The sequence below is a fragment of the Flagellimonas oceani genome (assembly GCF_011068285.1).
Lineage (GTDB): Bacteria > Bacteroidota > Bacteroidia > Flavobacteriales > Flavobacteriaceae > Flagellimonas > Flagellimonas oceani.
The window spans coordinates 2,563,459-2,794,144 of record NZ_CP049616.1 but is presented as its reverse complement, the minus strand read 5'-3'; the positions used below and the strand labels follow the sequence as shown (position 1 = coordinate 2,794,144).

General features: G+C 43.3%; 212 protein-coding genes, 3 tRNA genes and 2 pseudogenes (1 of these 217 cut by a window edge). 82 read left to right on the top strand and 135 right to left on the bottom strand.

Features of this window, described 5'->3' with window-relative positions; translation table 11 throughout:
* The first annotated feature begins 92 nt into the window (after positions 1-92).
* Entirely contained in the window at positions 93-1,892 is a 1,800-nt protein-coding gene (gene typA / locus GVT53_RS12845; protein WP_166248935.1) for a translational GTPase TypA, read from the top strand.
* Between the two features lie 124 nt (positions 1,893-2,016).
* On the opposite strand, the gene ppgK is transcribed toward typA, so the two are convergent.
* From ppgK to GVT53_RS12825, 4 genes are all read right to left on the bottom strand, one after another.
* Positions 2,017-2,775 (bottom strand): polyphosphate--glucose phosphotransferase, encoded by a 759-nt coding sequence (ppgK, locus tag GVT53_RS12840; protein WP_166248934.1) that lies wholly within the window; start codon positions 2,773-2,775, stop codon positions 2,017-2,019.
* Positions 2,776-2,871: 96 nt separating this feature from the next.
* Positions 2,872-3,555 carry a cell division ATP-binding protein FtsE gene (locus tag GVT53_RS12835; RefSeq protein WP_166248933.1) on the bottom strand — a complete coding sequence of 228 codons (684 nt, stop codon included), beginning with the start codon at positions 3,553-3,555 and terminating at the stop codon, positions 2,872-2,874.
* A gap of 75 nt (positions 3,556-3,630) precedes the next feature.
* On the bottom strand, positions 3,631-4,758 hold the full coding sequence (locus GVT53_RS12830) for a DUF3137 domain-containing protein (protein WP_166248932.1): 1,128 nt from the start codon (positions 4,756-4,758) through the stop codon (positions 3,631-3,633).
* 8 nt (positions 4,759-4,766) lie between these two features.
* Positions 4,767-5,315, bottom strand: coding sequence for a LemA family protein (locus GVT53_RS12825; RefSeq protein WP_166248931.1), 549 nt, complete (start codon positions 5,313-5,315; stop codon positions 4,767-4,769).
* Between the two features lie 263 nt (positions 5,316-5,578).
* Here GVT53_RS12825 and GVT53_RS12820 point away from each other — a divergent pair, with 263 nt between their 5' ends.
* From GVT53_RS12820 to GVT53_RS12810, 3 genes are all read left to right on the top strand, one after another.
* Complete coding sequence (locus tag GVT53_RS12820; RefSeq protein WP_166248930.1) at positions 5,579-8,602, top strand: tetratricopeptide repeat protein; 3,024 nt, start codon at positions 5,579-5,581, stop codon at positions 8,600-8,602.
* A gap of 12 nt (positions 8,603-8,614) precedes the next feature.
* Positions 8,615-10,360: a TonB-dependent receptor gene (locus tag GVT53_RS12815; RefSeq protein WP_166248929.1), complete on the top strand. Its 1,746-nt coding sequence runs from the start codon at positions 8,615-8,617 to the stop codon at positions 10,358-10,360.
* A gap of 172 nt (positions 10,361-10,532) precedes the next feature.
* Positions 10,533-11,138, top strand: a complete 606-nt coding sequence (locus GVT53_RS12810) for a hypothetical protein (protein WP_166248928.1) — start codon at positions 10,533-10,535, stop codon at positions 11,136-11,138.
* 58 nt (positions 11,139-11,196) lie between these two features.
* Here the strand turns inward: GVT53_RS12810 and GVT53_RS12805 are convergent, their stop codons facing one another.
* The 3 genes from GVT53_RS12805 to GVT53_RS12795 all read right to left on the bottom strand — a co-directional run bounded on the left by GVT53_RS12805 (position 11,197) and on the right by GVT53_RS12795 (position 17,363).
* Positions 11,197-12,765 carry a RagB/SusD family nutrient uptake outer membrane protein gene (locus tag GVT53_RS12805; RefSeq protein ID WP_166248927.1) on the bottom strand — a complete coding sequence of 523 codons (1,569 nt, stop codon included), beginning with the start codon at positions 12,763-12,765 and terminating at the stop codon, positions 11,197-11,199.
* Positions 12,766-12,774: 9 nt separating this feature from the next.
* A complete protein-coding gene (locus GVT53_RS12800; protein ID WP_166248926.1) occupies positions 12,775-15,879 on the bottom strand; it encodes a SusC/RagA family TonB-linked outer membrane protein in 3,105 nt (1,034 codons plus the stop codon).
* Positions 15,880-16,199: 320 nt separating this feature from the next.
* Entirely contained in the window at positions 16,200-17,363 is a 1,164-nt protein-coding gene (locus GVT53_RS12795; protein ID WP_166248925.1) for a helix-turn-helix domain-containing protein, read from the bottom strand.
* Positions 17,364-17,519: 156 nt separating this feature from the next.
* Here GVT53_RS12795 and GVT53_RS12790 point away from each other — a divergent pair, with 156 nt between their 5' ends.
* The gene (locus GVT53_RS12790; protein ID WP_166248924.1) at positions 17,520-19,139 is read left to right on the top strand and encodes an amidohydrolase; all 1,620 of its coding nucleotides are present in this window, start codon (positions 17,520-17,522) and stop codon (positions 19,137-19,139) included.
* A gap of 44 nt (positions 19,140-19,183) precedes the next feature.
* Here GVT53_RS12790 and GVT53_RS12785 read toward each other — a convergent pair whose 3' ends face one another.
* Positions 19,184-19,717: a DUF2911 domain-containing protein gene (locus GVT53_RS12785; RefSeq protein WP_166248923.1), complete on the bottom strand. Its 534-nt coding sequence runs from the start codon at positions 19,715-19,717 to the stop codon at positions 19,184-19,186.
* A gap of 238 nt (positions 19,718-19,955) precedes the next feature.
* Here GVT53_RS12785 and asnB point away from each other — a divergent pair, with 238 nt between their 5' ends.
* On the top strand, positions 19,956-21,626 hold the full coding sequence (gene asnB / locus GVT53_RS12780; RefSeq protein WP_166248922.1) for an asparagine synthase B: 1,671 nt from the start codon (positions 19,956-19,958) through the stop codon (positions 21,624-21,626).
* A gap of 121 nt (positions 21,627-21,747) precedes the next feature.
* On the opposite strand, the gene GVT53_RS12775 is transcribed toward asnB, so the two are convergent.
* Positions 21,748-22,281, bottom strand: a complete 534-nt coding sequence (locus GVT53_RS12775) for a hypothetical protein (protein ID WP_166248921.1) — start codon at positions 22,279-22,281, stop codon at positions 21,748-21,750.
* A 320-nt stretch (positions 22,282-22,601) separates the two neighbouring features.
* Between GVT53_RS12775 and gyrB the strand changes: the two genes are divergently transcribed.
* Both gyrB and GVT53_RS12765 read left to right on the top strand, forming a co-directional pair.
* Positions 22,602-24,542: a DNA topoisomerase (ATP-hydrolyzing) subunit B gene (gene gyrB, locus GVT53_RS12770; RefSeq protein ID WP_166248920.1), complete on the top strand. Its 1,941-nt coding sequence runs from the start codon at positions 22,602-22,604 to the stop codon at positions 24,540-24,542.
* Between the two features lie 73 nt (positions 24,543-24,615).
* Entirely contained in the window at positions 24,616-25,626 is a 1,011-nt protein-coding gene (locus GVT53_RS12765; protein WP_166248919.1) for a DUF6588 family protein, read from the top strand.
* A 77-nt stretch (positions 25,627-25,703) separates the two neighbouring features.
* On the opposite strand, the gene GVT53_RS12760 is transcribed toward GVT53_RS12765, so the two are convergent.
* Entirely contained in the window at positions 25,704-26,075 is a 372-nt protein-coding gene (locus GVT53_RS12760) for a hypothetical protein (protein WP_166248918.1), read from the bottom strand.
* A 242-nt stretch (positions 26,076-26,317) separates the two neighbouring features.
* Here GVT53_RS12760 and mdh point away from each other — a divergent pair, with 242 nt between their 5' ends.
* Together mdh and secDF are read left to right on the top strand one after the other, a co-directional pair.
* Complete coding sequence (mdh, locus tag GVT53_RS12755; RefSeq protein ID WP_166248917.1) at positions 26,318-27,244, top strand: malate dehydrogenase; 927 nt, start codon at positions 26,318-26,320, stop codon at positions 27,242-27,244.
* 224 nt (positions 27,245-27,468) lie between these two features.
* Positions 27,469-30,435: a protein translocase subunit SecDF gene (gene secDF, locus GVT53_RS12750; RefSeq protein WP_166248916.1), complete on the top strand. Its 2,967-nt coding sequence runs from the start codon at positions 27,469-27,471 to the stop codon at positions 30,433-30,435.
* Between the two features lie 61 nt (positions 30,436-30,496).
* Here the strand turns inward: secDF and GVT53_RS12745 are convergent, their stop codons facing one another.
* From GVT53_RS12745 to folE, 8 genes are all read right to left on the bottom strand, one after another.
* Positions 30,497-31,960: a glycosyltransferase gene (locus GVT53_RS12745; protein ID WP_166248915.1), complete on the bottom strand. Its 1,464-nt coding sequence runs from the start codon at positions 31,958-31,960 to the stop codon at positions 30,497-30,499.
* A gap of 82 nt (positions 31,961-32,042) precedes the next feature.
* Positions 32,043-33,293 (bottom strand): ATP-binding cassette domain-containing protein, encoded by a 1,251-nt coding sequence (locus tag GVT53_RS12740; RefSeq protein ID WP_166248914.1) that lies wholly within the window; start codon positions 33,291-33,293, stop codon positions 32,043-32,045.
* 31 nt (positions 33,294-33,324) lie between these two features.
* A complete protein-coding gene (locus tag GVT53_RS12735) occupies positions 33,325-33,849 on the bottom strand; it encodes a GNAT family N-acetyltransferase (RefSeq protein WP_166248913.1) in 525 nt (174 codons plus the stop codon).
* Positions 33,850-34,335 (bottom strand): DUF192 domain-containing protein, encoded by a 486-nt coding sequence (locus tag GVT53_RS12730; protein WP_166248912.1) that lies wholly within the window; start codon positions 34,333-34,335, stop codon positions 33,850-33,852. It abuts the gene before it with no gap.
* Between the two features lie 4 nt (positions 34,336-34,339).
* Positions 34,340-35,302: a prolipoprotein diacylglyceryl transferase gene (lgt, locus tag GVT53_RS12725; RefSeq protein WP_166248911.1), complete on the bottom strand. Its 963-nt coding sequence runs from the start codon at positions 35,300-35,302 to the stop codon at positions 34,340-34,342.
* A 66-nt stretch (positions 35,303-35,368) separates the two neighbouring features.
* Positions 35,369-35,590, bottom strand: a complete 222-nt coding sequence (gene yidD / locus GVT53_RS12720) for a membrane protein insertion efficiency factor YidD (protein WP_166248910.1) — start codon at positions 35,588-35,590, stop codon at positions 35,369-35,371.
* Between the two features lie 53 nt (positions 35,591-35,643).
* Positions 35,644-37,125: a cysteine--tRNA ligase gene (gene cysS, locus GVT53_RS12715; RefSeq protein ID WP_166248909.1), complete on the bottom strand. Its 1,482-nt coding sequence runs from the start codon at positions 37,123-37,125 to the stop codon at positions 35,644-35,646.
* A gap of 15 nt (positions 37,126-37,140) precedes the next feature.
* Positions 37,141-37,824 carry a GTP cyclohydrolase I FolE gene (gene folE, locus GVT53_RS12710; protein WP_166248908.1) on the bottom strand — a complete coding sequence of 228 codons (684 nt, stop codon included), beginning with the start codon at positions 37,822-37,824 and terminating at the stop codon, positions 37,141-37,143.
* Between the two features lie 133 nt (positions 37,825-37,957).
* Between folE and GVT53_RS12705 the strand changes: the two genes are divergently transcribed.
* Together GVT53_RS12705 and GVT53_RS12700 are read left to right on the top strand one after the other, a co-directional pair.
* The gene (locus GVT53_RS12705; RefSeq protein WP_166248907.1) at positions 37,958-39,760 is read left to right on the top strand and encodes a T9SS type B sorting domain-containing protein; all 1,803 of its coding nucleotides are present in this window, start codon (positions 37,958-37,960) and stop codon (positions 39,758-39,760) included.
* Positions 39,761-39,873: 113 nt separating this feature from the next.
* Positions 39,874-41,316 carry a T9SS type B sorting domain-containing protein gene (locus GVT53_RS12700; RefSeq protein ID WP_166248906.1) on the top strand — a complete coding sequence of 481 codons (1,443 nt, stop codon included), beginning with the start codon at positions 39,874-39,876 and terminating at the stop codon, positions 41,314-41,316.
* 54 nt (positions 41,317-41,370) lie between these two features.
* Here the strand turns inward: GVT53_RS12700 and GVT53_RS12695 are convergent, their stop codons facing one another.
* Positions 41,371-42,873, bottom strand: coding sequence for an OmpP1/FadL family transporter (locus tag GVT53_RS12695; RefSeq protein WP_166248905.1), 1,503 nt, complete (start codon positions 42,871-42,873; stop codon positions 41,371-41,373).
* A gap of 39 nt (positions 42,874-42,912) precedes the next feature.
* Complete coding sequence (locus GVT53_RS12690; RefSeq protein WP_240905006.1) at positions 42,913-44,214, bottom strand: hypothetical protein; 1,302 nt, start codon at positions 44,212-44,214, stop codon at positions 42,913-42,915.
* 94 nt (positions 44,215-44,308) lie between these two features.
* On the opposite strand from GVT53_RS12690, the gene proS reads away from it, so the two are divergent.
* The 4 genes from proS to rpsT all read left to right on the top strand — a co-directional run bounded on the left by proS (position 44,309) and on the right by rpsT (position 46,365).
* Positions 44,309-45,784 carry a proline--tRNA ligase gene (gene proS, locus GVT53_RS12685; RefSeq protein ID WP_166248904.1) on the top strand — a complete coding sequence of 492 codons (1,476 nt, stop codon included), beginning with the start codon at positions 44,309-44,311 and terminating at the stop codon, positions 45,782-45,784.
* Between the two features lie 81 nt (positions 45,785-45,865).
* Positions 45,866-45,937, top strand: a tRNA-Glu gene (locus GVT53_RS12680).
* A 70-nt stretch (positions 45,938-46,007) separates the two neighbouring features.
* A tRNA-Glu gene (locus tag GVT53_RS12675) sits at positions 46,008-46,079 on the top strand.
* A gap of 34 nt (positions 46,080-46,113) precedes the next feature.
* Positions 46,114-46,365 (top strand): 30S ribosomal protein S20, encoded by a 252-nt coding sequence (rpsT, locus tag GVT53_RS12670; RefSeq protein WP_166248903.1) that lies wholly within the window; start codon positions 46,114-46,116, stop codon positions 46,363-46,365.
* Positions 46,366-46,439: 74 nt separating this feature from the next.
* On the opposite strand, the gene GVT53_RS12665 is transcribed toward rpsT, so the two are convergent.
* From GVT53_RS12665 to rho, 3 genes are all read right to left on the bottom strand, one after another.
* A complete protein-coding gene (locus GVT53_RS12665) occupies positions 46,440-47,126 on the bottom strand; it encodes a hypothetical protein (protein WP_166248902.1) in 687 nt (228 codons plus the stop codon).
* 816 nt (positions 47,127-47,942) lie between these two features.
* Positions 47,943-48,596 (bottom strand): hypothetical protein, encoded by a 654-nt coding sequence (locus GVT53_RS12660; RefSeq protein WP_166248901.1) that lies wholly within the window; start codon positions 48,594-48,596, stop codon positions 47,943-47,945.
* A 129-nt stretch (positions 48,597-48,725) separates the two neighbouring features.
* The gene (rho, locus tag GVT53_RS12655; RefSeq protein ID WP_166248900.1) at positions 48,726-50,354 is read right to left on the bottom strand and encodes a transcription termination factor Rho; all 1,629 of its coding nucleotides are present in this window, start codon (positions 50,352-50,354) and stop codon (positions 48,726-48,728) included.
* A gap of 191 nt (positions 50,355-50,545) precedes the next feature.
* On the opposite strand from rho, the gene GVT53_RS12650 reads away from it, so the two are divergent.
* Positions 50,546-50,956: a DUF4293 domain-containing protein gene (locus GVT53_RS12650; protein ID WP_166248899.1), complete on the top strand. Its 411-nt coding sequence runs from the start codon at positions 50,546-50,548 to the stop codon at positions 50,954-50,956.
* Positions 50,957-51,022: 66 nt separating this feature from the next.
* On the opposite strand, the gene GVT53_RS12645 is transcribed toward GVT53_RS12650, so the two are convergent.
* Positions 51,023-51,517: a metallophosphoesterase family protein gene (locus GVT53_RS12645; RefSeq protein ID WP_166248898.1), complete on the bottom strand. Its 495-nt coding sequence runs from the start codon at positions 51,515-51,517 to the stop codon at positions 51,023-51,025.
* An 88-nt stretch (positions 51,518-51,605) separates the two neighbouring features.
* Here GVT53_RS12645 and truA point away from each other — a divergent pair, with 88 nt between their 5' ends.
* Positions 51,606-52,361 (top strand): tRNA pseudouridine(38-40) synthase TruA, encoded by a 756-nt coding sequence (truA, locus tag GVT53_RS12640; RefSeq protein WP_166248897.1) that lies wholly within the window; start codon positions 51,606-51,608, stop codon positions 52,359-52,361.
* On the top strand, positions 52,345-54,117 hold the full coding sequence (locus GVT53_RS12635) for an ABC transporter ATP-binding protein (protein WP_166248896.1): 1,773 nt from the start codon (positions 52,345-52,347) through the stop codon (positions 54,115-54,117). The genes truA and GVT53_RS12635 overlap by 17 nt, the downstream gene beginning before the upstream one ends.
* On the opposite strand, the gene GVT53_RS12630 is transcribed toward GVT53_RS12635, so the two are convergent.
* From GVT53_RS12630 to folP, 3 genes are read right to left on the bottom strand one after another with little or no spacing between them, the layout of a single operon-like run.
* Positions 54,118-54,897 carry a DUF3667 domain-containing protein gene (locus GVT53_RS12630; protein ID WP_166248895.1) on the bottom strand — a complete coding sequence of 260 codons (780 nt, stop codon included), beginning with the start codon at positions 54,895-54,897 and terminating at the stop codon, positions 54,118-54,120.
* On the bottom strand, positions 54,894-55,682 hold the full coding sequence (cdaA, locus tag GVT53_RS12625; protein WP_166248894.1) for a diadenylate cyclase CdaA: 789 nt from the start codon (positions 55,680-55,682) through the stop codon (positions 54,894-54,896). Before cdaA ends, GVT53_RS12630 begins: the two co-directional genes overlap by 4 nt.
* Positions 55,683-55,726: 44 nt before the next feature.
* Complete coding sequence (gene folP / locus GVT53_RS12620) at positions 55,727-56,560, bottom strand: dihydropteroate synthase (protein WP_166248893.1); 834 nt, start codon at positions 56,558-56,560, stop codon at positions 55,727-55,729.
* Between the two features lie 95 nt (positions 56,561-56,655).
* Here folP and GVT53_RS12615 point away from each other — a divergent pair, with 95 nt between their 5' ends.
* From GVT53_RS12615 to GVT53_RS12570, 10 genes are all read left to right on the top strand, one after another.
* On the top strand, positions 56,656-57,198 hold the full coding sequence (locus tag GVT53_RS12615; protein ID WP_166248892.1) for a DUF1599 domain-containing protein: 543 nt from the start codon (positions 56,656-56,658) through the stop codon (positions 57,196-57,198).
* The gene (locus tag GVT53_RS12610) at positions 57,195-58,334 is read left to right on the top strand and encodes a BT_3928 family protein (protein ID WP_166248891.1); all 1,140 of its coding nucleotides are present in this window, start codon (positions 57,195-57,197) and stop codon (positions 58,332-58,334) included. The genes GVT53_RS12615 and GVT53_RS12610 overlap by 4 nt, the downstream gene beginning before the upstream one ends.
* Before the next feature lie 29 nt (positions 58,335-58,363).
* On the top strand, positions 58,364-59,113 hold the full coding sequence (gene tpiA, locus GVT53_RS12605) for a triose-phosphate isomerase (protein WP_166248890.1): 750 nt from the start codon (positions 58,364-58,366) through the stop codon (positions 59,111-59,113).
* Between the two features lie 3 nt (positions 59,114-59,116).
* The gene (gene prmA, locus GVT53_RS12600; protein WP_166248889.1) at positions 59,117-59,950 is read left to right on the top strand and encodes a 50S ribosomal protein L11 methyltransferase; all 834 of its coding nucleotides are present in this window, start codon (positions 59,117-59,119) and stop codon (positions 59,948-59,950) included.
* A 23-nt stretch (positions 59,951-59,973) separates the two neighbouring features.
* Positions 59,974-60,249 carry an ATP-dependent Clp protease adaptor ClpS gene (locus tag GVT53_RS12595; protein WP_166248888.1) on the top strand — a complete coding sequence of 92 codons (276 nt, stop codon included), beginning with the start codon at positions 59,974-59,976 and terminating at the stop codon, positions 60,247-60,249.
* 140 nt (positions 60,250-60,389) lie between these two features.
* Positions 60,390-60,992, top strand: coding sequence for a hypothetical protein (locus GVT53_RS12590; protein ID WP_166248887.1), 603 nt, complete (start codon positions 60,390-60,392; stop codon positions 60,990-60,992).
* 293 nt (positions 60,993-61,285) lie between these two features.
* Complete coding sequence (locus tag GVT53_RS12585) at positions 61,286-64,021, top strand: TonB-dependent receptor (protein ID WP_166248886.1); 2,736 nt, start codon at positions 61,286-61,288, stop codon at positions 64,019-64,021.
* A gap of 41 nt (positions 64,022-64,062) precedes the next feature.
* Entirely contained in the window at positions 64,063-65,358 is a 1,296-nt protein-coding gene (locus tag GVT53_RS12580; protein WP_240905004.1) for a DUF4249 domain-containing protein, read from the top strand.
* 11 nt (positions 65,359-65,369) lie between these two features.
* Positions 65,370-67,142 (top strand): hypothetical protein, encoded by a 1,773-nt coding sequence (locus GVT53_RS12575; protein WP_166248884.1) that lies wholly within the window; start codon positions 65,370-65,372, stop codon positions 67,140-67,142.
* 123 nt (positions 67,143-67,265) lie between these two features.
* Complete coding sequence (locus GVT53_RS12570; RefSeq protein ID WP_166248883.1) at positions 67,266-67,529, top strand: hypothetical protein; 264 nt, start codon at positions 67,266-67,268, stop codon at positions 67,527-67,529.
* A 361-nt stretch (positions 67,530-67,890) separates the two neighbouring features.
* Here GVT53_RS12570 and GVT53_RS12565 read toward each other — a convergent pair whose 3' ends face one another.
* From GVT53_RS12565 to GVT53_RS12550, 4 genes are all read right to left on the bottom strand, one after another.
* Positions 67,891-68,736: a universal stress protein gene (locus GVT53_RS12565; protein ID WP_119648667.1), complete on the bottom strand. Its 846-nt coding sequence runs from the start codon at positions 68,734-68,736 to the stop codon at positions 67,891-67,893.
* A 182-nt stretch (positions 68,737-68,918) separates the two neighbouring features.
* Positions 68,919-69,761: a universal stress protein gene (locus GVT53_RS12560; protein ID WP_119648666.1), complete on the bottom strand. Its 843-nt coding sequence runs from the start codon at positions 69,759-69,761 to the stop codon at positions 68,919-68,921.
* 87 nt (positions 69,762-69,848) lie between these two features.
* On the bottom strand, positions 69,849-70,907 hold the full coding sequence (locus GVT53_RS12555; protein WP_119648665.1) for a response regulator: 1,059 nt from the start codon (positions 70,905-70,907) through the stop codon (positions 69,849-69,851).
* Positions 70,908-70,986: 79 nt separating this feature from the next.
* Entirely contained in the window at positions 70,987-72,873 is a 1,887-nt protein-coding gene (locus tag GVT53_RS12550) for a sensor histidine kinase (protein WP_119648664.1), read from the bottom strand.
* A gap of 154 nt (positions 72,874-73,027) precedes the next feature.
* Between GVT53_RS12550 and GVT53_RS12545 the strand changes: the two genes are divergently transcribed.
* A complete protein-coding gene (locus tag GVT53_RS12545; protein WP_119648663.1) occupies positions 73,028-73,219 on the top strand; it encodes a hypothetical protein in 192 nt (63 codons plus the stop codon).
* A 93-nt stretch (positions 73,220-73,312) separates the two neighbouring features.
* On the opposite strand, the gene GVT53_RS12540 is transcribed toward GVT53_RS12545, so the two are convergent.
* On the bottom strand, positions 73,313-74,269 hold the full coding sequence (locus tag GVT53_RS12540; RefSeq protein WP_119648662.1) for an ROK family protein: 957 nt from the start codon (positions 74,267-74,269) through the stop codon (positions 73,313-73,315).
* Between the two features lie 138 nt (positions 74,270-74,407).
* Between GVT53_RS12540 and GVT53_RS12535 the strand changes: the two genes are divergently transcribed.
* Together GVT53_RS12535 and GVT53_RS21075 are read left to right on the top strand one after the other, a co-directional pair.
* Entirely contained in the window at positions 74,408-75,193 is a 786-nt protein-coding gene (locus GVT53_RS12535) for a universal stress protein (RefSeq protein ID WP_119648661.1), read from the top strand.
* A gap of 204 nt (positions 75,194-75,397) precedes the next feature.
* Positions 75,398-75,511: a phosphoenolpyruvate carboxykinase (ATP) gene (locus tag GVT53_RS21075; protein WP_220123533.1), complete on the top strand. Its 114-nt coding sequence runs from the start codon at positions 75,398-75,400 to the stop codon at positions 75,509-75,511.
* 7 nt (positions 75,512-75,518) lie between these two features.
* Here the strand turns inward: GVT53_RS21075 and GVT53_RS12530 are convergent, their stop codons facing one another.
* Positions 75,519-76,832, bottom strand: a complete 1,314-nt coding sequence (locus GVT53_RS12530; RefSeq protein WP_119648660.1) for a hypothetical protein — start codon at positions 76,830-76,832, stop codon at positions 75,519-75,521.
* Between the two features lie 20 nt (positions 76,833-76,852).
* Positions 76,853-78,226 (bottom strand): hypothetical protein, encoded by a 1,374-nt coding sequence (locus GVT53_RS12525; RefSeq protein ID WP_119648659.1) that lies wholly within the window; start codon positions 78,224-78,226, stop codon positions 76,853-76,855.
* Positions 78,227-78,716: 490 nt separating this feature from the next.
* On the opposite strand from GVT53_RS12525, the pseudogene GVT53_RS12520 reads away from it, so the two are divergent.
* Positions 78,717-79,002 (top strand): annotated as a pseudogene (locus GVT53_RS12520) (transposase); the annotation flags it as partial.
* Positions 79,003-79,088: 86 nt separating this feature from the next.
* Here GVT53_RS12520 and GVT53_RS12515 read toward each other — a convergent pair.
* Positions 79,089-79,559, bottom strand: a complete 471-nt coding sequence (locus GVT53_RS12515; protein ID WP_147378304.1) for a hypothetical protein — start codon at positions 79,557-79,559, stop codon at positions 79,089-79,091.
* A gap of 146 nt (positions 79,560-79,705) precedes the next feature.
* The gene (locus GVT53_RS12510; protein WP_119648657.1) at positions 79,706-80,395 is read right to left on the bottom strand and encodes a 2,3-bisphosphoglycerate-dependent phosphoglycerate mutase; all 690 of its coding nucleotides are present in this window, start codon (positions 80,393-80,395) and stop codon (positions 79,706-79,708) included.
* Positions 80,396-81,261: 866 nt separating this feature from the next.
* Here GVT53_RS12510 and GVT53_RS12505 point away from each other — a divergent pair.
* Positions 81,262-82,032 carry a hypothetical protein gene (locus GVT53_RS12505; protein ID WP_119648656.1) on the top strand — a complete coding sequence of 257 codons (771 nt, stop codon included), beginning with the start codon at positions 81,262-81,264 and terminating at the stop codon, positions 82,030-82,032.
* A 100-nt stretch (positions 82,033-82,132) separates the two neighbouring features.
* On the opposite strand, the gene GVT53_RS12500 is transcribed toward GVT53_RS12505, so the two are convergent.
* From GVT53_RS12500 to GVT53_RS12210, 59 genes are all read right to left on the bottom strand, one after another.
* The gene (locus tag GVT53_RS12500) at positions 82,133-82,876 is read right to left on the bottom strand and encodes a succinate dehydrogenase/fumarate reductase iron-sulfur subunit (protein WP_119648655.1); all 744 of its coding nucleotides are present in this window, start codon (positions 82,874-82,876) and stop codon (positions 82,133-82,135) included.
* Between the two features lie 6 nt (positions 82,877-82,882).
* Positions 82,883-84,793 (bottom strand): fumarate reductase/succinate dehydrogenase flavoprotein subunit, encoded by a 1,911-nt coding sequence (locus GVT53_RS12495; RefSeq protein ID WP_119648654.1) that lies wholly within the window; start codon positions 84,791-84,793, stop codon positions 82,883-82,885.
* A 9-nt stretch (positions 84,794-84,802) separates the two neighbouring features.
* Positions 84,803-85,471 carry a succinate dehydrogenase cytochrome b subunit gene (locus tag GVT53_RS12490; protein WP_119648653.1) on the bottom strand — a complete coding sequence of 223 codons (669 nt, stop codon included), beginning with the start codon at positions 85,469-85,471 and terminating at the stop codon, positions 84,803-84,805.
* A gap of 231 nt (positions 85,472-85,702) precedes the next feature.
* On the bottom strand, positions 85,703-87,334 hold the full coding sequence (gene pckA, locus GVT53_RS12485) for a phosphoenolpyruvate carboxykinase (ATP) (protein WP_119648652.1): 1,632 nt from the start codon (positions 87,332-87,334) through the stop codon (positions 85,703-85,705).
* Between the two features lie 160 nt (positions 87,335-87,494).
* On the bottom strand, positions 87,495-88,292 hold the full coding sequence (locus GVT53_RS12480) for a universal stress protein (protein ID WP_119648651.1): 798 nt from the start codon (positions 88,290-88,292) through the stop codon (positions 87,495-87,497).
* A gap of 138 nt (positions 88,293-88,430) precedes the next feature.
* The gene (locus GVT53_RS12475; RefSeq protein ID WP_119648650.1) at positions 88,431-89,168 is read right to left on the bottom strand and encodes an MIP/aquaporin family protein; all 738 of its coding nucleotides are present in this window, start codon (positions 89,166-89,168) and stop codon (positions 88,431-88,433) included.
* 35 nt (positions 89,169-89,203) lie between these two features.
* Entirely contained in the window at positions 89,204-90,772 is a 1,569-nt protein-coding gene (locus GVT53_RS12470) for a glycerol-3-phosphate dehydrogenase/oxidase (protein ID WP_119648649.1), read from the bottom strand.
* A 24-nt stretch (positions 90,773-90,796) separates the two neighbouring features.
* Positions 90,797-92,266 (bottom strand): glycerol kinase GlpK, encoded by a 1,470-nt coding sequence (gene glpK, locus GVT53_RS12465; RefSeq protein WP_119648648.1) that lies wholly within the window; start codon positions 92,264-92,266, stop codon positions 90,797-90,799.
* A gap of 486 nt (positions 92,267-92,752) precedes the next feature.
* The gene (locus GVT53_RS12460) at positions 92,753-93,205 is read right to left on the bottom strand and encodes a pyridoxamine 5'-phosphate oxidase family protein (protein ID WP_119648647.1); all 453 of its coding nucleotides are present in this window, start codon (positions 93,203-93,205) and stop codon (positions 92,753-92,755) included.
* A gap of 57 nt (positions 93,206-93,262) precedes the next feature.
* Positions 93,263-93,910 (bottom strand): gluconate 2-dehydrogenase subunit 3 family protein, encoded by a 648-nt coding sequence (locus GVT53_RS12455; protein ID WP_119648646.1) that lies wholly within the window; start codon positions 93,908-93,910, stop codon positions 93,263-93,265.
* Positions 93,910-95,622, bottom strand: a complete 1,713-nt coding sequence (locus tag GVT53_RS12450) for a GMC oxidoreductase (protein ID WP_119648725.1) — start codon at positions 95,620-95,622, stop codon at positions 93,910-93,912. Before GVT53_RS12450 ends, GVT53_RS12455 begins: the two co-directional genes overlap by 1 nt.
* 116 nt (positions 95,623-95,738) lie before the next feature.
* On the bottom strand, positions 95,739-96,194 hold the full coding sequence (locus GVT53_RS12445) for a pyridoxamine 5'-phosphate oxidase family protein (RefSeq protein ID WP_119648724.1): 456 nt from the start codon (positions 96,192-96,194) through the stop codon (positions 95,739-95,741).
* Between the two features lie 75 nt (positions 96,195-96,269).
* Entirely contained in the window at positions 96,270-97,463 is a 1,194-nt protein-coding gene (locus tag GVT53_RS12440) for a phospholipase D-like domain-containing protein (protein ID WP_119648645.1), read from the bottom strand.
* Between the two features lie 83 nt (positions 97,464-97,546).
* Positions 97,547-99,286: a thiamine pyrophosphate-dependent enzyme gene (locus tag GVT53_RS12435; protein WP_119648644.1), complete on the bottom strand. Its 1,740-nt coding sequence runs from the start codon at positions 99,284-99,286 to the stop codon at positions 97,547-97,549.
* A gap of 185 nt (positions 99,287-99,471) precedes the next feature.
* A complete protein-coding gene (locus GVT53_RS12430; protein WP_166248882.1) occupies positions 99,472-100,731 on the bottom strand; it encodes an MFS transporter in 1,260 nt (419 codons plus the stop codon).
* Positions 100,731-102,854, bottom strand: coding sequence for a copper-translocating P-type ATPase (locus tag GVT53_RS12425; protein ID WP_417941834.1), 2,124 nt, complete (start codon positions 102,852-102,854; stop codon positions 100,731-100,733). Before GVT53_RS12425 ends, GVT53_RS12430 begins: the two co-directional genes overlap by 1 nt.
* A gap of 60 nt (positions 102,855-102,914) precedes the next feature.
* On the bottom strand, positions 102,915-103,646 hold the full coding sequence (locus tag GVT53_RS12420) for a PPK2 family polyphosphate kinase (protein ID WP_166248881.1): 732 nt from the start codon (positions 103,644-103,646) through the stop codon (positions 102,915-102,917).
* 36 nt (positions 103,647-103,682) lie between these two features.
* The gene (pgm, locus tag GVT53_RS12415) at positions 103,683-105,353 is read right to left on the bottom strand and encodes a phosphoglucomutase (alpha-D-glucose-1,6-bisphosphate-dependent) (protein ID WP_166248880.1); all 1,671 of its coding nucleotides are present in this window, start codon (positions 105,351-105,353) and stop codon (positions 103,683-103,685) included.
* A 17-nt stretch (positions 105,354-105,370) separates the two neighbouring features.
* A complete protein-coding gene (locus GVT53_RS21160) occupies positions 105,371-105,502 on the bottom strand; it encodes a hypothetical protein (RefSeq protein WP_258537697.1) in 132 nt (43 codons plus the stop codon).
* Between the two features lie 48 nt (positions 105,503-105,550).
* Complete coding sequence (gene eno, locus GVT53_RS12405) at positions 105,551-106,834, bottom strand: phosphopyruvate hydratase (RefSeq protein ID WP_166248879.1); 1,284 nt, start codon at positions 106,832-106,834, stop codon at positions 105,551-105,553.
* 51 nt (positions 106,835-106,885) lie between these two features.
* Positions 106,886-107,239, bottom strand: a complete 354-nt coding sequence (locus GVT53_RS12400; protein WP_166248878.1) for a hypothetical protein — start codon at positions 107,237-107,239, stop codon at positions 106,886-106,888.
* 182 nt (positions 107,240-107,421) lie between these two features.
* Positions 107,422-107,676 (bottom strand): hypothetical protein, encoded by a 255-nt coding sequence (locus tag GVT53_RS12395; RefSeq protein WP_166248877.1) that lies wholly within the window; start codon positions 107,674-107,676, stop codon positions 107,422-107,424.
* 28 nt (positions 107,677-107,704) lie between these two features.
* A complete protein-coding gene (locus GVT53_RS12390) occupies positions 107,705-107,872 on the bottom strand; it encodes a hypothetical protein (protein WP_166248876.1) in 168 nt (55 codons plus the stop codon).
* Between the two features lie 4 nt (positions 107,873-107,876).
* Positions 107,877-108,707: a universal stress protein gene (locus tag GVT53_RS12385; RefSeq protein WP_166248875.1), complete on the bottom strand. Its 831-nt coding sequence runs from the start codon at positions 108,705-108,707 to the stop codon at positions 107,877-107,879.
* Positions 108,708-108,731: 24 nt separating this feature from the next.
* Positions 108,732-109,727: a 2-hydroxyacid dehydrogenase gene (locus GVT53_RS12380; RefSeq protein ID WP_166248874.1), complete on the bottom strand. Its 996-nt coding sequence runs from the start codon at positions 109,725-109,727 to the stop codon at positions 108,732-108,734.
* A 22-nt stretch (positions 109,728-109,749) separates the two neighbouring features.
* A complete protein-coding gene (locus tag GVT53_RS12375; protein ID WP_240905002.1) occupies positions 109,750-111,030 on the bottom strand; it encodes an MgtC/SapB family protein in 1,281 nt (426 codons plus the stop codon).
* Positions 111,030-112,112 carry a site-2 protease family protein gene (locus GVT53_RS12370; RefSeq protein WP_119648261.1) on the bottom strand — a complete coding sequence of 361 codons (1,083 nt, stop codon included), beginning with the start codon at positions 112,110-112,112 and terminating at the stop codon, positions 111,030-111,032. Before GVT53_RS12370 ends, GVT53_RS12375 begins: the two co-directional genes overlap by 1 nt.
* Positions 112,109-114,466 (bottom strand): hypothetical protein, encoded by a 2,358-nt coding sequence (locus GVT53_RS12365; protein WP_166248873.1) that lies wholly within the window; start codon positions 114,464-114,466, stop codon positions 112,109-112,111. The genes GVT53_RS12370 and GVT53_RS12365 overlap by 4 nt, the downstream gene beginning before the upstream one ends.
* A gap of 7 nt (positions 114,467-114,473) precedes the next feature.
* The gene (locus GVT53_RS12360; RefSeq protein WP_119648263.1) at positions 114,474-115,442 is read right to left on the bottom strand and encodes a 6-phosphofructokinase; all 969 of its coding nucleotides are present in this window, start codon (positions 115,440-115,442) and stop codon (positions 114,474-114,476) included.
* A 130-nt stretch (positions 115,443-115,572) separates the two neighbouring features.
* Positions 115,573-116,871 (bottom strand): acetate/propionate family kinase, encoded by a 1,299-nt coding sequence (locus GVT53_RS12355; RefSeq protein WP_205791668.1) that lies wholly within the window; start codon positions 116,869-116,871, stop codon positions 115,573-115,575.
* Positions 116,872-116,879: 8 nt separating this feature from the next.
* A complete protein-coding gene (locus tag GVT53_RS12350) occupies positions 116,880-117,101 on the bottom strand; it encodes a hypothetical protein (protein WP_119648264.1) in 222 nt (73 codons plus the stop codon).
* A gap of 24 nt (positions 117,102-117,125) precedes the next feature.
* Positions 117,126-119,666, bottom strand: coding sequence for an alpha-glucan family phosphorylase (gene glgP, locus GVT53_RS12345; RefSeq protein ID WP_166248872.1), 2,541 nt, complete (start codon positions 119,664-119,666; stop codon positions 117,126-117,128).
* A 37-nt stretch (positions 119,667-119,703) separates the two neighbouring features.
* Positions 119,704-120,615 (bottom strand): alpha/beta fold hydrolase, encoded by a 912-nt coding sequence (locus tag GVT53_RS12340; RefSeq protein WP_240905000.1) that lies wholly within the window; start codon positions 120,613-120,615, stop codon positions 119,704-119,706.
* A gap of 36 nt (positions 120,616-120,651) precedes the next feature.
* Entirely contained in the window at positions 120,652-122,337 is a 1,686-nt protein-coding gene (locus tag GVT53_RS12335; RefSeq protein ID WP_166248870.1) for an alpha-amylase family glycosyl hydrolase, read from the bottom strand.
* A gap of 19 nt (positions 122,338-122,356) precedes the next feature.
* Complete coding sequence (locus tag GVT53_RS12330; protein WP_166248869.1) at positions 122,357-123,721, bottom strand: dicarboxylate/amino acid:cation symporter; 1,365 nt, start codon at positions 123,719-123,721, stop codon at positions 122,357-122,359.
* A 13-nt stretch (positions 123,722-123,734) separates the two neighbouring features.
* Positions 123,735-124,796, bottom strand: a complete 1,062-nt coding sequence (locus tag GVT53_RS12325; protein WP_166248868.1) for a class I fructose-bisphosphate aldolase — start codon at positions 124,794-124,796, stop codon at positions 123,735-123,737.
* Positions 124,797-124,895: 99 nt separating this feature from the next.
* Positions 124,896-125,909, bottom strand: a complete 1,014-nt coding sequence (locus GVT53_RS12320; protein ID WP_166248867.1) for a type II glyceraldehyde-3-phosphate dehydrogenase — start codon at positions 125,907-125,909, stop codon at positions 124,896-124,898.
* Between the two features lie 110 nt (positions 125,910-126,019).
* Positions 126,020-127,069, bottom strand: a complete 1,050-nt coding sequence (locus GVT53_RS12315) for an FAD-dependent oxidoreductase (protein ID WP_166248866.1) — start codon at positions 127,067-127,069, stop codon at positions 126,020-126,022.
* Between the two features lie 36 nt (positions 127,070-127,105).
* A complete protein-coding gene (locus GVT53_RS12310; protein ID WP_163636414.1) occupies positions 127,106-127,351 on the bottom strand; it encodes a heavy-metal-associated domain-containing protein in 246 nt (81 codons plus the stop codon).
* 91 nt (positions 127,352-127,442) lie between these two features.
* On the bottom strand, positions 127,443-128,666 hold the full coding sequence (locus GVT53_RS12305) for an SAM-dependent methyltransferase (RefSeq protein ID WP_205791666.1): 1,224 nt from the start codon (positions 128,664-128,666) through the stop codon (positions 127,443-127,445).
* A 60-nt stretch (positions 128,667-128,726) separates the two neighbouring features.
* Positions 128,727-130,097 (bottom strand): Na+/H+ antiporter NhaA, encoded by a 1,371-nt coding sequence (gene nhaA / locus GVT53_RS12300; RefSeq protein ID WP_166248865.1) that lies wholly within the window; start codon positions 130,095-130,097, stop codon positions 128,727-128,729.
* Complete coding sequence (locus GVT53_RS12295) at positions 130,090-131,505, bottom strand: NAD(P)/FAD-dependent oxidoreductase (RefSeq protein ID WP_166248864.1); 1,416 nt, start codon at positions 131,503-131,505, stop codon at positions 130,090-130,092. The genes nhaA and GVT53_RS12295 overlap by 8 nt, the downstream gene beginning before the upstream one ends.
* A gap of 7 nt (positions 131,506-131,512) precedes the next feature.
* Positions 131,513-131,989 (bottom strand): universal stress protein, encoded by a 477-nt coding sequence (locus tag GVT53_RS12290; RefSeq protein WP_166248863.1) that lies wholly within the window; start codon positions 131,987-131,989, stop codon positions 131,513-131,515.
* A 57-nt stretch (positions 131,990-132,046) separates the two neighbouring features.
* Positions 132,047-132,520 carry a universal stress protein gene (locus tag GVT53_RS12285; RefSeq protein ID WP_166248862.1) on the bottom strand — a complete coding sequence of 158 codons (474 nt, stop codon included), beginning with the start codon at positions 132,518-132,520 and terminating at the stop codon, positions 132,047-132,049.
* A gap of 28 nt (positions 132,521-132,548) precedes the next feature.
* Positions 132,549-133,055, bottom strand: a complete 507-nt coding sequence (locus GVT53_RS12280) for a hypothetical protein (RefSeq protein ID WP_166248861.1) — start codon at positions 133,053-133,055, stop codon at positions 132,549-132,551.
* Positions 133,056-133,059: 4 nt separating this feature from the next.
* A complete protein-coding gene (locus GVT53_RS12275; RefSeq protein WP_166248860.1) occupies positions 133,060-133,776 on the bottom strand; it encodes a lycopene cyclase domain-containing protein in 717 nt (238 codons plus the stop codon).
* Positions 133,777-133,781: 5 nt separating this feature from the next.
* Complete coding sequence (locus GVT53_RS12270) at positions 133,782-134,582, bottom strand: AlbA family DNA-binding domain-containing protein (protein ID WP_166248859.1); 801 nt, start codon at positions 134,580-134,582, stop codon at positions 133,782-133,784.
* Between the two features lie 17 nt (positions 134,583-134,599).
* Positions 134,600-135,832 (bottom strand): hypothetical protein, encoded by a 1,233-nt coding sequence (locus GVT53_RS12265; RefSeq protein WP_166248858.1) that lies wholly within the window; start codon positions 135,830-135,832, stop codon positions 134,600-134,602.
* A 25-nt stretch (positions 135,833-135,857) separates the two neighbouring features.
* Positions 135,858-137,129, bottom strand: coding sequence for a multicopper oxidase family protein (locus GVT53_RS12260; RefSeq protein ID WP_119648277.1), 1,272 nt, complete (start codon positions 137,127-137,129; stop codon positions 135,858-135,860).
* Between the two features lie 30 nt (positions 137,130-137,159).
* Complete coding sequence (locus GVT53_RS12255) at positions 137,160-137,435, bottom strand: DUF5676 family membrane protein (protein ID WP_119648278.1); 276 nt, start codon at positions 137,433-137,435, stop codon at positions 137,160-137,162.
* A gap of 73 nt (positions 137,436-137,508) precedes the next feature.
* Positions 137,509-137,955, bottom strand: a complete 447-nt coding sequence (locus GVT53_RS12250) for a hypothetical protein (RefSeq protein ID WP_166248857.1) — start codon at positions 137,953-137,955, stop codon at positions 137,509-137,511.
* A gap of 66 nt (positions 137,956-138,021) precedes the next feature.
* On the bottom strand, positions 138,022-138,207 hold the full coding sequence (locus tag GVT53_RS12245) for an SHOCT domain-containing protein (RefSeq protein ID WP_240905225.1): 186 nt from the start codon (positions 138,205-138,207) through the stop codon (positions 138,022-138,024).
* Between the two features lie 67 nt (positions 138,208-138,274).
* On the bottom strand, positions 138,275-138,484 hold the full coding sequence (locus tag GVT53_RS12240) for an SHOCT domain-containing protein (RefSeq protein WP_119648281.1): 210 nt from the start codon (positions 138,482-138,484) through the stop codon (positions 138,275-138,277).
* Between the two features lie 27 nt (positions 138,485-138,511).
* Positions 138,512-138,727, bottom strand: a complete 216-nt coding sequence (locus GVT53_RS12235) for a heavy-metal-associated domain-containing protein (protein ID WP_166248855.1) — start codon at positions 138,725-138,727, stop codon at positions 138,512-138,514.
* A 16-nt stretch (positions 138,728-138,743) separates the two neighbouring features.
* Positions 138,744-138,914, bottom strand: coding sequence for a hypothetical protein (locus tag GVT53_RS21070; RefSeq protein WP_240904998.1), 171 nt, complete (start codon positions 138,912-138,914; stop codon positions 138,744-138,746).
* Between the two features lie 151 nt (positions 138,915-139,065).
* Positions 139,066-139,569 carry a hypothetical protein gene (locus GVT53_RS12225; protein ID WP_309474613.1) on the bottom strand — a complete coding sequence of 168 codons (504 nt, stop codon included), beginning with the start codon at positions 139,567-139,569 and terminating at the stop codon, positions 139,066-139,068.
* 228 nt (positions 139,570-139,797) lie between these two features.
* The gene (locus GVT53_RS12220; RefSeq protein WP_205791664.1) at positions 139,798-140,358 is read right to left on the bottom strand and encodes a helix-turn-helix domain-containing protein; all 561 of its coding nucleotides are present in this window, start codon (positions 140,356-140,358) and stop codon (positions 139,798-139,800) included.
* An 80-nt stretch (positions 140,359-140,438) separates the two neighbouring features.
* Entirely contained in the window at positions 140,439-141,020 is a 582-nt protein-coding gene (locus tag GVT53_RS12215) for a helix-turn-helix domain-containing protein (RefSeq protein WP_166248854.1), read from the bottom strand.
* Positions 141,021-141,199: 179 nt separating this feature from the next.
* A complete protein-coding gene (locus GVT53_RS12210; RefSeq protein WP_094997502.1) occupies positions 141,200-141,619 on the bottom strand; it encodes an HYC_CC_PP family protein in 420 nt (139 codons plus the stop codon).
* Positions 141,620-142,040: 421 nt separating this feature from the next.
* Here GVT53_RS12210 and GVT53_RS12205 point away from each other — a divergent pair, with 421 nt between their 5' ends.
* Complete coding sequence (locus tag GVT53_RS12205) at positions 142,041-142,484, top strand: QcrA and Rieske domain-containing protein (RefSeq protein WP_094997503.1); 444 nt, start codon at positions 142,041-142,043, stop codon at positions 142,482-142,484.
* 11 nt (positions 142,485-142,495) lie between these two features.
* On the opposite strand, the gene GVT53_RS12200 is transcribed toward GVT53_RS12205, so the two are convergent.
* The 5 genes from GVT53_RS12200 to GVT53_RS12180 all read right to left on the bottom strand — a co-directional run bounded on the left by GVT53_RS12200 (position 142,496) and on the right by GVT53_RS12180 (position 151,845).
* Positions 142,496-143,299 carry a DUF6503 family protein gene (locus tag GVT53_RS12200; RefSeq protein ID WP_166248853.1) on the bottom strand — a complete coding sequence of 268 codons (804 nt, stop codon included), beginning with the start codon at positions 143,297-143,299 and terminating at the stop codon, positions 142,496-142,498.
* A 1-nt stretch (position 143,300) separates the two neighbouring features.
* On the bottom strand, positions 143,301-145,871 hold the full coding sequence (locus GVT53_RS12195; RefSeq protein ID WP_166248852.1) for a spermidine synthase: 2,571 nt from the start codon (positions 145,869-145,871) through the stop codon (positions 143,301-143,303).
* Between the two features lie 97 nt (positions 145,872-145,968).
* The gene (locus GVT53_RS12190; protein WP_094997506.1) at positions 145,969-147,306 is read right to left on the bottom strand and encodes a hypothetical protein; all 1,338 of its coding nucleotides are present in this window, start codon (positions 147,304-147,306) and stop codon (positions 145,969-145,971) included.
* Between the two features lie 19 nt (positions 147,307-147,325).
* On the bottom strand, positions 147,326-150,589 hold the full coding sequence (locus GVT53_RS12185) for a SusC/RagA family TonB-linked outer membrane protein (RefSeq protein ID WP_166248851.1): 3,264 nt from the start codon (positions 150,587-150,589) through the stop codon (positions 147,326-147,328).
* A 104-nt stretch (positions 150,590-150,693) separates the two neighbouring features.
* A complete protein-coding gene (locus GVT53_RS12180) occupies positions 150,694-151,845 on the bottom strand; it encodes a FecR family protein (protein WP_166248850.1) in 1,152 nt (383 codons plus the stop codon).
* Positions 151,846-151,960: 115 nt separating this feature from the next.
* Between GVT53_RS12180 and GVT53_RS12175 the strand changes: the two genes are divergently transcribed.
* Positions 151,961-152,545 (top strand): RNA polymerase sigma factor, encoded by a 585-nt coding sequence (locus GVT53_RS12175; RefSeq protein ID WP_166248849.1) that lies wholly within the window; start codon positions 151,961-151,963, stop codon positions 152,543-152,545.
* A gap of 63 nt (positions 152,546-152,608) precedes the next feature.
* Here the strand turns inward: GVT53_RS12175 and GVT53_RS12170 are convergent, their stop codons facing one another.
* Complete coding sequence (locus GVT53_RS12170; protein WP_166248848.1) at positions 152,609-154,843, bottom strand: TonB-dependent receptor family protein; 2,235 nt, start codon at positions 154,841-154,843, stop codon at positions 152,609-152,611.
* A 357-nt stretch (positions 154,844-155,200) separates the two neighbouring features.
* Here GVT53_RS12170 and GVT53_RS12165 point away from each other — a divergent pair, with 357 nt between their 5' ends.
* The 3 genes from GVT53_RS12165 (at position 155,201) to GVT53_RS12155 (ending at position 157,834) form a co-directional block, all read left to right on the top strand.
* Positions 155,201-155,419 carry a heavy-metal-associated domain-containing protein gene (locus GVT53_RS12165; protein ID WP_166248847.1) on the top strand — a complete coding sequence of 73 codons (219 nt, stop codon included), beginning with the start codon at positions 155,201-155,203 and terminating at the stop codon, positions 155,417-155,419.
* Between the two features lie 28 nt (positions 155,420-155,447).
* A complete protein-coding gene (locus GVT53_RS12160) occupies positions 155,448-156,236 on the top strand; it encodes a M90 family metallopeptidase (RefSeq protein WP_166248846.1) in 789 nt (262 codons plus the stop codon).
* Positions 156,237-157,018: 782 nt separating this feature from the next.
* On the top strand, positions 157,019-157,834 hold the full coding sequence (locus GVT53_RS12155; protein ID WP_119648293.1) for a prohibitin family protein: 816 nt from the start codon (positions 157,019-157,021) through the stop codon (positions 157,832-157,834).
* Positions 157,835-157,910: 76 nt separating this feature from the next.
* On the opposite strand, the gene GVT53_RS12150 is transcribed toward GVT53_RS12155, so the two are convergent.
* Positions 157,911-159,158: a mechanosensitive ion channel family protein gene (locus GVT53_RS12150; RefSeq protein ID WP_119648294.1), complete on the bottom strand. Its 1,248-nt coding sequence runs from the start codon at positions 159,156-159,158 to the stop codon at positions 157,911-157,913.
* A gap of 832 nt (positions 159,159-159,990) precedes the next feature.
* Between GVT53_RS12150 and GVT53_RS12145 the strand changes: the two genes are divergently transcribed.
* The 3 genes from GVT53_RS12145 to GVT53_RS12135 all read left to right on the top strand — a co-directional run bounded on the left by GVT53_RS12145 (position 159,991) and on the right by GVT53_RS12135 (position 162,272).
* A complete protein-coding gene (locus GVT53_RS12145; protein ID WP_119648610.1) occupies positions 159,991-160,185 on the top strand; it encodes a hypothetical protein in 195 nt (64 codons plus the stop codon).
* Between the two features lie 228 nt (positions 160,186-160,413).
* Positions 160,414-160,875, top strand: coding sequence for a universal stress protein (locus GVT53_RS12140; RefSeq protein ID WP_119648295.1), 462 nt, complete (start codon positions 160,414-160,416; stop codon positions 160,873-160,875).
* 908 nt (positions 160,876-161,783) lie between these two features.
* Entirely contained in the window at positions 161,784-162,272 is a 489-nt protein-coding gene (locus GVT53_RS12135) for a hypothetical protein (protein ID WP_119648296.1), read from the top strand.
* 27 nt (positions 162,273-162,299) lie between these two features.
* On the opposite strand, the gene GVT53_RS12130 is transcribed toward GVT53_RS12135, so the two are convergent.
* The 19 genes from GVT53_RS12130 to GVT53_RS12040 form a co-directional block, all read right to left on the bottom strand.
* Positions 162,300-165,656: a TraQ conjugal transfer family protein gene (locus tag GVT53_RS12130; RefSeq protein ID WP_119648297.1), complete on the bottom strand. Its 3,357-nt coding sequence runs from the start codon at positions 165,654-165,656 to the stop codon at positions 162,300-162,302.
* An 11-nt stretch (positions 165,657-165,667) separates the two neighbouring features.
* The gene (locus tag GVT53_RS12125; protein WP_119648298.1) at positions 165,668-166,219 is read right to left on the bottom strand and encodes a conjugal transfer protein TraO; all 552 of its coding nucleotides are present in this window, start codon (positions 166,217-166,219) and stop codon (positions 165,668-165,670) included.
* Positions 166,216-167,199, bottom strand: coding sequence for a DUF4138 domain-containing protein (locus GVT53_RS12120; RefSeq protein ID WP_119648299.1), 984 nt, complete (start codon positions 167,197-167,199; stop codon positions 166,216-166,218). The genes GVT53_RS12125 and GVT53_RS12120 overlap by 4 nt, the downstream gene beginning before the upstream one ends.
* Positions 167,196-168,164 carry a conjugative transposon protein TraM gene (traM, locus tag GVT53_RS12115; protein WP_166248845.1) on the bottom strand — a complete coding sequence of 323 codons (969 nt, stop codon included), beginning with the start codon at positions 168,162-168,164 and terminating at the stop codon, positions 167,196-167,198. Before traM ends, GVT53_RS12120 begins: the two co-directional genes overlap by 4 nt.
* A 64-nt stretch (positions 168,165-168,228) precedes the next feature.
* Entirely contained in the window at positions 168,229-168,855 is a 627-nt protein-coding gene (locus tag GVT53_RS12110) for a hypothetical protein (protein WP_094997547.1), read from the bottom strand.
* An 8-nt stretch (positions 168,856-168,863) separates the two neighbouring features.
* A complete protein-coding gene (locus GVT53_RS12105; RefSeq protein ID WP_162987836.1) occupies positions 168,864-169,769 on the bottom strand; it encodes a TraJ family protein in 906 nt (301 codons plus the stop codon).
* An 8-nt stretch (positions 169,770-169,777) separates the two neighbouring features.
* Positions 169,778-170,410, bottom strand: coding sequence for a TrbJ/VirB5 family protein (locus GVT53_RS12100; RefSeq protein WP_119648302.1), 633 nt, complete (start codon positions 170,408-170,410; stop codon positions 169,778-169,780).
* Complete coding sequence (locus GVT53_RS12095) at positions 170,407-173,010, bottom strand: TraG family conjugative transposon ATPase (protein WP_119648303.1); 2,604 nt, start codon at positions 173,008-173,010, stop codon at positions 170,407-170,409. The genes GVT53_RS12100 and GVT53_RS12095 overlap by 4 nt, the downstream gene beginning before the upstream one ends.
* Positions 172,995-173,318, bottom strand: a complete 324-nt coding sequence (locus GVT53_RS12090) for a DUF4133 domain-containing protein (RefSeq protein ID WP_094997551.1) — start codon at positions 173,316-173,318, stop codon at positions 172,995-172,997. The genes GVT53_RS12095 and GVT53_RS12090 overlap by 16 nt, the downstream gene beginning before the upstream one ends.
* A 2-nt stretch (positions 173,319-173,320) precedes the next feature.
* Complete coding sequence (locus GVT53_RS12085) at positions 173,321-173,677, bottom strand: hypothetical protein (protein ID WP_147378288.1); 357 nt, start codon at positions 173,675-173,677, stop codon at positions 173,321-173,323.
* The gene (locus GVT53_RS12080; protein ID WP_166248844.1) at positions 173,610-173,786 is read right to left on the bottom strand and encodes a hypothetical protein; all 177 of its coding nucleotides are present in this window, start codon (positions 173,784-173,786) and stop codon (positions 173,610-173,612) included. Before GVT53_RS12080 ends, GVT53_RS12085 begins: the two co-directional genes overlap by 68 nt.
* Before the next feature lie 176 nt (positions 173,787-173,962).
* Positions 173,963-174,427: a hypothetical protein gene (locus GVT53_RS12075; RefSeq protein WP_119648305.1), complete on the bottom strand. Its 465-nt coding sequence runs from the start codon at positions 174,425-174,427 to the stop codon at positions 173,963-173,965.
* Between the two features lie 2 nt (positions 174,428-174,429).
* Positions 174,430-174,573, bottom strand: coding sequence for a hypothetical protein (locus GVT53_RS12070; protein ID WP_166248843.1), 144 nt, complete (start codon positions 174,571-174,573; stop codon positions 174,430-174,432).
* Between the two features lie 18 nt (positions 174,574-174,591).
* On the bottom strand, positions 174,592-175,104 hold the full coding sequence (locus GVT53_RS12065; protein ID WP_166248842.1) for a ParA family protein: 513 nt from the start codon (positions 175,102-175,104) through the stop codon (positions 174,592-174,594).
* A 240-nt stretch (positions 175,105-175,344) separates the two neighbouring features.
* Positions 175,345-175,743, bottom strand: coding sequence for a hypothetical protein (locus GVT53_RS12060; protein WP_094997555.1), 399 nt, complete (start codon positions 175,741-175,743; stop codon positions 175,345-175,347).
* The gene (locus GVT53_RS12055) at positions 175,743-178,208 is read right to left on the bottom strand and encodes a type IV secretory system conjugative DNA transfer family protein (protein WP_119648307.1); all 2,466 of its coding nucleotides are present in this window, start codon (positions 178,206-178,208) and stop codon (positions 175,743-175,745) included. The genes GVT53_RS12060 and GVT53_RS12055 overlap by 1 nt, the downstream gene beginning before the upstream one ends.
* 45 nt (positions 178,209-178,253) lie before the next feature.
* Entirely contained in the window at positions 178,254-179,546 is a 1,293-nt protein-coding gene (locus GVT53_RS12050) for a toprim domain-containing protein (RefSeq protein ID WP_119648308.1), read from the bottom strand.
* Positions 179,547-179,758: 212 nt separating this feature from the next.
* The gene (locus GVT53_RS12045; RefSeq protein ID WP_119648309.1) at positions 179,759-180,571 is read right to left on the bottom strand and encodes a hypothetical protein; all 813 of its coding nucleotides are present in this window, start codon (positions 180,569-180,571) and stop codon (positions 179,759-179,761) included.
* Positions 180,572-180,690: 119 nt separating this feature from the next.
* Complete coding sequence (locus GVT53_RS12040) at positions 180,691-181,902, bottom strand: hypothetical protein (RefSeq protein ID WP_119648310.1); 1,212 nt, start codon at positions 181,900-181,902, stop codon at positions 180,691-180,693.
* Between the two features lie 98 nt (positions 181,903-182,000).
* On the opposite strand from GVT53_RS12040, the gene GVT53_RS12035 reads away from it, so the two are divergent.
* The 16 genes from GVT53_RS12035 (at position 182,001) to GVT53_RS11960 (ending at position 197,934) form a co-directional block, all read left to right on the top strand.
* Complete coding sequence (locus tag GVT53_RS12035; protein ID WP_119648311.1) at positions 182,001-182,795, top strand: M23 family metallopeptidase; 795 nt, start codon at positions 182,001-182,003, stop codon at positions 182,793-182,795.
* 10 nt (positions 182,796-182,805) lie between these two features.
* Complete coding sequence (locus GVT53_RS12030) at positions 182,806-184,065, top strand: hypothetical protein (RefSeq protein ID WP_119648312.1); 1,260 nt, start codon at positions 182,806-182,808, stop codon at positions 184,063-184,065.
* Between the two features lie 3 nt (positions 184,066-184,068).
* Positions 184,069-184,383 (top strand): hypothetical protein, encoded by a 315-nt coding sequence (locus tag GVT53_RS12025; RefSeq protein WP_094997562.1) that lies wholly within the window; start codon positions 184,069-184,071, stop codon positions 184,381-184,383.
* 12 nt (positions 184,384-184,395) lie between these two features.
* On the top strand, positions 184,396-184,761 hold the full coding sequence (locus tag GVT53_RS12020; RefSeq protein WP_094997563.1) for a hypothetical protein: 366 nt from the start codon (positions 184,396-184,398) through the stop codon (positions 184,759-184,761).
* Positions 184,762-184,767: 6 nt separating this feature from the next.
* Positions 184,768-189,783: a helicase-related protein gene (locus GVT53_RS12015; protein WP_119648313.1), complete on the top strand. Its 5,016-nt coding sequence runs from the start codon at positions 184,768-184,770 to the stop codon at positions 189,781-189,783.
* A 393-nt stretch (positions 189,784-190,176) separates the two neighbouring features.
* Positions 190,177-190,878 carry an AsnC family protein gene (locus tag GVT53_RS12010; RefSeq protein WP_119648314.1) on the top strand — a complete coding sequence of 234 codons (702 nt, stop codon included), beginning with the start codon at positions 190,177-190,179 and terminating at the stop codon, positions 190,876-190,878.
* A gap of 5 nt (positions 190,879-190,883) precedes the next feature.
* Positions 190,884-191,714: a serine/threonine protein kinase gene (locus GVT53_RS12005; protein WP_119648315.1), complete on the top strand. Its 831-nt coding sequence runs from the start codon at positions 190,884-190,886 to the stop codon at positions 191,712-191,714.
* Entirely contained in the window at positions 191,715-192,914 is a 1,200-nt protein-coding gene (locus tag GVT53_RS12000; protein ID WP_099545113.1) for a hypothetical protein, read from the top strand. It begins immediately after the preceding gene.
* 319 nt (positions 192,915-193,233) lie between these two features.
* A complete protein-coding gene (locus GVT53_RS11995; RefSeq protein WP_119648316.1) occupies positions 193,234-193,719 on the top strand; it encodes a hypothetical protein in 486 nt (161 codons plus the stop codon).
* Between the two features lie 12 nt (positions 193,720-193,731).
* On the top strand, positions 193,732-193,947 hold the full coding sequence (locus tag GVT53_RS11990) for a PRTRC system protein C (protein ID WP_119648317.1): 216 nt from the start codon (positions 193,732-193,734) through the stop codon (positions 193,945-193,947).
* Between the two features lie 2 nt (positions 193,948-193,949).
* Positions 193,950-194,993 carry a hypothetical protein gene (locus GVT53_RS11985; RefSeq protein WP_119648318.1) on the top strand — a complete coding sequence of 348 codons (1,044 nt, stop codon included), beginning with the start codon at positions 193,950-193,952 and terminating at the stop codon, positions 194,991-194,993.
* Positions 194,993-195,703 carry a hypothetical protein gene (locus GVT53_RS11980; RefSeq protein WP_119648319.1) on the top strand — a complete coding sequence of 237 codons (711 nt, stop codon included), beginning with the start codon at positions 194,993-194,995 and terminating at the stop codon, positions 195,701-195,703. Before GVT53_RS11985 ends, GVT53_RS11980 begins: the two co-directional genes overlap by 1 nt.
* Positions 195,693-196,493 (top strand): PRTRC system ThiF family protein, encoded by an 801-nt coding sequence (locus GVT53_RS11975; RefSeq protein ID WP_166248841.1) that lies wholly within the window; start codon positions 195,693-195,695, stop codon positions 196,491-196,493. Before GVT53_RS11980 ends, GVT53_RS11975 begins: the two co-directional genes overlap by 11 nt.
* Positions 196,480-196,719, top strand: coding sequence for a hypothetical protein (locus tag GVT53_RS11970; RefSeq protein WP_147378290.1), 240 nt, complete (start codon positions 196,480-196,482; stop codon positions 196,717-196,719). Before GVT53_RS11975 ends, GVT53_RS11970 begins: the two co-directional genes overlap by 14 nt.
* 389 nt (positions 196,720-197,108) lie before the next feature.
* Entirely contained in the window at positions 197,109-197,711 is a 603-nt protein-coding gene (locus GVT53_RS11965; RefSeq protein WP_119648322.1) for a DUF6088 family protein, read from the top strand.
* The gene (locus tag GVT53_RS11960) at positions 197,704-197,934 is read left to right on the top strand and encodes a nucleotidyl transferase AbiEii/AbiGii toxin family protein (protein ID WP_119648323.1); all 231 of its coding nucleotides are present in this window, start codon (positions 197,704-197,706) and stop codon (positions 197,932-197,934) included. Before GVT53_RS11965 ends, GVT53_RS11960 begins: the two co-directional genes overlap by 8 nt.
* Positions 197,935-198,024: 90 nt before the next feature.
* Here GVT53_RS11960 and GVT53_RS20950 read toward each other — a convergent pair whose 3' ends face one another.
* The 5 genes and pseudogenes from GVT53_RS20950 to GVT53_RS21260 form a co-directional block, all read right to left on the bottom strand.
* Positions 198,025-198,477 carry a tyrosine-type recombinase/integrase gene (locus GVT53_RS20950; protein WP_240904996.1) on the bottom strand — a complete coding sequence of 151 codons (453 nt, stop codon included), beginning with the start codon at positions 198,475-198,477 and terminating at the stop codon, positions 198,025-198,027.
* Positions 198,478-198,524: 47 nt separating this feature from the next.
* Positions 198,525-199,055 carry a tyrosine-type recombinase/integrase gene (locus tag GVT53_RS20945; RefSeq protein WP_205791648.1) on the bottom strand — a complete coding sequence of 177 codons (531 nt, stop codon included), beginning with the start codon at positions 199,053-199,055 and terminating at the stop codon, positions 198,525-198,527.
* Positions 199,039-200,079, bottom strand: a complete 1,041-nt coding sequence (locus tag GVT53_RS11950; protein WP_119648325.1) for a tyrosine-type recombinase/integrase — start codon at positions 200,077-200,079, stop codon at positions 199,039-199,041. Before GVT53_RS11950 ends, GVT53_RS20945 begins: the two co-directional genes overlap by 17 nt.
* Positions 200,048-200,329, bottom strand: a complete 282-nt coding sequence (locus GVT53_RS21265) for a tyrosine-type recombinase/integrase (protein ID WP_417940467.1) — start codon at positions 200,327-200,329, stop codon at positions 200,048-200,050. The genes GVT53_RS11950 and GVT53_RS21265 overlap by 32 nt, the downstream gene beginning before the upstream one ends.
* Before the next feature lie 124 nt (positions 200,330-200,453).
* A pseudogene (locus tag GVT53_RS21260) lies at positions 200,454-201,068 on the bottom strand (tyrosine-type recombinase/integrase); the annotation flags it as partial.
* Between the two features lie 368 nt (positions 201,069-201,436).
* Between GVT53_RS21260 and GVT53_RS11940 the strand changes: the two are divergent.
* The 11 genes from GVT53_RS11940 to GVT53_RS11890 all read left to right on the top strand — a co-directional run bounded on the left by GVT53_RS11940 (position 201,437) and on the right by GVT53_RS11890 (position 209,412).
* Positions 201,437-202,276 carry a nucleotidyl transferase AbiEii/AbiGii toxin family protein gene (locus GVT53_RS11940; RefSeq protein WP_119648327.1) on the top strand — a complete coding sequence of 280 codons (840 nt, stop codon included), beginning with the start codon at positions 201,437-201,439 and terminating at the stop codon, positions 202,274-202,276.
* 613 nt (positions 202,277-202,889) lie between these two features.
* The gene (locus GVT53_RS11935; RefSeq protein ID WP_166248840.1) at positions 202,890-203,678 is read left to right on the top strand and encodes a hypothetical protein; all 789 of its coding nucleotides are present in this window, start codon (positions 202,890-202,892) and stop codon (positions 203,676-203,678) included.
* Positions 203,675-204,160, top strand: coding sequence for a hypothetical protein (locus GVT53_RS11930; protein ID WP_166248839.1), 486 nt, complete (start codon positions 203,675-203,677; stop codon positions 204,158-204,160). Before GVT53_RS11935 ends, GVT53_RS11930 begins: the two co-directional genes overlap by 4 nt.
* 171 nt (positions 204,161-204,331) lie before the next feature.
* Positions 204,332-204,679, top strand: a complete 348-nt coding sequence (locus GVT53_RS11925; RefSeq protein ID WP_166248838.1) for a plasmid mobilization protein — start codon at positions 204,332-204,334, stop codon at positions 204,677-204,679.
* Positions 204,669-205,718 (top strand): relaxase/mobilization nuclease domain-containing protein, encoded by a 1,050-nt coding sequence (locus GVT53_RS11920; RefSeq protein WP_166248837.1) that lies wholly within the window; start codon positions 204,669-204,671, stop codon positions 205,716-205,718. The genes GVT53_RS11925 and GVT53_RS11920 overlap by 11 nt, the downstream gene beginning before the upstream one ends.
* 8 nt (positions 205,719-205,726) lie before the next feature.
* Positions 205,727-206,017: a hypothetical protein gene (locus GVT53_RS11915; protein WP_166248836.1), complete on the top strand. Its 291-nt coding sequence runs from the start codon at positions 205,727-205,729 to the stop codon at positions 206,015-206,017.
* 132 nt (positions 206,018-206,149) lie between these two features.
* Positions 206,150-206,332, top strand: coding sequence for a hypothetical protein (locus tag GVT53_RS11910; RefSeq protein ID WP_166248835.1), 183 nt, complete (start codon positions 206,150-206,152; stop codon positions 206,330-206,332).
* Positions 206,333-206,455: 123 nt separating this feature from the next.
* Positions 206,456-206,827: a type II toxin-antitoxin system HicB family antitoxin gene (locus GVT53_RS11905; protein ID WP_166248834.1), complete on the top strand. Its 372-nt coding sequence runs from the start codon at positions 206,456-206,458 to the stop codon at positions 206,825-206,827.
* The gene (locus GVT53_RS11900; protein ID WP_158657159.1) at positions 206,824-206,961 is read left to right on the top strand and encodes a hypothetical protein; all 138 of its coding nucleotides are present in this window, start codon (positions 206,824-206,826) and stop codon (positions 206,959-206,961) included. The genes GVT53_RS11905 and GVT53_RS11900 overlap by 4 nt, the downstream gene beginning before the upstream one ends.
* Positions 206,962-206,964: 3 nt before the next feature.
* Positions 206,965-207,804 (top strand): Fic family protein, encoded by an 840-nt coding sequence (locus GVT53_RS11895; protein ID WP_166248833.1) that lies wholly within the window; start codon positions 206,965-206,967, stop codon positions 207,802-207,804.
* 3 nt (positions 207,805-207,807) lie between these two features.
* A complete protein-coding gene (locus tag GVT53_RS11890) occupies positions 207,808-209,412 on the top strand; it encodes a recombinase family protein (RefSeq protein WP_166248832.1) in 1,605 nt (534 codons plus the stop codon).
* Here the strand turns inward: GVT53_RS11890 and GVT53_RS11885 are convergent.
* A tRNA-Arg gene (locus tag GVT53_RS11885) sits at positions 209,378-209,451 on the bottom strand. The genes GVT53_RS11890 and GVT53_RS11885 overlap by 35 nt on opposite strands.
* A gap of 63 nt (positions 209,452-209,514) precedes the next feature.
* On the opposite strand from GVT53_RS11885, the gene GVT53_RS11880 reads away from it, so the two are divergent.
* The gene (locus GVT53_RS11880) at positions 209,515-210,027 is read left to right on the top strand and encodes an adenine phosphoribosyltransferase (protein ID WP_166248831.1); all 513 of its coding nucleotides are present in this window, start codon (positions 209,515-209,517) and stop codon (positions 210,025-210,027) included.
* On the opposite strand, the gene GVT53_RS11875 is transcribed toward GVT53_RS11880, so the two are convergent.
* The 3 genes from GVT53_RS11875 to GVT53_RS11865 form a co-directional block, all read right to left on the bottom strand.
* A complete protein-coding gene (locus GVT53_RS11875; protein ID WP_166248830.1) occupies positions 210,024-210,167 on the bottom strand; it encodes an SsrA-binding protein in 144 nt (47 codons plus the stop codon). The genes GVT53_RS11880 and GVT53_RS11875 overlap by 4 nt on opposite strands.
* Before the next feature lie 522 nt (positions 210,168-210,689).
* On the bottom strand, positions 210,690-212,462 hold the full coding sequence (locus GVT53_RS11870; protein ID WP_166248829.1) for a M56 family metallopeptidase: 1,773 nt from the start codon (positions 212,460-212,462) through the stop codon (positions 210,690-210,692).
* Entirely contained in the window at positions 212,462-212,821 is a 360-nt protein-coding gene (locus GVT53_RS11865; protein WP_166248828.1) for a BlaI/MecI/CopY family transcriptional regulator, read from the bottom strand. The genes GVT53_RS11870 and GVT53_RS11865 overlap by 1 nt, the downstream gene beginning before the upstream one ends.
* 151 nt (positions 212,822-212,972) lie before the next feature.
* On the opposite strand from GVT53_RS11865, the gene GVT53_RS11860 reads away from it, so the two are divergent.
* Positions 212,973-213,911, top strand: a complete 939-nt coding sequence (locus GVT53_RS11860; protein WP_166248827.1) for a calcium/sodium antiporter — start codon at positions 212,973-212,975, stop codon at positions 213,909-213,911.
* Positions 213,912-213,972: 61 nt separating this feature from the next.
* On the opposite strand, the gene GVT53_RS11855 is transcribed toward GVT53_RS11860, so the two are convergent.
* Positions 213,973-214,986 carry a glutamine synthetase beta-grasp domain-containing protein gene (locus tag GVT53_RS11855; protein WP_166248826.1) on the bottom strand — a complete coding sequence of 338 codons (1,014 nt, stop codon included), beginning with the start codon at positions 214,984-214,986 and terminating at the stop codon, positions 213,973-213,975.
* A 211-nt stretch (positions 214,987-215,197) separates the two neighbouring features.
* On the opposite strand from GVT53_RS11855, the gene GVT53_RS11850 reads away from it, so the two are divergent.
* The 9 genes from GVT53_RS11850 (at position 215,198) to pyrF (ending at position 224,140) form a co-directional block, all read left to right on the top strand.
* Positions 215,198-217,384 carry a glutamine synthetase III family protein gene (locus tag GVT53_RS11850; RefSeq protein ID WP_166248825.1) on the top strand — a complete coding sequence of 729 codons (2,187 nt, stop codon included), beginning with the start codon at positions 215,198-215,200 and terminating at the stop codon, positions 217,382-217,384.
* 80 nt (positions 217,385-217,464) lie between these two features.
* Complete coding sequence (locus GVT53_RS11845; protein ID WP_166248824.1) at positions 217,465-218,643, top strand: AIR synthase related protein; 1,179 nt, start codon at positions 217,465-217,467, stop codon at positions 218,641-218,643.
* A gap of 48 nt (positions 218,644-218,691) precedes the next feature.
* Positions 218,692-219,132, top strand: coding sequence for a QcrA and Rieske domain-containing protein (locus GVT53_RS11840; protein ID WP_166248823.1), 441 nt, complete (start codon positions 218,692-218,694; stop codon positions 219,130-219,132).
* A 19-nt stretch (positions 219,133-219,151) separates the two neighbouring features.
* Positions 219,152-219,589 (top strand): thioredoxin family protein, encoded by a 438-nt coding sequence (locus GVT53_RS11835; RefSeq protein ID WP_166248822.1) that lies wholly within the window; start codon positions 219,152-219,154, stop codon positions 219,587-219,589.
* Positions 219,586-220,581, top strand: a complete 996-nt coding sequence (locus GVT53_RS11830) for an FAD:protein FMN transferase (protein WP_166248821.1) — start codon at positions 219,586-219,588, stop codon at positions 220,579-220,581. The genes GVT53_RS11835 and GVT53_RS11830 overlap by 4 nt, the downstream gene beginning before the upstream one ends.
* 12 nt (positions 220,582-220,593) lie before the next feature.
* Positions 220,594-220,803: a DUF4266 domain-containing protein gene (locus GVT53_RS11825; protein ID WP_166248820.1), complete on the top strand. Its 210-nt coding sequence runs from the start codon at positions 220,594-220,596 to the stop codon at positions 220,801-220,803.
* 31 nt (positions 220,804-220,834) lie between these two features.
* Positions 220,835-222,130, top strand: coding sequence for a DUF3570 domain-containing protein (locus GVT53_RS11820; RefSeq protein ID WP_166248819.1), 1,296 nt, complete (start codon positions 220,835-220,837; stop codon positions 222,128-222,130).
* A gap of 69 nt (positions 222,131-222,199) precedes the next feature.
* On the top strand, positions 222,200-223,276 hold the full coding sequence (prfA, locus tag GVT53_RS11815; protein WP_108246485.1) for a peptide chain release factor 1: 1,077 nt from the start codon (positions 222,200-222,202) through the stop codon (positions 223,274-223,276).
* 42 nt (positions 223,277-223,318) lie between these two features.
* A complete protein-coding gene (gene pyrF, locus GVT53_RS11810) occupies positions 223,319-224,140 on the top strand; it encodes an orotidine-5'-phosphate decarboxylase (protein ID WP_166248818.1) in 822 nt (273 codons plus the stop codon).
* A 16-nt stretch (positions 224,141-224,156) separates the two neighbouring features.
* Here the strand turns inward: pyrF and GVT53_RS11805 are convergent, their stop codons facing one another.
* On the bottom strand, positions 224,157-224,348 hold the full coding sequence (locus GVT53_RS11805) for a hypothetical protein (protein ID WP_108246487.1): 192 nt from the start codon (positions 224,346-224,348) through the stop codon (positions 224,157-224,159).
* A gap of 197 nt (positions 224,349-224,545) precedes the next feature.
* On the opposite strand from GVT53_RS11805, the gene GVT53_RS11800 reads away from it, so the two are divergent.
* Positions 224,546-225,067, top strand: a complete 522-nt coding sequence (locus GVT53_RS11800) for a hypothetical protein (protein WP_166248817.1) — start codon at positions 224,546-224,548, stop codon at positions 225,065-225,067.
* Between the two features lie 184 nt (positions 225,068-225,251).
* On the opposite strand, the gene GVT53_RS11795 is transcribed toward GVT53_RS11800, so the two are convergent.
* The 3 genes from GVT53_RS11795 to purU all read right to left on the bottom strand — a co-directional run bounded on the left by GVT53_RS11795 (position 225,252) and on the right by purU (position 229,248).
* A complete protein-coding gene (locus GVT53_RS11795) occupies positions 225,252-225,956 on the bottom strand; it encodes a DUF4197 domain-containing protein (protein WP_166248816.1) in 705 nt (234 codons plus the stop codon).
* Between the two features lie 76 nt (positions 225,957-226,032).
* Positions 226,033-228,333 carry a glycoside hydrolase family 65 protein gene (locus tag GVT53_RS11790; protein WP_166248815.1) on the bottom strand — a complete coding sequence of 767 codons (2,301 nt, stop codon included), beginning with the start codon at positions 228,331-228,333 and terminating at the stop codon, positions 226,033-226,035.
* Positions 228,334-228,399: 66 nt separating this feature from the next.
* On the bottom strand, positions 228,400-229,248 hold the full coding sequence (gene purU, locus GVT53_RS11785; RefSeq protein ID WP_166248814.1) for a formyltetrahydrofolate deformylase: 849 nt from the start codon (positions 229,246-229,248) through the stop codon (positions 228,400-228,402).
* 142 nt (positions 229,249-229,390) lie between these two features.
* Here purU and GVT53_RS11780 point away from each other — a divergent pair, with 142 nt between their 5' ends.
* Positions 229,391-230,686 carry the 5' portion of a methylmalonyl-CoA mutase family protein gene (locus GVT53_RS11780; RefSeq protein ID WP_166248813.1) on the top strand. Its footprint extends 2,163 nt past the window's final position, so only the first 1,296 of its 3,459 coding nucleotides appear in the window; its start codon is at positions 229,391-229,393; its stop codon lies off the right edge, out of view.

Here is a 230,686-nt window from a genome sequence, read left to right as displayed (position 1 = left end):
GAACTTGCACAAAATCAATAAGATAAAAATAACATTTAGGAGTGTTGCACAAGAAAAAATAGCAGTATCTTTGCGGGCTTAAAAAATAGGTTATGTCCAAAATCAAAAATATTGCAATCATTGCACACGTAGACCACGGTAAAACTACCTTGGTCGATAAAATCATGTACCATTGCCAGTTGTTCCGCGAAAACGAGAACAAGGGCGACCTGATATTGGATAACAACGACCTGGAAAGGGAGCGTGGAATCACCATTGTTTCCAAAAACGTTTCCGTTGTTTACAAAGACACAAAAATTAATATTATAGATACCCCTGGTCACGCCGATTTCGGTGGTGAGGTAGAGCGTGTTTTGAACATGGCCGATGGGGTTTTGTTGTTGGTGGATGCCTTCGAAGGGCCAATGCCACAGACCCGTTTTGTGCTTCAAAAAGCGATTGACCTTGGTTTGAAGCCTTGCGTGGTGATCAACAAAGTGGATAAAGAAAACTGTACGCCGGAAGAAGTGCACGAGAAAGTATTCGATTTGATGTTTGAATTGGGTGCCGAAGAATGGCAGTTGGATTTCCCGACCGTTTACGGTTCTGCAAAGAACAACTGGATGGGCGAGGATTGGAAAGTACAGACCGAGAACATTGAGCCGTTGTTGGATATGGTGATCGAACACGTGCCTGAGTTCAAACCTCAAGAAGGTACCACTCAAATGTTGATCACTTCTTTGGATTACTCATCGTTTACAGGGCGAATCGCGATTGGTAGATTGCAACGTGGTAAACTTCGTGAAGGACAACAGGTTTCTTTGGTGAAAAGAGATGGTTCCATCGTAAAAACTAGGATCAAGGAACTTTACACTTTTGAAGGCTTGGGCCGTTTAAGAGTAGAAGAAGTGGTCGCTGGTGATATTTGTGCCATTGTGGGTATGGAAGGATTCGAGATCGGGGATACCGTTGCCGATATCGAAAATCCAGAAAAATTGAAGACCATCGCTATTGATGAGCCTACCATGAGTATGCTTTTCACAATCAACGATAGTCCGTTTTTTGGTAAGGATGGAAAGTTTGTTACTTCCCGTCACATCAAGGAGCGATTGGAAAAAGAATTGGAGAAAAACTTGGCGCTTCGTGTACAACAAACGGATAGTGCCGATAAATTCTTGGTCTATGGCCGTGGGGTATTGCACCTTTCCGTATTGATCGAAACCATGCGCAGGGAAGGTTACGAGCTTCAAATCGGTCAGCCACAGGTAATCATCAAGGAGATTGATGGAGTAAAATGTGAGCCGGTGGAGCACTTGACCATTGACCTACCAGAAGAAGTTTCAGGAAAAGCTGTTGAAATGGTATCCATCCGTAAGGGTGAGATGACCAGTATGGAGGCCAGAGGTTCCCGAATGGTTTGTGAATTCATTATTCCATCCAGAGGAATCATCGGACTTAGGAACCAATTGTTGACGGCTACCGCAGGTGAGGCCATTATGGCGCACCGATTTTTTGAATATCAACCATTGAAAGGGGATATCGCACAGCGATTGAACGGTTCATTGGTCTCTATGGAAAACGGAACAGCGATTCCTTATTCCATTGATAAACTTCAGGAAAGGGGTAAATTCTTTATTGACCCGGGAGAGGATATCTACGAAGGACAGGTAATCGGTGAAAACTCCCGTCAAGATGATATGACGGTGAACGTGACCAAGACCAAAAAGCTATCGAACGTTCGTTCTTCTGGTGCCGATGATAAGGCGAAGATTGTTCCTGCCATCAAATTTTCATTGGAAGAAGCGTTGGAATACATTCAAAAGGATGAATACGTAGAAGTGACTCCAAACCACTTGAGGCTCAGGAAAATTTACCTAAAAGAGGTGGATAGAAAAAGAAACAAAGTAGTTTAAGAAAGATTCAATTTGACATTTGAACAAAGCGGATGGGGTTACATACTTCATTCGCTTTTCTTTCGAAAATCACTGAGTCCAGTCTTTGGATTTTGATTCCTTTGGTTTGGTCTCACAAAAAATATCAATGCAAATGCCCGTGGTGCTGCTCACGTAAACATGCTACGGCAGCTCCGATGATTCCTGCATGGTTCATAAGTTCTGCCTTGACCACCTCGGTCTCAATGTCGATACGGTGACTGAATTCTTCCCAGTTTTTAGAAGTTCCCCCGCCAACGATGATCAGGTCCGGGCAAACGATCAGTTCCACCAATTTCAGGAATTTATTGAAGCGTTTCCCCCATTTTTTATAACTGAGTTCTTCTCGCTCCTTTGCCGAAGCGGCCGCCCATTTTTCAATCTTTTTGTGTTTTTTGTAGGGAATCTGGCCCAGCTCAAAGTTTGGGATAAGTACCCCGTTGTAGAAAGCGCCACTGCCCAGTCCTGTCCCAATGGTAATCATTATAACGAGACCATTTTTACCTTTTCCGATACCGTAGTTCATCGAGGCATAGCCAGCGGCATCCGCATCGTTGAGCACCGTAAATTCTTGGCCCGTATATTCGGTGAACAACTCATCGATATTGACACCGACCCAACTTGGATGTAAATTTCCTGGCGATTTGCACACCCCGTTCTTTACTATGGATGGGAATCCGCAGCCCACAGGCCCTTCATAGTTGAAGTGCTCCACGATTTCGGCCACCACTTTGGCCATATCTTTGGGCTTTTTTGATTTTGGGGTCGGAATTCGGAAGCGTTCTGTCAACATTTCCCCAGTTTCGGCGTTCACAAGGGCACCCTTAATGCCCGACCCGCCAATGTCAATACCAAGAATTTCCATAGAAAGGAATCAATGTTAGTTTAAACAAAGAAACAAAAACTTTTGTTGATCGAGCAATTTTGGTGGAAATCAATCAGCTAGAATGGAATTTTGGCGTTATATCGCTTTTTGAATCACTTCAAATACTTTACTGCCGTCGCATTTTAAGGTTTTATGCGGATATTTTAGGATCAATGCATAATCGTGCGTCGCCATGATAATCGTCCGCCCATTTTGGTTAATGTCCTGCAGAACTTTCATCACCTCTACACTGGTCTGCGGGTCAAGGTTACCCGTGGGCTCGTCCGCCAAGATGAGTTCCGGGTCGTTCAAAAGGGCCCTTGCAATGGCGATACGCTGTTGTTCGCCGCCCGATAGTTCGTGGGGAAACTTAAAGCCTTTGGTTTTCATGCCCACTTTATCGAGTACTTCCTCAATTTTATCGTCCATTTTTTTGGGGTCCGTCCAACCGGTCGCCTTAAGAACAAACCTAAGATTGTTGTTGATGTTTCTATCGGGAAGCAATTTAAAATCCTGAAAAACGATGCCCAGTTTTCTTCGCAGAAATGGAATGTCCTTTTCTTTCAGGGTCTTCAGGTCAAAATCCACTACCTGTCCATCACCCTGCTTTAAGGGAAGGTCGGCATACAGGGTTTTCATAAAACTACTTTTTCCGCTCCCCGTTTTTCCGATTACATAGACAAATTCCCCTTTTTTGACTTCAAGGTCAACGTTGTTGAGAACCAAATTTTCGTCCTGAAATACGGCTACATCTTTTAAATTAACGATTGTCTCGGGCATAATTTTGCTTAAAATCTATACAAAAGTATTTGAAAATATGGTAAGCGGTATCAAAATAAGAGGTTAATCCCAAATTTATTTTGAAACTTCCGCAGATTCGTTTTTCCAAATTCTTGTATTCAGGTTTAGATCTTCCACAATGCCGATGGCGGTTTTGATGTCCTCGTGTATTTTTTCAAAAATATCCTCTGTCAATAAGTTTTTTTCTTTGTTCAAGCATAAAAAGCCCTGCGGGTGCTGTACGCCCAAATACAATTTGTTTTTGTTTAATGAGAGCATGATCGGTTTATCGACTTTCCTTTTCAACTGCGTGATTCTTTCCATTAAAGAAGTAGAAAGAATATAGCGGGCCTCGACCTGATCGGTACTGTAGACCATAAAATCATTTTCGAAATCGGTATCTTCAAGATGCACCAATTGGCCTCTGGACATATTCATGGTTTGAAGGTTCTTGGCCAAGTAACCCACCCTTTTTTCCATCACATCGGGCAAAATAATAGTGTGCCCGTTAAAGTTCTTGTTAAAGTCCACCACAGCGAACATCCCAACAAAATTGCTTCCCAAATTCTCTGTGGAATGATGTTTGGAAAACCAAGGCCTAATGTAATTATAAACCATATAAAAGTATGGCAATAAGGGAATGTACATTAAAACAGAACCATAAAACCCCTGATTGATGATATTGACATCTCCCATGGATATTGAGGTTTGCCCTACCTTACCGCTCAAAGTGCCAAAGTGAAGGTTATGGGCACCTCGTTGGGATCGCTTTTTTCCAACTTGAAAGTAGCTCGGGAGCAATTTGCTTTCCTCGATCTGTTCTGCAGAGATTTGTTTGCGGGGATCAAACTTGAACTCCGGCAACATTTTGTCCAAGGCAATTTTCATGATTTTTCTTTCGTATGACTTGAACTTATTTTTATACGAATAAGAGCCGATCATAAAAATAAAGAAGGGCAACCAATAAAAAGCCATGAGTAGCTGTACCGTTCCAAAAGATTTCCCTTGGGTCGTGTTTGCGATCCATCTGCTAAACCCTGCGTTGTTGATAAATGTCATAATGGGTATGAGCAAGAACCCCAAGATGATCACCACCACCATGACCGAAAATCCTTTTTGAAAGAAAAAATGCTTTTTTCGCACGTGTTCGGCCTTCACCAAAAGCGGATGGAGCTCCTCTTGGATTTTTTTATAATCGATCATTATGTTCTTTAATTAAAGGAGATTGTAGGTATGTTCTTTTCTTCTTCTTTGATGGTGAAAAGTGTCTTTCGCGAGTATCCCATCATTTTGCCCATAATGTTAGAGGGGAACATCTCAATGGCATTGTTAAACGAATTCACGGCGGCATTGTAGGCCCTACGAGCCGCGGAGAGTTGCTCCTCGACTTCGTTTAGGCTGGATTGCAGCAAAAGAAAGTTTTGGTTTGCCTTTAAATCCGGGTAGGCCTCGGCACGTACCTGTAATTTGCCGAGCATCATTCCCAATTGACTCTCCAATTGAAAGCGTTCTTCGGGTTGGATATTCTTCTCCAATAATTTTTCCCTAAGCTGGGTGAGTTCGGTCAAAGTTTCCCGCTCGTGCTGGATCGCACCTTTTACTGTGGTAACGAGCTGGGGAATTAAGTCGGTTCTCTTTTTTAGCTTCACATCAATAGTGCTGTAAGATTCTTCGACCTTGTTTTTTTTACTGATCAGGTTATTGTACAGGAATATGCAGAACAATAGAACCAGTACGGAAATAAAAATAAAATAATACATCTCAACATGGTATAAATTAGACGTTGGGACCAACCCGGGGGCTGTCCTTTTTTGTAATCGTAGGGTCTAAAAAAGACCCTATATGTTGAGGTTTAGAATTATTGCTGTTGATGAGGTTTTTCAACAGTGAGGTCCAAAAGTACTATTTCGGGGCGATAAATCAAGTGTTGTATTGTAAATTTCGGTAAATGACATATAAAATTATACTTTGGCCTTAAATTTGACGTTATGAGTAAAGTCACTCGAGAACAGCGTAGAACACTATGAATCGAAAAAGCCTCCTTTTAATTCCCATTTTTATGGGAACTTTTTTTGTGCCGTCCGCACAGGAAACCAAAATATATACCCACGAAAACAAAGCCTATCAAGATGCCTTGGCGCTCTACAACAACGAGCAATACCAGGCCGCTCAGAACATTTTTGAGTCCGTAAAGACATCCACCAAAGATGGGGAGACCGAAGCCAACAGCGCTTATTATGCCGCGAACGCCGCTATACGTTTGAACCAGCGCGGAGCGGATAAAATGATGGAAGACTTTGTAGAGCGTTACCCAACATCTACCAAACGAAATTCAGCTTTTTTGGACGTGGCCGACTACTATTTTGAAACGGGAAAATATCCCTACGCTTTAAAATGGTACAAAAAAGTGGATGAAAATTCCATGCCCTATTCGGAACGCGACCGTTTTAATTTTAACAACGGATATGCCCTTTATGCGTCCAAACGTCCACAAGAGGCAGAGCGCTATCTGAACAAGGTGACGACTTCCCAAAAATATGGTTCACAGGCCAAATATTACTTGGGATATATCGCCTACGAGCAGGACGATTACAACTCGGCAAGTGCACGGTTCGACCAAATCAGGGACCCAGAACTGCTCGATGAAAAGTTGACGTACTATCAGGCCGACCTGAATTTTAAACTGGGTAAGTTCGATGAGGCCATTGAGCTTGCCAAGAAACAATTGTCAAAATCAAATAGGGAAGAAATTTCCGAACTCAACAAAATCATTGGCGAGAGCTATTTCAATTTGGAACAATATGCCGAGGCCATTCCCTATTTGGAAGCATATCGGGGCAAACGCGGAAAATGGAACAATACGGATTATTACCTCTTGGGCTATAGCCATTATAAGTTGGGCAACTACGAACAGGCCGTTCAACAGTTCAATAAAATTATAGGGGGCAACAACGCCGTTTCCCAAAATGCATATTACCATCTAGCGGAGTGCTATTTGAAATTGGATAAAAAATCCGAAGCATTGAACGCTTTCCGAAATGCTTCGCAAATGGAGTTCAGCCCGGAAATCCAAAAAGATGCTTGGTTGAACTATGCCCGTTTGAGCTACGAAATCGGGAATGCCTACGAACCCGTTCCACAGGTTTTGACCACCTATCTGGAAAAATATCCAAAGGATGAACATCAAATGGAGGTTCAGGAACTTTTGGTGGATTCCTATATTACTTCACGAAATTTTGAGGGAGCGATGCAACTTTTGGAAGAGAACCAAAACTATGCGAGCAAGGAAACCTATCAAAAAGTGGCGTACTACCGAGGAATTGAATTGTTTATCGATGGCAATTATGAAGGTGCTTGGGAACGGTTCGATAAATCCCTGAAAAGCGCAGCAAACACAAATTTTGAGGCCCGGGCACTTTATTGGAAAGCGGAATCAGCTTATAGGTTGAACCGTTTTGAGGAGGCTTTGGTCGATTTTGTGCGTTTCCAGAACTCACCGGTCTCCAAATCGCTTCCAGAGTATGAGCATTTGGATTATAATCTGGGCTACACCTATTTCAAACTAAAAGACTACAACAACGCCATTTCCTATTTTCAGAATGTGGTGAGCTCCAATGCTATTGATGACCAAAGAAAGAACGATGGTTATCTCAGGTTGGGGGATAGTTACTTTGTAAACAGTAAATATCAATTGGCAAAGAAGGCTTACGATACGGCATCCGGTATGAACGGTCCCGAGCGCGATTATGCGGCCTTTCAAAAAACGCTATGCGATGGCTTTTTGGGGAATAATTCCGCAAAAATCGATGGTTTGAACGAGTTTTTGACCAAGTACCCTTCCTCTTCCCTTCGGGATGATGCCCTCTTTGAACTGGGAAATTCCTATATCAACAATAACCAGGAGAGTCTGGGGCTGCAAACCTATGATCGTATCGTGGCGGAATACGCCACCAGCAAGTTTGCTCCACGCGGATTGTTGCGTTCCGGATTGGTGTATTACAACTCAAGTCGTAACAATCAAGCTTTGGACAAGCTTAAGGAAGTGGTTCAAAAATATCCAAACACCCAAGAGGCCAAACAAGCGGTGGCCACTGCCAAGTTGGTTTATGTGGATGAAGGTAGGGTAAGCGAATACGCTGCTTGGGCCAGAAACTTGGACTTTGTGGAGGTAACCGATTCGGAACTGGACAATGCGAGCTTTGAATCCGCCGAAAGAAAACAAATCGAAGGAAAAACTCCTGCTGCCATACGTGGATATGAGGATTATTTGAAGCAATTTCCCAACGGATTGCACGCACAGAACGCAAATTTCGCCTTGGCGCAACTCTATTTTGCCAACGGGGAAAAGGAAAGAGCCCTACCTAAATACAAAGCCGTTGCCGATGGTGGCAATGGGGAGTACACCGAGCAGGCTTTGACCCGTGTTTGTGAGATATACGTGGACAGGCAAGACTATAATAGCGCTATTCCATATTTAAAAAGATTGGAAAGTAGCGCCGATATTTCGGAGAACAAAACCTTTGCCCAATCCAATTTGATGAAAGGGTATTACGGCCAAAAGGATTACTCGCAGACCATTGCTTATGCTGAAAAAGTGTTGAACGCTCCAAAAATCGATGACCGCATCAAAAGTGATGCACAGATCATGATCGCGCGATCCGCTATTGCGACCAACAATGAAAATTTGGCCAAGACCGCATATCAAAATGTGAAGCAGATTGCATCTGGAGAGTTGGCGGCCGAAGCTTGGTACTACGATGCCTATTTTAAGAATAAGGAGCAGAATTTTAAGGCGTCCAACGAGGCGGTTCAAAAATTGGCGAAGGATTATGCGGCCTACAAGGAATGGGCAGGAAAAGGTTTGGTGATCATGGCGAAGAACTTCTACAATCTGGGAGATGCATTCCAAGCGACCTACATTCTGGAAAGTGTGATTACCAATTTTTCCGAATTTGAGGACATCGTTGCGGATGCCAAGAGTGAACTGGCCACTGTTAAGGCCAAAGAGGCAGAGAGCAATTCATCCGTAGATCCCAACCAAAATTAAACGAGACACAAAATGCAAAAGAGAACCTATATATTTTCATTACTTTTTTTGAGCCTTTGCGGAACGGTTATCGCCCAGGAAGAGGATAACATTGGTACGGAAACGGTAACGGTGGTAAAGCCGTATTCCCCGACCGTTTCGGATGCCTTTAAAATTAAATCGTCGCCCAGTTTGAACGATTCCATCGTGCTCCAAAAAAAGAAAATCGATTACAGCATATTTTCGGTGCCCGTAGCATCCACATTTACCCCGGCAAAGGGAAAGGCTTCGGGGGTGGAAAAAACACCGCCGCCCACTTTGTACAATTCCTATGCGTCCATCGGGTTGGGCAATTACAACAATGCCTTGGTGGATTTTTACACAAGTCGTGAATTCAATAGAGGGGAGGATTTGTTGGATTTTGGGCTGACGCACAATTCGTCACGGGGAGATTTGGATTCCACACCCTTGGAAACCGATTTTTATGACACCAAGGTGAACGCTTCGTATGCCAAAAAAGACCGTTACATGGATTGGGGTGCGTCTATTGGCCTTCAACACCAACTTTATAATTGGTACGGCATCCAGAGCGAATTGTTCAGTGAAGATGAGATCAATACGATGGATGAGACGCAAAACTATTTCAATGCCGAGGCCAAAGCACATTTTAATATGGAGGATTCTTATTTTAAGAGCGGTAACCTGTTGTTGCGACGTTTTTGGGACGCCACGGAATCTGCTGAGAACCGCGCGGTGATCAATCCAACTTTTGAACTTCCGGTAACGGAGGAATTGATCACAATTTCGGCCAAGGTAGATTATGTGGGGGGTAGTTTTGAAAATGGCTCCATTACGGAAGCTGCCAATGAGGGAGAGAAGAAATATAGCAATCTGCAGGCCGGTGTTACGCCAAGCTTGTTGATTTTACGTGATGATTTGACGATTAACCTGGGGGCGAACCTTGTTTACGGATTGGATATGGAAAACAGCGAGAACAACTTTTATATCTATCCGGCCGTGACCGCTTCGTACCGTGTTATGGACGAAAATGTAATTGCCTACGGTGGAATAGAGGGGGAGTTAAGGCAAAATTCCTATTACGATTTTGTCAATGATAACCCTTTTGTATCCCCGACTTTGGATATTGTCCCGACCGATCAACAGTACGAAGGGTATTTGGGTTTAAAAGGACAGTTGACCTCTAATGTGGGCTATAACATCAAAGGTTCGTATATGGCAGAGAACAGGAAGCCTTTGTTTTTTCATAACCCCATCAATACTTCCCGGGATGATGAAAAAAGCTATTTCTACGGCAATTCCTTTCAGGTATTTTATGATGATGTAAAAACCTTGGGCGTTTTCGGGGAAATCAATCTGGATATTAACCGCAACTTTTCGTTGGGCGTCAACGGAGAATTCTATGATTACGATACCGAAACGGATAATCCGGCTTGGAACCTACCCTCCATTAAAGGGTCGGTTTTCATGGATTACCAGATTTCAGACCAATGGTACATGGGAGCTAATTTGTTCTATGTTGGGGAAAGGGATGATCTATTGTCTCAAATCGACCCGCTTGATTCAGAATTACAATTCCAACAAGTGACTTTAGATGGCTTTTTTGATGCCAATGCACACGTAGGATACCGTTTTAATGAACAGCTCTCCATTTTTGTGAAAGCATCCAATATCGCCAATAACAATTACCAGCGTTGGGCTAATTTTAGGGTGCAAGGTTTCCAAGCCTTGGCAGGAGTGTCCTATAAGTTTGATTTTTAGGGAGACTTTTTGATAGTATCTAAATCATAGATTGAGCAATAAAATAGGAAATTTGGATTGGTGATTGGTTAATAATTGGCTATCCATCAATTGAAAAGCAACATCCATCAATTCTCGACAAATGGTATTGGTGTTAAATGTATTTTTATCGGATTCTTTAAAATTGAATCTTATGAAAAATACTTATGCCATACGAATGTTCATTGTAGGATGTGCTTTAGGAACTTTTGGTCTATTCGCACAGGATATGGAACATCCAAAATTTGGGAGTGGATTTTATCCTACGGATGTTTACTCATTGACCCAATCTATATGGGCAGATATGGATGAGGAATCTCTAATGCTTCTTGAAGATTACACTAAATCTACAATTTATCTTGTTAAGGAAAATGATACACTTGTCCCAGTTTTGGATCAATATGCGAGTGATGTGCAAGATTCCAGCCTAGATCTTTCGGTAAATGATTTGCCAAATATTCAAGGAGTCAAAAGAATCATATTGGTAGAAGATTACTATACTTTTTGTTGCCTCTCTATAAGTTTGAATTACATAATTGAAACTACCGAGGGTCGTTTTGTTCACTTGCCTGAATTAAAAGTTGAAAATTGTGGGGAAGAATTTAATTATTGGCAGTATAGGTTCCCTAATGAGATGTTTGGTGTCCCAGGCAAAATTGTACTTGGTTACTTGGATTTATCTCAGGCCTATGAAGTTAGATCATTCCAAGAAGAAAAAGTATTCTTATGGGATGGTGAAAAGTTAATCCGAGAGCAATGAAAAACCCGTAGGAGAGCCCACGGGTTTTTTGTTGCATATACTTTTATGGTCTGGATAATTACCAGCCTGGGTTTTGTTGTTCTGCCAGAGTTGGATTGGCATTGACCTCTATCTGGGGAATTGGCCAGAGAAACTTGAAGTCTGCATAAGGAACCGCAGGCACACCATAAGGGCCATCGTATGGAGTTCCCAAAGTGTACAGTTCAGCTGCAGGTGTTCCATTGGCTACCTTTTGTGGTATTCCGTTGATGGGTTGAAGATCATCTCCTTGAAGTCTGTGGATATCGGACCATCTTCTGCCCTCCATCAAAAACTCGATTCTTCTTTCTTTAAGGATTGCGCCAACAAGTTCTCCGGCATTTGCAAAATCACCGGCTACATAAGCTTGAGTGTCTGGGTCTGCAAGAGATCTGTTTCTTACTTGGTTCAATAGGGCCAATGAGGCACCTAGGTCTGGAGCAGCTTTTCTAGCTTGTGCTTCGGCCATGTTCAACAATACTTCGGCATAGCGGATAACAGGGGAAGCATCGGTATAGTTTACTCCATCTTTATATTTTAGGGTGAATTTTGCTCCTCCGGCGGTAAATACCATTCCGGTGCCCACTTCGGTTTCTGTTGAATTGTCCTCACGACGCAAATCGTCAGCCAACCAGCTAGGATCTCTCCAGATGATAGGGCTAATGGCCACCAATCTTCTTCTGTTGTACTGAGAGGCCAAAGCAGCGTTCACACCTGGGTTCATGGTTGCGGCCTGTGTCAATGAGAAAATTGACTCGGAGTTTCCATAACTGTCAAGGAAGGGTCCATTTGGAGAATCTTCCAAGGTGTACTCACCAGCAAGTTTGTTGCCCTCGGCAATAACACCGTCCCAGTCTCTCATATGAAGATACACTCTTGTTTTAAAGGCAACGGCGGCGTTTGCAGACGCCTTGGTCAATGAGGTGTTGGTGATCAGGCTCTCTGCATCGTCCAAATCCTGCAATACTTTTGCATAAACTTCCGCTACGGTGTTTCTACCTAGCACGATTTCAGAATCGATTTCAGCCTGAGTGTCAATACCTACCTCTCTGTAAGGAACTCCAGGGTGTGAAGCGCCTGCAGAAAAGTTATAGGGTCTTGCAAAGAAGTTCAACAACTCGAAGTGAGTGATCGCTCTTAAAAATTTAGCTTGACCAATATAATCATCGGCTACGTCTTGGGTAATGATACCTGCTTCAGCTGCTGTGGTAACTCCTTCGATCACCAAGTTGGCCCTGTTGATCAAACGGTAACCATCCACCCAATAATACACGTTGTTCGCTGTTGTTGGGTCGTATGTGGCCGTGTAGGTCAACTGGTAGAAGGTTGCGACGTTTACCACATCTTCCCCTCTGTTGTCCCCTTGTTGTACGAACGCGGCACCCCAGATATATCCACGGCCTGCATTGGGGTTTGTTGAGTTGTACTGCCCAATGGCGGCAGCATTGTACATCCCGTTTACCGAACTCTCTATCAAAGATGGGGATGAAAAGGCATCGCCCAACGAGATGTTGTTGATTGGACTGAGGTCCAGAACAGTTTCGTCAGAACATGAGATCACACTAATTCCAAAAAAGGAAAGGGTGATGTATTTGAATATCTTTTTCATTTTAAAGAATTATAGATTAACATTTAGACCTATGGATAATACTTTTGATCTTGGTGTACCGTTAATGTCAACACCACTGGATTCCATTTCTGGGTTCAAGCCCTTATAGTCTGTAATGGTCAATAGGTTTTGTCCTTGGATAAAGAACCTTACCATGTCCACGTTCAACTTATCGGTTACGATCGATGGGAGTGTATAGCCCAAAGTGATGTTGTCCAAACTGATGAAATCACCTTTTTCCAGGAATCTGGTAGTGGCATGTCCGGTCAGGTTGGTGAAAGTGTTGCTACTTGCGTAAAGCCTAGGTGTAATTCCATCTCCAGGATTGGAAGCACTTTGCCATCTTCCCAAGATCTCGGTAGAGTTGTTGTTGAAGTTCTGGGTCACTAAATCCCTTCGAGTTGCGTTGAACACTTCGTTGCCACCGCTGTAACGGAACATAAAGCTGAAATCGAAGCCCTTGTAGGTGAACCTGTTGATTACAGAACCATAATAGGTGGGCAAGGAATTTCCAAGAATAAACTTGTCGTCCGCAGCACTCAAAGAAGAAGCTTCAGATAGGTCTCCTGGGTTGCTAGGGTTGAATACAAAATAGGTTTGCGTTTCCAAATTTCCTTGTACCAAAGAGCCATCGGCCTTATAGTAAACCGGGTTTCCGTTGGCCGGGTTTACGCCCCAATACCTGTGTCCATAAATGGAGTTGATGGATTCACCTTCCCTTATGATCAGGTTGGGAGCAATATTGGTGTTGGTAGAAGTACCTCCGATAATATCCTGTCCATCAGGAATACTGGTCACGGTGTTTTTGTCCAAGGTTAAATTGGCAGAAACATTCCAGCTGAAGTTTTCCGTATTGAAGGGCGTGTAATTTACTGAGAATTCAAATCCTTCATTCTTCATTGCTCCGATGTTCTTCTTTATTGTGTTGTCAGGAACACCTAAGGAGTGTGGTACGGGAACATCAAGAATCAAACCATCGATATCGTTTTTATAGTAATCAACGCTTACCGTCAATTTATCGTTAAAGAAGCCTAAATCAGCCCCGAAATCGGTCTTTTTACTGGTCTCCCACAACAACTGGTCGTTGCCAAATTGGGTGAATGCAATACCGTTAAGCGTGCCGTATTGCGAAGCTGAGGTCAATCCTAAGTATGGATAGCTGCCGATATCGGTGTTTCCTACCTCAGAGTATGACCCCCTAAGTTTGAAGAGGGAAATGGTCGGATTCAAACCACTGAAAAATTCTTCGTTGGCTATGTTCCAACCTGCAGAATATCCGGTAAAGTTGTTCCAACGGGTAGCTTCGCTCAACTTGGAAATACCATCCCTACGAATAGATCCTTGAAGGAAATAACGTTCCTTAAAATTATAGCTTAAACGACCTACATAGGAGCTGATTCCGTTTTCGGTAACGCTACCCCCTGAAGTTTGCGTACCATAAGCTCCTGTTACTAAGTTTTTGTTATAGAACTCATCCAAAAGATCGGTACCTGACCCAAAGAAATATTGGTTTTTGTCTTTTTGATATTCGGCTACGGCAGTGACGGCAATATTGTGTGCGTCGGCTATACTGGTATTGTAATTGATGATGTTCTGGATATTCCATCTTAGAATATCTCTGTTATCGTTGTCCAATCTACCATTTGAACCACGCCCATCACCATGTACCGGGCTCCAGTATCTAAAACCTGAGGTAAGGGTGTTGTTGGCACTGGCCTGAAACCTGTAGGTAAGACCTTTCATCAGTTTTACGTCGCCAAACACACTGACCAAAGTGTTGTTTTCTTTGGATTGGAACTTGTTATTGGCAAGCACGTAAGCAATGTTGGAAATGTTGTCACCAACAGGGTCGGTGTTGTCCCACTGGCCCACTACGCTTCCATCTGCGGACAGGTTAAAACCGGTAGGGTTGTTTGGGTCATAGATCGGGGTGTTGGGAAGCTGTCTTGTAGCATTGAAAATGTTCCCGGAGAGTGAGTTTCCTCCAGTGTTCAATCCATTGAATTCACTTCTGGTAACGGCAACACTTCCACCCACTGTCAACCAATCGAACACATCGTGCTCAAGGTTGGTTCTTATACTGTGACGTTTTAAGTTGTTTGGTATGGCCACACCATCTTGATCGGTGAAACCAAGGGACATGAAGTATTTCGTCCTGTCGGTTCCTCCATTTACGGATAGGTTATGGTCCATTTGGAGTGCGTTTGACCTAAGCACCGCATCTTGCCAATCGGTATCATAGTCATTTCCAACGGCCCAAGGAGCTTGTCCTCTGTTGGTGCGTTTTTCGTTTGCAGTTTCCAAGAACTGTGCTGTGTTCAACAAATCAAAGGTTTTGATCGGTGATGCAAAACCGGTCACCACGTTGTAGCTCACTTGGGTGGCACCTTTTTTACCTTTTTTGGTGGTGATCAAGATTACACCATTGGCTGCACGAGATCCATAAATGGCTGTTGCGGCACCATCTTTTAGAATTTCGAAGGATTCGATATCATTGGGATTGATACTGCTCAGTGCGTTGGTCGATGCATATCCACCAGTATCTCCTGTAATGATCGGAATACCATCAACGACCACCAAAGGATAGGTTCCAGAACCTATGGAACCCAGACCCCTGATCCTGATTCTTGGGGCTTCCCCGATAATACCGTTGTTGGTGGTAATCTGTACACCAGCTGCCCTACCTGCCAATTGGCTCTCGAAGCTGGGGGTAACAAGGCCTTGGATGTCGGCACCGGAAACACTGGCAATCGCCCCTGTGATTTCCTTTCTTTTTTGAACACCATAACCGACCACAACAACTTCTTCCAACGCTTGTGCGTCTTCTTCCATTTGTATGTTGATAACGTTTTGTGCGCCAACGGTGGCTTGGGTCTCTTTTTGGCCCAAATAGCTGAATACAAGCGTTTGGCCAACTTGGGCTTGTACATTATAGTTACCGTCAAAATCGGTTTGGGTACCTTGTGTGGTTCCCTTGATAACAACGTTTACGCCTGGCAATGGCAGTCCGCTCCCATCAGTTACTGTACCACTTATCATTTTTTCCTGTGCGGAAGACAGATGCACAACAAATGCCATCAAAAGTGCCAGTAATACTTTTGTTTTTGTTCTCATTTAATTTGAGTGTTAATTAATAGATTCATTTTTTGAATTAGTTTATTGACTAAGAAAAGCCGGTCAATTTTTGGTGACTAATCCAAATAAACAAATGGGCCAGTTAGACTGCATAATGTTTTGAAATATGACCGAGCTAATCTTAATCAGCGGATAAAATAAATGAGAGGTGATGGGATGATGATTACGACCGACCTAGGTTTAAGGTTTACCGACGAATATTAACCTGTACTTTTATATAATATACTGATAATAAGTGAATTGTGATATTGTTAAATAATTTCAGGATAGACGATTTTTCTTAAAAAAAGGCAAAAAATTTATTGATTTAAGGCTTTTATGTACTGCGCCGGAGTAATATTTTTTCTCTTTTTGAAGGCGTTGTAGAAGGACACTTTGTTATTGAATCCAGATGCGTAGATAATGTCCGTGATAGAGTCAATTTGATGCGGGTTTTCATCGATATAGGCCAAGCACTCGTTGATGTGGTAATCATTGATGAATTCATAAAAATTCTTGTGGAATTCTTGATTTATGACTTGTGAGAGGCTGTACCTGTCCGTATTGAGTTTTTTGGCCAAGATCTCCAATGACAAGGTCGGGTCCAAAAACACTTTTTCCTCCATGGAATTTAAAAGTTGTAGCCTTAATGCGCTTGCCATGGCAATGGTCAAGCCGGAGTTTTGGTATTTTTCCTTGATCTGATCTTTGTCCAGTCGTATCAACAGAGATTCCGTTACAATGGTGGGCAATAGGTACAATAGGAAAGAAATGATGATGATGAAAACTGAAAAGAAGTAGGCCAGCACGTATCTGGTAACATGCATCAGGGAAAACTCATTTTTAAATACAGCTCCGATTATCGAGATCAGAAATATGGTAAAAAAGAATATGACAAGAGTCCGTAGCCAGTTACGGTCCATCGGATCAATGCGGGTACGATAACCTAGATATTGTTTGATCATCAGCATTAAAAATATACCACAATAAATGCTCTTTAGGGAGGTGCTGTTCAAGAGTTGGACCCCTAGCCCCCCAAGACCATTTTTGGGTATGTTTTCATAGGTGTTGGTCAAAACCAGCATCAACGCTAAGCTGACTATAAATATGGAGAAGTAGAGTGCTGTTTTTGACGTTCTTTCTTTTTGGTTGGGGTAGACCTTCTTTTGGATATAGAGAAAAAGAGAGGGCCCCAAAAGAAAGGAAATGCTCGAATAAAAAGGGATTTTGGGAATGTGGAGCACGCCGTCCCACCATAATAAGGTAAGCTCAAGAAGGATGGCCGCCATGGTGATCATAAAAATTCCCATGTACAGGTTATGTTTTTTCAAAAAAATAAGGTAACTGCCAACTCCAGCACCCAAAAGGGATATTCCAATGAATATAAAATGGAGTAGATTGAGTTCGCTGGGGATAGCGGTCTCAATACTATTTAAAGGCAGTATAGCCTTTGCCCAAAAGGAAAAAGCCGATACGGTATACATGGTAAATTAGCTATCAATAATGCTTCGAAAAGTAGTGATAAAAACGAATCGAAATACTTAATATTTAAATTTTTAAGAAATATCAGGTTCACTTTATATGGGTAAACAGGATTGTCTTGTCCATGCTTTTTCTATTTTTGACGGAAACCATCAGAAATGAAAAAGTGCCTATTCATTGTTGCCAGTCTATTTATTTTTTCTTGTGCCACTAAGGAAGAAGTGGACCTAATCGTTACCAATGCAAATATTTATACCGTAGATGCCGATTTTTCCAAGGCGTCCGGTATAGCCGTCAAAGATGGAAAATTTGTTGCCGTTGGCAGTTCGGATGACATTCTAAAAAAGTACAACGCGAAGAAACAGCTGGATGCAACAGGAAAGACCATAGTGCCCGGTCTTATCGATGCACACTGTCATTTTTATGGCTTGGGGCAGAACCAGCAGGTGGTGGATTTGGTAGGCACCCAAAGTTTTGAAGAAGTTGTTGAGCGTGTATTGGCCTTTCAAAAAGAACGTCCGTCAAATTTTATACGAGGAAGGGGATGGGACCAAAACGATTGGGAAGTAAAGGAATTTCCGACCAAGGATAAACTGGATGAATTGTTTCCCGATACTCCCGTTGCACTGGAACGAGTAGATGGGCATGCCTATTTGGTCAATCAAAAGGCATTGGATTTGGCCGGTATTACAGCTAAAACGGAAACAGAAGGCGGTGAGATCGTGAAGGAGAATGGTGAGATTACCGGTGTTTTGGTGGACAACCCCATGGGGCTTGTGGATAAAGTGGTTCCCGAAGCCAGTTTAGAACAAAAAATACAGGCACTTAAGGATGCCGAAGCAATTTCTTTGGATTACGGATTGACCACCGTAAACGATGCCGGATTGCCAAGGGACATCATCGAATTGATAGATAGTCTGCAACAAGCAGGTGAACTATCCATTAGAGTTTATGCGATGGTATCCAATTATCCCGAAAATTTGGATTACTTTTTGGAAAAGGGCATCATCAAAACAGAGGGTTTAAATGTCCGCTCCGTAAAGGTATATGGCGATGGTGCCTTGGGTTCCCGGGGAGCGGCATTAAGGGCGCCTTATTCCGACAAGCATGGACATTTTGGGGCAATGGTAACACCAGTGGACCAAATTGAGGCCTTGGCGCAGCGAATCGCCGCCACCGATTACCAAATGAACACCCACGCCATTGGGGATTCGGCAAATATTGTTGTGTTGCGGGCCTATGATAAAGCTTTGAAAGGCAAAACCGACCGCAGATGGAAAGTGGAACACGCGCAAGTGATTTCGCAATCCGATTTCGATTATTTCAAAAACGGCATTATTCCATCCGTGCAGCCGACCCATGCCACGAGCGATATGTACTGGGCCGAGGATAGATTGGGCGAAGAACGCATAAAGGGAGCGTATGCCTACAAGGATTTGTTGGATAAAGCAGGATTGGTCGCATTGGGCACCGATTTCCCCGTAGAACAGGTGAGTCCATTTTTGACCTTTTATGCCGCAGTGGCCCGCCAAGATGTGGAACAGTACCCCGAAGGCGGTTTTCAGATGGAGAATGCCCTGAGCAGGGAGGAAACCCTGAAAGGGATGACCATTTGGGCGGCCTATTCCAATTTTGAAGAAGAAGAAAAGGGTAGCATTGAGCCCGGTAAATTTGCCGATTTTGTGATATTGAGCGATGATATTATGACAATTCCCTCCGAAGAAATCCCGAATGTAATTGCCGAGCAGGTTTTCTTGGGCGGAGTCCAAAAGAAATAAAAAAAGCCCCAAATTGGGGCTTTCATATTACGAACTAAGACTTTTTAGTAGCTTATAGGTAGGGTAACTCTTGTGGTTCCCCAACCCATGACCAAGTTTCCATCATCGTCAAAAGCAATGCCAAAAGCTTCCAATTCCTCGCTATCCGTAGAGGTAGATGCTGTAGCTCTTACCACATCGCTATCGCTATCGTAAGAGTATGCACCCCATTGGTGCAGGTTACTGTTCAGGATAACTGTCCACTCATCTTCACCTGGAATGGTGAACAAAGCGTATGAACCGGCTTTAATAGTTTTTCCACCAATTTTGGCGTCCTTGTAAAAAGTAATTTCCGAGGCTTCATTTGCACCTGTTCTCCAAACCTTTCCAACGGGGGCTAATTCGGCAAGGCTACGTCCTTTTAATTGTGGACGGCTGTAAATAACACGGGCAGCTTTGTCAGCTTCCCTTGAGCTGGATGGATAATAGGCGATGTCCGCAGGACTTTTGTCCAATCCACTGAATTTTTGGGCTACGGCCTCCGTAGAGAATACCAAACCTGTGCAAAGCACTAAAAGTAATACTGTTAATTTCTTCATGATTGTGATTTAAGTTTCTTTCAAAACTAGTTAATTAAATGCTGTTTAAACATACAGACGGGAAAATTAAGCAACCTTACAAAAGGAGGGCGTTAAAAAGATAAATCTATATATTGATTTCAAATTGGTGTTTATTTTAAATTTATTGTTTTAATATGTAATCTATATTTGTTTTAGTGTTTTGTTTTATAATGTTTAAATTCATTTTTGTTTCAAAATTGTTACTAAATTTATTTTTATGTGTGGTATTGTATGCGTATTTGATGTAAAAGAAAGTACGGAAGTACTTAGGCCCCAATTGTTGGAGATGTCGAAGAAAGTAAGGCACCGTGGGCCCGATTGGAGCGGTATTTATTCCGACGATAACGCCATTTTGGCCCATGAGCGATTGGCCATTGTAGATCCTGCTTCAGGAAAACAACCATTGTTGAGCGCCGATGGTAAACTGGTCTTGGCCGCAAACGGGGAAATATATAATCATCAAGCGTTGAGAAAACAGTTTGAGGGGAAGTATGACTTTCAAACCAAATCGGACTGTGAAGTCATATTAGCCTTGTATCAAGAAAAAGGAGTGGACTTTGTGGACGAAATGAACGGAATCTTTGGTTTTGCCATTTATGATGCCGAAAAGGAAGAGTATTTCATCGCTCGCGATCACATGGGAATTATTCCATTGTACATTGGCTGGGACAAGAACGGTACCTTTTACGTAGCCTCCGAATTAAAGGCATTGGAAGGAACCTGTTCCAAAATCCAACTGTTTCCTCCAGGGCACTACATGCACAGCTCCGATGGTAAGTTTGTAAGATGGTACGAGCGCGATTGGATGGAGTACGATGCCGTAAAGGAGAACGAGACCAGTATCCAAAAAATAAAGGATGCCTTGGAAGCCGCAGTGCATCGTCAATTGATGTCCGATGTGCCCTATGGTGTGTTGCTTTCAGGTGGATTGGATTCTTCCGTTACTTCTGCAATCGCCAAAAAATATTCCCAAAAAAGAATCGAATCCGGGGACACTGCCGATGCCTGGTGGCCGCAGTTGCATTCATTTTCCGTAGGATTGGAAGGTTCGCCCGATTTGGCGGCAGCACAAAAAGTGGCAGATCATATCGGAACAGTGCACCACGAGATCAAATTTACCATTCAAGAAGGTCTGGATGCCATAAAAGATGTTGTATATAATCTAGAAACTTACGATATTACAACCATAAGAGCCTCAACTCCAATGTACTTAATGGCAAGGGTAATCAAATCCATGGGGATCAAAATGGTTCTTTCGGGTGAAGGAGCCGATGAATTGTTCGGTGGATACCTGTATTTCCACAAAGCGCCGAGCCCAAAGGATTTTCATGAGGAAACGGTTCGAAAACTGGACAAGCTCCACATGTACGATTGCTTAAGGGCGAACAAGTCATTAGCCGCTTGGGGCATTGAAGGGCGTGTTCCCTTCCTGGACAAAGAGTTTATGGATGTGGCAATGAACATCAACCCAAAAGATAAGATGATCAACGGTGAACGTATGGAGAAATGGGTGGTGCGCAAGGCATTTGAGGATTATCTGCCAGAGAGTGTGGCTTGGAGGCAAAAAGAACAATTTTCGGATGGTGTCGGATATAGCTGGATAGATACCTTGAAAGCCTTGGTGGAAGAGGAAATTACGGATGAGCAGTTGGAGAACGCACATTTCAAGTTTCCAATTCAGACGCCTACATCAAAAGAAGAATATTATTATCGTTCAATTTTTGAAAGTCATTTCCCTTCGGATGCAGCAGCACTATGCGTTCCCCAGGAAGCATCGGTAGCTTGCAGCACCAAGATTGCCTTGGAGTGGGACGAGGCCTTCAAAAATATGAACGACCCATCGGGAAGAGCTGTGGCCAAGGTCCATACCGATGCATATGTGAAATAACCCCCGTTTAAACCAACCAAACGTAGTGAAGCAGTAATCTAACTAGTTTCATTTTTTAATTAGTCCGAAAAGCCCCTTGTCAAAGGGGCTTTTTAGTTGTATCAAAAACGTTGGTACCTAACTAGAAGTGAAGTGCAAATCCGATTCGGAATTCAAATATTCCTTCATCGGTGAAATCCTCATTAAGGCTAAGATTATAGCGCAAACCGGGCTCAATACTGACCATATCGCCAATAAAGATGGCATAGCCTCCTTGTAAGCCCAACCAAAGAGGATTTTCGTTAGCGTCCTTTATACTGGCGCCTGTTACGTCCAATTGAACGGGAATAGTATTGATGATGTAGTATTTGGCCCCCAGTTTATAGGAGAAAATAGTTGCACCATCAAGATCGGAATATCCTAATCCTACCTTTGCGGCAAGATTATCTGCAATAAAGTAACCACCTTCCCCACCAATGCTCCAAATAGTGGTGCCGTCGATCGAGGTAAGTCCAAAACCTGTGTTGGCTGTATGGGCTAAACCAGTATCTCCGCCACCAAACCCGGTATTTACTTCAATTAGCCAACTTCCTTGGTCTGTTTGCGACCCATCTTGTGCGTTACTGGTGCATACAAAACCAATTGTTGCGGCCAGTACAAATAGAATTTTTCTCATAATGTAAAGTTTGTGTTTATCTACAGGTAAAAATATCATTTTTTTAAAAAATCGATAAAAATTCTTACAAATTCTTAAAAAATATTCTTTTGATGATAAAATAAATCAAGAGTATCCGTTGGGTGTTCTGTATCCGGTTTCCAAAAAAAATCAATGGGCAATAAATGTTTGCCAATTTTTGAAGCGTGTTGGGAACAAGCTGTTTTTTCCACAGTTTTTGTTGATAACTTAGGGTGTCCGATAGGTAGTTTAGAGCCATTTACGCAGGGTATTGATTATATTTGTAAGATTTGAAATTTTGAGGCAAATACAGAAAATATATGAGCGAAGAAGCTAACAAGAAACAATACTCCGCGGATAGTATCCAGGCCCTCGAGGGAATGGAGCACGTACGTATGAGACCTTCCATGTATATTGGGGATGTAGGGGTCAGGGGATTGCATCATTTGGTGTATGAGGTGGTGGACAACTCCATCGATGAGGCGATGGCCGGTTATTGCGATAAAATCAGTGTGACCATCAATGAGGATAACTCCATAACTACGGAGGATAATGGTCGGGGCATCCCAGTGGACCTGCACAAAAAAGAAGGTGTTTCCGCACTTGAGGTGGTAATGACCAAGATCGGTGCGGGCGGTAAGTTCGACAAGGACTCCTATAAAGTTTCTGGTGGACTGCACGGGGTTGGGGTATCCGTGGTAAATGCCCTCTCTGTACACTTAAAAGCCACGGTTTATAGAGACGGAAAAATCTGGGAGCAAGAATATGAAAGGGGGAAAACCCAATATCCGGTAAAAAGTGTTGGTGAAAGCAAGGAAACAGGTACCATAGTGACCTTTGTTCCCGACGATACCATTTTTACCCAAACTACAGAATATAATTACGAGACCTTGTCCAATAGAATGCGCGAGCTTGCCTATTTGAACAAAGGGATTACCATTATACTAACAGATAAAAGAAACAAGGACGAGAAAGGAGAGTTCATTTCAGAAACTTTCCATTCCGAAGAAGGATTAAAGGAATTTATCAAATTCTTGGATGGGAATAGGGAACCTTTGATTCAGAACGTAGTTTCGATGGAAGGTGAGAAAAACGGTATCCCTGTAGAAGTGGCCATGGTCTACAACACGGGATATTCCGAAAACCTTCATTCCTACGTGAACAATATCAATACACACGAAGGGGGTACGCACCTTTCAGGTTTTAGAAGGGGGTTGACCACTACCTTGAAAAAGTATGCCGATAATTCTGGGATGTTGGACAAATTGAAGTTCGAGATATCCGGGGATGATTTCCGTGAAGGATTGACGGCCATTGTTTCCGTAAAAGTGGCAGAGCCGCAGTTCGAGGGCCAGACCAAGACCAAATTGGGTAACCGTGAGGTCACCAGTGCGGTAAGTCAGGCCGTTTCCGAAATGTTGACCGATTATCTGGAAGAAAACCCGGATGATGCCAAGCAAATCGTGGAAAAAGTGAAGCTGGCCGCCCAAGCTAGACATGCTGCCGCAAAGGCCCGTGAAATGGTGCAGCGTAAAAACCCAATGAGTGTAGGCGGGCTGCCCGGAAAACTATCCGATTGTTCCGAACAAGACCCTACCAAATGCGAAGTATTCCTAGTAGAGGGAGATTCGGCAGGTGGTACGGCGAAACAGGGGAGGGATAGAAACTTCCAAGCCATATTGCCATTGCGTGGTAAGATTTTGAACGTGGAAAAAGCCATGCAGCACAAGGTTTTTGAAAACGAGGAAATCAAGAATATTTATACGGCTTTAGGTGTTACCATCGGAACCGAAGAAGACAGTAAGGCCTTGAACTTGGATAAACTTCGTTATCATAAGGTGGTCATCATGTGTGATGCGGATGTCGATGGTAGCCACATTGAAACATTGATTTTGACCTTCTTCTTCCGTTATATGAGGGAACTTATAGAAGGAGGGCACGTTTATATAGCGACCCCGCCATTGTATTTGGTGAAAAAAGGGGCCAAAAAACGCTATGCTTGGAACGATAAGGAACGCGATGCCATCAATGCAGAAATGGGTGGTGGAGCAGGTATCCAACGTTACAAAGGTCTTGGTGAAATGAATGCCGAGCAGCTTTGGGATACCACAATGAATCCGGATTTTAGAAAATTGCGTCAGGTACAGATTGACAATGCAACGGAATCCGACCGTATATTCTCCATGTTAATGGGGGATGAAGTGCCACCAAGACGTGAATTTATAGAGAAAAATGCCGTCTATGCCAATATAGATGTATAGATAACAAGCATTTCACAACAAAAACTCGCCCTACCAAGGCGAGTTTTTTAGTTTTGGATAAAACTTCAACATCATGAAAAGAATAATTTTAGGAATAGCACTGATTTCTGTTACTATGGGCAAGGCCCAAGACCTGAACGACATCTTTGTTTCGGGCGTAGCAGATGCGGAACGGTTTGCCAACGCCTATTTGTCTCCCGTTTCGGAAGGCGCCATTTACAGTATTTCCAATGGATGGTACAATACTGCAGATGCCAAACCTTTGGGCGGATTCGAAATTTCCATCATAGGAAATATGACTGGTTTCAAGAACAAGGACGATAAAAAAGCATTCTTGTTGGACCCTGCCGATTATGAAAACTTGGACTTTGTGCAGAACCCGGGCCAAGCCAGAATGGTATCGACCGCTTTGGGTGATATAGAAGGGGTAGAGGTCTTTGTACAAGATCAAAGCGGTGTATTCCGTGAAGATTTCGAGCTTCCGTCCGGACTTGCTGCAGAAAACCTAAATTTTATCCCTTCGGGGTATCTTCAGGCAAGTGTTGGCTTGATTAAGGGATTGGAGGTCAAAGCACGCTTTTTGCCAAAAATAAAATTTGATGACGATGCCAAACTCGGGCTCTTCGGTGCAGGATTGCAGTACGATTTCACCAAAATATTGCCCGCGGACAAAGTGATGCCCGTAGCTATTTCGGCAGTGATTGGATACACCAATTTAAATGGTGAATACGATTTTACGGATTCATCCACCATTGATGGAAGCGATCAACGTATCGATGCAAATTTTAAAACTTGGAATTTTAGCGCTGTTGTTTCAACAAAGAACATTCCAGTGATCAATTTCTATGGCGGATTGGGGTATATCACCGGTAAGTCGGATATAGACCTTTTGGGTACCTACGAGGCCAATGGACCTTTCTTTTCGGAAACCGTTACAGATCCTTTCACCGTTTCTCAAAATGCAAGCGGGGTTACTGCCACATTGGGTACCAAGATAAAATTGGGCTTCTTTAGGCTAAATGCGGATTATAACATTGCCGAGTTCAGCACCTTCACCTTTGGTGTCAACTTCGGATTCAGATAGAAAAAACAAATCAACCGACCAAAGTTAAAGAAGGCCCCGTAATGGGGCCTCCTATTTTCATATATGTAGTCTTCACGTCATTCCCTGGTGGCGAAGACCGAGCCATTGTCCAAGGTCAATATTTCTGGTGTTTTTGCTTTCTCCAAGCTTACGGTAATATCGGTCACTTCGGGGTCACCGTACGTAATGGAATACGTTCCGTTGTCCTCGGACCATTTAAAATCGGTATAGAAAATTAATTTGGAGTTCGAATACCTTTGGTACCTGCCCAGGTATACATCGTTAAAAATCCATTCTTCGCGAACGGTGCTGGAATTTTTGTCCTCAATACTGGAAGATTCAGTTTTTGCCCAGATGCCAAGAATAGGGTCGTGGTTTTCTGGTACGCGCGTACAGTTGCTTATGGCGATGATGCCAACAATGGACAACAATGAAAAGAGCTTTTTCATAGGTCAAGTAGGTTACGTTAAATTTGGGACTATAAGAACGTTGGTTTGTAGGAATGTATTGCATAAAAAAGATAAAATATTTGTTTTGATATGTCAGCCCTTTGCTAAACACGTTTTATCTACATTGAATCGGTAGCGACTTTGTGAAATTTACGTGCGTTGTGCCGCTAAAACAGGTAAAAGTCAGCCTCTTTCTGCGTTAAATGCATTATTTTTGAAGACTAAAATTTAAATCTATACAAATGAAAGTTACCGTAGTTGGAGCAGGCGCAGTTGGAGCAAGCTGTGCTGAGTACATAGCAATGAAAAATTTTGCATCAGAAGTTGTTTTGTTGGACATCAAAGAAGGATATGCCGAAGGTAAGGCCATGGATTTGATGCAGACGGCCTCTTTGAACGGGTTCGATACCAAAATCACGGGGAGCACAAGTGATTACAGCAAAACAGCAGGTAGTGATATCGCAGTGATCACCTCTGGTATTCCACGTAAACCGGGTATGACCCGCGAGGAATTGATCGGAATCAATGCAGGAATCGTGAAAACCGTTGCAACAAGTCTCATTGAGCACTCCCCGAACGTAACGATCATTGTAGTGAGCAACCCAATGGATACCATGACCTATTTGGTGCACAAGTCCACAGGATTGCCAAAGAACAAGATCATTGGTATGGGCGGAGCCTTGGACAGTGCGCGCTTTAAGTATAGATTGGCAGAGGCCTTGGAAGCACCAATATCCGATGTGGATGGAATGGTGATCGGCGGTCACAGTGATACAGGAATGGTGCCTTTGATAAGGCACGCGACCCGTAACAGTGTAAAGGTTTCCGAATTCCTGTCCGAAGAAAAAATGAACTGGGTCGTGGAAGAGACCAAAGTTGGTGGTGCCACCTTGACCAAGTTGTTGGGTACAAGTGCTTGGTATGCCCCAGGTGCTGCAGTTTCCGGTTTGGTACAGGCCATTGCATGCGACCAAAAGAAAATGTTCCCGTGCTCCACATTCCTTGAAGGGGAGTACGATTTGGATGACATTTGTATCGGTGTGCCGGTGATTTTGGGCAAGGATGGAATCGAAAAAATCGTTGAAATCGAACTGTCCGATGCCGAAAAGGCCAAAATGCAAGAAAGTGCGGAAGGCGTTAAAAAAACCAACGGACTTTTAGACGTCTAGACTACATAAACCATAACCGACTAAAATGTCATTTTGGACGAGGCCTCGAAGAGTTTTTCCATCAATTTGCATGGAATTTTCAAGGTTTGTCCGGAATGACATTTTCATTTTAACAGCATAACCATCAACCATAATTGCAATTACATCAATTTCTATTGTCAAATCTTATCGGAAATGATATATTTGCACGCTGTTTAAGAAAACTTCTAAAAAATTAACAATCAATGCAGAATAAAGGACTTATAAGGCTTTTCGCGATCCTTTTTGGCTTGGTGAGTATCTATCAGTTATCGTACACTTTCATCACTAGTAAGTTGGAGAAAGATGCTGAAAATTACGCAGTTAGCCAAATTTCGGAAGCTGAGGAAGATTATGTTGCTAAGCGTGAAGCTTTAGAGGCATCGTATTTGGACTCCATCAGTGATAATACTGTTTTGGGCTTTACGAGCTATGAGGATGCCAAGACAAAAGAGTTGAACAAGGGATTGGACCTTAAAGGAGGAATCAATGTTACCTTGCAGATTTCCGTTAAGGATATCCTGAAAGGCTTGGCCAACAACACCAAGAACCCAGTGTTCAACAAAGCGTTGGCCGATGCCGATGAAGCATCCAAAAGTAGTGACAACACTTATTTGGAACTATTCTTTGAGGCTTTTGACCAAATTAAAGGAGATACCAAATTGGCATCACCCGATATTTTTGCCAACAAAGGTCTTAGCGATGATATCAACTTTCAAATGACGGATGATCAGGTGAAACCTATCATCAGAAGAAAGATCGATGAATCCATTGTTTCTGCATTTGAAGTACTTCGTGAGCGTATCGACGGCTTTGGTGTAACCCAGCCCAATATTCAAAGAGAAGGAAATTCTGGCCGAATCTTGGTGGAACTTCCTGGCGCTAGGGATATCGCCCGTGCACAGGAATTGTTGTCCAGTACCGCACAATTGGAGTTCTGGGAAACCTATCCGCAGAGCAACAACAGTATAGGGAACTTTTTGGTAAGTGCCAACGAGCGCCTAAAAGAAATCCTGAAACCCGAAGTTAAGGAAGATACCGAAGCAAAACCAGAGTCAGAAATCGACTCATTGCTTTCCGATGTTTCGCAGGATTCGTTGGATATGACCGCACAGGCCAATCCTATTCTGGGCAAGTTGATCCCTGCCAATCCAGGTAGCCACGCCATTGCAAGGGCCATGGTTTCCGATACCGCCGAACTGGGCGAGTACCTGAGAATGCCCGAGATCAAAAGATTGTTGCCGAACGATATTCAATTTACCAAGTTCCTATGGGAGCGTCCTGCACAGGATGCCGAGATAGTTGATCTGTACGCATTGAAATCCAACAGGGAAGGAACCCCGAGAATCAGCGGAGATGTAGTTTCCGATGCACAGGATACCTTCGACCAATTCAACAAACCAGCGGTTAGCATGACGATGAACACTCGTGGTGCGAAAGAGTGGGAAGCGTTGACAGGCGATGCATACAACAACCAAACAGGTATCGCCATTGTTTTGGACAACAAAGTGTACACCGCACCGGGTGTTTCTTCAGGACCTATTTCCGGAGGACGTTCAGAGATCACGGGTACATTCACGGTAAACGAAACCAAAGATATCGCCAACGTATTGCGTGCAGGTAAACTTCCTGCATCCGCCGATATAATTCAATCGGAAGTTGTTGGGCCATCCTTGGGGCAAGAAGCCATTGATAGCGGATTTATGTCCTTCATCATTGCAATGGTATTTGTATTGGTATGGATGATTTTCTACTACGGCAGAGCAGGTGTTTTTGCTGATATTGCATTGGTATTCAATATTTTGTTGATTTTTGGTGTGTTGACGAGCCTTGGAGCTGTATTGACATTGCCAGGTATCGCAGGTATCGTTTTGACCATTGGTATGTCGGTGGATGCCAACGTACTTATATTTGAAAGGATAAAAGAAGAATTGGCCCGTGGAAAAGGAAAGGCCCAAGCCATTGCAGATGGTTTTGGTAACGCCTTGTCCTCCATTTTAGATGCCAACATAACCACTGGATTGACCGCGATCATCCTATTTGTATTTGGATCAGGACCTATTAAAGGTTTTGCCACTACCTTGATGATCGGTATCGTTACTTCCTTGTTCACGGCCATATTTGTGACCCGATTGATGATCGAGGCCTATACGAGCAAAAAGGGACGCCGTTTGGATTTCAGTACAGGGATTACCAAGAACCTGTTCACCAAGATGAACATCAATTTCTTGTCCAAGCGTAAAATCGCTTACATTGTTTCTGGAATCTTGGTGGCGGTAAGCGCATTCTCATTATTTACCAAAGGACTAAATCAAGGGGTTGATTTTATCGGGGGACGTTCTTATCAAATCCGTTTTGAGAAAGCAGTCAGCCCATCAGAAATTGCTTCTGAACTAAATACGGTTTTTGGTAGTGGAACCATGGTAAAAACTTTTGGTGATGCCAATCAAATTAAGGTGACCACACCGTACAAAGTGGACCAAGAAGGTGTGGAAGTGGACGCGGAAATTCAGAACAAACTTTACACCACTTTACAAAAATACTTGCCAGATGGTACCTCTTTTGATGACTTCACCGTGGGTGCTTCCGAAAAATCAATCGGAATCCTGCAATCCGTTAAAGTAGGCCCGACCATCGCGGATGATATCAAAAAGAATGCATTCTTGGCCATTATCGGTTCCTTGGCCGTAGTTTTCCTTTACATCCTATTGCGATTTAGAAAATGGCAATTCTCATTGGGTGCCGTAGTAGCGGTATTCCACGATGTAATGATCGTGTTGGGTATTTTCTCCCTAACGGGAGGCATCATGCCTTTCAATATGGAAATCGACCAAGCGTTTATTGCCGCAATTTTGACGGTAATTGGATACTCTCTGAACGATACCGTGGTCGTATTCGACCGTATCCGTGAGATAACCGTACTAAAAGGATTCAATGATGGAATTAACATCAATGATGCATTGAACAGTACTTTGAGCAGAACATTGAACACCTCGCTTACCACATTGATCGTGTTGTTGGCCATCTTCATTTTTGGTGGTGAAAGCCTGAGAGGATTTATGTTCGCAATGATCGTAGGTGTAATTGTGGGTACATACTCTTCTGTATTTATCGCAACACCTGTGATGTTCGACTCATTAAAGAAGAAAATTGCTGCTGCTACAGGAGCATAGTTTTTCGTTTTTTTATATTACACTTTATAATAAAGGCCCTCAATTTGAGGGCCTTTGTTTTTTATGCTTTGTTTGCTGCTAACGTTCCAAGCCATGATAACAATTGACTGAACAGGGTGAAATTCTGAATAACTCTGAGTTGACCATTAAAACCCCATTTATCTCTTTCTTTAGGGTGATTGAGCATATAGGCCAAGGTCTTGGACAGGCTTTCGATATCCGTAGGGTCTGGATTTATTTGCCCCGTTTTATTATGGACCACTTGAAACTTGAGTCCTGCCGCATTGGAAACCAGAACAGGTTTTCTTTTCCACATCGCTTCCGTTGCCGTAAGTCCGAATCCCTCTTGAATGGAGTTCTGTACAATAATGCTGGATGAACGCTGAAGTGCATTTACGATCAATGCATTTTCTTTGGGGTTGTCCAATGGCAACAGCAAAATTGCAATATCATTTTGCATACTGCTATCCACTTTTTTGTATGTTTCGGTAAGTTCTTTTAGTACCTCCTTGCCTTCAGGATCGTCCGATACGAATGCAGGGTCGGGACCGCCCATGACCAGTAAGGTCATTTCAATACGTTTATATTCCAGACTTTTTGGGTCGCCATATTTTCGGTTGTCCATTTTCATTTTGATGAAGGCTTCCATCAATTCCTTAAAACCTTTCAGACGGTCCCATCTTGAAATTTCGGTAACTATGGGACGGTAGATCAAATCCAAATTTTTGCCTGCATCCAACACATCAAAAGAACCGTCCGGCATAACTCTTCTGACCAAATTTTCATACCTGTGGTACAGTATGGCCTTATGGTCGTCCAACACCCCGGATTGATATAGGATACCAATGCATTTGTGCAATTGCAGTTCCCGGTTTTTATGGCTCAATGGATCGATTGCCGGAGGTATAATGGAAGTTCTATTTTTTAACGGTTTTGGAACGTAGGAGGGAAGACTGAATACAAAATGGTCGTAATCGTTGGTGTAGGGTTCCAGAAACTTCCAAACCGCGTCCGTAACGTCGGTATCCTCTTCAAGTCCAATGTGGCACCTCCAAATAATGGAAACATTTTTCTCTTTTTTGATCATGGCCGCCAAGGGCATGGGTTGGGGGTCGTGTACCACAACAATGTCCCCGTCATTTATCAGTTCCAGGGCCTTGGATAGGTTGTTCCTGTTGACTTCCTCATATATTTTCCGGTCTTCTGTCGTAAAAATGCCGTTGCCACTTCCGTGAATGGCATTATGTATACGTTTGGTCAAATCGAAAAAGGCTTCTTTTTTTGCCTCAATAACAAGCCATTCAATGGAGACGCCAAGTTCGCGCAATATTCTCATTTGGCTTGGTAGCATTTCGGCGACCCCGCCACCAATGGCGGTGGAATTGATCATCCAAATGGTTCGGCCTTTAAGCGATTCAATAGGTTCTTTGGATTGCTCCGTAAAATCAAGAACAGAGGAGTAGAGGGAGCCGTACGCCTTGTAATCCACAAGTTTGGCGCCCGGCTTTACAGTAATCTTTTGCATGTAAGGGAGTGGTTAAATGTTGAATTCCCTATAAGATAGCAAAAAAACGGCTGACTAATTTAAGTGTTTGTTTATGAATCAATCAAATATTGAATACAGCGCCTTTTGAGCCGTTTTCCGAAGGATGGAGCTCAAAAATGTACTCCGGTTCCAACTGTGGCTCTTTGCGATGCGAAACAAAAACAATGGTGGAGTCGCTTTCCCTTGCTATTTTGTTTACCAGAGCAACGAACAAATGTGCGTTATAATCATCCAAACCGGCAGTAGGTTCGTCCAAAATAAGCAGAGGGGGATGTTTCACCATGGCGCGGGCCATCATCACCAAACGTTTGTCTCCTGTGGAGAGATCGCGAAAATGGTCGTTTTTTCTATCCTTGAGGTTTAATAGGTTCAGCCATTGGTTGGCCAATTGTTTTTCACTGTCGGTGGGCAGCACATAAAGTCCAATGGAATCATGAAGTCCGGAAATAATCATATTTTCCAGACTGTGATAGCCGCGAAATTTATTGGTGATGGCAGGTGTGTAGTATCCGATTTTTTGTTTGAGGTCCCAGACACTTTCACCGCTTCCTTTTTTTTGTCCAAAAATGGTCAAATCCTGGCCATACCCTTTATGGCTGTCGCCTGTAATCATCGACAAAAGCGTTGATTTACCGCTGCCATTAGGGCCAATGAGTTGCCAAAATTCACCTTTTTTGATGGTCCAATCGATATTATCGAGCACTTGGCGCCCATCAAAACCAACAGATACCTTTTTGAAGCTCACCAGTTCCTTCGTATCCACATCTATCTTGGATATGGGAGGAGGGATGGTTCCATTAAAACTGATGGATTCGGTTTTATTTTCTTTCCAAAAAGCATCTGGGGAATCATATTTTAGCAAGTTGTTTCCATCCAGTTTAAAAAAGTGGACAGTGTTCGGCAATATATCATCCAACCTGCTCACCAATTGAACCACGATTTTGTTGGAAGCAATGTCCAAAAGTTGCTCTTTTAGTTTAGCTTGGGTGGCCACGTCCAAATTGTCATACGGATTTACCAGTATGATAAAACCTGGGTCTTGTTGCAATAAATAATTGAGCAATGCCTTTTTCTGCTCACCACTGCTCATGGTTTTTAATGCTTGTTCGTTGTCCTTGGCGAGTACTTTAATATCGTGTCGCTCCTCTTCGTCCATGTACCTGTTGATTTCGGAACGGGAGAAAAGAAGGCCTTTCAACGGTTGTAATTCAGTCAACCCAGAAACGGCATGGTTGCGGAGCAAATGTTGAACCAATGGTTCGGTGTTGGAGTTGTTCTGTGTAAGGATGGCGTAGCTGTTGGAGAGCTTCATGTTGCGAAAAAGTATGGCGCTAAAATTACGATTATCCTCGGTTTACCCGAAAAATATGGACTGGATTATGCTTGTACGTAGTGGTTTTGTCCAAGCGCATTCCATTTTTTTGAGCCACTTTTTGGGAAGGTACATTATCCACATGGATGATGGAGATCAACGAATCGGCGAAATTGTTTTCAAAAGCAAATTCCTTACATTTTTGGGCGCCTTCAAAAGCATAGCCCTGTAACCAAAATTGAGGCAGAATGGAGTAACCGATCTCGAGTTCCTCAATATCATCCACGGTTTGTACGAGCAGACCGCAAATGCCGACCAGTTCACCAGTTTCTTTTGAAATAAGGGCATTCATGCCGCCCAAGTCGTTTTCGTAACGTTCAAAAACCCTATCAAACTGCGACCTGGCAGCTTCAATGGGGTCACTAGGGAGGCCTTCCCAATATTGGGTGGATTTTGGATCGTCATAAAATGGCAACCACTCCCCAAAATCTGATTCTTCGAGCTTGCGAAAAATTAACCGTTCCGAAGTTTGGTTTTCTAGAAGATATTTGAACATTTAATTACGGGAAAACGAGATGCTGTCGCCTACTTGCAACCCCAATTGGTCGGAAAGCCCTGCATTGATTTCCAACACATATTTGGCAGGTGCTTTGGAAGGCAGGCTGCTTTCATCCAACGGTTTTGCATTTTTTTGAAAGCTAACGACCTTCATTCCAGAGTTGATATAAATAATATCCAAAGGGATTTCGGTATTTTTCATATAAAAATTCTGCTCCGCCTCTTTAGGTTGAATGAACAACATGCCCCGGTCTTCCTGCATGGACTTTCGGTACATAAGTCCCGTTAGGGTCTCATATTCGGTTTCGGCAATCTCGATGTCGAAATTTGCCTTTATGGAGTCTGTTTCCGATGATAACACGGAGAGTTCGCCTTCTTTGGTAAAGGAGACATTTTCCGTTTTGATGGATTGTTTGGTCTCCGATTTACACGAGGCCAAAACTACGGTGAAAGCAACTAGTGCTATTGTTGTGATTTTAGTCATACTGCTATAGCTCTACAGGTTCCGGTTTTATCATAAAATAAACACCGATAAGTATCATCGGGATACTGAGCCATTGCCCTGTGGAAAGCATGCCCAACGCTTCTTCGAATCCGCCTTGACTTTTTTTGTAAAATTCCACAAAAAAGCGGACCACGAACAATAAGACCATAAAAAGTCCAAAAAGAAAGCCCGGTTTGTTCTTCCAATCTGTTTTCCAATACAAAAGATAAAGTGCTATGAACACAAAAACGTAGCAGAAGCCTTCATATAATTGTGCTGGGTGACGGTATGGTATGGATTGTAGAATTTCCGTAAATTCCGGGTTGTGCTGTATCGCTTTGTAGGCTGCATTGGGAGTTTGTTCCTTTGTCAGTGCCATAGCTTGATAGGCAGGCATATCATCCGAATCGCGAATAAACCTTGTGGCCAGAAAATAGGACTTGTCCACTACTTTTCCATTGATTTCGGAATTGAAAAAATTACCGAACCTTACGAATGCAGCTCCAATGGCGGACGGAATCACCAACCTGTCCAAAAGCCACAACATTTTAATGTCCTTCCATTTTCTGCAATACAACCAAATACCAATAATCGCTGCAATCGTGGCGCCATGGCTAGCCAAACCGGTAAACCCGGTAAACTCATAACCGTTTATGATGCCAAAAAGGTCGCTGTTGGCATTTTCTCTAATAGGCAATAGGATTTCCGCCAAATGGTCCTTGTAGTAGTCCCAATCGTAAAAGAAAACGTGTCCCAATCGGGCACCTAGCATAATGGAAACTACGGTGTAAATGAAAAGGGAATCCAGTTTTTCCATGGATTTCTTTTCGTTCAGGAAGATTTTCTTCATGATGAACCAGCCCAGAACAAAGGCCGCGATCCACAATAAGTTATAATATTTTATCTGTATGAAACCCAATTTAAATAGGGTTCCTTCGGGGTTCCAATCAAATCCGAGAAAATACATTTATCTAAATTTTGGACTAATATAACTACTTTGGATGGTTGCACGGGTTAATTAAAGTGCAATTTTTCAGGGTACGGGGTCGTAACCGCTTCCGCCCCATGGGTTACAACTGGCGATGCGCTTGATGGAAAGCCACCCGCCCTTGAACAGTCCGTGTTTTTTTAGAGCTTCCAACGTATATTGTGAACAGGTAGGGGAGTAGCGACATGTGGAGGGAAGCATGGGGGAGATAAAAAGTTGGTAAAATCTGACCAGCAAAACAAATGGGGCTATCAAAATTTTCTTCATGCTTGGATTAACTTTCGGTTGGACCGGAGAAAAATTTTGACGGCGACCACGGTTTAATTCACACTAAAGGTAGTCCCATCCTTGCCATCCTTGATTTGAATGCCCAGTTCAACCAGTTGATCTCTAATCTTATCAGAAGTGGCAAAGTCCTTTTTGGCACGGGCTTCGTTTCTAATATCGATCAATAATTCCATGACCCCATTGAGCGTGTTGGAATCATCTTTGGACATAGCTTGATTTTCGACACCCAGCACCTCAAAAACAAATGCATGGAGCGAATTTGCCAGAGCATCCCTATCTTCAGCAGAAATAGTTTCCTTATCCTCCTTGATTAAATTGATATGTTTCACTGCCTCGAACAACTGCGCGATCAAAATAGGGGTGTTAAAGTCGTCGTTCATGGCATCGTAGCATTTTTGCTTCCATGCGGCCACGTCAAAATCCGACTTTTCACCTGTTTTTATTTTTTCGATACTGTCAAGGGCGTCCATCAAACGGGCATATCCTTTTTCAGAAGCTTGCAAGGCTTCGTCACTAAGGTCCAAGATGCTGGTGTAGTGGGCCTGCATCATAAAAAATCGCACTACGGAGGGGGAGTACGGCTTGCTCAAAATAGTGTTGTCCCCGCTAAAAATCTCGGCAGGGTAAATGTTGTTGTCCGTGGATTTGGACATTTTTCTGCCGTTCAACGTTAACATATTGGCGTGCATCCAGTAGTTGACAGGCGATTTTCCGGTACTCGCTTCTGCCTGCGCAATCTCGCATTCGTGGTGCGGGAATTTAAGGTCCATTCCTCCACCGTGAATATCGAACGTTTCGCCCAAATACTTGGTGCTCATCGCGGTACACTCCAAATGCCATCCTGGGAAACCATCGCCCCAAGGGGAGGGCCAGCGCATAATGTGTTGCGGTTCTGCCTTTTTCCAAAGTGCAAAATCCTGCGGGTTTCTTTTTTCGTCCTGAGCGGTTAGTTCGCGGGTGTTGGTGATCATATCCTCCAACTTTCTGCCGCTCAATTTACCATAATCGTGGTCTTCGTTGAACTTGACCACATCAAAATAAACCGAACCATTGGCTTCGTAGGCCAATCCTTTTTCAAGAATTTCCTTGATGATTTCAATCTGTTCTATAATGTGGCCCGTAGCGGTCGGCTCAATACTTGGGGGCAAAAGGTTAAATTGCTGTAAAGTATTGTGGAAGTCAACGGTGTAACGTTGCACCACCTCCATCGGTTCAATCTGTTCCAGTTTCGCCTTTTTTGCAATCTTGTCCTCACCTTCGTCCGCATCGTTTTCCAAATGCCCGGCATCAGTGATGTTGCGGACATAACGCACTTTGTACCCCAAATGCTTGAAGTACCTGAAAATCATATCAAACGACATAAACGTACGGCAATTGCCCAAGTGTACATTGCTGTAAACGGTGGGACCGCAGACGTACATGCCTACGTGGCCTTCGTTTATGGGTTGGAATACGTCTTTTTTTCCAGTAAGTGAATTATGGATTCGTATGGTTTGGTTTTTGTAAGATTGCATTTAAGCGGTCGGTGTTTAAAATTCGGTATCCAGGTTGATGTAGTCCAGAAACTCCCTTCTTGTAGCCTCTTCTTTAAACTTTCCGCCATATTCGGCAGTTACGGTGCTACTTTCAATATCGCGTATTCCCCTTGAGTTTACGCAAAGGTGCTTGGCATCGATAACGCAGGCCACATCATCCGTTCCCAACACATTTTGAAGCTCTTTTACTATCTGGATGTTCATACGTTCCTGAACTTGCGGACGCTTTGCAAAGTAATCCACGATACGGTTCATTTTGGAAAGCCCGACCACGGTTCCGTTGGAAATGTAGGCAATGTGGGCCCGCCCAACGATTGGCAACAAGTGGTGCTCGCAAGTGGAGTAGACCACGATGTTCTTTTCCACCAACATTTCACCGTACTTGTACTTGTTGTCGAACGTAGAGGATTTTGGTTTTCTATCGGGATGCAATCCACCAAAGATTTCCTTAACGTACATTTTGGCAACGCGTTTTGGGGTGCCCTGCAAGCTGTCGTCATCCAGGTCAAGGCCAAGGGTCAACATAATTTCCCTTACATTTTCCTGTATTCTTTCGATTTTTTCATCCTCGCTCAAAACAAAGGCATCATCCCTCATGGGAGTATCGGCGGATGAAGATCCAACATGATCGTTTCCTCTTTCTTCGTATTGCTCTTCCAAAGTCTCTTCAAGTTTCATAGCTACTGCTTAAAGAGAGCAAAGATATACATTAATGATCGATTTAACATCTGCTGGAGCGGGTTTGACAACATAAATTATTGTTAAGTCGAATACCACGGTATTTTTATAATCTGCAAACCTACAGTCTTTTATGTTTAAAGCCTTGACCAAGATCTTAATACCATTGTTATTTTGGCAAGTTGCCTATGGGCAAGTTGCTCAGGATTGTTTTGATGCCGTTCCCATATGCAGCAATACGCCCATTAATGGCGGAACCAATGGTTTTGGTACAGATGATTTTAACGGGGCGTCCTCCAGCGGTTGTTTGGAACAGACCACTACCGGAGCCATTGAATCCAATTCGGCATGGTATCGGTTTACCACGGCGGAAGCAGGCCAGTTGGGTTTCAACATAGGCCATAATAGTAACGAGGATTGGGATTTTGCACTTTACCGCGCAAGCGATTGCGGCAATCTGGGCGAACCTGTACGATGCAATTTTTTTGATAATAGCGAGAACACCAGTTTTGTCGGTGTGGGGGAAGATCCTACCGGCAATGGGAGTTCGGTACATTATGAGGATTGGCTGCAAGTTGAGGCGGGGGAGGACTACTATCTTTTCATCAATAATTTTAGCAATGTAAATTCAGGATTTTCCATCCAGTTTACAGGAAATATTTGGGTGGACCATCCCAATAGTGCCTTGGATTGTTCCATTATCAACAATTTATTGGGCCCGCCCATTGCAGCTTGTGAGGGTGACAATGTGGTCTTGGACGCTACTACTTCAGGGGCAATCAATTATGAGTGGTACAGCGATACAGGAAGTGGATATCAATTGATTGCAGGTGTCAATAGTGCTACGTACAATGTCCAAAATACAGGACAATATCGAGTTGTGGTCACAACATCTACAGAAAACATTGTGAGCGATGTCCAAGTAGGCTTTAATGAATTGCCCGTTACAGGTTCGCTCTCGGATGAGACCTTTTGTCATCAAGGTGATGTAACCTTTGACCTACATACCAAAAACACTGAGGCATTGGCCGGACAGGACCCAGATGATTTTGTGATCAGTTATCACAGCTCACCATCGGATGCTGAATCGGGCAGCCACCCATTGGACCCACAATTTGAATTGACGGGCGGCTCTGAAACCATATATGTACGGACCACTTCTTTGGCAAACCCCGATTGTTATGATGCATCCCAAAGCTTTGTTTTAAATGCCGTGGAAACTCCGGTACTCAATTTTGCGGATCAGGCAGTGATTTGCGAAACAGTTGGAAGCATTGAAATCGGCGAAACCCAACCCGACCTCAATTACACATATCAATGGAGTTCTGGCGAGCAAACACCTTACATAACGGTTTCTCAAGGAGGGCAATATACGCTTATGGTCACCAATCAATCCAATGGAATGATTTGTGAGGCCAGTCGCACGGTATTTGTGGAGATGTCCACCATGCCGCAGATTTCCAGTATCGACATTCAGGATATGAGTGCCAACAATACGGTGACCATCCATACGGTGAGCAACGGCATGTACGAATACAGTTTGGATGACGGTGATTTTCAGGTCAGTAATGTGTTCGAAGGCGTTCCCCCGGGCATCCATACTGTGCGAATGCAAGACCCTTATGGTTGTGGTGTTGTAGAGGAGGATATTGTAGTGGTCGGATATTTGGCCATTTTTTCGCCCAACGGTGATGTAATGAACGAGACTTGGCAAATCGAGGGACTTTCTACCTTAAATTCTCCCATTGTAACGATTTATGACCGCTATGGTAAGCTCATCAAGCAAATGAACGAGTTCGATTCGGGCTGGGACGGGAGCTTTCAGGGCAAGCCATTGCCATCTACCGATTATTGGTTCAAGCTATCCTATGTTGATGATAATGGCAACCGCACTTTTGCCAAATATATACAGAGCCATTTCTCCTTGAGACGATAGCGAACGGGCTGTTTATCGATTAACAGCAAATTTCTTCGATAAAAAATACTAAAAGGGTACATAATGGAGTTATACAGGTTGTAAGTAGAATAACCAAATAGCCCCAAAATTCTATGAGAGCTCTATTTAGCGCTATCTGTTGCTTCTTTCTATTTCAATGGGTTAGCGCGCAAAACTCACCAGATTGTAGGACAGCCATTCCTGTTTGTGCCGATGCACCTATCTTGGGAACCACTGATGGCAGTGGGGATATCGATGATTTTGACCCTGAAGTGATTACCCAAACAGGCTGTTTGGAAAAGGGGAGCGTGAGCTCTGCCAATATCGAGAACAACACAGCCTGGTATGTGTTTCGAGCGGGTACCGATGGACAGATCGGTTTTGATATCGAGGCGCTTCCGGTGACGCCCGGTAGCCCTATTACTTCGGAATGGGATTTTGCATTGTACGGACCTTTTGATGAAACCTCCAACGATAACTTTTGCACCATAGTCGGCGATGGCAGTGCACAGCCCATCCGATGTAACTATGAATACAATGATACCGGTTTTACCGGGATAGGGGTGAACCCTGTTGATGGGCGCGAAGGTGCCCCTTTTGTTAAGTCCAGCCAGAATACCTATGATGAATGGTTGAATGTACAAGAAGGTGAGATTTATTACCTGTACATCAATAATTACAATACCAATTTTGATGAGGAGCCAGAGTCCTTTATGTTGACTTTTACGGGTTCTTCCGTAGATGAAGATCAAGACAATGCCTTGGACTGTACCCTACGCGATGAATTTTTAGGGTTTGATATTGTTGCCTGTGAGGGAGACCCTGATATTACTTTGTCCGCTTTAAATTCTCCAGTTGGTCCAAGTATTGCCAATATAATCTGGGAATTGGATGCGGATGATGATGGTACTTATGAAACCGTATTGGCCACCGGAGCAGGTGAAACAGAACTAACGGTTTCCAGTCCAAATTCCGGTCGGTATCGGGTGACGATTGAATCTACGTTCGGTACCACGATAACCGATGATATTTTGATAACTTTCTACGGTACCCCTGAACTGGAAGACGTTCGGGTAATCGATGATTTTGTAAACAGTGACCAGACCGACCCGTACAATGTGGAGATTGTTCCGGTGGGCGATGGGAATTACGAATATGCCATAAATGGCGGCGAGTTTCAGGATGACCCTGTTTTTGAGGATGTCCCTCCCGGCATCAATACCGTTATCATTAATGATAAAAATGGATGCGGAACTACCCAGCCCATCGAATTTTTAGTGGTAGGTTATCCAAAATTCTTTACCCCGAACAGCGACGGTGCTCACGATAACTGGATGGTTTACGGAGTGGAGGAATTGGAAAATCCTGTAGTGTATATTTTTGACCGTTATGGAAAACTATTAAAACAAATGAATGTGAACGTTGGCTGGGACGGCACGTTCAACGGCAGGGATATGCCTTCGTCCGATTATTGGTTCCGATTGGAGTATGGCCGTGATGAAGATGGGGTTATTGTGGCGAAGTCTGTTCGCCGGCACTTTTCTCTGGTCCGATGATATAAAAAAGGCCGGAATTTCTTCCAGGCCTGTACTTTTTCTTTTTCCGATTGTTTAAAACTTCAAGGTGTAACCTAAAGAAATATTGGTGTTTACCTGGTTGATCAACGCTGCGCTGTCGATGCCGCCATCAAACAAATAGGAATTTACATCTTGCTCGGTACGGCTATACGCCAAATCCAATCGGTTGGCTCCGAAGTTGTAGCCTATACCTGCGGAAAAACCGTTCAGGTCGCCCACAAAATCCGTGTCCTCGTATGGGCTTTGGTCATATCGGTAACCACCCCTTAGGCTAACTTGGTCTATTCGGTATTCGCCACCTACGCGAAAAGAGTTTACTGCGCCAAGTGTGTTGGAGATAAAATCATTTTCTGCGGCAAAGCTGGGGTCGGAAGTTGGCCTAAGCTCTGCTTTGGACATGTCCTGATAGGAGTAATCAAAGCTGATAAGCCCATCTTGTCCAAAAACCAAGGCTACGCTACCTGTATATTTTTCCGGTGTTTTTATTCTGTATTCATCGTATAGATTTACGATGGTAAAGTTGATGAAATCAATATCGGAAACTGCTAAATTCGAGTTGATTCGTTGTGAGGTATCGTCCGTTAAGGTGTACCATGTAGGTGACTGATAACTGGCTCCGACCCGAACCGTTTGATTCACCTTTGCAATGGCGCCTAGGCTAAACGAGAATCCGTAGCCTTCGGTATGCAATAAATTATCAAAAGAAATACTCTGAACTGGTGATTCCGCGTCATAACCTTCCTCATCCAAATAGCTAACCCTGTCATAAAGTACATTATGGAAGTTCAGCGATGCCCCTAAGTATAAATCCTCTTTATACTGGGTGGCAAAGTTTAGGGTGAACTTACTGTTATAGCCAGAGGTATTCCGTATGTACCGTTGATTTACATTGCTATATTGCGCATTGGAAAAATAGGAAGTGTTCTGGTCATCGTCTTCTTCGGGTTCTATAATTCCTGCCTGAAACCCAAGAAATGCCTGTTGGGCGGAGTAGCCCAAGTTGGCGCCAATGTCCAAATAGGCCTCTTCGATAAATTCACCTTGCTGGGTGCGTAAGGGTCCCAAAGGTTCGCCATCGGCAAAATTTAGAAAATAGTTGTCGATTCCCACGGCACTGGAGCCTGTAACGACTAATTGGTTATCAAAATTTTGTACCATATCATAATTGACCGCCAAGGCAATTTTTTTCCATGGGCTATCGGTGGATGAGTTCCATACAAAAACACCGCCGATTTGGTTAAGGTCCAATGAATTGTCCGTGGAATTTCTTGTGGTATTGCCATAAAGGGCATCGTTGTTCCTGTGATAGTTGGATCCCGTAATGGATACCTCACTGAAATTAAATACCGCAGAACCGGCAGGGTTGACGTTGAGAGCGGATAAATCGCCGCCCAAAGCTCCAAATGCACCGCCCATAGCCTGGAACCTTGCAGTTCCTTGTAGATTTTCCGTGCTGTAGCGCAATACATCATCAATGGTCTGGGCACTAGCAAAAGTGCATGCCAATACCATGATGAAAGTTGAGATTCTTTTCATTTATTCTGATTTAGATTAATCAATGTACTGTTGTGAAAATTATGGTCTACCACCACCGCGACCACCTCTACTGCCTCCTGAAGAGCGCGATGCTCCCGAAGATCTGGAACCTCCACTGGAAGACCTGCTTACCCCAGAACTTCTGGAGCTGCTGCCAGAACTACGGTAGCTGCCGCTGGACCTACTGCTCGATGAGCCGCTGCTGCGGTAACTTCTTGAGCTGGACCCACTGCTACGGTAACTTCTGGAACTTGACCCAGAAGAGGAACGGTTATAGCTTCTGCTCGGAGAAGTGCTCCTGGATTGATAGCTCCTGGAGCTTCTGTTATAGTTGCCGCTGCTCCTTGTGGTAGGAGAGGTGCCGTAGGAGCGATATGACCTAGAGCTTCCATTATAATTTGGCGAAGTACGGGTGCTTCTGCTTGTTCTATAGTTTTGGTTTCTGGCAACGGCATCGGCACTTACAGACCTTCTTACGTTTGACCTGTTGCTGTAGCCATTGGAGCTTCTTCTGTTGGCCAAACCATTGCTTCTCGAAACTGTTCCGTTGGAACGTCCGCTATTATTTCTGAACCTACTTGAATATCCATTCGACCTAGATGTCAATGTGGTACCGGGTATACGGGATGCATAACCTCTTCGTCCGGACATGTAGGCATAATTTCTGCCATAATATCCTCGGTTGTAATACGGATGGCCCCAATAGTTGCCGTAATAGCCTCCCCAGCCATAGTATCCGCCCCAACCAAAGTTGCCGGCCCAGCCCCAACCGTTGTATGGGTAGCCCCAGCCAGCGTTCCAGCCCCAGCCCCAACGGTTAAATCGCCAAGGATTGTTCCAACCCCAGCCCCAGCCGGCGTTCCATCCCCAACCGGCATTCCAAAGCCATGGGTCGTTCCAGCCCCAGCCGAGACCTCCCCAGCCCCAACTGTTGTCGTATACATTTATGGAAATGCTGGAAGGATTATCTCCCCATCCAGGGTTTCCATTATAGTTATTATTGTATGCGAAATAATCGGTTTGTTCACCGTAGGGAATGGTGTCGTTTTGGGCTTGGCTGGAATAGCTATCGATATCGGTAAAAACTTCACTGTCTAAAATTTGACCGTATTCACTTGCTTTATCGCCAAAGTACTCACCGTACATATTACTTTCTTGCTCTTCTATTCTCATAGCTTGGGCATTTCTCTTTTCAATACCAACAACACGGTCGTTGGAGGAATAGATGCCGTCATCGTAATAAGAAGCTTGTTGGTAGGAACCACAGGAAGCCACAAAGATGGCACTGACCATCAGTATGGCGGGGGTTCTTAAATTATTGTGGAGTAAAGACTTTAACATGGCGCAATTTTTATTGTTGAACATACTAAAAATAATTAGTTTTACCCAATCATTTTATTAATAAAGTCGCAAGTTTTGTGCCAAACTACAATTGATGGGTAAAAATTTAACGAGCAGAGCAGAGGATTATTCCAAATGGTATAACGAACTCGTGGTAAAGTCGGATTTGGCTGAGAACTCGGGAGTTAGGGGTTGTATGGTGATTAAACCGTACGGATACGCCATTTGGGAAAAGATGCAGGGGCAATTGGACAAAATGTTCAAGGAAACAGGTCATGAGAATGCTTATTTTCCATTGTTTATTCCAAAATCATATTTGAGCAAAGAGGCAAGCCATGTGGAAGGTTTTGCCAAGGAGTGTGCCGTGGTCACCCATTACCGTTTGAAAAATGCCGAGGACGGAAGCGGAATAGTGGTGGATGAGGATGCCAAATTGGAGGAAGAGCTGATTGTAAGGCCCACATCGGAAACGATTATTTGGGATACCTATAGAAGATGGATCCAATCGTATCGTGATCTACCTTTAAAAGTGAACCAATGGGCCAATGTAGTGCGTTGGGAGATGCGGACCCGTCTTTTTCTGAGAACGGCCGAGTTTCTATGGCAAGAAGGTCATACGGCGCACGCTACTCGAGAAGAAGCCATTGAAGAGGCCGAACTTATGATGAACGTGTATGCAGACTTTGCCGAAAAATACATGGGTGTCCCCGTAATCAAAGGAACCAAAACCGAGAGCGAGCGCTTTGCCGGGGCCGAGGAGACCTATTGTATCGAAGCGTTGATGCAGGACGGCAAGGCATTGCAAGCAGGAACATCCCACTTTTTAGGTCAGAACTTTGCAAAGGCATTCGATGTAAAGTTTGCCAACAAAGAAGGAACACAAGATTATGTTTGGGCGACATCTTGGGGCGTTTCCACTAGATTGATGGGGGCATTGGTGATGACCCATAGCGACGATAACGGATTGGTGCTTCCGCCAAAATTGGCGCCCATTCAAGTAGTGATCGTACCTATATATAAAGGTTTGGACCAGTTGGATGCCATTTCCGAAAAAGTAGAGCCCTTGGTGAAGGAACTGCGCGACAAGGGCATTACCGTTAAATATGATACCCGCGACACCCATAAACCTGGATTTAAATTCAATGAGTATGAGTTGAAGGGTGTTCCCGTGCGCTTGGCGGTGGGTCAACGCGATTTGGCCAATGGAACTTTTGAAGTAGCGCGTAGGGATACCTTGTCCAAAGAAATCGTAAAGGCCGAAGAGGTAGTGCAGAAAGTGGTTTCGTTAATGGATGACATCCAGGAAAACATTTTTAAGAAGGCATTGGATTACCGAAAAGCACATATTACAGAGGCGGATTCCTATGACGACTTTAAAAAAATAATCGAGGAAAAAGGTGGTTTTGTTTCGGCTCATTGGGATGGTTCGGCCGAAACGGAGGATAGGATAAAAGAAGAGACCAAAGCAACTATTCGCTGTATTCCATTGGATGCCAAAGCGGAAGAAGGAAAATGTATGGTAACGGGAAAACCATCCACTAAAAGGGTATTGTTTGCGAAGGCATACTAAAGAGCTTGCAAAAAATAAAAAATACTGTTGCAAGACTTAAAAATAGTTGTATTTTTGCATCCGCAATTATGCAAGCATAATGGCCCGTTCGTCTAGGGGTTAGGACGCCAGGTTTTCATCCTGGTAACAGGGGTTCGATTCCCCTACGGGCTACAAAAAAGAATTTTGAGCTAAAAGGCTTTTATTTTAACTTTGTAGCTTAAATTTTTGAAATTGAAATAATGGCCCGTTCGTCTAGGGGTTAGGACGCCAGGTTTTCATCCTGGTAACAGGGGTTCGATTCCCCTACGGGCTACAAAAAGAAATTTAGAAAGAATTAATTGTAAGCAATGGCAAACCATAAGTCAGCATTAAAGAGAATCAGAAGAAACGAAGCAGTACGTTTGCGTAACAGGTATCAGCACAAAACTGTGCGTAATGCCATCAAAAAATTGCGCAACGAAGAAGATAAGAAAGCTGCCGAGGCTTTGTTGCCCACTGTAGTTGGTATGATCGATAAATTGGCAAAGAAAAATATCATTCATAACAATAAGGCATCAAACCTTAAGAGCAAATTGATGACCCAGGTTGCAGCAATGTAATCTTTGTACAATAACAATATGTAAAACGCCTCCATTTTTGGGGGCGTTTTTATTTTGGGGCAAGTTGAGCTGAGCTATCTAAAGGCTTTTCTTTTGTGCACCATAACGCCTATCATAAAGGAGCCGTACATAAACAGTATCAAAATCCAAAGGACGCTGCGTAGATTATAATTGACCCATATTTTAGGTGCTTTATAACCTATAATTATCAAAAACGGGAAAAATAAATGGAAAACGGCAAGGCCCAAGCAGGTCCAGAACATTAAATTTTGCGTGTTGGGATAGGGGCTGAATTCAAGTTTTTTCTCTTTATAATACATCCATATATTGAATAGCAATACCATGGAGGCCACCAAATCCGCATAATACAGGTTGGAGTAAAAAGGATCTTGGAAAAATAAGCTTATGGCATAACCCAATAAACTGATGCCCGCCCCTATCTTAACCCATTTCTTGTGCTTTTGTTTATGTAGAACCTGCCAGAATATATGGTAGAAAAACATAAATGTTATCACAGAGTAGATATTGAATATGATGACATTGTACCAATTGTACCTGCTGTCGTTCACGACTTGAAATTCTTCATGAAATTTGATAAAATACCCCAGTAATTCTGTTAAAAGCGTGTACATGAGGTACATGGGGTAATATTTTAAGGGAGTATCAAAATAAGTGCGGTAGCATGCCATGGATATCAACCACACAAGTAGATAGAACGGGAGGATGTAGTGCTCTGTGATAAAGGTTAAAATTGCATCCATTAGCTATGGTGCCCGTACAAGAGACCGTATCGAGTTTTTAGTTTGGTTGTTCGGTAAAAATAACAAAAAAAGCCTCCGTTTTAGGAGGCTTATGTTTTTAAAGGATTTTAATGCTATCGGAACGCTTTTCGTTTACCTACAAGCAATCCAATAATTATTAGGCAGTACATTAGAACAATCGCAGTGAGCAACAATGGCCTAAAGTAAATTTGGGCGCCGATATCCAATTTCAAAAGGTAAATTATTGATATTACTGGAAAAATGGAGTAAAAGACCGCAAGTCCCATTGAAATCCAAAAAAGCAAGTTGTCTTTTAAGGGGTATGGAATTTCCTCCATGTACTTTTCTCTAAAATATATAGCGAGTATGTATAACATTATAATAGAGCCGATAATATGACCATAGGTGGTTTGATTATGCAATGGATTGTAGACCATTGCATTGATAATGTAGGCCATCAAACAAAAAATGCTCAAGTAACGTATTTGTTTCTTAAGAACTTGTCTTTTGATTAATTTTCTGAAAACTTCAAAGAAGAATAGAAAGAAAATGATTTGATAGATGTTGAAGATGATTACATTGTGCCACGCATGTCGTGAATCGGAAAAGAATTGAAATTCATTACTATACTTTATGAAGTAACCAAGTGTCTCGGTAAAAAAAGTATAAATTATGAGGATGGGCAGATACTTTAATGGGGTGTCAAAATAACTTCTGTACCTAATTACCGAGATTATCCATGTCAGGAGATATAGCGGTATATAAAAATGGTCATTAATTATTCTGATTAAAGCTTCTGGCATCTTGACCTATTTGTTAAAAGTCTGTATAGGGAGGGGGTCCCGATGTACCGTGATTCAAGTTCAAACTTGTACTTCCACGCTGGAACAGACTGGGCGCAAAACTTGCCTGCGCAGTATTTGTTTCGCCGGTTGCATCCGCATCATCGGTGCCGACAACTCCTTTAATGGGCTTTGCCTTTCCTTCGGCATCAATATAGAATCCTTGCTCTTCCCCGTCCATCATTGTAGTGGGGACAATAAATATGGAATTCTGTCTGGGGTGCACTACTTTTTCACCGTCCGGGAAATCCGGCTTGTCCGGATAGTTCGCAAAATATAATCGTAATGAGGCTACCTTAACACCGGCTTCTTTAGCTTCTTGCTCAACATAATGCATATATTGTTTCATGTCGGCATAGGTGAAAGACGTGAAGCGAGCCGGGACAAATTTTTCGTCGGCATTTCGTTCGGCCTCGAATTTTTCAATGATATCCAACCGGTTTTTTGTGTAGTTGTCGTACAAAGATTTGGACTCTTCCAAGGAAATGATTCCTTTTGGTGGAGCAACTTTTTCTTGCCGGGGCTCCGATTCTTTTGGTTCTTCTTTTTTAGGGCCTTGTTGGCAGGCTCCCAATAGCAGCAAAATTGCTCCAAAAGAAGCAATTACAATGTTCTTGTTGTTTTTCATAGTTAAGTATTTAGTTCAGTTTTGAGGAAACCGGAATAAAGATATGCCTTTTCTATAAATTGACTCAACAAAAAGCCCTTCAAAAACTTGAAGGGCCTGTAGTTATATCGCAATAAGTGAAGTGCGTTTTTACTCGTTCATGGTGAGCAAAAACTCCTCGTTGTTCTTGGTCTGCTTTATGCGCTGCTCCATAAACTCCATGGCTTCAACAGGGTTCATGTCCGCCAAATACTTGCGCATAATCCACATACGTTGAATGGTGTTTTCGTCCAGCAATAGGTCGTCTCTTCGCGTAGAGGAAGAAATAAGGTCGATTGCAGGGAAAATTCTTCGGTTGGAAATTCTTCTGTCCAACTGGAGCTCCATGTTACCGGTACCCTTGAATTCCTCAAAGATAACTTCGTCCATTTTGGAGCCTGTTTCCGTCAATGCCGTAGCGATAATGGATAGCGAACCACCATTTTCTATATTACGTGCCGCACCAAAGAAACGTTTTGGTTTGTGCAGGGCGTTGGCATCCACACCACCACTCAATACTTTACCAGAAGCTGGTTGTACGGTGTTGTAGGCGCGGGCCAAACGGGTAATGGAATCCAAAAGGATCACAACATCGTGACCACATTCCACCAATCTTTTTGCTTTGTCCAATACAATATTGGCGACCCTAACATGCTCGGTAGCTTCTTTGTCAAAAGTCGAAGCGACCACTTCCCCGCGCACGTTACGTTGCATATCGGTAACCTCCTCAGGACGTTCATCGATCAAAAGGATGATTTGATAAACCTCTGGATGGTTGGCCGCAATGGCGTTGGCAATATCCTTCAACAACATGGTCTTACCCGTTTTGGGCTGGGATACAATCATACCCCTTTGTCCTTTTCCAATGGGAGAGAACAAATCCATGATCCGTGTTGAAATTGTACTTTGTTTTTCCGCCAATTTGAACTTTTCCTTTGGAAACAATGGGGTAAGGTGTTCAAAAGCCACCCTGTCACGAACCACTTGAGGGTCCAGTCCATTGATTTTGTTCACCTTGATCAGCGGGAAATATTTTTCGCCCTCTTTAGGGGGTCTTATGTTCCCCAGAACAGTATCACCGGATTTAAGGCCGAACAAACGTATTTGTGATTGTGATACATAAATATCGTCGGGAGAAGAAAGATAGTTGTAGTCGGAAGATCTTAGAAATCCGTAACCATCCTGCATAATGTCCAGTACACCTTCACTCTCAATAATACTATCGAACTCGAACTCTGGCTCTTTGTACCTATTTTTCAGGTCCTTGTCAAAGTTGCTGTTCTTTTTATCGTGGTGTGGTTTGTTGTTCTGGTTGTTTCTCCTATTGTTGTTTTGGTTCTTTTGGGGAGAATTGTTGCTGTGGGATCTATTGTCCTGCGGCTTGTTATCCTGTGGTTTGGATTCTTTTTTTTGAGGTCTTCCCTGGGGTTTGGAATCCTCTTTTTTGTCCCTTGGCTCCCTTTTTTGTGGCGCTTTTTTAGTGTCGTCGCCCTCAGTACTTTTCGCTTCTGTGGGTTTAGGGCGCGGAGTTCTGGCCTTTCGTGGTTTAGGGGCCGGTTTTTCATCCGGGGTTGCGGTAACCGTTTCGGCAACTGCTTTAGGGTTGGATGCCTGAACGTCCAATATTTGGTAGACTAGGTCCAGTTTTTTCAATGATTTGAATTTGGGAACATTAAGACCCTTTGCAATTTCTTGCAGCTCAGGAAGCTTTTTAGCTTTTAGATCGGAAATCTCGAACATTAAGTAATGGAATAAGTTAAACTTGTGTGATTCTAAAATTTGAAGTAAAGTTATTTATGAATGCTACTGGAGAAAGAATTCCTAGGTAGGTGCTTGATAATAACGACACAATATTACAAATAATTTTTCAAGAATAAGGCCTTATTTCTCAAAAAGACACCTATTTTTGCCATTCGAAATCGATTTGCACAATGATTCAACGGATACAAACGTTATTTTTGCTCATAGTAGGCCTCATTTCGGGCATACTTCCGTTCTTTCTGAACTTATGGGTGGAAATAGGTGGAAAAGAAGTGTTTGCCCAAGACGAAGTTTTGGTAAGCCTTGTTTTTTATGCCGTTGCCGTTCTGGCCGTTGTGTCGATCGTAATGTACAAGAAAAGACAAAATCAATTTGTGGTAAACAGATTGAACATGATATTGAACCTTTTTTTACTAGGATTTTTCGTTTATCGATCGCTAAGCTTATCCGGAGAAACTGTGGTTTCAGAGAAGGGTATTGGGATGCTGATTCCTGTATTTTCTATCGTTTTTCTGGTCCTGGCCAACAGGGCTATCAAAAAGGATGAAGATCTTGTAAAATCTGTTGATCGCTTACGTTGAACCTAACATCTTAGTAGTATTAGTGCGAAAAAACCCTGGCTTTGGCCGGGGTTTTTATGTTTTGGGCTATCGCTTGCCCAATTCCACTACCTCCAAGTCCGATATCTTTTCCCCATCGATCACAAATCTTAGCATTGTCCGCACCTGGTGAAAGCCATGTTTTCCACAAGCGCCGGGGTTCATATGTAACAGCCCCAGCTTTTTGTCGTGCATCACCTTTAAAATATGGGAGTGCCCACAAATAAAAAGTTTGGGCGGATTGTTCCTGATCTCGTCCCGTACGCGAATGTTGTAACGGTTGGGATAGCCACCAATGTGCGTGATCCAAACATCCACCCCTTCGCACATAAACCGATTGTTCTCTGGATACTCTTTCTGAATCACGTGGTCATCAATATTTCCGTGCACGCCACGAACAGGTTTCACGGCTTCCAACGCATCGGTAACGGAGAGGTTGCCAATGTCACCGGCATGCCAGATTTCATCGGCCTGGGCGGCATACTTTAAAATGGTGTTGTCCATGTGTCCATGCGTGTCGGAAAGCAATAAAATTTTCGTCATTTCGCTAAAAATATGCTAAAAACAAGGGGTTGGATTCGTGTTGGAAAGGATTCAATTATCTTTATGGGCTTAAAAGTAAGGGATCCCATTGAGATATTTTATCCAATTTTCTTATTTCGGAAAAGCGTACCACGGATGGCAGAACCAACCCAATGCCATTACCGTGCAGGAAGTCTTGGAAAAAGCCCTGTCCACATTGCTGCGCGAAAAGGTAGAAGTTGTAGGGGCCGGAAGAACCGATGCCGGTGTGCATGCCAAACAAATGTTCGGTCATTTTGATTTTGATCCTATTCCCGATGCCGAAGACTTGGTGTACCGATTGAACGCCTTTTTGCCAGATGATATTGTCGTTCAGGGAATTCATCCGGTCGCGGCCGATGCCCATGCGCGGTTTGATGCCGTGGAACGCACCTACGAATATTGGTTGGTCAAGGAAAAGAATCCATTTTTGTTTGATCATGCCCATTTTGTAAAACATTATTTGGATGTGGACGCCATGAACAAAGTGGCCAAAATACTGTTGGATTACACCGATTTTGAATGTTTTTCCAAGTCCAACACCGATGTAAAGACCTTTAATTGTGATGTTAAAGAAGCATTTTGGACGACGGACGAGGAAAAGTGGGTGTTCACCATTACCGCCGACCGTTTTTTACGAAATATGGTGCGTGCCGTAGTGGGCACCTTGTTGGATGTGGGACAAGGTAAAATGTCCCCGGAAGATATCCATCAGGTGATTGCAAGTAAAGATAGGGGAGAGGCAGGCGTCTCCGTCCCCGCAAAAGGATTATATTTGACCAAGGTTTTATATCCAAAAGAAATTTTTGATGAGCAAAAAGGATGATGTAGGAAAAGCGTTTGATTTTCGCTTGTTCAGGCGTGTTTTTTCACGGACCAGGCCCTATCGTGGCATTTTTTGGTTAGTGGCCATAGTGGCGGTGCTGTCCGCGGCATTTGCCATCGGGATACCATTGTTGGTCAAGACCATCATAAACGAATCTTTGGAGAGCAAAAATTCCGAACAGTTGCTCAATAATGTACTGTTGATGCTTGCCTTTCTGTTGGGCCAGGTGATTACGCAATTGTTGTTCAATTACTATGCAAACCTTTTGGGCGAGTCGGTAATCCGGGATATTAGAGTTGATCTATTTAAAAAGATGACCGGCTTTAAAATGACCTATTTTGACAATTCTTCCATTGGAGTATTGGTCACCAGGGCCGTTGCGGATATGCAACGTATCGGTGAAATTTTCAGCCAAGGATTTTTTATGATCGTGGCCGATGCACTTAAAATGCTGTCGGCAGCCATCATTATGGTAGTGATCAACTGGAAATTGGCCTTGATCGTTTTTGCGATTCTTCCTGTTATTTTGATTGCTACGCGTCTCTTTCAACAGGCCATGAAAGTTGCTTTTGTTGAAGTGCGGGCACAGGTTTCCAACCTAAACTCCTTTGTGCAGGAACGCATTGCCGGAATGAAGATCGTTCAACTCTTCAACCGAGAGGAAATTGAAAAGGAAAAGTTCCGGGTCATCAACGAAAAACATCAAAATGCGTGGTTGAAGACCGTTTGGTACAACTCCATATTTTTCCCGATTGCCGAGATTTCCAACTCCATTGGTATTGGTTTGGTCGTATATTTTGGTGTGATTCAGAACATTCAGAATGTAGGTATGGACAACAAAGGGGCCATTGTGGCCTTCTTTTTCTTGATGGATTTATTGTTCCGTCCGCTGCGTCAAATCGCCGATAAGTTCAATACCCTTCAGATGGGGATGGTGGCAGCTAACCGCGTTTTCAAGATTTTGGATACCAATAGCCATATTGACGACAACGGAACCGTTGAGAAAAAGGATGTGAAAGGGGATATCGAATTCAAGGATGTCCATTTTGGCTATGTGCCCGATGAAGAGGTGCTCCATGGAATTTCATTCAATGTGAAGGCGGGTGAAACCGTTGCGATCGTCGGTGCGACCGGTGCCGGAAAATCTACCATCATCAACCTGCTCAACCGATTTTATGAGATCAATTCAGGAAAAATTTTGGTGGACGATGTATGTTTGGACGATTATACCTTACGTTCGCTCCGTTCCCATATTGCCATAGTGCTGCAAGACGTTTTCTTGTTTGCAGATACCATTGCGAACAATATTTCACTTCGTGATGAGAATATCACTACGGAAGAGATAGAAGCTGCAGCGAAACAAATCGGGGTGCACGAATTTATATCCAGTCTTCCGGGAGGCTATCAATACAACGTAAAGGAAAGGGGAACCATGCTGTCCAGCGGGCAACGTCAATTGATTGCCTTTTTGCGCGCCTACGTGAGCAATCCAAGTATTTTGATTTTGGACGAGGCGACCTCTTCTGTGGATACGTATTCCGAAATGCTCATACAACAAGCTACCGATAAAATTACCGAGGGCAGGACTTCCATTATTATTGCCCACCGTTTGGCGACCATCAAAAAAGCGGATAAGATCATAGTGATGGATGCGGGCAAAATCATTGAAACCGGAACCCATCAGGAACTTTTGGAAAAAGGTGGTTATTATAACGATCTCTACAATGCCCAGTTCTTGGCAGAGGAAGTTGCCTAATTATTTTGGAGGAGGAGCAAAGTCTTGCAAGTTTATTACTCCAGTTAGGATCATAATAAAGGGGATTAAAGTGGAGGTCAAAATATAAAGCATGAACAAAATCATATAAAATAGAAGTAACCGGGCCACAAGTGCTACTCCTTCTGAATCGGAAATCCTAATTACTGCGTATGTTGCGTATACTACCATGGCCAAGCTTCCAATAAATGAAAAATGGATGTAATATTCCGGTATAAAAAGTAATACGAGTACCGATGGGAGAAAGAGGAAAATGCTATAATGGGCTAGGACGTACATGAAAATAATGGTCCGCTCTGCAAAATTATACCCTTTCTTATCGAAGCATAACCAGCCGGATATTGCCATCAGAGGAATATAGATTATAAAAATCAAGGCTTGATAATCCATAATAAAGCCCATCAATTTTTCTTGAAAAACAGTTTGTGTTTTTGTATCAAAAGCATCGAATTGCATAAAATCGATGGATTTGGCCATCATAAATACGATTAATCCAGAAAGGGTCAGGGCAATTCCCAAATAACTTATGGGGTTCAAGTATTTCCTACGAAGACCTTGCAAATAACCCTCGATGACCACCTCCGGTTTTGAGAACAAGTGAACAAAGGTATTTACGAACGTATTGTCCAAGTTGAAGTATCGCTCTAGAACATCGGTCCAAAGATTCTTAACGGTAATTCTGTTGCGAATTACCTTTCCGCCACAAGCCGGACAATAAAGAAAGTCCGTTCGTAGTCTTGTGTCGCAATTTTTGCACGTCATTGCTCCAAGTCCTTTTTAATGCGTTTTGCCAATTCCTCCTTGTTTTTAAAAGGAATAAAGTCTCCATTTTTAATATAGGAAATAGACCCTGTTTCTTCACTGACGACCAAACAAAGTGCATCTGTCTTTTCTGTGATGCCCACGGCGGCCCTGTGCCGCAATCCAAAACGAAGTGGAATATTACGGTCGTTGGAAACGGGCAAAATCACCCGGGTTGCGGTAATGAAGTTTTCTTGGATTACAATGGCGCCATCATGCAATGGACTGTTCTTAAAAAAGATACTTTCTAAAATAGGCTGTGTTATCTTTATGTCCATGGCATCTCCGGTGGACTTTACAAAATCCAAAGAGTTGTTCCTTTCTATAACGATGAGCGCACCGGTTTTGGAAGTGGCCATACGTTCGCAGGCATTTATGATGGCATCAACGTCGGTGGTGGTCGAGACCGCTTCTTGCTTTAAAAACTTAAAACGTCTTAAAAAATTTCTTTTGGAGGCAAAATTGGTGGAACCGACCATCAACAGAAACTTTCGAATCTCTTGTTGGAATACAATGATCAGGGCTATCAGACCAATGTTCATAAAACCACCCACCATACTGCTGATCATTTTCATTTGAAGCAGTTCGGTCAATTTCCAAAGGGCCCAGACAATCACGATCCCTATAAAAATATTGATGGCGACCGTGCCCTTGACCAGTTTGTAAATATAATAGAGGAGAGCGGCCACGAGGACTATGTCAATGACATCCGTAATCTTGAATTCGAGAAAATTTAAAAAATCCAACCGCAGCGTTTTTGTAAAATTAGCAAAAATAGGAGAACCTCAAATTAGAGTGCATTCTCTTTTAAAGCTTGTACAAGTTTAATACATTCCGAGGCTTCTTTCACATCATGGGCCCTAATAATGTTGGCTCCCTTTAAAAGCGCTATGGCATGGAGGGCCGTTGTGCCGTTCAATGCTTCTTTCGGAGATGATTCCAATACTTTGTAAATCATGGACTTTCTGCTCAAACCGATCAAAATAGGCAAACCAAAGGTTTGGAACATGTCCAAATGGTTTAAGAGCGTGTAGTTTTGCCCCGTCGTTTTCGCAAATCCAAAGCCTGGGTCAATAATAATATCGTTGATTTTTTTGGAGGTCGTCTCCATTATTTTTTCTGAAAAATAATATCTAAGATCATTGATCAAGTTGTTGTAAGTTGCTTCTTTTTGCATGGATTGAGGGGTCCCTTTCATGTGCATCATAATATAAGGTACTTGGTGTTTGGCGACGGTGGCAAACATTTCCGCATCCAAATTCCCGGCGGCAATATCGTTGATGATGGCCGCGCCGTGCTCAATAATCTCCGCTGCTACATTGCTTCGGAAGGTATCCACGGATATCAAAGTATCGGGAAACTTTTTCAGAATCAGGTCGATAACGGGAATCATCCTCTTCAATTCTTCGTCCTCTGGAACATGCGCTGCTCCGGGTCGGGAACTGTAAGCGCCCATATCAATAAAAGTAGCCCCATTTTTGAGCATATGTTCCACTTGGTCAAGGATGGATGCTTCGTCCTTATATTTTCCGCCATCAAAAAAAGAGTCTGGGGTAAGGTTGAGTATGCCCATTACTCTGGGCTTTTTTAGGTCGATGAGCTCACCTTTGCAGTTTATGGTCATAAAAAATATCTGCTTTGTTGGGTTTCATTATCTTTGGCAAAGTGCTTTCGGGCACGGATAAGTTGGACGAAATTTACGCAAATTAGCAACAATACATGCAGCAGACTTCCCAACAGTACGATGCGGTGATACAAACCTGTCGTGAATTGTTTTCAAAAAAAGCCAAGGATTATGGCACTGCTTGGCGAATCCTAAGGTTGCCCTCATTGACGGATCAGATTTTTATCAAGGCACAGCGCATTCGTGGGCTACAACAGAACGATGTGCGCAAAGTGGATGAAGATGAGCGTTCCGAGTTCATTGGCATCATCAACTATTCCATTATGGCGTTGATTCAAATCAAGAAAGGGGTAGTGGAGCAGCCGGACCTTACCGCTGAGGAGGCCATTTCGCTTTATGATGAACAAGTGGCCATCACCAAGAAGTTAATGGAGGACAAAAACCACGATTATGGGGAGGCTTGGCGCGATATGCGGGTAAGTTCGCTTACAGATTTGATTTTGCAAAAGTTGCTGCGCGTAAAACAGATTGAGAACAACCAAGGTGCGACTTTGGTCAGCGAGGGCGTGGATGCCAACTATCAGGATATGGTAAATTATGCAGTTTTTGCATTGATTCATTTAAGCGAAGAAGAATGAAATACATTGTTTGGATATCAAGAATCATCGTAGGTGTTCTTTTTATAATAAGTGGGCTGATAAAATTGAACGACCCTATGGGGTTTTCCTTTAAACTGGAAGAATATTTTAGCCCAGGAGTATTGGATTTGCCTTTTTTGACGCCGTTGGCATTGGGAATTTCCATCTTTGTGGTCATTGTCGAAGTGATTTTGGGCGTTTTACTTTTGATAGGTTTTAAGCCAAAATTTACGGTCTGGAGCCTCCTGCTCATGATTGTATTCTTCACATTCCTTACCTTTTACTCCGCTTATTTCAATAAAGTGACCGATTGCGGTTGTTTTGGGGACGCCATCAAACTGACGCCGTGGGAATCCTTCACCAAAGATGTGATTTTGCTGGTTTTTATTTTGATACTGTTCTTCGGCAGAAAATATATCACTCCCTTGTTCAATACCAAAACCAACTGGATTGTTGGCGGTGTGGCGCTCCTGGCCTGTATGTTGTTCGCCAATCACGTATTGGCGCACTTGCCCTCGGTTGATTTTAGACCGTATAAAATCGGAGCCAATATTCAAGAAGGGATGTCCGTTCCCGAAGATGCTCCAAAACCGGTATATGAGTACGCCTGGCGTTTTAAGGTGAACGGAGAAGAGCAAATTTATGTGACCCAGGGTGACTATCCCACAGTAGATGGCGAATTTATAGATGTGGAAACCACCCAAATCCAAGCGGGTTACGAACCGCCCATTCACGATTTCACCATTGAGCAAGAAGGACAGGATTATGCTGCCGAATTGCTGGAAGAGGATAAATTGGTGATGGTCATTGCTTACGATTTAAATAAAACAGCCGGCTTGACCAAAGGCGCTACTACTAAAGAAATACAGGAAGCACAACAAGAAATTTACCCAGAGGTAAAGAAAACGACCGATCGAGCAATTGAAAAAGGTTACAAAGTTATTGGTATGTCCGCTTCGAGCAGTGATATGGCCGAGAAAATTAGCGATACCTACGGACTGGATTTCGAATTCTATTTTACAGATGAAACAACTTTGAAGACCATTGTGCGCTCCAATCCGGCTATTTTGGTACTCAGCAAGGGAACCATTCAGCAAAAGGTACATTACAATGATTTTGAGGAACTCACTTTCTAATTATAACACTAAAGAAAAAACGAAATAACATGAGAACAAAGATTGTGGCAGGAAACTGGAAAATGAACAAAAACCTTCAGGAAACGGAGGAATTGTTGGCCGAGCTTTCCGCCAAACTACCCGATACAACTGCAGATGTAATTGTAGCGCCAACGTTTGTAAACCTTCAAGCGGCAAAGCAAGCATTGCAAGATTCAAAAATACAAGTAGCGGCACAAAATATGCATTTTGCAGAAAGTGGCGCTTACACCGGTGAAATCTCTGCGGATATGTTGTTGAGTTTAGATGTGGATGTTGTTATCCTAGGTCACTCCGAAAGACGTGCCTACTTTGGCGAAGACGATGAATTATTGGCCAAAAAGGTAAAAACCGCTATCGAGAAGGGTCTAAAAGTAATCTTCTGCTTTGGTGAGGAATTGGAGGATAGAAAATCTGACAATCACTTTGCCGTGGTCGAAAACCAATTAAAAAATGCTCTGTTTGATTTGGATGCCAGTGCTTGGGGCAAGATTGTTTTGGCCTACGAGCCCGTTTGGGCCATTGGTACCGGGGAAACCGCCAGTCCAGAGCAAGCACAGGAAATGCACGCGTTCATCAGAAAAACCATTGCAGATGGTTTCAATGCATCCATTGCTGAAGATGTTTCCATTTTGTACGGTGGAAGCGTAAAACCGGCCAACGCCGCCGAAATTTTTTCCAAACCCGATGTAGATGGAGGTTTGATCGGAGGTGCTTCACTGAAAGCTGAGGATTTCTCCGATATCATCAAGGCGATTTAAACAATGTCCTTGGTTTACCTCGAATTTGATTTTAAAATAAGCCCGCTCCAACCCGCATCCGATATTCTGATCGCGGAGTTGGGGGAATTGGGTTTTGAGAGCTTTGTGGAAAACGAAGCTGGACTTTTGGGCTATATCCTTAAATCCGATTGGAAAGAAGGTCTGCTGGATGAACTTTTCATAGTGCAAAATCCAAATTTTGACATAACATGGACCAGCAAAGATATCGAACAGCAGAACTGGAACGAGGAATGGGAGAAAAACTTCCACCCGATCGTTGTTGGTGAAAAATGCATGGTCCGAGCGCCTTTTCATAAAGCTATTGATGTGGAATACGATATCGTGATCGAGCCCAAAATGAGTTTTGGAACAGGACATCACGAAACCACCCATATGATGTTGCAACATATTCTTGATAGTGATTTTGAAGGAAAATCCGTCTTGGATATGGGGTGTGGAACAGGTGTGTTGGCCATTTTGGCTAAAAAACGAGGCGCTGCTCATACGGAAGCCATCGATATTGATGAATGGTGCTTTTTAAATACCCAAGAAAATGTGGAACGAAACCACTGTTCCGATATCAAAGCTTTTCAAGGAGACAGTAGTTTGCTGAAAGACAAAAAATTTGATGTGATCCTGGCCAACATCAACCGAAATATTTTATTGGAGGACATTCCCGTTTATGTGGATTGCCTCAAAAAAGGCGGGACACTTTTTTTGAGTGGCTTCTATTTGGGGGATTTGGATGCAATTTCTTCAAAATGTGGCGCCTACGGTTTGGAATTTGAAAAAAATCTGGAGAAGAACAGTTGGGTTGCGGCAAAATATGTAAATTAGAAAGAGTAAAGTCCGTTAGCAAAATGAGTACTAGAGAAAAAGAGTTGGAAGATGTCCTCGTGGAAGAGGAGACCACAAATGAGCACGAAATAGTTCTTTTTAATGACGATGTGAACACCTTTGACCACGTGATCACCACCCTTATCAATGTTTGCGAGCATACGCCAGAGCAGGCCGAACAATGCTCCATTATTGTTCATTACAAAGGGAAGTGCACGGTAAAGACAGGTGAGTATTCCTTTTTAGAACCTAGGTGCAGCAAGCTTTTACAGGCAGGTCTAAGTGCAGAGATCGTATAATGCACCAAATTTTCAAATATTACATGGTGGATGACTGAGAAGGTCATAAATTCTTTACCTAGATTTATAACTTCTTATCTCCCATTTCTTTACATTTAGCCTCAGCAACCAAAACCAACCCTAACCGTCCATTTATAAAAATGAGCGAATTCTTTAAGGCTGAATTGAAAGACCGTTTTTTGGAATATGCTCTTGAGCGGAGCGACTATTTTCAAATCCATACCCTTTACGACGAATTTTTAAGGCCCAACTACAGTCTGGAATATGTTCAGAAATTGGTGCATGAGATTTTAACCTACGATGTTGAACTATTGGATGTGATGGGAGGGAATGGCTTGGATGTATTTATGTTGGCATCCACAGCAAGTACGCAGGATTTTTTGGATGAAGGTGGATTTATGAACCTTTATGTAAAAGAAGAAGAGAAATGGGATGTTTTTCTAGGTCAACTCTCCGGAATGCCAAAGCTCACCAAAGAGGAGAAAAAACAGATTAAAAAAACCGCTCCGGACCTTAAACGCGAAAAATTTATGCTCGTAGGATTGATCTCTGCGGTGGCGGTGAGTTTTTTGTTCACTTTGATAAGTATTTTTAATGAAACGCTTCTAAAGCCCGAATATGTTCCCGCAGATGAATTTGAACGTAAGATGGAACAGCTTAGGGAGCAATATATATTGGAAAACAAAAGACTTCAACTCGATTTAAGGGAGGCCCAGCGCGTTTTGGATTCTTTGCAGGAATGAGCTTCATATTGTCCAACGTTTTGGGGCGCTTCCATTTAATATATAATCCTATAGTCCATAAGATTTGGTTTTTTAATGATTTAACACGTTCGATTTGATCAATAATTTGAATCAAACTCAAATATTTTGACGATGTATTAATTTTTTTAGAGAACAATGGTTTTTTAAATGATAAGTTCATCAGATCATTAATTTTTTGTTAAATTGTTGAAGGCTAATTCAATAAACCATTGACATTTTTTCTTAGATTTTATCCTTTTCATAAAAAGGGAAGTTTATGTGTCATCTTTTTGATGGTACAATTTACGTTCTCTCAAAATACATCCATTACCATTTCGGGTGATTCAAAAACTTCCTCTGAGTTCTTTCGGGAATTGGAGAAAAAATCCGGTTTTTCTTTTTTCTACCTCGATAATTGGATTGAAAATATAGAGGTGACAGATAACTTTGTGGAAGCTTCGATTACCGAAATTCTCAACATTGTTTTATCCGATACATCATTGAATTTTTATGTTCTGGAAGAGGAAAATAGGGTGTTTTTATTACAAAACACAGTTGTTTATGATGAGCTTCCGCCTAGTTTCTACAGGCAAAATGATTCGATTACGCATGAGAGAGAGGTGATTGCCCGAGGAAATTTTCCCCCACCCGTATTCTATAATGATCACATATCCCAAACGGCACAAAACCTTCCTGTGGTTCGTATTGGACGAGCTGATGAAAAGAATCTAAAGTCGACCTATAAATTGTCGGGCCGGGCGGTAAATGCCCAAACAGGTGCGCCCATACCGGATTTGGCAATAAGGGTGCAGTCAAGCGGACGTGTTGCCGTGACCAACGAGCAAGGGGAGTATGAACTTATTTTACCGGCCGGTTATAATTTGATAGCTACCAGTGCCATGGGAATAAGGGATTCGGAACAAGAAGTGATCATGTACAACGATGGAACCTTGAACCTTCAATTACAGGAAAGTTTGGAGCAGTTACAGGAAGTAGTGGTAGAGGCGGATGCCGTAAGCAATGTGGAGGATGCCATATCCGGTAGTGAGGAGATAAGTTCGGAAGAGTCAAAAGATATTCCCCTAGTGTTGGGAGAACGCAACATTTTGGAGGTGGCCAAGGCATTGCCCGGAATTTCATCGGCAGGCGAAGGTGCCACTGGACTGAATGTCAGGGGAGGCAAAACCGACCAGAATTTGGTATTGCTGGACGACGCCGTTATTTATAACCCCACCCATTTTTTTGGCATATTTCAAGCGTTGAATCCGTTTACCACGGAAAAAGTGAATATTTATAAAGGGGCGCCGCCCGTTGAGTTTGGCGGGCGACTTTCATCGGTACTGAATATTGAGACCAAAAATGGAGATACCGAAAAAATATCAGGTGAGGGGTCCATCGGCCCCGTTACAGGTAATCTAGCTTTGGAAATTCCATTGAAAAAGAAAGTGTCTTCATTGATGATTGGAGGAAGGGGAGCTTATGCCGACTGGATACTACAATCTTTGGATGAGGAATCCCTGAACAACAGTGAGGCATCATTTTTTGACGGTATTGTAAAGTATCATCATAAATTCAATGAAAATAGTGAGATCAGGGGTACTGCTTATTACAGCAAGGACAATTTCAGTATTACTTCTGATTCACTTTATAATTATAGCAACAGATTGGGTTCGGTTCGATGGGCCCACAAGCTGAGCGAAAAAACAACGGGAGTATTAACAGCGAGCAATAGCAACTACAATTTTGGTATTGACTATGAGGATGATGGTAACAGCAACTTTGAGCTGGATTACACTATAAATGAATCGGAACTCAGATATCGGTTGAATACCCGCTTGAACGATATGCATATATTCGGTTATGGGCTTTCGGCAAAATATTATGCAGTGGAACCCGGTAATGTGGAGCCAAAGGGCGCGAACTCCAACGTAGAGCCCGTTTCCGTCGATCAAGAGCAGGCCTTGGAAGGGGCGCTCTTTATTGGTGATGAGTTTAAAGTGTCCGAGAGATTGCTGTTCAATGTGGGCGCGCGGTACGCTTTTTATGCGGCCATGGGAGAGGCAACACAAAACACCTACCAAGAGGGTGCTCCCCGGAGCGAGACCACCGTTCAGGATACCATTGCTTACGGCAGTGGTGAATTCATCAAAACCTATGGAGGGCCAGAGGCTAGGGTTTCGGCGAGATACTTGTTTGCTCCGGACTTTTCAATAAAGGCAAGTTTCAACAATTCCTATCAATTTATCCATACCCTGTCCAACAACACAACCGTTTCGCCTATTGATACTTGGAAACTATCGGACTTGAACATTAAACCTCAAAAGGGGTATCAGGTGACATTGGGGTTTTTCAAAAATTTCAAGGAAAACATGTACGAATTGAGCCTGGAAGGTTACTATAAACGAATGGAGGATGTGCTGGATTTTAAGACAGGGGCCGACTTGCTGCTCAATGAGAATGTGGAGACCGAAGTACTCCAAGGACAAGGAAAGGCCTATGGTGTTGAGTTTCTTTTGAAGAAGAACAGGGGTAGTTTAAATGGGTGGGTCAGTTATACCTACTCCCGATCTAAATATAGGTTCGACGGCGACACCAGTGAGGAACGTATCAATAATGGAGAGTTTTTTCCATCCAATTTTGATAAGCCACACGACCTAAGTGTTATTGCCAATTACAAGTTTACACGCAGGTATAGCGTATCTATGAACTTTGCGTACCAAACCGGTAGGCCTATAACATACCCCGTAGGAACCTTTAGGTTTAACAATGCGGATTACGTCACATTCAGTGATCGTAACAAGTTTAGGATTCCTGATTATTACCGATTGGATTTGGGAATCAATATTGAGGGCAATCACAAAAAGAACAAATTGGCCCATAGTTTTATCACCATTCAAGTGTACAATGTGCTGGGCAGAAATAATCCATATTCTGTATTTTTTGTAACGGACGATGGAGAGGTAAAAGCTTTGCAAAGCTCTATTTTTGGGGTGCCGATTCCTTCGATAACCTATAATTTCAAGTTTTGATGATCTCCTATAAATTTAGATATCGAATTATTTTTGCGCTAATGTCATTTGTGATTTTGGGGGCATGTTTGGATGAACTCGAAATTGAAACACTCAATGAAGATGAGCAGCAATCGGCAGCCTTGGTTGTAGAGGCCGTATTAACGGATGAAGCAATCACCCAAAAAGTATATTTGAGCCGAAGCAGTCTTCGTTTGGACCTAGAAACCGATACCGTTTACAATCCTTACATTCCATTGGGTAGCCGACCTGTTGAATCCGTAGATATGGAAGGTGGTGCCACGGTTCGTTTATTGGGGGGTAATGGTACAGAGTATCAGTTTACCGAGGGAGAGGAAGGAATTTACCTATCGAACCAGCCATTTGCCTTGGAAATGGGAATCGATTATTCCTTGGACATAACCACCAGTGATGGCAAGGAATATGAATCGGACCCATTGGTCGTGCAGGGAAAGTCCCAACTTACCAATGTGTATGCCGAAAAGGCCACAAGTGATAGCGGGGAAGAGGGCATTGCCATCTATGTGGACAGTGAACCCCAACAAGGAACTCCGAAATTTTACAGGTATTCTTACGAGGAAACATATAAAATAGTCGCACCCTATTGGAAAAAAGATGATTTTAGGCTAACGGATTATGATCCCTGCGCTTTACCAGTACCAACATATACTCTGGAAATTTTGCCCAGAGAGATGCAAAATAGAGTGTGCTACAATACAATTTCTTCAACCACTATAGAGCAATTGAGCACGGCAGGTGAGCCAGAGAGCAATATTTCAAGGAAAATGGTGCGATTTATAGCGAGGGATAATTTCATCATATCACACAGATATAGCATCTTAGTGCAACAACGAGTGCAGTCAAGGGATGCTTATTCTTTTTATGAAACCCTGAAAAGTTTTTCACAGTCGGATAATGTGTTTTCCCAGATACAGCCAGGGGCTATCTATGCCAATGTACATCGAAAGGACGGAAGTAGTGAGAGTGTCTTGGGATATGTGGAGGCTGTAAACGTATCTGAACAGCGGTTGTTTTTCAATTTTGATGATTTTTTCGCTGGAGAGGAGCTTCCACCATATGCTTTTGGTTTTAATTGCAACTTGCTCACTGCACCTGAATCGCATGCTTCTTACTGTCTGAGCGGTCCATCTGGTGGAGGTTGCCCCCAATCAACAATTGAACGAGTAAACTTGGGATTGATCAGTTATTATGAAGACTATTCCGAAGGTTTGGTGCCCGATGCATCTTGTCCCGGCCCTTATGTATTTGTGCCAAGAATATGTGGAGACTGTACCCTTTTAGGCAGTAATGTAAAACCAGATTTCTGGGTGGATTAAAAACAGAGCTTATGAAAGCAAGGACGCTACTACTTTTGGTTCTTTCGGCCTTGGCCATACCGGCCCAAGCTCAATATGTAATAGGGAGTGCAGAGGAATTACAAAACCTTAAAAGCCTGCCCCAAGAAAAGGTCTATTTGCACCACACCGGCCCCATTGTTTTCACTGGTGAATACTTGCATTATGCATTTTACTGTTTCAATGCCCGTAACAACCGTGCAAGTAAAGTCAGTTTTGTGGGGTATGTGGCCCTGGTCAATCAGCAGGGAGAATATGTTTTGGAACAGAAGATTAGAATTCAAAAAGGGCAATCCCAAGGTGATTTCTTCATCAACACTGATGTACCATCTGGAAACTACAAATTGCTGGGCTATACTCAATGGATGAAAAACAATGGTATGGAACAGGTGTTCAAGGACGATCTGGTGATCATCAACCCTTATCAAATAGATCAATCACAAATATTGTCGGATAAACTGCAAGATAAAACTGTCCTTTCGGAATTGGCCGGTCAAACTATAGATTCCTCCGTGGTGCAAATAAAATTGTCGCAGGCAACTATTGGCAAACGGCAAAAAATCATATTGAACCTTAAAAACTACAAGGCCCAATTGGGTTATGGCAACTATACCTTGAAAGTTCAAAAGAAAAGTGAAATTCCAGTGAAGTCTTCTGTAAATGCTATTGACTATGCTAACGCCTATTTTAAGGTAAAGGGGGAATTGGATAAAGCCGTAGGTGATAGTCTTTTTTTGCCCGAACAACGTGGTGAGCTTTTGTTCGGTAAAGTAACGGATGTAGAGGGTCAGCCTTCCATAGGTACCAAAATGGTGGTTTCCGTTCCCGGGGAGGAGTTTTTGCTCAAGTTTGCCACCACGGACAGAAACGGAAATTTTTATACCTATTTGCGGAAAGATTATAAGAAGGGAATTGCCATTATGCAAGTAGCTGAAAATACGCAAGATGTCAACGTTATTTTAGGTGAGACCCCACGCCTTGATGCTTCCGGATTGGATTTTAATAGTTTTTCATTGGAACCGGGCTATGTTGATGTCATTAAAATGCGAAGCATTCATAATCAGTTGGAAAATCAATTTTATTCCGAAAAGCCGGATTCCGTTTTGTTGGGACTTCCCATTGATCCATTTGATGGTGGGATGCCCGAGACCATCAATTTAGATGATTTTACCCGTTTTCCCACTTTTCAGGAAACCCTTGTGGAAGTCCTTAATTATGCTGGGTACAGAAACAATACCAATGGTAACGATTATATTCGGATAGCCCAGGACTTTGAGGCCTACAACGAAGTGGAGAACGATTTTCCAGCAATTTTGTTGATTGATGGAGTGTTTATTCCAAATCATGAAAAGGTAAAGGAATTTGATGCCAAACAAATCGAATCGATTAGTCTGGTGCGCGATCAGTTTAGAATGGCAGGTAAGGATTACCAGGGAATGATTTCCGTACTGACTAAGGACCGAAACTATTTTGAAGATTATGCACCCGAAAATGGGATAAATATTGCTATTCAAAAAGCCTCTCCTCAAAAGAACTATTTTAAGCAACGCTACCTTACGGAAGATCAAAATGGCAAACGTATTCCGGATTACAGAAGGATCTTGCTATGGGAGCCACATTTTGAGATTATTGGCGAAGATTTACAGTTTGAGTTCTATACCTCGGATCTTACGGGTGATTTTGAAGTGGTTTTGGATGGATTTACCACCTATGGAAAACCAATATCGGTTTATGAGACCATTAATGTAAAGGATGATGGCCAATAATTGTATTTTTAATAGGTTAACTTAAATAGAGCCAATGAAATTATTTCCCCACGGTATTCTTCATTTAGTTTTGACGGTTTTAGAATATTCAGAGTTTTTGCTCAGGAAACGTTTGATGCTGAAATGGTATCCGACCTTCAAAAAATAAAGCAATATGCATACGATTTGAGCGAGGAACGCCATTTTAGGGGCGTGTTGGGTCTGTACGATGAATTCTTGGCAAGCGGTGTGGAAATCACCGATTATGAAATTGTAGCCAAAGGCAAGTTTGTGAAAAATTTGTTACAGAGCTCCGAGCAGGAATATTTGTACCATAAATATATGAGAAAAATTCGAGTGAGTGTATGCAGTGTTGCAATTAAAAAGTTCGGGGTTTCCGGAGACTAACTGATTATAAGAATGCAACCTGTTGCGTATGTACACTGTAAGTGTACTCCAATTACAGGCCAAATGATATAACGTCATGACCTATGGACCATAAGGGAGAATGTATAGAAAACAAAAAACGCTGAAAATCAAAAAAGCAAGCTTTATGATTTTGCTTGCTTTTCGATTTATTCGTGACCTCAAGAGGACACAGTTCAAACTTTTTGAAGGAAGATATTGAAATCATTATCAAAGAATCATTTCATATTAGAAGTGCTTGATTTTAATTTTTCAATGAGTTCTATGCTATAAATAATGAATGTGGTGGCATTTTTGATTAAATTTTTAATATCTCTTAGCGATCTACGATTGCAAATAAATACTATTTATCTAAATGTGGAATGACCATAAAGGGAAAGGTAATATGAAACCCTATCTTTTTAATGGTAGGCTCAATGAACAACCGCTCCAAAAAAGTATGCCTGTTCTGTACCATGACCAAGAGGTTCGTTCGTTTCTTTACCTGAAAACCGTTAATGGCAGTAATTATTTCCTGGCTCGGCAAATCGTGGAACAGGTGGGCAATCCCGTTAAGAACATCCTTTAGTTTTTGTTTGTTCTTCAGTTGATTTTGTGTCAAGTCAAAGCCCGAGGAAACGTGTATTATCTCTATATCGCCACTATGGCTTATAGCAATGTTCAAAAGTTGTTGCAACTGTTCTTTTTGATAATCGATCTCATAATCGGTCGGAAAGAGGATTTTCGTTGGATTTTCATACTCATGGCCTGAAGGTACCGCGATAACCGGGCAGGTCGCTTTTTTGATGACATGTACTGTTTGCGTGCCCAACAATAATTCTTTCGCCCCCGTTGCCCCTTGGGTACCCATGATAACAAGGTCGGCCTTTTCGTTTTTTACGGTCTGAATTACTTCGTCTACCAAAAAATTCAAGGCGCTATGGGGTATAAAAATATGTGCTGGATCATCGAATTCTTCTTCGAGCTTGGTTTTCAGTTCTTCCAGTCGGCTTTGGGAACTTTCTTGGTATGAATCGCCCAGCCCGATCTGACCGGGACTTTGCAATACATATTCCGTCTGGTAGATGGCCGGGGTATAGGTGTGGAGCAAATAAAAAGTAGTCTGCACATCATTAAACAACTGTACTGCATAACGGATGGCATTATACGCATTTTCGGAAAAATCGGTTGGTAGGATTATTTTTTTCATCGTTTTAAAATTCTAGATTGGGCCAAAATAATTGGGGCACCAGTCAAAAACCGTGATATTCGTCAGTTTAAAAAATGGGGCGGTCGTATTCAGGGTACCCCCCTTTAATAAAGCCCCCCTTACTATTGACCAACTATTTTTCTTGATCTTAAGCTTGAAACCAGGGAAACCTGAAATATTTTTCATTCATGTAGCACCAAAAAAGGCACCTCGGTATGATAGCTGATCTTCTCCACTTCCGGTCGAAATAAAATCCGTTGGAAGAAATTTAGGTTCTTGGCAACCATAGCAATCATATCAATATCCCTGCTTTCGACAAAGTGTTGGATAGCAGTTTCAAGACTTTGGCCTGTTACCGAATGAAAACTATGATCGACATCTACGAGATAGTCGTGAAGAAAATTCTTGTTGTTATGTTGCTCCTCGCTCAACTCCTTTACAGTTTTAGAGATATGCAAAATGCTGAGTTTGGTCTTGTTCATCGCAAGCATTTCGATCAGAGTATCCAATACATTCATATCGTAACCGATCTGGTAATCGGTAGGAAATGCGATTTCCTTGAGAGCGGCATATTCCGCATTTTCGGGAATTGCCAATAACGGACATTTTACCCTAGTGATCACATCGCCGGTATTGCTTCCGATGGTAGCTTTTTTTAACCCCGTTGCGCCTTTGGTACCCATAATGATCAGGTCGATCCTTTTGTTTTCAGATTGCCGTTTTATGGCATCCACAAAAATATCGAAGAGGGCGAGGGGAACAAAAGTATGTCCGGTATTCAGGGGGATCTCCTTTTTTATGCGATCCAACAATCGCCGAAGTTTTTCTTTGCTATCCTTTAGAATGATAGTATTAATGTTTTCACCCGCTGCACCTACCGCCATCCCCGCACCAGAATAGTGTGGAATAGTGTTGACGTGCATGAGGTAAAAAGTACATCGCGTTTTTTTGAACATTTCAAGGCCGTATTTTATGGCGTTCCATGCGTTGTCGGAGAAATCGGTGGGGATCAAGATCTGCTTCATTCCAGCCTAAATTTTGGTATTGCCGTAAAATTAAAGCCTTCAAAACCCACATAATATGATTATGGTCATGTTCGGAAGGAGAAAAATTTAATCCACTCGCCTCAACCTATCCACATCAACGATCCTGAGATTGCGGCCCTCGATCTGGATGAGGCCTTCCTTTTTAAAACTGGAAAGGGTACGGATCAAGGTCTCGGTGGCCACACCTGCCACGCCGGCAAGATCGCTACGTAGTACGTGTAGGTTGCCCTTCGGGTCTTTTTGCAATTTTTCGGCAAATTTGAGGAGGGTACTGGCCGTTTTCCTGCGGACGGACCCGTAGGCCATTTCTAGCAATTGTTCTTTGGTTTTGGAAAGATTCCCGGAAAGAAATTGCATCAGTTCCATCGTCAGGCCGTGGTTTCTTTCCAGAAGATGTTTAACTTCTTTCGTTGTTATACCGACCAACTTGGTCGTTTCCATAGCGGTGGCATATTCGGTATGGGTGGTGGGCCCCGTAAAGCAAATAAAACCGAAAAAATCATCGGGCCTGTAGATGCCCGTAATCAGTTCCTTGCCATTGCTGTCCAGTTTATGGGTCTTTACGATTCCCTTTAGTACCAAATAGAACGTAGTGGAATACATGCCCTCTCGGTAGATGTTTTCTCCCACACCGAAACTGTATTCCTGCCCATGGTCGTCTATGTAGTTTTTGAGGTGGTGAATGGTCTTGGGCCATGTGCCCAAAGACTTTTCTGAACGGGGTTTTCCTGTACTTCCGTCTTTTAATATCGCCATTTTCGCCAGCCTACTCTCGATGGCACCTATCAGTTCGGCCTCCTCAAAGGGCTTGGTCAAGTAGTCGTCGGCGCCCAGTTGCATGCCCTTTCGAACATCTTTTCGCTCCGTCTTTGCCGAAAGGAAAATAAAAGGGATGTACTTTGTCTTGGCATCTTGTGATAGCGCCTCCAAAACCCCATAACCGTCCAGTTCGGGCATCATGATATCACAGACGATTACATCGGGAAGGTATTCCATGGCCAGTTGTACGCCCTTTTTTCCATTGGCCGCCGTTCGTACTTCATAATTGGAAAGTTCCAACAGTTCGGCCGTATTTTCCCGTAGCACGGTATCGTCTTCGATAAGTAATATCTTCTTTAAACGCATAATTCTGAACTCCTAACTTTTTCACAGCCAACTGCAACTGCCCACTTTTTAAAAACCGTCATTATTTCCCCTTTGTGGGCTAGGGGGCTTTTCCCAAAGGTAGTTCCACTGTAAAAGTACTCCCTTTGTTTTGTTTGCTAATAAAGAAAATACTTCCTCCTAAATTCTCCACATGCGCCTTTATCATATTGAGCCCGATGCCCGTACCTTGGGTCGTCAATACGTTTTCAGCCCTAAAATAGCGGTCGAAAATATGTTTTTGGTCTTTTTCAGGGATGCCGATGCCTTGATCCTTAACATGAATAATAATCTTATCCGCCATTAAATCTACCTTTAAATCTATTTCTGTATCTTCTTGGGAATATTTTACGGCGTTGGTCAAAAGGTTGGTCAGCACAAGGGCCATTATTTTTTCGTCCTGGCAGATACTTACATCATCGATATTCTGCGGATAGTTGATCCGTTGCCCGTTTTTGAGCAGCATATTCGCATTGTAGATGACTTCGTTGACCAGCTTGCTCAACGAAAATTCGGAATGGTGGTAGACCTCCTTACCTTTTTCCAATTGCTCCATGGACAGGAAATCGTCCAATATTTGGGTCAGGTGGTGTACCATTCCAGTGATGGTCTTCAAGTGCTTTTCCCTTTTTTCTTGCTGGTCTTTCTCGGTATATTTTCCCACTAAAATGGTGGAAGTCAAAATACCGCTCAGGGGCGTTTTGAATTCATGCGATACCAAGGAGAGGAATTTGGTCTTGAGATCGTTCAGTTCCTTTTCGGTTTCCAGAGCTTTTTTTAGCTGTTCCGTTCGTCGCTCAACGGTCTTTTCGAGTTTTTGGGTGTAGTCTTTACGATCTGAAATATCCAGAATAATGGCCACGATTACCTGCTTGTCGCCCAACGACGATATTTGCAGGTGAACCTCTACTGGATAGGTGGTACCGTCCTTTCGCCGATGGACGGTCTCAAAATCCATTTTTTCCATGGAACCGTCGAGTAGAGGGGATATCAGTTTTCTGAACTTATCCTCAGAGAATTCCGGTTTTAGGTCAAGTGGGGTCATTTTTTTACACTCCGCCATTACATAACCCGTATTTTTCTGTGCGCCGTAATTGGCGTTTATAAATTGCAGCGTATGTGCATCGAAGACATAGATTTCGTTTAGCGATTCATCAAAGATGCGGGCCAAATGCCCGATTTCCTGTTCGGCCATCTTGCGCTCGGTAATATCGTTCTGAATGCCCACATAATGGGTTATCCGTTCCGATTCGTCGGCGATGGGGTTGATAGAGACCTCGTTCCAGAACAACGTACCGTCTTTTTTGTAGTTGCGTAGCTGTACATGGCAGCCCTTGCCCTCTTTTATGGCACCATACATTTTTTTTACGGCTTCTTGATCGTGGTCCCCAGCTTGTAGGAACCGACAATTTCTACCGAGTATTTCCTCTTTTGCGTATCCCGTAATTTTTTCAAAGGCGGTGTTTGCATAGATGATGGGATTGTCCTCTTGTAACGCATCTGTAATGGTAATACCGTTAAGGGCCGCTTCTAGGGCAGCGGTCTTCATTTTTTGGCTTTCCTCGATTTTTTTCCGTTCGGTGACATCGATGACCAGGGCCAGCACATAGGTGTTTCCATAGAGCACAAACGGATTGAGACCGACCTCCAACGGAAACTGGTCTTTGTTCTTTCGTAACCCGAAGAGGGTACGACCTTCTGCCATTCGCCTCTGTTCGTGTTTCCGATAAAATCCGGAGACATGGGTTTGGTGGGCTTTGCTATAGGTTTGCGGAATCAAGACCTCCAAGGGTTCGCCAACGAGCGCTTCGTTTTCATAGCCGAACATAGCACTGGCCCGCGTATTGGCGGCCACGATCAGTTGTTCCTCGTTGATGACGATAATGCCCTCTGAAACCGCTTCGGACAATAACTTAAAAATGTTGCTATTTTTTTCGAAAACGCGCATAGCTTAAAATTACTTCTTTATATTTTATTTAACGAAGCAGGGCCAAAAATTGAGGCTCGTTTAACAACTAGGTATCGAACTGATTGGAATAAAGGACGAGCCGGATGCCGGCCTTGGGAATAAGTACCTTGATCTTTACAATCTTATTTATCGTATGTCCGGTACGGGGCGGATCGACATCGTTTTGGCCACGGCATTGGCCTTTTTGCCTTGGAGATGTTCCATTTTATCGGTGAGTACAACCTTGGCCGATCACGTAAACAGATTAAGAACCCGGTTTGGGCATTGCAATGTTGCCCACTTTTTATCGCGACCCAAGACCGCGATTATCATGAAAAACCAATAGGATTATAGAAATGGAGGAGCGGATTGTGTTGCAGTAGATGGTTATCCTTTTTTTAAAGGTATTCCAATGGGAGGTATTTCGATTTCTGCTCCGTTACCGGCGTTCCTCCCAAATCAATGCGGCTGCCCCACAAATGGCAGCGGTCTTTCCCTCCATACCGGAAGTCAGGATTTTTACCTTCCCCTTGTACACTTCCAACAGATATTCCTCAAAATAGGTCTGAAGGGGTTCCATCAACCATTTGCCGGTATTGACCAGGCCGCCCATCAAAAAGAAGGCCTCGGGCTGGGTAAAGGCCGTGAAGTTGGCCAATGCCAAGGCCATGGTTTTGGCGGTAAAATCAAAGGCTTTTAAGGCGATGGGATCGCCTTCCTCGGCGGCCTTGGTAATGTCCTCGCCGTGCAGGTCGTTATAGGCGATGTTGCGGAACCTGCTCTCGTCCATATACTTACTTTGCATATGTGTTATGGTGCGTTTTAGGCCTGTGGCGGAAACATAGGCTTCCAGTCCGCCCCTTATACCGAGACCAGTCAATCGACCATCTCCCAAGGTCATATCGATATGGCCTAGCTCTCCGGCAAAACCGTCGTAGCCCTCGATGAGTTTTCCGTTGGCGACGATGCCCGCGCCGAAACCGGTGCCCAAAGTGATGACGATAAAGTCATTCATGCCCTTGGCGTTTCCGAAAAGCATTTCTCCCAAGGCCGCTGCACTCGCATCGTTCATGATCCTCATGGGCAGGTCGATGCGTTGCTTCAATTTTTCGAGTAGCGGCACCGAACCTTTCCATTTGAGGTTGGCGGCATTTTCGATGGTGCCGTTCCGGCTCGATGCATTGGGCGCTCCGATACCGCAGCCGATCAGGTTGACTGGCGACTTTATCTTTGCCTTAAGTTCATCGATGCCATCCTTTATCCTAACCAAAAAATCATCGAAACTCTCAAACTCCTGTGTTCTGAAAAATAGCTGTTCGTGGCACTCGCCGTTTTGGCCCACCAGACCGATCTTGGTCTTGGTACCGCCGATATCTACTCCTGCTACTAAATCCATATTTCGCTAATTTACCTTCCCTGTTTTCAAGAATCAATTATAGCGTAAATTTTTTCAACAGTGTATGACCATGGTCATTTTTAGAGCCTCAATCGACATGTAATTTTGTCTATAACAATTAATAAAAACCCTTGCATCATGGATAAAATTTCGACTATTCTCATTCCCTTCGATTTTTCGGAAAGTGCAAAAAGGGCACTGGAATACGCTGTAGCCTTCATAGGACGAAATGGCGACACAAAGATTATTTTGGCCTATATCTCCGGACATAGCAATTTCGAATTGCTTCCCGAAAATTTCACAAAGCTTGAGGAGAAATACAGGCCGATGCTCAAAAACAAATTGGAATGGAAAATACAAGGTGGATCGTTGACGCAGTCGCTGTTGGATATTCAAAAAACCAGGCAAATCGACCTAGTCATCATGGGTACTTTAGGCTCCCGAATGGATGGTAATTCGGATGAGACAAACACCTCAAAGCTTGTCTTGGCAGCTGACTGCCCCGTTTTGGTAGTGCCCAAAGGCAACATTGACTTCCGGATGCGGTGCATTGCCCTAGTGCTGGGAAAAGAAGAAATAGACGATACCGAAGCCTTGGGAATATTGTTAAAGTTTGCCCGAAGGTTCAACGCCAAGGTCCATGTGGTAACGGTAAAGAACCGCCCCGGCAGCTACGGCTATTCCGAGGAAGAGGAAAAAAATGAGAATACGGTGGAGTACTATCTTGAAAATTTTTATGCGGAACGTGTTTTTATCAATAACAAGGACGTGGCCAAGGGGATATTGACCTATGTGTCGAAAAACGATATCGATCTCATCGCCATCCTGCCCAGAAACCATGCAATGCACGGCGAACCTTCCGAAGGACAGTTGACACGATTTTTGGCAGTACACTCCCAAGTGCCCGTACTGGCCATTGATTAAATTAAAACGATTTAATCAATAAACTATGTCCCCATTCGCTCAATGGGCTCAGCTGTAATGACGACAGGATAACGACACTGAAACCTAATTATTATGGAAGAAACACCATATAAAAACAGCTCAAAACAAAGACCTTAAAAATCCGGGTTGTAAGACATCACTGCACATTGAAATTTGGACGGGGATACCTTTTAAAAATTGACGGTGGATAAAGGTATGGGCACCGAAACCGAAAACGGAACGCTCTGTATCGACCCCGTAAAGTTTACCGGGAGGTCGCCCAAGGACCGATTTTTGGTTTTGATGGTCGTCCCTTAAACAACCCTTACTCCATCCTGTACTGATATTGCAGTACGAGCATCCATTTGCGATCTTGCGCCGCTAAACCATTTCCCGAATCGAACAAAATAGGCCGGTTCTGGGCGTTGAACGAAAGTTTGGACAGGTGTCCGTTAAAATACCAGTTTACGCCAAGGTCATATTGAACGATGGAATTTGCGAAACCCTCAAACTCCGAATATTGCCCTGAAAGATAAGGTTGTAACCGCCCCATGCTACCGCCGGCACCCATTTTGGGAAAAAGATAACCGAATTGCCCAAAGACCGCCTCGCCCGTTCCTGATACAGGGAATGCATTACCCCTCCCGTTAAAGGAGGCCATTTCGGGCCGAACGCCATTTGTGGGGTTGTTGGCTCCTAAAAGCCGTATGTAATTCGGCCCGAAATTAAAGTTGAAATATCCCAAATAACAGGTAATAGCCTTTTGTTTGTTGGAACCTAGGGGAAGATCTAAGAAAATATCCGAGGCGAAAAGCTTTAGATCGTGATAGCGTTCGTCGCCATCTTCCAATGACCAAAGCGCATCGGCCTGAAACGTAAAGCCCGCTCCGAGGTTCAACACTTTTTTACCACCGAGATAAGTGCCGGTGTGAAAAGGACTCGTATTGCTCTCCCGTTCCAAAAACTCATATTTTAAGTAGCCTGAATACTGTAGCTTCGGCCGGTTATCGGTAAAACGTGCCAATTTCTCCGCAGGTTCTGGGTTGAATGAACTGCTGTTCCGCACCGATAATGGCTTTGCCAGCACAAGGCGATAGTCAAAGGCACCTATCTTTCCCTTGGCAAAGAGGCTTAATTTTCGGATCAAGTCATCGGTACTGTCAAGGGTCGGAAGGGCAACGAAAGTGAGGTCGTACCCCATAAGTTTGGAAGAACTGGGTGAGGTATAGCGCGATAGCCCGTTCCAAGCCGATTTGCCGGCGCCTATTCCCAAATATTCGGAAAAATCGTATTGTACGTAGGCATCCAATAGATCGACCGACGTGCCGCGGGGGGAAAGATAGTTCAGGTTATTGACCCCTAATTGAAACGAAACATAGGTTTTCGCCCAAGGCGAGGAGGAAACCCCCAATCGAAATCGGCGTATCGAGATATCGGTGGTTACGTTTTCCAATTCATCGTTTACGGTGCTACCAGGATTGTTCTCGTTGACCCGCCCCCAAAGTTGCAAGTACGAACTGAACTGTAGCCACTGGGTTCCATTGGCATTCAAGTATAAACGTAGCGGTTCATTGCCCGATTTCTTTTGGGACATAACGGAAACTGTTCCGGCACTGTTCAGGAAAAGAAAAAGTATCATATAAAAGATTCGGTTCGGTCTCATTCCAATCGTATGATATATTGCAGTACCGCCGACCAGTTTCGATCATTCGATTCGAGACCTTGTGCGGTCGATTGAAAAATGGGACGGTTCTGAAGATTGAGGGAAAACTTGGAAAGATGCCCCTTGAGCAACCAATTGATTCCAATATCATAGTAAAACATAGGGTTTTTCAGTCGTTCGAAATTGGAGTATTGAAGAGATACGTAGGGCTGTAGTTGCCCACGGTCTTCGCTATTGCCCATTTTTGGAAATAAATATCCCGCCTGGCCGAAAAAAGAGCTTCCCGTACCCACTACGGGAAAGGCATTTCCCGGCCCGTTGAACGAGGCAAGGTTGGCATCGACCTCTTTTATAGGGTTGTTCGCGCCGGTATTCCGAATATAGTTGGGTCCAAAATCGTAATTATAGTAGCCCAAATAGGCTGTCAGTACCGTATTCTTTTTGGTGTCGATAGGTTTATCCAAAAAGATATCTACGGTCCATAGCATCATATCGTGGTCTTGTTCCCTTCCGCTTTGTAAGGATGACAGTGCATCATTTTGAAACTCCGCTCCTATACCAATACTCAATACGTTTTTTTTGCCGAGGTAGGTACCGTCGGAAAATGGAATGTCGTTCGGTTCGGCGTCTAGGAATTCCCATTTTAGATAGCTGGAATAAACACCCTCATTGCTCTTATCGTTGAACTTGGCTACATTTTCTGTCAGCTCCCCGTCAAAATTGGGACTATTGCCCGGAGAAAAAGGTTTGGAGGCCACCAACCGATAATCCAGTTGGCCCAGTTTTCCTTTGGCATATATACTCAGCTTTCGAATAAGATCGTCGGTTTCGTCATCCGTTGGCAGGGCGAGCAATACAAGATCGTAGGAAAGCAGTTTTGAAGTATTGGGGGCGGAGTATCTTGAAAGTCCCGTCCAAGCCGTTTTTCCCGCACCAATGGATATCGATCGCGAAAAGGAATATTCTGCATAGGCATCCAAAAGGTCCAACGATGTGCCGCGCGGCGATAAATAATTGAGGTTGTTGATGCCCAGTTGTGAATAGATCAAAAGTCTTTCGCTAAGCTGCGCCTGAAAGCCCAACCGGAATCGCCGTACCGAAATATCAAAGGTTCGGTCTTGAAGCTCTTCGGAAACAAGGCTTCCCGGATTGTTATCGTTCAGTCGTGTCCACAGTTGGGCATAGGTATGGAAAGCGAACCAACGGGTCTTATCGTATTTCAGGTAGAATTGGAGCGTTCGGGTTTCCGATTCGATTGTTTGAGTGGTTTGCCCTGAAAGTTTCGCCGTGATAAGAAGCAGGGAAGCCAATACAAAAATCCCATTGGGCCAAATGAATCGAAAAGGGTGGAAGAACATGGTAGGCTTCATTTATGGCGGTTCATCGCGTTCGGGAATAGGGGTTCGATTACTTTTCCAAAAACCCATAAGGGCAATGCATCCAAAAGGTACTTAGTCCAAATCAAAAGAAAGCATTTTACCATACGTTTTTAAATGTTTCCGAAATCGTAACCCCTTCATAACCTAAAATTTAAAGAAGGCATATAGACCCTATATCCATTGAAAATTCCTGCGCTAAAATGAAGTTTTCTTTCTCGAACACAATACTAAAAAGACCTATTTTCCTATGACATGATAATTGTCATATTTTCTGCAAAAGTCACTGACTATTTTTTCTTGAACCATTAAAAAGTGTGGATCATGAAGAAAATCGCGACCATTCTCGTTCTTTTCGATTTTTCAAAAACGGCCAGATCCGCCCTTGAATGTGCCGTACAGTATATGGGCAAGTGACAAAATACAACGCCCCCAATGAAAAGCTCCCTTGGAGAGCTCCGCCAATAAACGGTAGGCAAATCCCTATGCAATCAAGAGCTGGAGGGAGAACTGGGACGAACTTACCGTGTTCTTCGAGTTCCCCTTGGAGATACAGAAGATTATCTATACCACCAACCTTATCGAGAACCTCAACCGAAAGATCAGGAGGTACACCAAGAACAAGCTCTCCTTCCCGACCGACGACGCGGAAATGAAATCCGAATATTTGGTCACAAGGTAGGCCACCAAGAAATGGTAGATGCCCATCAGGACGATGCATCATCCTGAACCAGTTCCTTGCGATCTATGAAAAAAGGATCCGGCTTTAAATAAAAGTCAAACCCCTGTTAGTCTAAACTTACACACTTGTTGGGATAGTGTCCTTTGGTTACGTCTTTTCCCTCAGTTTTTTTCACTATTTCGACCGCACATACTCCGTAAATTCGTAAATGACCCCTTCCGGTTCTTTTGTACCCGATTCTTTTCGAATACGCAATTGTTTACCCGTTAATAAGACTACGATATAGGGTTCGCCAACATCCGAATAAAAGCGGTTTAGTTTCCCTGATTCCTGAATAGTCCAAGTGCCAATTTCTATAAATGAGTTGGCTATCTGGTTATGACATGCCACTTCCCCGATTCCCCAGAAATAAGTGTTTCCTTCTTGCTGTGTTGCCTTGACATATCGGATTATATCATCTTTTCGGCAATTTTCGAATTGGGCAAATAGATCTTCTGTTGGTTCCGACAATCCCAATGAATCATTGGGCCGCCCTTTAAATTCGGCCATCCTTTTCCAATCTCCTGCAAGATTATCTTCAGTAAATAACAGATTAACCTGTTCTGGACTTTGGTCATCGTCGTTACATCCCCATATAACCATCAAGGAAATTGATAATTTGTAAATTGTTTGTTTTAGCATGACTTAACATCTCAGTTTGTTCTTACCGCCATAGTGCTCTTGCAGCTTTTTGAATTATTTTAAGAGCGATCATTCTGATTATTTTAAGGATTTCTAAAGTAGTTGTTTCCCTATTTTAATCGGTGATGATTCAATATGTTCAGATTGCCATCAAATTCATAGAGATGAGGAACCCCAGTATTAACTTCCACTTTTTCAATATCGAGAGTCGAAATATGTTCTAGATGCGCTATCAAGGCGCGCAATGAATTTCCGTGTGCGGAGATAAGTATAGTCCTATCCTTTGCCAATTGGGCCGCAATTGCCTCAAAAAAGTAATTGACGACCCTTTTCGAGGTATCCTTTAATGATTCGCCCAAGGGCAGCACAGAGGGATTTACCCGGCTATATTTCGGATCAAATTTCGGATTTCGCTCATCTTCCTTGGATAGAATCGGGGGCGGCGCGTCATATCCCCTTCGAACATTCAAAAAGTAATCTTCCCCTATCGAATTGCGCACCTCTTCCTTATTCTTACCCTGCCAATCCCCGTAGTGCCGTTCGTTCAGTTTCCAATGGTAACGGGTGTCCACGTGCATCTGTTCGGCCGTTTCCAATAAAATCCAAGCCGTGCGGATGGCGCGTTTTAGGTAGGAGGAAAAACATATATCTATTTCAATAGTATTGCGTTTCAAAATCTCACCCGCATTTTTGGCTTCTTCAATGCCTTCCGCGGCAAGGTCGATATCCGTCCATCCTGTAAATATATTTTTCAGGTTCCACTCACTTTTTCCATGTCTTACCAATATCAATTTTCCCATTTTATGTTTTTTTAAATTACGTTATTACTCTGTCCCATTATTGATGTGGCGTTCATCTTTCCTCTGTTTTTCCATAAATGACAGTATTTTAATACGGGAATAAATAAGAATTCCTCCGTACTATAATTTACTTGAAATTTCGTTGCTAAACTCGACTTTTTCCTGTTTTATAATGTTTTTAACGCCTTTGATAAATAGGTCTAGCTTTTGCTTTGCAATGCTGACTTAAAGTTTTTCAAAAATACCATGCACCATAGCCGACTCCCAATTTAACTTAGATTGTATTTCTTCTAGTTGTACGGTGGTGACCATGTTGTTTTTCGCAGCGTAGAGATTTTATAACCATCCGATGTATAGCTGATAATTGTATTGTCAGTACGATTAAAACAAAAAGTTTTAGGAATTAAATGGGATTTCCTCTGCAATAGATGGGCTAAGTGTTCGTGGTAATGGTTCATGAGTACTCTTGCACTTGTGCTATTTGTTAAATCTGCTGTAATCATTTATTAAGACTGCGGATTTTGATTCATATTTTGCTAGGATCAAGTACCGCCAATAACCGGCTAATGATGATTTCCTTCTCCATCGGGTAGCGGGCAATTTTTAGGATTGTTTAGAGGTTCTCGCTCAATGTTCTTGCACCGAGCTCTTCTAGTTTTATAGAATATTATTGAACATATAACACTGATGAATATCATAGTATTCAACGTGTTTGAAGCATATTTTTAGTCCTTTGGTTTTTCTGAAAAGAAATTCAGCACATTCAAAAAAAATTATTGATCTCATAATCAATTGAATACGGGTACATATAAAAACTTGGTTTTTTATTTTGGATATGTTAATGAAAAAGAATTAAAAACACGAGCATGAAAAAAGTCAAAAATTCTAAGTATATACAGATCGTCCTGTTATTTTGGCTCTCTTTTAGTGCCTTAAATGCACAAGATGAGACTGAAAACCCTACAGAAGCAGTTTCCTATAAACCTATTGATTTTAATTTACAGGTAAAAAACATGCACTTGTGGAGAGGGCTTAGGGTTACCGACGCTCCTATGACCGGAGCTCTTTTACATTATACTTCAAAGAACGGTAAATTCGATACGGGGTTTTGGGGCGGTGCAGGATTCAATGGAGACTATACCGAGGTTGACTATTATATTAGCTATGCTACTCATGGGTTTTCAATAGCGTTATGGGATATTAATAATTATAGTGACTTTCCGGATGCAGAAGTTTTTGATTATGATAGATCCACTACATCCCACTTTGTAGATTTGACATTAGCATATACATTTCAAAAGATTCCTTTAAAAACTTCCTGGAGTACTATTCTCTTAGGTAGAGACACCTATGTTGCAGATGGCGGAGAATTAGAAAATGCATTTACCAATTATGTAGAACTTAGTTATAATATTTTTAAAAAGAAACATTCTTCTTTTGGAGTGTCCATTGCAGCAGCATTTTCCTTCGTTAATGACGCCCACTTTTATGGAGATAAAGTCCTAAATAATTTTGGGATTATTTATAGCAGGGATGTAAAAGTTTACCAGGATATTTATCTCCCCGTGTCTGCAACGGCTTTGTGGAATACCGATCAAAAGTTTGCAAGTATACAAGTAGCCATAGACCTTTTTTAAACCCCTCGTAGAGGGTTTGATTACCCGAGGTTCGCCTGCGAAAACAAAATATTTTTTTGGAAGCTTACTTCGTGGGTTTGCTCGAAGTTGTTGACTCAATTTAGCCAAATAATTTTGCTTTGGTATATTTAGCGTACATTTCTGCTATGTTGGTTATTGAAATCCCCTCTGGACATTCTACCTCACAAGCACCTGTAAAGGAACAACTGCCAAATCCTTCCAGTTCCATTTGATAGGTCATTTCCTGTACTCGTTTGTGCGCTTCAGGATGTCCTTGCGGCAAGTTGTTAAGATGGTTGATTTTAGCCGATGCAAATAAGGCCGCGGACGCGTTCTTACAGGTAGCTGCACAAGCACCGCATCCAATACAGGCCGCGACATCCATAGCACTGTCGGATACCTCTTTAGGAATAAGAATGGCATTGGCCTCTGGTGCGGTCCCTGTTTTTGCGGTTATATATCCCCCTTGTTCCATGATTCGGTCAAATGCAGAACGATCTACGATCAAATCTTTTAGTACCGGAAAAGAAGCAGCCCTCCATGGTTCTACAACAATAGTATCCCCATCTTTAAAACTGCGCATGTGCAGTTGGCATGTTGTGATATTATCATGTGGACCGTGAGCACGACCATTTATAAAAACACCACATTGCCCGCAGATACCTTCCCTACAGTCATACTCGTATGCGATAACTTTTTCGTTTTTAAGAACGAGTAATTCGTTTAAGTGATCCAATGCTTCTAAAAAGGACATATCTTCTGTTAACCCATCTACCTTGTATTCTTTTATTGCTCCTTTGGTATTCCGGTTCTCTTGTCTCCAAATTTTAAATGTAACTTTCATTATATGTCATTTATAACTTCTTACCGAAGGTTGTACAAATTCAAATTCCAGTTCTTCTTTGTGTAATTTAAAATCACCTTCATCGTACTCCCAGGCAGACACATAGGAATAGTTTTCATCTACACGTACAGCTTCACCGTCTTCGGTTTGAAATTCTTCCCTAAAATGTGCTCCACACGACTCTTCACGTTCTAGTGCATCTGTACACATTAAAATTCCCATCTCCATAAAATCGGCCAGTCGCAGGGCTTTTTCTAGTTCGGTATTAAGTTCATTACCGCTTCCCGTAACTTTTACATCACTCCAGAATTCATCCTTTAACGTTTTTATTTGGAGTATCGCTTTTTCCAACCCCTTTTTATTACGGCTCATTGCACATTCTTGCCACATGACTTTCCCTAATTCTCTATGGAAATGGTCTACAGTTTTGGTGCCATTGATATTCAAAACTCGGTCTATGATAACCCGTACTTCCTTTTCGGCCTTTTCAAATTCGATATGGTCGGTGGTCGGAATATCTTCTTCTAAAGCACCTGCCAGATAATTATTGATCGTATTCGGTAATATAAAATAACCATCGATACTGGCCTGCAATAATGAATTTGCTCCCAGACGATTGGCACCATGATCGGAAAAATTACATTCTCCCACTGCATATAGTCCAGGGATGGTAGTCATTAATTCATAATCTACCCACAACCCGCCCATGGAGAAATGCGCGGCAGGTGAAATTTGCATGGGTTCTTTATACGCATCAATCCCCGTGATTTTTTTATACATGCCGAAGAGATTTTCATAACGATCTTTTATAGTTTGAATACCTAATTTATCGATTGCGTGCCTGAAATCTAAGTAGACGGCATTTTTTAATCTTCCCACACCGTATCCGGCATCGATGCGTTCTTTTGCAGCTCTTGATGCAATGTCACGAGGTGCTAAATTCCCAAAACTCGGATAGCGGCGTTCTAAGTAATAATCCCGTTCTTTTTCCGGTATATCATTTGCTTTCCTGATGTCTTCCTTTTTTTTAGGCACCCAAATACGCCCGTCATTTCTAAGGGATTCTGACATTAAGGTAAGTTTGGATTGTGCCTCACTGGTTTGAGGTAATGCAGTCGGGTGAATTTGCGTAAAACTAGGCGCTGCAAAAAAGGCTCCTCTTTTATGGGCTTTCCAAATCGCACTACCGTTACATCCAATGGCAAGTGTAGATAATCTAAAAACACGAGAATAGCCACCAGTTGCCAATACAATTGCATCTGCAACATAGCGTTTCAGTTCACCTGTAACTAGATCACGAACAATGATCCCTTTTGCTTTTCCGTCGATAACCACTAAATCGATCATTTCACTGCGTGGAAACATTTTTACTTTCTTGGCACGTATCATTTTATACAGCTGCGAATATGCGGCAAGTAATAATTGTTGCCCTGTTTGCCCTCTGGCATAAAAGGTTCGTTGTACTTGTACGCCCCCAAAACTTCGATTTACCAATACACCACCATATTCCCTGGCAAAAGGAACGCCTTGTTGCACAAAATGATCAATAAGGGGTGCAGAAAGCTCGGCCAATCTATAGGTATTGGCTTCTCGTGACCTGAAATCACCTCCTTTCAATGTATCATAAAACATCCTCCAAACGCTATCGCCATCATGTTGGTAATTTTTTGCGGCATTGATACCTCCTTGGGCAGCAACGGAATGCGCTCTACGGGCAGAATCTTGATAACAAAAACATTGCACGTCATAGCCTAGTTCGGCAAGTGTAGCGGCAGCTCCAGCTCCAGAAAGCCCTGACCCTACAACGATAACATTTAGTTTCTTTTTATTGGCAGGGTTGATCAATTGCGCTTTTATCTGGTAATTACGCCACTTGTCTTCGAGTCTTCCTTCCGGGATTTTTGAATCTAATTTCATCTTAATGAGTTATTTGAGATATACAAAAAATGGAATAACCCCAAATCCGATGGAGATTATAACTGCATATATGAGGGAAACTTTCGCCGAAATCCGCAATCCTTTTTTATGATAAAACCCGAGTGTTTTGAATGCACTTTTAAGTCCGTGATTTAGATGAAGTCCTAGTGGAATCATTAAAACAGTATAAAAAATTACATAGTAAATATTGTGAAACAGCGAAAAGGTTACTTTATATACATCTAAATTACCTGTAGCATCCAGTTCTATAATTTCACCCATTCCTAGTTTTACACGTGCCCAAAAATTAGCAAGATGGACTACGATAAAAAGTAAGATCATCGTCCCGATAAGTCCCATATTTTGAGAGGTCCACGTACTATTTTGCAAAAAATGATTGACCACATATTTCTGTGGTTTGGCTTTTCTATTATGTATTGTGATGAGCAAAGCATAGATTACATGCAATACGATAAAAGCATACAGAATATAGGATATCGACTTAATGAAAAGGTTCTCCCGCAATGTGGTAGCGTACGAATTGTACAGTTCGCGTGCTGTTTCCTCAGGCAGTAATAGAATCCAATTTGCAGAGAGGTGTACAATTAAAAATAAGCATAAGAAAAGCCCGGTTCCTGCGATAATTGTTTTCCTAAAAACCAATTTATTTGCGGCCATATCTCTTATTTTTTAAATTGACTGGTCCTATAAATGGATTACAGCTATTCAACGTTTTTCGAATAAAAGTTATTTTTGAAACCGACTATTCTCGAGGCACGGCCATAGAGGTATTTGCCGGTTTCATTTTAATTAAAAGAAATCAAAATTCTGTTATTTTGATTCCTGCTTTGATGGGAACGATAATTTTAACGGAAACCCCGAGGCAGAGCCTCGAGGAATTCGTTCCGATTAAATATGATCTAAAATCTGATGCGCGTCGATCAGCGGCCCTCCGTGTAAAATTTCATTGGAAGCTTGATTGATAAACTTGTCAAAATTTAAATGAAAAGAATGTGCTAACTGAATGGATTTGCTAACATAGGCCCCTTTCTGCAACCAAGTATTCATAGGGTCCAACATTTCAGAGGGAACACCAGGGACATATTTTGGCATATGCAACCCAAAAATTGGATGTTGCTCATAATCAATATCATTAAGCTCACCTTCCATTGCCGCTGATATCATAGCTCGTGTATATTTAAGTTTTATGCGGGATCCAACGCCGTAAGGCCCACCGGACCAACCGGTATTGACCAACCAAACATTTACGTTGGCTTCGGTCATTTTTTTGCTCAGCATCTCTGCATATACCGTGGGGTGTAATGGCATAAAAGGCTCCCCAAAACAAGCGGAGAACGATGGAACAGGCTCTACAATCCCTGCTTCCGTACCCGCGACTTTTGCGGTATACCCCGATATAAAATGATAGGCCGCCTGTGCCGGTGTTAATTTTGATATTGGAGGTAAAACGCCAAAAGCATCAGCGGTTAGAAAGAATATGTTTTTAGGGTTTTTTGCATAAGAAGGGACCGCAATATTGTCGATATGATCAATAGGATAGCTCACTCGTGTATTTTGAGTAATACTACTATTTTTATAATCCACTTCTTTGCTTCCTTCTTTGAATACAACATTCTCGAGAATAGCACCCGGACGTATCGCACGGAAAATATCAGGTTCTTTTTCTTCGGTAAGGTCGATCACCTTTGCATAGCATCCTCCTTCAAAATTGAATATTGTATTCTCAGCTGTCCAGCCATGTTCATCATCACCGATCAACCTACGTTTAGGATCGGCAGATAGTGTTGTTTTTCCGGTACCGGATAATCCAAAGAAAATAGCCGTTTCTCCATCTTCACCTACATTTGCGGAACAATGCATTGGGAGTACATTCTTCTCTATTGGTAAAATAAGGTTTAATGCTGAAAAAACACCTTTTTTCATTTCACCAGTATACGCAGATCCTCCCACCAAAGCTATTTTGCGCGTGAAATCAAGTATGGAGAAATTCCCTTGACGAAGCCCAAAAGCTGCGGGATCTTGAGCTTCATATCCAGGGGCGCAAAGTACCAACCATTCTTCTTCAAAATCTGCAATTTCATTTTCCGCCAATCGAAGAAACATATTGTGAACGAAAAAGTTGGACCAGGGGTATTCTGTAATGGTTCTTACATTCATTCGGTATTTTGGATCGGCACATACATACCCATCATGAATGTATATTGACTTTCCAGATAGATAATTGGTCACTTCATGGTATAGTTTACTAAAATTATCTGGAGTAATTGGTTTATTCGTACGCCCCCACCAGACTTTATCTTTTGTATAATCGTCATCAACTAAAAAGCGATCTTTCGGGGATCTGCCCGTAAATTTACCGGTATTGACAGCTAGTGTGCCGTTTGCAGTTTCTTTTCCCATTCCCTGTTCTACAGTGAGTTTTTGCAATGTCTCCGGGGAAAGGTTCCAAAATGTAGTAACATCTTTTAACCCATATTTATCAAGGTCATTATTTTTTGGTGCTTTCGATAGTATTTCCATAGGTGTAATTTTTAAAAGTTTTTATAAAGTTAAAAATGCGAGGTCAGCATAAACATGAGCATTATCATGAAAAAAAATCAATAGTATAAAAGATCTCTTATTGATTTACATAGTTGTATTTTAAATTTTAACGGTAGCGTAATCCTAGGTGAAGCACCTATCAATCCAAAGTCAGTAAAGGTATTTGCGAACGCAATGTCAGGAACTTGGTGAGTCTGCCTTCAGAGGGCCGATTCTTTTTGGAATGGTTAGAAGGCAGTATCGCTATCATATCTATCTCCTTTTTATTTACATAATCAAAAATACCGTCGGTCACATCTGTGTTTTCCATAAACATGTGATGGGAATAAAACTTCTCCAAGTAATAGCTGATTGTATTTTCGTTTTTCTCGTCGGTTACCGAATACCCGTAAGTACCGTCTTCATTACAAATCGTCAATACATGAACTTGAGTGTCAAACCTTCTTGCGATTTCCAATAATGTCCCTAAAGCAGTAGGGTCATCAATTTCATCTTTACCTAATACCAAAGCAATCTTACCAACTTGAAACTCTCCGACTTTTTCCGGGACTACCAAGACAGGACAATCCGCTTCTAAAACAAGTCGTGAAGTATTGGTGAAGGTACTTTCTTCATCCTCAGCACTACCTTTAGTTCCCATAATAATGAGATCTATGTCGTTCTCTTTTTGTTCTTTCAACATACTATCGACCAATAATTCTCTTCGTATTACTAATTCGATATTGAATTTTGATGCATAAGGAAATGGTTTCTTTATATCTGAAATCTTTTCTTGTAGTACTTCTTTCAATACGTCATCATCCGATGTACTGGAAGCATATAAGGTTATGATTTCAGGGGTGTCATTTTGGGTTATAAAATGAAGCGCATATTGTAAAGCACGTTCCGATGCCGGGGATAAATCAAATGGAACAAGGATTTTATTTATAGTATTCATAATTCTTGTGAAGTTAAAAAAGGTTAAAATTGAATTTTCGGGTTGTCGCAAAGCGACGTTTTAATAAAATACAGAAGCTCGTTAAGCAATAACATCATCTTTAAAAGGAATTAAGATTCTTCTCTATAGCAGCATCTATTATTTTAAATACAAATAAATTAAACTGGCAATTATCGCACCTGTAATGGGCCCCAAAACGGGTATCCAGCTATATTTCCAGTTGCTTCCACCTTTTCCCGGAATGGGTAGGACGGCATGTACAATTCTTGGTATCAAATCCCGTACAGGATTAATCGCATAGCCAGTAGTGCCGCCTAAGCTTAGCCCTATTACAGTAACCAATAAGGCTACTGGTAAAGCGCCTACTGATCCTAAGCCAACAACATTGCCTGACATGAAATCAGCATTGAACTGAGGCTCAGTGAAATAGAGAATCACGAACATGAGTACAAATGTCCCTGTCATTTCACTTAAAAAGTTGATCGGATAATTTTTAATGGCAGGACCGGTAGAAAATACGCCCAATTTGGTGCCTTGATCTTTTGTAGATGCAAAATGATCTTTAAATACCAACCACACCAATGTAGTACCAGTGGCACCGCCAAGTACTTGCGCCAGTAAAAAAGAGGGTACTTCACTCCAGGCAAATAGGCTGGCGGATGCAAGACCGATTGTTACTGCCGGGTTGATATGGGCGCCGCTATACGGACCGGCTACCGCAACGGCGGCAAAAACACTAAGCCCCCACCCAAAGCTAATTACGATCCAACCGCTATTTTGACCAAACGTAGTGTTAAGTGCAACATTAGCGTTAGTTCCAAGGCCGAGCAATAACAATAGAAAGGTTCCGAAAAATTCCGCTGTAAATTCAGACATAAATTTTAATTATAAATTAAGATAAAATCATTGTGTCAATCCAAAATATACCCTTTGGCCAACTCTTTATAGGCCTCTATTTCTCGAGAAACCTTAGCATCGTCCCAATCCAGCTCGGCAGCTATCAACCTAGCAACTTCTGGTGCCATTTCAATACTTGCCCGGGCATCAAGGAATAGCGCTCTTACACGTCTCGCCAAAACATCTTCTATGTTTCTGGCCATTTCCTCTCTTACGGCCCAAACCACTTCGGCCTTTATGAAGTTCAATTTAGGGTGCAACTTTTCACCCAACGACGGATTGCTATTCACAAGTTTAAGTATCCGAAGTCGATCTGTTCCATAGAACCTTAAATCATCATCTTCTTCCAAGTGTTGCACAGAACCATGAATAGGCATATTCTTGGTCACACTAGGTCGCTCGTCAAGACCAGCCACCATGGATGCCTTGTCAATTGTATCCTCTCCCATACGGCGATAGGTAGTCCATTTACCCCCTGTAATGGTAACCAGACCAGATAGGGATATTGAGATTTTATGGCTACGCGATATCTCCTTGGTGCTTTTCCCTTCGTCTTCTGGAGCTGCAAGCGGTCGCAATCCGGCAAAAATGCATAACACATCTTTTCTAGAAGGTGCCCTGGTCAGGTATTTACTAGCTGTATTTAGTATAAATTCAATTTCATCCTTAAGGGCCCTAGGTTCTAGAGCAGGTTTTGAAATTAAGGTATCAGTGGTACCTACAACTACTTTATCGTGCCAGGGTACGGCAAATAACACGCGACCATCATCTGTTTTAGGAATCATGATGGCCGAGTCACCCAACAAGAACTCTTTCTCAAGGACAATGTGGACACCCTGGCTTGGAACTATGGTTTTACGGGCATTTGCATCATCCATTTTTAGAATGTCGTCCGCAAAAACGCCCGTGGCATTGATAACGGCTTTTGCATTTATTTTGTATTCTTTACCAGTCTCCTGATCAATGGCCATAACACCATTAACCAATTGAATGTTATTTTTCAATAGTTGGGTAACTTTCATATAATTGAGAACAATACCATTATTATTCACGATGGTCTGTGCTAGATTGATGGCCAGTCTAGAATCATCGAATTGACCATCATGGTATATGACACCGCCATGTAGTCCTTTTTTCTTGAGATTCGGTATTGCTTTTAGTGTTTCTTCTTTGGTAATATGAACAGAAGGCCCCAATCCTAGTTTTCCGGCCATCATATCATAGACTTTTAACCCGACGGTGTAAAATGGGCCGCCCCACCATTCATAATTCGGAATAATAAATTCCTGATCGTTTACCAAATGCGGAGCATTTTGCTTAAGCAGACCCCGCTCATGTAAAGCTTCAAGTACAAGAGAGATATCTCCCTGTGCCAGATACCTAACCCCACCATGTACAAGTTTGGTACTTCTGCTTGATGTACCCTTTGCAAAATCCGCTTGTTCCAGCAGCAACGTTTTATACCCCCTACTAGCTGCATCCAAGGCTGCTCCCAGCCCTGTTGCACCACCTCCGATTACTACAATATCCCATACCTCATCGATATGTTGCTCGAGTTTCTTTACCATAAATTTTCTGTCCATCTTTATGCTATTTTTTTGTTCTAATTATAACCAGTCTTTTGATCGTTCGACTGCTTTACTCCAACGGGAGTATAACTCTTCCCTATCTTCAGATTCCATTTTTGGTTTAAATTTTTGATCTTCTTGCCATTGATTTTTTAAGTCTTCTAATTTCCAGAATTTTACAGCTAAACCTGCTAAGTAAGCTGCTCCAAGTGCTGTAGTCTCATATACTTTGGGCCTCACTACATCAATATTAAGGATGTCCGATTGAAATTGCATTAACGTGTTGTTTACGGAAGCGCCTCCGTCAACACGCAATTCCTTTATGGCTATTTTAGAATCACCTTGCATAGCGTTCATTACATCTTTGGTCTGATAGCATATGGCTTCAAGTGCTGCCCTGGCTATATGTCCCTTGCTAGTGCCACGTGTAATCCCTACAATAATTCCTCTAGCGTATTGATCCCAATGAGGCGCCCCTAATCCGGCAAACGCCGGTACCAGAAAAATACCGCCATTATCCTCTACAGAATTGGCCAGTTTTTCTATTTCACGAGATTCCCTAACAAGATCTAACCCATCTCGAAGCCATTGTACTACAGCTCCTCCAATAAAAATGCTACCTTCCAAGGCATAGGTCGTTTCACCGTTTATCTGCCAGGCTATAGTCGTAAGCAAATTGTTTTTTGAGGAAACGGGAGTACTTCCTGTATTTGCAACGATAAAGCATCCTGTACCATAGGTGCTCTTTACCATTCCCAATTCTAGTGCCATTTGACCGAAAAGACCGGCTTGTTGATCTCCAGCAATACCAGCAATAGGGATTCCCCAACTACTTACCCCATAAACCTCGCTACAGGATCTTACTTCAGGCAACATACTTTTCGGAATGTCCAGTAGTGTCAACAACTCATTGTCCCAATCAAGATCGTGAATGTTGTAAAGCATCGTCCTACTTGCGTTGGTGACATCTGTAATATGTAATTTGCCCTTCGTCAGGTTCCAGATGAGCCATGAATCAACCGTTCCAAATGCCAGTTCTCCAGCCTCCGCTTTTTTTCTGGCACCTTCTACGTTATCCAGTATCCATTTAATCTTGGTTCCCGAAAAATAGGCGTCTATGACCAAGCCCGTCTTTGATTTCACCTTATCGGTGTAACCAGCTTCCTTAAGTTGGTCACAAGTTTTTGAAGTTCTTCGGTCTTGCCATACAATGGCATTGTAGATAGGTTTACCGCTTGCCCGATCCCAAACAATTGTCGTTTCTCGCTGATTGGTTATCCCGATTGCAGCAATATCCGAGTTTTCAATGTGCAACTTTGCCTTTGCTTCTGCCACTACACCGCGTTGAGAGGACCAAATTTCCATGGCATTATGTTCTACCCAACCGGGTTTGGGAAAAATTTGTTCAAACTCTTTTTGAGCAATAGCTTCGATTTGACCTTTATGATTAAACAAAATGGCTCTGGAACTGGTAGTTCCCTGATCTAGCGATAATATATATTTAGACATAATTAGTATAATTAAAATTTATATGGAAAAAAGTAATATGGTCTTTTTGAAAGGTTTATTATCATATTCATTTTTTAAGTTTAGAATGTATTTTCTATTTAGCTTCAACTACCCTTGCGAGACTTTTAATAGGTTAAATTAAAAATATCAAAATCAGTTGCTATATAGTATGATTTTAGTCAGTTCAAAACGCAAATTAATTGCTTATCAGTAAGGTGTCTTTATAGCAATTTCGCTCTTATCGAACAGCCTAAGGCCGAATAGTTTTCTGTTGATCCTGTAACAGAGCTCATCTGGGCGGTTCTGTAAGTGCTTCCCCTTTGTTTTTGGATTCTTCAATGCCTTCCAGGGCAAAGTCGATATCCGTCCATCCGGTAAATATATTTTTTGCCTCCCAATCGATTTTTCATGCCTTACCAATATCAATTTCGCATTTTTATCTTTTTAAATTGTCTTACAGTTCTATCATAATTACTGATTTCATCTTTACGTTTCCCTTCGTTTTCCGATAACTTCCCGTATTTTAATACGGTAAACAATTGGAATGCCCCTGGAGTATATCTTACTTGAAAATTCATTGATGAACTCAACCTCTCTCCGTTCTTTTCTACGAATAATGCTCTTGACGCCTTCGGTAAATAGGTGCAATTTTTGCTTGGCAACGCTTCCTTCAAGTTCTTCGAATGTTCCGTGCACCATGGCCGATTCCCAGTTGAACATCGATTGTATTTCTTCGACCTGTACGGTAACTGAGTTGTTTTTTCGCATCGCATCGATTTTATGGCCTTCCGAGGTATAGCTAATGATCGTATTGTCCGTAGGGTCAAAATAATAGGTAATGGGAATCACATAGGGCTTCCCTTGCCATAGATAGGCCAAGTGTCCGAGATAATTGTTCCTGAGGACACGCCCGATCGCGCTAGTTGTTAAATCTGTCATTATTATTGTTTTTGTAATTTCAAATTGTTAAAGACTGTTTTGGAACAGGGCGATTATTTATAAGGACCATGCTATACTTCCGGTAAGTTTTTGTGCATCCTCACATGGAATATATTCTGCCGGAATGGGGAGATAGGCCAGTACTTCCTCGCCTACATATTCCGAAATCTTGTAACCCCAAATAGTGAGGCCTCTAAGGTTGTTGGCAAATGCAAAGCGTGAGATACCATCGTCCAACAAGGGCTCTTTTCCTTCGGCAATGGCTTCATGGTATTGCTCTATGGCCTCGAAGTTTTTCACATCATCTTCCTTGGTCACTTTCAGGGCTGCCGCGAGCACGGGCTCCAAATCTCCTGAAGTAAGATCGCCCGCTTTTTCCTTTCTGGAATCCTTCAAGGCTTTTTCCAAGAATTGGCCCATGGACATTTTCACAAAATCCTGTTGTTCCTTTTCCATTACTTGATCAATGAACTTGTCAATGAACAGGTGTACCTGAACTTCCGAAGCGGAAGGGGTATCGGTTTTGGGAAGGATAATATCCACCAATTTTGTCAATGCCTCCCCTTCATCCGGGGTAAGGAAAACCGGGGTCCATTCCAGTGCCTTATCGTTTTTGCAGCTTTGGACCATACCTATCAATGTCGGGGTGGCCACGGAATATCCCAAGGCCAGCCCCATATTCTTAAGTGCTTTTCTTCTATCCATTATATGTTTCCTTTTTTAAGTTCTTTTGCCGCATGGTCTGCCGCCCTTGCCGTAAAGGCCATATAGGTCAGTGACGGGTTTACACATGCCGCGGAAGTCATGAACGCACCATCCGTTACATATACATTGGGAACATCATGAACTTGATTGTTTCCGTTGAGTACCGATGTCCTTTTGTCCCTTCCCATACGGGCGGTGCCCATTTCGTGGATTCCAAGGCCCAAGGCCCCGGGATTGTCAAAAGGCTGCACATCGCGCAGCCCAGCTTTTTCGAGCATTTCGACGGCTGATTCCTTCATATCCTTCCGCATGGCCCATTCATTCTCCTTGAATTCGGCATCGAAAGTTACCGTGGGTAGCCCCCAACCGTCCAATTTATCATAATCCAGGGTCATCCTGTTTTCTTCGTACGGAAGCACTTCGCCGAAGCCCCCAATGCCCATGGTCCATCCGCCTGGTTTCAGGATGGCCTCTTTTAGCTCTTTCCCGAAGGATAGTTCGGCAACGGCATCGTCCCAATTGCCCCTTCCGGCACTACCTTGATAGCCAAAACCTCGCTTATAGTCTTTGCGGTCGGAATCACCACCAAGGTTTCTAAAACGTGGGATATATACCCCATTCGGTTTTCTCCCCTTATAATATTTGTCTTCAAGTCCGTCAAACTTGCCCTGTGCACCCACTCCCAAATGATGGTCCATAATGTTCCTTCCCAACTGATCGGAATCGTTACCCATACCGTTGGGGAAGCGATCGGATCTTGATTGCATCAATATTGATGTAGAGGCAACGGCCGAGGCGCATAGGAAAATTACTTTGGCGTTGAATTCATACGCTTCCTTGGTGACACTATCGATGACCTTTACGCCGGTGGCCCGTTTGGTATCGGGGTCGTACATCACTTCATGTACTATGGAATCGGGTCTTAGCGTTAGGTTTCCGGTTCGTTCGGCGGCGGGCAGGGTCGAGGAATTACTGCTAAAGTACGCCCCAAATGGGCAACCACGTATACAGCGGTTTCGGAACATGCAATGTTGCCGCCCTTCAAATTTTTTGGTTCCAGTGATATTGGCCACCCTTCCTGCCGTCACGACTCGGCCATCGAAATTCTCACTTACCTTTTCCCGAAAACGTTGTTCGACACAATTGAGTTCCATCATCGGTAAAAACTGGCCATCAGGCAATTGTTTCAACCCCAGGTTTTCCCCCGATACCCCGATGAAGGTTTCTACTTTATCGTACCAAGGGGCGATATCCTTATATCTAACGGGCCAATCCACTGCGATTCCATCACGCTGGTTGGCTGTAAAATCGATATCGCTCCAACGGTAACTATGTCGCCCCCACATGATGGAGCGCCCTCCCACGTGGTAGCCCCGCATCCAGTCAAAACGTTTGATTTCGTTGTAGGGGTGTTCCAGGTCGTTCACGAACCAAAGTGCACTTGCCGCATTGGTCGTGTAACCTGTTCGATTTTGTTTTGGTTGTTTTTTAAGGTCTTCCAGTGTCGGCTCCCCTCCGTTCGGAAAATCCCAAGGATCTTTGTAAGCCGTGGGATAGTCCGTGATATGGCGCACCATTCTTCCACGCTCCAAAACCAGGGTCTTAAGACCCTTCTCACATAGTTCCTTGGCGGCCCAGCCTCCGCTGATGCCAGTGCCTACAACAATCGCATCATAAGATTCCTGTTCTTCGTTGTAATAATATTTTTTCATCGTCAAATCTTTTAATAAGCCATTCATTCTTTCGCTTCCTTAAAAAGTATAAATGACTTTGGGTTCATAGTTCGTATCTAAAACCAACAATGGCTTATGTCATATTCGTATATAGATTATGGTTTCCTTTGTTTTCCTGTAATTTCAACTATTCTGATTCGAAAGACTATAGGGGTTTTAGGTGAATTCAGTTTACTTGAAAATTCACTAATGGATTGGGGAATTATTTTCTCCTTACGGAGGATAATATTTTTGACACCTTGGGCAAACCGATGCAGGAGAAATTTGGCCTCGCTTCCTTGCAATTCTTCAAAAACACCGTGTGCCAAGATAGATCGCCAATTATTTACGGAACTTATTTCATCTACTTCTAATGATACCGATCGGTTTTCCCGCATAGCATTCATTTTATGTCCTTCAGCAGAATATCCCAGGATACTATTGCTGGTTTCATCGTAATAATAGGTAATCGGAACAACGTAAGGATTTCCTTGGGATATAAATGCCAAGCGTCCGATATAATTATCCCTTAGTAGGCGGATGCCTTCCTTTGTCCTTAAACTTTTTATCATAACTTTTCTTTCATTGTCCTGAAACATCTCGTATTCTACCTTGGCACATTTAATCACTTGACCATTAGCAGCACCCTATAACCTATAATTTTTCAAAAACCTTAAATGCGGAAGAAAGGTTAGAAAAAGCATGGCTGTGCGTACCATATGGTAAGAAATCCAATTACCCAACTTATTGAATATACCGGCTCTTTGTCTTAGACTCCCCTTTGTAATTTCGTTACACTGGCTTATAACCATTTCAAAGTCGGCCCGAAGAATTTTGGCAAAATTGACCGAGTGAACTTCTACGTTCATTTCAATACTGCCATAGCAACTAAGACTGTTCAGGTTAAATGAGCCTATGGTAGACCATTTGTTGTCAACCACCGCAGCTTTACCGTGTACTACGGAATTATTCCATTCAAAAATTCTCATATGATGGTCTAGAAAAGACGAGTACAAATGTTCGGTGGCCCTACGCACCAACGGCACATCGCTAATACCCGCTAAGATCACCGTTGTTTTTATTCCTCTTTTACACGTCTTTTTCAAAGCCTTTGCCAATCTGTTTCCAGGTAAAAAATACGAGCTCACGATTACTATTTCCTCTTTGGCATAAATGAAGGCGTTCGTGTAGGCATCACAGACTTCCGTTTTTCGCTGCAGCCAGTCGTTTTGTAAAATTCCCACGAGTGCGCTACCTGCCGAATGTAACACGGGTGGTATTTTTTTTGAGCTTCCCCTTTTATAAAAATAATCGCTACACAATATTTGTAGATTCTTAGCTGCCGGGCAATTCAACTGAACGGCATAGTCCAACCAAGGTTTAGAAGCCTTGGTTCCGCGGTATTTATCGGCAATATTGATTCCGCCTATCAGTGCTATTTTTTCATCGACGACCGCAATTTTATGGTGCATCCGCCTACCGATATAAAAATTGTTCAAGGAGAATAATGGCGAAAAAAAGCGAAGTAAAATACCATGCTGTACCAAATCCTGGGCAAAACTATTGGGTAATGCAGCGCTACCATAGGCATCCAATAAGACATATACCTCTACTTTTCGTTGAGCGGCTTTTTTTAAACAGGAGGCTATACGGTTTCCTGTTTCATCGTTTTCAAAAATGTAGGTCTGTAAATGGATTTCCTTTTCTGCCTTATCTATTAATTTTTCAAGCCGCAAAAAATAGTCTTCTCCCGAACGGACCAACTCAATATGTTCAGTATTGTCGGTGCCATTTTGAAATAGCCTATCATGAGGTTTTAGGGTTGTCCGTTTATGCTCCATATTATTTTTTCAGCTTACGTTCATTATTGTCAATAGGCCCAAGGATACTTAAAATATGTTTTTAGCTTCCCCAGTTTTTATATCTAAAACAATTCCCTTAAATATTTAAGATTGGATTTTGCCGTGTCTATTACCTCGGCACTTTGGCCGTTCAGCATCATCTTGCCCATGCTTGTTGCAAAGCCCTTTACCTGTTCAAAACTCACTTTGGGCGGCATGGCCAGGGCTTCGGGATCTGTAAAAATATTGATCAGTGCAGGTCCCTTGTGTGCAAAGGCTTTTTTTAATGTGGGTTCTACATTTTCACATTGTTCCACGTTCCAAGATGCTATGTTCATCGCCTGCGCCACCTGGGCAAAATCAGGATTTTCCATATCGGTTTGCCAATCTGGGTAGCCGGCCACATTCATTTCCAGTTTAACCATTCCCAGCGACCGATTGTTAAAAACGACAATTTTTACCGGTATATCATATTGGCTTATGGTCATTAGATCGCCCAAAAGCATGCTTATGCCCCCATCGCCGCATAAGGCGATAACTTGCCGGTCTGGTCTTGAAAGCCCGGCACCAATGGCCATGGGCATGGCGTTTGCCATGGAGCCATGGTTGAACGAGCCGGTAAGGTAGCGGTCTCGCCGGCCTTTTAAATAGCGTGCCGCCCAAACTGCGGACATGCCGGTATCCACGGTAAAGATGGCATCGTCTGCCGCCACTTCATCAACTACCGCTGCCACAAATTCAGGATGTATGTTTTTTTCACTGGATTTGGCTTTTACGTAAGAGGCGTATTTTTCTTCTTGTTGTTCGTGGAGTTTACGCATTTCATTTAAAAAATCCTTATCGGTTTTTTCCTCTATCATGGGCAGCAAGGCTTCTATGGTGTCCTTTATTTTTCCGGCATAGCCATAATCCACTTTAGCGCGCCTCCCGATACGTTGCGGTTTGTCGTCTATTTGGATGATTGTATTTTTCTCCGGCAAAAAGTCGGAGTAAGGAAAATCGGTACCCAGTAATAGCAACAAATCGGCCTCCTGCATGGCCTTAAATCCGGATTTATTCCCCAATAGGCCGTTGAGTCCCACGGCAAAAGGATTGCTGGACTTGTCAAAGAATATTTTTCCACGAAAACTGAAGCCCATGGGAGCCTGCAGTTTTTCGGATAATTGCATGACTTCCCCTTGGGCATCCTTGCACCCATAGCCGCAGAACAGCATGATTTTCTTATGGGAATCGATTACCTGGGCCAATTCTTCCATTTCCAATTTCCCTGGGATGAGCCGGGCACTTGTATAGTAGTTTTTATGTGACGTGGTGATTTCCTGTGCATCTGCGGCGGCCACATCCCCTGGAAGCCCCACCACCGCAACGCCACGTTTTTCGATCGCATGCTGAATACCCGTTTGAAAAGCATGTGCGGCTTGCTGCGGGGTATTGGCCATAAAACAATATATACTGCAATCGTCAAATAATTTGACCACGTTGGTCTCCTGAAAATTATCCGTACCCAGTTTATCGGTATTAATCGTGGAGGCAATCGCGATCACGGGGTTTCCGGACCTATTGGCATCATATAGCCCGTTGATCAGATGTACGTGGCCTGGGCCGCTACTGCCCATACAACAGCCTATACCATCGAGTTCTGCATCCATAGAGGCGGCATAGGCGCCTGCCTCTTCGTGGCGAACGTGAATCCACCTGATCCTGCCGTCCCGCCTTACCGCATCGTTTATGGGGTTCAAACTATCACCGGTTACGGCATACAATCTTTTAACACCTGCATTCACGAGGTTTTCTACCAATAGGTCTGCAACTTTTTTTGACATAATTCACTTTTTTTAATTAACAAAATAGCATTCCAGATGATGTGCTATGTTTAGAATACTTTATATTTTTATTACCCATCTTTTGATTCTTTTATAAATACATTGTAGGCATTTTGATTTTCATACATCCGCCTTTTTTTATTTAGGCCCTGTTCGTGTTGGTGTACCGGTTCAATGATCCATCATTACAGTTTTTTATGCTGGTCGGCCAATAAAGGCCCGTCAATCCCTTCATTTGGTCGCTTCAAGAAATAAACCAATCCCATAGAAACCAAAACGGTTACTCCGGCAATGATGAAAGGATAATAAAACCCTCCGGCAATCAGCCAAGTCCCCAATACCGGACCCAAAATTTGACCGATACTGTTCGTGGAACTTTGAATGGATATATTCCTTCCCGTGTTTTCCTTGGATATTAAGGAAACTGCCGAAAGCAGGTTTGGTGTCACCATGGCTCCCCCGGCTGCGAAAATTATAATAGTAACATAAATGTATAGTACACCACTCACAAAAGGGAAGACGATTAACGAAACACCCGATATCAATAACCCCAATGTTATTTGCTGTTTAGAGGTCAATATTTTTTCGCCATAGGTTGCGAATACCGGTTGCAAAACGGCCATCACGGAACCACAAAGCATAAAACCAATACCCACCTGATTGGTTGTAAAGGCCAACTCATCCTTCCCATAAATTGAAAACACGGTCTCAAACAGGGTAACCACGAACTGCATCACAAAGGATAAGAGCAACAAAATGATAAAATAGTTACTAAGGGAAAAACTGAATTTGACTGCCTCAGAAGCAATACGACTTTTTACTTCCGTATTCTTCAGCCATTTTACAATTATCAGCAATACCACAAAGCCCAAAAGAGCGGCCAAAATAAAGGGAACCGAAAAACGGTCTAAGTGGAACACTCCAAAAGAGTATGTATAGTGTAGGTTCGTTTGCGACAGAAATCCCCCCAGAACAGGGCCGAATATCACACCGGAACTGATAGCGACCCCGGACCAGGCCATTATTTTGGTCCTTCGCTTTTCTGAGGTAATATCACTTAAATAGGCATTACTGACCGGAATGACCGCTGACGTAAAGATGCCCCCTATGATACGGGCCATATAGAGCATCGACAGGGAAGTGGCAAGACCCGTTAGCAAGTTCATCACGACAAAACCTACAAGCCCCAATAGTATTATGGGTTTACGTCCGTATTTATCGGAAAGCTTGCCCCAGACGATAACGAACAAGAGCTGGAACAACGGATAAATACTGGTCAACATTCCGATATGGAAGTTGATAAGGTCCGTATCCAGGTTGTCTTTTAGAGCCAGCCTTTCCGTGTAATACGGAAGGGTAGGCAGTAAAATACCGTACCCGAGCATTACCACAAATAAACTCAACAATACTAAATATATCCTGTGGAGCTTTTCCTTTTTGTCCATTATTTTTTAGCGATTTTTCTTTTCAACAATTGGGCATTAATGGCTACAATGATTGTGCTCAAGCTCATAAATACAGCTGCTATAGCTGGCCCCAGCACAAAACCTGAGGCATAGAAAACGCCCGCAGCTAGAGGAATGGCAACCACATTATACCCGGTGGCCCATATCAGGTTCTGGATCATCTTATTGTAAGTTGCTTTCCCGAACAATATGAGGTTGGCAATATCCTTTGGATTACTGTTGACCAAAATAATGTCTGCGGTCTCGGCAGCAATATCAGAACCAGAACCAACAGCAACTCCAACATTGGCCTGTGCCAATGCAGGCGCATCATTTACCCCATCACCCGTCATAGCTACAAATTCCTCCTTATCCTGTAAGTCTTTTACAATTTCCACTTTTTGATGGGGCAGCACTTCGGCATAATAACCGTCCAGACCTAATTTATCGCTAACAGCCTTGGCGGTTTTTTCATTGTCACCAGTGGCCATATATACCTTGATATTATTCTTTTTAAAAGTTTTTATAGCATCTGCCGATTCTGGTCTGATCTCATCGGAGAGTGCGATATAACCTGCCAATTTTCCTTCTATCAATACGAATACCACGGTTTCGGCGGCATCACTATAGGCATCATCTGGAATGGCAATCTTTTCGTCACGCAGATAGCCTGGACTTACTACTTTTACCTGTTTGCCTTCTACATTGGCCTCTACGCCTTTTCCGGTAATGGCATTGAATTTTTCAGGTTTTGGAATAGTCACCTTATCGGCTTTTACCTTTTTAATGATACCTACGGCAATAGGATGTTCGGAGCTTTGTTCCAGGGCACTGGCAAGCCGTAAGACTTCATCCGTGGAGTATTTTTCATCTACCGATTCTATTCGGGTAACCCCAAAATCGCCTTTGGTCAAGGTTCCTGTCTTGTCAAAGAGCAATGCCGATATTTTGCGTGATTCTTCAAAGGCAGTTCTGTTACGGATCAACAAGCCATTTTGGGCAGATACCGCAGTAGAAATGGCCACTACCAAAGGAATGGCAAGACCCAATGCGTGCGGACAGGCGATGACCATAACGGTAACCATTCTTTCCAATGCGAAGACAAATGGGAAGCCCAAAATCAACCAAACTGCTAGGGTGCCAAAACCGATAATGAGCGCAATATAGGTCAACCATTTTGCGGCCCTATCGGAAAGGTTCTGCATTTTGGACTTCGTGCGCTGTGCTTCGTCGACCATCTTGATGACCTTGTTCAAGTAACTGTCCTTGCCTGTATGCACTACCTTCACTTTTAGGGTGCTATTGCCGTTTATGGCACCACCAATGACCTTGTCATCCAGTCCCTTTTTAACCGGTTTGGACTCTCCAGTAAGCATAGATTCATTAAGGTAACTTGAGCCTTCTGTTATCACACCATCTGCTGGAATTTTTTCTCCTGGTTTAATCAGGATGATATCATCTTTTATAAGGTCGTCCAGCTTAACGTCCTGAATGGTATCCCCAACGACTTTATGTGCTTCGGAAGGTAGCATACTTACCAATAGTTGTAATGCTTTTGAAGCTCCTAAGACCGATTTCATTTCCAACCAGTGCCCCAAGAGCATAATCACAATAAGTGTACTTAATTCCCAGAAGAAATCTTCGCCTTCCAGTCCGAAAACCGTAGCGGTACTGTAAAAATAAGCGACACTGATCGCCATGGATATGAGCGTCATCATACCGGCACCCTTGGTTTTCATTTCACCATAAAAGCCTTTTAAAAATGGCCATGCGCCCCAAAAATAGACAAAGGTAGAGAGCGCAAATAGGTAATATGGATTGCCGGGAAGTAGAAAATCATAACCAAAAAACTCTTGGATCATGGGTGAAAAGAAGAGGATCGGGATGGTAATTATCAACGATACCCAGAACCGTTTTCTAAAATCCTTCACCATCATTTTATGGTGGTCGTGCCCTGCCATTCCCATTGGTGCGTTGCCGTCATGACCGGAATGGTCTCCGTTTCCGTGTTTCATTTTTGAATGGTCCATATTGGAGTGATTCATTTTACTGTGGTCCATCTTACTATGGTCGTCCGATTTTGGGTCTTCCATTTTCGAGTGGTCCATCTTTGAATGATCCATCTTCGAATGGTCCATTTTTTTGTCCTTGTGATCTTTGTTATTGTTCATAGTATGCTATTTTTAATTTATAGGGTATTTTAGATTATGCTTTTTAAGGTGTTCTGTAAGTATATTGGCAACGTTATAGTTGCGGTACCAACGTTTATCTGCTGGTATAATATGCCAAGAAGGATCATCGCAGTTGTTCATTGCCCTATTATAGGCAGCTCTATAGGCATCCCATTGTTTGGCCGCCTTTTCATCTTCTACACTGTATTTCCAACGTTTATGGGGTTTTGACAGACGTTCCTCAATGCGCGCTTTCTGTTCTTCTTTAGAGATATGTAGAAAAAATTTAAGTACGTGAATGTTGCTCAATCTTAAATGCTGCTCCAGGTATTTGATAAGCTTGCAGCGGTGGGCTAGTACTTCCTCTGGTAGTGTATTACCTACCATAGGCATAAGTAAGTCTTCGTAATAGGAACGGTTAAAGACCTGGATCATACCCTTGGGGGGAATGTGCGGGTAGGCCCGCCACAAAAAGTCGTGTTTCAACTCTTCCTCAGTCGGTTTTTTAAACGATTTTACTTGAACGCCTTGCGGATTCATACTACTTAAAGCATGACGGATAGTGCCGTCCTTGCCCGCGGTGTCCATACCTTGCAGGATAATAAGCAGGCCAAAACGCCCATCGGCATAAAACTTGTTCTGAAGTTCAAAAAGCTCTTTGCGTAAATGAACCAAACCATTCTTGCCCTCGTTTTTTGAAATGTTTTCGGGTGGTATGGTAGAAATTGTATCTAAATCGATCATTTTTTATGTTTTATTTTAAGTTTATGACTCATTTTTTTATTCGACATTCTTTAATGCACTGTTAACGATATTTTGTGCTTCGCCGATAATGGTTTCAAGGTGTTCTTTACCAACAAAACTTTCTGCATAAATCTTATAAATATTTTCTGTTCCAGAAGGGCGGGCGGCAAACCACCCATTTTCTGTTTCTACTTTCAATCCTCCAATGGGTTGTTTATTGCCCGTGGCGCTAGTCAGTATCACTGTAATTTTTTCTCCGGCAAGTACTTCACCCTTTATCCGATCTGCAGAAAGTTGTTTGAGTATTTGCTTTTGTTTCGATGTGGCGGGTGCTTCGGACCTGTCATAATACGATTGTCCCAATTCTGCGGTGAGTCCTTCATAGATCTCACCGGGATCCTTGCCCATGCGAGCCGTTATTTCAGCTGATAGCAGGGCCGGAATAAATCCGTCCTTATCCGTCGTCCATACACTTCCATCTTTTCGCAAAAAAGAGGCACCGGCACTTTCCTCTCCGCCAAAACCAAGTGAACCATCCAACAGCCCTTCCTCGAACCATTTGTAACCTACGGGAACCTCATATAATTTTCTTCCAAGCTTTTTCACGATGCCGTCGATCATCTGGCTGGTCACGACCGTTTTACCAACTGCCGATCGTGTTGGCCAGCCCGGGCGGTTTTGAAACAAATAGAAAATTGCCACAGATAAATAGTGATTGGGGGAAAGTAAGCCCGTCTTTGGTGTAGCGATGCCGTGCCGGTCATGGTCCGTATCACAGGCAAACGTAATATCGAAATCGTTTTTTCTTTTTAATAGGCTTTGCATCGCATAGGGCGAGGAAGGGTCCATCCGAATTTGTCCGTCCCAATCAACTGTCATAAAACGAAAAGTTGGGTCAACGGTTTTGTTCACAATCGTCAAGTCGATCATGTATTTATCGGCAATGGCCGGCCAGTAATGGACACCGGCCCCGCCAAGGGGGTCAACCGCCATGTTAATTTTGGCGCCACGGATGGCATCAAAATCAAGGACGGCATTCAATTCTTCCACATAGAAATTGAGATAATCATACCGGTGCGTGGTGGACGCATGTAAGGCTTTATCGTAGGAAATTCTTTTTACACCCGAAAGATTTTTGGCAAGAAATTTATTCGTTTTATCCTGTATCCAGTTGGTAATCGTGGTACCGGACGCGCCACCATTCGGCGGATTGTATTTTAAGCCCCCATCCTTTGGCGGATTGTGCGATGGTGTAATAATAATTCCGTCCGCTAGTCCCGTTTTTCTATTGCGATTGTAATTGAGAATAGCCAAGGACACGGCCGGCGTTGGCGTATATTCGTCTCCTTCGGCCATCATTACTTCCACTCCATTTGCCGCGAGCACTTCAAGGGCACTGGTACTTGCAGGCTCAGAAAGTGCATGGGTATCTATGCCCAGAAATAGCGGCCCATCGATATTTTGTTGCTGCCGGTATATACAAATAGCCTGAGTTATCGCAAGTATATGCCATTCATTAAATGAAGTGTTGAACGAGGAACCACGATGTCCCGATGTACCGAAGGCCACCCGCTGTTCAGGAATGTTCGGGTCCGGAATTACAGCGTAATATGCCGAAACCAACTTTGGTACATCGACAAGCATTTCTTCCGTAGCCGGTTTTCCAGCATAGGGGCTTATTTTAGTTTCAAAGGTTTGGGTTTTCATGATTTTTTGATTCTATATTATCGCATTTTTTTCCGCATTGCTTCCGAGATGTTCTCGGCACATACTCCATATACATCTACCAAAGTGCCTTTAACTCCGTTTTTGGAAGATATGGCATATAATATGCTATTGTCATCGGTACTGCTCATGCCTTCAAAAGTGGAAAATGTATCATTAGCCCTACTATTCGTCAGGTGTTATTTGGCATTCTTAAATGCTTTCAAACCGGCAAATTGTGATGATTTGCCCAATTCATTTTCAATACGCATAAGTTGATTGAATTTTTCAATACGCTCTCCACGGCAACCGCTTCCTGTTTTTAAATGTCCCGCGTTTAGGGCAACGGTTAAATCCGCAATAAAACTATCTACTGTTTCGCCGCTCCTATGCGATACAAAACAATTGTATGAATTTTTATAAGCAAGCTCGGTTGTTTCAAGCGTTTCGGTTACGGTTCCTATTTGATTCAATTTGATCAGGATCGAGTTTGCCACCCCTTTTTCGATACCTTTTTCTAAAATCGATTTATTGGTGCAGAACAAGTCATCGCCTACAATTTCAATTTTATCGCCTAATATATCCGTTAAGTTTTTCCAACCTTCCCAGTCATTTTCAGCTAAACCATCCTCAAGCAAGACAATAGGATATTGAGTTGTCCAACTTTCCCAAAGCTTTACCATTTCATCGCTTGAAACTAACTTTTGGGAACTTTTAAAAAATTTATACATTCCATTTTCCCACATTTCACTGGCAGCGGGGTCAAGACAAATACTTACATCTATTCCCGGTTTATAACCAGCTTTATGAATTCCTTCTAAAATCATTTCGACAGCCTGTTCATTTGATTTTAAATCGGGGGCAAATCCACCTTCGTCACCAACTCCAGTGCTTAAACCTTTGGTTTTTAACACATTTTTTAAGGAATGGAACACTTCTTCGCCCATACGTATGGCTTCTCTAAATGACGGCGCCTTATGAGGTGCGATCATGAATTCTTGAAAATCCAATGTATTGTCCGCATGTTTGCCGCCGTTTATGACATTCATACAAGGTACGGGCATTATGTGGGCATTGCTTCCTCCCAAGCACTCATATAACGGGATTTTAGCACTCTGGGCTTTTGCTCGCGCATAGGCCATAGAAACACCAAGTATTGCATTTGCACCTAGTTTGGCTTTGTTTTTTGTTCCATCCAGTTCTATCAATAAATAGTCAAGCTCTCTTTGTGTATGGATACTTTTATCTTTAATGGCTTTCGCAATTACAGTATTTACATTCTCAACTGCCTTCAAAACGCCTTTTCCTCCATAACGTTTTTTATCGCCATCTCTTAATTCGGTGGCTTCCCTTTCTCCGGTTGATGCGCCACTTGGGACCATGGCACGGGAGGTAGTTCCATCTTCCAACTTTAGATTCACTTCTACGGTAGGGTTCCCTCTTGAATCGAGTATTTCGATCGCTTCAATTTTTTGGATTTTCATAATTTTTGTATTTCTTTTTTCTAAGTATATATTTTTATAAAATCGAACAACTTAGTTGATGCTGATTCTTTCCTTTACGTTGTACACAATTCTGATTGGTGGTTTTAATTCCAACCATTTAATGTCGTAAGGCTGTGGTACTTCAGCTTCCCAGCCATAAGTATCTTTTATAGGTTTTTGGGGCGAGTACGGGAATGGTTCTTCGGTGTGGCAAATATCGCCCCAAAACACCAGCGGCTTGTCGTTTACCTTCAATCCTAAAAAGTTGGAGGCCAAGAGGATACCGTTGTAATGATGACCACATTCAATGGGAATTTCCTTTTTGGTGGATTCCATCATATACTTTGAACCGGTAACCGTTCCTGCATCTCCTAATAAGTGAATGTTTACTTTGTTATTTTTCATTTTTTTTACAGTTTATTAGGTCATAAATAATTCTAACGGATCTTCTAAATTCTCTTTATTGTATAAAGAAAGAATCACTATTATTTTACCGATTTACTGTACTCCCGTTCTTGACTTCATGTGCTAACACACCCATTCAATGGATCCAATCGGTTTTTGAGGTCTTGATCATTTATCAAATTTTAAAGTCCCCCACAACAGGAAGGTGTGTTCCCTTTATCTTGGTCCGGTTTGCATAGCTCCGCTATTTCCTTGTACAGATCGTGAAAGTCCTCTTTGATAAGAAGGGCTAGTTTCTTGGCGGATCCGGGCTCGGAGTTTACCATCTCCAGTAATGTTTCAAAGGCTTCTTCCAGTAAGCTTGGATCATCTTCAATTGCTTGGTAAAATGGCTCTAGGTCCATGCTGTCCTGTTTTTTTAATGTTTCTGTTTTCATCTGTATTTTTTTTAGGATTAATTAATTTTTATTTACTTATTTTTAGTTTCTTTACTTCAATTGTTGTGCATAATTCTTCTGAATCTTCGAGAATTTTTTTTACCGTTGCCTGCGAACGCTGCAAAGAGCCGATAAGCTTGTTTAGGTCAAAGACTTCCAATTCGCCCGAATATTTTGTGACGTTCACGACATTCATGCCTTTAGATTTTAACCGTCATTACCGGAAGTGCGGAATGATTGGCCACACCTTCGGCGATACTTTTGGAAAACAAGCTTAAAAATCCTGTACTGCCATGGGTGGACAAAGCAATCAGATCCGCAGGTTCGTGTCTTAGGAACGTATTTATTCCCGTTTCCACAGAAGGTTCGTTAGTGACGTACATCGAATAATTTTTCAAATCAGGAAACTTTTCCAAGAATTTCTTAATTGGATTCAATCCAGCAGTAATGCTATTGGTATCCGTTTGGGTGTTGATACGCAACAAACGAATATGTGCATTGCATTTTTTTGCGATTGAGATTACATGCTCGAAAGCACCACTTACATCCTCCATGAAATCAGAGACAAAAACTATATTTTTAAAAGGGAAGGAGACCTCTTCCTCTTTCACCACGATTACGGGCACATCGGATTTTCTTATAATTTTTTCAACATTACTACCAAATAATTCCCGAACGGTACCTTTGGTACCACTGCTGCCCGTGATAATAAAATCATGGTGGAAATGACCGGAATGTTTTAGAATATTACTGGTCTCAACCTGATACTCCAAGAAGGTCTGGCATTTTAGATTTTCCTTCTCCGCCTTTTTCTCCAATTCCCGCAAGGCGGATTTGGCCGCCCCGATTTCCCTAAGCGTCTTGGGGTATCTTTTCTCCTTTAACTTGTCCAGTTTTACCCAGTCTACGGGAGTATGTATCAAGTGAAAGAAATGAATTTCCGCATCGTATAGTTTAGCCATTTCAATGCCCAAATCAGCGGCTTTGTCGCAGTTCTCCGAAAAATCGGTGGGTACGAGTATATTTTTCATCCTTATTAAGTTTTACAAGTTGTTCTAATTTATTTTTACTTCATTCCCTGAAACCGTTCCTTTTTCAAAACTATCAAGGTTATGTATGGTCGTATCTGCAATGTTGGTCAAGGCTGTATCGGTCAAGAAAGCTTGGTGACTGGTTATCAGAACATTGCTGAAGGTCATCAAACGTGCAATGACATCATCCTGTAGTATTTCGTCCGAATGATCTTCAAAGAACAGTCCTTCCTCTTCCTCATAGACATCCATCCCAAAGTATCCGACTTTTCCTGTTTTTAAACCTTCAATGACCGCTTTGGTATCCACCAAGCCACCCCTGCTGGTATTGATAAGCATTACCCCTGGTTTCATCAATGAAATACGCTTGGCATCGATCAAATGTTTGGTGGAAGGCACTAAAGGCACATGCAGGCTTATGATATCGGCTTGGCGGCAGATTGTTGAGCAGTCGGTATAGCGGATCCCGTACTTTTCGATGAGTTCTCCATCTTCAGAGTTGTCATAGGCCAAAATATTACAACCAAAACCGTGAAGTATTTTAACAAGGATAGCCCCAATTTTTCCAGTGCCCATTACCCCGACAGTTTTTCCGTTCAGGTCGAACCCGGTGAGCCCGTTCAGCGAGAAATTCATATCCCTGACCCTATTGTGGGCCCTGATCAGTTTTCTGTTCAATGCAAGTATCAGCGCCATGGTGTGTTCTGCGATGGCATATGGGGAATAGGCTGGGACACGGGCTACTTTTATGCCAAGTTCAGCAGCCTTTTCGACAGCTACGTTGTTATATCCAGCGGTACGCAGGGCGATATATTTGATTCCTATGTCCTTAAGTTTTTCAAGTACTACCGCCGAGGCATCATCGCTCGTAAACAAACTAATGGCCTCGGTGCCACGGGCCAAGGAAGCCGTGCTTTCGGTCAACCGTACTTCAAGTAGGTTAAGCTCGTGTTTGCCTTTATTTGCAGATAGCAAATGGGGATCTTCAAATTTATGGGTGCTGAATACGGTTGTTTTCATTTTCGTTTCTAGTTTTAAAATTTCAATTTATCCAAGAATTAAGCAGGATATAAAGGATGCCAAGAAGGACGACCGCCCCAAAGGCATAGCCCACGAGTCGCCCTGTTTTTTTAGAGCCCTTAAAAAAGGCAATTCCCAATTTCACGGTCATATTGCTCAGGGTCGCTGCAATGATGACATTGGATGCCAAAATCAATTTTTCATCCAATAAGGCAAATTTAGCCATGCTGATGGTTATCGCATCGGTATCTGCCAGACCCGCAATCAATGCCGAATAGTACAGACCACTTTCTCCAAAAAATTTATTTCCATAGAAAACCGCAAACAGGATGGCCACATAGATGCCGCCAAAACCGATCGCATTCCAAATATTGAGCGGATTCCCCAAATTAATGTCCGTGTTCGGCTGATCGGTATCCTTACGTATCAAAAGCAGGGAAGCTACCAGACAGACCACCGTAAGCAGGGCAAAGGGGATTGCCAAATAGCCTAGGATGGCACTATTAAAAATATAGGCGAGAACCGAAAGTCTAGGGAACATGATTGCCGATGCTATGATGATACCTGCTGCGTATTTTTTTGAAAGCTCGGGAGACTTCTTGCTTCTGGAGGCATAGATCCAAGCAACTGCCGTACTCGATATCAAACCACCCAGAATAGCGGTCAACAAGATTCCTTTTTTTGACCCAACGTATTTGACCAAAAAATATCCGATGAAGTTCAGAAAGGAGACAATGACAATAATTGCCCCGATCTCAAAAGGGTTCAGTAGGCCTTCAGGCCCATAATCCTTGTCGGGCAGAAATGGTAATATCAACAGGGCAATGATTGAAAATTTGATAAAGGCAAAAAGTTCTTCGGGCGTTATATTCTTAATGAACGAGCGGAAGGTGGTCTTGAGCGATAACAACGTAACCACAATTACAGCAGTGGCAATGGACTCTTTGTACAAATGGCCCGAAACCATAACACCAAGAACAAATGTGGCAATCAAAGCGAGATTTGTGGTATTACCGGTCATGGAATGTTTCTGCACAATGGACAAATGGCTGATGGCAAAAAACAAAATAATGGTCGCCAAACTAACAATGACCAGCCAAGGAGTATACGTCTCGTTCAAACTGCCCACCATAAAGCCTATTATGGCAACAATCGGAAATGTTCGAATACCGGCAAACCCCTGCTCATCCTTTATCTTGTCATATTCCCTTTCCAGTCCAAGGATAAGGCCTATACCCGTGCTCAGGAGTACCCCCAGAATGTAGGGGCTTAATAGCTCACTTATGTTTTGATGTGTTTGCATTATTTTTTTCTTCCCTTTGTAACCATTATCATTTCATTAATTCCCTTTACGGTCACAATACCTGTCAACTGCCCATTATCCAAGACCGCGGCAAGTTGAGAGTTATTGGACACGAGCTTTTCATACACCTGTTGTAGGGGCGTATTTGGCGCAACTATTGCGAAGTCGTTTCGCATTATATCGGACACGCGGGAATTATTTCCATATGCGGTCAACCCCTTGATCAGTTCCTTTCGTGTCAGGACACCTATTGCCTGATCGTTCTCTACGACCACAAAGCCCTGTTCCTGGGTATTCTGCAACAACTGTACTGCTTTTTCCAAGGTTTCCATGGGCGATAGTCGGGTATATTTTTGAATCAAAACGTCACTTGCGGTATATCCGATGAGTGCAGATTTCGTGCTTTCCTGTACCGCTTCGGCCCCGGCCCCCAAAAAAATGAACAGGCCGATGAACACCAGCCAAAAATTGGAAAAGAACCCTAGGAATACAAATACGATGGCCAGCAATTGTCCTACCCGTGCAGCGATGGTCGTTGCCTTGAGCTTGTCCATATTGAACGCCAAAACTGCCCTCAACACTCTTCCGCCGTCCATTGGAAAAGCCGGTATCAAATTAAAAACAGCTAGGATCACATTGGCGGCCATGATGTTGAACCAAAAATTGTCACCGCTCATATGGTCTATTTCCGAGATGGGCAACAATTGATCGGTCGAAAACAGAAAAATATAGAGAATCCCGGCAATTATGACATTTACCGCGGGGCCGGCCACGGCCACGGCCAACTCTTGGGCGGGTTTTTCGGGCATTCTATCGAGACTCGCTACCCCACCAATGGGATAGAGCGTAATATCACGTGTTGGGATACCATATTTTTTGGCCGTTAACGCATGGCCAAATTCATGCAGTACCACACAGGCAAACAAAGTTAGGATAAAGAGGGCGCCTGCCAGGCCTTCGGCCCATCCATGTCCCATTTCAAAATGCATCATGAATATCCATCCAATAATGATCCAGAAGGTCCAATGGATAAATACCTTGATTCCTGAGTAGCTTCCTATATATAAGGACCATTTTTTCATGTGTGTACGATTTTAAGGGTTTTTAATCTGTACGCCAGCATTATCACTACACCGTATCCGAACAAGCCGAGCAGGAATACAAACCTGTAACCATACAGGATGGAAATGACAATGGCAAAGATCGAGGCAGCAACACCCGCCACGCTTGATATACCTAATAAATAGGGAATGCTTTTCTTCTCTTTCAGCGAGGAGGCCGTTTTTAGCAATACTGGAAAAGGGATCCCTATAAAGAAAGACGGAAGCAGTAAAAATAAGGCTATCCAGAATTCTGATAGTTGTTTATACCATATAGGGAGCAGTACATATACGGTCAATAAGGAAACCAAAACGATCAAGGCCGAGTATACGATGAGCTTACGGGAAAGATTTTTTTTGAAAGTTCCCGTCAAAAGGCTGCCCACCCCATTGCCCAGTAAAAACGTAAAAAGCAATAATGAAAAGGACTGGGAAGGGTTGGAGAGCTTTAAGTTGAGTATTTGAAAAAGATACCCTTGTATGAGTATATATGAGAATCCCAACAAAAAGGATATAAGTGCCCAGGCTCTAAATTTTCTTTGCATGTATATAGAGGTGTTTTCTGAAAAAGAAACCGATCTCCATCCGTTCACATGGTTGACTATGAACCACCCGACGATGAACAGACCAAGCCATAAGGGGGTGGTCATGGCATCGGGTATGCCATTGTTGTAATTAAAAAAATAGGGGGAATCATCGGAAACCGGACTCAAGTTTATGGATGCGGTTTTCCAAAGTTCATCATACGCATAGGAGCCTTTGGAGATATCATACAACAGATCGTCGAACATATACCACTTATAATTTACGTTCTGTACGATGGTGTCCAAACCTTCTTGTTCGATATATGGAAAATAAAACGGCTCCTTGTCCAATCCATAATAGTGTGCGGTTTTATGTGCCTCCTCTATTGTTTTTTGTTCAAAAGGGTTCTTTTTAATGACCAATACAGGGTTCATTTCGTTGGAATAGATATAAACCTTTTTTAACGCCTCTAATTGACCTACCCCCATCCGCTCCTGTAGCTCCAAAAAGTTCGCCAACATATTATATACCTCCTGCCTTCCGTGCATCGTAAAATAGATGGCACCGTCTTCCGTTAAACCATCCAGATAATCCGCAAGTGCCTCCATGGTAAACAGATAGTTCTCGGTAAGTCCGTAAAAATCTGTGCCCCTTGAACTTTTGGTCACCGGAATGGTCAACATAACGGCATCGTATTTTCCCTTGTTTTCGACCACAAAATTTCTTCCCTCGTTCACATGTACCTTTATGTTCTCCTTGTCATTAAAGGTTGAAGGGTTGTACTTTTTCATCAGTGCCACAAAGGAGGGGTTGACCTCTGCCGCTTCAATATATTTAAAGCCCATGAAGTATGTTGCGGCAATATCAATTCCACCACCGGGACCAATTATCAGCACGGAATCCTTTTCCTTTTCGCTTAAAAAATTCATGGCAAAAATCCCCGGAAACCCATACAGCACCCTTTTCATTTCTACGGTATCCTTGGCAAGCTCGTCAATGGAGATTACATCGGTTCCTGCCGCACCATCGATAAACATTGATTTGGACACCGTACCATCAGGATACGTGAACTTGACCAGATCGGTCTTGCCAAATGCGCTCCAACGGCTTTCCAGTTTTTCGCTTTTCAAAGCAGGGTTGGCCATCAACCGGTACAAATCCTTGGACGGGTCTTTTGCAACGGGTATATCGAAGTTCAGGGCATCCTTTGCAAATCCCATTAAAAAAATAACGACCAGCACTAAGGGGACCAGTATTTTTGAATAACGGTTCTTGACTGTTATCAACGCTATTATCAGGGCCAGCAACAGTAAGCCTATGGCTATCGCCACTACCTCTACCAAGCCAAATGCATTAAGCAAAAAAATGGAGGCGAGTGCGCCTGTGGCCGCCCCTATGAGATCTAAGGCGTATAAGGTTGACACATGCCGTTTATCCATTTCAAAAATATGGGCATAGACTATTCCGATGGCTATGAACGGAACGGTTGACAAGAGTATAAAAATGGGCAGGCCAAAATCCGTGGATGACGAAACGCCTATTTGTGAAAGGACAAGCAAAAGGGTAAAGCTTAAAAACATTGAGATTGACGGTAGTGCCATCCACCAAAGCAATGAATGATCTATCTTCTCGGAATACTTGGCATACGTTATCTGGCCAATGCCAAGACCGAGTATGGAAAAAGCAATGATAATGAGCACGAAATGAAAACTAAGAAGGTATGAGAACAGGCGTGAAAGACTTATCTCAAAGATAATAGTCGCTGCAGTCAGCAAGAAAATAATCGCTATGTTGGTTGTCGATCGTTTCATTCTATTTTTAGTTCCCGAAAATTTTTAATAGGCCCTGCAATTCATCGTTCACTTGATGCTCTTTTACCACTCGGTCAAATGGGGTCAGGCTCAGTTCGTTGTTCAAGATTCCCGCCATGACATTCTTCCTTCCGCGCAAAAGTGCCTCTACAGCAGCTGCACCAAGCCGTATGCCCAACATTCTATCAAAAGCGGATGCGTTGCCCCCGCGTTGCACATGCCCCAGTTTCGTAATGCGCAGGTCCACGTCAGGGTTTATTTCCTTTATCTTTTTGGCTGCCACCTCGGCCCCGAGTTCATCTCCTTCTGAAACGATTACGATAAAGGCCTCTTCACGATCGTAACTTCCCGCCTTTTCCAACAATTGGATAAAGTCATGTGCGCTTTCAGGGATCAAAATGGCATCCGCGCCGGTACCCAATCCAGAGTGGATGGCGATATAACCACAGTCCCTACCCATCACCTCGATCAGAAATATTCTGTTATGAGCTTCTGCGGTATCCCTGATCTTATCGATGTTTTCAATTGCGGTATTTACGGCAGAATCGAAACCGAGCGTAAAATCGGTACCGGCCAGATCGTTGTCTATGGTGCCGGGAATGCCCAAAAACGGGAGGTCACAGATTTCTGAAAATGCCAACAGACCTTTAAATGTTCCATCGCCACCTATGGCGATCAGAGCATCGACTTCATTTTTTTGAAGATTTTCCAATGCCCGCTGTCTTCCTTCTAGCGTTAAAAAACGTTTGCTTCGAGCTGTTTTTAACAGTGTTCCTCCCCGATGTACCATCTTTTGTAATTTGTGGGCGTCCAAGGGAACCAAATCGCCATCTATTAGGCCCTCATATCCTTTTCGGATACCACTTAACCTGATACCACTTTGTTCTGCTTTTTTCACAATTCCGTATAAGGCGGCATTCATCCCCGGGGAATCGCCCCCCGACGTAAAAATTGCTATGTGTTCAATAGTCTTCATACACTTGGTTCTTTATAATTTTTTTATTGAGTACCTCCCGAGAAGATTAACCAGCCCGGTTTACAATACGTCGTTTCAACTAGCGGATATTTCGTACGCCAATCCGAACGAAGAAATCACAATATTCCATTTACCCATCCCATACGTTGGATTTCCCAAAATTTCTTCGGAGGGAAGCCCTCGGACTTTTTTGCCTTTCGCTAAGTCCGTATGGTATTGTTTTATCATCATTGCCATCTTTAAAATACTCTTGGGCCACATTTTTTGCAATGATGGTCTCCTCGTCAGAATGAATTACTTTAACTAGTACCTTACCGTCCACGTCCGAAATTTTATATGAATTTTTCCTGTTTTGTTCTTCATCGAGTCCAATACCTAAAAAGTCAAGTCCCTGACAAATCCTTGACCGTATGATAGGGGCGTTTTCGCCTATGCCGCCAGAGAAAACCAGTACATCCAGTCCGCCCAAGACGGTGGTAAACGCTCCGATATATTTTCTTATCTGATAACAGAATAGGGCCACCGCTTCCGCCGCCCTTGGATCAGCATCTTCTTTCAGTAATAAATCATGTATATTGGCACTTGTTTCGGAGATTCCGAGCAAACCACCCTCATGATTGATCAAACGGTTGAACTGTTTTGCCCCCAACCGTTCTTTTTTCAGTAAATACCCTACAACACCGGGGTCTAAATCTCCGCTTCGAGTGCCCATGACCAATCCACCCGAAGGTGTAAACCCCATACTGGTATCTATGCTCTTGCCCTCTTTGACAGCGGTCAGACTCGCTTCTTCACAAAGATGTACAAGAATGACCCTTCCATTGGCTTTTTGAATACCGATCCTTTTTTTGAGTTCAATCATGAGATGGGAAAAGGACAGGCCGTGAAAGCCATACCTATGGATTCCGGTCCGTTCAAAACGCCTTGGAATAGGGAGTATCTTGGCAACCCGAGGCAAGTCTGCATGAAAGCTGGTATCGAAACAGGCCACCTGCCGTAAGGTCGGATATCGCATTGTGAACGTTTCAACAATCTCAATCTCTGCGGGAAGACGGTCGGGAATGTAGTCCGCGATCTGTTTCAGCTCGGCCAACAGGGCGGTATCGATTACTTTCGGTCCTTGATGGTTCAATCCATATGTTATCTTGTGCCCTATGTGCCCAATACGATCAGAGCCTGGCTGGTTTTTGAGCCAGCTTATTAAAAAAACAGTAGCTTGGTAAAAGCCAGGAGCGTATATCCGTGAGTTTTCCCTTTCATTGCCTTTAACGTGGGTTACCCTGAAAACCTCGTTACCGGAACCGATGTGACGGATATCGCCAAAAAGTTCCTTCACGGGATTTTCGGCCATTTCATACATAGCGAACCTAATACTCGATGGACCGGCACTGATCGTTAAAAGATTTGAATTTTGCGGATATATTTTCACTTGGTATTTTATTTATTGCCCCCGTCTTCGAAAGCACAACTTTTGTTTTCCATAAAACCGGCGGCCATCTTTTTGTATTCCTCGCCAAGGTGCTCTCCGCACCATTCAAGAAGCACTGGCTGTTCGGAACAAGTGGTATTGCGAACCGCCTTTTTCAGTTCCATCTTTAACAACCTCTTGTCGAAGCTGACTTTTTTCAATATGGTTTCGTGATATTCCAGTGTTTTCATCTGTCCGATTATTTGAAATTTGATTTAGTGCTGCCATAGTATCAAGTTATCCTCCAACGGTACGGAAACTCCTTCGTAACTGGGTACAATACGAACGGTAAAGTGATCGGTAGGCCTGTCTGTGATTACCTGTGCATAAAAGTTATGTGCCCCATTTTCCCCCATCCAATCAAATTTCATCTTGATTTTTTCGGGCGCTCCACCGTTGATACCTTCCGCGAACAGTTCTACCTGAACATGTTTTGGGTTTATTCCATTTAACCAGATAGGTGCCTTAAAGTGATGTTTTTGGCGTTCGCTTTCGATTTGAACTTGTCCGAATTTTACGGCATCCCATTTAGCTTTGAGCTCATGGCCTGCGCCAACGATTCTTTTCCCTTTAGCCCCTTTTCTCGCTGCGCACTTTTTATAGTTGATCGCCGCTGGCAGATAATAGTCCTCCGTATATTCGCGAACCGTTCGGTTGGCCGAAAAACGGGGCGTTAGGGTCGCCATACTTTTTCGCATGCGCTCTACCCAAATTTCCGATACTCCTTTTTTGTTACGTGCGTAGAATTCGGGGACGACCTGCTGCTCCAGTATTTCATATAGTGCTGCTGCCTCGTGCGCGTCCCACGCGGGATCGTCGCCATGTTCTTGGCCATCGCCCAAGGCCCAGCCCACTTCGGGAGTATAGGCCTCGGCCCACCAACCGTCCAGTACCGATAAATTGAGGCCACCGTTCACAAGTACTTTCATACCACTGGTACCACTGGCCTCCCAGGGCCGTCTCGGGGTATTTAGCCATACATCGACACCTTGGACCAAATTTTCCGCCAACATCATGTCATAATCACTTAGAAAGAGGACATGCCTGTGCAGATTATGCTGTTGGATAAACTGCACCCATTTTCGTATCAATCCTTTTCCCGCTTCATCAAATGGCGGCGCTTTACCGGCCAGGACCAATTGTACCGGATGTTCCGGGTTGGTAAGGATTCGGACAAACCGTTCGGGATCGTGTAACAAGAGATCCGGTCTTTTGTAAGGCACAAACCGGCGGGCGAAGCCCAAGGTCAAGGTATTGGGGTCAAAAACCTGTTCTGCGGTCGTTACCACTTCCGACGGTAGGCCCGAGACTATTGCCTGTCTCTCAAACCTTTCCCTTATAAAATCGACAAGGCGATTTCTCGATCGGTTCCTAAATTCCCAGAGTTTTTCGTCGGATAGTTTCGAAATATGCGCTGAATGGTCATCGAGTTCGCCCCTCCAGCGATCCTTTCCGCAGGATTCCGTCCAGATTTCATCGGCATATTTGGAATCCCAGCATGGCATGTGCACCCCATTGGTCACATGGCCTACCGGAACTTCAGCTTCCGGCCAACGCGGGAAAAGATTGTTGAAAAGATTTCTGCTTACCTCTCCGTGCAAACGGCTAACGCCATTTACAGCCCCGCTACCACGAATGGCCAGATAGGCCATGTTAAAACTTTCCGATCGGTTATTGGCGTCCGCACGCCCCAAGGCCATCAGATCATTAAAATCAAGGCCCAATTCTTCTTTGGCATAAGTGCCCAAATGGTATTCCATGGACGAGGGGCTGAAATGATCAAAACCGGCCGCGACTGCCGTATGTGTAGTAAATAGGTTGCCCGCCCGGGTTACGGCAAGCGCCTCTTCGAAAGAAGTGCCGTTCGCCTTCATAAAATCGTTGGCACGTTCCAGGACCAAAAAGGCCGCATGCCCCTCGTTCATATGGCATACTTCAGGTTTTATATCCAGGGCTTTTAATAGTCTGTAGCCACCCACGCCCAATATGATTTCCTGTTTTATGCGCAGTTCGGGCCCTCCACCATACAGCTCATCGGTTATTCCCCGATGGATGGGCAGGTTGGCGGCGTCGTTGCTGTCCAACAGATAAAGCTTGGACCTACCTACCTGTACCTGCCAGGCCCGGAGCCATATCGGATGACCGGGCAACGATACCTTTATACGAAGCCATTCCCCGTTCGGTAAGCGTAAGGGTGTAACGGGCAATTGCCCTGGGTCGTTATAGGGGAACAGGGCATTTTGCGTGCCGTATTTATCGATTTCCTGACGGAAATAGCCTTTAGCATAAAGTAGCCCAACGGCAACAACGGGCACGCCCAGATCACTGGCCGCTTTTAGTTGGTCTCCCGCTACATTGCCCAGGCCACCGGCATAAATAGGCAGGGCCTCGTTGAGCATATATTCCATACTGAAATAGGCAATGGTCGTAAGTGCTGCCTTCGGATGTTTTTCCTGAAACCATGAAGGAGCGGAATTCGCTTGTTCGTTTGCCTTTAATAGGCCTTTGAGTTTTTCTCGAAAAGCCGGGTCCGTCAAACGCTCCTCCAGTCGATCTCGTGAAACCGTTTGTAGAATGACCCATGGGTTTCGTGTGAATTCCCAGAGTTCCGGATCTAGTTGCTGCCATAATTCATCCGAGGCATGGTTCCATGACCACCGGATGTTCAGGGCCAGTTCAATAAGGGCATCGATTCCCTCGACGTCCGTGTGCATCAATCCGTAGAATTGATCTGTACTGTATTTTTGTTTTTTCATCTTTCCATTTCATTTTCAGATTAGTATTCATTCCTGTTCATTGTGATTTTCCGTCAAAATAATTATCTATCGCTTTCCAAACCTCAAGTGGTACCTTCAGAAAGAGCTGGTGGTCACCATCCCGTATTTCCATTAATTTTGCACGGGGAAAGGACTTTGCAAACTTTTCCACGTTGACAAAGGGTGCCACTTTATCATCGGTGCCTTGGATAAAGAGGATCTTTCGATTGATTATGTTCTTCGTAAGGGCGTAGAGATCCGTTTTTAGAATGACCTCGTTCAACGAATTGTAGTAGCTCTGCCAGGTATGCTTTTTCGAGTCCCTAAAAACATCATCGGTCAGATTTTTAGGCTTGAACCATTTAACAATGTATAAGGGGTGGAGCATACAGAACACTTTCCCATAGGAGCTTACGGCAAGCTTGTCTAAAAAGGAATTACTGGACATCTGTTCCAAAAATTGGTCTTTGCCTTCGAAAACGGGGAGGCCTATGACCGTAGCCCCTCTAAACCAGTCGGGGCGTTCCGCAAAGAGGGCCAAGGAAATTACCGCGCCCATGGAGTGGCCCAAGATAAGGGTGTTGCCATTATTAAAGCCCTCGTTCGTGATGATGTTCTCAAGTGCCGCAAGCTGAATTTCGAGGGTATATTCACTTTGGGGTTTTGGCGAATCGCCGAAACCCAACAAGTCGACCAAAAGAAGCCTGTACGTTCCGGTAACTTGTTCCAAATCCTTTTTCCAATAATCTTTAGTACCTGCCATGCCATGGATTAGGATGATGTTCCTTTCGCCCTTGCCCACTATTTCATAGTTCAAGGGCATGGTATCGGGATCATATTCAGGTGCTAAAGCGACGGTTAGGTATTGGTACCCCGCTACCGAGATGAACAATACCAGAATCACCAATACTGCCAAAAAAACCATTTTTTTTATCTTTATGTATTTCATTATCCTATCCAAATTCTTAACGAGGTTCTGTTTCCGCTACTTGTTCTTGAACATCAAAAACTCCATGGGTTTTAGCTTTACCTTGATGAAAAGGCGGCCAGCTTCTTGATCTGTATTCTTTTCTATTCTGATTTTTTTCTTGTTACCATAGATGCAGTCCATAAGACTACCCTCTTTATTGATAGTGGTATCGACCGCTATATATTCTTCTTTGGTATCCTTTGGGGAAGAATTATAGACGACAAGGATTTCGCCCTGATGCAGGATCCTTGAAAATGCCAATAGGCATTCCTTGCCATCGGGAAAATGAAAATCAACCCCGTTTTTTGAAATTTCCCTGAAATACATTCGACCGAACTTTAGAATGGACTCTTTCTGCCTTAAATGTGCCAAGACCGAAATTCGCTTGTATATCCATGAACCTTGGTTCAATACGTTGGTCTCCTTATCATCGGGATCGAACATTCCTTCCCTGATATACCGGTCATCCATACCGTTGCCCTCAAAACCTTGTTCGGTACCATAATAAATACATGGGGCGCCAAGGGCACAAATAAGAAAGCCCATTCCTGCAACAATTTGTTCAGGGGTGGCATTATGGCCAAAGCGGTGCTTAAAGTCCATCCCCACCTGGTCGTGGTCATCGATATAGGTCACCAGGAATTCCCCATATTCACCTCTACCCAGGGCATTCTTTTGCAGATCGGAATACCGTTGTATCAATCTATTTGGAGATGAATTCCCCTTTATCACTTCTGCCAAAACACTATGTAACGGATGGTCCAAAATGGAATCTAGCCCGTAATATACATTCCGGTCCTTCGGCAGCATTTTGGGGCCTATATAGGGATTGCCCATCTCATCATTACCGATAATTTCGCCAAACAGGAAAAAGTTTCTTTTGCCCAAGGAGTAGGCATATTCTCGTATATTAGAACAAAAACGGCTAATGTCGTTTCCTTTCATGTGTTTGACGGCATCCAAACGAAAACCGTCCACATCCGTCTCGCGTATCCAATAACAGTGTATCTTGACCAATATATCCAGTAAACTTTCGCTGGCGGGAGAACCATCGTTCCTAAATGTTTTTAAGGTAAAGAAGTCGCCTTCCTGGGTCTCGGGATACGCATCGAAATTCCTGATCTGCCCTTTTCGGTTATACATTTCGGGGTCTGCCAGTTCTACAGGGATCGGCCTGTCTTTCTCGCGCCAACCTCCTAGTGGAAACCGTTGGCCACCAGCATAGAAATAATCATAATCAAAAGGATAGGACCAATTATCGCCTGAATGGTGCAGAACGATATCCAAAAAGACCCTTATATCAAGCCCGTGTGCCTTGTCCACCAATTGTTCCAGTTCTTCCTTGGTGCCCCAGCGTTTGTCCACGTCCATATAGTTCTGGATGGCATAGCCATGGTAGGATCCTGGGTTATTTTCAAACACGGGACTTAACCAGATAGCCGTACAGCCCAAATTTTTGATGTAATCGATATTGTCTGTGATGCCTTTGATGGTGCCCCCAAAAGGCTTTTGCAGCTGTTCTTCGTTCCCGAAACCGGCATGCCGGATATCGAAATTCATCGAATGCCGTTTATTGCTATCATGAAACCGGTCGACCATCATAAAATAAATGATCTCCTCCCGCCATTCCCTGTGACAGTTTACCCAGTACGCCTTGCCCGGTTTCGGGGAAAGATCTATTTTGCTAATTGATTTTATCATTATCCGTTTCTTTAAACATTTAAACAGTTGAATATTCGGTAGTCCTTTTTACATCGCTCACTTTGGTTCCCCCTGGCTTATTTCCATAAAACCTATCGAATACCATGCAGGCCGTTAGGTCTCCGGTAACGTTGATCGCAGAGCGGAACATCCCGAGCAAGCGCTCGACCCCGATGATGATGATGATTCCTTCGGCAGGAATTCCTGCACTGGATAGTACAGAGGCCAAAATCACCACGCCACCACCCGGTATGGCCGGGGTGCCGATGGAAGCGGCGACTATGGTAACTACGACAACGATGACATTGAGAAGGCCCATTTCAAGGCCATAGGCCTGTGCTATGAACAAGGTCGTTATGGTCTGATAGAGGGCCGTCCCGTCCATATTCACGGTAGTCCCGATGGGGATTATGAAATTACTGATGGCCCCATCCACCTTGAGCTCTTCCTCCGCTGTTTTCAGCGATAAGGGCATTACCGCGGCAGAGCTTGTTGTTGAGAACGCCAAAAGCTGTACATCCGTGATCTTTCGCAAAAATTTAAAAGGGTTGCTCTGGCCAAGTATGCTGACCAGCATGATGTAAATGCCGAGCAATATGAGCAATCCCATCAGTACCACGAGCACATAAAATCCCAGACCCGTTAAGGAGTTCAGGCCAACGCTCGACGTAAGCTGTGCCATTAGACCGAATACGGCGACCGGAACCAATAACATGGCCCATTTGACCACCGTCATACAGATTTCCTGTATGGCCCCTAAGAGCAATTTTACAGGTTTGAGCAGGTCGTCGGTCAGCGACAATACGGCGACCCCTATGATAATGGTAAAAATGACGATGCTCAACATTTCGCCACTTACCATGGAGGCCAATGGGTTTTCGGGCAGTAAATTGGTTATGGCATTCGGAATATCGTTTATTCCAAAGGATAGTTCCGAACTTTTAGCAGCGTCGGCCAATGCATTTGTATGATCGACCTCCGCCTGTTGGTGCAGATATTTTCCAGGGGAAAAGATCAGTGCAAGTACGGTGCCTATCGTTACCGATATAATTGTTGTTGATATGAAATATAGAAGCACGCCGCCGCCTAACTTTTTCAGATTTTCCTTGTCGTTACTGGCTATTCCGGTAATGATAGAAGCTACGATCAGGGGAATCATGATCATCTGCACCAGTTTCAGGAAGAGCATACCCGGCAGGGCCAGCCAATTCCCTAGAACATCGGCAGTGCCTTTGGTGATCCAACCGTTTTGGGGGCTTAACAACAGGCCGACCCCGACACCGAGGAACAAGGCAATGATAACCTTGAGCCAAAGCCTATTTTCTACCAATTTACGCAGGTAGTGGTTTAGGGATTTTAATGATTTTATTTCCGTATCGAGCATGCTTATATCCGTATTAAGCTATTGTGATTCTTTTCTCGAGGTAAACGCCCTGGACCGCATGTATCAATTCCACCCCGTCCTTTAAAGGTCTTTGAAAAGCCTTTCTTCCCAAAATAAGACCGGAGCCTCCGGCCCGTTTGTTTACGATAGCAGTCGTAATGGCCTCGGTCATATCGGACGCCCCTTTGGAACCCCCGCCAGAATTGATCAATCCAATTTTGCCCATAAAGCAATTGGCGACCTGTAAACGGCACAAATCGATGGGGTGTTCCGTTGTCAGGGTTTTGTACATGGCATCGTCATACTTCCCAAATTGAAGGTCTTTAAAGCCAAAATTTGTGGTGGGTAACTTTTGTTTGATGATGTCCGCCTGTATTGTTACTCCAAGGTGGTTCGCCTGCCCTGTTAGATCCGCGGCGGTGTGATAGTCCTGTTTATCCGTTTTAAAAGCGTCGTTACGGGTGTAGCACCACAAGATCGTGGCCATACCGAGGCTATGGGCCTCGGCAAAGGCTTCCGCAATCTCTTTCAACTGTCGATTACTTTCCTTAGATCCAAAATAGATGGTCGCCCCAATAGCAACCGCGCCCATATCCCAAGCGTCCTTGACTTTCCCAAAAAGGTTTTGGTCATAGGCATTGGGATAGGACAATAACTCATTGTGGTTGATCTTCACAATAAAGGGGATTTTATGGGCATATTTACGGGCATAGAGACCCAGCGCACCGAAGGTCGATGCCACCCCGTTACAACCCGCACCGATGGCCAGTTTTATAATGTTTTCCGGATCAAAATAATCGGGATTCTTGTAGAAGGAAAAAGCCGCACTATGCTCGACCCCTTGATCTACGGGAAGTATGCTTAAATACCCCGTATCCTTCAGATTGCCATGCCCGTACAATTGGGCAAGACTCCGAAGCGTTTGTGGATTTCGATTACTATTGGCAAAAACTTTAGAGACAAAATCAGCATCGGGCAGTTGTAGTTCATCCTTGGTAATTTTTTCGCTTACGTGGTCCAAATAGAAGGACGCTTTGTCCCCTAATTGTTCCACTATATTTTCGTATGTTTTCATGTGTTTATTTTTTTGTTTTTCAACGGCCATATGTAACATCCATATAATCATTTCGTTGTGTGACAAAATTTTTGGTCATAGATGTTTCATTGTCCTTTTTTATCCGATTCCTAAACTTTCATTGGTCTTTTCGATGGATTTGTGCGCATCGGTCTCAATACCAGTAAGGGCCCGAATGGCGTCAATGGTCTCAGGAATTACAATCGCTTGATTGTCTACTACATAGGCATAGAAGAGTTCATCGCCCACAACCTTTAGCATATCTTCCCAAAGGGCTACCTCATACATATCGCCCCAAGATCTTCCCATATCCATAAACATTTCCTTGATTGTATTGTTGGAAACCAATCCTTGATCATAATGGATTAGCTTAATGCGTGTAGAGGTTTTAAAGGCGTTGAGCACTTCTTCTTTAGATGCTTCTTTCTTTAGCTTCACGTTCCAATAATGCATATGGCTCAGGGTTTCGGGCACCTTTACCGCCGAGGTGATCACATCCAGATCAGGATCTACGCTTTGCGCATCGGGCCCTTGATGACTTGGGATGTCTTTTTCGGGCACCATGGTGTTCATTATACCTCCTAAATGGCTTTCCCATGGGTCGGTCGCCCTTCTTAATAATGTTCCCCGTGCATAATCCAATAAATCTGCCCTTTTTAAAGCGGTCAATGTTCTCAAGATTGATGTGGTATTACAGGAAACCACCCTTGTAGCATCAAGATTTACAGCGGATTTGTAATTGTTTTCCGCACTAAAGGAATGCCCTGTTGTCTCGTGTTTTTCGCCACCTTGAACAATGAACTTAATACCCTGTTTTTTATAGACCTCTACGTTTTTTGCAGCTATGTTCTTTGGAGTGCAATCGACCACGAGGTCCACTTTGTCCAAAAGGTCCTGCAAGCTGCCCTTTACCGAAATGCCGGAAGCCTTCATTTGTTTTTCGGCATCGGTGGTGGCCGCATAGATATCATATTCCTTTCGCACGGCGTTCTGTATGCGCCAATCGTTGATGACATCGCAAACCCCGATAAGGTCCATATCATCTTGTACGTTGATAGCATCGGCCACTCTTTTTCCGATGACGCCGTATCCTACTAATGCTACATTTTTCATTTTTTTCATTTTAATTAATAATTACACTTTTTTGTTTTACGCCTATTTAAAGCCATTATCCCAAAGAATCGCCTTTATCGCTTAATTTTGGCATAAGGGCCTGTTATACTTTATGCTATTGTTCTTATCACTTTTTTGCTAATGGATCTGGACCTTAAAAAATATTTGCCCGCCTCTACCAATAAAGGCCTGAATTTTCCGGCACCGATCAAGGTGTACAAGATTTTGTTGTGCCTATTTTGCAACTTGATCAATTCATCGATTTCTTTACTGTGATACCTATTGTCCAGGATCATTTTCCCTATTTCCCCACCGCTAACAAGGGCCTGGTAAATGCCTTCGCCCGTCAACCTTGAAGCAAACCCGCCGGCATCACCTGCCAGATATATATTCCCTTCAAACCGATACCCTTTAAAATCCCCGTTTATTGGGAATGCCTCATATTTTCCGTCGCTTACGTCGATATGGTGTGTTTTGAGCCAAGCGGAAAAATTTTTTGTCAACCGTTTGGATGAAATTACTTTTGGGTTGCCCATACAACCGACCGATACAGAATTGTTGTGCGGAAAAATCCAGGCGTACCAGGCCGAAAACGATTGGGAATCAAAATAAACTTCCAGATCCTGATATTTGGTTTCGTTAATAATATACTGCATGGCGATTTCCGCCTTCCCTGAAGGCAATTTTAGGTACCTTCGTACCAACGAACTGGCCCCATCTGCCCCGACCAAATGGGCATAGCCTATTTTCCGGCCGTTCAGGACCACATATTCCTTTGTGATCCTTGAGACGGCACAGGCTGTCCTTACCTCGATATTGTCAAATTTCCCCAGTTGTTTCAATTGCCATTGCCCCAGTTCCTTGCGGTCTATGGTATAGGTAAAGTCCTCGTCATCTTTCAGATAGAACAGTTTGTTTTTGTGGTTCAGGTGGATTTTGTTGAAATTATATTCTATCAATTCGTCGGGAAGGTTTAAACTTTCTATGCTTTTGCCCGTTAAACCGCCCGCACAGACTTTGGGACCGACCACGTCGTTTCTTTCGGCGACCAATACCCTCAATGGGGTACCGCCGAGCTGTTTGGCACAATTCAGGCCTGCGGGCCCCGCCCCAACGATGATCACATCATATTTTTCCATATCCATATCCACTTTATTCACTTATCTGAATTTCATATTGGATTTTGATCAGCCACATCAGGAACCGCCAGATTTTTTTGGTTCGTTATCCGTGACGTTCCCGGCAACCCTATAGTTTCCCACTTTTGCCAAAGCGGACTGCAATTGTGCATTGCTTATTTCATGGTCCGTTTGTATAACCGCCTGTGGCGGGACCAGACTTACCGTTGCCGTTTTTACACCTGCTACCTGCTTCAGGGCTTTTTCAACGGTTTGGGTGCACCCTCCGCAAGTCATTCCTTTAATTGCTACTTGTTGTTGCATAATCTTGACTTTTTAAATATTAATAATTCATTTTCTTGTTTTCATTTTGGTGTTCTTTATGTATTTGGATGTAAAGCCCAAATAACATCCACTATCGATTTCCAAATTTGTTACCGGGCATATCATATATATACTGCCGTGTTAAGGGCAATTGGTTATTGGCCCCTTTTGATAATAGTATTTGATGGAGATCTATCTTGGCATAATGGAATGCCGCGGCACAGGCGTTTAGGTAAAGGCGCCACATTCGTATAAACTTGGTGTCGAACATGGTCTCGATTTTATCCATGTTGCCCTCAAAGCGTTCTGCCCAATGCATCAGCGTTTTCATATAGTGTAGCCTTAAACTTTCTATATCAATGGTATGGAACCCCAGATCTGCGGCTAGGTACAGTTCTTCCCTCAACGACGGTATGTACCCGCCCGGAAAGATGTACTTTGCAATAAACGCATTAACTTCCGTTTCCAACACATTGGTAATATTGTGCAGTAAAAACAGGCCGGTTTCTTTCAATACGGCGTTCACGTTTTTAAAATAGAGGGGCAGATTGGCCTTCCCTACATGTTCGGCCATACCCACACTGACCACATGGTCGAACTTGAGGCCGATTTTTTCTAGGCCCCTATAGTCCATTAATTTTACGGCCACCAGGACCTGCAGGCCTTCGTCCTTGATCCGTTCTTGGGCTTTTTTTAGCTGCTCTTTGCTTAGCGTAATGCCCAGCACCCTTACTCTGTATTTCTTTGCAGCTTCGATGGCCAGGAATCCCCAACCACAGCCAATGTCCAATAAGGTTTGCCCTTCCCTAAGGTTGAGCTTTTTCAGTATATGGTGTATCTTGTTCATTTGCGCATCGTAGAGGCTGTCCGATCCCGTTTTAAAATAGGCACAGGAATAGCTCATGGTCGGGTCCAGCCATAGTGCATAAAAATCGTTGCCTATATCATAATGATGGGCAATGTCGCGTTCCGATGTCCTTTTTCCAACAGGGCTGCATTTCCCCAACATACCCAACAATTTGCTTTCGTTCAAGAAGCTCTTATTACGGCGCATGATGCTTTCCACGATTTCCTGTAGATTGCCTACCAGCTCGATATCACCGGTCATATAGGCTTCGCCCAAGGCGGTGCTGGGGTCGGCAAACAATTCTTTCTTGCCGGGAAAGTTATGGATGATGATTTTGAATTTGAATTCCCCTTCCCCGATCTCATGGGTTTCCCCATCCCAGAACACAAGCGTGAATGTTTGGTCGCTTATGTTTTTCAAAAAGGTTTTTATAAGTACCTTGTCTATTGTTTTTGTCAGTGTCGTCATATTTTTTGCCTATTTACTCGATAATCGAGATTTAAATGCTCCGAGGCTTGCCTCGATATGTTAAGTCGTTTCCTTACGAATGCCTCGTGGGCTTGCCCCGAGGTTGTTTACTTTTAGTAACTTTTTACCGCTTCTGTGTAATAATAGAGTACCCATTACCCCCGCTATCATAGAAGCGAATAGGATACTTACCTTGGCCGTGAATATAAAGGACTCGTCCGTGAAGGCCAGTTCGTTTATAAACAATGATATCGTAAAACCAATACCTCCTAGAAAAGCCACACCATAGATCATGTTCCAATTCACGTTTTCTGGTAGTTTGGCCAGTTTAAACGCGACCAGCAGTCTTGAAAAAGCGGTAATACCGATAAATTTGCCAAAAATCAAACCTAGGCCAATGCCCAAACTAACAGGACTGGATAGTACTTTAAACAAATCTCCATGAAGATGTATTCCTGCATTCGCCAAAGCGAACAAGGGTAGAATAACAAAATTCACCATTGGATTTAAGGCCGTTTCCAATTTTTGAAGGGGAGTCTCCGCCTCTGAACTTATAGTCTTGATATCCTCCAATATCTCCAATTGCGTTTTTGAGATAAGCGTGCCCTTTATCGACTTGGTTTCCTGAAACCTTTTATGCAGGTGGTCTAAACGCTCCAAAAAGGTATTCTCCTTAATTTTTACCCTACCTGGAATGGCAAATGCCGTCAGAATCCCCGCAATGGTTGGATGTACCCCTGAAAAAAAGAAGGCCAGCCAAACACCGCCGATACCAATGATGGCATAGAACCAAGTACTTCTCACTCCCGCATAATTGCCTATAATCAAAGCTCCGAAGAACAATAGCCCATGCAGTAGATCCATCTCGGATATACCGGAAGTATAAAATAGGGCAATGACCAAGACGCCTCCCAAATCATCCACTATCGCCAACGTAATAAGAAAAACCCTTAAAGAGGCTGGCAGTCTTTTGCCGACAAGGGCCAGAACCCCTAGAGAAAAGGCAATATCCGTGGCCATGGGAATGCCCCAACCATTAGAAGCTTCGCCCGAGCTATTGAACATAAAATAAACAAGGGCAGGAAGTACCATGCCACCTATAGCTGCACCAATAGGTAGCACCGCATTCTTTGGGGATGAAAGTTTACCACCGATTATTTCACGTTTCAGCTCCAGACCTACTTGTAGAAAGAAGAGGGCCATCAAACCATCGTTGATCCATAACAGCAGTGGCTCCGATAGCTGAAGACTGCCAACGGTAAAGGCAATATCAGTTTGCATTAAGTCGATATAATATTCCTTCCACGGCGAATTGGCCCAGACCATTGCGACGACGACCGTGATAAAGAGAACAACACCACTGTTATTGAGTTCTTTGGCCGTGCTGCCGAAGAATTTAATAATGCTGTTATTTGTATGGTGTTTAGACATCAATACTGGATTTTTTTGTGTTTACATCCTTTTCCAAATGATTTTCGGAATTATCCTTTGTTTGAGTTTTTGCAGTAGTATTAAGTTTGAAATTCCTAATAATTACCCTATTGCTCTTTTCATAGGAAAAATAGCTTACGGCCCAATTGAAGCCGACCAATAACTTGTTTCGAAACCCACTAATGGATAACAGGTGTACGACCGACCACAGCAACCAAGCAAAATAGCCGGCAAACTTTAGTTTACCTAAATCTGCAACAGCCTTGCGCTTACCAACGGTAGCCAAAGAACCCTTGTCCTTATAGCTAAATAACCCTATTGGTTTATCATTGATGATCCCCATCAATGTGCAGGCAAGGTATTTTCCCTGTTGGATGGCCGCCTGTGCTACCTGTGGGTGGCCTTTTGGGGTCTCTTCGGAAATCAGGGCGGCAATATCCCCGATGGCATAAATGTTTTCTTGACCGTCTACTTTCAAATAAGCATCGGTTTTTAAGCGATTTCCCTTCACTACATGCCTTTCATCGATACCCTTTGGGAAGTCCCCTTTTACACCTGCGGTCCAAATCAAGTTCTTGGCCAAAATCGTCTTCCCGCTTTTGGTTTGTACGATCCTACCATCATAATTGCTAACGGACTCTTTCAGCAATACTTTCACGTTTAGATTTTCCAAATAGGTCAGGGTTTTTGAAGAAGCTTTGTCTGACATCGCCACGAGTAGTTCGTCCATAGCTTCCACCAAATAAATGTTCATTATGGAGGAAGGGTACTCGGGATAGTCCTTTGGAAGGATGTATTTGCAAAACTCCGCCAAGGCACCTGCCATTTCCACTCCGGCGGGGCCGCCGCCCACAATTACAAAATTCGTGAGGGCATCGCGTTCCTCATCATCGCATGTAATCGCGGCCTGCTCCAAGTTTTGCAGCATCATGTGGCGGATGTTTAGGGAATCCCGGATATCCTTCATGCCCAAACTATTTCTTTCCACTTCTTCCATACCAAAGAAGTTGGTCTTTGTTCCCGTTGCTAAGACCAGATAGTCGTAGGTAAGTTTTCCTTTGTCCGTTATGACAGTATTGGTAGAGGCTTGAATTTCCTTTACCTCGGCCAGCCTGAAGCTCACATTCTTATACCCCTTAATTTGTTTTCTAAAAGGGAACACAATACTATCGGGTTCGAGGCCGCTAGTGGCTACCTGATAAAATAAGGGTTGGAATTGATGAAAGTTGTTGCGGTCTATCAGTACCACCTGAACATCTTTATTCTTCAGCCCTTCCACCAATGCCAGGCCGGCAAAGCCCCCTCCAACTATGACTACCCGTGGCAACCTAGAATTTGGCAAGCAGATTACTTCCGTTACTTTGCATGTATGATCGTCGATACCGTTTAACATTTGATTCTGTTTCATTCACTTTTTACCGGTTATTTTTCTCTTTCGAATCGCGTTTCCGTACTATCATGACGGAACAGTCGGTATGTGTTGCCAAGGACTGGGAGACCGATCCGAGCAGAAATCGAGAGAATGCACCATGACCCTGAGACCCGACTACAATTAAATCGGCATTAAAGGTTTCCGCCTTTTCCAAAATTGCACTTTTGGGAAGACCATTGACCACCGCTGTTGTTATAGACAATGCGTTATTATTATTTCTTAATGATTTTGAGGCCTCATTAACAAGATCTTCTGCCATTTTCCTTGTATCGAATATGGCCTCTTCATAATAATTGCCAAGCGTGCCACCAAATGGTAGGACGCCGGGAACAGACGACATGGGATTTTCGGACACATTCAAAATACATACTTCGGTACCCGCAGCCAACGGCAGTGCCGCAAGTTCATCTATGGCGACTTTACTAAAGTCGGAACCATCTATTGCCAATACTATTTTCATGATTTGTCTTTTGGATGATACACTATCTTTCATTTTTAAGCTTATAACCAATATTTATTATTGGTCCTTCTTGTTCATTCCGCGCTTTCGGACTATCATGACCGAACAGCGGGCGTGCATTGCCACCGACTGGGAAACCGAGCCGAGGAGAAACCTTGATACCGCCCCGCGACCTTGTGACCCTACAATTATTAAATCTGCGTTAAAGGCTTCTGCCTCCTCCAAGATCACATTTTTAGGCCACCCGTTCACAACTGCTGTTGTTACCGATAGTCGGGGATTTTTTTCTCGTAACATCTGGACCGCCAGGTCAACGATTTCTTCTGTTGATTTTTTTGCTTGGGACAAGGCCTCTTCATAATAATTACCAAGCCCTCCGCCCATAGAAACTACTCCCGGAGCGGCCAGAACAGGGCTCTCAAAAACCGATATGATACGAACTTCGGTACCTGACGGCAACGGTAGCGCCGCAAGTTCATCTATGGCCGTCTTACTAAAATCAGAGCCATCTATGGCCAATACTATCCTCATAACTTGAAATTTTATGAATAAAGGCTTTCTATCCTTTATTCTTATTAATAAATGTTTGGGCATCTTCTTGAGAAGTGAAATAATAAACACTTCCGCTGTTTTTATCCTGGACAATAATTGCTAAAGCTTTATCAACTTTTTTATTGTTAAGTGGATTGCTTCCAAAGCGGACATCATCCAGGTTTTTCTGTAACTTTTCAACACAATTTTCACAACATCCGTAATAAGTAGTTCCGTTGGCTTCAATAGGTATTTGGGACACACCCATATATCGGTCGTTGACCATACATACTTTTTCGTTGGGAACGATTTCATAATTTTCGGATGGCACAATGGCTTCATCTGCTGTTAGGGATGTTTCAACAGTTGGCTGGATTTTACTTTCAGCCACTTTCTTTTTCTTGTTGGAACAGGATAGAAATAATATTGAAAACAATAAAAGGATGAATGTACCAATGGATAATTTTCGCATTGGATTTTTAATGGTAATGCCTTGGGCAGTATTGTTTTTCCTATGTGATGGAATAGGTTTCATAGTGTTAATTTTTTAGTGGAATTATAATTTCAGTTTGAATGAGTTTTCGCCAATAGAGGTGTTCGAATAATCCTGACCAGTACATCCCAAAAGTGAAGGCAAATAATAATTCTTCAATGGGGATACCCAAAACAAGGATATGGGTCAGATTTTCTAGGTTCCAGAACAATTCTACATAATCGGGATAGAACGGTTGTATACTTCCAAAATAAACAAAGTACAATGCCGTGAACAGAAACCCACTTATCCAGATTTTGGTCTTTAGGTCCGGACGGCAGTAAAGCGTGGCAATTCCACCTAAAAACATGGCCAATATTCCACAGTAGATATGATTCAAATGCGTGAACAGCGCCAACACCAAAAACGCAAGAACTGGGACGAAAAGAATGTATATGTGAAGTCTGTGCATGGCATGTTTGCGCTCAGTGTGCGGTATTTCAACATACCTTCGCTTAAAAATTAGATTGTACAGTACCGTGCCTATACCTCCGATGGCAAAAGAGAAGATTAGGCTTTCGATATCGAACCCTGTCCTTATCGCCAAATCAAAAAGGGACGGCGGATGCCAATATTCAGGAACGAACAAAGGTTCTGTAAGCCCGAAGGGCATGGTTATCCAACTCATCTTCAGCATTTCTCTTCGAGAATCTTTCTTCATTAGATAGACCACGCCCCAGAGGGCTAGAATAATAAGGGACCATATGAACCAGACATATTGCATAATTTTTACGTTTTTTGGGTTTTTAAATAATCCACGGTTTCTTTTACGGTCAAGGGATATGTAGCATTACCGGTGCGCACGTAAAAGGTCGTGTCCGCACCATCGTTAACGTAAACAGGGTCTTTGGATGGTTCAATGTCTATGACACATATTTCCTTTTCATTGACGACATAAAAGGAAATATGATTGCTGAAACAGGCTTCGTGCCCCAGCTGGGTGGATATAATCCGGTATACCTCCCGCTGGTAGCCATCCCTGTTTTTATGCTTGAGTGTCTTAAAATCTTTTTCCAGGCCCAAAACGCTTCCATCGTCATCAACACCAATAATTAATTTGCCCCCTTCTGCATTCATAAAACCTACAATGGTCTTGGCAATGGCCAGTTCCAGTTCGCGGTTGGTGGTTTTCCTAAAATAATCATAGCGGATGGATGACTTAAATTCTACCCGTTCATTCTCGCCGGCATTTATAAGGGCTGCAATATCCTGTTGCAGAAGGCGCTGTTGTGTACCAATAAGTTCATTTTTCTTTTTAAGGCTTATCCAAAACAAACCCGAAATTGTTCCCAGGAGTACCCCTAATAAAGCTAGTAATCCACCCATACCCCGCATATCTAAGGTAAATGATTCCAAAAAGCGTTCTTGCAACACTTCTCGAAATAATGAAAATGAAATGGTCGTATTGCTAAATTCAAACCAATAGAGCACCATGGTAAAAGGATGGACAAGGAAATAGAAAATACCTGTTCCCACGAGTGCATGAATGAATATGGTCCCTATTTTTGATGTAGTCCTTTTAACTTTCATTGGTCGTTTTCCTTAAACTATTTTATATAACCGTGTTCCAGGTTCAGCAACGAATTCCTGCCATCGAACTGGCTGTTGAACAATTTGTTGAAGGTATAGGCCAGGCCTATCTGCACCCGGTGCTGGCTCTCGCCCAGCAAGGGCTGTAGCGCACCATTGTTCTTGTTGTAGCGGTACTGGAATATAAGGTCGAAATTATTTCCCACACGGTACAGGAAATTGCCGATGGCCATATATTGGTTGGTGTTGCCATCTGTATTGGAAAAATCCTTGTACCCGAACCCGGCGGCTATCTGGAAATTGGGCCGTTCCAGCTTGCGGTTCAGGTAGCGGAGCATCCCAAAGGCCGCCGTACTGCGGGAGCGCGTGTAACTGGTATAATCTGTGATGTTTTCAATAGTTGAGAGCCCGTCGTTGTAGATGCCCTGTACCTTGAAATCGACGAAATGTACGGGATCGGGCAATATACTGAAGGTGGCGTTCCCTATAAAACTGGTCAAGGTTTCGTTGCTGTCCGCATTGGGCGCCAAATCGGATCTGTCCAATAAAAAGTTGTTCCAGCTAAAGCCTATTTCCCTTAAGATTTTGCGGTTCCACAACTGGCTTTCCGGTTGGCGATATATAATGCTGCCCCCAAGGCCATTGATGGAATAATCGTTGGGTTCCTCAAAATCCTGATAATTTTCGGCGTGCAGGGTTACATAGAGGCGCTGCCCAAAGATGCGGGTGTATTCCAGTACGTTCGCATATTGGTTGTCCTCGGTATTGAGGCCGTTGGAGAAGGGGTTGAGCACATAGGTATATTGCAGCGCATCGTCATCGCGTATGGTATTGAACTCGCCCAAAATGGTCTGTGAGGTGGTACGCCCGATCCTTATGATGTTGTTCTTGTTTTCCACAAGTGCCATCACCTGGTTGTAAAAAACCTGCCCCAGGCCGCTATTGGCGTCTGGGAAAGAGAAGCCCAATACCATTTGGCCCCGCCAACCTTTGTACAGTTTTTGGCGGGCGCCAATGAGGAAATAGGAATCCGAAAAATCGGAAAGGACCTGGTCGCCTTCGTTGAGTACGGGTATGGCCAGTGAGGCATTGCCCTGATTGCTGTAAAAATTGCCCGTAGAAACGGTCTTGATGCCCAGTTCTATTTCGGGCAGCATATCTTCCCTGTTCAATTGCTCCGATCCCGGTAATTGTGCAAAACCCGGCAATGCGAAAAGTGCAAAAAATAGGATTACATATATTTTATTCATGATGATTTTTTTGGTTTATTAATAATTATTCGTCCAGGGCGATCTTGGGAAGCTTATCGTCCCCGAACAGCATCTTGTCCATATTCATTGGTTTGCCCATATCCATATCCATTCCTTCCATTCCCATGCCCTTGTTGAACATGGTGTTGCCACTGTGTTTGGTAATGATGAGTTCATCTTCGGGTAAGTCTTCGTATACCAATGCCAACAAATTTCCTCCAGGGTATAAGCCATTATTGGTCACTTTTCGCGTATCGTGGTCATGAAAGGTCCAGATACCCCTATTGTCCCCCTCAATAATGATATCGAAAGTTTTGCCGGGCGTCAACGGCACTGTGTTTCGTTTCCAAGGATGAGATAAAGGAATTCCGTCATCGGCCACCATCCAGAAGTCATGCCCGTGCAGGTGAAGGTTATGTATCTCTGCACCAGCATTGATAAGGCGTACCCGTATCTTTTCGCCCGATTTTATAAAAAGGTACGGGGTCTCGGGATACGACTTGCCGTTTACGGTGAACCAGTCTGCCTGTGGCAGGCTTGCCGGGGCCCTGCGGCTCAATGCATAGGGCGGCTCCCATCCGTTCTTGATGGATTCGGCAAACTGGTCGTGGTTATTGAACACGGCCCAGCGCTCCGGATCGAAGCGGCCTTCCTTCATAAGATAGTTACGTTCCTTCATACGGTCCAGCATCCGGTTCATCTCATTGCGGATGTAGTTGACGTCGTGCGCACCATATACCAAGGTATATTCCCGTTCGTACGGAAACTGTTTTTTAATAGGATCGTCTGGATCCTCTACGATTATGCTCCCGAACATCCCAGCCTGCATGTGCATGACCGTGCCCCAATGGCAGTGGTAAAAATGGGTGCCCACGGGTTTTGCCTCAAATTCGTAAATAAATTCGTTCTCCGGCATTACCGGCAGCTGGCTCACGTAGGGGACTCCGTCCATACGCCAGGGCACATAGATACCGTGCCAGTGTATGGTGTGGTTGATGCCGGTTTTGTTTTTGAATTTCACCCGTACTTTATCGCCATAGTCGACCCGTATCTCAGGGCCGGGAATCATATCGTTAAAGGCCAAGGTGTGGTATTTAAAACCCGGGGCGGGTTCGTGTACCTTGATATCGATGTAAAGTTCAAATTCTTTCCATTCGCCATTTTTTTTAAAGGGTAGGGGTTGTGTTAAGCGTTGTTTGTTGGCCTCCTTGGCACTTTCGGCCAAGAGATTGCCGGGAAAAAACAGCATGCCCGCCGTAGATACGGCACCCGTTGCCAAAAAATTTCTTCTGTCCATAATTTTAGAGTCTTTAATAATTTTAAGGTTTTATTTGGCTTTAAGTTGTGCATTATAAAAAGCGGCGATCAGGGCACCCGTGAGCCAGGCAATGATAAAGGTCTGGACAATGCCAATAAGTGCCTCCCAAATTGGCACGTCTACCCGTATTATACTGGTGGTGTCCAAGCCGTGCAACAGGCTGTTGAAAAAGGTTATGCTTCCTTCTTGTCCTGCTGTGGCCAAAACGATCATGCAGCCAGCGTAGAGGATTGCAGCGGTCAGCCCCATGGCAAAACCGAATTTTTTTACATTGATACGATTCATGATTCTTGTTTTAATGTTTTTAGTTGCTGTTCATTTTTAAATGCAATACTTTGCGTTAAAACCAAAGTCGGGGTCAATGGTTGCGCTCAAGGCTCTTTTTGTATTCCATTTTATTGTGCATAGCTTTTTCCAATTCCTCATGCTCCAAAGTGTGGTCACAAAAGGTGTCGCTCAAAAGGCTGTCATTGGCAATGACCGGCATAAAATGGTGGGTGGTCAGTAGCATAAGGTCAGGATATCTAGTGATCATATCGCTCAATTTGTTCGCAAGTATGGTATCCTTAGCCGCCTCTTTTACGAGTTCGTCCACCATCATTCCCATGGCATGGTCGTTATCCATCATCTTGGCAATGTATTTTTTGCCCAGATCGTGGTCTTCGACCATCAAGGTCAAAACCTCCTCTTGTTGTGACGGGTCCTTAAGCATATCCTTTACAGCACTTTCCTGTTTTTGTGCACAGGCCGATAATGTGAAAACGGCCAAAACAATTCCTACTGTTTTTTTGATTTTTGTTTTCATTTTGATTCATTTTAAGTGTTACTAATTGTAGCTACTTCCTAGTGTCAAGTCAAAACTGAAATGACACTATTTGGATTTTAGAATCCTTTTTGTTTCCTCAAATTCCTCTTTTGTAATTTCCCCATTGGCAAATCTTTTTTTGAGAATTGCGAGAGGGTCTTCCTTCTTTGATTTTCGGTAAGGGATGTCGTATGGCACAAAGAATATCCATATTAAAAGAATGAACCATATGATCCACCATACGAAGTGCATACCGCCCCAGTGTCCGTCGAAAAAATGCATAGTTTTAGGTTTAAAGGTTAATAGTTGTTTGTCTTTCCTATTTTAAAAGTTTCTTTGATCGCTCATATTCCTCCTTGGAAATCTCGCCCTTGGCAAACCGGATTTTGAGCATTGTGGCCGGATCGTCTTCTATGGTTTCTGTGTAAGTTGTACTGGAAGGTGCAAAAAATATCCAGCCTAAGGCCACGATCCAAATGGCCCACCAGATAAGGTGCATGCCCCAAAAAAATCCATCTTTGTAAAACATGTTCTAAATTTTAAGGTTCGTATTATTTTAAATGATCTCTGTAATGGTATAGCCGTCAAGTTTATTGAGTTGCCCTTGCAGTTCTTCGACCGTAAGCTTCTTGTTCATGCTGATGATCGTCTTTCCTTTCGGGCTTAAAAAGATTTCGGCCTTCTCTATGGCCGGGTGCGCTTCCAAGGTTTTTCTTACCCTTGTGACACAGCCGCCACAGCTTATTCCGTTTATTTGATATTTATGTTTCATTTGTTTCTATTTATTTCTAATGGTGCCGATGCCCTTTGTGTTCTTCTTCTTCAGTACCTGCTATCGATTCTGCCTTACGGTGTTCATGATCGGCACCTCCATGGCCGGCGTGGCCTTGACTGCCGCTCTTATGCCCGCCATGCCTGCCATGACCCCCGTGCGGTATTAAAAGATGTACTGCAAACATTAGAAGGATAAAGGCAAAAATTCCATTGTAGCCTGTGATACCCAGTGCCGGGGCGAAAAAAATTAACAGTAACGGAATACCGCAACCGATGACCATCCATATCCAATGTCCTTTCATGATTTCTATTTATTAGTGTTAAATGTTATATTCTTTAATGATGATCGCCATGGCTTTGGCTTTTGCTCAATTCGAGTTCGCCTTGTTCCCTGGCTTCTAATTCACTTTCTTCTATCATTTTTTTGCACGACTCCATACAATCTTCACTCATCATTCCGTTTTCGTGCATCATTTGCATCATTGAATTCATTGTTTCCGGACTTTTCATCATTCTGTCCATCATTGCGTGCATCACAGGTTGATCGCCCATCATGTTTTTCATTATCATGCTGTCTTTCATCATCATCTGCATTCCGCCACCCTGCATCATATGGCCCATCATCTTTTGGTTGCCCTGCATCATCTGCATGGCATGGTCGTTGGTTTGCATATTGTCCATGAATTGGGTCATATAGCTGTGATTACTGGCAATTGCATCAAAGAGTTCCGTTCTCGTTTGTGAATTTTCAAGCATTGCATTAGGATCTGTTTTCTGTTCGCAACTGGATAGACTTATTAAGCCCATTGCCAATAAAATAATTGTTATCGTTCTCATCATATTTGATTTTTAATTGCTACTTATTTTCGTCAATTCTATTTTTCCATTCCCTAAACTTAAAGTTGAGGGAATTTTGCTATTATTGTGTTACATAAGAAAGAGGAAGAGTTATATTTTTCCCACATTCTTTGTATTAATGTTCGTGCCTAAAAAGAGCCTCAAACCTAGCTGACGGCGAGGTAGGGTTTGAACCAAAAAGGCTTTTATTCGAACAATTTTTACCATGGACTACAAATTCTCTAGATATTTAATTCGTTTCTTTTTCCGTTTTTTATAATAAGATGGGGCGAACCCCGTAACGTTTTTAAACTGGTTCGACAAATGTGAGACGCTACTGTAGGACAGCTTATAGGATATTTCCGTTAGATTCAATTCATCATACAGCAACAGTTGTTTGACCCGCTCAATTTTGTTTAAAATAATGTACTGCTGAATGGTGATTCCCTTTACTTCGGAAAATGTATTTGCCAAATAGGTATAGTCATAACCCAGTTTTTCGCTGATGTAATCCGAGTTGTTTACCTTGGGCAATTCATCGGAATAATGGACCATTTCAATAATTAAGGCCTTAATCTTTTCAACCATGATCCTCCGCTTATCTTCAAGCAGTTCCAGACCGCAGGCCTTCAGGTTTTTACGTAGCTGATCTCTTTGGAAATCAGTGATATTCCCAAGGATTTCGATGGATCCAAGGTCTACGTTGACATAACGCAGGCCCAGCTTTCGCAGTTCTTGCTCTACCACCATCTTACAGCGCAAACTCACCATATGTTTGATGTATATAAACATTTTGTTTTCATATTAAATTAGTGTCGTTGATAAAAGTAGCTGTTACCATAAGCCTTTGTCTGCATAATTTTCGTTCTTCCTTATATAATTTCGTCAAGGAAGCTCCGTTTCCAGATTTGGCTGTTCTTATAATCCGTCATGCTTACTCCGGTAACGTTCTTGAACTGACTGGACAAATGGTTCACGCTACTGTAATCGAGTAGATAGGCTATGTCTGAGAACGCATGCTGTTGCAACTGTATGAGCTCTTTGACCCTTTCGACCTTCAGTTTTATAAAGTACTTTTCAATCGTGACGTTCTCTTTTTTGGAGAAAACCTTGCTCAACATCTTATAATCCCGATGTAGTTCCGCTGCCAAATGTTCTGAAGTCTTTTCCTTAATATGTAAAGGAAGGTCTGTTACAAGTTCGATTAAGGTGATCTTGATATTCTCAACGATCATTTCCTCCTCGTTCTTGGCGATTTCAAATCCGTTGGAATGAAGCACCTCCGCTATTTTCAAATCGATTTTTTTATCAATTTCAGTAGTGATACGGACTGATAGTTTGCCCAGTTCAAGGGAAAGCACTTCTACACCGATTTCTTCAAGGTCCTGCTTTATGACCTTAAGGCACCGACTGCAGACCATATTCTTGATCCAGTATTCTCTCTGAGAATCCATACTTTAGGGTTTATTAAATGTTCTAATTGCTTGTGTCCATAAGGACTCATTATTATTTGGTATTTTGACCAATTGGAGCGAGTGTCGTTGGAATAAAGGGTACGACATTAGAGGGCAGAACGCGATGTCGGCCAACAAGAAGTACAGATTATTGGATCAATAATCTGTTTGAAAAAAAATCAAATAAGGAAAGTTTCATGAAGCACAAGAGTGTCCTTCTCTATCCATGGCGGATCATAATTTACAAAGGGAACGATGTTTTTATCTAGCCCTTCAAATCGATTTATATAGGTGTAAAAAAAGCTATGTAAGAAAACATAGTTTTCGATGCTGAATTCCGCGGTAACCTTTTTAACGTTGTCATCACCGGCCTTGCTAAATGTTTCATTCCTGCAACAATCCTCGGCTCCTACAGAACACTCCTTGGAAGGACTTTCGCTTTTTTGAACTTTATCATCACAAGATTTTGCCTTACCAAATACGGCAATATCCACTAATTTGTTACAACAGAAATGCATATCAGCGCTAAAGGATGTGGTCGCAAAAAGTATTGCGAACGTCAAACCGATGGATACTATTTTACGTAAAAAGCGCTTCATACTCTAAAATTAGCAAAAAACCGTTTGGGTTTTAAAATTACCTGTCAATTTAAAAAATATATAATAATCTCATTTTTATATAGTTACACTCAATTTAAATGACATTATTTTTCAAAAGTAACGTAAGTGATCAAACACAAACATGACGATCGTCATGTTTGTAAAAAAAGTTGAATGTAGCAACTCGAATAAAAGCTATTCTTGTTCTTTACTAAACACAATCAGCATAGTACTAAAAAAAATTGTTGACGCTTGCGGGTATAGGACAGTATAAATCGGATGCGTTCAAACACTCAATTAGACCCCCTTGTAGAGAAATTATTGATTTTACTATCTTCTATAATATGCGCTGAAGACTACATATTTGTTCTTTGCATACGATTTTTTAGCAAAAGACGTTTATTTTTAAAAAGTCTTTGTTATGGAAAGAAAACAATTTTTACGAAGTTTGGGTGCCGGTGCCGCGTTTGCCATTGTTTTTCCGTGTGTTCAAGGCTGTTCCAAAGATGGTAACGGAGACGTTTCCCCAGAGGATATGAGACCGATACCTACCGGAATCGATTTTACGATAGACCTTAGCTCCAACGAGGGTAATGGCTTACAGAACAACGGCGATTATATTTTGAAGGACTATGTGGTCGTAGTTAAAAATTTAGAAGGTAATTTTGTGGCGGCCAGTCAGATATGCAGCCATCAACAGACCGAGGAAGTTAGGTTTGTGGAGAACGACGGCGGTATTTACTATTGTTCTACCCATGGCGCACGCTTTGACCAAACCGGAAAGCCCTTGAACAGTATTACGAGCAACCCTTTAAAAATATTCCAGACTGAACTTACGGGAAACCTACTTCGGGTCTTTGAATGAATTAGACTGAGCTAAGGTTTGGGTATCGTTTTGATTTTCACATTTTTCAATTGAATGAGTGAGAGTTCTTCCAGTTGGTCATTTTCAAAAGCCTTCTCGATTTCATCAAAATCAATGCCGTCTTTTATTTTAGGTTGTAGGTTACGGTAATCCTGTATTACGACCCCATTAACGTTGCGCTGGTTGTAAGCTTCCCGAAACCGCATTCCCCCTTTGCCGGTAAAGTATTTATAGGCGAGGTAGTCCATACTATAATCCTTGACATCGAACCAATAGAGGAACACATCCTCAAAATCATCGCCACCGCCCTCTTGCTTAAAAGTAATACGGATTTTATAGTACTCCTTACCTTTTATCACGCTTCTACCTTGGTCTTCTACAATGACCGCGGGGTCTTTGAGCCATAATGGAAGAAATGCAAAGTACATCACTGAATTTACCGAATTGGTATAGGCTTTCTCTCTTTTTTCGGTAAGGCTTATCAAGGTATCGGCCACATAGCGGACCAGCCCCTTATTGGTATAGACATCCCGTATTTCCGTGCCATCGCCTTTCTTGCCGATTCTTGTGTATTCAAATCGCCCTTGGTTTCTTTTGTATGTATACTGGTAATCCCTAAAATCAAATGAAGCCTTTGCATTTTTCAATTTTTCGGTTCCCGAAACCGCTATGGCCTTATCGATGATATCTTGTTGCGCAAAGGAAAGACTAAAAGATAGTATGGATATGATTATTGGAATCGAAAAAAAGAATGGTTTGTTGCTTACTTGTTTCATATAGTCCTTGATCGGTCCAGTTGTTTTTTGGTAATTCATTTTATTTCTTGTTTGTTTGTATTCCCTTATTTTTTTCATTAATAGCTTTGGTCTCCGTATGTAAAAAGTCCGGAGCCAAGAACTGTATCTGTTCCCGTATTTTTTTTGCCTTATCTTCTTCCCCGGTACTGACATATCGCAAATAACGATGGTAAAGCGCCCCCACTTTTACAAATCGAATTTCTTCCTCTGCCAAGTTGGAAAGATAGGGGTCTTTCCCAGCAGGAAGATTAGTATTTAATAAGGTCAACAAATCATCCAACTCCTTGCCTGTAATATAGCTTGCACTGCCCGAATTGGCTTGTTGCGATAGAATAGGTGCCTTAAATTCAATAGACCTTCTGTCATCGGTATTCAGTTCAACACCCGACAACCGATTTCTAATGGCCTCCAAGTTACCTAGATAAAAAAGACCGGCCATGTGGTTGTTTTCCGGGTCAATTTGCTTACCCACTACATGGACAATATTTTTGCGTAAGGTATTATCGTTAAGCTGTGAGCCTGCTTCCTGGCCAACGAGTACGATACTGGCCCGGTCCGTGGAAAAATCGGCCCGCCAGAGTGTCACTTGTGGATAAACGGCTGCAAATGTAGCGGCAATGGTATTGAAGTTCTCAGGTGTAAGCTGGTATAGCGGTAACCATTGCGCAAAGATGCCACCGGGCGATAATCGCTTTTTAACTTGTTCAAAATGCTCAAGGGTGTAAAGACTTCCCGTACCCGCATGCCACGGGGTAAAAAGGTCTCCGATAATAACGTCGAATTTCTTATTGGCGCCCAGAAGAAAGTTTCTGGCATCGTCAGCTACTATATTCGCCCGTTTATCTTTGAAAAGTCCATTGGTCCAAGGTGAAAAATAACGTTTTGCCGCAATAACCACGTTGGACACCAGTTCAACGGCTACTACATTTTCTACATCATGGTTAAACGCCGCACCTGCCGTGATGCCGGTCCCCAGTCCCAAAAACGCCACATTTTTTGGTGCTGGATGTATCATAAGCGGAACATGGGCCTGCATTTGCTCGACCAAAAACGATTTCGAATCCCCGAGCACATAAAAATTATCTAATCGCATCTCTAAATTTCCCGCCAATTGTATTATAGAGACGACACCGTCGCTTGATTGCCAATAATCCAGTACTTTTTCTCCTGTTTTCAATTGTACAAGAGGTGGGTTTTTCAACACGAATATTCCGAAAATCAATGCAACTGGTAATAAAAGTTGAATAATTTTCTTTTTTCCGGATGCTGGGAAAACAATCAATAGAGCTAAGATGCCATACAGAACAGCAATGATTTTTATACTATTCCAGAGGCCGACCAAATCAAGTAGAACAAAACCTGCCACTACCGGTCCCACAAAGCCGCCCAACGAATTGTAGAGTACTAATTTGCCCGCGATTATCCCAGATGGCATTTGGATTGTAGGGGCCGCTTTCAACAGAAAGGGAAACACGGCACCTAAAATAATAGTTGGAGGCATAATTACTATTAGGCTTAGTTTAAAGACGGACAATATATATGTAAGCCAAGATGCGTTCACTGCAAGGTACTCAAGTCCGTTTGTCACAGTACTGAATACCGTTGGAGATATTCCTATCAAAATTGCGGCCGAGGCCAACAATAAGATCAAAAGTTTTGTTGACGGCGCCCTTAGCCTTACCAGCACATGGGATAAAATACCGCCAAGCCCTAGGGATAAAAGGAACACTACCAATATTGCAGCGAACGAATAGACCGAATTTTGTAAAACTTGGGCGAACATTTTAGTCCATAAGGTTTCGGCCGCTAGTGCCAAGGCCCCGGAAAAAAAGGCGACCGTGATGAATTGGCCATAACCCAATTCGGATGTAGCGTAAGTGGATTTTTCGTGCTTTTCAGGCCAATCGAAGGCTTCAAGAGCAGCTGGGTGGGGAGTCTTATAAAAGCGGTCGATAACAAGCGCCAGAACCCCTACGGAAAGAGCCAGGGCCATGGCAAAGCCATAGGTTGCACTGACCCCGTACCTAGCTAACAAATAAAACGCGGCAGCAAAAGCACCTAGAGCGGCCCCTAAGGTATTTACGGCATACAAAATCGTTCCACGTCTTGAAAGGTCAATTCGATTTTTCCCGATGTACTGTGCCAAAACGGGAAAGGTGCCTCCCATTAAAAATGAAGGAAAAAAAAGTAATGAAATACCAAATACAAACTTGATGACTAAGAGAACGCTTCTTGAAACCCCTAAAAAAGATACGATATCAGAATAGTACTTTTCATAGAAATGGAGGCCAGGAATCAACAAGAGTGCCGTTACGGCAATACCTAGCTCCATAAAGCCATATAAGCGAAGTGGCCGTTTAAAACGGGCGGAAGCCTTGCCAAAAAACCGTCCCCCAAGGGCCAATCCGAGAAAAAAAGCGGATAATGTTGCAGCCGTTGCATACGCCGCATTCCCGAACACAAGTCCCAGCCGGTACATCCAAATCACTTGGAATATAAGGCCAGCGGTGCCGGACAACAAAAACAAGGCACATAAGAAAATGAAGCTTCCAGAACGTTCAAATTTTGGAATCGCTAACAGGTTTTTCATAAAAAATGTAATTGACAACTTTGCCTTCAGCAAACTTAAAAAGAAAAGAGGCCCTAAAAAGCCTCCTCTCTTTTTTGTATGACATTTTCAAATATGTTCAATCCAAACAGCCAACATAATTGGGGTTGTTCGATTCTGACTGTGGGACTAGAAATTTAAGATTGGGATTATATTCCCCTCCCTTGAAATAAGGCCCCCATGGAAACACACTTGAGGGCATCATATCATAAACATCCACAAGTCTTCTTAGGTCTCCCAGTCGATGACCGGTACTGAACAACCAAAAGGCACGTTCTGAAAAATGGGCCAGCAACAGGTCTTCGCCACTAATTCCTGAGAGGTCTAACTCTGATAGACCCATTGCGGCCCTAAGTTCATTATGTATATTCTCGACGGTTTGGGCATCATCTGCACTAGCGGCCGCCTCGGCTTCGATCAACCTTGCTTCTATTCCTGAGGCCAAGGCCACGGGTACACTGGAGGAATTGAATTTGAGTTGGTTGTAATACAGGGTAATATCATCTTGTCCAAATTCCGTGCCCCCGTCCCAAGGTGTCCGGGGATCCATAGCGGAGCGGTACATTAGACCATTGCCGCCTTTGCCATCTGCTATAGAAAACTGACGGCGAACAGTGGTCATTATATAAATACCGTTCTCTTGTCTACGACTGTTGTCTGATTGTTCAATATTGTAAACAAAATCTGATGGAACAGCAGATACTTCGCCAGCCGCGGCATCAATTTGTCCTAGGCCCAAAAGGGAGCGGGCCTTGCCTAACCGCCCCAGGTTGGCCAATTTATCGTTGCTGCCGGCGTTGGTGATGGCTTGGTCAAACCATTCGACCGCAGCATTAAACATTTGCTCAGTAGTCAAAGGCTCGCCATAGATCAATTCACCTCCGTCGGCAGGTGCCTTGCTAAAGGGAACCCCACCGCAAAAGGTTTCTGCGAACATGACATAGGCATACCCAACGATACTTTGCATCTCGCTTTCCACTTCTGGATTTCCGCCGAAATTGGCAAGAAGGTCTATAGTAGTTTCGGCCCCGGTTCGTGATCTGTGCAGGTTACCATAAATTGTATTTATGTCACCGTTAATATCTTGAAGGTTTCGGGTATCAGCCTCACGTCTAGTGGGGAAGGTTCCAGAATAACTATACTCATCAGCCATAAGGCCGCTCATAACGATTAGGCCCGTGGTAGCCCCATGGCCTGCTGCGGAACCGCTCATGGCCACGGCAAGATCTCCCAAAGAACCCGCGCGTAGGGTTTGTATACCGGCTTCGCTATTAAGTGATTCCGGTGTAACAATATCAGGATCTGTAACTTCTACCACCGAATCGCAAGAAATACTCAACGATGTAAGTACAACCAAAACAACGACATTAAAGATCAATCTGGAATAGTTGTTTTTTATTTTCAGTAATGTTCTCATTTTCTTAGATTTTTTTATATTAAAAAGATAGGTTTAGCCTTGCTTTCCAAGAACGCACGGGTGGTTGACTGAGAAATTCCTCAGTAGTAAAATTGGCTTGCCCCTCAGAACTTATTTCCGGATCAAGTCCCGTGTAGTCGGTCCATACACCCAAGTTTTGCCCGGAAAGCGTCAGGCTTATACGATCAAAACCAAATTGACTCGAAAAGGTGACAGGCGCATTATAGGTCAACGAAATTTCACGTAGCCTCCAAAACGAAGCATCTTCAATATAACCAGCATTAGTGCCCAAAAATTTTGATGCAACGGCCCTTGCCTGATCGGCAAGCGAGGCATTGGGATCGTTCAGTTCTTGGTTGTTACTATTCCCGTTTCGCCAAGAACCGGTGTTGTTATAAAGTTTTTGACCACCCCTGTAGTTTAGGAGTCCTCTTAGCACAAATTGATTTTCGAAAAAACTAAGTGTTGGGGTAAATGAAATATCGGTAGTGGCAAACGGCGTACCTAAGTACCCTACTTCCCCAACTTGTATCTCATCCTGCCCAATGAAACCATCGCCATTGGCATCGTTAAAAGTATAGGTTTCATCCCAGTAACCGCCAAGGGGAAAGCCTTCAACGTGACGTTGTTGACCAAAAATGACCGGTTGTATGCCCTCACCCAATTCTATCAATTCATTATCTATGAACGAACCCACAAAATCTACCCCAAAGAAAAACTTATCGGTTTCGATGATTCTTGTATTCAATCCAATTTCAATACCCGAGTTTTTAACGGAACCCAAATTTTCAAAGCGCCCTTCGCCCACGCCGAGCGATAAGGGCAATTGCCTAAATATAAGAGCATCTTCGGTACGTTTATTAAAATAGGTCATTTCAAAGCCAATTTTTTCGGACAATAGTTTCGCATCAAAGCCGAACTCAACTTCCGTTGACCGCTCTGGGGTTAAGTCGGAGTTTCCAACGCTGCCAATAGTGACCCCGGTAACACTTTGTCCGTCCAGTGTAGCGGCTATGGGATTGAAAAACCTCAGCGCATCATTGGTGCCCGGTTGTACCCCCGAGGCTCCCCAGGCTCCCCTAAGCCGTAACGAGCTTATGCCATATTTGTCGGAATCATTGAAAAATTCTTCTTCCGAAATCAGCCAAGAAGCACTCACTTTGGGGTAAAATACCGAATTGAACGAGGCACCAAAAGAACTCCCGCGATCGGCCCGTACGGCACCTGTCACGAACAATTTGTCATTAAAACCGATCTGTTCCTCCACAAAGACCCCTACGGTACGCGACTCGATGGTCTGTTCGTTACTTTGTGTTACTGCTGCCCCCGCAATAGAATTACTACCCGCAACCAACTGAAGACCGGTTGCGAAGGTGCCTTGCGAAAGATTCTGTAAATATTGGAATCCAAGGGAAGTTCTGGAATTTATGCCCTCCCAAAGATCTGTTTTGTAAGAACCTACGGCATCCAAAGTATAGACAAAATCGTTGAACCTATTAGAGAACCGGGCACCTTCGTCGTAGTTTAGAAAATCAGGGGCTTCACCCGTGGGGAAAAACTGACTGTCCCAACGGGATGTAAAATCTAGGCCTCCGGAGGCTCTTAGGTTCAATTTTTCAGAGGGTTGCCAAATGAGTTCAAGACCACTGGTAAAACGATTGATTATTTGCCGGGTGTCTATGGTAAACAGTTCATCGGGTGTAAATTCACCCCAACCGTTGTTGACATCTATGGTCGATGTACCATTTAGGCCCTGACTCATTAATGCGAGGGCAAAATTATCGTTCAAGGGAAGTTCCAGATTACTGTTGGTGTAGCCCGTGGTCAAATTTACCTTAAGGTCATCAGTAATCTTGGCTCCGAAATTTCCCCGGAAATTCGTTCTTTTTATGTTATTGACGGGCAACACGCCTTCACCGTCGGTAAGACTTCCCGAAAGGAAATAGGTGAGTACTTCCGAACCTCCCGATACGCTCAACCCACCGCCATAAGACTGTCCGGTTCTAAAAGGCGAGGTACGCGGGTCGTTCAAGGGCTGAAAAGAATTGACCGTACTGTGGACAAAAGTGCCTTCGGCCGCTTCAAAGTTGAAACCGGGATTGCCTGCTGCGTCAAGTGCCTGATAGTTTTTGGGATAGGTTGTTACATCTTCTACCAAACCGCTCTCGAAAAATGCAGACCATCTTGGTTCTCCTTGTTTACCTTTTTTAGTGGTAATACGAATTACACCGTTGGCCGCAATAGATCCGTATAATGTTGCCGCGGAAGGACCCTTGATGATTTCGATAGACTCAATATCCTCTGGGTTGATATCATTTAAACGGGAAGGGGATTGCCCACCTGTTTCAAAAGAGATTGAATTTGCCTCGTTATTAATCAAAATACCATCAACATAAATTACTGGTTCGTTGGAAAGGGATGCACTGTTCGAACCCCTGATCCTAATGCGCGAGCCCATGCCTGTAGAACCTCCACTACTTGAAATCTGAACGCCGGTCGCCTGGCCCTGAAGTAGGTCCGAGACATTGCTTATCGGCCGCTGCTTTACGTCATCGGCAACGTTGAGATTCGCAATGGAATTTCCCATCTCAACCTTACGGCGCGCACCGGTTGCGGTAACGATTACTTCGTTCAAATCCATTGAACTTTGCATCATGGCAACGTTAATTACGTCTGCTTGTTTTACACTGATTTCACGTGAGGAAAAGCCAATATAGGAGAACACAAGAATATCGCCCTCAGAAGCTTCTATTTCATATTCCCCATCAAAATTGGTGGAAACCCCCTTAGTGGAGCCCTTGATGACAATACTCACTCCACCTAAGGGAATATTGTCTTGATCGGTTACCGTGCCAGTTACCGTCATAGTTTGATCCGGAACCTTTGGAGGATTGGATGAGGCCGGACTTGTACCGGAATTCAACGTTTTGCCGTTTTCAACCAACACGATAAGTTTTCTTCTAATTTCAAAAGAAACATTGGTTTCCTTTAGAACTATTCCCATCAGTTCATCTATCTTGACTTTGTCGACGTTTACGGAAATACGTTTATTGATGTCTAAAGTGGAATTCTTATAAAGAATGTTGAAATCGGTCGTTTTCTCTATTTCTTCAAATACGGAGGCTATCGTAGCATCCTTCATGTTCATAGAAATATTGGATTTCTGGGAATACGTGTTATTTGCCTGAAGTTGAAAAAAGGCAACCAAAAGAAACAACATGGTAATTTTCATTTTCAGGTCTATTTTAATCGTAAAATACCTTTTACATAGTGTGTTTTTCATACTTTTGAGAGAGTTTAGAAATTGGTCAAATAGTTTTTAAATTCGTTTGGAATCATGGGATTGTTCCAGCAATCCCTGATTCTTTTAAGGTTCACTCCATACGCTTAGTTTTTAAGGTTAATTTTAATGTTATTGTTTTCAATGTTGTAGTCAAAACTTTTAATCCGTTGAAAAGCCTGTAGTATTTCCTCAATGGTTTCCGTTTTAAACCTTCCTGTATAACTTTCTTTGCTTACCTGCATATCCTTTATCTCGATTTTTACATCATAGTGCCTTTCAAGTTTTTTTGCGATATGATAAAAGTCTTCGTTCTTGAACAACAATATGCCATTTTTCCAAGCAATGTAACTGCTGACATCTATATTAGCAGTGGCTAGTTCATCATCGGAATAGGAATAGGAAGCCAGCTGATTCGGTTTTAGGATTACATCTCCCGAACCAATAGAATTATTCCGACCGACTGACAGACTACCTTCAACAAGTACCACTTGAATATGTTCGTCATCTCGGTAACTGGAAATATTAAATTCCGTCCCTAGGACCTTTGCATCAAGAAGCTGTGTGCTGACCGTAAATGGCCTTAAAGAATCTGAAGCAACGGTAAAGTAAGCTTCCCCTCTAAGAACAACATTCCTTGGGCCTTCGTCGTAAAATACCACTGGGTATGTAATTGAGGAACCCGAATTAAGGTATACTTCCGTACCATCGGATAGTACCAACTGAAACTTTTTCCCATAAGGTACATCCAAGGTGTTGAACACCAACCGATTCACCTTTTTTTGGTTCGATGCTACTTTTTTATAGGTAATTTTAGTGCCTTCTTGCTCTACCACATAGGCATTTGTAGTAGACACTATTCCGGTTGCCTTGTCATTTAAGGTTTCCTTTTTAGACCCATCTTCAAAAGTAATCGTGGCTTCTTTTTCAAGAATTACTTCAGGACTACGTTGCTCGTAAGCATAAATACCTAACATAAGAACGCCGACAAAAATCGCGGCGTACCTGAGTAGTAAGTTCCTTTTTTTGACCTTGCCTGCGACGAGTCTAGCTTGATTGAAGGCCGATGTCAGATTTTTCTTTAGGTGTTCCGTACTTTCTTCTTCTCCAGCCCCGGTTATTAGATGATGGAGTTCCACTTCTTCCTGAAAGCTAGATTTATTTTTATCGACCCATTTGGCCAAAATATCAATCTCATCCAAAGTTGCCGTATTGGCCAAAAATTTGTGTATGATAATTTCTATTTTCTTGTTTTTCATCGATGATTTTTAGGAAAGTCCCAATTCATATTATGTAAACGATTGAACTATACAATACCCTTGCTTTTTATTGTCAATAATCTATAATTATTGATTTTTTTTGTTAAAATAGCCTATGAATTCAAATAACTTGGATGAAAAAATTAAGGTTGAAGCAATCCAAAAAGGGGATAGGAAGGCTTTCAAAACAGTCATTGAGTCCTATTATAATGAAATCTACTGGTATGCAAAAAGTTTAAGCCGTAACGAAGCTTTGGCAAAAGATTTGGTGCAGGAAGCATTTTTCAAACTATGGAAGAAAAGGGATAATATAAAAAAGGGAACTATCTTAAAGGGATGGCTCTACAAGTCTGTCCGAAACAATTTTTTGGACCATGTAAAAAAGTATAAGAAAGAAACTTATTTTTTCGAGACTACCTATGCCGAAACTTTGGACCATGTAATTGAAAGGGAATATCAAGAAGACTTAAAACATAAGGTGGAACTAGTTGAAAAAGAGATCGAACAGCTTCCCAAGAAGTGCAACCAAGTATTTAAGTTAAGTAAGAAAGAAGGTCTAACCAATACTGAGATTGCGGAACATTTGGGTATCTCCATCAAAACGGTCGAAGGACATCTTACCAAAGCCCTCAAAATTTTAAGGGAAAAATTAAAAGAAAAAATTCAAGTGCTGTTTTTAATTCTTGGCCATGTGAGGTAAAAAGGACAAATGTCCTTACATCGGTTTTCAATTGACATGGTCTAAAAATTATGATTCTTCCTTTTAAAGGCCATAGGTTATTGAAAAATTAACCCCGAATGGATGCCCAGGCCGTAGTCCGGCAGGAACCCTTGAAACCGCATAGGTGGTGTCAAACAAGTTAATGATATTGAAGGAAAAGGTAAAATGACTATTGTAGAAATAGCGGCCCGACATGTCAACGACAAAATTGGAATCCACCCTTAAATTTGTGGGAATGGTCCCTGTTCCTGCTTGTGTCCTGAATGCATCGATATAGCGTGCACCCATGTCAATGCCAAACTTTTCATGCCCCAGGCCAAGGTTCAAATTGAACTGGTTCTTGGCGATATAGGGTATCTCATCACCCACCGAGACTTCCCCGAATATAGCGTTGGCACTGTCAAATGAACTAAGAAACTCGGTATCGGTCAAGGTATAGTTAAACGTTAACGGTAAGCGGACCTTTTCCGAGCTGTTATTCAAAAGGTTATAGTTCAACGATACTTCTACACCGCTGACCCTTACCTCGCCAGCGTTGAATTGGTCCAAGCTGCCCGTACCACCTGTAGCCGCAAGGTCGCTCCCCAACAAGTTTTGATAGTCGTTATAGTAGCCTACCACTTCGCCTTGAATTCCATGATAATTGAAACGGGTACCCAATTCATAATTTATACTGCTTTCCGCATGTTGGCCTTCGGTATTGCCGGGAGGGGAAAACCCTTTGTGCACCCCGCCAAAAACGGAAAGATTTTCGGTAAAGGTATAATTTGCCCCAATTCCCGGAATCCAAACATCCACTTGGTTCTCACGTTCGGAAAGGTCCGTACCCGATCTCGTTGCATCGTTGGTACCGTAATTTATCCTGCCCAACGTAATATTCTCGTACCGAATACCCGGGGTCAATGTAAACCTGCCCAAATTTAGTTTGTACAAGGTATGCGCAGCAATTGCCTTTGCGTTGCCGATACGGTTTGCATCCGCCCCTTTGATGCCGACCGTTGTGCGTATTAGTTCATTGTTCTGAAAACCATACCTGTCTACCCATTGAAACCTATCCTCCTCATCCTCATGGTAGCGAATACCCAGCTCCAGGCTTTGTAACCAGTCAGCGCCCCATCGCAACCGGGCAATGGACTTTATTCCTTGGGAGGTATACCTCCTGTTATTCGCTTTTATGCCGAACACATCTTCCGGGGTATCCGTGTTTCCCAACAAGGCATTGTATTCCATGGCATAGGTTTCCGGATCTGTGAGCACATTGTTTATTCCAACGCGCTCCCCAAGATTTACATCGTCCAATTTGTACCAGTTGCGTTTAAACTTGTTCACATATCCCGTGGTGGTAATGGACAGGGCCTGGGAAAGTTTAAGAAAATGTGTTAATTGGTATTGTTGGTGTTCCGCGTCCATCACATCTTCCGAGGATGCCCTGTATCTGCGGTACGGGTTTTCATTGAAATCGGCATCGGTCAACCCTAAATAGGTTTCATTGGCCCTTTCTTCGGAAAATTGGATTTTAAAGAGAAGGGATTGATAGACTTTGGCACCTTCATCGGTATTCATTCGAAACTTTGCCAAATAGTCCGATTTATCAAAACCCGTATTTCCCCTTCCGTCAATATTTTTAAAACCGTCTGAATTGTAGTTATAGTATTCGCTTACGAATCCGAAGTTCTTAAAACTATCGCCTATTACGATCTGTGTATTTTTTGAATTGAAGTTACCGGCCGATAAGGTCGCTCTTCCCGTAAACCGGTCCGGTATCCGGGTAGAGATCATGTTGATGGCGCCACCCGTAGTATTTGGCCCGTACTGGACCTGACTACTTCCCTTCAATACTTCCACGGCCTGCATCCTTCCGATGGTGGGGAAATAATATGCGGCAGGGGCACTGTAGGGGGCAGGCGCTATAAGCACCCCATCTTCCATAAGATTGATTTTTGCACTACGTTCTGGGGAGGTACCCCTCAAACTGATATTGGGCCGTAATCCAAAACCGTCCTCCTCGTATATGTTGACCCCGGGTACGTTTCTCAATATCCTGTTAATATCGTTATAACTGAATTTTTGGAGTTCTTTCGCCGATATATAATTTGCGGAACCCGTTCTGTTCATGGCTTCAAATTTACTCCCTAGAATTGCACTTCCATTGACTATGACCTCGTTTAGGATTTCCGTTTTCAGGGCAGTTGAATCTTTGCCATCATTGCTTTCCTGGGATAACCCTAAATTCGCCGTCAGGAGCATTGTTGAAAATACAGTTAAAAGCCATCGCATATTATACTTATTTAGATTGAATAAAAATAAAGTGCAAACGTAGGATAATTTTTGGTTTGGCGCAATCTTATTGAGAAAGATTCTAAATAATTTTTTAGTTTTATAATTACTATTAAGTTTATTGCTTTATCCATTTTGGAACTGTCAAAAAAACCGAAATGGGTATATGTCAGAATCTGTTTTGAGCATTCATATATAATATCATCGGAATTCCTATACTAGCAGGAGTTTTAGCCTGTTGATGGATTTTTAGCTGATGATTGCGAGAGTAGCAATGGCATTCAGTAGTGTATCGTTTGTAGAGAACAGCTTACGGCTAAAATGAGTAAAACTTTAATAAGAATAAGTTCAAACACGATGAAAACTTTAAAATTTAAAACAAATATCAATTGTGGTGAATGTGCATCTAAGGCAACACCTTTTATAAACAAGCAAGACGGGATTGAAAATTGGGAAGTGGATACCGCTAATCCCGATAAAACCCTGACAGTGGAAAGCAATGGAGCATTCGAAGAGGAGGTAAATACTACGCTCCAAAATATTGGATTTAAGGCGGAAAGTGTAAATTCAAATTAATGCTGTTTTGTAAACTACTCCGCCAATCATGATTTACACCATAATCTTTGGACTACTTCTTGTGCTTGCCGTTTATTATTTTTCCGGAATAGGAAAAAAAAAGGTAAAGCCCTTCCCAAATCATTGGCATCCGTTGCTGATGGATCATGTACTCTTTTACCGGAAACTTCCCAAAAGTGAACAGGCAGTTTTTCAACAACGAATGATGCAGTTCTTAAGCGAGGTATATATTGATGGGGTACAACTGGAATTAGAAGAACTGGACAAAATATTGATTGCCGCAAGTGCCGTGATTCCGGTTTTTGGTTTTGAGGAATGGCACTATACCAATTTGAGCGGTATACTTCTATATCCTGATTATTTCAACGAAGATTTGGAATTCGATAGTAAGGGACAATTACGAAATATTGGGGGACTGGTCGGTAGCGGCAGGTTCGAAAAACAGATGATTCTATCAAAAAAAGCGTTATACCATGGCTTTGCCAATACCACTGATAAAAGCAACACCGGGATTCACGAATTTGTACACCTCATAGATAAAATAGACGATGTGACCGATGGAGTGCCAGAACGGTTATTGAAACATCAATATACAATCCCGTGGCTAAAGTTGATCCACAAGGAAATGGAAGCCATAAACGATAACCATTCCGATATCCGAAAGTATGGCGGAACCAACGAAGCCGAGTTTTTTGCCGTGGCTTCCGAATACTTTTTTGAACGGCCCGATTTACTAAAAAAGAAACATCCGGAACTGTATAAAATGCTGGTGGAATGTTTTAGGCAGGAACCTGCTAGTGGGAACAATTACGGCTAATGAAGAGACAAAAAGTAGTCTATGTGCCAAAATCGAAAATATTATGGGTACACGCTTAAATCTTTGAAGATTGTATTGCTAATATCATTTGTCGCGAATTTTATTGGTTACTTGAATCCAATGAGAAGTAGCATACCTTATGGTTCTGTAAAGGGTATATCGACACAACTATCGAAAGAGACCACAAATGGGATAGTCCTAGAAAACCGCACACAGTTTTTCGGTATACTTCTTTCTTCTTCGCCTATCTTTAATTTACTGATTTCCGCACATTTATAAGCGCGAAAAATGGATATCTATTGGAGTTTTGCAACGGCCATGTTCGTTTTATTTGACCTTAAAATCGCAATCAATAGTTCATATAAATTTGATGCAATCACTAAATATATATCCATATATAAGGCTTAGTGCTTAAAGGCTGTTTTGAAACGTGTGAATTATGTAATGTTTATCAATATTTATGTACCAAACTCTTTATGGTTCTTTTGCACCTTTGACTAAAGTTATCTAAATAGATATTAAGTACAATAATATTTGAAAAGAACAATTTGGTTCACAAGATAATTAAAAGTCAAGAAATTCTTTCAGACCGATATTTGATAATGCAAACTCACAAATGGTATGGATAGGAAAATTAAAGGAAAAAGGGCAAAGCGTAATGCAAAAAATAGAGCGGGATACACATAAAAAAACTGTTCGCCCCATAACCTAAGCATTAAGAGTTTAAGGAATCGATTGCGTTTAAAAACGAAAAATTTAGTACTAATTCAAAACAAAAGATTATGGACAAATTACCTAAAATGGCCTTACCCGCAATAATCATATTTATTATACTGGTTATTGTAATAGCAAAATCCGCAGTGACAATCGGTTCGGGAGAGTCCGGTGTATTATACAAAACTTTTGGTGGAGGCGTTGTGACCGACGAACCACCCTTGGGCGAGGGCTTTCATATCGTAGCACCTTGGAACAAAGTTTTCATATATGAGGTAAGACAGCAGGAAGTTTTTGAAAAAATGCAGGTACTATCTTCCAACGGATTGGAAATAAAACTGGACGCCTCCGCATGGTTTGAACCAAAACGGGAATTTTTGGGAAAGCTACACCAAGAAAAAGGCTCGGAATACATTCAACGGGTACTATTACCTACGATTCGATCGGCGGCAAGAAGCGTTGTGGGGCGGTATACCCCGGAGCAATTGTACTCCAGTAAGCGAGATGCGATACAGGCCGAGATCTATGAAGAAACCAAAAAGATCGTTGACGGACAGTACATTCAACTCAATGAGATATTGGTAAGGGATGTCACTTTGCCAGTTACCATAAAGGAAGCTATAGAGCGTAAGCTAAAACAAGAGCAAGAGTCGTTGGAATACGAGTTTCGTTTGGTTACAGCTAGAAAAGAAGCTGAAAAAGTAACCATTGAAGCACAGGGAAAGGCGGATGCGAACAGAATTTTAAGTGCTTCATTGACAGATAAGATATTGCGGGACAAGGGTATCGACGCAACATTGGAACTAGCGAAGTCACCTAACTCTAAAGCAGTCATTGTTGGCAGTGGCGATTCCGGATTACCATTGATATTGGGAAGTAATTGATTTTGTTTAGTGTGATAAATCAAAAAGTTCAGACGAACCCAATCATAAATGGAGCAGGAACTAAAAAGCTCTTGATTTATTTTTCCCCACCCAAAGAAGTTGGCAGCTCAAAAACCTTTAATTCGAAATAAGGCAAGGCGGCCAAAAGATGATCGAAAATATCGGACATGACATATTCGTAATTTTCCCACCGCTTGTCGGCACTAAAAGCATAAATTTCCAAAGGAATGCCCTGTGGTGTCGGTTCCAGTTGTCGGACCATCAAGGTCATGGTCTTGTTGATTGCGGAGTGTTTTTCAAGATATGAAGAAACATATTTACGAAATACCCCAAAATTTGTCAGGTTCCTGCCGTTTATATTCAAAGACTTATCTACATCCTGCTGAGTATTATATGCGTTGATTTCGCTGGTTCGGGTATTTAGGTATTCGGCAATCAATTGTACTCTCTTGAGTTCGGTCAAATCTTCATCTGAAAGAAAACGAACACTTTTTTGACTGATTGTCATTGCCCGTTTGATTCGTCTTCCACCGGAAACCTGCATGCCCCTCCAATTTTTAAATGAATCTGAAATCATAGCGTAGGTCGGGATCGTTGTGATAGTCTTGTCGAAATTTTGCACCTTTACCGTGGCCAAGTTAATTTCGATAACATCGCCATCCGCTCCGTATTTATCGAAAGTAATCCAATCGCCGATACCTACCATATCGTTTATACTGACCTGTATACTTGCGACGAGCCCTAAAATGGAATCTTTGAATATTAATAGGATTATTGCGGAGCCCGCACCGAGGGCGGTAAAAAATTTCCAAATTTCAACACCGGTAATTATAGCGAAAACGGCCATTACACCAACGATCCAAGCAAAAATCATGAAGACTTGAATATAACTATCAATCGGTTTATCGTGAAACCTTGGCTTGGTTTTCAAGTAATCGGTCGTACTCCTGAACAATCTTTTGACCAAAGCGAGTGCCAACAAGACGAACAGAATGTGGAGTATTTTCAATACTAGAACACCGACGTAATCAAATCCGATAAATGCCATCGGGACAAACTTGAACAAGAGTATCAACGGGAAAATATGAGCCACATAGCTTGGTACCCTGTGCGCCACCAGAAAATCATCCAAGTTGGTCTTCGATTTTCGCGCTATTCGAACCGACAGTGCTCGCAGCACCTTCAAGATAATAAGGTCGAGCAACCATACAAAAAGCAGGATTCCCACTAGCCAAATAATCAAATTGAGGTATAAGGCGAGATTTTCGCTCATACCGGTCTTTAAAAAATATTTATACAGTATGCGAAATAGTCCGTCTTTCATGTCCTAAAATTAGTAAGCGTTATGGGTAGAAGAATTTGCAAAGATACGGCTAACTTGACTCTTTCCTCAGTTTACGGGAGCTTATTACTATCCTTATCTATAGCTCAACCGGAAAGTGAATTGCTTACCATATCGTAAACGATGTGCTGTTTGGTGGCATCACCTTGCTAGAAAACGTCATATTTATTCTGTATACTTTCCCAGCGTTCGCTTCATTAATATTTATCGATAAGTATAATGACCAAATTGCCTTTGGTAAAATGTTACTTCAAAGGCGGTTGATTTCCGTTTCAGTCAAACAATATTTATAGAACATGATAGTTGTGTTGGACTTCAATTTCGGACCTTCTTTTAGGCAGATGAATTTAAAACTATCTAAGTGAAAATTTGATATCCAAGGATTTTAGTTGTTTAAGACGACGTTCTTACAAACAGAACAGTAAAAATGAAAATTTTCTCCCACCTGATATATCTAAAAACCTGTGAAATGTGTAAGCTTTACGAAAGTTCTTATAAAAATATCTTTGATGGTTTATTTACCTTTAAACTTCGGTTTTAGACGTTTTATGCATACAGTAAGAATCAAAATCTTTTCTTCGTCCAATTTTATGATAAAGGCAGTTCCCCTCAAACTCGATTAGTGTCGCCTTCAACATTTTTAGCCGAAAAGTGCGATAATTCAATGGGCTGTTCTTTTTTGGTCAATTGTCAAAATCATTAGGAAAGTAAAAATAAATAACTACTGATTTTGAAATCTACATTTCTAAAATTGGTTTAATAAGTGATAAATCATAGGATAACAAAGAAATTTTCGAATTTAAAACAAGAACGTATGGAACATGATATAGAACATAGGGATCAATTGGCGAGATTACATGATCGGCACAAAAGATTTTCACTGAAGGTTTACGACCATCATACCGCCAATGAAGAAGAAAAAAAGGTAAAAGCACATAAAAAATGTAAGAAAGCCTCGGAAGAATTGGAGGCTATGAAGACTAAGCTGCTTACTAAAAAAGGAGAATAGATCTAGTAGAAGGGTCTAAATAGAACGAAGATGTTTTATTGAAAAAAGAATAAAAACTAGAGTAAGAATTCAAGGCTTGGGAGAAAAGGCAGACGAACATGCCAAAAGACCCAAGAAAAGTTTTTGGAGCATTATCCTAATTTTACAATTCGTAATTAGATGTATTCTATTTTTTTATGAACAAAAGGGGCCAGTTTTTCTGGTCTCTTTTCAATAAATTAATGAAGAATGAAAAAAATATGTATTGCGCTGGACTATAATCCGTCCGCAGAAAAAGTAGCTGAAACAGGTTATGACTATGCCAAAGCACTGGGAGCTCAAACTACATTGGTACATGTAATAACCGATGCTACCTATTATGACATTGATTATTCACCCATAATGGGTTATACGAGTGCTTTTGCCAAGAACAATTTGGAAGTGGTTGACGAACTGGTTCATGGTGCCGAGAATTTTCTATCGGCCTCGGCCCAACATTTGGGAAGCGGGGACATCAAGACCGAGGTGTTGAAAGGCGAAACCGCAGACGCCATTCTGGACTACTGCGTAAAAAATAAAATTGAACTTTTGGTTATGGGAACGCATAGCCATGGAGTACTTGAAAATGTACTGATGGGCAATACGGCGGTCACGGTCGTTCGGCATGCCAAAATTCCTATTTTAATTGTACCTACAAAAAATATAAAATAAGAAATCAGCATCAAAGCTAAATAACTATTGTAGGCCAGTCTCGAAACCCTTCATCTCGAGAAGACCAAAGAATGGATTGAACAAGTCCGCCCTTAGTAAGAAGCGTTCAGCATTTTAAGCGATTTCGTAGATTGTAAATAGCCCACAACAATCTTTAAGACTAGTTAAACAAAGGTTTATAACCTATAATGATTTCATTCTATGATGGAATTCCCTTCCTTTCTGGAATATCGAGGAAAAAAATAGTGCGTTTACCTCGAATAACAAGATGGCGGATGAAACGGTTTGGGTGTGGTTTATGAAGTAGTTATTTCTCAAATATAGGCTCAATTAGTTATCAATATTTTTTAGCACACTTTCGCCATTATCCAAAATGCTGAGCTCTTTTCCAAGACTCGCCCCATTTTCTTCATATTATCACCAACCAACGGTATCGCTAAATTCCTAAGTACTTGCCAATATACGAATATTGACTGAAGGGTCTAGATTGGGGAAAGTTTCCGGAAGGGGCTTACGTAAAAGACACTGCGTAATATCGATAAAACTTCTAATTAGAAATATTATTTCTAGAAATTGGCAAAACATTTTCTAGTGAAGAGATTTGACTATAAGAACTGTTAGAATATATTAATGAGGAGGGACAGGGACGTGTTTATCCAAGTTCCTAGGCGGAAGTTTAAAACCCTTCGCCTTCAAGCCTGACCGAGTGGGCAAGCTGCGCTGGCCCGCATTCGGCCGTCTTTCCGGCTACGGTTTTTAAACATCCTCGGCACCGCGCATAAAAGCATGGAGGCGCAGAAAAAGCGCTCCATGCATTTATCTTGCCTACGCACAATTAATTTCGAAAATTCTTGTTTAAAATATGTAATCCTTAGTGATATATTTGTAATAACCCAAGGCCAATTCCAATGAAAACAAATATTTTCATCTTTCTTGCATTCCCGATGCTGCTATTTCTTTCGTGCAATAGCGACGACGACAGTGTTGCAGAATCGGATAGGAAGCAAGCTTTGTTCGGCCAGTGGGAATATGAGGCTATCGATTCCAATACCGCCGTAGACATAAATGGCGACGGTACGGTAAATATAGATTTATATAATACCAATGAAATCCGCCAATGCTTAAAGGACAACCTTACTTTTTTTAGTGATGGTCCCGCTGACGAAGGAAAAGATTCCTACACTATAAACGAAAACGGATTAAGCTGTGGTGATGTAGCTGCCTTTGCCAATGTTGAAAAAGACCAATACGAATTAATCAATAATGAAATTCTTCGTTTCGATAATAAAGATGATATGACCATCATCGAGTTTAGCCAAAACAGGTTAGTCCTAGAGCAAGACGACTTTTTAGACAATCAAGATGTTGTCATAACGTATACTTTTAAAAGAAGCTAGAAAATGGTTTGCATTACCCCCTTTTGATCATACTCTAACAATTTTCCCCGATGTCCATTCACTCCACTGGCCATTGGTATCCCTGACCCGGACCTCAAAGTCCTGATCAAGATATTTCAAACGGCTTTCTCGGGGTTCCTCTTCCAACATGAAATATCGATCCACTCCACTGCCCGTGGCTTCGTTGTAATTGAACAATCGGGTATCCCACCGGTTGGTACTCCTGTTGAATATCCTGATTTCCACCTGGTCCAGCGTAGCACCGCCATAGGCTTCCGAGCACCCGATATCAAAACAGGTATAGATCCTGACCTGATAATCGCAGCCGTTCAATCCACCACAACTGACATTGTGCTTTTCCCCTTTTACAAAAGCCACGGGCCTTCCTAAAGTGTCAACAAATGTGCTTCCGCTTTTGGAGTGTCCTGTTGAGTTCTCCACCTCAAAATCAATGGTAAACGTATTTGGGGTCTCTGGATAGAAAGTAAGGTTGGTACTCCCGTAGTTCAACGGAATTGTCTCCCCCTCATCATATCTATTTCCGCCATAAAAGAAATAACCGACACGGTTTCCATTGAAAGAATATGTCATTTGATAGGTCACGGCCGGATCATGGGTGCCAATGGCATTGGTAATGACCGTGATGTTAAAGGGTTCTTCTTCCAAACGTTCCCCAGGGGCCTGACTAACGGTCAACTCGAATGGTTCCTCGTACCTTTCATAGTTGATATTGACATTGGCCGTTTTCTCCACATCCGATGAGGAGCGCACCGTAAAAGTGATGTTATGGTTGCCCTCGGTCGTTCCGGTATATTTTCCTGAAAATGCCCCCACGGGTACATCAAAACTTTCCCCAGCAGAGTAATTGGTGCCCGCATATTCAAAAGAACCATTGTTACCATTTGCCGAAAAATACATCACGTAGGTGTCCCCACCGATTCCGATTTCGGAAATATTGAAGTTAACATCCACCTGTTCCCCGATATAGGCCTGCTGCAATGTGCCCGATGCGGTAAAGGTGTAATCCTTGGCCGCAACGTTTACCGTTATATCCACGGTTTTCTCCAATCCGGTATCGTTTCGGACCGTGAAGGCCATTCGAACGGTACTTTCATTGGTACCTTCGAGCGTCCAGTTAAAGTTGCCCGTATTGACATCATAACTGTTCCCGGGGCTTACCTCTATACCATTGTTGTCCCTGATGAGCGCATTGCCGTTCATACTGAATCGCATCGTGTAATCCGAAGACCCGACACTTTCCGAAATATTAAAATTGAGGCCAGTGGTTTCCCCTACGGTTATGTCCGATTTTTGGGTGCCCCCGGTAAAGGTAAAGTCGACCTGGTCAAAAGTGATGGTAGTGTTGGCCGTTCGGGTAACGTCCGATCCCGATTCGACACTGAGAACGATAGTATGCTGTCCGGGTTCCGATCCGGTATAGGAAATATTGTTGACCCCGGCACCCAAAGGAAATTGTTCCCCCGGACCATAGGTTATACCATTAATGGACATCGACCCGTTTTGACTAGAGGAAAAGAAAGCCGTGTAACTGTCGTTCGCTCCGTCGGGAACTTCGTCGATATCCACGATCATACCCACCGGAATGTTGGAAAACTCAGTAGCCTTGGACGGGGTCATATTGACCGTAAAGTCGTTGTTGCCAACGACAACGGTAACCTTATCTTCAAGGATCTGACCGTTGCTGTCACGAAGCAAAAAGGTTATTTCGTAGGTTCCTGCCTGGTCCCCAACGAAATCATACGCAAAGCTTCCCGGACTTACCGAAAAATATTGGCTAGGGATTATTGGCGAATTTCCATTGTACAATTGTGCGTCACCACCTGAAATAAAGTAATTCAGTTCATAGGAAACCCCATCGTAATCCCCTTGTTCGATAAGGCTGAGTGAAATTGTACCGCGCTGGCCTACCAATACCTCGTTGCTATTGGCCGAGGCATTGAATTCCAGTTCAAGGGGATTGGCATCCAGATCGATCTCCACAGGTCCGACCGCTTGCCCGTAATTGTCCGTAACGAGAAAATTGATGCGATGCGGACCCAAGGTTTCGGGCGTATAAAACAATGGGAAATTACCCAAGTCGACCGGATAGTCGGTATTGTTCCGGATCGTATTTCCATTGACCCCAGTAACCCTTCCGTTTCCTTCTTCTAGGTCATAGGTCAGGAAATAATCGATATTGGATGTGTTACCGTTCGATTTAATGTTGAAATTAAGCTGTGTCCGTTGGTTTACGAATACCTGGTTGCTTTCCGAATTTCCGCTAAACGTGAAGGGAATGTTGGCAATCTCGATCTCGACACTGTCCCTTTTCCTCTGGCCATTGCTGTCTCGTATATCAAAATAGATTTTGCGCTGCCCCAATTCATCGTCCTCAAAAGTATAGTTATAATTGCCGGGATCAATGCCGCGAAAAGTCCCGGGGTCCATGACCCCGCCATTCTGGTCCCGTACAACTCCCGCGCCTTGGCTATCGGAAGAAAAGGAATGGCTAATATCATAGGTAACTTCGCTTTCCTCGTCCTGTGTCTGCAAATCGACATTGATTGCCAGGTTGGTATCCAGCTCCACCTGTGAGGATGCCGCGGTTGCCCTGAACGTGAAATCGACATTTCCGACCGTCAGCAGCAGCTCATTCGTCAGGGATGCCCCATCGGGAGCCTTGGCAACCATGGTCAATTTGTGCTCGCCCAAGGTTTCTGGTAAGTAGCCAAATTCGGTAACGCCCTTGGGCAACTTGAAGGGGGTTCCAGCATTGTAGGTAACATCGTCCAAATGAAGCTTGCCCGAACCATCTTCCAGTTGGTAGGTAATCTCAAATTCCTCGGTCGAATCCCCATCCGGAGCTACCGTGTTCTTGTCCCGTAACAAGGTTACATTGACGGGGTTCCGGCTATTGATAATGAAATCCCCGGTACCCTTGCCCAAGAGAAAGCTGAAACTGGCGTACTTGACATTGTAGGCCAACTCCAACTCCTTTTGCAATCGGTTTGAATCCCAGGCCAATACCTTGACTTTGTGCATACCCGTATCGATGGGCATATAGCGGTAAGAAAGGTCAAAATCCTTGACGGGGATGGTATCGTTTTCGCGGATGGTATCGTTTTCCGTACCTAAATAATAGCCTTTCCCGTCAAGGATATTATATTTCATGAAATAGGAAACGGTAGAGACCATCCGATCGGGTTCCAAGCTGAAATCCGTTCTTACAGCTTCAAATACAAAGCCGTTTTCCTCGTTCGTGCCATGAAAGGTAAAATCAAAGGAATCCTGCACTATTCCTTCAAAGTCCTTGCTACAGGCAATTATAAATATCATGCATAGCGTACCTATGGCGACTATGCGTTGTGGGGTATTGAATTTCATAACGTCGCTTTTTAAAACAAAAAATACCGTAGGCCGACGCCGACATACGGATAAAAATTTCCCACGTCCGAATTGACATGGTAGTATTCGTTGGCCTTGACCAATAGCGAAAAATCGTTACTTAGGCCTATTTCCATTTCCGCACCGAGATAAAGGCCGTAAATAAATTGGCTTTTGCCATTGATAAGCGCACCGGTGGGCAGTTCATTGCTCCCGTTGTTGATAACCTCGTATCCGAACAGCCCACCGCCACCGAGGAAAAGGCTAAAATTTTTTCTTCGCGGCGCCATGAATACACGATAGTAAAGCCCCGGCTGAATAGTGAAAATATTATAGGGAATATTTTGGGCACCCTTGTCCTCGGCAATTGCGGCCAAAACACTTATCTGAAAATATTGGAACCGATTGGGATGAAAATTAAACGTTCCCATAATACCATAACCATCCTCGACATAGCCACCGCTCACGCCGACCGAAGAAGCAAGGTTGCCCCGCATTTGGCCTGAGATGGATGAAGCCGCAAGACAAAATAGTATCGCGATGAAAAATCCTGTTGTTTTCATAATTTAAATCCTGATGGGTTATTGATGACAAGTTGGTCTATATCCAAGGACAGGTTTCGATTGCCCTTTTCCTCATCCAGATCCACCATGAGGGACTTTCTCCGGTCAAGGGTAAACTTATCGAAGACCACCATGAAATAGTTCTCGGAATTCCCCTCGACTTTTTTGGGAACTTTGTACCTGAACAAGGGTTTGTGTTCCGTCTTGACATTGCTCGAACTATTCTTGTAGTTGGTGGCGATGCTGAACTTTATAAAATTGACATCATAGTCGATATGTTCCTTGTTCTCCAAGCGAAACTGCAGGTATATTTCGTTATTTTCATAATACACGTTCTCCAGCCAGAGAAATACATCATCGTATTTTGAAAAATATCGGATGATCTTGCCCTTGTTGAACTGGTTGTAATAACATCTCCGCCGTATATATTCCATTCTATCCAAGACATACAATTCCTGGGTAAGCGGCAAGGGTTCCCTATCAATTTCCTTTTCGGGCTTAATCTCCAATTTTTCCCCAACTGTTCCGCTGGGTGCCATGGTGTCTTTTATATCAGGAGATGACGCAAAGTCGGATTCATTCAATTCAGTAACACTTTTCTTATGGGATAGCTCTTCGAGGTTATCGACCATGTCGGTGGTTATGGTCCATCTCTTCTTGGCGGGGATGTCCACCAGTTCCAGGATAAAATCATAGGCACGACCGTCACGGGTATAAATGGTATAGTTCGTAAAATCGGAGGTGTCGGGTGCCACATCGTTATAGATAAGCAAAACGATACGCTCTGAGGTTGCGGAAGCACTTTTCGTCGGGAAGGACTCCAAAAAATTCAGCTCCTTCCCATTGATGGAAAAATCATAAGGGGCGGGCAGTACCAGAATGGTTTTATAGTTCCTTGAAACCGGAATGGTGTCCATTTTCGCCATAACCGATAGAGACCCCAATAGCCCAATTATTGTAAGTACAGCTTTTATTTTCATTGTGTTGCCAATAAGAGTTCATAATCATCCATCAATAGGATTTTTTCCTTTTCCCGTAACCTTTTTTTTCGAAGGAAAGTCCCCAACCCTTGGGCGATGCCTTTTAAAACATCCGGTGCGCCGCTGGTAATTTCGTCGGTGGCCCCTCGCAGTGCATCGCCTCCCATTTCGGCCTTGTACTCCCTCCAGAGTTCCCCGGCCCTTTTGTTGTAGATTCCTTCCCTGCCATCGTTGAAGTCCCTGACGGAGATATCGACCGGATGGTGCTCGATATTGTCTATATCCAAATACACCCTGTTTCCCCGTATGGAAGCCATAGCGTAGATGAAGGTATTTTTGGGAAATCGTTTTTCGCTAAGGACCATATCTTCCATGAGTAGGAGCCTTACGTTCTCATTGGGCAAGATGAATTGGTCGCCATATACGGTTGCCCTAAAGAAGATTGGCTTTTTGGTAACGGGCATCCGTTCCTGTTGGGGCCTGCGGTTCCCTCTCAAGGATTCCCCGACTATTTTCTTTTTTCCCTCCAGCAGCATCTCACGGTAGGCCAAGCGGTTCTCGACGAATTTTTGCTTCTGCTCTTCAGCGGTCTTTGCGCTCTTCTTTTCCCTCTCCACGGTTTTCTTTCCATCGGGGATTTCGGCCTGCACCGTTTCCTGTGGTTTAGCATCCAGGGAGAGCCCTTCCAATCGCTTCAAGATCTTCTGGAGAGAATCGTTTTGCGAATCATTCATTTGGGTCATGTCCGGTAAGGACGAAGATTTCCCTACCTTTTTCTTTTCAGTTGAGTCCTTTAATTTCCAAGGCTCGGCGATAGCTTCGGATTCCAAGGTCGGAACCTTGCCGGGAAGTTCTGGATTGAAGCCATTCGTAGGATCGGTAGTGTCGCCGAACCCCATTTGAAAATCCTTGACGTTCTCAATGACAAAAAAACTGGTCAGTACCAGAATAAAAGGTAGGGCCATAGCAAAATTTCTGTGCCTTACGACCCATCGCTTCAAACGTTTTATGTTGCCACTGAATTTCATGTTACCTACGCTCGAGATCGGAATTGTCCACGACCTCAAAGTCGATAATCTTGATTCCGTTCAGGTTGTTTGGGGTAATGCCCGCTTTTTTCAGGTGCCCCTTGGTGACCAAGTTCCTATACGTTGTGGATTTGCCTTTTTCTATGGCCTGTTTGCCGTAAAAAGTAAACGGAAACGGATAGGTTGCATAGTCGATTTGAATCGAATCAAGTTCCACAAAGTAGTGATAGTCACGCATTACCACATCATGGAAGTATTTTTTTTCGACCAAACGGGCATATAAACGGTTGCCTGACCAATCGACCATGAACAAGGCTTTTTCCTCTATGTTTCTTTTGATCAGGTTCAGATCGGGTTCCAACGAGAAAAACAGTTCATGAAAGTTTTGGACGTGACCTTCGCAAAGAATTTCGAGGTTTTCCTTGGCATCCCTGATCGGTACCATGGGGAGGCGTTGCCCCCCGTGCAGCACATAGGCGTTATTGTTGGCACGCTCATGGGCCGATACCACGAAATAGATGGCAATCGCGAAGACCGCTATCATCAAGATCAGGCAGCTATAGACGAGCCTGTTGTTGTGCCTTCTACTTTGGGCGATATCATTGAATATCTCGTATTTTCCTTTCATAATCCTAATTATTGCGTAAGTGTCCTAACCGCTTTTGTGGCCCCGCCGCTCTTTGCATCGATGACCGTTTGTATTGCTTTTTTGCCATAGTGCTTGGGCTTGGAGACGATGCCCCCACCCGATATGTTAAGTCCCTGCACTACAAAGTTGGCCAGTGTAGGGGCCTTGATATAGAAGAAGGAGGTCATCAAGACCAGAAGGGAGGAACTCAAAATCAATCCGAGGTCGTAGGCACTGTTACGCAACAAATGGTCCACGAGCGCATCGACAAGATTGACCATAAACATATCCACTACATATAACATGGGAAGCCAAAGACAGAGGCTCATGAACTTTTGCAACCATGCTTTCCAAAGGCCCGAAATGGCGGGAATGAACGAAAGCCCGATATTGATCGGCCCGAAAATGATAAGGATGAACAGGTAAATGGTGGCCAATGCCTTGATGCCCACGAAAATCAGCGTAGAGATAATATGTGCGAAGGCCGTTATGGAACCTGCCAGACCCGTAAGGGCAAAGGATTGCAGTCCATCGATATCCATGCTGAACATGTTCCATTCTACCACATTGTTGGCTGCCACATCGATTTGGGCCAAGGCCACCTTTTGCCCGATGGTATCCCAGTTCTTTTGGGTACTGACAAATGAGGAGCCGAGGTTGTTATAAAATTCAAAGATGGCGTGTGCAAACTCGGAGTAGTTGAAAAGGATGAACATCAAGGGAAACCACTTTAGGGCCTTGAACACATCGGCGCGATCATTGCCCACAAAATGCATGATGGCGAAAATGCCCAACCCGATCTTTGCCATTTGGAAGCCAATGCCCAAGGTAGGGCCTAAATTCGCGAAGGCATCATCGATATATTGGTCGAATATCGTGTTGACCGTTACCCTAAAACCTGTATCCGATTGCATTACGTACATCAATTGGTCTTAATCAATGAATAGACCGCTTTGCGGTGTTCGTTTTTCTGTAAAAGGGAGGTGTTGACTTTTATGATGGTTTCCAGCACGCTGTCCATTTTGTCCAAGATCGACCGTAGTGCCGAAAGCCGGTCGGCCGATTCGATGATCTCGCCCGTGGAGGCGATATGCGACCCTTGTGAGACCAAGGAGGTAACCTGCACGAGGGCATCGGCCAACGCTTCGGTCGCCCTTTCCTTTTCCACCTTTTCCAGATTGGCGAACGAGCGCAGGTTTTTCTGAGTACCCTTATAGGCTTCCACGATCTTGTCCTTCAAGTCATATAGCTCGTTCATTTCTGGACTTCCCATGACATAGCTGGCGGGGGTCCTTTTTGCGGTCAGGTCCTGGCTAAGGATTTTGGAGGCACTGGAATTTGCGGTAACGTTCCGTTCCATCTGTGCCAAAAGCTTGCCCATGGTCGAGTTCAAGGTGACCAGTTGCGAATTCAGCGTGGCCACATTTTGATTGAGGATGACCAGTTGCGCGTTCGCCGCCACATCGGTTACGGGAATCTGGGCGGCCCCAAAATAAGGGAGTAGCCCGATTAAAATTCTTAGGTAAACAATTCTTGGTTTCAAGTATATCATCATTTTCTATTTTTAGGGTTAATGTCGCTGCCGTTCAAATTCCCAGAACCGGATTCCGCCAGTTCGTTCTGCAGCTGTTTGTAGGCGTTGGCCGTTCTTACCCAATCACGGCCATGTTTTTCATGGAGACGGTTGATCTTTGCTTTTTCATTGGGATTGGTCTCGAACAGGCATTTGGTGGGCAACGAGGTCTCCAATCCGAACACCTTGACCCGGTCCTTCCAACAAATGGCCATTTCCCTTAGCTTTCGGCCCATGGGCAAATCTTTGTTGATGGATAGGATCAGTTGCTTCTGTTTCTCGTTCAGGCCCAATAACCGTTGGATCTCCCCAAAGGAATTTCCGAATTCGCCGAGGTCCAGCAACACCTTAATATGGCTGTTGACCACAATGGTATTGCCGATGTATTTGGATTTGACGAAATCGCTTACCTTTTGCGAGATAAAAATGGGCTGCCCCCCATATTTCCGGGCCATTCTGGACTTGGCGTCAAAGTAGTGGGCCATTATCGGATTGTCGAACAGGTTCCACGCCTCGTCAACGACCAATATTTTGTTTAGGGAAAGTTTTTTGGGATCCTTCAGTTTTTTGTCGAACACATCGATCATCAGGAACGCCAGGATCGGAAAGAGCTGTTCGTTTTCGATCAGGTTTTCGAGTTTGAAGTATACCAACCTTTCACGACCCAATTGGGCTATCCTTTTGTCCCTACTGTTCAACAGGTATGCCCTGGGGCCATCGTGGGCATATTTGCCCAAGAGCAGTAAAAACAGATTGGGGTCGAAGACTTCCTTTCGTATGCCCTTGGAATCCATAAGCCGCTCCAAATGCCTTTCCGAATACCCATAAAAAGTATTGAAGGAGTTATCGGGATTATCCTTAAGGAACTGGTCCCTATAATATCCCTGTACCAACAATTCGATAATGGTCTGGATTACGGCACTGTCATGACCGTCGTCCGTTGTAGTATCCTTTCGCCCCAATAGAAGATAGACCAATGCGATAAGCTGCGTCAGCTTGTGCTCGGTAAGCATCTTTTGGCCGTCTTTTTCTACCATATCCCCCGGATCCAGCATAAAGGGGTTGAACGTAAAGGGATTTTTGTCGTCGTTCTCTATGACGACCCCGTCCAGATGGTCCAGCAACTTGTCATAGGAATTCCCGTTCTCAAGAATGAGGATTTCCGCTCCCTCGCGATATTCGGAGAACAGGTAGGCATTGGCAAAAAAGGTCTTTCCGCCACCGGAACCGGAGGCGATGAGCATGCCCCGGTTAAAGATCCAGTCCTTTGCCTCGGGATCGCGGTAGAGACTTACCAATAAAGGTTTTCCCGTGGCCCTATCGACCATGCGCAGGCCGTGGGGGCCGTGCATCCTGTTTCGATATCCCCCTTCAAAATACCAAAGGCTGGCCGCCATCTCCGAGGAAAAGGGGCTGAAGAGTTCCATGCTGAGTCCGATGCCGTTGCCAAGGATACCCCCAAAAAAGAGGTTTTTCCGATCCACGGTATTTTCCTTGGCATGAATACCCAGCTTCCGAAAGGCCGACCGGACGGAATTGCACATCGACCTAAAGGACTTTTTGGAATTGGAAATGCCCAATACGTTCAAGTGATAATAGACCAGTTCCTTATGCTCGTTAAGGATATGCTGCTGGAACTCATAGATTTGGTCCCGGTAGGTGCTGTTCTTGTCCCCCTTGCGGTTCCGGGCATATTTGTCAAGTCGTTTCGCCTTCGACCGAAGTTTGGCCATGGCCTTCTCCTTTTCGGGTATATAGATATATTGGTTGACAATATGTTCCTGCGGAATCCTGAACCCCAAGGAAAACAGGTTTCCTATAGGAAAGAGGTTGTTCCCTGTACTGTATTTTCCAAAATATTCGTGAAAGGCCATATCCTCCTTGGAGAACTGGTCCAGGTTTTCCAAAGTGAAGTACTGTCCCTGTTTTTCGCCGATCCGCAGCCCGTAGTCGGAAAAATCGATATCCCTGCCCGTACCTTCCCCGTAGCCCGCTTCCAGATAACAGTCGTAATAGCCCGATCGTCCGAAAAGCCCCTCGGAATCAAGGATTTTTGAGCTCATCAGGCCCGAATCGTTGATAAGGTCGTTGACGGCACCTACCCTGGCCTCGAAATCCGCCATTGTGTCCCCGTCGAGGTATTCTTCGGGAACATATTTTTGGCCGTAGAACCGGCGCTCTTTCTTTAAGAAGGAATTGGCCCCGATAGGCGTTCGGCCGATATAGTTTTTGGGTACTTTGTGGATGGCCAGATAGCACCGGTGCTCCAAAAAAGGCCTGTCCTTGAAATAGCGTTCGTCCTCGGTCTCGAAAAAATCCCGTTCCAACCGCTGTCGGTCCATGGCATAGGTTTCTCCGAAGAACAGGTCCTGTTTGTGCAAAAGACAGTTCTCGCCCAGGATTTCCAAGATACCCGAGACCATCCGGTTCAGGTTCAGATAATCCTTGCTGTCCAAAGTGTAGATTTCGGGAAGTTCCAATTGCAGCGGAATGCTCAGGCATCCTCGTTCCTTTGATACCAAGATCGGTGCCTCATAACCATAAATGGGAAAGGCATCCAGAAGATTCAATCTTTTTTCCATAGCACCAACTTTTTTTTATTGACATGGCCCTTAATGGTGTCCGGCCCCTTTCTGTCCGCTCGGGACTTGATAAAACCGTTTTCCCCATAAGCCTTTGAATAGAAAAGCATGAGTGCGATATAGAGGGCCGCGGTACAGAAGGAAAGCAAAAGGCTAAGAAAGGTAGGGATGACCGTACTGAGGAACAGTCCCACCATCAGGGACAGGAACGAGCCCTTAAAGGCTTGGTCCACATATTTAGCACGAAGCCCAAAGAAGGAAACGTCCTTTTGCAGGGCCTTTGGAATTTTGACCAGCTTGTTTTCCATGATCAGTTGGCCAAGTTTTCCCCGATTTCGATAAGGCCGTAGAAAATGACCAGCCCCACAATGGCGTTGCCCACTTTTCGGGCCATATCCTGGTTCTGTTCCCTGATGATGAGAAAGGCCAGTGCCGCGATGGCCAGAAGTACGCCTGCGGCAATCTTGATGATGCGGAAAATACTGTTCCCTATCTGTGCCGTACCCTGTTCCGCCTCGTTGACCTGATCGACCAGTTCATCGATCTGGGCAAAGCCGGCCGAATGGAAAGCAACAATAAGGAATAGTGTTAGGAAGACGTTAATCGGAGTCGTCCAGCTCCGGTTCCGGAGGGGACTCGGAGTTTTTGATAATCTTGAATTTTTCATGTTCTGGAATTAAGGATTCATTCTGAACATCTTTATCGGACGCATTGAAAATATCCAACAGCTCGGAGCTGGTTTCATTCTCATCGACACGGCTGAGTAACTGGTCCATATCTTTATCCTTTGAAGATGTGTTTTTTACAAATATATGTGATTTTTGCATATATGAATCATTTTCCTGAACATTTTTTTCGTTTTTTGATTTTTTAAGTATGACAAAGACCCATAGGTACCACAACAGGCACAGGATACCGATGACGGCATAGACGATATGTTCCCACTGCCAATTCAAATCTTGTCGATAATTCGTTGAAGTTCCCGAATGTTTTCTTGGTGGTAAATCTCCAGGGCCTTTCGCATGATATCGTTGCGCGATACCTTTTTTTCCAATTTATAGCTGCATGCGCTGGCCAGCCGTTCATAATCCTCGAAACAGGTCTTGCTCAACCTAAAGATAAACTGCTCCTTTTTGTCGGTATAATCGTTTTGCTCCATTAACCTCTCGAAATCCATTACTTTCCTTTGTTCTCTACGGCTTAACTTTGTCAACGGAAATGTACGGGCAAAGGCCCTATGCGTTCTGCTATCTTTAAGGGTGTCATCAGTTGTTTTATTTTGCTCCATCGGATTATTTCCAACTTTTCCGCCTGTGCCGTGCCGTTGTTCCCTCAGTCCCTCGACCTCTTCCTTGGTATCCGTATTATCTAGGATGGCCGATTCCAGCAAATCCTTAACGTTTACTTTTTTGCCCATTTTTAGTTTTTTGAAATTTTCATGACCTCTTCCATAAATCGTTTCAACCCCAGTTCCCCGTTCTCTTTTGTCTCGGGAATGGGAATTAGGGTATTCCGGTATCGCTCCCTGTATACGGTCCGTTCCATGACGACCTGTTCCATCATGGGCATCCCCGCTTTCGCCTAGGTTTTCCTTACCGCATTGAACTTATTGACCTTGACCAGCTCGTAGCGGTTGAAGAACAGGTTGACGGAACGAAGTACCCGATTTTCGTTCATTAGATAGTTCCGTTGCAGTGTTTTGTAAAACACCGCCGTACCGTCGATTTCCAGTTCGTCAAGGAAAAAGGGAATAAAGATATGTTCGACGTACAGCAGCCCCCTTACCATTTCCTCGTTAAGGTTTCCGGGGAAATCGACGATGATAAAATCCACGGTACCATAATATTTTTTAATCAACGGTTCCAAGGTCTGGACCGTTGCCCGCTCCACGGGAAACATCGGCATTTCGGTCGAACCTACCTGTCCAAGATCTCGGTTCCTCTTTTTGTACACAGAGTACTGGGGATTATCCATGTCGATCAATACTACTTTCTTCCCGTACAAGTGGAAAAGGTTGGTGGCCAAGATGATATTCAGGGTCGTCTTGCCACAACCGCCCTTTTCCCCCGTACATGAAATTATTTTTGTTTCCATAAATATACTTTTTAAAACCATAGTATCATATGGCCATATGACACTATGAACATTTGAAACTATATCCATATATAGCATTGAATATCTATTGCATTATACGTTGCTATATAGCAATGATTATAATGCTATGGACATTGCTATACAGCAATTGAACAAAGCATAGGTAGATTGTTGCGGACAATAATGGGGATATTGAACCTAAATCTTTTTAACGGCAAGAAATTACTTCGAATGCAAAATTTACAAGGACGATTTGAAATCCTTCATGGCCTCTGAAACCCGTTCCTCCAGCTCAAGGTATTTCTCGCGAAGTCCTTCTTGATAGACCATATTTTCCCCGAGATTACGCTTTTGCACGAACTCGTTATCGGGCAACAGGATCCAAATGGGGTTATAGCCCAAGCTGTAGAAATAGAGGATGATCTTGATTGAATTGACCATTGAGGAACCGCGCTCCACATTGGCCAAAGTTGTACGGTCCATGTTCAGGTAATCGCTTAGGTTGGTCATCGAAAACTGACTGAACCTTTTGTCCTCGACATCGTCCAATTCCACCAGTTCAAGACGTATTTCCTTTAAGCGTTCCCCGATATACCCCAAATCCTTGGAGTCCAGATTGATGATCGATTCATTGTCCATTATTCAAAATTTTCTATGGGATACGAGGAAAATTCCTCTTCAAAATTATACTCCGTCTCTTCCTGCCAAGCTGCCAAACTTTGGGACAGGGACTCATCAAGTTCCTTCCCGAAATCGTCCATGAACTTTTCCACGGCCGCCTCGGAGTTGTCGATTGATCTTGCAATTTCACCATTTATTTTCTTTTCGTCAAATATGGCACTCTTCAGCTCTTTTCCCGTAAGGGCTTTATACTCTTCTTTGACCAAGCTGTCCACTTCATTAATGATCTTGTCGAATTCGGCCTGGGCCACACGGTCCATTTCCGTACGTACCAAAAATTCCTCCACAATATAGGCCAATAACCTTTGCCAATCGGCGTCCCTAACACCCGTATTCAGCAGTTCCAGAATATCCTCCCTGAAATCGAACAGGCGAAGCTCCTTGACCACATCCTTAAAAATTCGGCGTTTGGTACCATTGGTAAATGCATTTTTGGCCGTTTCTTCCAGACGCTTTCCATAAAATTCGATGTACCCAATTTCCCTGGTAAACAGGCCCGAGACATTCTTCGGTAAATCCAGCTCCTCTATGAGCTTCATCTGTGCTTGGAAAAGTTCCCCGAAATTCTCCGGTTTGAAATCGTTGACAACGGGCAACTTGTGCTTCATGGCCCTTCGCTTGCCTTCGATGTCGGGGAGCAACTGGCCATAACATTTCTTTTCCTTGATCTGATGCTCGAAAGTATCGGCCACCAACCCTGCGAAATGTCCGGTGGACATGGATGCGATCTTGCTCCTGGGCAAGAGCTCCATCATCTGTGTACTCAGATTGGTACTTACGTCCGAACTGCTCGTGTTCTTCGAGACCTTTTCTTGATGGATCTTTCCGAAAAGCTCGCTCAACCGTTTGGCCGTCTCGCCCTTGGCCGCACCGCAGATAATGTTCGCACAGTTGTCATAGATGACATCGGCCAGTTCCCGGCCGTAGTCCAAGATCAGCTGTCCGACGCTCTGAAGCCCCAAAATGGTGGCGATCTTGTTTTCCCTCCCGGTATCGATTATGGTCCGCAACAACATGATGAACAGGGTGGGTACCTCGTCGATAAGCAATGCCATGTGCCGCTTGCCCGGTTTGTTTACCCGTTTGAGAATGGTGTTCATGTACAGGCCCAAGGGTGCGGAGTAGACTTCCTTCCGTTCGGGATTGTTCTGTAGCGATACGATTTTGGGATACCGGGGATCGTTCACCTCAAGACTGAAGTCGTTGCCCGACATCACATAGAAAATTTCCTTGGTCGCAATACTAGAAAGGCTTATCTGGACCGTACTGGTCTGGCCAGACAGTTGTTCCATGGCCTCCTTTTCCAATGCGTCCCGAAAAGGAACCAATATTTGGCGTACCTCTACGTCCTTGGTCATGATTTCCATCAATATATCGATCTTTACGGTGGTCAGAATGGCCAAATGCCCCGGGGTACAGAGATACCTGCCCGTTTCTTCCGATTTTTTCTTGAGATACCAGATACAGCCCCCTGTATAACTGATGGCACTACGTGAAAAATAGTCCTGCCGTTTTATCCATTCGGGATTCAGGTTTTTCATAAGGGTCGTGGCCGTATCGATGGCATCCGACTGATTGACCAGCCCATAGGGATCCATGGGGTTGTTCCGGTGCGTCATCCGAAGGTCATCAAAACAGATTCGGTAGAGCTTCGGGAAAGGCATTTCGGAATCGTTCCCATGCTTTTTTATGGCCTCCTGTAGATAACCGTACGCCTTACGGGTCAGCGTATCAAACTTAAAATCGTAGATGACCATGGCGTATTTCTTGTCGATGAACTGGGCCATGATCTCCTCGATAACGGAAAAGGATTTGCCGCTCCCCGGAGTGCCGATGACCAACAACGCCCTGAAAAGATTGACAAAATTAATCCATCCTTTCCGTTGTTTCCCATCGTGCGAATAGGTATATGGGATATTGGCGGAATATGGGGTATCTATACGCTCCCCAGTCTGCTCGAAGGTTTCCTTCGTATCGTTAAAGGGGTCATTTTTTGCCAAGTTCATGAAGTCCAAAAACTGGAACAATCGCATCCCGAAAGTCATCAATCCCAAGTAGGCCAATGAAAGAAATATCATGGAGGCCCACATCCCTAGTTCGGAAGCACCGTGGCACCACCAAGAAACGAACAGCAAGGCCAAGGACACGAGAAAGCCCGCAACACTTTTTCTGCGACCGACTTCCTCTTTTTTGACCGGACGGTACATCATAATACCGCCCATCAGAAGCCCCAGCAAGAGCAGACGGGCGACCATGCCTTGGGACGGTAGCCCGGACCGTACTAGAAAGGAATGGATGTTATCCGAGAATCCCTGATGCCCGTAATGGAATAAGTACAGGGCATATTGCTCCCGGAATAGGATAATGGCGAAGTGGAAAGCGGATAGGTACATGCCCATATAGCCCTTGTTCTTATCTTGCATGTCCTTTTCTTTTTTGGGTTTTCCTCGGTCTGTCCATGACAGTCTTTAAAGTAGATTCACTAGCCGACAACTGGACTTTTTTTTTACCGAGATCAGTTCCTCGTTCCAATCCTTCATGGTGGGGCATTTGTCCATTTTCAGGATACCCTGTGCGAAGCATTGGGAAAGTGCCTCCACTGCCAGCCGCCAATAGGTTCTGGAATGTTGGGGGAGGGAGACTATCCTTTCCAAATCCAATTCCCAAAGCACCTTGTCGCGATAGCAGACGGCTTTTTGAAGACCTTCGGGCATTCCGTGAGAACCTCTGGAAATCCGTTCATTGATGTAATCGGTATCCCGTTCCATGATAGCAATGGATTTGGTGAGATAGTTCAGTTTCAAACGCATCACGGGGCGTTTCCAATCCGTTTCGATGAATACCCGGTTGGACTTTCGATTGATCCAATGGCTCAAAAGAATAAGGTCGTAGCGCATCCCCTCGATATCATGGTCAAAGGCCAAAAGAAGAGGGAGCGTATGGGATGGATCTACCGTACGATTCCATTGGAGGAACTGTTCGAGTTTCCGCTCGTCGATATGGCCCGACATGGAGATGTAGAATGTTTTTGGGCAACCGTGCAGTTCATGGTAGGCCATGGCATCGAAACCGCTCTCCACACAAACTATTTTTTCTGCGTTGATATTTGGATTGGAAACGAAAAGGTATTCATAACGCTCGTTGAGGAACAAGCGGAACTTTTTCACCTTTCCGTCCTTTCTGTCCCGATAGGGCCTATTATAAAGCGTATAGTTCTTGATTTTTCCGTCCAACCCATATTTGGGAAGGGCGATATTGGCGATGCGGCCCTTGTTATCACTGACGTGGAAGGCATTGAAGATCCTGCCCTTGAAGGCTTCGGATTGGAGGGTGTTTATGGAGAGTCCGCGACCTTCCGTTAAATAGTTCGGTCTGGTCAAGGGGCCGATATGATAACGATCTTCCAAGCTGATATGCCTGTTGTTCTTTTGGTGCACCTTGGCCGGGGAAGGTTCGGGATAATCCCTTTGGATGATGCCCAGTCCCTGTTTTACGGCTTCGTAAAAATTGGCGGAGCGTTTGTGGAGGTATTTGAAAAATCGCCCCTTGTCCGAAGAGTCGTTGCGATTGAAATAGGTTACGGGATTTCTTTTTGTCTGTAGGACGAGGCGTTCCGCCTCCTTGCCAAATTCCTGTGAACCCGAACTTTTCTTGAGCAATTGGTAGCCCTGTGCGATCAGGTATCCGGGAAAATCGACCTCACGATCGATCTGGGCGATCAACCGTTTGTAGTGCTCCGGATTTTCGGCATAATTTTTCATATAGGCATGGTTTTTTTGGGAGCATTACATGCGGTTATGTCCCAAACTTTAGTCAGTAATCGAGATTTAAATGCTAAAGACTTATCTCGATAATTGTAAGTCTTTTCATTGTGAATGCCTCGTAGGGTTGCCCTGAGGTTATTTGCTTTTGTAGATAGTATGGATGAAAAGAAGGCCGTCCGTGACGGACGGCCCATTGTTAGGTCAATCGGTCAGACTTTCATGCCTCGGCCGCGCGATTTTTTTTTTTCGCCGGGGTTGACCTCAAGCTTTTTGGCCTTTTCCAAATCGACTTTTTTGGTAATAAAGGTCTGTCGGCGCGGGGACCAGGATACCAAATACGGTTTGTTCCCGTGGACTTTGCTCTTGATGACCATTTCGAGCTCCTGGCCCCTGTTGAGTGCATCGGCCTGTTTCGCCGTCAACTTTACCCCATAAAAATAGGTGTTCGTGGAAAGTGCCGGTTTGGTACGGATATCCTGTACCTTTGGCTCGTAATAGGCCAATTTTTGGAACACTTCGCCGTCGTTGGTGCTTCCCTGGAACAGCACGAACTCCTTTTTGTCCACCATGCGCTCGAACTCATCGGCGCTGAAAGTATGGTTATAGGCCCATGCCTCGTCCAGAGTTACCTTTTCATTTCTACGGTACTGGACGTCCAGTCTAGTACCCAAGTTCCGGTCATATACCATCTGTATCATTTTGGCACTTTCCTTGAGCTCGCCCTCGGAGATATAGGTGGACTCGTGGAAATGCTCCTGTCCCTCGGTCAGATTTGTGCGTACGTTCGGGAGGATTTTTTTATAGCTGATATAATGGCCCTTCAATTGTTCTTCGAGGTCCTTATAAGCAAATTTCTGGTCCTTGGATTCGATGGGTTCATAATACTTCTTTTTTTTGGGCACTTTGAACGATTGTCCCTCGTTGTTCACGACGGATACCTTTCCGTCCTTTTCTCCGGTTACGGTAGCCCGTTGCCACCGTTGGTTCACTTTTACGAAAACCTGCTGTGCTTGTTTTTCCATTTTTCAAGTTTTAAATTAAGGATTAATAAACAATTGTTAACTTTGTAATTCTGGATATGACATTTCCATTTTTCATGTCCGGAATTAAGGATTGAAGGGGGCGGGAGCGCCCCCTTTATTTATACGGCCATCCTAAAGGCCTTTAATTTTTCGGTTCCGACATAGACCCCGTTCGCTTCGAACTCCAGCCTCCAATTGGCGTGTACGGGTTTAACGATCTCAACGGTCTTGTCCATATAGTTTCGGTAATAGCTCCAGAGAAAATAGCGAAGTGCGTTGACCTCAAAGGGAATACGGCACGATACCCACTGCTTTTCCTTGGTCAGCACGATGCTCTTCCTGTTCAAAAGGGATTGGTCGGGCACCTTGTTGTATTTGATATATTCCTTTGCCAAGCTACCGTTGTATTTTAGTACCTCATTGTGCAGCTTGGCCAACGGTTTCTGCCCTTCGGGATCGAAGCGGACGGCCAAATGGTCCTTGCCCACCCGGAACAAAAAACGCGAGTCGTTGATAAAGGAAATGAGCATCAGGTCGTGGATATAGCCTTCGATCTTGGATGATCCGGTAAAACTGAGCACCATTTTTTTCAGTTTGGTACGCTTCAGGATCTGCACCAGTAGTTTCGAGGTCTCGTAATTGATTTTGGATATCGTAAGGTAGACCACGTCCTCCAATTGGAACCTTCGATGAAAGGCCATAGCTTCCATAGGGTTGCGGAGTACCACCAAATGCTTGATGGTATCGGGTACCTTACTGAACCAAACCGATTTGGAAATATCGCTTTCCGCTATCAGGGAAAGCTTTCCATCCTTTTCCATGGCATATCCCGTGAGGGTGTTGGCCAAGTTGCGATAGGGGAAATACAGTCGGCCTTCCGGATTTTCGTAGATACGATCTTTAAAAATGTCGGAACCGTCGCCCCCTAGGCTTTTCGGCCTTAAGGAAAGTTCCTCGTTGAGCGTTTCAAAATGGTTGAAATCAATGTCAACAATTTCAAGTGAATTTTTGGAGCCGTTATTTAGAAAAAATTCCGGCTTTTTTTCAAGTTCCGTATAGAAATCCTCGACTTTGGTCCACAGACCCGTTCTCGCCTCTGCATCGGTTCGAGAAAGCCGCTCCAGTATAAAGTCAAAAGCGGTCAGTTTTGTCTTGGGTCCGCTCGGCTTGTAATAGCGATATCCGAGTTCGGTCCTGATAACGATGTACTGCTCCTTCCCGATTTGGTAGCATATAAAAGTACGCGTCTCACGTTGGACCACAAGCCTAAAATAATCCATTAGGGCCGGGACATCCAGCGTTGCATCAAATTTTCGCCACCTGTTGTTCATATTTGTAAAAATTACATATATTTGCAATAATTGCTACAAATATAAATAAAATTTGCAATAATCAAAATTTTATCAAAAACCTTTGTAATAAATTCGTTATGAGCGTTTGGAAGAACATTAAAAAATCCTCGATCGGTTGGATAAAGGGATGCGCCCAAAAAGTGGGCGACGTGACCAATTCCAAGGATAGCGGTCATTTTACCCCGCAGAACAGTAATTACTGGATTTTTGTCACGGTGTTCTTTCTTTGTATCGCCGCCAATCGATTTTTTTACGATAATCCCCATAATACAAAAGACCTTGGAAACCTTGCAAGGCAAATAAGTCAACCCATAACCGAGGAATCTAGGGAAGACCTTGTCTATCAACGGCTCAACGACCTTCTGCACGACTTGAAAAATTTCGAGCAAATAGACCGGTTAAAACCGTTTTTGCCCTTGCGGCCGAAAATTTTGGACAGTGTGCCCTCGACGGTTCCCCTGTTCCGGGAGCACTATGTACTCTCAAGTTCCTATGGAAACCGCCACCATCCCATCCATCGGATCACAAGGAAACATTTTGGGGTCGATTTGGCGGCGGAGAAGGATACCCCGATCTATTGTACCGCTGCCGGAAGGGTGGCCCATATCGGAAACGATCCCAATGGGCATGGCCTGCATGTCATCATTTCACATGCCTATGGTTTCAGTACCCTATACGGGCATATGGAATCCGTGGCGGTCGCCCTAGGGGAAGCACTCGATGCCCATGATTTTATCGGAACCGTTGGGAGTACGGGAATTTCCACTGGTCCCCATCTGCATTACGAGGTCATTAAGGACGGAAACAGGATAAATCCAGCACCTTCCTTTAATATAAAATATGAGGTGTATTCCAATTTAAAAACTGATTGAACCGATAGCCATGAAATCGTACCTTACTATTCGCTTTGCCATTAAACTCTTCCACAGGGTCAAAAATTTGGTATCCCGATTTTTGGATCCCGACTTCAGTACATTTAAAGAATTTGAATTTAAGTCCGTTCCGACCGATCAATTGAACGACCTTAGAAAGCTGCGATATGTCCGCAATCTCAAATTGGCCGAATCGGGTTTTATCAATACGGCATTGAAAGAGCAGTTGGCCCTTTTAAAAAGTAAAAACCGGCTGTTCCAAAAAGACAGGAATATCACCCCCGTAGGCCGCATATCCATCCATGAAAACGAAAATAAGTTGATGAAACTGCTATTGGGCTATAATAGCATGGAGAATAGGACTTATATATCCTTTGCACATTTGAACAATTGTCCCGTCTGGAACAACAATACCATTTCGCTACTAAAGGAAAGGGTTCAACACCTTTACCCTTCCAAATCCGATCATTTGTTTATGAAGCACAGGTATTTCCAAAGGGATGTCAACCATTTGGATAAACAGACCAAAAACAGGCTGCTCCACCTTTTCAACGATACTTTACGAAATATGTACTCGTACAATCGGCATCTGCAAAATGGCATCCGGCCTATGGTGCCCCCGGTCGGTAAACTACCGAAATTATCCAAAACATTGCCTATTCAGGTCGAACAAGGTTTGGATGGACTTTTCGTTCCCGCAACCCTAGGAAAAAACGTTGTCGTACTGGTGCCCTATCTAAAAGTCGCCAATGAAAAAAATCGCCTATATCTCTCGGTAGGCGAATTCCGCACATTACTTGGACAAAAATCAATAACCTTTTTGGCCGAGACCAAATACGGCGTTTCCCTAGGCATTCATGGGAACAGATTATTCCTAAAGGCTACGGACAGTGTGGGAGGTATCGATGTTTTAAAGCAATGGACATTGCTGGATGATTTTTTGGAATCCAAAAACGTCCCGAAACGGTTAAAGTACGAGGTCGTCAAAAACCTTATTGAGAAGAAGGACTATCTCATAGATGTGGACAAGATTCCCTTGCGGCAGACCAACGATACCCTACTGCTAAAAAAGCATTACGGTTCGGGCAAAACCTACTTTGCATTGTCGAAAAAAGGCAAGAAACCAGAACTCAAGGAATATAGGCCCATTGCCAATCTAAAAAGCAAACATCCCGAATACTACCATAGCTATAGGGAATATATGAACCATACCAATGTCTTGGAACCATTGGGGACAAAGAAAAAAAGACAAATTAAAATTTCCATTTGAACCATGCTTTTTGAGATAACGATTTTGGACACAAATGGCCGTCCCTTACTACGGGATGCTTTCCTTATGGAAAGTATTACCACATTGATGGATTTTACCTCAGAAGTATTAAAACCATTGAGCCAAAGCACCGAGAAAAAGGCCTTTGAGCTTTTCATCCGCTGCGAAAAGGGTCGACACGTTTTCCATCGCTTCGATTCACTTGACGGCGTGATACTGTTCAAGAACGCCTTGTACGAACACCTTATCGAATTGAACGAAACTCCAAATCGAAACATTGAAAGCACAATTGATTTTATACTGTCAAACAAACCTTAAAAAATACAATCCATGACACAGGAAGAACTCTTACTTACTTCGGAAACCCAAAGGTTCCGAACTGAACATCCGGAAACGATCAAGGACTGGGAGCGCCAGCTTGCCAATGGGGAATGTGGTCCCGACCTTCATTTTTGTTTTTACGCGTTGGAGGCTTATCCGAACCTGACCGCCCGTTTGGATGCTGCGGAATACCGTTTTGATTTTGCCATCAATGCCTATATCCTGCACGCCAAATTACAGGGGCAGTTTCTTGAGGACGGCCACATTGGGCCCCTTGCGCTGGAGCATGCCAATGAAGCCCTGTCGGATATCTATCGGGCCTTGAACGAAAAAGACCCCGAGGGAAAGGCGGCCATCCTGAAATCGCTTCAATAATTCGGGATGAAACAGGAACATTTGGCTCAGATCGTTGCCTTGATAAAGGCATCGAATCCCAAGAACTATTATATCAACAATTCCGGACTTGCCAAGTTGGGGGAGCTGTTGTTCTATCCTGCATCTGGGAAGGAAAAACAGGGGCAACAATTGCTGCAAACCCTTGAACAGGCCTTCCCGGAGACCTTCAGGGGAATTCTGGCTTCGTTGCGGCGGTACCATCTGACCAGTTACTATACCCCCAAGACCCTTATCGAATATAAAATCGGTCTTCTAAAAAAGAACGGGTTCGAACCCAAGACCATACTGGAGCCCTCGGCGGGCAATGGGGCCTATGTGCAGGAATTGAAAAAGGCGTTTCCCGAAGCCCAAATCACGGCTTTGGAACCCGATATCCTATCGTTTGAAATCCTTAAGGCCAATAACCAAAAAGACGACCGTGTAACCGTACTGAACACCACTTTTGAGGATTTTTTTCTGGATCAAGGGGAAAAGACCCGTTTCGATCTGGTCATGACCAATATCCCTTTTGGGGACATTCCCATCACCAAGGCCTATCGACACGATTACCTGACGGAAGGTCCGCTCAAGAATGTGGGCAATTATTTTAATTTTTATGCCCCAAAGATGGTACGCCATGGGGGAATCACGGCCTTGGTTACCTCTTCCGCCTTTGCCGAGCGAAGTGCCTACAATGATTTTAGGGAGTCTATATTATTGGATAACGACTTGCTCCTGGCCAACCGTTTCAACACGGACTTGTTCACCAACGAGGGCACCAAGGTCGTATCCGATCTATTGTTGTACCGTAGGACTTCCAACAAAAAAACGCTGTCCGCCGACGAAATGGATTTTGCGGAAACCGAAGCCGTTGAACTGGAAGGTCAATCCTTTCTGACCAATCGTTTTTTCAAGAACAATCCGGGAAATGTTCACGGTACGCCCAAGCTCGGCTTTTTCCACAACAGGCCAAGCATTATTGTTGAACCTAACGAAATATCCCTGTCGAATTTTCTGGAAGGACAATCCGATGGTTTCAAGTTCGAGGTCGGTCAGGCACCTTTAGATATACCGAAAAAACCGGAACCCTTGCCAAAGGAGGCCATAGCCGAGGAACAAACGGCAGCACCACCAACGCCTCCTATCGTCGATACGGTTTTACCTCCGATTGCCTTGCACGATAAAGAAGCCAAACAATACTCCCGATTGTTTTTTGGTACCTACAATTTTAACAAGAAGGGCGAAGTTTTGTTTTACACCGACCCACAGCGCACAAGAAAGGTACCCCATAAAATCAGGGAATTGGTGGCGGACTATGCCCGTATGCGGAACGAGCTCGTACTGCTCAACCTCAATATCGAAAAAAGGGAACTTCCGGAGCAAGAAGTTGCCCGACGCTTCCAGGACTTGGACTACCAATTGGACACCTTCCATTTTAAGTGGGGATTCCTAAAGGGGCATCTCATATTTCTGAAGGACGACCATTATTTCGAGCAGGTCCGCCAACAGTTTGAGAAAAAGGAGGATGGAAAGGGCTATGGCAAAAATCCGTCGTTCACCTTGAAACGATTTCTAAAGGCTCCCCGCGCCAAAACCAAACCCGATGAAACCGCTTCTGCTGAAATTGGCACAGATACATCCGACTCAAAGGAACCCAGATTCGAGAATCCCGAACAAATGGCGCGCTACCAATTTGACCATAACGGACAGATCGATATAGCAGCCATCACAAGAGCCTTTAAGACCAACGAAAAGGAACTGTTGCTGAACGGGCTGGAAACCCGCTCCCTTTTTCTAGAGCCCGATAGGGAATCCGAAACGGGCTATGCAGTGGTGCCCTATTTCCTATTTTCGAGTGGCTATATCCAGGATAAGATCGATTATGTCGGGAACCATCCTCCGCCATTCGAAATCGGAACGGAAAGAATGGAACAGGCGTTGACGGAGCTGCTTCCCATAAAGTTGGACCTGGACGATATCGAGTTCAATTTCGAAAGCCATTTTATCCCCATTTCCGCGAAGGAGTCCTTTTTAGAGGAGCTCATAGGCGAGAAGGTACAGATCAATATGGCCCAGTTCAATTCCACCCTGACCCTGATGTTCCCCAGGGACTTTAACCAAGAGGCCCACGAACGTTTCAGTGTGGTGCTGCACCATGAGGTCAAGGCGAACTATAAACGGATATTGCAACATTTTGCTGAAAACAGGTATCCTGTCATCTTTACCTCGTATAAGGACAGGTCCGGAAAGACCATCAGGAAACTGGACAAGGATGCCACCTTGATGGCCCAAAATATTTATGAGGAACTGCAGCTCCACTTCAAGTCCTTTATCGAAGGGAGCCAAGAATTGAAGGCCACCATAGAGAACAACTATTATCAGGCCTTTTTGGCCGATGTCAATATCACGGTACCCAAGGGATGGCTCACCTTTCCGGATACCTTGGTCTACCCGCCCTACCAGCACCAGATCGATTCCACACTCTTCGGGCTTACCAAAGGGAGTGCCCTGAACGATCATCAGGTCGGCAAGGGCAAGACCCTCTCCATGGCGATGCTGGCCCATAAACTGAAACAGCACGGGAAGAGCAAGAGAACCCTGTTACTGACTTTAAAAAGCGTAGCCCCCCAGATCGAGGCCGAGATCAGGGCCAATTTTCCCCAACTGAACATGCTCCGATTGAGTTCCAAGAACATGGCCAAGGGCAAGAGGGCCAAGACCTTGAAAACGATTAAAAACCACAGGGCCATTGACCTGATCATCGCCGAGCATGGCCATTTAAAGCAGATTCCCAAATCAAGGCACTTCGTCCTGGATATCCTCGAAGAAAAAATCGATATGATCGAACAGGACCTACAAACGGCAAGGGAATACGGAAATATAAAGGAATCCAAAAAACTGATCAAGGGCCTGATCAAAAGGAAGGAACATTTGGAGGGCAAGCTACAGGCGACCCTTAAAAAATTGGAGGAACGGTCCGATGGGATGGAAACGACCCTGACGGATCTAGGCATCGAAGCTTTGATGATCGACGAGGCCCATTATTTCAAGAACATCGGTTTCACGACCCGGCATCAGAACGTATCCGGCCTCAACAACCATTCGGACAGTCAAAGGAACCTGGACCTTGAAATCAGCATAAAATCCATCCACCACAGGATGGGTCCCGACAAAAACATCTTTTTTTATAGCGGCACCCCTCTAAAAAACTCGGTTACCGAACTGTATGCCTACCAGCGCTATCTTACCCCTGCGGCACTGAAGCGCAAGAACATCTTCAATTTCGATGCCTGGGCCTCGATTTTCCTGAAGCAGAGCGTAAGCATCGAACCGAACATTTTCGGGGATCCGAGGATGCATGCGCGATTTCGATACTATACCAATCTGCCCGAATTGAGCAAGATGTACAACTCCTTTACCCATATCTGTAGGGACAAACATTTCAAGACCCATGACCTTGAAGTGGACAGGGAATTTATCATTTTGGAGTCGACACCAGCCTATGAAGAACTCAAACAGGCCTCGCTCAGGTTTACAAAGGATCGCAACCAAAATGCCCTGTTCAAGGTTCCCATTTACAACGCAGACCAAATGAAGTCCGCACACATAACGGCACTCAACATCAACCGTTCCCTTTTGATCGACCCTTTGGCAAAGGACAATCTTGCCATCGATTTTTCGGAACTCGACCAATTCAAACTGCAACGTCTGTGCCGGGATGTTGCCGAGCTTTATAAAAAAACATCGGAACACAAAGGGGTGTGTTTGGTGTTCTCCGACCTGAATGTTTGGAAACCGGGACAGTACAACTCGTACGACACGGTCCGCGAAATCCTTTGGGAAGACTATGACATTCCAGCCCATGAAATTGCCTTGGCTCAGGAGGAAAAGGCTAAGAACAAAACGGATTTCATGCAGGAAAAGATACGAAATGGAGAGATTAGGGTGGCACTCGGTAGTACACAGGTATTGGGTACGGGCACGAACATCCAAAAACGGGTCGTAGGCATCTTCCATATGGACATTCCCTATTCCCCCGATGCCTTTGACCAAAGGGCCGGACGGGGCCTGCGCAAGGGAAATGAAGTGGCCCAAATCTATGGCAATACGGTGGTGGAGCGATTCTACGGCATCAAGGATTCCACGGATATCTTTTCCTATTCGTTGAATACCCATAAGGAAAGGTTCCGGGAACAGATCAGGGAAGCCGACCCGAACAAGCGTATCTATGACGACCTTGTTCCCGATGACAAGAGCCTGTCCTATGAGCAGATGCAGGCTGCGTTGATTGGGGATATGGACCAATTTCAACTCGTCAAACTTTCTGATGACCTAAAGTTTTTACAATCGCAAAAGCGGTTGCACGAGCTCAACAAGGCCAATTCCTTCAAGGCCATCGAGCGCATCGAAAAGGAAAACAAACATATTGTTTCCCAAGTGGCCGATTTGGAAAGGGCGCAAAATGCGATCAGCGGGATGAACATGCCCATGGATGAAATCGAACCCGAGGACATGGACCAGTTGCAAAGAGGTTTGCTAGGTCTCGTTTCGGGTTCCGAACTCGAATCGAGTGTCCATAATGTAAAGGAACCCAAAACTTTCCTTAAACAATTGGGCTTGGCCATGGTCGAACGGTCGAATTTGAACCTGAACATACAAAAGCACAAGCAAGTTGCCCGTTTGCGAACCCTGAATGCCAATTTGGTCTTTCAAGCAGAATATGTTCCCTCAAATCACAATTATCTCTATTGCTATCGACTGGAGTTTAGGAATATCCACATCGTTGGCAGAAAACAGCAACGGTTCGACCCGGAAAAAGTGGCCCTGCAACTGTTCAAACTATGTCAAAAGGTACAACGGGAAATCAGCTCCAAAAAATTCGATCTGGACTATAACCTGCGTTCGATGGAAACCCATAAAAAGAAAACGGCTATTGGCTTCCCTCCGGAAAAAACGGCCAAGATGCAGGTATTAAGACAGGATATCAAAGAGCTCAAACGAAAAAGGGCAGTCAAAGTCTAACCGCGGCAAAGACTATTTTGTATATTCCAATTTAGAATGTAAACACGCCTAAAGTGGAATATAGCCAGAAATACCTTATAAATTAGTAGTTGAATTTTGGCGGTTAGCCCCTTTATAATGGATATTTTTTAGTCAATAGCTGTGCGGTTGTTTTAAAAGGGACTACTTACGAGGATTCCTGAAATCTTAAAAGTTCAAATTGAATTGGAGTTGTTTGCCCAGCATATAATAGGGAGTAGTTTCATCTAACCTTTTTAGACCCTATCATTAGCAGTTTTTTTGAAAACAAATGGCAATAAACGCCGAGAGTATTGATTTATTTTTAATATCCTGTTCAAGTACAAAAAAGGAATTATCTTTAGACTGTTATCTTTGTTCAAAACAAAAATTTATATGCTCGACAACCTGCAATTTAACTTTAGGAAAGAAAAAGAAGGCCCTGAAAATGACTTGGTCAATACTTTTCTAAATCAATATACTCAAAACTTTGAGAAGAAAAATTACAAGTTTAAAGTACTAAAGGAAGTTTATGCCGAGACAGGAATCCCAGATATTCTGATTGTGGTATGGGAAGATATTGATAAAAGTGGTTGGCCGCCAAAGAGAAATAAACTCGATAAAACGGACATTAAAATCCTGCACCATATTTCTTCAAATGGTAAAAGGGGTATCCGTTTTAAAAGAATACTTCAACAACTTGGGTACTCCGAAAAATCCGCTCAGAAATCCCTTAAAAAGCTGGTGCAAGCAGAGCTTATATTCTTTAACGGAATGACTGCCAGAATAAAGGATTTTGAAAATTCCTTTTTTGTACGTGAAATCATTTCCATCGAAGCTAAAATGAGTGATTGGAAGAATGCGTTTAAGCAAGCACAGTTAAATGAAAACTTTTCCTCACATTCTTATGTGTTGCTTCCTGATAAAACCATAACCGAGAATGTAGTGTCTTCGATCAATGGCAACCTTGGAATTTTATCTCAAAGTGAAGACGGCGCAAAATTGAAGGTAAGGGCAAAAAAAGCCAAACTACCTGGGTCTTATTTCTCTTGGATTATCAATGAATATATAGGCCGTCAATTGGCATCAGCTTTGTAAGTTTTATGATAGAAGAATTAAAGGATTTAAACCTAATCAAAAAAGGGGGGCAAAAGGAAGTTTTCCAAGGTACACATGATGAACATGGTCAAATCGTATTCAAGAAAGTTTTTCCAAATTCTGACAGTTTAGAGCGAACAAAAAGGGAAATAAGAGCGGTATCCGTACTAGACGAATCTCCGAATATACCTAGAATCATCGCTCATAATTGCGAAGAAGCTGACCCAGAATTTATTTGGATTGTCGAAGAGTACATTTCAGGGCAAAATCTAAGGGACGCCATAAATGACGGCAGAAAGTTCCTAATAAATGATATTGTTCGGTTTTTGGACACTATGCTCGAAATAGCTGTTCATTCCGAAAACAAACAACTGGTGCATAGGGATATTAAACCAGAGAATATTATCCTCGACGATGATGACAACTTTTGGCTTCTTGATTTTGGAATAGCAAGACACCTTGATCTAGAATCCATAACCAAGTCTGATGACCCCTTTGGCCTATTTACAGTGGGTTACGCATCCTCAGAACAATTTAGAAACTATAAAAAAGATATTGATATACGCGCAGACCTTTTTTCAATAGGGGTGGTTTGTTATGAATTGTTAAGGGGGCAAAATTTTTATATGGTCGATGTCGATAATGATATTTTTAAGGTTCTTAGAAAACTGGAGAATATATCTTTACCGCCTCTGAGAATAGAAGGCGATGGACAATTCCAACTCTCTACCTTTATTAGTCTTTTAGGAGACCATCGAAGAAATAGAAGGCCGAATACGGCTAATGAGGCAAAAATTATTTTTGACACTTTAAAGGAAACACTTACTTTAAATTAAATGGAACTATACCTTCAATTTGGATATGGAATGATGGCGCATTGCAAGCACCTTATTAAGAACTGGCAATCAGGCACTGTAATTTTGAGTCCAAGAGATCAAGACATAGATCAAATGAACGGTTTTGTTCCGGACATACATAAAGTAGGTGGTCAAGTTGTCTTTGATCCTCAATTTTATGTGCCGCACGCTGACCATGGAAGATTGACATCCCATTCGTTTTGGCCATCGGATTATTCAACAGCTCTTTTTAATTCGGTCGACGTCAGAAGAATGCTCGCAGTATTAAGGGACGAGTATAATAGCCCTTATGAAACGCCATTTTTCATCCTACCGGGAAGCAGAAGCTCTGAAATCAATGATAATTGGTATAACTACCATACTTTAATTATCAATGAAGCACAGAATTTAAATGTTCATGAAAACATTTATTTCACTTTGTGTTTATCTCAAGAAGCTATGAATTCTGAGGAGGCAATTCACGATGTTTTAGAATATATGGATACTTGGAATGTGCAAGGCTGCTATGTGGTACCAGAACCATCTAACAATCGCTATTTGGTTGACAACCCAAATTGGCTTGTCAATCTAATGGATTTAACCGCAGGTTTAAAACTTCAAGGTAAACAGGTTGTTGTTGGCTACGCCAATCATCAAATGCTCAATTTGGCACTTACGAAAACCGATGCAATAGCATCCGGAAATTGGCTCAATGTTAGGAGCTTTAATGCCAATAAGTTCAACAATCCGGAGGATTCTGTTAGTAGGAGGTCAACATGGTACTATTGTCCTCAGAGCCTATCGGAATATCAGATACCGTTCTTAGATATTGCGAGACGTTTGGGTATTTTGAGTGATTTAAGAACGGATACAGAAAACCTTTCTGGTTATGCCGATATTCTCTTTTCTGGTGCGCAACCAACAACTGTCAAATATGGCGACCGAGAGTCTTTCCGGCACTATCTACAATGTTTACGCATGCAAGCCCAAAATACCGTGAAAGAATCTTATATTGAGACTAAGGAATCCATTAAATTAAGACTGGAAGGAGCCGATAGACTTACCAAATATTTTAATGACAATGGAATACGAGGAAAGGACAGGGATTTTTCGGATGTTGTAGACTCCAACCTTTCTGCTTTAAATGTTTTTCACAGATTAAGAGGAATGGTCTTAAGTCACAAATGGGATTCTATTTAAATTTCCTATGGATTTATACATCTCAGTTATCAACTACGAAAAGCGCATGAATTAACGAAAGCCCTACTTCGTATGCAACACAGCCTGCCATAGATACCGTAAACTACTTCCGCAAAAATTTTTACGGTTACCTAAAGTCCATCCAAAAATTTGCAATGATTCCCGCCCGCCTCCAATAAGCGGACACCGGTTCCAACGCCCCTTCGGGGCGTATTTTGTGGTGAGGGGAAGAAGAAGTCGATTGTGGTTTAAATCCTTAATTTTCAATGATTTAAAGATTCTTGAGGGTATCTTGTAACAACAATTAAAAGCAGTACCTATGGAAACATTCTTTAAATCTTTGGGCAAGACGGGCATTGGACAATTCTCCATATCGGTCTCCTTTCACGGTACGGACTGTGCGGTCTCGCTACTCCCAAAGGCATCGGAGGGCGACAACGCCCTAAAAGCGATACGGCCCTTTACGCTCAAGGGCAGCATCGAGGAAATCGATACCGTCTTTTTGGAACGGTTGGGGAAACCCATGCAGGAAACAAAAGTACTGTTCGACAATGCCAACGGCTATCTCAGCAACCTGAAAAAGGCCGAGGAAAAGACCAAAATGGCGAACGACCGTAAGGAGAAAAAGAAGAAGGCCCTGTCCGACCTAAAGGAACTGGTCAAGGACAAGAAGTTCAACCCAATGGCCGAACACGAGAAGGCCGTGGATCTGGCCAACAAGGTATTGGAACTCGATGAAAACGACGCTTTGGCGAAAAAGACCATCGAGGATATGAAAGCCTATCAGCAACCCACCTTTTTTTAAACCACAAGCACTATGGAAGTATTAGGATTGGAAAGAAAATTTATGCTAAAGAACGTCTCGGGCGAATCCGTCTTGGACGACATCGACCCAAATTGGGCACCGGATCAAATCAAAGACCACTATGCCTCGGTGTATCCCGAACTGACCAATGCCAAAATCGTGGACAACGGCATTGTCGACGGCCGTCATGAAATTATGTTCAAGACCATAGCGGGAACCAAAGGATAGCGATGAATGAAAAAGAGGCACATACCATCAAAAAGGGACCTGTCCCGTTTCCACAAATCCTTGTTCGGCATTCTGGATTCGCGGGCGAGGCCGTCATCGGGAACCCGAAGACCCAAGCACGTCCAACAAGGGGGTCGTTTTTTTCTGACCTGACCATCCCGATCTTGCCTCGATTCGAGGTATTCGAAGATGGGGACGGAAATCGATGGGACACTCTAGGTACTCTCACAAAGAATGCTTTGGATACCCTTACAGGCAAGGCATCCGCCTTAACGGAAGATAGCCCAGAAATGCAGTTCTTCGGACAGTTGCAACGATTGCACAGGGAAATACCCGATGCACTGGTAAAGGAGGTATGCACCCAAGAGGGAAATGATGGCATCCTTGTCATGAAGCCTGTTTTTGAGGCGCACCATATTTGGGCGATCCCAATGGCTCCCATATTTTCTTTGCGTACCCGAAATGCTAAACTGTTCGCTAGCCTGCTGTCCTTTGTGCATTCATTGCCCTTTGACAATGTATTCAAACGGATGGGCTACCTCTTGGAATGTTTGCTCGAATGGTCGTTCGAGGTCTCGGAATCCGAATCCGACCCCGAGACCGACTGTTGCGCCGAGGGGCCATGTGTCCTATGCTTTATAGAGGCCCATGCTTCCGATTATGCCAAATACGAGGATTTCGATTGGTTGGCCTGTATGAGAAGCTACCGACCAAAAAATACCTTGTTCAAAATGATGCGGGATTTGCTGTTGGAAGCACCTACCATTGATTTCAATGCCTTTGCCAACCTATGTTTTTTGGAAGACGATATGGATATGGAAGTGGACGACCTGATCGTCTTTTTAGATAGGGAGGATTCCCAACTGGAAAACGGCTATATCAACTTTGTAAACGAGATCGCACAGTACGGCTACTCCCATACCATCTACGACACATCACTCACAGTTGGGAACAAGACCAAAGCCTTTGTTATGCGGGAGGAAGGGCAGGTAAATGCCATTTTCAATTTTATGGATTGTTTGAACGAACTCTTAAAAAAACTCTGATGGAAGAAAACACCCGACACGACCCGAAATTTCATTTTGAACCCAAAATAGCCATCATAGGCTATGAGGCCATAAACGGGTATTACGGACGGGACGAATGTTACTTTTCAAGGCACACCGTTCGAAACGGGAAATTGGGGGCAGGATCCCCGCTTACCATGGATATGGTAAGGGACATGCTCAAATTGGTCGATGTGGACAGATGCGAGTTTTCCTTTAAGGGTCGGTTGCCCAAACAGTTGCTCTATTTCAGGGACAAGGGTACGTTACAATTGGTCTGGTCTTGTGACCGACCCGTGGAAAGGCTACTTTTTAAAGAGCAATTGGACATACCTACGGGAACATATCCCATACCCAAATTGGTATTTTCCCTTTCGGGGGAATCGCTTTCCGTTTTTGCCATAACTCGAAAAAAGCCGATCCATGACGGCACGGAACTCTACCATGCCCCTTTTATGAACGTCTATGCCTCTGGAAAGGTGTGCATGGGCGATGCAACATTGTGTTATCGCCATTTGGACTTTTATGAGGACATGATGGCCTTTGCGGAAAAGCAATTTTTCCTGTCGGTTTTTACCCATACGAACCACGACCATCTGCTCAACGGAAATTACACGGAGTTGATGCTCCAAATGCATGGGACGCAGCATTTCGAGGAAGCCCTTTTATTCCCTAACCACCAACTTTTACAGCATGTCTATGAAAACTGATCTCCACTACGCCCCGAACTATTTTTTCGCTCCCACCCATCCCATTAGCATTGCGTTGGTCGGGGCAGGGGGCAACGGTTCCCTCGTGTTGGCACGTCTGGCAAGGCTAGGCCATGCCTTGGTGCAGTTGGGGCATCCAGGCCTCTATGTGACCGTTTTCGACGGGGACTTGGTACAGCCCTCGAACGTGGGCCGGCAGTTGTACGCCCCACAGGACGTTGGGGGCAACAAGGCCATTTGTGCCGTAACCAAGGTGAACCATACCTTCGGACTGCAATGGGATGCCGTTCCCGAACGGATAGGCGCGGACGATAAAAGATTGCACGCCAATCTGATCATTAGCTGTGTGGACGGTGCCGATTTTCGTTTGGAACTGGCAAAGGTGCTTAACCATCCACGTTCAGGTTCCTATCCATACGAGAACCAACATTATTGGTTGGATTTGGGCAACGGAAAATATTTCGGACAGTTTGTCCTAGGAAACCTGCAACACAATAATCTGCGTTCGGAAGGGGAGGCGAAACACCGCAAGCTGGACCATATCGTAGACCTGTTCCCCGACCTATTGGCGATGGAAAAAGAGGTCGAACAGGGAAGGGGATGCAGCTATGCGGACAAGTTGCAGGAACAATCGCTGTTCATCAATGATACCTTGTCGTCAATGGCCGTCCATTGTCTCTACGAACTTCTAACGAACAAAAAGATCAAATATCACGGGGCATTCGTAAACCTTGAAACGGGTAGAACGAATCCGCTTCCCATAAAATCCAACGTGCATGCTGTCGCTTGAAATGCTATACGAAAAGCTTCCCTTTATGGGATTTGTCATTTTTATGTGGATCATTCTACAGGGAATGCTCAGGCTCAAACGTTTTTTGGGAATACCGTTACTGCTATTTCTTTTTATCTTGGTAGGCATCCCATTTATTAAGGATTTGGTGTGGCTCTTTGGGGCATTGGAACTATCGGTCTGGGGATATTCTATTGCCAAAAAATGGCCGAGGCCATATTCTTGATTGTACCATTGTAATGATCGTTCTTATTGGTTCGTCTTTTTCTCTCCCTTCCCATGGTTTCTGCGGGAGTTGCGCGAAAGCCGCACCTTATCGGCCTCCCGAAATCCCTGCGGGATGTCATCGGGGGCCTCACGGTTTGCTTTCACACAACCCCCTCGAAACGGGACGCAAAAGTATGGAAGCCCCTATCGGGGTCCCATACCTTTGCGGAACGTGTTTTGTAGTTCCATAGTGTACGAGAACTTTGTTCGGTGTGTGTACCGTTGGTTCCCGTATTTAAGATATTTTATCGTTTTTTACGCAGGCAACTATTGTAGGAATAGATTAATAGCCAAAATTATTTTGTAACAAAAATTTACTAAATTTGTTACAAATAAGATGAATATGCTATGCGGAGTGTTGAGTCCAAAATAAAAAAATCCATTTCCAAAAAGGAGCGGGGAGAATTAGTGTTCCCCGATGATTTTCGGGGATTGGGTTCACCTGAAGCCATACGGTTGGCCCTCCATAGGATTGAAAAAGAAGGGTATATAAAAAGAGTGGCCCAAGGAATCTATGTCCGTCCCAAGATAAGTAAATATGTGGGAGAGGTATTGCCAACGGCAGAGGAGATTGCTAGGGCCATAGCCAAAAGGGACAAGATCAGGTTGGTACCTACCGGGGTATATGCTTTAAGTGCGTTGGGGCTTAGCACACAGGTACCCATGAAACTTGTCTTCCTTACCGATGGAGCTCCCCGGGAATTAAAATTGGGGAAGCGAAGCATAAAACTAAAGAAGACCACCCCCAAGAATTTATCGGCCAAGGGCGAGATAAGCAGACTGGTCATACAGGCCCTTCGCGAGATAGGAAAGGAACAATTAACGGACGAGGAAGAAGCAAAGATTATTGCCCTATTGAAAAAAGAAGACCAAAAAGACCTGCTTCACGATATAGCATTGGCTCCGGCATGGATCCGTAAAATTATGGAAAAGAGCTTGGAAAATGGATAAAAGGACATTTTACGATATACCCAAAGAAGATAGGCTTGCCATCTTTAAAAATGTAGAAAACAAAACGGGAATCCCCGATTTTGCGGTTGAAAAAGACTGGTGGGTCGTCCAGGCATTAAAGGTAATCTTTGAAATGGAGATAGCGGAACATTTGGTCTTTAAAGGAGGGACCTCGCTAAGCAAGGCTTGGAAACTGATAGATCGGTTTAGTTATCCAAAGTAAATCGTTATCCAAAGTGGGTTTACATAAGTAATTGGCAATAAGAATATTAACCAGTATACTTTTTGAAACAGCTTCGGATAACGATATTGATTATTTGGTGAAGTTCTTAAGCCATTCCTTAAGTTTCGAGTCCCTTTCCCAAGATCCTATCTTCCCTTGAGCAGGTATAACGGCAATATATGCGGCCTCCAATGCCTCACGTTTTTGCCTTGAATCGGCCCTTGCATAGATTTCCGTGGTCTGTATGGACACGTGTCCCAGGATATCACGTATGTATACCAGATTTACACCGGATTGCAAAAGGTGCATTGCCTTGCTATGGCGCAGGGTATGCGGACTGATTTTTTCGGGGATTAGGTCAGGTCTGAGCGAACGCGCATCCCTGGCATAAAGATTTAGGATATAGGCCACTCCCGAGTTGGTCAGTTTTCCGCCCCGATTGTTGGCAAACAACGGCCGACGGTTGTTCGCCGGGTCATCAAGACGGTTTTCCCTCAAATAGGACTGCAGCAGGTTTACCTGTTCGTTCTGCAACGGGACCATTCTTTTTTTGCCGCCTTTACCCAAAAGGGTGACATAACATGGCCTGTTCAGGTTAAGGGACGAAGGGTCAGTTCTATTAGTTCATTTACCCTTGCCCCACTGTCATAAAGCAGTGCCAGCAATGCTAGGTTCCTCCGTCCCGTTCCGGTGTTTGCGGGTATCCGTTCCAGCAGAAGTTTGATCCCGTCAACGGTCAGGTAATTGACGGTACTTCTTCTTTCCTGTTTCTTGACCTTGATGGACAGGATGCTCTGCCATTGCCCAAGGCGTTTGACATCTTCATATTGCATATATGCAAAAAATGAATGCAGGGCGGCCAATCGCTGGTTTCTGGTGGAGTTGGCACACATACGTTTTTGCTGGAGCCAATCAAGAAAGCCGAGAACGGTTTCCCTTTTAAAGTGGTCCAGGGTCAACCTGTCGGCCGCGGTCCCTCCGACCTTGTCCATATAGTCGAGCACGAGGGTAAAGGTGTTGCCGTAAGATCTTATCGTATGGGGGCTGGCCCCCCTTTCCCCGACGAGATATTCGTTAAAGAACCTTGTCAGGTGTTTTGCAAAATCAGTAGTCGTTTCCATAATCGATATCTGTTTCGGTTTTGATGGGGAACACAAATGAGGTAAGGACATTTTCCTTATCAATGATGTCCGGATGGATTTCCCGTGTCATCCTTACATATTTTTCAGTTCCCGCTATCGTCTTGTGCCCCAGAAAGGTTGAGAGAATCGGAAGCGCGCAATAAATATCCGCTCCGCTTTTTACCATTTTTTCAAGGGAGTGGACGGCACAGGTGTGCCGGATGTCATGAACACGCGGGCCTTGTTGCTTCCCTATATGCGGTATGCCGCACTGTTTAAGCACCTTTTTGAACCAGCTGTATGCGGTGCCTCTTGCAAACGGCCTTCCATTGGCCGTCACAAAGAAAGAACGCTCCCTGTCCGCAAGGCCTTCGACGGGCATGCGATCCCTATAACTTTCGTACTGCTTCATTACTTCCTTGAGGGACGGATTTATGGGTACCATGCGCTGCATCTTGTTTTTTGTTTCCGTTATGATAATCCGGTCGTGCGCGTAATCGATATCCATGTTCCTGATGGCCAAAGCTTCGCCAATTCTCGCCCCGGTACTGTAGAGTAAGCGTATCAGGGCGGGTATGGCGACCAGGGCCGTGCTCATATTGCTGCAGTTCGATATGGCCAGTCCGTCACATTCCCTGAAGATACTTCCCATCTGTTCATGGGTGAAGACATACGGCATGAAGTCTATCTCTTTTCTCTTGGGCATCCGCGGGACGTAGCATTCATGGCCAAGGTGGCACATATACCGGCAGAACTGGGACAGGACGGAGTACTTTTCGTACAGCGTTCTGGCCCCGTCGTTTGAACGGGTCGCCCTCCATGCCGCAATCTGCCTACTGGTTATATAGGTGTCGGTGGCCCCGGTTTCCAAGAAGAACCTATCAAGTTCCAAGAATGTATACCCGAATTTGTTGAGCCCGTACCCCATGGCGTCCTTCATCTTCATAAAACTCTCGAAGTAAGGGGAGAACACGCTCCGGTATTTAAATTGCCTATCCATAAAAAACACCTCCTTTCTGCTCATAAAAATTTGTGGATACCAAGGGCACGTCAAGTGCGCAGCGCATCAGGTTGTCCATATCTATGCGCAGATAGTTCATGGTCGCCTGCGTATCGGAATGCCCAAGTGTTTCGGAAATGACCGGCAGCGAAGTTCCGTTGTTCAATAATCGGCTTGCCAAGGTATGGCGCATGGCGTGGGGGCCGAACTTTCGCCCTTTGAGATCGACACCGGATGCACTTATCGTTCTGCTTACCGCTCCGTTGATGACCATTCTGTTGACAGGACGATAGGGAGCGGTAGCGGTCAGGAACACCTGCTGTAGATCGGAAGGACCTGCCATACCGCAGGTAATCGATAATGGCTTCCCCTACTTCGGCCAGGAGCGGCAGTTCCACTATTTTCTTTGTCTTGTACTGGGCCAGGCATATGAGGTTCCGCTGCCAATCCAGGTTCCCGAAGGTAAGTCCCGCTATATCCGAAGAGCGCAGGCCGAGCCTAGTGGCCAGAAGGAGCATCGCATAGTCGCGCTTGCCCACCGGACTGGAGCGTTCCACAGTATTCTCGATGAGCCCTATCTCGTCGGCATCGTATACCGAGGGCAGTTTTTCACGCACTGGATAATTGTTTCTTCCGATGACGTATTCCACGTTTCTGCCGATGTACTTCCGTTGGTACAGGAAACGGCAGAACAGACGGACGGTATTGAGATACTTGTCCTTACAGTTCTGGGCGGACGATATGAACGTAAGGACGTCGTCCTCGCCAATATCGGAAACATGGTCTACCGACCTTAATGTAAGATGGGCTATAAAATAACTTAAAATACGCCGATGCTCATTGACGGTGAGTTTGCTGCGCCGGAGTTTTTCCTGGGACGCTATAAACTCCAATGCAACTTTTCCCAGCTCACCGGGCAGTTCGTGGTTTACGTATTGTACGATTCTTTTCCTGATTTTCCCATATAGAAGAAAATCATCCAGCACGTGTACGCTGCGACGGATCGCACGCATGTGGGAAGCGCTCATTATCGGCATGCCGTCCAAAAAGTCCTCGCCGATGGCCTTACTGTAATTTGGCAGGGAGTTCCTGTGCATGTACTCCCGGATTCCATCCCGCCATAAGCGATGGTAATCCTTGATCCGTGGTTCACTGTAGCCTTCCTTCCTTAGGTGGTCTGCACATTCTTTGATCAGAAATCCGATTTCTTTTTCTGTGTCCATTTGTTATTTCTTTAGGTAAATGCGACATTGCATTCATTTGAAAATAACAAACGTTATCACGATAGTATTATCAAAAGTAATATTGGTTTACAGGTATTTATGAAGAGTACCTATCAAGAACTTTGGATAACGATTTACCTTGGATAAGAAAACTTATCATGAGTCGTGATAAGTTTAGTGAAGATATCGACCTTGCCGTTGACCGCGGATTTTTTGGATATTCAGGGGAGCTATCAAAAAAACAGCTGACCAAGCTGAGGAAAGAAACGAGTTCCTATATTTCAGGGAAATTTTATCCAGAGTTGCAGCAGCGATTTAAGAGCAATGGATTTAAGGATGTGGGTTTCAATATCATTCCGGCCGAATCAAGCGACCAAGACCCTCGTATCATAGAAATCTATTATCCATTTCTGACCAAATCCCCCGGATACATCCAACCAAGGGTACAAGTTGAAATTGGCTGTCGTTCTCTAAGGGAACCATTTCAATCAAAACCGATAAGCTCCTTTGTGGACGAAGAATATCCCGATGCCGAATTTGTAGCGCCTCCAGTAAAGGTTCCATCCGTAACCCCTGAAAGGACTTTTTTAGAAAAACTTTTTCTATTGCATGAGGAATTCCAACGTCCCAAGGAAAAGATAAGGGTGGATAGGCTAAGCCGTCATTTGTACGATATTTTCCAATTATCGAAAACGGAATTTGCGGTCAATGCCATCCACGACAAAGGTTTATATGAAACCATTGTAAATCATAGATATGTATTCACAAAACTTGGTGGGGTCGATTATAATCTGCATCGACCTCAGGATATACGGCCCATCCCACCCCCTGAGTATGAGGACGATTGGAAGGCAGATTATAAAACCATGCAAGAGCAAATGATTTATGGGGATTCCCCAGCCTATGAAAATTTGGTCAAGGGAATCCAAGGATTTTTAGAAAAGATGAATGTTTTGGATTGGAGAATGGGAGTGGAATTTCCCTTACCCAAAAGTTGAGATCAATTTGGGCAGGACAACCATATAAACGAATCAAATAGGAATAAAGACTATATAATCGGAATCCATAATGGATGATGTTTGATATGAACACCTAAATTTAATCATCTTTGTTATCGATTAAAGAATCAATGAGTTATGGGAAAAATTAAAAAATTTAATTCGGACACCTTCTTAAGGATATTCGCCCTATTAATGTCCGTGTCGCTGTGTTCTTGGATCGCACCACTTGTTTTTGAATTAGAGGTTAATGAGATTAAAGTGGTCTACATGATAAGAACATTCACTTTCGTTATGATTACTTTAATGATTATTGTTCCGTTAATTTTATTCTCTTTCGAAAAACCAAAAAAGTACAAATAGGCAATTAAAACGAATAGGAATGCCAGAAGACGAATTTTCCATACAGGTAAAGTCAAAATAGCAAGGAGAATACCTTGATGGATTTGTACGGTCTTCCCATTTATAAGGAAGAAGTTATAGACTATCTTTTGGAGGGTAATTGCGATAATCAGTTTCTGCTATTTATGTTCTCTTCAAAAGGGTGGATACGGCCAAGAACGAAGAGATGTATTATTTGAATCTTTTCCGTTACATTGATTAAATTTATACCATGTCGGAAACCCTATATAAAGTACTGGATTTCAGTTGGCCGATAGGCCGACAGTCGTTCAGGGAAGTCATTAGTGAACTGAATGGTCATTCCCCTTCCCACAAAAAGTCTGCGCTTTCAGAAGGGCAACTGAAAACCCTTATCGCGGCCATCTTTACGTATGGACTTCATTATGACGAAGTCCCCAAAGAGCAAAGGGAACTGCTGTTAAAGGCCATTCTGGAAGATAAACAACCGCTGTTTGACCTGTCCCAAACCTTTGGAAGACATCTGATAAACAACCTGGGTAATTCCGCGAAATTACAGCTGGAAGCACTAAAAAATATCGAATATGACTTTAAACGGCCATTGTCCAATGAACCGCTAGTGGATTTTGTAGAAATGGAACTCTTGGACCAGACCACCTCGTACCGGAAATGGGAATATGGCCGATTCTCCGTAGTTTACATGGCCGCTCATTTATCGAAGCATGTCGGATGGGAAAGTATGGAGAAAACCGTGAAAGAAAAGAAGCTCCTTCCCGAAGGTTATCTCAAAAGTCTTGGTAAGGAATTGGAAAATGCCCGCTATGGTCTCGATGCCCACGAACAATTACTGCTACATCTTATCGTAAAGGCCAAGCTCTGGCCAAAAAAGACTACCATGGCCGATTATTTGTTGGCGGGCTCTATAGTGCAACAACACCTGCTCGGCCTCTCCCTTCGGCTCGAAAAACTTGCCAAGGCATTGGTAAATGTTATAGAGCGAACTCCAAACATAAACAAACGCAGGGGCGGCCCTAAATTATGATTCCGTCGGAAAAACTGCTCAGCTATCTGGAGGAATTGGCCAAGGAGGAACATCCCGAGGTCAACGGCAAGGAATATTCCCGATTACAGGTCCTTTTGGCCGAGCGTTTGGTACGCGATGTACAAAATGCCATCGGCATCGCTTCGCAGAAACCGAAACTTTCCCGCAGGAGGGCCTTTATCGTAATCTTGGAAGAACTTTATTACAATGTCCCCAACTATCCCAAAGATCTTACCCTTCAAGGTATCCACAGAAGGGCTTCCCAACGGTTCGAATTTATGAACAGAGACGTAAAATCCTTTACAACGCCCATGGAGGTGCATCCTAAAGACCCCTGTACTTTTTATGAGGACAACGCACATGGCAAGGCACGCTATAGATCCGCATTAAAGCATCTCGTATTGGAATCCCATAGATACTTTGAGGTTCCTGAAGCGGAGGCTTCCCTTAAAATCCTTTTTGAGGACGTAAAACTCTGCTGAATCCATTTACCGTACAACACTCCGTGTACGGCAAAGCCCTTATTGACTTGCGATATGTTTTAGGTTTGGCCTAAGTTAATCGGAGGTCACGTAGCAAGTTGTGTTTTTGCTAACAAAAACCCTACGCACTTCGTTTGCAGATTATCTGAAATACAAGCTAAATCAATTGAAATGGGAAGACCGAAAAAAGAATTTACAGCACGAAAGACAATACAGGTCAATGTAAGAATGACCGCTGATGATTATTCCAAAGTTTCCAATAATGCGGAAACTATCGGGTTGTCCATTGCGGAATTTATCCGAAGAAAGATTACGAAAAAGTCGCTACCAAAGAAAAAGGTAAGTCCATCGGACCGGAAACTTTTTGTTGAACTTAGTCGAGTGGGAAACAATCTGAACCAAATCGCCAAGGTCCTAAACTCGGGTATTCGTGACCCTTTCAGTATTCATAGACAATTAGAAGAAGTAAAAACGCTATTGCAATACCTTAAATCAAATATCGCACACAATGATCGGTAAGATAGTCATAGGAAAGGATTTTTATGGAGTGCTGGCCTACAATGAAAAAAAGGTCCGTGAAGGGGTTGGGTATGTCATCGATTCCAATATCGAACATTCCACTTCCGTTGAAATGACGCAGGAATTCAACTTGATAAGGGAGCTACGCCCAAACCTCGGGAAATCGGTACTTCATGTCTCCCTGAACCTGCCGCATTCGGATTATTTGGATGATAAGACGTTCGTATCGGTCGGGTGCGATTATCTGATGAAGATGGGTTTTGACAACAATCAGTTTATCATGTACCGTCATACCGATACGGAACATGAGCATATCCATATTATAGCCAATAGGGTAAGATATTCAGGGAGGTTGACAAGCGATAGTAATATTAAAAGGAGAAGCCGTAAAATACTTGATGATCTGGAAAAGAAATACGGACTGACCCAAATTGTTGGTAAGGCGAATACCCAAAAATCACTTACTCAAAAAGAAATAGAGAAGACCCTAAGAACGGGTAATGTTCCGATAAAACTTGTTCTTCAGGACAAAATCGGTTCGGTAATTTCAAGGGCCACGGATACAGCGCAATTCATCACATTGTTACAACAGCAAAATATATCGCCAAGATTCAACGTGAGCAAAACCACGGGAAGAGTCTCGGGCATATCCTTCAAATACCAAGGAGTTGTATATAAAGGAAGTACCCTCGGTAAAAAATTTTCATGGAACAGCATCGTAAAACATATCGCTTATGAGCAAACAAGAGACCGTCCGGTTATACTATCGGCTAATGAAAAAGAACGAGGAACTCATAATACTGGCGAAAGAAACCATGGAACGACAATCAGGCATGAACAAAGAAATAACAGAACTGCACAAGGCACTCAAGATTCTTCTGGGGAATCAAAAGGTCATCTGGGAAAAATTGAAGGAGATGGAGTAGTCCAACCTCTAGTAGATGAAACGGAATGGAATCCGTTTAAACTCGAACTTATGGATGATGGTATTAAGAAAAAGCGCAAAATAAAGAAGAAAAAGAAAGGACTGAACCTATAGAAGATATTATGAAAGAGAACAATAAGTTACAATCTTCGGAACTAACTCCATCTGAAATTCAGGTGCTGGAGATGATACGGAACAAAAGGTTTCTATCCATTAAGTTGATTATCAAAAATGGGGAGGTCGATACAATCGAGGGTTTGGAGCGACTACGAACAGGAGAGCGTATTATCGATATGTTGAAACAACATGATTTTCAGAATCTGGAAATCAAGCAAAGCAACGGTAAAATTGTTTGTGTGAACAGGATTTTCAAGAAAAAAATCCTTCAGGCCAAGAATACCAAGAGTTGTTGACCGTTATTCATAAGTATGGAATAAAATAATGGGTTCTGGAGAATCTAATAACAAAAAAAGGTAAATTAAAGCCTGCTTTCACAAATACGGAAGTCACCTTCAAGACACGGGAGCTGCCGATATGTATGGAAAATGTCGAACTCAACAGTCGAGCCAAAGCAGAAAAACAAAGTATTCAACAGTACATGGCTTAGAACTTACAAAGGTTTTGAGGATTGTTCGGTAGAAGATGCGGAGCGAATCGTAGAACAACTTCTAGCACTTGCCAACATAGTCTGTGACCATGTCCAAAAGGTAAGTAAAGACGAAGATTAAATTTAAAAAACAGCAACTAAATAATAGTTGCATTTTAGTATCTTTGATAATGGGTGGATTTAGGATTATGTTCGTGAACGAACGAAACAATAGGGAATAAAGCGGATCAGGAAAATAGAAGCAATGGCGGATAATTTGGAACATGAAGGGTATTTCGGTTCCGTGGAGTATAGTTCTCGGGACGGGCTGCTACACGGAAAAATTATCGGAATAAACGACTTGGTCAGCTATGAGGGCGGGTCCGTTGAAGAGCTGAAGAAAGCCTTTGAAGAATCCGTTGACGATTATCTTGAAACCTGCAAGGAGCTTGGCAAAGAACCGAACAGGTTTTATAGGGGCGTGTTCAATATCCGTACATCCAGTGAAATCCACAGAAAACTTTCGATAATGGCCGAAAGGGAAAAAATGAAACTGAACGAACTGGTCAACAAGGCCTTTGATTATCTGGTAAAGAACGAGGACAAGGTCCTGAACCAAAATAAGGTCGAACAATGAGAACGGGAACCAAAAGAATGTTGACCGCAAGTGGAGAATGGGCCAAACATTTGAGGCCATTTCGAAAAAGAGTGTTCTGGAAAGCCGAAAGACAGGCCCAAAAGAAAATAGAAATCGATTCAAAATTCAAATAGCCCATGGAAGGAAAGGATCCGTTCGTCGCAACCAGAAAAAAATACGATTCCCTAAAGGAGAAATATGATAAATTGATCGTATCGGCCTTTGATGCCGATGATTTCAGGAGATACAATGAAATCCTGTTTTCCGCCCACAGTTGTGGTATAGAGGGCAATAGCTTCAGCGTGGACGACACGAGGGAGCTTAAGGAAAAGGGGTATGCCGTTAATCTTGTCAACAAGACCTTACTGGAAGCGTTCGAAATAATGGACCATTTCAATGCCTACGATTATATCCTGAAAAACAAGGGTTCCGATTTCAACGAATCCTTCGTAAGAACGGTACATAAAATATTGACCAAAAATACATTGCCCTATAAAGGCCACAAACCCGGGGAATATGCCAAGACCCAAATGGCGGCCGGTGATACGGTATTCCGTGACACCAAAAAGGCCATAGCGAACATGCCAAGGCTTCTGGCCAGTTTTGACGATGCCATCAAAAACAAAAAAACCCACCCTTTGGAGTTGAGCGCCATATTCCACAAAATGTTCATTTACAGCCATCCCTTTCCGGATGGTAATGGAAGGTTAGGCCGGTTGCTGTCCAATTTTATTCTGGAGAAGTTCAAACATCCCCATATCATTATTTTAAAGGAGGATAGGCAGGAATATATCGATGCACTCAAAGCTTCCGAGAAGCACAACAATATGTTGGCGATAGTCAACTTTTTCTATGATACATCGATCAAGAGAATGCAAAATGAAATAGGTCAAAAAAAAAACCTTTCGAAGAATTTCAACTTGGGTTTTGAGGACGGGAATAAAAGAAAAAAGGGTTTTACAGGCCCAAAAAGATAGCATATGGACTTAGAGGTATTCGAGCAATTTGCCAAGAAGGAAAAGGGAAGAATCATAGGTAAAAGTAATACGGCCGTCATTTACACCCGTGTTTCCAGCAAAGAGCAATTTGACAACAATGCCAGTCTAACTACCCAACTCAAATATTGCCAAGAGTATGCGATCAGAAAAAAGCTAGAGATAATCGAATATTTCGGGGGAACCTATGAATCGGCAAAGAGCGACGAACGTAGGGAATTCCAAAAGATGCTAAGCTATGTCAAGCGACGAAAGAACATCGGTTATATCATTGTCTATTCCTACGATAGGTTTTCAAGAACTGGCGCGAACGGTGCATATATCAGTGGGCAACTAAAGAAACAGGGAATAGCGGTCGTTTCGGCCACCCAGGAAATCGATGTTACAACAAGCGCAGGTACGTTCCAGGAAAATCTTTTCCACATGTTTTCCCACTTCGACAACCAAATCCGCAGGGACAAATCCATTACGGGCATGCAGGAGAAGTTACGGAAGGGATACTGGACGGGAGCTTATCCCTTTGGTTACACCAATGCCAATCCCGGAAAGGGGAAGGTTCCTAATTTCGTGATTACCAAAAAAGGAAGACTACTCAAGCAAGCGTTTTTGTGGAAGGCGAACGCAAATATGTCCCATGTCGAGATTGCAAAACGCTTGGAAGAAAAGGGCTTGAATATCAACGCAAAAAAACTGACCGACCTTTTCAGGAACCCTTTTTACTGCGGGCTTATTGTCAATAGTCTGATTCCGGGAGAGGTAATTCCGGGAAAACATGAAGCTTTAATACCAAAGAAAGTATTTCTTAAAATCCATGATTTGCTTCACGCAGGGAATTCACCGAAGAAATATTCGTTCGACGATGAAAACCTGCCATTGAAAAAGTTCGTCAGATCCTCGGTTTGCGGAACACCTTACACTGGATTTATCGTAAAGAAAAAGGGCCTGTATTATTACAAGAATAGGCGTAAAGGAAGCAAGGAGAACAGAAGTGCCAAAAAGCTGCATGACGAATTTTTAAACGTATTAGGGAGGTTTAAAATAGCAGATAGAAAGTATATCGAACCATTAACGGCGATAATTCACGACACCTTAATTAATAAAAATCAAGAAGCTCTAGAAGACCAAAGGCGATTGACCAAGGAACTCGGCCAGATCGGGGAACGTATTCATACATTGGAAAGAAGGTTTGTTGTACTAAATGAAATCACGAAGTCGCAATACGACCTTTTTATGCCGGAACTAAAAGCGAAACAAAGGGAACTGGAAGTAAAACTGGAAAATGGGGGGATCAATAGTTCAAACCTCAAAAAATCGGTAAAGATGGCACTTGGTTATGCCTGTAACCTGCCTAAATTGTGGGAGTTAGGCGATTTGGAAACCAAAAGGGCCGTACAATATATGGTGTTCCCTGACGGGATTGCGTATAACTTCAAAAAAAAGCTAGTTCAAACTTTTCGTGTCAATGAAATATTTGGTGCAATATCCTCATTTTCAGATAATTGCAAGGAAATAGAAAAGGGGAATTTCCATCAAATTTGTGGAAAATCCCCTTTAGTGACCGCGGCAGGATTCAAACCTGCAACCTTCTGAGCCGTAATCAGATGCGCTATTCAGTTGCGCCACGCGGCCTTATTTAAGGGCTGCAAATATATTTCTTTTTAACTTTACCACAAAACCCTAGCACACAAAAAAATGGATTTTGCATCTTACATTCGTGATATTGAGGACTTCCCCAAGCCAGGGGTTGTTTTTAAGGACATTTCCCCATTGTTAAAACACCCGGAAGCATTGCAAAAAGCGGCAGAGGCATTACTGGGTTTTACGGGGAATGCGCGAGTGGATAAAGTTGTGGGAGTGGATAGTAGGGGATTCATTTTTGCACCGCTACTTGCCGAGAAACTTGGGGCCGGTTTTGTGCCGGTGCGTAAAACGGGCAAACTTCCATACAAAACCATTGCAGCGTCTTATGAACTGGAATATGGCTCAGGGTCATTGGAAATCCATTCAGATGCCATTGAAAAAGGTGAAAAGGTTTTGGTTCACGATGATGTGCTTGCCACGGGGGGCACGGCAGAAGCCGTTTGTAAACTTGTGGAACAATTGGGAGGGGAAGTGATACAGTGCAATTTTTTAATCGAACTGACTTTTTTGAACGGAGCGGAAAAAATAAAGCAATACCAGAAAAAAGTACTGCTCCAGTATTAATCCAATGCATTTTTTGTAACGAAGTAACGCCAACCTATAATGGCCATTTGTAGTTTGGAAGCTTTTGCCAAGTCCAATCCTTTTTTGGAATAGGAGGGCAGTAACGCTTTGTTGATTTTTGCCAAGATCTTGTAAAACATATAACTACATTGCTTTTAACAAATATAGGTAAAGCCGTTTACAAAATGTAAAGGTCGATAGCAATGTAGCAACCCTTCGCGGTTTTAAATGAATATCACCGTTAAGAGTTGCACAAGAAGTGTGATGAAAAACTTTACAATTGCTATCATTTTTTGATTGATTTTAGGTTTGAAAAAACAATTATTTTATCGTTGTTTCCTCGAATATAGAATGATAAAAGTCATCATTCCAAGTAATTACACAATAAATAATGCAATTGAATACGAGATTGTATTCTTAAAAATGAGTTGCAGCTACAACTGAAACATACTCCCTAGCAAAAAGTTTTAAAATGTAATCATATTTTCAATTTTATGTATAATAGTGTAAGAATTGTAGGGGCTTTTTTATCCATTTTTTGAAAACCTAGGGAAGTTTCGTTTGAAAATGGTCGTTTTTTTGGGTTTTCGTTTGTATGAAAAAAAAAAGAACCGCCTTAAAAGACGGTTCCCTTGACTATTCAAAAAGCGCTTATGCTGTGGTCATTCATTTTTTTTGGTGGTGATCTCTATAACTCCATTTTTGGCTTTTTTGCCATATTTATCAATCGCTGCATCACCTTTTAAAACGCTCATACTTTTTATATCGTTCGGGGACATATTTTTAATGTCCTTTGATTTGGCTTTTTTACCATCAATGTAGTAGAGTGGCTTATCTTTTCCGTTATTATCAATAAAAAAGTAACTGGCATCATCATCCCCGCTGATCACTTCGATGTCATCGTCATCGTCCGAATCTTTGATGATCATCACGTTCTTGTTCCTTTTTACAAATACATCTTCATCATTATCTGTATCTATAATGGTCAGGTTTTTGCCGGTGCCCTTCTTTTCAATTTTTTTGATGGTAACATGTTTAATGTCCTCACCATCGCCTCGACTAACATGAATGGAGGAACCATCCTCAATATGTAATTTTTCAACCTCTTCGTCACTCAGCTCTTCTCCATTGACTACTACGACCCTTTTTTTACCCTTTCCTTTTACAGTGATTTCGGAGTTCTCATCCAGCGTCACTGCTCCGGTTCCCTTTATTTTACGGATACTTACTTTGTTGTCCTTTTTTGCATTCCAAAAGGATACCGCATTGCTTTCATCATCATAAATAATGGTGATTGGACCGATTGGGCCATCGGAATTGCTACTGTAATTTCCGTTCACTTTTTTGCCCTCATCATTCTCTCCGCTCAACTGTAGCGAGATCTCGATAATTTCCTTGTTATCGTTCCTTACCGTGGTGTAGCTAAAATCTATGCCCTCTTCGGACAAATCTTTTTTAATGTTGTCCAGTTCGGTATCGGTAGTGTTTTTATCAATGGTCAACTCTACCATTTTGTCATCCTTCACTGTATTGCCTTCCATTACGCTCTCAATGCTGTCCAGATCCTTGTAAAGATAATTTTCTTCGATACTGAAACTCACCAAGAACAGGCCCAACAAAGGAACCATGACCAAGGTTTTAAGAGCGTTTACTTTTTTAGATTGATTTTGATTTAACATAACTATTCGTTTTTTGATTAATGAATTATAAAATGAATTGGCCAAAGTGTATTCTTGTGCATCCACCGCCTGTTTAAGCATTAGGTATTGGTAGGATATTTTGTCCTCGGTGCGGGCAATGGCAAAATGGTCTGCCAAATACTCCAAGTTCTGCTTTACCGCACCTTTGTACAGCCATAATATGGGATTGAACCAGAAAAAAATCTTCAGCACCTCCAAAAACAGGATGTCCACGGTATGAAATTGTCTGGCATGCACCTTTTCGTGCTCCAGTACCGAATGCAGCTCTTTGGGCTCAAAAAGTTGTGGGTTATAAAAAATGTAGTTGAAAAAAGAGAAAGGCGATATCTTTCTTTCCGTTTCCATGTGCATAAAAGACCTTTCCTTTCTTTTGCGGGCGTTTTTCGCCAATTTTTTTAGGGCTATCAGTTTCATGATTAATCTTACCGTCAAGAAAGCACATCCCCCGATATATATGGCAACAAGAATGTTCTGCAACGTAAACCAACCGTTGTCAGTGGCCGCTGCGGCAACTTGGGCCAATTGTTCCCCTGTTTGGACCAATTCGGGCCTGGAAACAATCACGTTTTTCTGTATTTTGACAAGAGGGAACACAAAGGCCAAAACCAATCCCGACAGCAGGAACAAACGGTTTTCCTTAAAAAGCGTATCGCGTTTTAAGAGGATATGGTAAACAGCCAAAAAACCTCCAGAGATAAGGATGGACTGTAAAAGGTACATGAATATCGGTTCCATTATTTCTTCTTTTCTATTAAGTCAATAATTTCTTTGAGTTCCGAGATGGAAATTTTCTCCTCCTGCGCAAAGTGGGAGACCAAACTTTTAAAGGAATCGTTATAATAATCCGCAATGGCGGCATTCACATATTTTTTTCGGTACTCCTCCTTGCTGACCACGGGAAAATATCTATGGGTATTGCCGAACGCTTCGTAATCAACAAATCCTTTTTCCTGTAAATTCCTCACAATAGTGGATAAGGTATTGTAATGTGGTTTTTCACCATCGATCTCCTCAAGGATTTCCTTGACAAAAGCCTTTTTGAGGTCCCAGAGGATCTTCATGATTTCCTCTTCCTTATTGGTCAATTTTTGCATGATGTTGTAATTATATGGTTCAAACCTAATACTAATATTTTAGTTAAACAACTATTTTTATAGTTTATTAACTATTTTTGTAGTTATAATTTTTGGACGATGCTGCATCCATGCACGTCTCATATCTTATCTTTGACCGTAAATCACTGCTTTGGGAAATATATTGTTTATTGTTTTGGGATTGGCTTTGTTGATAGCCGGCGGAAATTGGTTGCTAAAGTCCGCAGTTGGATTATCGCTTCGGCTCAATATTCCCAAAATTGTAATAGGTATGACGGTGGTCTCCTTTGCCACCTCCGCCCCGGAATTGATAGTTAGCATAAAAGCGGCGCTCGATGGTTTTCCCGACCTTGCACTAGGTAATGTGGTCGGCTCCAATATCGCCAATTTGGGATTGGTTTTGGCCGTAACAGTGATCATGGGCGCCATAGATGTGCGCAAAAGCTTCTATACAACAGATTGGCCCGTAATGATGTTGGCTTCGTTAGTGTTTGCCGGTTTTATTTATTTTGATGGGCAACTTCAGCAATACGAAGGAATCGTACTGGTGACAATGCTATTTGCGTTTTTGGTGTATTTGCTAAGGTTTCAAAAACCGGCCGTTGTGGACGAAATGCCCGAGGACGATGTACCTCTGCCCTTACATAAGATTGTATTGTTTTTGGGGATTGGGGGAACCGCATTGTGGGGAGGTTCCGAATTGTTGATAGATGGCTCCGTGGGACTCGCCTCATCGTTCGGTGTCAGTGACCGCGTGATCGGTATTACGATTGTTTCCGTGGGTACAAGCATCCCGGAATTGGCAGCATCGGTAATCGCGGTATTGAAAAAGGAAAAGGCAATATCCCTTGGGAACTTGATCGGTTCCAATATATTTAACCTTCTTGCCGTACTGGGCATTACCTCAATAATAACCCCAATAACAGTAATGGACGAAGGTCTGTTGTCCAGTGATATCTTTTGGATGCTGGGGATATCGTTTCTTGTTCTTCCACTGGTGTTCTTTCCAAAGGGACTGCGATTGGGTTGGCGGGATGGGTTGATTCTTCTGGCTTTTTACGCAGCCTTCATCTATGTTACCATAAAATAAAAACCGCCCCAAAGAGCGGGACGGTTTTCATCTATAATCAACAACTAATTTATATACGTGCTTATGATACTTTTGCGGATTTTACCGTTTTTACGATTACGGCCGCAACTTTGTACGGATCAGCATTGGAAGCAGGCCTTCTATCTTCCAACCATCCTTTCCAACCTCTTTCAACGGTCAAGATCGGGATTCTGATGGAAGCGCCCCTATCGGATACACCGTAGCTGAAATCACTGATGGAAGCAGTTTCGTGCTTACCTGTCAAACGCTCATCGTTGTACTCACCATAAACGGCAATGTGCTCTTTGGTCACTGGACGGAAAGCTTCACATACTTTTTCGTAAATTTCTTTAGATCCGCAAGTTCTCAAAAGCTCGTTGGAGAAGTTGGCGTGCATACCGGAACCGTTCCAATCACCTTTGATAGGTTTAGGGTGGTACTCAATATAGTAACCATAGCTCTCTGTCAATCTTTGTAGCATGTAACGTGCCACCCAAATTTCATCACCGGCCTTTTTGGCACCTTTGGCGAACAATTGGAATTCCCACTGTCCGGCAGCAACCTCTTGGTTGATACCTTCAAACTGAAGACCAGCGTCCAAACAAAGGTCGGCGTGCTCCTCAACTAGGTCCCTGCCCCAAGTGTTTCTTCCACCAACGGAACAGTAGTATAGACCTTGAGGTCCTGGATAACCTCCAACAGGGAAGCCCAATGGCAACTGGGTTGCAGTGTCCATGATAAAGTATTCCTGTTCAAATCCAAACCAGAAGTCGTCATCTTCATCATCGATAGTAGCTCTGGAGTTGCTCTCGTGCGGGGTTCCATCAGGGTTCAACACCTCGGTCATTACCAAATAACCATTTCTTCTTGCTGGATCGGGGTAAATCGCAACAGGCTTTAACAGGCAGTCAGAGGAACCACCTTCGGCTTGTTTGGTAGAAGAACCATCGAAGGACCACGTAGGGCAGTCTTCCAATTTACCGCTAAAATCTTCCTCAATTCTAGTTTTGCTTCTAATGTTGGCTGTTGGCTCATAACCATCCAACCATAGATACTCTAATTTAGATTTGCTCATAATTCTGGTAGTTAATCGTTCTCAATTTTATGATTAACAAAAATAGTTTTTTCATTTAATTATCAATGTTTTATGGGGGTAAAATCACAAACTTGTCTTTATTATTTATATTACCCCTGTTTTAATCAGGGTTGAATGAAAAAAAAGTAATTTTTGAAGTTTAAATTATTAAATTCTTAATTGTAGATTTGAAAATTAAAAATTATTGAATATGCCGAAAACAAGATTTCAAGCTTTGGTCGAAAGCCGCAATAGGGAACATATCAATATTGATGAAACCGGTAAAAGATCGGACCTATTCGCAAAAAATGTTTTCAATGAAGACAAGATGCTTCAATTTCTCACAGCTGAAGCATTCGATAAAGTAAAATCGGCCATTTTCCAAGGCACCAAAATAGACCGAAAAATTGCCGACCAAGTGGCGGAGGGCATGAAGGCATGGGCGCTCTCCATGGGAGCCACGCACTATACGCATTGGTTTCAACCATTAACGGGAGCAACAGCGGAGAAGCACGATGCTTTTTTTGATATTCTCCCAAACGGCAAGGCCATGGAAAAGTTTGGGGGCGCACAATTGGTACAGCAAGAGCCCGATGCTTCCAGTTTTCCGAGCGGTGGAATCCGAAATACTTTCGAGGCAAGAGGATATACCGCATGGGACCCGACCTCCCCGGCATTTATCTATAAAACAACGCTCTGTATACCTACCATATTCGTGGCCTATACGGGAGAGGCATTGGATAACAAGGCACCTTTGCTTCGAGCTTTGCAGGCTGTAGACCAAGCCGCCACCGGAGTGGCACAATATTTTGATAAAAATGTGAGAAAGGTCCACGCCACATTGGGGTGGGAGCAGGAATACTTTTTGATAGACAAAGCATTGGTGAATTCCCGATTGGACCTTTCCGTGACAGGACGAACCTTGGTGGGAAGTTTTTCCGCGAAGGGACAACAGTTGGACGACCATTATTTTGGAGTGATACCCGCCAGGGTGCTGGGCTTTATGAGCGAACTGGAAAAAGAGTGCACCAGACTTGGCATCCCGGTGAAGACCCGTCACAACGAGGTGGCCCCGAACCAGTTTGAACTGGCCCCGGTCTTTGAAGAAGCCAACCTGTCCGTAGATCATAATCTATTGTTGATGGATGTGATGGAAGAGATTGCCGATAAATATAATTTTTCGGTGCTGTTCCACGAAAAGCCATTTGCGGGAATCAATGGTTCGGGCAAGCACAACAACTGGTCGTTGGCCACAGATACAGGGGTCAACCTGTTGAGTCCCGGTTCAACGCCCATGAAAAACCTACAGTTTTTAACGTTTTTCGTGAATACCATCAAAGCGGTGGATACCTACGAGGAGTTGTTAAGGGCGTCAATTGCCTCCGCAAGCAATGATCACCGGTTGGGTGCCAACGAAGCACCGCCGCCCATCATATCCATATTTATCGGAAAACAACTGAGCGATGTGCTCGACGAATTGGAGGGCGTTTCCAAAGGAAAATTGTCGCCACAGGAAAAAACAGAGCTCAAACTCAACGTGGTAGGGAAGATTCCCGAAATTTTATTGGACAACACCGATAGAAACAGGACATCGCCGTTCGCTTTCACGGGCAACAAGTTTGAAATGCGGGGCGTAGGGGCAAAGATGAACTGTGCCAAGCCCATGACCATGCTCAATACGATCATGGCCAAGCAGTTGACCGACTTTAAAAAAGAGGTCGATGTGTTGATCGACAAGAAAAACCTCAAAAAGGACGAAGCCGTTTTCAATGTGCTGCGCGAATACATCAAAACCTCCAAGCGCATCCGTTTTGAGGGTGATGGTTACGGTGTGGAATGGCAGGAAGAAGCCAGAAGAAGAAAGCTGAGCTTCAATAAAAATACGCCGGAGGCCCTTCAAGTAATCACAGCAAAGGAGAGTATCGACCTTTTCAAGCAGATGGATGTGATGAACGAAGTGGAACTCAAGGCCCACAAGGAAGTGGAGCTGGGAGCCTACATCTTCCATATTCAAATAGAGGGTCGGGTATTGGGCGAAATGGTCTACAACCATATCATCCCCGCAGCCGTCAAGTATCAAAATTTGTTGTTGGAGAATATCAGTGGACTTAAAGAGGTCTATGGTGCGGCACATAAAAAAGTCGCCGAGGGGCAATTGAACATTTTGGAGCAGATAGGTGAGCACATTGTGGAAATCAAAAGATTGACCGATGAAATGGCCGATGCCCGAAGGCGAGCCAATGGCATGTCGGCCGTGGATAAAAAGGCCCAGGCCTATTGCAATAATGTGAGACCGTATTTTGAAAAAATCAGAGAGCATTCCGATACTTTGGAGAAATTGATCGCAGATGAGTTTTGGCCATTTACCAAATACCGCGAAATGTTGTTTTCCAAATAGAACGATCAAGAAAAATTGAAAACACGGAAAGCATATCAATAGTTTGATGGCTTTCCGTTATTTTTGCCCAAACCTTTCATATGTCATCGGATACCAGTAAAAGATATGCGCAACGAGGTGTTTCTGCCTCGAAGGAAGATGTGCACAACGCCATAAAAAACATTGACAAAGGACTATTCCCGAAAGCGTTCTGCAAAATTGTGCCCGATTATTTAACAGGGAGCGAGGAGCATTGTTTGGTGATGCATGCCGATGGTGCAGGAACCAAATCGTCTTTGGCATACATGTATTGGAAAGAAACTGGTGATGTCTCGGTATGGAAAGGGATTGCGCAAGATGCACTTATCATGAACGTGGATGATTTGATTTGCGTTGGTGCCACCGATAATATTATGCTTTCTTCTACCATTGGGCGGAACAAAAACTTGATTCCGGGTGATGTTATTTCGGCCATCATCAATGGTACCGAAGAGTTGATTTCCGATTTGGACAAACATGGGATTACCATCCGTTCCACGGGGGGCGAAACTGCAGATGTGGGTGATTTGGTGCGTACCATCATCGTGGATTCCACCGTAACGGCCAGAATGGACCGCAAGAACGTCATTGACAATGCCAATATCAAGGCCGGAGATGTTATCGTAGGTTTGGCTTCCTTCGGAAAGGCGAGTTACGAAACCGAATATAATGGAGGAATGGGCAGTAATGGACTGACTTCCGCCCGCCATGATGTTTTTTCAAAATATTTGGCCGAGAAATACCCGGAAAGTTTTGATGCGTCCGTTCCCGAGGAATTGGTGTATTCGGGCAACACAAAATTGACTGATACAGTACCCGATTCACCGCTTGATGCAGGTAAATTGGTGTTGTCGCCCACGCGAACCTACGCGCCCATCATCAAAAAAGTGTTGGAGCAATATTCATCCAAAGAAATCCATGGAATGGTGCATTGCAGTGGCGGTGCCCAGACCAAGATTCTTCACTTTGTGGAAAATCTCCACATCATCAAGGACAACATGTTTTCCATTCCGCCTTTGTTCAAATTGATTCAAGAGCAATCGGGGACAGATTGGAAAGAAATGTACCAAGTTTTTAACTGTGGCCATCGAATGGAACTGTATGTAGATGAGCAGGTTGCGGAAGACATTATCGCTATTTCCCAAAGTTTTAAAGTAGACGCACAGATCATCGGGCGTGTGGAACCATCCGAAAGCAAAAAATTGACCATCCAAAGCGCGTACGGCAAGTTTGAATACTAGCATACGATTTCTCCAGAAATAGCGTTTTAATATATAAACCTTATTGCTATGGAAAGAAAAGAGTTTCTCCGAAGTTTGGGAGCCGGTGCCGCTTTTGCCCTCACATTTCCCTGTTTACAAGGGTGTTCCAAGGACGAAATTGACGGAAATCTGGTAGAGGAGCCCACCGGTGTCGATTTTACCATTGACCTTACTTCTGCAGAAGCATCCAATCTTTCCCAAAACGGTGGTTTTATTTTAAAGAATTTGGTGGTAGTTGCCAGAAATCTGCAGGGCGAATATGTGGCGGCAAGTCAAGTTTGCAGTCATCAATCCTATGATCAGGTGCGTTTTGTGGACCAGAGCGGCGGTATTTTTTATTGCGATGTGCACGGTTCAAGGTTTGACCAAGATGGAACCCCGCTGAATCAAGTGGATGGAACCCCCGCTAAAGCGCTGAAGGTTTATAATACGGAACTCGATGGTTCCATGTTACGGGTTTATGAATAGTTTTTAAGTCCCAAATGGAATGAAAATAATAACCTACATACTTCTATTTGCTTGCTGTGGTATGCTTCAGGCACAACAATGGCAAGAAAGTTTTGATGACGCGCTTATGAAGGCGTCTGCGGAGGACAAACCTATTGTTCTGGTTTTCTCGGGATCGGATTGGTGTGCCCCGTGCATCCGTTTAAAGAAACATATTTTTGATAGTAATGAGTTCAAGGCCTATGCTTTGGAAAATTATGTGCTCTACGATGCGGATTTTCCCAGAAAAAAGAAGAACCAACTGCCCGAGGAGAAGCTGAAAATGAACAAATCCTTGGCCGAAAAATATAACCCAAAGGGTTATTTTCCGTTAGTGGTGGTAATGGACAAGGACCAACATGTTTTGGGCACCACCGGCTTTGTGGCCCGCACCAGTCCCGAAAAATATATTAAGACCTTAAACAGATTTCTAAAATGAAAACCCTCGTTGCCCTAGCATGCAGTCTTACTTGCCTGCTGTCGTTCGGGCAGTTGGGGCAAACGGACGTTACCGTAAAAAAGACCCTAAAATTAATGGGTACCCGGTTCGAGATAACCGTGGTGGCGCCAAACGAGGAAATTGGTTACATCAACATAGACGAAGCCGTATCCGAAATTGAAAGGATAGAAAAAATTATTTCATCGTGGGACGAAAGTTCGGAAACCTCCCTCATCAACAAAAATGCAGGGATTCAACCTGTCAAAGTGAGCCAGGAGCTTTTTGGGTTGATCGAGCGAGCCATCAAAATATCCGAAATAACCGATGGTGCTTTTGATATAAGTTATGCGTCCATGGACAATATCTGGAAGTTTGATGGTTCCATGGATAAGATGCCGAGTGAGGCGGAAATCAAGAATTCCGTGTCAAAGGTGGGATTCAAAAAAATCAAATTGGATACGGATAACCTAACCGTTTACCTTCCGGAAAAGGGAATGCGAATCGGATTTGGTGCCATTGGCAAGGGGTATGCCGCCGATAAGGCCAAAGAGCTATTGGTGTCAAAGGACGTTAAGGGTGGAATCATAAACGCCTCTGGCGACCTCACCACATGGGGCACCAAGGTAACGGGAGAAAAATGGTTGGTTGGGATAGCTAACCCGCTTAGCAAGGATAAAGTGTTCAGTTGGTTGCCGGTTGTGGAATCCTCAGTGGCCACTTCAGGGAACTACGAAAAATACATTACGCTCAACGGTGAAAAATATTCGCACATTATTGACCCAAGGACAGGTTACCCGACCAAGGGGGTCAACAGTGTATCCATTTTTGCCAAGCAGGCCGAGTTGTGCGATGCTTTGGCGACCGCGGTTTTTACCATGGGGCGCGATGTTGGTCTGCACATGATCAATCAGATTGATGGGGTGGAGGCCGTTGTGGTGGATTCCGAGAACAAAGTTCATCGGAGTTCAGGGATTATGTTCGATACGAATTAGTACATTTATGGTATGGGAAAACCTCTTTTTTTATTGTTGCTTTTGATTTTCTCCAGTTCCTGCGTGGTAGTACGTGAATACGACAAAGTCTACGTGAACGCTGAAGAGATGCAACTGAGCGCTAGGCCATGTGAACGGTTCGAGACCAATTTCCATATTTACAGGGAGGCTTCGGCTGGTGCCAATGGCGGTAAAACCGGGGGCGGATGCGGATGTAATTGACCAGATTCTAGCTTAATCAACCTAAAACCTCATGACTCAGTTGTCCAGATCAACAAAATCCTTTTCCGTAATCTTCTTTTTTTTGACGATATTCATCGGCTGGTCTCAACAAGGCGACAACTCCTACCAGCGTAGGGTTTTGGAAGCAAGCGAGGTAGATTTACTTTTCAGTTATTACAATCAAGATGGGCAAAATGCCGCTGTAACAGGAGGGGAGGGTACAGAAGAATTGACCGATGCCACCTCCAGCATCGTACTGCGCATGCCCATGAACGAAGACGATATTTTAACAGTTGATGTTGGCCTGTCTGCCTACACTTCCGCATCATCCAGTAATGTCAACCCTTTGGACGGCGGACTCAATGTTACCCCTTTTGATGCTTCTTCGGGAGAATCACGAAAGGATATGTTGGTCTATATCAATCCAAGTTACCAGCATAGTTCCGAAGACAGGAACACGATTTGGAGCGCCAATGCCTACTTTTCATCGGAATACGATTACTTTTCCCTGGGATTTGGCGGTAGCCTTACCAAATTATTTAATGAAAAGAATACCGAAATCACCCTGAGCGGTCGTGTGTTTTTGGATAAATGGAACTCGCAATACCCCATAGAGCTGCGGAATGGCTTTTTTGATGACCGCATTACGGGAAATGGGACCTACAGCCCAATTTTTACGGAGTTTGACAAGGAAAACAGGAATTCGTATTCGCTTTCACTAAGTTTTTCGCAGATATTGAGCCAAAAATTACAAGGAGCACTTTTTATGGATGTGGTTTCCCAGAACGGGTTGTTGAGTACACCTTTCCAGCGCGTTTACTTTTCGGATTTTGAGGATTTTTATATTGATGAGTTTCAATTGGCGGACAATGTGGAGCAATTGCCCGAGAATCGTTTCAAAATACCTGTCGGTGGTCGATTGAATTATTATTTGAGCGATTTGGTGATCCTGCGTTCCTATTACCGTTTTTATTGGGACGATTGGGGCGTAAACTCGCACACCGCCAGTCTGGAAGCCCCGGTCAAACTTTCGGATAAGTTTACGGTATATCCCAGTTACCGATACTACACCCAAACTGCGGCGGATTATTTTTATCCGAAGGAAGAAGCGTTGTCCACCTACGAGTTTTATACTTCGGACTATGATTTGTCCGATTACGACGCCCATCAATATGGGGTAGGGGTGCAATACAAGGATATTTTTACAAGTGCTCGAGTTCTGAACTTTGGGCTGAAAACCATCAACCTCCGTTTTAGTCAATATGATCGGAGTGATGGCCTAAATGCATTCATTGTGACGCTTGGGACTACTTTTGTTGGTAACTGACCTCATTTGGTTAGAAAATAATCCCGCTAAAAAATCGTAAATTCGCATTCCTATTAGGAGGATTGATTTATGCTAGACAAACTCAACATCGTAAAACAGCGTTTTGATGAGGTTTCGGACCTGATCATACAGCCAGATATTATCGCGGACCAAAAAAGGTACGTAAAACTGAACAAGGAGTATAAGGACCTTAAGTTGCTGAGCGACAAGCGCGACGAATACATAACCCTTACCAATAACATAGAGGAGGCTGAGGAAATTATTTCGGACGGTAGTGACGCGGAAATGGTGGAAATGGCCAAAATGCAGCTGGACGAGGCCAAAAGTGCCTTGCCCAAATTGGAAGAGGAAATCAAGTTTCTTCTGATTCCTAAAGATCCAGAAGATGCCAAAAACGTTGTCATGGAAATCCGTGCAGGTACGGGCGGAGATGAAGCCAGTATTTTTGCAGGTGACCTGTTCCGTATGTACACAAAATATTGCGAGTCCAAAGGCTGGAAGACCAACGTTATCGATTTGAGCGAAGGTACCAGTGGCGGATACAAGGAAATTCACTTTGAGGTAAACGGCGAAGATGTCTACGGAACTTTGAAGTTTGAAGCGGGCGTACACCGTGTACAGCGTGTCCCACAGACCGAAACCCAAGGTAGGGTACACACCAGTGCCGCAACCGTAATGGTAATTCCTGAGGCGGAGGAATTCGACGTTCAGATAGACCCCAAAGATGTTCGGATAGATTATTTCTGTTCTTCCGGGCCTGGTGGTCAGTCGGTGAACACGACCTATTCTGCCGTGCGACTTACCCACGAACCTACAGGTATCGTGGCGCAATGTCAGGATGAAAAATCCCAGCACAAGAACAAGGATAAAGCGTTCAAGGTGCTCCGTGCACGTTTGTACGATATGGAATTGGCCAAAAAACAGGCCGAGGATGCCGCAAAACGTAATTCACAGGTAAGCAGTGGTGACCGTTCGGCCAAAATCCGCACCTACAATTATCCACAGGGAAGGGTTACCGATCACCGAATTGGTTTGACACTTTACGATTTGCAGAATATCATCAATGGAGATGTCCAAAAGATAATCGATGAGTTGATGTTGGTGGAAAATACGGAAAAACTCAAAGAAGCTTCGGAGATATTTTAAGTTGTTAAAACCAAGTTCCAGTAAGGTCGAGAATCCATCAAAATGAAGATTGAAGATTTAATTGCCCAGATACGTCAAAAAAAATCATTCCTCTGTGTTGGTCTCGATACGGATATTGATAAAATTCCAGAACATCTTCTAAAAGAAAAAGACCCTATTTTCGCTTTCAACAAAGCTATAATAGATGCTACACATTCCTATTGTGTGGCCTATAAACCCAATATTGCCTTTTACGAAGCCTATGGAATTGAGGGGTGGAAGTCCTTGGAGCGCACCATGGAATATCTAAATACCAAGCATCCTGAGATTTTCACCATTGCCGATGCCAAACGTGGGGATATCGGAAATACTTCCACGCGCTATGCGAAGGCCTTTTTTGAGACCATGGCGTTTGATTCCATTACCATTGCACCTTATATGGGCAAAGATTCGGTAGAGCCTTTTCTGGAATTTGAAGACAGGCACACCATATTGTTGGCATTGACTTCCAATCAAGGGGCATTTGATTTTCAGACCAAAAATGTTGATGGGCAGGAATTGTACAAAGAAGTGTTGTCCGTTTCCAAAACGTACAAGGGTTCAGAACGATTGATGTATGTGGTAGGGGCCACAAAGGCTTCTTACTTGGAAGATATTCGAAAAATTGTACCTGAGAGCTTTTTATTGGTTCCCGGCGTGGGGGCACAAGGAGGTAGTTTGCAAGAAGTATGCAAGTATGGAATCACCAAAAATGTAGGTTTATTGGTGAATTCTTCCAGAGGAATTATTTATGCATCAACGGGCAATGACTTTGCCGAAGCCGCTGCCAAAAAGGCATACGAAATCCAGCAAGAAATGCAAATTGAACTGAGCAAAATCAAATAGATCATAGCTATGCCGATTATAGGCTTTCTAAAATCTTTTTGATGCTCTGTGCCTTTCTTTTGAAAAACTCATCCAACTGATTTTCCTTTGCAGCAACGCTGGCTGCTTTTTCCATAAAATTTTGGTGCATCACCTCCAAAATGGAAGCTGCTTGGCTTAAACCTGTAATCGGTGTTACGGCGCCTACTTTACAATTTTGATTGTTCATAGCTCTCAAGATTCGTTAATAACAAAGATACGTTCAAAAGATGCTGATGGACTACGTTGGTTGCAGGTATACGTCTATAAATCAGGTAATTTATCTAAAATTTAACGTATTGCCACGGTTTTGCTGCGAAGGCTTACATTGGGTTAGGATAAAATTAACGTATCTTTAAAAGGACAGTTTTAAAATAAATGCAGCCAATGCGAAAATCAGTATTCATTTTAGCTTGTTTTTTGCAGCTTACCTTGTTTGCGCAAGATGCCCAAAATTGTAACTGCTGTTCTGAAGACCACCGTGCTTTCGATTTTTGGATAGGGGAGTGGGAAGTGGTCAACTCGCAAGATGGGTCACCTGCCGGTTCCAGTAGCATTGCCAAAGAGGAAGATGGTTGTGTGATCCGGGAAAACTGGACAAGTGCCAATGCTGGATATACAGGGACCAGCCTTAATTTTTTCAATGCCCAAACCAATCAATGGGAGCAATTGTGGGTGGACAATGCAGGCGCGGTTCTAAAATTGAAGGGCAATAGGAAGGGTGACCAAATGATATTGGCTTCGGGAGCGTTTGAAAAAGACGGCAAAACATATACGAACCGAATTACTTGGACCAAAAATGATGATGGAACCGTTAGGCAGTTGTGGGAGGTCCTTGAAAATAACGGCACGGCCACCATTGCTTTTGATGGATTGTACCGAAAAGTCCAAAAAGCAAAAAACCGGTGAACAACACCGGTTTTTAAACTAACTAACTCAAAAAAATGCTAACTCAGATAACTTGTACAAAATTCAAGTTTAACCTCTAGATCAAGGTTAATTTAACTTTAGGAATTTGTTATAATTACACTTAATTATTGAGTTTATAACGCCTTCTTTTTTGAGTTATTGCATTTTTGTCAAAAAATTATGATTAATCTTGAAGCGCGAAGACCTTTTTTAACAAATCTGTAGTTCTGGACGAAACTTTTGTCCTAATTTCCTTCTCCTCTACCGCTATCATGGTGTAGACTCCTTCCAAAGCTTCGTTGGTGGTGTAATCCGTTAAATCCGGGTTTACATCATTGGTCAATGGCAAGCTGTTATACTTGGTAATAATATTGCTCCAGATTTGGTCGGCGCCCACTTTTTGGAACGAATTTTTGATGATCGGGTTGAACTTGTTGTACAACTGTGTTTTCGTGGCACGTTGTAAATACTGGGTTGCTGCGTTATCGTTCCCTAACAGAATCTGTTTTGCATCGTTAAAAGTGATGCCTTTTACTGCATCTACAAATATGGGAGTGGCTTCGCCAACGGCATCTTCCGCGGCACGGTTGATGATTCGCAATCCTTCGTCCGCCAAACTGGATAGGCCAACATCGCGCAAGGTCTTGTCCACTTTTTGAAGCTCTTCGGGCAGCAGGATTTTGACCAGTTCATTTCTGTAAAACCCATTTTCGCTCGTAAGTTTCTCCACTTGTTTCTCAATGCCCATGTTTAGGGCTTCCCGTAATCCTTGGGCTATTTGGTCGTTTCCGATTCCAGTGGTTCCTTGGGGCAATTGGTTTACAACTTGCTGCAGTTCAGCACAGCCTACAAGTTGAAATACCAATACGCATAGCAATAATCTTTTCATGGTTAAATTTTTAAGATGTTATGAAAATACTTCGAATACTTTCAATTCGACTGATTATTCAAGATTTTTAGATGAATTATTTTTGATCCTGATTGGATAGTGTCACTGGTTCGTCGTTGACCATAATGGTAATGGCTTCTCCTTCATCAATATCAAATCTAGTCCCTGCCTGTGTTACCGTTACTTTTAAAATTCGATCCCTAAAATTTATTTTAAACGAATAGCTATTCCATTGTTCAGGTATTTTAGGGGCAAAAGAAAGTTTTCCGTCCTTGACACGCATACCACCAAATCCTTCCACAATGCTCATCCAAGTCCCTGCCATGGAAGTAATGTGCAGTCCTTCTTCGACCTCCTTGTTATAGTCGTCCAAATCCAATCGGGAAGTTCGCAGATAGAAGGTGTAAGCTTGCTCCATTCTTCCCAGTTTGGCTGCCTGTACCGAGTGAACGCAGGGCGAAAGTGACGATTCATGCACGGTGAAAGGTTCATAAAAATCAAAATGCTTTTCCAGTTCCTGCTCCGTAAAATGGTCTTCAAAGAAATAGAACCCCTGCAAGGTATCCGCCTGTTTGATGTAAGGCGAACGCAAGATTCTATCCCAGCTCCAATGCTGGTTGATGGGTCGTTCCTTTTTGTCCAAATCCGCCACGCGGACCAAATCCTTGTCCAGAAAACCATCTTGCTGAAGGTAAACACCGTGTTCTTCGGAATATGGAAAATACATATGTGCGGCAACTTTTTTCCATAACCCGGTTTCATCGTTGGTCAATTTCGTTTTTTCCAAAACCCTTTTGTAATCATCCGGATGATTTTGCTGTACCTGCTCCAATTGTTCCAAGGCATATTCCAGACACCATTTGGCCAAGTAGTTCGTGTACCAGTTGTTGTTGACGTTGTTCTCGTATTCGTTGGGGCCGGTCACGCCCAACATCACATATTTCTTGCGGTGTTCGGACCAATTGACCCGTTGCTGCCAAAAACGCGCAATTCCAATCAGTACTTCCAACCCCATTTCTGGAATGTAACTATGGTCTTGGGTGTATTTCGTATAGTTGTAAATGGCGTAGGCTATGGCTCCATTCCGGTGGATTTCTTCAAAAGTGATTTCCCACTCGTTATGGCACTCCTCACCATTCATCGTGACCATTGGGTAGAGTGCGGCACCATTTTTAAAACCAAGTTTTTCCGCGTTTTCAATTGCTTTTTCCAAGTGGTTATAGCGATATTTGAGCAATTTTCTAGCCACTTCCTGATTTTTGGTCGCCATATAAAATGGCAGGCAGTACGCTTCGGTGTCCCAATAGGTGCTTCCACCATATTTTTCGCCCGTAAATCCTTTCGGGCCAATGTTCAATCTGGAATCGGTTCCGGTATAGGTCTGGTTCAGTTGAAAAATATTGAAACGAATCCCTTGTTGTGCCTTTACATCGCCTTCAATATGGATGTCGCTCATTTCCCAAATCTGAGCCCAAGCTTTTTTCTGCGCTTTGAGAAGGCCATCAAACCCAAGGGAAGATACTTGGTCCAGAGCTTGATTCGCGGTTTGCTTTAATTTGTCGGCATCATGGTTTCGGTCTACCGTATACCCTCCAAACTTTACCAAACTTACTTTTTCTCCCTTTTTTACGTTTTGATGGAACTCAAAACCGATGGAAAGCTCCTTTTCGTTCAAAGTATCGGGAGTTTCATTTACAGCATCGCCATAAACCAAATGCGCTTGCATAAAGGTGCACACCTTAAAGTGGGTTTTCATAGTATGGGATTCAATAAAGGCCCTGTTTTTGTCGCAGGAGATATCCGTTGTGTTCCAAAATTTATCGTCCCAGTTACTGTCTTCATTGGTGATACCGGCATCAATATAGGGTTTGAAAACAATTTCGGCATTGGAATTCAGCGGGGTGATTTCAAATTGGATGGCTCCGACTTCATCGTGGGACAGACTCAAAAAACGTGTGGCAACGACCTCTATCTCTATTTTATTTGGCGTGGTGGCCACAAAATTTCTACGGTACCACCCCTCTTTCATATTCAGTTCACGCTTAAAATTTTTGATATTGGAGCAGGTAGCCAAATCCAGCGGAGTACCATCAATTTCTACATCAATTCCTATCCAATTCGGGGCATTTATGACCTTGGCAAAATATTCCGGATAACCATTTTTCCACCAGCCAACACGGGTTTTGTCGGGATAGTACACCCCTCCGATATAGCTCCCCTGAAAAGTGGGGCCCGAATAGGATTCTTCGAAATTGGCGCGTTGCCCCATGGCTCCGTTGCCTATACTGAAGAGACTTTCGGAAGATTTGACACGCTCTTTGTCAAAATCTTCTTCAATAATGCTCCATGGATTGGGTTGTATATAATCTTGATTCATTTATAAATGATTGATGTTGTGTTTATTTGCTATTAAATTGTTGATTAGAAGATACGTAATCTTTGACTAAGAAAAAATCACGGTTTTATTATTGTAGACCATCGTTTTGCGAGCTACGTGAAGCTGCACGGCACGCGAAAGAACGATACGTTCCAAATCCCTGCCCTTGGCGATAAAATCCTTGACGGAATGCGTATGCGAAACTGTGGTAACATCCTGTTCAATAATGGGCCCAGCATCCAAATCTTCGGTAACGTAGTGACTGGTGGCGCCAATGATTTTCACGCCTCGCTCAAAAGCTGCGTGGTAGGGCTTTGCCCCTGCAAAGGCAGGTAAAAATGAGTGGTGGATATTGATGATCTTCTGTGGGAAAACATCAATCACCTTTGGTGATACAATTTGCATGTACCGCGCCAACACAATAAAATCCACTTCGTATTGTTCCAAAAGCTCCAGCTGCTTGTCCTCTGCTTCGTCTTTTGTTTCTTTGGTCACAGGAATATGAAAATACGGAATGTTGAACTGTTCCGCCACATATTCCAAATCCTTGTGATTGCTCAAAATAAAAGGAATCTCAACAGAAAGCTCTCCAGAATTGTAACGGCTCAATAGATCATACAAACAGTGATTGTACTTGGAAACAAAAATGGCCATTTTTGGCTTGTACACATCGGTATAAGCATCCCATTCCATATGAAAACGTTCAGCTAGCTCGCTACTAAATTCTTTTTTGAATTTGGTTAGGTCCAGTTCCTGTTCAAATTCACTTTTCAAACGCATAAAAAATACGCCCGCCTGCTTGTCCACGTGCTGGTCCAGGTACACTACGTTGCCTTTTTGTTGATGGATAAAGGTGGTTACGGAACGAATAATTCCCGATTGGTCCGGACAGTTGATAAGAATGGTCAGTTTCATTGAACACATTTGAGCCGATAAAATTATGGTATTCAAAAAAGGAAGCCCAAAGATTTAATATTTTTTATACAATCTTAATCAAAATCAATTTTCAATTGCATTTTCCGTAAATTGCATAGCAAAATTAGACCCTTTATTGCAGATGGAACAAATTAAACCCTACACCCCTAAGCATAAAATCAGAATTGTGACCGCAGCTTCCTTGTTTGATGGGCACGATGCCGCCATCAATATTATGAGAAGAATCATTCAAGCTTCCGGGGTAGAGGTGATTCATTTGGGGCACGATAGAAGTGTGGCCGAAGTGGTGGATTGTGCCATCCAAGAAGATGCCAATGCCATCGCAATGACCTCCTATCAAGGGGGGCACAACGAATACTTCCGTTATATGTTCGATTTGTTGAAGGAGCGGGGTGCTGAACACATCAAAATCTTTGGCGGCGGCGGCGGTGTAATCCTTCCCGAAGAAATCAAGGAGCTGATGGATTACGGTATCGAACGGATTTATTCCCCTGACGATGGTCGGGAAATGGGGTTGCAGGGGATGATCAATGATTTGATCGAGCGATGCGATACTGCGGTTCCTGATTTGGACCTTTCCAAAGGAAAATCCTTGGAAAGTGAACTGCAAGCAAAGCATCCCAATACCTTGGCCCGTTTAATTTCGTTGGCCGAAAACCGTCACGATGAATTTGAAAAACATCAACCCTTCATCGAAAAGGAGCAAAGCAGTGTGCCCGTTTTGGGAATCACGGGAACTGGGGGAGCTGGTAAATCCAGTTTGGTGGACGAACTGGTGCGCCGGTTTTTGATGGACTTTCCAGATAAGCATATCGGGATTGTTTCCGTGGATCCTTCCAAACGGAAAACGGGCGGTGCGCTTTTGGGCGATAGAATCCGGATGAACGCCATCAATAGCAATAGGGTGTATATGCGCTCCTTGGCCACGAGGCAGTCCAATTTGGCCTTGTCCAAACACGTTTCAGAAGCAGTACAGGTGCTGAAAGCAGCAAAATACGACCTGATTATTCTGGAGACCTCCGGAATCGGTCAATCCGATACCGAAATTTTGGAGCACAGCGATGTGTCGCTCTACGTGATGACGCCAGAATTTGGTGCGGCCACACAATTGGAGAAAATCGATATGCTGGACTTCGCTGATATTGTTGCCATCAATAAGTTTGACAAACGGGGGGCTTTGGATGCCCTTCGCGACGTAAAAAAACAATATGCCCGTAACCACGGACTATGGCATACCAATGAAGATGAACTCCCTATTTTTGGGACCATCGCTTCGCAGTTCAATGACCCAGGGATGAACAGCCTCTATAAAATGGTGATGGATACCTTGGTGGAGAAAGCTGGTTCCAGTTTGAATTCCACCATTGAGATTACCCAAGAAATGGCGGAGAAAATCTATGTGATTCCCCCGGCCCGA

Bases quoted from the DNA above. Each gene is read 5' to 3' on its own strand.
- GVT53_RS20950 (WP_240904996.1), bottom strand. From the start codon at position 198,477: ATGGTCCCGTTGCAGAACGAACAGGTAAACCTGCTGCAGTCCTATTTG.
- GVT53_RS12200 (WP_166248853.1), bottom strand. From the start codon at position 143,299: ATGAATTACCAAAAAACAACTGGACCGATCAAGGACTATATGAAACAA.
- GVT53_RS11790 (WP_166248815.1), bottom strand. From the start codon at position 228,333: ATGAATCAAGATTATATACAACCCAATCCATGGAGCATTATTGAAGAA.
- GVT53_RS11875 (WP_166248830.1), bottom strand. From the start codon at position 210,167: ATGTTTTACAAGATCTTGGCAAAAATCAACAAAGCGTTACTGCCCTCC.
- GVT53_RS12400 (WP_166248878.1), bottom strand. From the start codon at position 107,239: ATGAAAAATAACAAAGTAAACATTCACTTATTAGGAGATGCAGGAACG.
- GVT53_RS11880 (WP_166248831.1), top strand. From the start codon at position 209,515: ATGGATTTTGCATCTTACATTCGTGATATTGAGGACTTCCCCAAGCCA.
- GVT53_RS12335 (WP_166248870.1), bottom strand. From the start codon at position 122,337: ATGATAAAATCAATTAGCAAAATAGATCTTTCCCCGAAACCGGGCAAG.
- GVT53_RS12390 (WP_166248876.1), bottom strand. From the start codon at position 107,872: ATGAATGTCGTGAACGTCACAAAATATTCGGGCGAATTGGAAGTCTTT.
- GVT53_RS12080 (WP_166248844.1), bottom strand. From the start codon at position 173,786: ATGGACCAGTTACTCAGCCGTGTCGATGAGAATGAAACCAGCTCCGAG.
- GVT53_RS12005 (WP_119648315.1), top strand. From the start codon at position 190,884: ATGATAGAAGAATTAAAGGATTTAAACCTAATCAAAAAAGGGGGGCAA.
- GVT53_RS11985 (WP_119648318.1), top strand. From the start codon at position 193,950: ATGAATGAAAAAGAGGCACATACCATCAAAAAGGGACCTGTCCCGTTT.
- GVT53_RS12170 (WP_166248848.1), bottom strand. From the start codon at position 154,843: ATGCGATGGCTTTTAACTGTATTTTCAACAATGCTCCTGACGGCGAAT.
- GVT53_RS12705 (WP_166248907.1), top strand. From the start codon at position 37,958: ATGTTTAAAGCCTTGACCAAGATCTTAATACCATTGTTATTTTGGCAA.
- GVT53_RS12790 (WP_166248924.1), top strand. From the start codon at position 17,520: ATGAAAAAGTGCCTATTCATTGTTGCCAGTCTATTTATTTTTTCTTGT.
- GVT53_RS11855 (WP_166248826.1), bottom strand. From the start codon at position 214,986: ATGAGCAAATCTAAATTAGAGTATCTATGGTTGGATGGTTATGAGCCA.
- prmA (WP_166248889.1), top strand. From the start codon at position 59,117: ATGTCCTTGGTTTACCTCGAATTTGATTTTAAAATAAGCCCGCTCCAA.
- GVT53_RS12090 (WP_094997551.1), bottom strand. From the start codon at position 173,318: ATGGAAAACAAGCTGGTCAAAATTCCAAAGGCCCTGCAAAAGGACGTT.
- GVT53_RS12495 (WP_119648654.1), bottom strand. From the start codon at position 84,793: ATGAAATTAGATTCAAAAATCCCGGAAGGAAGACTCGAAGACAAGTGG.
- GVT53_RS12085 (WP_147378288.1), bottom strand. From the start codon at position 173,677: ATGAAAAATTCAAGATTATCAAAAACTCCGAGTCCCCTCCGGAACCGG.
- traM (WP_166248845.1), bottom strand. From the start codon at position 168,164: ATGGCCCTACCTTTTATTCTGGTACTGACCAGTTTTTTTGTCATTGAG.
- GVT53_RS12130 (WP_119648297.1), bottom strand. From the start codon at position 165,656: ATGAAATTCAATACCCCACAACGCATAGTCGCCATAGGTACGCTATGC.
- GVT53_RS12480 (WP_119648651.1), bottom strand. From the start codon at position 88,292: ATGAATACTATAAATAAAATCCTTGTTCCATTTGATTTATCCCCGGCA.
- purU (WP_166248814.1), bottom strand. From the start codon at position 229,248: ATGAAACTGACCATTCTTATCAACTGTCCGGACCAATCGGGAATTATT.
- GVT53_RS12570 (WP_166248883.1), top strand. From the start codon at position 67,266: ATGGTATCCGACCTTCAAAAAATAAAGCAATATGCATACGATTTGAGC.
- GVT53_RS12660 (WP_166248901.1), bottom strand. From the start codon at position 48,596: ATGAAAAACAACAAGAACATTGTAATTGCTTCTTTTGGAGCAATTTTG.
- GVT53_RS12305 (WP_205791666.1), bottom strand. From the start codon at position 128,666: ATGACGACACTGACAAAAACAATAGACAAGGTACTTATAAAAACCTTT.
- GVT53_RS12580 (WP_240905004.1), top strand. From the start codon at position 64,063: ATGTCATTTGTGATTTTGGGGGCATGTTTGGATGAACTCGAAATTGAA.
- GVT53_RS11915 (WP_166248836.1), top strand. From the start codon at position 205,727: ATGAAAGAGAACAATAAGTTACAATCTTCGGAACTAACTCCATCTGAA.
- GVT53_RS12565 (WP_119648667.1), bottom strand. From the start codon at position 68,736: ATGAAAAAAATAATCCTACCAACCGATTTTTCCGAAAATGCGTATAAT.
- GVT53_RS12365 (WP_166248873.1), bottom strand. From the start codon at position 114,466: ATGAAACGATCGACAACCAACATAGCGATTATTTTCTTGCTGACTGCA.
- GVT53_RS12455 (WP_119648646.1), bottom strand. From the start codon at position 93,910: ATGGATAGAAGAAAAGCACTTAAGAATATGGGGCTGGCCTTGGGATAT.
- GVT53_RS12250 (WP_166248857.1), bottom strand. From the start codon at position 137,955: ATGAAAACAAAAATCAAAAAAACAGTAGGAATTGTTTTGGCCGTTTTC.
- GVT53_RS12195 (WP_166248852.1), bottom strand. From the start codon at position 145,871: ATGAAAAACCTGTTAGCGATTCCAAAATTTGAACGTTCTGGAAGCTTC.
- GVT53_RS12070 (WP_166248843.1), bottom strand. From the start codon at position 174,573: ATGATGGAACAGGTCGTCATGGAACGGACCGTATACAGGGAGCGATAC.
- GVT53_RS12150 (WP_119648294.1), bottom strand. From the start codon at position 159,158: ATGAAAGACGGACTATTTCGCATACTGTATAAATATTTTTTAAAGACC.
- gyrB (WP_166248920.1), top strand. From the start codon at position 22,602: ATGAGCGAAGAAGCTAACAAGAAACAATACTCCGCGGATAGTATCCAG.
- GVT53_RS11830 (WP_166248821.1), top strand. From the start codon at position 219,586: ATGAAAACCCTCGTTGCCCTAGCATGCAGTCTTACTTGCCTGCTGTCG.
- GVT53_RS12015 (WP_119648313.1), top strand. From the start codon at position 184,768: ATGAAACAGGAACATTTGGCTCAGATCGTTGCCTTGATAAAGGCATCG.
- GVT53_RS12730 (WP_166248912.1), bottom strand. From the start codon at position 34,335: ATGACTAAAATCACAACAATAGCACTAGTTGCTTTCACCGTAGTTTTG.
- GVT53_RS12245 (WP_240905225.1), bottom strand. From the start codon at position 138,207: ATGCACTTCGTATGGTGGATCATATGGTTCATTCTTTTAATATGGATA.
- GVT53_RS12505 (WP_119648656.1), top strand. From the start codon at position 81,262: ATGAAAAAAGTCAAAAATTCTAAGTATATACAGATCGTCCTGTTATTT.
- GVT53_RS12295 (WP_166248864.1), bottom strand. From the start codon at position 131,505: ATGAAACAGAATCAAATGTTAAACGGTATCGACGATCATACATGCAAA.
- proS (WP_166248904.1), top strand. From the start codon at position 44,309: ATGGGTAAAAATTTAACGAGCAGAGCAGAGGATTATTCCAAATGGTAT.
- GVT53_RS12040 (WP_119648310.1), bottom strand. From the start codon at position 181,902: ATGAACAACAGGTGGCGAAAATTTGATGCAACGCTGGATGTCCCGGCC.
- ppgK (WP_166248934.1), bottom strand. From the start codon at position 2,775: ATGGAAATTCTTGGTATTGACATTGGCGGGTCGGGCATTAAGGGTGCC.
- GVT53_RS12800 (WP_166248926.1), bottom strand. From the start codon at position 15,879: ATGAGAACAAAAACAAAAGTATTACTGGCACTTTTGATGGCATTTGTT.
- folE (WP_166248908.1), bottom strand. From the start codon at position 37,824: ATGAAACTTGAAGAGACTTTGGAAGAGCAATACGAAGAAAGAGGAAAC.
- GVT53_RS12775 (WP_166248921.1), bottom strand. From the start codon at position 22,281: ATGAGAAAAATTCTATTTGTACTGGCCGCAACAATTGGTTTTGTATGC.
- GVT53_RS11940 (WP_119648327.1), top strand. From the start codon at position 201,437: ATGAGTCGTGATAAGTTTAGTGAAGATATCGACCTTGCCGTTGACCGC.
- GVT53_RS12240 (WP_119648281.1), bottom strand. From the start codon at position 138,484: ATGTTTTACAAAGATGGATTTTTTTGGGGCATGCACCTTATCTGGTGG.
- GVT53_RS11930 (WP_166248839.1), top strand. From the start codon at position 203,675: ATGATTCCGTCGGAAAAACTGCTCAGCTATCTGGAGGAATTGGCCAAG.
- asnB (WP_166248922.1), top strand. From the start codon at position 19,956: ATGTGTGGTATTGTATGCGTATTTGATGTAAAAGAAAGTACGGAAGTA.
- secDF (WP_166248916.1), top strand. From the start codon at position 27,469: ATGCAGAATAAAGGACTTATAAGGCTTTTCGCGATCCTTTTTGGCTTG.
- GVT53_RS11990 (WP_119648317.1), top strand. From the start codon at position 193,732: ATGGAAGTATTAGGATTGGAAAGAAAATTTATGCTAAAGAACGTCTCG.
- GVT53_RS12785 (WP_166248923.1), bottom strand. From the start codon at position 19,717: ATGAAGAAATTAACAGTATTACTTTTAGTGCTTTGCACAGGTTTGGTA.
- GVT53_RS12560 (WP_119648666.1), bottom strand. From the start codon at position 69,761: ATGAAGCAGATCTTGATCCCCACCGATTTCTCCGACAACGCATGGAAC.
- lgt (WP_166248911.1), bottom strand. From the start codon at position 35,302: ATGTATTTTCTCGGATTTGATTGGAACCCCGAAGGAACCCTATTTAAA.
- GVT53_RS12795 (WP_166248925.1), bottom strand. From the start codon at position 17,363: ATGTATACCGTATCGGCTTTTTCCTTTTGGGCAAAGGCTATACTGCCT.
- GVT53_RS12280 (WP_166248861.1), bottom strand. From the start codon at position 133,055: ATGAAACCTATTCCATCACATAGGAAAAACAATACTGCCCAAGGCATT.
- GVT53_RS12500 (WP_119648655.1), bottom strand. From the start codon at position 82,876: ATGAAAGTTACATTTAAAATTTGGAGACAAGAGAACCGGAATACCAAA.
- GVT53_RS12255 (WP_119648278.1), bottom strand. From the start codon at position 137,435: ATGAATCGTATCAATGTAAAAAAATTCGGTTTTGCCATGGGGCTGACC.
- glgP (WP_166248872.1), bottom strand. From the start codon at position 119,666: ATGAAAAAACAAAAATACAGTACAGATCAATTCTACGGATTGATGCAC.
- GVT53_RS12615 (WP_166248892.1), top strand. From the start codon at position 56,656: ATGCAGCAGACTTCCCAACAGTACGATGCGGTGATACAAACCTGTCGT.
- GVT53_RS12690 (WP_240905006.1), bottom strand. From the start codon at position 44,214: ATGTTAAAGTCTTTACTCCACAATAATTTAAGAACCCCCGCCATACTG.
- GVT53_RS12445 (WP_119648724.1), bottom strand. From the start codon at position 96,194: ATGATAAAAAGTTTAAGGACAAAGGAAGGCATCCGCCTACTAAGGGAT.
- GVT53_RS12140 (WP_119648295.1), top strand. From the start codon at position 160,414: ATGAAAAAAATATGTATTGCGCTGGACTATAATCCGTCCGCAGAAAAA.
- GVT53_RS11865 (WP_166248828.1), bottom strand. From the start codon at position 212,821: ATGCAAAAATTGACCAATAAGGAAGAGGAAATCATGAAGATCCTCTGG.
- GVT53_RS11835 (WP_166248822.1), top strand. From the start codon at position 219,152: ATGAAAATAATAACCTACATACTTCTATTTGCTTGCTGTGGTATGCTT.
- GVT53_RS12590 (WP_166248887.1), top strand. From the start codon at position 60,390: ATGAGCGAATTCTTTAAGGCTGAATTGAAAGACCGTTTTTTGGAATAT.
- GVT53_RS12650 (WP_166248899.1), top strand. From the start codon at position 50,546: ATGATTCAACGGATACAAACGTTATTTTTGCTCATAGTAGGCCTCATT.
- GVT53_RS12535 (WP_119648661.1), top strand. From the start codon at position 74,408: ATGGATAAAATTTCGACTATTCTCATTCCCTTCGATTTTTCGGAAAGT.
- GVT53_RS12555 (WP_119648665.1), bottom strand. From the start codon at position 70,907: ATGCGTTTAAAGAAGATATTACTTATCGAAGACGATACCGTGCTACGG.
- GVT53_RS11890 (WP_166248832.1), top strand. From the start codon at position 207,808: ATGGACTTAGAGGTATTCGAGCAATTTGCCAAGAAGGAAAAGGGAAGA.
- GVT53_RS12065 (WP_166248842.1), bottom strand. From the start codon at position 175,104: ATGGAAACAAAAATAATTTCATGTACGGGGGAAAAGGGCGGTTGTGGC.
- GVT53_RS12270 (WP_166248859.1), bottom strand. From the start codon at position 134,582: ATGAAAGTTAAAAGGACTACATCAAAAATAGGGACCATATTCATTCAT.
- GVT53_RS12825 (WP_166248931.1), bottom strand. From the start codon at position 5,315: ATGTATTATTTTATTTTTATTTCCGTACTGGTTCTATTGTTCTGCATA.
- GVT53_RS11905 (WP_166248834.1), top strand. From the start codon at position 206,456: ATGGCGGATAATTTGGAACATGAAGGGTATTTCGGTTCCGTGGAGTAT.
- GVT53_RS12395 (WP_166248877.1), bottom strand. From the start codon at position 107,676: ATGAAAACAGAAACATTAAAAAAACAGGACAGCATGGACCTAGAGCCA.
- GVT53_RS12205 (WP_094997503.1), top strand. From the start codon at position 142,041: ATGGAAAGAAAACAATTTTTACGAAGTTTGGGTGCCGGTGCCGCGTTT.
- GVT53_RS12585 (WP_166248886.1), top strand. From the start codon at position 61,286: ATGGTACAATTTACGTTCTCTCAAAATACATCCATTACCATTTCGGGT.
- GVT53_RS12135 (WP_119648296.1), top strand. From the start codon at position 161,784: ATGAAAACAAATATTTTCATCTTTCTTGCATTCCCGATGCTGCTATTT.
- GVT53_RS11850 (WP_166248825.1), top strand. From the start codon at position 215,198: ATGCCGAAAACAAGATTTCAAGCTTTGGTCGAAAGCCGCAATAGGGAA.
- GVT53_RS12050 (WP_119648308.1), bottom strand. From the start codon at position 179,546: ATGAAAAATTATGCCGAAAATCCGGAGCACTACAAACGGTTGATCGCC.
- rpsT (WP_166248903.1), top strand. From the start codon at position 46,114: ATGGCAAACCATAAGTCAGCATTAAAGAGAATCAGAAGAAACGAAGCA.
- GVT53_RS12630 (WP_166248895.1), bottom strand. From the start codon at position 54,897: ATGACGTGCAAAAATTGCGACACAAGACTACGAACGGACTTTCTTTAT.
- GVT53_RS12610 (WP_166248891.1), top strand. From the start codon at position 57,195: ATGAAATACATTGTTTGGATATCAAGAATCATCGTAGGTGTTCTTTTT.
- GVT53_RS12290 (WP_166248863.1), bottom strand. From the start codon at position 131,989: ATGAAAATAGTATTGGCAATAGATGGTTCCGACTTTAGTAAAGTCGCC.
- GVT53_RS12210 (WP_094997502.1), bottom strand. From the start codon at position 141,619: ATGAAGCGCTTTTTACGTAAAATAGTATCCATCGGTTTGACGTTCGCA.
- GVT53_RS11995 (WP_119648316.1), top strand. From the start codon at position 193,234: ATGGAAACATTCTTTAAATCTTTGGGCAAGACGGGCATTGGACAATTC.
- GVT53_RS11825 (WP_166248820.1), top strand. From the start codon at position 220,594: ATGGGAAAACCTCTTTTTTTATTGTTGCTTTTGATTTTCTCCAGTTCC.
- typA (WP_166248935.1), top strand. From the start codon at position 93: ATGTCCAAAATCAAAAATATTGCAATCATTGCACACGTAGACCACGGT.
- mdh (WP_166248917.1), top strand. From the start codon at position 26,318: ATGAAAGTTACCGTAGTTGGAGCAGGCGCAGTTGGAGCAAGCTGTGCT.
- GVT53_RS12185 (WP_166248851.1), bottom strand. From the start codon at position 150,589: ATGAAAAACACACTATGTAAAAGGTATTTTACGATTAAAATAGACCTG.
- GVT53_RS12470 (WP_119648649.1), bottom strand. From the start codon at position 90,772: ATGGACAGAAAATTTATGGTAAAGAAACTCGAGCAACATATCGATGAG.
- GVT53_RS11935 (WP_166248840.1), top strand. From the start codon at position 202,890: ATGTCGGAAACCCTATATAAAGTACTGGATTTCAGTTGGCCGATAGGC.
- GVT53_RS12320 (WP_166248867.1), bottom strand. From the start codon at position 125,909: ATGAAAAATGTAGCATTAGTAGGATACGGCGTCATCGGAAAAAGAGTG.
- GVT53_RS12120 (WP_119648299.1), bottom strand. From the start codon at position 167,199: ATGAAAATAAAAGCTGTACTTACAATAATTGGGCTATTGGGGTCTCTA.
- GVT53_RS11895 (WP_166248833.1), top strand. From the start codon at position 206,965: ATGGAAGGAAAGGATCCGTTCGTCGCAACCAGAAAAAAATACGATTCC.
- GVT53_RS12020 (WP_094997563.1), top strand. From the start codon at position 184,396: ATGACACAGGAAGAACTCTTACTTACTTCGGAAACCCAAAGGTTCCGA.
- nhaA (WP_166248865.1), bottom strand. From the start codon at position 130,097: ATGTCTAAACACCATACAAATAACAGCATTATTAAATTCTTCGGCAGC.
- GVT53_RS12220 (WP_205791664.1), bottom strand. From the start codon at position 140,358: ATGTTTATATACATCAAACATATGGTGAGTTTGCGCTGTAAGATGGTG.
- GVT53_RS12805 (WP_166248927.1), bottom strand. From the start codon at position 12,765: ATGAAAAAGATATTCAAATACATCACCCTTTCCTTTTTTGGAATTAGT.
- pgm (WP_166248880.1), bottom strand. From the start codon at position 105,353: ATGAAAACCCAAACCTTTGAAACTAAAATAAGCCCCTATGCTGGAAAA.
- GVT53_RS11870 (WP_166248829.1), bottom strand. From the start codon at position 212,462: ATGGAACCGATATTCATGTACCTTTTACAGTCCATCCTTATCTCTGGA.
- GVT53_RS12350 (WP_119648264.1), bottom strand. From the start codon at position 117,101: ATGAAAACACTGGAATATCACGAAACCATATTGAAAAAAGTCAGCTTC.
- GVT53_RS11920 (WP_166248837.1), top strand. From the start codon at position 204,669: ATGATCGGTAAGATAGTCATAGGAAAGGATTTTTATGGAGTGCTGGCC.
- GVT53_RS12525 (WP_119648659.1), bottom strand. From the start codon at position 78,226: ATGAAGCCTACCATGTTCTTCCACCCTTTTCGATTCATTTGGCCCAAT.
- GVT53_RS12540 (WP_119648662.1), bottom strand. From the start codon at position 74,269: ATGGATTTAGTAGCAGGAGTAGATATCGGCGGTACCAAGACCAAGATC.
- GVT53_RS12740 (WP_166248914.1), bottom strand. From the start codon at position 33,293: ATGAAGCTCTCCAACAGCTACGCCATCCTTACACAGAACAACTCCAAC.
- GVT53_RS12430 (WP_166248882.1), bottom strand. From the start codon at position 100,731: ATGGACAAAAAGGAAAAGCTCCACAGGATATATTTAGTATTGTTGAGT.
- GVT53_RS12055 (WP_119648307.1), bottom strand. From the start codon at position 178,208: ATGCAAGATAAGAACAAGGGCTATATGGGCATGTACCTATCCGCTTTC.
- GVT53_RS12100 (WP_119648302.1), bottom strand. From the start codon at position 170,410: ATGATGATATACTTGAAACCAAGAATTGTTTACCTAAGAATTTTAATC.
- GVT53_RS11845 (WP_166248824.1), top strand. From the start codon at position 217,465: ATGTCATCGGATACCAGTAAAAGATATGCGCAACGAGGTGTTTCTGCC.
- GVT53_RS12545 (WP_119648663.1), top strand. From the start codon at position 73,028: ATGTCCGGTACGGGGCGGATCGACATCGTTTTGGCCACGGCATTGGCC.
- GVT53_RS21160 (WP_258537697.1), bottom strand. From the start codon at position 105,502: ATGAGCAGTACCGATGACAATAGCATATTATATGCCATATCTTCCAAA.
- GVT53_RS12385 (WP_166248875.1), bottom strand. From the start codon at position 108,707: ATGAAAAATATACTCGTACCCACCGATTTTTCGGAGAACTGCGACAAA.
- GVT53_RS12665 (WP_166248902.1), bottom strand. From the start codon at position 47,126: ATGGATGCAATTTTAACCTTTATCACAGAGCACTACATCCTCCCGTTC.
- GVT53_RS12325 (WP_166248868.1), bottom strand. From the start codon at position 124,796: ATGAAAACATACGAAAATATAGTGGAACAATTAGGGGACAAAGCGTCC.
- GVT53_RS12285 (WP_166248862.1), bottom strand. From the start codon at position 132,520: ATGAGGATAGTATTGGCCATAGATGGCTCTGATTTTAGTAAGACGGCC.
- GVT53_RS21265 (WP_417940467.1), bottom strand. From the start codon at position 200,329: ATGGTCATCAACGGAGCGGTAAGCAGAACGATAAGTGCATCCGGTGTC.
- GVT53_RS12045 (WP_119648309.1), bottom strand. From the start codon at position 180,571: ATGGAAAAACAAGCACAGCAGGTTTTCGTAAAAGTGAACCAACGGTGG.
- GVT53_RS12010 (WP_119648314.1), top strand. From the start codon at position 190,177: ATGCTCGACAACCTGCAATTTAACTTTAGGAAAGAAAAAGAAGGCCCT.
- GVT53_RS12635 (WP_166248896.1), top strand. From the start codon at position 52,345: ATGAGCAAAAAGGATGATGTAGGAAAAGCGTTTGATTTTCGCTTGTTC.
- GVT53_RS12235 (WP_166248855.1), bottom strand. From the start codon at position 138,727: ATGAAACATAAATATCAAATAAACGGAATAAGCTGTGGCGGCTGTGTC.
- GVT53_RS11820 (WP_166248819.1), top strand. From the start codon at position 220,835: ATGACTCAGTTGTCCAGATCAACAAAATCCTTTTCCGTAATCTTCTTT.
- GVT53_RS12745 (WP_166248915.1), bottom strand. From the start codon at position 31,960: ATGCAAAAGATTACTGTAAAGCCGGGCGCCAAACTTGTGGATTACAAG.
- GVT53_RS12145 (WP_119648610.1), top strand. From the start codon at position 159,991: ATGGAACATGATATAGAACATAGGGATCAATTGGCGAGATTACATGAT.
- GVT53_RS11975 (WP_166248841.1), top strand. From the start codon at position 195,693: ATGAAAACTGATCTCCACTACGCCCCGAACTATTTTTTCGCTCCCACC.
- GVT53_RS12075 (WP_119648305.1), bottom strand. From the start codon at position 174,427: ATGGGCAAAAAAGTAAACGTTAAGGATTTGCTGGAATCGGCCATCCTA.
- GVT53_RS12575 (WP_166248884.1), top strand. From the start codon at position 65,370: ATGAAAGCAAGGACGCTACTACTTTTGGTTCTTTCGGCCTTGGCCATA.
- GVT53_RS12180 (WP_166248850.1), bottom strand. From the start codon at position 151,845: ATGAAAAACAAGAAAATAGAAATTATCATACACAAATTTTTGGCCAAT.
- GVT53_RS12105 (WP_162987836.1), bottom strand. From the start codon at position 169,769: ATGCAATCGGATACAGGTTTTAGGGTAACGGTCAACACGATATTCGAC.
- GVT53_RS12095 (WP_119648303.1), bottom strand. From the start codon at position 173,010: ATGGAAAAAAGATTGAATCTTCTGGATGCCTTTCCCATTTATGGTTAT.
- eno (WP_166248879.1), bottom strand. From the start codon at position 106,834: ATGAAAATCCAAAAAATTGAAGCGATCGAAATACTCGATTCAAGAGGG.
- GVT53_RS12475 (WP_119648650.1), bottom strand. From the start codon at position 89,168: ATGTCTGAATTTACAGCGGAATTTTTCGGAACCTTTCTATTGTTATTG.
- GVT53_RS11950 (WP_119648325.1), bottom strand. From the start codon at position 200,079: ATGAGCAGAAAGGAGGTGTTTTTTATGGATAGGCAATTTAAATACCGG.
- GVT53_RS12360 (WP_119648263.1), bottom strand. From the start codon at position 115,442: ATGAAGACTATTGAACACATAGCAATTTTTACGTCGGGGGGCGATTCC.
- tpiA (WP_166248890.1), top strand. From the start codon at position 58,364: ATGAGAACAAAGATTGTGGCAGGAAACTGGAAAATGAACAAAAACCTT.
- GVT53_RS12550 (WP_119648664.1), bottom strand. From the start codon at position 72,873: ATGCGCGTTTTCGAAAAAAATAGCAACATTTTTAAGTTATTGTCCGAA.
- GVT53_RS12815 (WP_166248929.1), top strand. From the start codon at position 8,615: ATGCAAAAGAGAACCTATATATTTTCATTACTTTTTTTGAGCCTTTGC.
- GVT53_RS12490 (WP_119648653.1), bottom strand. From the start codon at position 85,471: ATGGCCGCAAATAAATTGGTTTTTAGGAAAACAATTATCGCAGGAACC.
- GVT53_RS12370 (WP_119648261.1), bottom strand. From the start codon at position 112,112: ATGAAAAAATGGTCCTTATATATAGGAAGCTACTCAGGAATCAAGGTA.
- GVT53_RS11980 (WP_119648319.1), top strand. From the start codon at position 194,993: ATGGAAGAAAACACCCGACACGACCCGAAATTTCATTTTGAACCCAAA.
- GVT53_RS12025 (WP_094997562.1), top strand. From the start codon at position 184,069: ATGCTTTTTGAGATAACGATTTTGGACACAAATGGCCGTCCCTTACTA.
- GVT53_RS12530 (WP_119648660.1), bottom strand. From the start codon at position 76,832: ATGATACTTTTTCTTTTCCTGAACAGTGCCGGAACAGTTTCCGTTATG.
- GVT53_RS12265 (WP_166248858.1), bottom strand. From the start codon at position 135,832: ATGAATAAAATATATGTAATCCTATTTTTTGCACTTTTCGCATTGCCG.
- GVT53_RS11960 (WP_119648323.1), top strand. From the start codon at position 197,704: ATGGATAAAAGGACATTTTACGATATACCCAAAGAAGATAGGCTTGCC.
- GVT53_RS12275 (WP_166248860.1), bottom strand. From the start codon at position 133,776: ATGCAATATGTCTGGTTCATATGGTCCCTTATTATTCTAGCCCTCTGG.
- GVT53_RS12330 (WP_166248869.1), bottom strand. From the start codon at position 123,721: ATGCTCGATACGGAAATAAAATCATTAAAATCCCTAAACCACTACCTG.
- GVT53_RS12695 (WP_166248905.1), bottom strand. From the start codon at position 42,873: ATGAAAAGAATCTCAACTTTCATCATGGTATTGGCATGCACTTTTGCT.
- GVT53_RS12420 (WP_166248881.1), bottom strand. From the start codon at position 103,646: ATGATCGATTTAGATACAATTTCTACCATACCACCCGAAAACATTTCA.
- GVT53_RS12765 (WP_166248919.1), top strand. From the start codon at position 24,616: ATGAAAAGAATAATTTTAGGAATAGCACTGATTTCTGTTACTATGGGC.
- GVT53_RS11840 (WP_166248823.1), top strand. From the start codon at position 218,692: ATGGAAAGAAAAGAGTTTCTCCGAAGTTTGGGAGCCGGTGCCGCTTTT.
- GVT53_RS12380 (WP_166248874.1), bottom strand. From the start codon at position 109,727: ATGAAAACAACCGTATTCAGCACCCATAAATTTGAAGATCCCCATTTG.
- GVT53_RS12810 (WP_166248928.1), top strand. From the start codon at position 10,533: ATGAAAAATACTTATGCCATACGAATGTTCATTGTAGGATGTGCTTTA.
- GVT53_RS12700 (WP_166248906.1), top strand. From the start codon at position 39,874: ATGAGAGCTCTATTTAGCGCTATCTGTTGCTTCTTTCTATTTCAATGG.
- GVT53_RS12035 (WP_119648311.1), top strand. From the start codon at position 182,001: ATGAGCGTTTGGAAGAACATTAAAAAATCCTCGATCGGTTGGATAAAG.
- GVT53_RS20945 (WP_205791648.1), bottom strand. From the start codon at position 199,055: ATGGAAACGACTACTGATTTTGCAAAACACCTGACAAGGTTCTTTAAC.
- GVT53_RS12060 (WP_094997555.1), bottom strand. From the start codon at position 175,743: ATGGACAATGAATCGATCATCAATCTGGACTCCAAGGATTTGGGGTAT.
- GVT53_RS12460 (WP_119648647.1), bottom strand. From the start codon at position 93,205: ATGACAGATTTAACAACTAGCGCGATCGGGCGTGTCCTCAGGAACAAT.
- GVT53_RS12830 (WP_166248932.1), bottom strand. From the start codon at position 4,758: ATGATCGATTATAAAAAAATCCAAGAGGAGCTCCATCCGCTTTTGGTG.
- GVT53_RS12215 (WP_166248854.1), bottom strand. From the start codon at position 141,020: ATGGATTCTCAGAGAGAATACTGGATCAAGAATATGGTCTGCAGTCGG.
- GVT53_RS11805 (WP_108246487.1), bottom strand. From the start codon at position 224,348: ATGAACAATCAAAATTGTAAAGTAGGCGCCGTAACACCGATTACAGGT.
- GVT53_RS11795 (WP_166248816.1), bottom strand. From the start codon at position 225,956: ATGAAAAGATTATTGCTATGCGTATTGGTATTTCAACTTGTAGGCTGT.
- GVT53_RS12340 (WP_240905000.1), bottom strand. From the start codon at position 120,615: ATGAAATACATAAAGATAAAAAAAATGGTTTTTTTGGCAGTATTGGTG.
- GVT53_RS11800 (WP_166248817.1), top strand. From the start codon at position 224,546: ATGCGAAAATCAGTATTCATTTTAGCTTGTTTTTTGCAGCTTACCTTG.
- GVT53_RS12260 (WP_119648277.1), bottom strand. From the start codon at position 137,129: ATGGACAGAAGAAATTTTTTGGCAACGGGTGCCGTATCTACGGCGGGC.
- GVT53_RS12510 (WP_119648657.1), bottom strand. From the start codon at position 80,395: ATGGGAAAATTGATATTGGTAAGACATGGAAAAAGTGAGTGGAACCTG.
- GVT53_RS12375 (WP_240905002.1), bottom strand. From the start codon at position 111,030: ATGCAAACACATCAAAACATAAGTGAGCTATTAAGCCCCTACATTCTG.
- GVT53_RS12440 (WP_119648645.1), bottom strand. From the start codon at position 97,463: ATGGAGCATAAACGGACAACCCTAAAACCTCATGATAGGCTATTTCAA.
- GVT53_RS12155 (WP_119648293.1), top strand. From the start codon at position 157,019: ATGGACAAATTACCTAAAATGGCCTTACCCGCAATAATCATATTTATT.
- GVT53_RS12160 (WP_166248846.1), top strand. From the start codon at position 155,448: ATGATTTACACCATAATCTTTGGACTACTTCTTGTGCTTGCCGTTTAT.
- GVT53_RS12175 (WP_166248849.1), top strand. From the start codon at position 151,961: ATGAATTCAAATAACTTGGATGAAAAAATTAAGGTTGAAGCAATCCAA.
- GVT53_RS12000 (WP_099545113.1), top strand. From the start codon at position 191,715: ATGGAACTATACCTTCAATTTGGATATGGAATGATGGCGCATTGCAAG.
- GVT53_RS21070 (WP_240904998.1), bottom strand. From the start codon at position 138,914: ATGTTTGCAGTACATCTTTTAATACCGCACGGGGGTCATGGCAGGCAT.
- folP (WP_166248893.1), bottom strand. From the start codon at position 56,560: ATGACCATAAACTGCAAAGGTGAGCTCATCGACCTAAAAAAGCCCAGA.
- rho (WP_166248900.1), bottom strand. From the start codon at position 50,354: ATGTTCGAGATTTCCGATCTAAAAGCTAAAAAGCTTCCTGAGCTGCAA.
- GVT53_RS12165 (WP_166248847.1), top strand. From the start codon at position 155,201: ATGAAAACTTTAAAATTTAAAACAAATATCAATTGTGGTGAATGTGCA.
- pckA (WP_119648652.1), bottom strand. From the start codon at position 87,334: ATGGAAATACTATCGAAAGCACCAAAAAATAATGACCTTGATAAATAT.
- GVT53_RS12735 (WP_166248913.1), bottom strand. From the start codon at position 33,849: ATGTTCAAATATCTTCTAGAAAACCAAACTTCGGAACGGTTAATTTTT.
- GVT53_RS12225 (WP_309474613.1), bottom strand. From the start codon at position 139,569: ATGATGAGAACGATAACAATTATTTTATTGGCAATGGGCTTAATAAGT.
- GVT53_RS12435 (WP_119648644.1), bottom strand. From the start codon at position 99,286: ATGTCAAAAAAAGTTGCAGACCTATTGGTAGAAAACCTCGTGAATGCA.
- GVT53_RS12125 (WP_119648298.1), bottom strand. From the start codon at position 166,219: ATGAAAACAACAGGATTTTTCATCGCGATACTATTTTGTCTTGCGGCT.
- GVT53_RS11965 (WP_119648322.1), top strand. From the start codon at position 197,109: ATGCGGAGTGTTGAGTCCAAAATAAAAAAATCCATTTCCAAAAAGGAG.
- GVT53_RS12595 (WP_166248888.1), top strand. From the start codon at position 59,974: ATGAGTACTAGAGAAAAAGAGTTGGAAGATGTCCTCGTGGAAGAGGAG.
- GVT53_RS11925 (WP_166248838.1), top strand. From the start codon at position 204,332: ATGGGAAGACCGAAAAAAGAATTTACAGCACGAAAGACAATACAGGTC.
- GVT53_RS12450 (WP_119648725.1), bottom strand. From the start codon at position 95,622: ATGAAAAAATATTATTACAACGAAGAACAGGAATCTTATGATGCGATT.
- GVT53_RS12030 (WP_119648312.1), top strand. From the start codon at position 182,806: ATGAAATCGTACCTTACTATTCGCTTTGCCATTAAACTCTTCCACAGG.
- GVT53_RS12820 (WP_166248930.1), top strand. From the start codon at position 5,579: ATGAATCGAAAAAGCCTCCTTTTAATTCCCATTTTTATGGGAACTTTT.
- GVT53_RS12835 (WP_166248933.1), bottom strand. From the start codon at position 3,555: ATGCCCGAGACAATCGTTAATTTAAAAGATGTAGCCGTATTTCAGGAC.
- pyrF (WP_166248818.1), top strand. From the start codon at position 223,319: ATGAAGATTGAAGATTTAATTGCCCAGATACGTCAAAAAAAATCATTC.
- GVT53_RS12645 (WP_166248898.1), bottom strand. From the start codon at position 51,517: ATGACGAAAATTTTATTGCTTTCCGACACGCATGGACACATGGACAAC.
- cysS (WP_166248909.1), bottom strand. From the start codon at position 37,125: ATGCAATCTTACAAAAACCAAACCATACGAATCCATAATTCACTTACT.
- GVT53_RS11900 (WP_158657159.1), top strand. From the start codon at position 206,824: ATGAGAACGGGAACCAAAAGAATGTTGACCGCAAGTGGAGAATGGGCC.
- prfA (WP_108246485.1), top strand. From the start codon at position 222,200: ATGCTAGACAAACTCAACATCGTAAAACAGCGTTTTGATGAGGTTTCG.
- yidD (WP_166248910.1), bottom strand. From the start codon at position 35,590: ATGAAGAAAATTTTGATAGCCCCATTTGTTTTGCTGGTCAGATTTTAC.
- GVT53_RS11970 (WP_147378290.1), top strand. From the start codon at position 196,480: ATGCTGTCGCTTGAAATGCTATACGAAAAGCTTCCCTTTATGGGATTT.
- GVT53_RS11910 (WP_166248835.1), top strand. From the start codon at position 206,150: ATGTCGAACTCAACAGTCGAGCCAAAGCAGAAAAACAAAGTATTCAAC.
- glpK (WP_119648648.1), bottom strand. From the start codon at position 92,266: ATGTCTAAATATATATTATCGCTAGATCAGGGAACTACCAGTTCCAGA.
- GVT53_RS12110 (WP_094997547.1), bottom strand. From the start codon at position 168,855: ATGAAAGGAAAATACGAGATATTCAATGATATCGCCCAAAGTAGAAGG.
- GVT53_RS12190 (WP_094997506.1), bottom strand. From the start codon at position 147,306: ATGAGAACATTACTGAAAATAAAAAACAACTATTCCAGATTGATCTTT.
- GVT53_RS12310 (WP_163636414.1), bottom strand. From the start codon at position 127,351: ATGCAACAACAAGTAGCAATTAAAGGAATGACTTGCGGAGGGTGCACC.
- GVT53_RS12425 (WP_417941834.1), bottom strand. From the start codon at position 102,854: ATGGATCATTCAAAGATGGACCACTCGAAAATGGAAGACCCAAAATCG.
- GVT53_RS12760 (WP_166248918.1), bottom strand. From the start codon at position 26,075: ATGAAAAAGCTCTTTTCATTGTTGTCCATTGTTGGCATCATCGCCATA.